This is a genomic window from Sphingopyxis solisilvae (assembly GCF_015475875.1).
Classification (GTDB): Bacteria; Pseudomonadota; Alphaproteobacteria; order Sphingomonadales; family Sphingomonadaceae; genus Sphingopyxis; species Sphingopyxis solisilvae.
In genome coordinates this window covers 26,633-198,816 of record NZ_JADKYM010000003.1, presented here as the reverse complement: position 1 = coordinate 198,816, position 172,184 = coordinate 26,633, and the positions used below count along the sequence as shown (strand labels likewise).

The 172,184-nt window shown below is 64.1% G+C and carries 157 protein-coding genes, 4 tRNA genes, 1 pseudogene and 1 riboswitch; of the genes and pseudogenes, 86 read left to right on the top strand and 76 right to left on the bottom strand.

Annotated features, from left to right (window positions below; genetic code table 11):
• Positions 1-176: 176 nt before the first annotated feature.
• The 8 genes from IR187_RS04025 to IR187_RS03990 form a co-directional block, all read right to left on the bottom strand.
• Positions 177-710 (bottom strand): F0F1 ATP synthase subunit B family protein, encoded by a 534-nt coding sequence (locus IR187_RS04025; protein WP_194953415.1) that lies wholly within the window; start codon positions 708-710, stop codon positions 177-179.
• Positions 703-1,200: a F0F1 ATP synthase subunit B family protein gene (locus IR187_RS04020; protein WP_194953414.1), complete on the bottom strand. Its 498-nt coding sequence runs from the start codon at positions 1,198-1,200 to the stop codon at positions 703-705. Before IR187_RS04020 ends, IR187_RS04025 begins: the two co-directional genes overlap by 8 nt.
• Positions 1,201-1,271: 71 nt before the next feature.
• On the bottom strand, positions 1,272-1,502 hold the full coding sequence (locus IR187_RS04015) for a F0F1 ATP synthase subunit C (protein ID WP_037515205.1): 231 nt from the start codon (positions 1,500-1,502) through the stop codon (positions 1,272-1,274).
• Positions 1,503-1,544: 42 nt separating this feature from the next.
• Positions 1,545-2,297 carry a F0F1 ATP synthase subunit A gene (locus tag IR187_RS04010; protein WP_194953433.1) on the bottom strand — a complete coding sequence of 251 codons (753 nt, stop codon included), beginning with the start codon at positions 2,295-2,297 and terminating at the stop codon, positions 1,545-1,547.
• A 50-nt stretch (positions 2,298-2,347) separates the two neighbouring features.
• Positions 2,348-2,677 (bottom strand): AtpZ/AtpI family protein, encoded by a 330-nt coding sequence (locus tag IR187_RS04005; RefSeq protein WP_194953413.1) that lies wholly within the window; start codon positions 2,675-2,677, stop codon positions 2,348-2,350.
• Positions 2,678-2,887: 210 nt separating this feature from the next.
• Entirely contained in the window at positions 2,888-3,289 is a 402-nt protein-coding gene (locus IR187_RS04000) for a YdbL family protein (RefSeq protein WP_194953412.1), read from the bottom strand.
• A gap of 17 nt (positions 3,290-3,306) precedes the next feature.
• Complete coding sequence (locus IR187_RS03995; protein ID WP_324187637.1) at positions 3,307-3,522, bottom strand: YnbE family lipoprotein; 216 nt, start codon at positions 3,520-3,522, stop codon at positions 3,307-3,309.
• Positions 3,519-6,686, bottom strand: coding sequence for a YdbH domain-containing protein (locus tag IR187_RS03990; protein WP_228765522.1), 3,168 nt, complete (start codon positions 6,684-6,686; stop codon positions 3,519-3,521). Before IR187_RS03990 ends, IR187_RS03995 begins: the two co-directional genes overlap by 4 nt.
• 166 nt (positions 6,687-6,852) lie before the next feature.
• Between IR187_RS03990 and radC the strand changes: the two genes are divergently transcribed.
• Positions 6,853-7,542 (top strand): RadC family protein, encoded by a 690-nt coding sequence (gene radC, locus IR187_RS03985; RefSeq protein ID WP_194953411.1) that lies wholly within the window; start codon positions 6,853-6,855, stop codon positions 7,540-7,542.
• Positions 7,543-7,604: 62 nt separating this feature from the next.
• Here radC and IR187_RS03980 read toward each other — a convergent pair whose 3' ends face one another.
• Together IR187_RS03980 and IR187_RS03975 are read right to left on the bottom strand one after the other, a co-directional pair.
• Positions 7,605-8,066 carry an EF-hand domain-containing protein gene (locus IR187_RS03980; RefSeq protein ID WP_194953410.1) on the bottom strand — a complete coding sequence of 154 codons (462 nt, stop codon included), beginning with the start codon at positions 8,064-8,066 and terminating at the stop codon, positions 7,605-7,607.
• Between the two features lie 28 nt (positions 8,067-8,094).
• Positions 8,095-8,394: a hypothetical protein gene (locus tag IR187_RS03975; RefSeq protein WP_194953409.1), complete on the bottom strand. Its 300-nt coding sequence runs from the start codon at positions 8,392-8,394 to the stop codon at positions 8,095-8,097.
• A 204-nt stretch (positions 8,395-8,598) separates the two neighbouring features.
• On the opposite strand from IR187_RS03975, the gene purB reads away from it, so the two are divergent.
• From purB to IR187_RS03935, 8 genes are all read left to right on the top strand, one after another.
• Complete coding sequence (gene purB, locus IR187_RS03970; protein ID WP_194953408.1) at positions 8,599-9,915, top strand: adenylosuccinate lyase; 1,317 nt, start codon at positions 8,599-8,601, stop codon at positions 9,913-9,915.
• 66 nt (positions 9,916-9,981) lie between these two features.
• Positions 9,982-10,314 carry a LapA family protein gene (locus tag IR187_RS03965; protein WP_324187636.1) on the top strand — a complete coding sequence of 111 codons (333 nt, stop codon included), beginning with the start codon at positions 9,982-9,984 and terminating at the stop codon, positions 10,312-10,314.
• A complete protein-coding gene (gene pyrF, locus IR187_RS03960) occupies positions 10,311-10,985 on the top strand; it encodes an orotidine-5'-phosphate decarboxylase (protein WP_194953407.1) in 675 nt (224 codons plus the stop codon). The genes IR187_RS03965 and pyrF overlap by 4 nt, the downstream gene beginning before the upstream one ends.
• Before the next feature lie 108 nt (positions 10,986-11,093).
• Positions 11,094-11,723 carry a phosphoribosylanthranilate isomerase gene (locus IR187_RS03955; protein WP_194953406.1) on the top strand — a complete coding sequence of 210 codons (630 nt, stop codon included), beginning with the start codon at positions 11,094-11,096 and terminating at the stop codon, positions 11,721-11,723.
• 102 nt (positions 11,724-11,825) lie between these two features.
• Positions 11,826-13,046 (top strand): tryptophan synthase subunit beta, encoded by a 1,221-nt coding sequence (gene trpB, locus IR187_RS03950; protein WP_194953405.1) that lies wholly within the window; start codon positions 11,826-11,828, stop codon positions 13,044-13,046.
• 199 nt (positions 13,047-13,245) lie between these two features.
• Positions 13,246-14,040, top strand: coding sequence for a tryptophan synthase subunit alpha (trpA, locus tag IR187_RS03945; protein WP_194953404.1), 795 nt, complete (start codon positions 13,246-13,248; stop codon positions 14,038-14,040).
• A complete protein-coding gene (gene accD / locus IR187_RS03940) occupies positions 14,037-14,888 on the top strand; it encodes an acetyl-CoA carboxylase, carboxyltransferase subunit beta (protein WP_194953403.1) in 852 nt (283 codons plus the stop codon). The genes trpA and accD overlap by 4 nt, the downstream gene beginning before the upstream one ends.
• Before the next feature lie 109 nt (positions 14,889-14,997).
• Positions 14,998-16,329, top strand: coding sequence for a bifunctional folylpolyglutamate synthase/dihydrofolate synthase (locus IR187_RS03935; RefSeq protein ID WP_194953402.1), 1,332 nt, complete (start codon positions 14,998-15,000; stop codon positions 16,327-16,329).
• Positions 16,330-16,333: 4 nt separating this feature from the next.
• Here the strand turns inward: IR187_RS03935 and IR187_RS03930 are convergent, their stop codons facing one another.
• The gene (locus IR187_RS03930; RefSeq protein ID WP_194953429.1) at positions 16,334-17,737 is read right to left on the bottom strand and encodes an MFS transporter; all 1,404 of its coding nucleotides are present in this window, start codon (positions 17,735-17,737) and stop codon (positions 16,334-16,336) included.
• 113 nt (positions 17,738-17,850) lie between these two features.
• A complete protein-coding gene (locus IR187_RS03925) occupies positions 17,851-18,288 on the bottom strand; it encodes a response regulator (RefSeq protein ID WP_194953401.1) in 438 nt (145 codons plus the stop codon).
• 154 nt (positions 18,289-18,442) lie between these two features.
• Between IR187_RS03925 and IR187_RS03920 the strand changes: the two genes are divergently transcribed.
• The 6 genes from IR187_RS03920 to IR187_RS03895 are packed head-to-tail and all read left to right on the top strand — an operon-like array spanning position 18,443 to position 25,606.
• Positions 18,443-19,306 carry a pseudouridine synthase gene (locus IR187_RS03920; RefSeq protein WP_194953400.1) on the top strand — a complete coding sequence of 288 codons (864 nt, stop codon included), beginning with the start codon at positions 18,443-18,445 and terminating at the stop codon, positions 19,304-19,306.
• Entirely contained in the window at positions 19,303-19,845 is a 543-nt protein-coding gene (gene rsmD, locus IR187_RS03915; RefSeq protein ID WP_194953399.1) for a 16S rRNA (guanine(966)-N(2))-methyltransferase RsmD, read from the top strand. The genes IR187_RS03920 and rsmD overlap by 4 nt, the downstream gene beginning before the upstream one ends.
• A gap of 54 nt (positions 19,846-19,899) precedes the next feature.
• Positions 19,900-22,197, top strand: coding sequence for an ATP-dependent helicase (locus tag IR187_RS03910; protein ID WP_194953398.1), 2,298 nt, complete (start codon positions 19,900-19,902; stop codon positions 22,195-22,197).
• A 53-nt stretch (positions 22,198-22,250) separates the two neighbouring features.
• On the top strand, positions 22,251-23,300 hold the full coding sequence (locus IR187_RS03905) for an aspartyl/asparaginyl beta-hydroxylase domain-containing protein (protein WP_194953397.1): 1,050 nt from the start codon (positions 22,251-22,253) through the stop codon (positions 23,298-23,300).
• Between the two features lie 17 nt (positions 23,301-23,317).
• A complete protein-coding gene (locus IR187_RS03900) occupies positions 23,318-24,481 on the top strand; it encodes an acyl-CoA dehydrogenase family protein (RefSeq protein ID WP_194953396.1) in 1,164 nt (387 codons plus the stop codon).
• A 54-nt stretch (positions 24,482-24,535) separates the two neighbouring features.
• Positions 24,536-25,606 (top strand): GNAT family N-acetyltransferase, encoded by a 1,071-nt coding sequence (locus IR187_RS03895; protein ID WP_194953395.1) that lies wholly within the window; start codon positions 24,536-24,538, stop codon positions 25,604-25,606.
• A 46-nt stretch (positions 25,607-25,652) separates the two neighbouring features.
• On the opposite strand, the gene IR187_RS03890 is transcribed toward IR187_RS03895, so the two are convergent.
• Positions 25,653-25,728: transfer RNA gene (locus IR187_RS03890), tRNA-Ala, on the bottom strand.
• A gap of 95 nt (positions 25,729-25,823) precedes the next feature.
• Between IR187_RS03890 and IR187_RS03885 the strand changes: the two genes are divergently transcribed.
• On the top strand, positions 25,824-26,840 hold the full coding sequence (locus tag IR187_RS03885) for an NADP-dependent oxidoreductase (RefSeq protein WP_194953394.1): 1,017 nt from the start codon (positions 25,824-25,826) through the stop codon (positions 26,838-26,840).
• Between the two features lie 17 nt (positions 26,841-26,857).
• On the opposite strand, the gene IR187_RS03880 is transcribed toward IR187_RS03885, so the two are convergent.
• Both IR187_RS03880 and IR187_RS03875 read right to left on the bottom strand, forming a co-directional pair.
• Positions 26,858-28,219 (bottom strand): DEAD/DEAH box helicase, encoded by a 1,362-nt coding sequence (locus IR187_RS03880; RefSeq protein ID WP_194953428.1) that lies wholly within the window; start codon positions 28,217-28,219, stop codon positions 26,858-26,860.
• A 113-nt stretch (positions 28,220-28,332) separates the two neighbouring features.
• Positions 28,333-28,962 (bottom strand): hypothetical protein, encoded by a 630-nt coding sequence (locus tag IR187_RS03875; RefSeq protein WP_228765521.1) that lies wholly within the window; start codon positions 28,960-28,962, stop codon positions 28,333-28,335.
• Between the two features lie 90 nt (positions 28,963-29,052).
• Between IR187_RS03875 and IR187_RS03870 the strand changes: the two genes are divergently transcribed.
• The 3 genes from IR187_RS03870 to IR187_RS03860 all read left to right on the top strand — a co-directional run bounded on the left by IR187_RS03870 (position 29,053) and on the right by IR187_RS03860 (position 31,945).
• Positions 29,053-30,486 (top strand): FAD-binding oxidoreductase, encoded by a 1,434-nt coding sequence (locus IR187_RS03870; RefSeq protein ID WP_407699068.1) that lies wholly within the window; start codon positions 29,053-29,055, stop codon positions 30,484-30,486.
• A gap of 110 nt (positions 30,487-30,596) precedes the next feature.
• On the top strand, positions 30,597-31,376 hold the full coding sequence (locus tag IR187_RS03865) for a SapC family protein (protein WP_194953426.1): 780 nt from the start codon (positions 30,597-30,599) through the stop codon (positions 31,374-31,376).
• A gap of 14 nt (positions 31,377-31,390) precedes the next feature.
• The gene (locus IR187_RS03860) at positions 31,391-31,945 is read left to right on the top strand and encodes a cytochrome b (RefSeq protein ID WP_194953392.1); all 555 of its coding nucleotides are present in this window, start codon (positions 31,391-31,393) and stop codon (positions 31,943-31,945) included.
• Between the two features lie 20 nt (positions 31,946-31,965).
• Here IR187_RS03860 and IR187_RS03855 read toward each other — a convergent pair whose 3' ends face one another.
• On the bottom strand, positions 31,966-32,175 hold the full coding sequence (locus IR187_RS03855) for a DUF1674 domain-containing protein (protein ID WP_194953391.1): 210 nt from the start codon (positions 32,173-32,175) through the stop codon (positions 31,966-31,968).
• 55 nt (positions 32,176-32,230) lie between these two features.
• Here IR187_RS03855 and IR187_RS03850 point away from each other — a divergent pair, with 55 nt between their 5' ends.
• From IR187_RS03850 to IR187_RS03830, 5 genes are all read left to right on the top strand, one after another.
• Positions 32,231-33,526 carry an RsmB/NOP family class I SAM-dependent RNA methyltransferase gene (locus IR187_RS03850; protein WP_194953390.1) on the top strand — a complete coding sequence of 432 codons (1,296 nt, stop codon included), beginning with the start codon at positions 32,231-32,233 and terminating at the stop codon, positions 33,524-33,526.
• Between the two features lie 56 nt (positions 33,527-33,582).
• Positions 33,583-34,893, top strand: a complete 1,311-nt coding sequence (locus IR187_RS03845; RefSeq protein WP_228765520.1) for an MFS transporter — start codon at positions 33,583-33,585, stop codon at positions 34,891-34,893.
• Between the two features lie 119 nt (positions 34,894-35,012).
• Positions 35,013-35,681 carry an RBBP9/YdeN family alpha/beta hydrolase gene (locus tag IR187_RS03840; protein WP_194953389.1) on the top strand — a complete coding sequence of 223 codons (669 nt, stop codon included), beginning with the start codon at positions 35,013-35,015 and terminating at the stop codon, positions 35,679-35,681.
• Positions 35,678-36,598 (top strand): cysteine synthase A, encoded by a 921-nt coding sequence (cysK, locus tag IR187_RS03835; RefSeq protein ID WP_194953388.1) that lies wholly within the window; start codon positions 35,678-35,680, stop codon positions 36,596-36,598. The genes IR187_RS03840 and cysK overlap by 4 nt, the downstream gene beginning before the upstream one ends.
• Before the next feature lie 9 nt (positions 36,599-36,607).
• Complete coding sequence (locus IR187_RS03830) at positions 36,608-37,762, top strand: cell wall hydrolase (RefSeq protein WP_194953387.1); 1,155 nt, start codon at positions 36,608-36,610, stop codon at positions 37,760-37,762.
• Between the two features lie 255 nt (positions 37,763-38,017).
• Here IR187_RS03830 and IR187_RS03825 read toward each other — a convergent pair whose 3' ends face one another.
• The 6 genes from IR187_RS03825 to IR187_RS03800 form a co-directional block, all read right to left on the bottom strand.
• Positions 38,018-39,148: a zinc-binding dehydrogenase gene (locus IR187_RS03825; RefSeq protein WP_194953386.1), complete on the bottom strand. Its 1,131-nt coding sequence runs from the start codon at positions 39,146-39,148 to the stop codon at positions 38,018-38,020.
• A 117-nt stretch (positions 39,149-39,265) separates the two neighbouring features.
• Positions 39,266-40,024, bottom strand: a complete 759-nt coding sequence (locus IR187_RS03820; protein ID WP_194953385.1) for an SDR family oxidoreductase — start codon at positions 40,022-40,024, stop codon at positions 39,266-39,268.
• Between the two features lie 115 nt (positions 40,025-40,139).
• Positions 40,140-40,883, bottom strand: coding sequence for a 3'(2'),5'-bisphosphate nucleotidase CysQ (locus IR187_RS03815; RefSeq protein WP_194953384.1), 744 nt, complete (start codon positions 40,881-40,883; stop codon positions 40,140-40,142).
• Between the two features lies 1 nt (position 40,884).
• The gene (gene cysN / locus IR187_RS03810) at positions 40,885-42,789 is read right to left on the bottom strand and encodes a sulfate adenylyltransferase subunit CysN (RefSeq protein WP_194953383.1); all 1,905 of its coding nucleotides are present in this window, start codon (positions 42,787-42,789) and stop codon (positions 40,885-40,887) included.
• Positions 42,789-43,694, bottom strand: a complete 906-nt coding sequence (gene cysD / locus IR187_RS03805; protein ID WP_194953382.1) for a sulfate adenylyltransferase subunit CysD — start codon at positions 43,692-43,694, stop codon at positions 42,789-42,791. Before cysD ends, cysN begins: the two co-directional genes overlap by 1 nt.
• Positions 43,695-43,776: 82 nt before the next feature.
• Complete coding sequence (locus IR187_RS03800; RefSeq protein ID WP_194953381.1) at positions 43,777-44,679, bottom strand: LysR family transcriptional regulator; 903 nt, start codon at positions 44,677-44,679, stop codon at positions 43,777-43,779.
• A gap of 101 nt (positions 44,680-44,780) precedes the next feature.
• On the opposite strand from IR187_RS03800, the gene IR187_RS03795 reads away from it, so the two are divergent.
• From IR187_RS03795 to IR187_RS03760, 8 genes are all read left to right on the top strand, one after another.
• Positions 44,781-45,950 (top strand): isovaleryl-CoA dehydrogenase, encoded by a 1,170-nt coding sequence (locus IR187_RS03795; RefSeq protein WP_194953380.1) that lies wholly within the window; start codon positions 44,781-44,783, stop codon positions 45,948-45,950.
• Positions 45,947-46,297 carry a hypothetical protein gene (locus tag IR187_RS03790; protein WP_194953379.1) on the top strand — a complete coding sequence of 117 codons (351 nt, stop codon included), beginning with the start codon at positions 45,947-45,949 and terminating at the stop codon, positions 46,295-46,297. Before IR187_RS03795 ends, IR187_RS03790 begins: the two co-directional genes overlap by 4 nt.
• Complete coding sequence (locus IR187_RS03785; protein ID WP_194953378.1) at positions 46,294-46,587, top strand: hypothetical protein; 294 nt, start codon at positions 46,294-46,296, stop codon at positions 46,585-46,587. Before IR187_RS03790 ends, IR187_RS03785 begins: the two co-directional genes overlap by 4 nt.
• The gene (locus tag IR187_RS03780) at positions 46,584-48,182 is read left to right on the top strand and encodes a carboxyl transferase domain-containing protein (RefSeq protein ID WP_194953377.1); all 1,599 of its coding nucleotides are present in this window, start codon (positions 46,584-46,586) and stop codon (positions 48,180-48,182) included. Before IR187_RS03785 ends, IR187_RS03780 begins: the two co-directional genes overlap by 4 nt.
• Positions 48,183-48,184: 2 nt before the next feature.
• Positions 48,185-48,622 carry a hypothetical protein gene (locus tag IR187_RS03775; RefSeq protein WP_194953376.1) on the top strand — a complete coding sequence of 146 codons (438 nt, stop codon included), beginning with the start codon at positions 48,185-48,187 and terminating at the stop codon, positions 48,620-48,622.
• Positions 48,619-50,553, top strand: a complete 1,935-nt coding sequence (locus tag IR187_RS03770) for an acetyl/propionyl/methylcrotonyl-CoA carboxylase subunit alpha (protein ID WP_194953375.1) — start codon at positions 48,619-48,621, stop codon at positions 50,551-50,553. Before IR187_RS03775 ends, IR187_RS03770 begins: the two co-directional genes overlap by 4 nt.
• A gap of 209 nt (positions 50,554-50,762) precedes the next feature.
• Complete coding sequence (locus IR187_RS03765) at positions 50,763-51,212, top strand: MaoC family dehydratase (protein WP_194953374.1); 450 nt, start codon at positions 50,763-50,765, stop codon at positions 51,210-51,212.
• Positions 51,213-51,298: 86 nt separating this feature from the next.
• Positions 51,299-52,150, top strand: coding sequence for an HpcH/HpaI aldolase/citrate lyase family protein (locus tag IR187_RS03760; protein ID WP_194953373.1), 852 nt, complete (start codon positions 51,299-51,301; stop codon positions 52,148-52,150).
• A gap of 89 nt (positions 52,151-52,239) precedes the next feature.
• On the opposite strand, the gene IR187_RS03755 is transcribed toward IR187_RS03760, so the two are convergent.
• The 5 genes from IR187_RS03755 to hisI all read right to left on the bottom strand — a co-directional run bounded on the left by IR187_RS03755 (position 52,240) and on the right by hisI (position 57,057).
• The gene (locus IR187_RS03755) at positions 52,240-53,751 is read right to left on the bottom strand and encodes a phospholipase D-like domain-containing protein (RefSeq protein ID WP_194953372.1); all 1,512 of its coding nucleotides are present in this window, start codon (positions 53,749-53,751) and stop codon (positions 52,240-52,242) included.
• 45 nt (positions 53,752-53,796) lie between these two features.
• Complete coding sequence (locus tag IR187_RS03750) at positions 53,797-55,599, bottom strand: acyl-CoA dehydrogenase C-terminal domain-containing protein (RefSeq protein ID WP_194953371.1); 1,803 nt, start codon at positions 55,597-55,599, stop codon at positions 53,797-53,799.
• A 53-nt stretch (positions 55,600-55,652) separates the two neighbouring features.
• Positions 55,653-56,084, bottom strand: coding sequence for a MerR family transcriptional regulator (locus tag IR187_RS03745; protein WP_194953370.1), 432 nt, complete (start codon positions 56,082-56,084; stop codon positions 55,653-55,655).
• Between the two features lie 66 nt (positions 56,085-56,150).
• Positions 56,151-56,690, bottom strand: a complete 540-nt coding sequence (locus tag IR187_RS03740) for a hypothetical protein (protein WP_228765519.1) — start codon at positions 56,688-56,690, stop codon at positions 56,151-56,153.
• The gene (gene hisI, locus IR187_RS03735; protein ID WP_194953369.1) at positions 56,677-57,057 is read right to left on the bottom strand and encodes a phosphoribosyl-AMP cyclohydrolase; all 381 of its coding nucleotides are present in this window, start codon (positions 57,055-57,057) and stop codon (positions 56,677-56,679) included. The genes IR187_RS03740 and hisI overlap by 14 nt, the downstream gene beginning before the upstream one ends.
• Positions 57,058-57,197: 140 nt before the next feature.
• Here hisI and purF point away from each other — a divergent pair, with 140 nt between their 5' ends.
• From purF to IR187_RS03720, 3 genes are read left to right on the top strand one after another with little or no spacing between them, the layout of a single operon-like run.
• Positions 57,198-58,655 carry an amidophosphoribosyltransferase gene (gene purF / locus IR187_RS03730; protein WP_194953368.1) on the top strand — a complete coding sequence of 486 codons (1,458 nt, stop codon included), beginning with the start codon at positions 57,198-57,200 and terminating at the stop codon, positions 58,653-58,655.
• A gap of 4 nt (positions 58,656-58,659) precedes the next feature.
• Complete coding sequence (locus tag IR187_RS03725) at positions 58,660-59,394, top strand: SDR family NAD(P)-dependent oxidoreductase (protein WP_194953367.1); 735 nt, start codon at positions 58,660-58,662, stop codon at positions 59,392-59,394.
• Between the two features lie 59 nt (positions 59,395-59,453).
• A complete protein-coding gene (locus tag IR187_RS03720) occupies positions 59,454-59,840 on the top strand; it encodes a hypothetical protein (RefSeq protein ID WP_194953366.1) in 387 nt (128 codons plus the stop codon).
• 31 nt (positions 59,841-59,871) lie between these two features.
• Here the strand turns inward: IR187_RS03720 and IR187_RS03715 are convergent, their stop codons facing one another.
• The 6 genes from IR187_RS03715 to IR187_RS03690 form a co-directional block, all read right to left on the bottom strand.
• Positions 59,872-61,044, bottom strand: a complete 1,173-nt coding sequence (locus IR187_RS03715) for a serine hydrolase domain-containing protein (RefSeq protein WP_194953365.1) — start codon at positions 61,042-61,044, stop codon at positions 59,872-59,874.
• Between the two features lie 20 nt (positions 61,045-61,064).
• Positions 61,065-62,345, bottom strand: coding sequence for an SAM-dependent methyltransferase (locus IR187_RS03710; RefSeq protein WP_194953364.1), 1,281 nt, complete (start codon positions 62,343-62,345; stop codon positions 61,065-61,067).
• 35 nt (positions 62,346-62,380) lie between these two features.
• A complete protein-coding gene (locus IR187_RS03705) occupies positions 62,381-63,769 on the bottom strand; it encodes a cryptochrome/photolyase family protein (protein WP_194953363.1) in 1,389 nt (462 codons plus the stop codon).
• Positions 63,766-64,725 (bottom strand): metal-dependent hydrolase, encoded by a 960-nt coding sequence (locus IR187_RS03700; protein ID WP_194953362.1) that lies wholly within the window; start codon positions 64,723-64,725, stop codon positions 63,766-63,768. The genes IR187_RS03705 and IR187_RS03700 overlap by 4 nt, the downstream gene beginning before the upstream one ends.
• A 78-nt stretch (positions 64,726-64,803) precedes the next feature.
• On the bottom strand, positions 64,804-65,841 hold the full coding sequence (locus IR187_RS03695) for a 2-oxoacid:ferredoxin oxidoreductase subunit beta (RefSeq protein ID WP_194953361.1): 1,038 nt from the start codon (positions 65,839-65,841) through the stop codon (positions 64,804-64,806).
• Positions 65,838-67,700, bottom strand: coding sequence for a 2-oxoacid:acceptor oxidoreductase subunit alpha (locus tag IR187_RS03690; RefSeq protein ID WP_194953360.1), 1,863 nt, complete (start codon positions 67,698-67,700; stop codon positions 65,838-65,840). Before IR187_RS03690 ends, IR187_RS03695 begins: the two co-directional genes overlap by 4 nt.
• Before the next feature lie 196 nt (positions 67,701-67,896).
• Here IR187_RS03690 and IR187_RS03685 point away from each other — a divergent pair, with 196 nt between their 5' ends.
• On the top strand, positions 67,897-68,844 hold the full coding sequence (locus IR187_RS03685; RefSeq protein WP_194953359.1) for an alpha/beta hydrolase: 948 nt from the start codon (positions 67,897-67,899) through the stop codon (positions 68,842-68,844).
• A complete protein-coding gene (locus IR187_RS03680) occupies positions 68,841-69,317 on the top strand; it encodes an RNA pyrophosphohydrolase (protein ID WP_194953358.1) in 477 nt (158 codons plus the stop codon). The genes IR187_RS03685 and IR187_RS03680 overlap by 4 nt, the downstream gene beginning before the upstream one ends.
• On the opposite strand, the gene IR187_RS03675 is transcribed toward IR187_RS03680, so the two are convergent.
• The gene (locus IR187_RS03675) at positions 69,278-69,967 is read right to left on the bottom strand and encodes a uracil-DNA glycosylase (protein ID WP_194953357.1); all 690 of its coding nucleotides are present in this window, start codon (positions 69,965-69,967) and stop codon (positions 69,278-69,280) included. The two genes, IR187_RS03680 and IR187_RS03675, sit on opposite strands and share 40 nt — an antisense overlap.
• A gap of 23 nt (positions 69,968-69,990) precedes the next feature.
• Between IR187_RS03675 and folK the strand changes: the two genes are divergently transcribed.
• The 3 genes from folK to IR187_RS03660 all read left to right on the top strand — a co-directional run bounded on the left by folK (position 69,991) and on the right by IR187_RS03660 (position 71,929).
• Positions 69,991-70,512: a 2-amino-4-hydroxy-6-hydroxymethyldihydropteridine diphosphokinase gene (gene folK / locus IR187_RS03670; protein WP_194953356.1), complete on the top strand. Its 522-nt coding sequence runs from the start codon at positions 69,991-69,993 to the stop codon at positions 70,510-70,512.
• 41 nt (positions 70,513-70,553) lie between these two features.
• A tRNA-Lys gene (locus tag IR187_RS03665) sits at positions 70,554-70,629 on the top strand.
• 193 nt (positions 70,630-70,822) lie between these two features.
• Positions 70,823-71,929: a DmpA family aminopeptidase gene (locus IR187_RS03660; protein WP_194953355.1), complete on the top strand. Its 1,107-nt coding sequence runs from the start codon at positions 70,823-70,825 to the stop codon at positions 71,927-71,929.
• A gap of 47 nt (positions 71,930-71,976) precedes the next feature.
• Here IR187_RS03660 and IR187_RS03655 read toward each other — a convergent pair whose 3' ends face one another.
• On the bottom strand, positions 71,977-73,527 hold the full coding sequence (locus IR187_RS03655) for an N-acyl-D-amino-acid deacylase family protein (RefSeq protein ID WP_194953354.1): 1,551 nt from the start codon (positions 73,525-73,527) through the stop codon (positions 71,977-71,979).
• Between the two features lie 244 nt (positions 73,528-73,771).
• On the opposite strand from IR187_RS03655, the gene IR187_RS03650 reads away from it, so the two are divergent.
• Together IR187_RS03650 and galE are read left to right on the top strand one after the other, a co-directional pair.
• The gene (locus IR187_RS03650; protein ID WP_194953353.1) at positions 73,772-74,785 is read left to right on the top strand and encodes an NAD-dependent epimerase/dehydratase family protein; all 1,014 of its coding nucleotides are present in this window, start codon (positions 73,772-73,774) and stop codon (positions 74,783-74,785) included.
• A gap of 90 nt (positions 74,786-74,875) precedes the next feature.
• On the top strand, positions 74,876-75,883 hold the full coding sequence (galE, locus tag IR187_RS03645) for a UDP-glucose 4-epimerase GalE (protein ID WP_228765531.1): 1,008 nt from the start codon (positions 74,876-74,878) through the stop codon (positions 75,881-75,883).
• Here galE and IR187_RS03640 read toward each other — a convergent pair.
• From IR187_RS03640 to IR187_RS03615, 6 genes are all read right to left on the bottom strand, one after another.
• On the bottom strand, positions 75,880-76,452 hold the full coding sequence (locus tag IR187_RS03640) for a TMEM165/GDT1 family protein (protein ID WP_194953351.1): 573 nt from the start codon (positions 76,450-76,452) through the stop codon (positions 75,880-75,882). The two genes, galE and IR187_RS03640, sit on opposite strands and share 4 nt — an antisense overlap.
• A 12-nt stretch (positions 76,453-76,464) precedes the next feature.
• Positions 76,465-76,655: riboswitch (yybP-ykoY riboswitch) on the bottom strand.
• Positions 76,626-76,847 carry a hypothetical protein gene (locus IR187_RS03635; RefSeq protein WP_194953350.1) on the bottom strand — a complete coding sequence of 74 codons (222 nt, stop codon included), beginning with the start codon at positions 76,845-76,847 and terminating at the stop codon, positions 76,626-76,628. It overlaps the preceding riboswitch by 30 nt.
• Positions 76,847-81,079 (bottom strand): translocation/assembly module TamB domain-containing protein, encoded by a 4,233-nt coding sequence (locus IR187_RS03630; RefSeq protein WP_194953349.1) that lies wholly within the window; start codon positions 81,077-81,079, stop codon positions 76,847-76,849. Before IR187_RS03630 ends, IR187_RS03635 begins: the two co-directional genes overlap by 1 nt.
• On the bottom strand, positions 81,079-83,385 hold the full coding sequence (locus tag IR187_RS03625) for an autotransporter assembly complex protein TamA (RefSeq protein WP_194953348.1): 2,307 nt from the start codon (positions 83,383-83,385) through the stop codon (positions 81,079-81,081). Before IR187_RS03625 ends, IR187_RS03630 begins: the two co-directional genes overlap by 1 nt.
• A 158-nt stretch (positions 83,386-83,543) precedes the next feature.
• The gene (locus IR187_RS03620) at positions 83,544-84,746 is read right to left on the bottom strand and encodes a nucleotide sugar dehydrogenase (RefSeq protein ID WP_194953347.1); all 1,203 of its coding nucleotides are present in this window, start codon (positions 84,744-84,746) and stop codon (positions 83,544-83,546) included.
• Between the two features lie 86 nt (positions 84,747-84,832).
• Positions 84,833-86,296 carry a protein adenylyltransferase SelO gene (locus IR187_RS03615; RefSeq protein ID WP_228765517.1) on the bottom strand — a complete coding sequence of 488 codons (1,464 nt, stop codon included), beginning with the start codon at positions 86,294-86,296 and terminating at the stop codon, positions 84,833-84,835.
• A 136-nt stretch (positions 86,297-86,432) separates the two neighbouring features.
• Between IR187_RS03615 and IR187_RS03610 the strand changes: the two are divergent.
• Positions 86,433-87,180 (top strand): annotated as a pseudogene (locus IR187_RS03610) (IS5 family transposase).
• A 70-nt stretch (positions 87,181-87,250) separates the two neighbouring features.
• Here IR187_RS03610 and IR187_RS03605 read toward each other — a convergent pair.
• The gene (locus IR187_RS03605) at positions 87,251-89,071 is read right to left on the bottom strand and encodes a hypothetical protein (RefSeq protein ID WP_228765516.1); all 1,821 of its coding nucleotides are present in this window, start codon (positions 89,069-89,071) and stop codon (positions 87,251-87,253) included.
• 107 nt (positions 89,072-89,178) lie between these two features.
• On the opposite strand from IR187_RS03605, the gene IR187_RS03600 reads away from it, so the two are divergent.
• The 14 genes from IR187_RS03600 (at position 89,179) to IR187_RS03535 (ending at position 102,793) form a co-directional block, all read left to right on the top strand.
• A complete protein-coding gene (locus IR187_RS03600; protein WP_228765515.1) occupies positions 89,179-89,925 on the top strand; it encodes a sugar transferase in 747 nt (248 codons plus the stop codon).
• A complete protein-coding gene (locus IR187_RS03595; protein ID WP_194953345.1) occupies positions 89,922-90,812 on the top strand; it encodes a sugar nucleotide-binding protein in 891 nt (296 codons plus the stop codon). The genes IR187_RS03600 and IR187_RS03595 overlap by 4 nt, the downstream gene beginning before the upstream one ends.
• Before the next feature lie 48 nt (positions 90,813-90,860).
• The gene (pseB, locus tag IR187_RS03590; protein ID WP_324187634.1) at positions 90,861-91,922 is read left to right on the top strand and encodes a UDP-N-acetylglucosamine 4,6-dehydratase (inverting); all 1,062 of its coding nucleotides are present in this window, start codon (positions 90,861-90,863) and stop codon (positions 91,920-91,922) included.
• A complete protein-coding gene (pseC, locus tag IR187_RS03585; protein ID WP_194953343.1) occupies positions 91,922-93,073 on the top strand; it encodes a UDP-4-amino-4,6-dideoxy-N-acetyl-beta-L-altrosamine transaminase in 1,152 nt (383 codons plus the stop codon). The genes pseB and pseC overlap by 1 nt, the downstream gene beginning before the upstream one ends.
• An 11-nt stretch (positions 93,074-93,084) precedes the next feature.
• Positions 93,085-93,939, top strand: a complete 855-nt coding sequence (locus IR187_RS03580; protein ID WP_194953342.1) for an aldo/keto reductase — start codon at positions 93,085-93,087, stop codon at positions 93,937-93,939.
• Position 93,940: 1 nt separating this feature from the next.
• Positions 93,941-94,666: a cytidylyltransferase domain-containing protein gene (locus IR187_RS03575; RefSeq protein ID WP_194953341.1), complete on the top strand. Its 726-nt coding sequence runs from the start codon at positions 93,941-93,943 to the stop codon at positions 94,664-94,666.
• 64 nt (positions 94,667-94,730) lie between these two features.
• Positions 94,731-95,951: an N-acetyl sugar amidotransferase gene (locus IR187_RS03570; RefSeq protein WP_194953340.1), complete on the top strand. Its 1,221-nt coding sequence runs from the start codon at positions 94,731-94,733 to the stop codon at positions 95,949-95,951.
• 8 nt (positions 95,952-95,959) lie between these two features.
• On the top strand, positions 95,960-96,574 hold the full coding sequence (gene hisH, locus IR187_RS03565; RefSeq protein WP_194953339.1) for an imidazole glycerol phosphate synthase subunit HisH: 615 nt from the start codon (positions 95,960-95,962) through the stop codon (positions 96,572-96,574).
• Between the two features lie 5 nt (positions 96,575-96,579).
• A complete protein-coding gene (hisF, locus tag IR187_RS03560; RefSeq protein ID WP_194953338.1) occupies positions 96,580-97,371 on the top strand; it encodes an imidazole glycerol phosphate synthase subunit HisF in 792 nt (263 codons plus the stop codon).
• Positions 97,371-97,913 carry a GNAT family N-acetyltransferase gene (locus IR187_RS03555; RefSeq protein ID WP_194953337.1) on the top strand — a complete coding sequence of 181 codons (543 nt, stop codon included), beginning with the start codon at positions 97,371-97,373 and terminating at the stop codon, positions 97,911-97,913. The genes hisF and IR187_RS03555 overlap by 1 nt, the downstream gene beginning before the upstream one ends.
• 36 nt (positions 97,914-97,949) lie before the next feature.
• Positions 97,950-99,236 carry an aminotransferase class III-fold pyridoxal phosphate-dependent enzyme gene (locus IR187_RS03550; RefSeq protein WP_194953336.1) on the top strand — a complete coding sequence of 429 codons (1,287 nt, stop codon included), beginning with the start codon at positions 97,950-97,952 and terminating at the stop codon, positions 99,234-99,236.
• Positions 99,237-99,253: 17 nt separating this feature from the next.
• Positions 99,254-100,762, top strand: a complete 1,509-nt coding sequence (gene pseG / locus IR187_RS03545; protein WP_194953335.1) for a UDP-2,4-diacetamido-2,4,6-trideoxy-beta-L-altropyranose hydrolase — start codon at positions 99,254-99,256, stop codon at positions 100,760-100,762.
• A 104-nt stretch (positions 100,763-100,866) separates the two neighbouring features.
• Positions 100,867-101,919: a pseudaminic acid synthase gene (gene pseI / locus IR187_RS03540; RefSeq protein ID WP_194953334.1), complete on the top strand. Its 1,053-nt coding sequence runs from the start codon at positions 100,867-100,869 to the stop codon at positions 101,917-101,919.
• Between the two features lie 28 nt (positions 101,920-101,947).
• Complete coding sequence (locus IR187_RS03535; RefSeq protein WP_194953333.1) at positions 101,948-102,793, top strand: class I SAM-dependent methyltransferase; 846 nt, start codon at positions 101,948-101,950, stop codon at positions 102,791-102,793.
• Between the two features lie 6 nt (positions 102,794-102,799).
• Here the strand turns inward: IR187_RS03535 and IR187_RS03530 are convergent, their stop codons facing one another.
• The 11 genes from IR187_RS03530 to IR187_RS03480 form a co-directional block, all read right to left on the bottom strand.
• Positions 102,800-103,984 (bottom strand): hypothetical protein, encoded by a 1,185-nt coding sequence (locus IR187_RS03530; protein ID WP_194953332.1) that lies wholly within the window; start codon positions 103,982-103,984, stop codon positions 102,800-102,802.
• 11 nt (positions 103,985-103,995) lie between these two features.
• A complete protein-coding gene (locus IR187_RS03525; RefSeq protein ID WP_194953331.1) occupies positions 103,996-105,471 on the bottom strand; it encodes a hypothetical protein in 1,476 nt (491 codons plus the stop codon).
• Entirely contained in the window at positions 105,468-106,751 is a 1,284-nt protein-coding gene (locus tag IR187_RS03520; protein ID WP_194953330.1) for a hypothetical protein, read from the bottom strand. Before IR187_RS03520 ends, IR187_RS03525 begins: the two co-directional genes overlap by 4 nt.
• A 41-nt stretch (positions 106,752-106,792) precedes the next feature.
• A complete protein-coding gene (locus tag IR187_RS03515) occupies positions 106,793-107,761 on the bottom strand; it encodes a UDP-glucuronic acid decarboxylase family protein (protein ID WP_324187633.1) in 969 nt (322 codons plus the stop codon).
• A 32-nt stretch (positions 107,762-107,793) separates the two neighbouring features.
• On the bottom strand, positions 107,794-108,612 hold the full coding sequence (locus IR187_RS03510) for a glycosyltransferase family 2 protein (RefSeq protein WP_194953329.1): 819 nt from the start codon (positions 108,610-108,612) through the stop codon (positions 107,794-107,796).
• Positions 108,613-108,656: 44 nt separating this feature from the next.
• Positions 108,657-109,604 carry a hypothetical protein gene (locus IR187_RS03505; RefSeq protein WP_194953328.1) on the bottom strand — a complete coding sequence of 316 codons (948 nt, stop codon included), beginning with the start codon at positions 109,602-109,604 and terminating at the stop codon, positions 108,657-108,659.
• A gap of 318 nt (positions 109,605-109,922) precedes the next feature.
• Entirely contained in the window at positions 109,923-112,130 is a 2,208-nt protein-coding gene (locus tag IR187_RS03500) for a GumC family protein (protein WP_194953327.1), read from the bottom strand.
• Between the two features lie 45 nt (positions 112,131-112,175).
• Positions 112,176-112,889, bottom strand: a complete 714-nt coding sequence (locus IR187_RS03495; RefSeq protein WP_194953326.1) for a polysaccharide biosynthesis/export family protein — start codon at positions 112,887-112,889, stop codon at positions 112,176-112,178.
• Positions 112,890-112,891: 2 nt separating this feature from the next.
• Entirely contained in the window at positions 112,892-114,349 is a 1,458-nt protein-coding gene (locus tag IR187_RS03490; protein ID WP_194953325.1) for an O-antigen ligase family protein, read from the bottom strand.
• 141 nt (positions 114,350-114,490) lie between these two features.
• Entirely contained in the window at positions 114,491-116,479 is a 1,989-nt protein-coding gene (locus tag IR187_RS03485; protein WP_228765514.1) for a polysaccharide biosynthesis protein, read from the bottom strand.
• Between the two features lie 232 nt (positions 116,480-116,711).
• Complete coding sequence (locus tag IR187_RS03480) at positions 116,712-117,479, bottom strand: metallophosphoesterase family protein (protein ID WP_194953324.1); 768 nt, start codon at positions 117,477-117,479, stop codon at positions 116,712-116,714.
• 252 nt (positions 117,480-117,731) lie between these two features.
• On the opposite strand from IR187_RS03480, the gene wecB reads away from it, so the two are divergent.
• From wecB to IR187_RS03420, 12 genes are all read left to right on the top strand, one after another.
• Positions 117,732-118,850, top strand: coding sequence for a non-hydrolyzing UDP-N-acetylglucosamine 2-epimerase (gene wecB / locus IR187_RS03475; RefSeq protein ID WP_194953323.1), 1,119 nt, complete (start codon positions 117,732-117,734; stop codon positions 118,848-118,850).
• Complete coding sequence (gene wecC, locus IR187_RS03470; protein WP_194953322.1) at positions 118,837-120,132, top strand: UDP-N-acetyl-D-mannosamine dehydrogenase; 1,296 nt, start codon at positions 118,837-118,839, stop codon at positions 120,130-120,132. The genes wecB and wecC overlap by 14 nt, the downstream gene beginning before the upstream one ends.
• Before the next feature lie 45 nt (positions 120,133-120,177).
• The gene (locus IR187_RS03465; RefSeq protein ID WP_194953321.1) at positions 120,178-120,984 is read left to right on the top strand and encodes a class I mannose-6-phosphate isomerase; all 807 of its coding nucleotides are present in this window, start codon (positions 120,178-120,180) and stop codon (positions 120,982-120,984) included.
• Positions 120,985-121,036: 52 nt separating this feature from the next.
• Positions 121,037-121,603 (top strand): ATP-dependent protease subunit HslV, encoded by a 567-nt coding sequence (gene hslV / locus IR187_RS03460; protein WP_194953320.1) that lies wholly within the window; start codon positions 121,037-121,039, stop codon positions 121,601-121,603.
• Positions 121,604-121,608: 5 nt separating this feature from the next.
• A complete protein-coding gene (gene hslU, locus IR187_RS03455; RefSeq protein ID WP_194953319.1) occupies positions 121,609-122,910 on the top strand; it encodes an ATP-dependent protease ATPase subunit HslU in 1,302 nt (433 codons plus the stop codon).
• Between the two features lie 142 nt (positions 122,911-123,052).
• A complete protein-coding gene (locus tag IR187_RS03450; protein ID WP_194953318.1) occupies positions 123,053-123,919 on the top strand; it encodes a helix-turn-helix domain-containing protein in 867 nt (288 codons plus the stop codon).
• Positions 123,920-124,032: 113 nt separating this feature from the next.
• A complete protein-coding gene (locus IR187_RS03445) occupies positions 124,033-124,983 on the top strand; it encodes a tetratricopeptide repeat protein (RefSeq protein ID WP_194953317.1) in 951 nt (316 codons plus the stop codon).
• Entirely contained in the window at positions 124,937-125,941 is a 1,005-nt protein-coding gene (gene tilS / locus IR187_RS03440; RefSeq protein WP_194953316.1) for a tRNA lysidine(34) synthetase TilS, read from the top strand. Before IR187_RS03445 ends, tilS begins: the two co-directional genes overlap by 47 nt.
• 82 nt (positions 125,942-126,023) lie before the next feature.
• Positions 126,024-127,970 carry an ATP-dependent zinc metalloprotease FtsH gene (gene ftsH, locus IR187_RS03435; RefSeq protein ID WP_194953315.1) on the top strand — a complete coding sequence of 649 codons (1,947 nt, stop codon included), beginning with the start codon at positions 126,024-126,026 and terminating at the stop codon, positions 127,968-127,970.
• A 120-nt stretch (positions 127,971-128,090) separates the two neighbouring features.
• On the top strand, positions 128,091-128,417 hold the full coding sequence (locus IR187_RS03430; RefSeq protein ID WP_228765512.1) for a hypothetical protein: 327 nt from the start codon (positions 128,091-128,093) through the stop codon (positions 128,415-128,417).
• A 38-nt stretch (positions 128,418-128,455) separates the two neighbouring features.
• Positions 128,456-128,941 carry a DUF11 domain-containing protein gene (locus IR187_RS03425; protein ID WP_194953313.1) on the top strand — a complete coding sequence of 162 codons (486 nt, stop codon included), beginning with the start codon at positions 128,456-128,458 and terminating at the stop codon, positions 128,939-128,941.
• 19 nt (positions 128,942-128,960) lie between these two features.
• A complete protein-coding gene (locus IR187_RS03420; protein ID WP_194953312.1) occupies positions 128,961-129,566 on the top strand; it encodes a DUF3800 domain-containing protein in 606 nt (201 codons plus the stop codon).
• A 308-nt stretch (positions 129,567-129,874) separates the two neighbouring features.
• Here IR187_RS03420 and rpoZ read toward each other — a convergent pair whose 3' ends face one another.
• Positions 129,875-130,219 carry a DNA-directed RNA polymerase subunit omega gene (gene rpoZ / locus IR187_RS03415; protein WP_194953311.1) on the bottom strand — a complete coding sequence of 115 codons (345 nt, stop codon included), beginning with the start codon at positions 130,217-130,219 and terminating at the stop codon, positions 129,875-129,877.
• Between the two features lie 132 nt (positions 130,220-130,351).
• Here rpoZ and IR187_RS03410 point away from each other — a divergent pair, with 132 nt between their 5' ends.
• Positions 130,352-131,548: a phospholipase D-like domain-containing protein gene (locus IR187_RS03410; protein ID WP_194953310.1), complete on the top strand. Its 1,197-nt coding sequence runs from the start codon at positions 130,352-130,354 to the stop codon at positions 131,546-131,548.
• Between the two features lie 141 nt (positions 131,549-131,689).
• Here the strand turns inward: IR187_RS03410 and IR187_RS03405 are convergent, their stop codons facing one another.
• Complete coding sequence (locus tag IR187_RS03405; RefSeq protein ID WP_194953309.1) at positions 131,690-132,328, bottom strand: class I SAM-dependent methyltransferase; 639 nt, start codon at positions 132,326-132,328, stop codon at positions 131,690-131,692.
• Between the two features lie 188 nt (positions 132,329-132,516).
• Between IR187_RS03405 and IR187_RS03400 the strand changes: the two genes are divergently transcribed.
• Positions 132,517-133,797: an MFS transporter gene (locus IR187_RS03400; RefSeq protein ID WP_228765511.1), complete on the top strand. Its 1,281-nt coding sequence runs from the start codon at positions 132,517-132,519 to the stop codon at positions 133,795-133,797.
• Here the strand turns inward: IR187_RS03400 and IR187_RS03395 are convergent.
• Positions 133,794-136,121: a CDC48 family AAA ATPase gene (locus tag IR187_RS03395; protein WP_194953307.1), complete on the bottom strand. Its 2,328-nt coding sequence runs from the start codon at positions 136,119-136,121 to the stop codon at positions 133,794-133,796. The two genes, IR187_RS03400 and IR187_RS03395, sit on opposite strands and share 4 nt — an antisense overlap.
• A 142-nt stretch (positions 136,122-136,263) precedes the next feature.
• On the opposite strand from IR187_RS03395, the gene IR187_RS03390 reads away from it, so the two are divergent.
• Positions 136,264-137,142: a LysR substrate-binding domain-containing protein gene (locus IR187_RS03390; RefSeq protein WP_194953306.1), complete on the top strand. Its 879-nt coding sequence runs from the start codon at positions 136,264-136,266 to the stop codon at positions 137,140-137,142.
• A 368-nt stretch (positions 137,143-137,510) separates the two neighbouring features.
• On the opposite strand, the gene IR187_RS03385 is transcribed toward IR187_RS03390, so the two are convergent.
• A tRNA-Thr gene (locus IR187_RS03385) sits at positions 137,511-137,585 on the bottom strand.
• A gap of 118 nt (positions 137,586-137,703) precedes the next feature.
• On the opposite strand from IR187_RS03385, the gene IR187_RS16935 reads away from it, so the two are divergent.
• Positions 137,704-137,832 carry a hypothetical protein gene (locus tag IR187_RS16935; protein ID WP_267463750.1) on the top strand — a complete coding sequence of 43 codons (129 nt, stop codon included), beginning with the start codon at positions 137,704-137,706 and terminating at the stop codon, positions 137,830-137,832.
• Here the strand turns inward: IR187_RS16935 and IR187_RS03380 are convergent.
• Positions 137,822-138,136: a DUF1905 domain-containing protein gene (locus IR187_RS03380; protein WP_194953305.1), complete on the bottom strand. Its 315-nt coding sequence runs from the start codon at positions 138,134-138,136 to the stop codon at positions 137,822-137,824. The genes IR187_RS16935 and IR187_RS03380 overlap by 11 nt on opposite strands.
• Positions 138,137-138,186: 50 nt before the next feature.
• A complete protein-coding gene (locus tag IR187_RS03375; protein ID WP_194953304.1) occupies positions 138,187-139,173 on the bottom strand; it encodes a peptidylprolyl isomerase in 987 nt (328 codons plus the stop codon).
• A gap of 73 nt (positions 139,174-139,246) precedes the next feature.
• Here IR187_RS03375 and IR187_RS03370 point away from each other — a divergent pair.
• Positions 139,247-139,337 (top strand) — tRNA-Ser (locus tag IR187_RS03370).
• A 5-nt stretch (positions 139,338-139,342) separates the two neighbouring features.
• On the opposite strand, the gene IR187_RS03365 is transcribed toward IR187_RS03370, so the two are convergent.
• Positions 139,343-140,434 (bottom strand): flavin reductase, encoded by a 1,092-nt coding sequence (locus IR187_RS03365; RefSeq protein WP_194953303.1) that lies wholly within the window; start codon positions 140,432-140,434, stop codon positions 139,343-139,345.
• 109 nt (positions 140,435-140,543) lie between these two features.
• Positions 140,544-141,524 carry an NAD(P)H-dependent flavin oxidoreductase gene (locus tag IR187_RS03360; RefSeq protein WP_194953302.1) on the bottom strand — a complete coding sequence of 327 codons (981 nt, stop codon included), beginning with the start codon at positions 141,522-141,524 and terminating at the stop codon, positions 140,544-140,546.
• 121 nt (positions 141,525-141,645) lie between these two features.
• On the opposite strand from IR187_RS03360, the gene IR187_RS03355 reads away from it, so the two are divergent.
• The 5 genes from IR187_RS03355 to IR187_RS03335 all read left to right on the top strand — a co-directional run bounded on the left by IR187_RS03355 (position 141,646) and on the right by IR187_RS03335 (position 147,441).
• Complete coding sequence (locus IR187_RS03355; protein WP_194953301.1) at positions 141,646-142,827, top strand: acyl-CoA dehydrogenase family protein; 1,182 nt, start codon at positions 141,646-141,648, stop codon at positions 142,825-142,827.
• 109 nt (positions 142,828-142,936) lie between these two features.
• Positions 142,937-144,031 carry an acyl-CoA dehydrogenase family protein gene (locus tag IR187_RS03350; protein ID WP_194953300.1) on the top strand — a complete coding sequence of 365 codons (1,095 nt, stop codon included), beginning with the start codon at positions 142,937-142,939 and terminating at the stop codon, positions 144,029-144,031.
• Positions 144,028-145,233 (top strand): acyl-CoA dehydrogenase family protein, encoded by a 1,206-nt coding sequence (locus tag IR187_RS03345; RefSeq protein ID WP_194953299.1) that lies wholly within the window; start codon positions 144,028-144,030, stop codon positions 145,231-145,233. Before IR187_RS03350 ends, IR187_RS03345 begins: the two co-directional genes overlap by 4 nt.
• Before the next feature lie 10 nt (positions 145,234-145,243).
• A complete protein-coding gene (locus IR187_RS03340; RefSeq protein ID WP_194953298.1) occupies positions 145,244-146,026 on the top strand; it encodes an SDR family NAD(P)-dependent oxidoreductase in 783 nt (260 codons plus the stop codon).
• Positions 146,027-146,190: 164 nt separating this feature from the next.
• Positions 146,191-147,441 (top strand): acetyl-CoA C-acetyltransferase, encoded by a 1,251-nt coding sequence (locus tag IR187_RS03335; RefSeq protein ID WP_194953297.1) that lies wholly within the window; start codon positions 146,191-146,193, stop codon positions 147,439-147,441.
• A gap of 11 nt (positions 147,442-147,452) precedes the next feature.
• On the opposite strand, the gene IR187_RS03330 is transcribed toward IR187_RS03335, so the two are convergent.
• Positions 147,453-148,766, bottom strand: a complete 1,314-nt coding sequence (locus tag IR187_RS03330; RefSeq protein WP_228765510.1) for an alkaline phosphatase PhoX — start codon at positions 148,764-148,766, stop codon at positions 147,453-147,455.
• A 182-nt stretch (positions 148,767-148,948) separates the two neighbouring features.
• On the opposite strand from IR187_RS03330, the gene IR187_RS03325 reads away from it, so the two are divergent.
• The gene (locus IR187_RS03325; RefSeq protein WP_194953295.1) at positions 148,949-150,079 is read left to right on the top strand and encodes a CaiB/BaiF CoA transferase family protein; all 1,131 of its coding nucleotides are present in this window, start codon (positions 148,949-148,951) and stop codon (positions 150,077-150,079) included.
• A 102-nt stretch (positions 150,080-150,181) separates the two neighbouring features.
• On the opposite strand, the gene IR187_RS03320 is transcribed toward IR187_RS03325, so the two are convergent.
• Positions 150,182-150,877, bottom strand: coding sequence for an acyl-CoA dehydrogenase family protein (locus IR187_RS03320; RefSeq protein ID WP_194953294.1), 696 nt, complete (start codon positions 150,875-150,877; stop codon positions 150,182-150,184).
• Positions 150,874-152,013, bottom strand: a complete 1,140-nt coding sequence (locus IR187_RS03315; protein WP_194953293.1) for an acyl-CoA dehydrogenase family protein — start codon at positions 152,011-152,013, stop codon at positions 150,874-150,876. Before IR187_RS03315 ends, IR187_RS03320 begins: the two co-directional genes overlap by 4 nt.
• A gap of 50 nt (positions 152,014-152,063) precedes the next feature.
• On the opposite strand from IR187_RS03315, the gene IR187_RS03310 reads away from it, so the two are divergent.
• Positions 152,064-152,867: a crotonase/enoyl-CoA hydratase family protein gene (locus IR187_RS03310; protein ID WP_194953292.1), complete on the top strand. Its 804-nt coding sequence runs from the start codon at positions 152,064-152,066 to the stop codon at positions 152,865-152,867.
• On the top strand, positions 152,864-153,649 hold the full coding sequence (locus tag IR187_RS03305) for a tyrosine-protein phosphatase (protein WP_228765509.1): 786 nt from the start codon (positions 152,864-152,866) through the stop codon (positions 153,647-153,649). Before IR187_RS03310 ends, IR187_RS03305 begins: the two co-directional genes overlap by 4 nt.
• Before the next feature lie 100 nt (positions 153,650-153,749).
• Here the strand turns inward: IR187_RS03305 and IR187_RS03300 are convergent, their stop codons facing one another.
• The 5 genes from IR187_RS03300 to IR187_RS03280 form a co-directional block, all read right to left on the bottom strand.
• Positions 153,750-155,075, bottom strand: coding sequence for a Xaa-Pro dipeptidase (locus IR187_RS03300; protein ID WP_194953418.1), 1,326 nt, complete (start codon positions 155,073-155,075; stop codon positions 153,750-153,752).
• Between the two features lie 113 nt (positions 155,076-155,188).
• A complete protein-coding gene (locus IR187_RS03295; protein ID WP_228765526.1) occupies positions 155,189-155,815 on the bottom strand; it encodes a phosphatase PAP2 family protein in 627 nt (208 codons plus the stop codon).
• A gap of 22 nt (positions 155,816-155,837) precedes the next feature.
• Positions 155,838-156,419, bottom strand: a complete 582-nt coding sequence (locus tag IR187_RS03290) for a hypothetical protein (protein ID WP_194953290.1) — start codon at positions 156,417-156,419, stop codon at positions 155,838-155,840.
• A 27-nt stretch (positions 156,420-156,446) separates the two neighbouring features.
• Positions 156,447-157,844 carry a dihydrolipoyl dehydrogenase gene (gene lpdA, locus IR187_RS03285; protein ID WP_194953289.1) on the bottom strand — a complete coding sequence of 466 codons (1,398 nt, stop codon included), beginning with the start codon at positions 157,842-157,844 and terminating at the stop codon, positions 156,447-156,449.
• Between the two features lie 218 nt (positions 157,845-158,062).
• Positions 158,063-159,394, bottom strand: coding sequence for a pyruvate dehydrogenase complex dihydrolipoamide acetyltransferase (locus tag IR187_RS03280; protein WP_194953288.1), 1,332 nt, complete (start codon positions 159,392-159,394; stop codon positions 158,063-158,065).
• Between the two features lie 157 nt (positions 159,395-159,551).
• On the opposite strand from IR187_RS03280, the gene IR187_RS03275 reads away from it, so the two are divergent.
• Entirely contained in the window at positions 159,552-160,007 is a 456-nt protein-coding gene (locus IR187_RS03275) for a universal stress protein (protein ID WP_194953287.1), read from the top strand.
• 2 nt (positions 160,008-160,009) lie between these two features.
• Here IR187_RS03275 and IR187_RS03270 read toward each other — a convergent pair whose 3' ends face one another.
• Complete coding sequence (locus IR187_RS03270) at positions 160,010-160,402, bottom strand: hypothetical protein (RefSeq protein WP_194953286.1); 393 nt, start codon at positions 160,400-160,402, stop codon at positions 160,010-160,012.
• Between the two features lie 118 nt (positions 160,403-160,520).
• Between IR187_RS03270 and IR187_RS03265 the strand changes: the two genes are divergently transcribed.
• Positions 160,521-161,306 (top strand): helix-turn-helix domain-containing protein, encoded by a 786-nt coding sequence (locus IR187_RS03265; RefSeq protein ID WP_194953285.1) that lies wholly within the window; start codon positions 160,521-160,523, stop codon positions 161,304-161,306.
• A gap of 92 nt (positions 161,307-161,398) precedes the next feature.
• Here the strand turns inward: IR187_RS03265 and IR187_RS03260 are convergent, their stop codons facing one another.
• The 6 genes from IR187_RS03260 to phaR form a co-directional block, all read right to left on the bottom strand.
• Positions 161,399-163,702 carry a ribonuclease R family protein gene (locus IR187_RS03260; protein WP_194953284.1) on the bottom strand — a complete coding sequence of 768 codons (2,304 nt, stop codon included), beginning with the start codon at positions 163,700-163,702 and terminating at the stop codon, positions 161,399-161,401.
• Positions 163,703-163,764: 62 nt separating this feature from the next.
• Positions 163,765-164,247 carry a hypothetical protein gene (locus IR187_RS03255; RefSeq protein WP_194953283.1) on the bottom strand — a complete coding sequence of 161 codons (483 nt, stop codon included), beginning with the start codon at positions 164,245-164,247 and terminating at the stop codon, positions 163,765-163,767.
• Positions 164,248-164,257: 10 nt separating this feature from the next.
• Positions 164,258-164,608, bottom strand: coding sequence for a DUF6152 family protein (locus IR187_RS03250; RefSeq protein WP_194953282.1), 351 nt, complete (start codon positions 164,606-164,608; stop codon positions 164,258-164,260).
• Positions 164,609-164,697: 89 nt separating this feature from the next.
• Positions 164,698-165,174: a GNAT family N-acetyltransferase gene (locus tag IR187_RS03245; protein WP_194953281.1), complete on the bottom strand. Its 477-nt coding sequence runs from the start codon at positions 165,172-165,174 to the stop codon at positions 164,698-164,700.
• 8 nt (positions 165,175-165,182) lie between these two features.
• A complete protein-coding gene (locus IR187_RS03240; RefSeq protein ID WP_194953280.1) occupies positions 165,183-166,709 on the bottom strand; it encodes an aminoacyl--tRNA ligase-related protein in 1,527 nt (508 codons plus the stop codon).
• A gap of 43 nt (positions 166,710-166,752) precedes the next feature.
• Complete coding sequence (phaR, locus tag IR187_RS03235; protein ID WP_194953279.1) at positions 166,753-167,289, bottom strand: polyhydroxyalkanoate synthesis repressor PhaR; 537 nt, start codon at positions 167,287-167,289, stop codon at positions 166,753-166,755.
• A 305-nt stretch (positions 167,290-167,594) separates the two neighbouring features.
• Here phaR and IR187_RS03230 point away from each other — a divergent pair, with 305 nt between their 5' ends.
• Both IR187_RS03230 and IR187_RS03225 read left to right on the top strand, forming a co-directional pair.
• Positions 167,595-170,897 (top strand): TonB-dependent receptor domain-containing protein, encoded by a 3,303-nt coding sequence (locus tag IR187_RS03230; RefSeq protein WP_194953278.1) that lies wholly within the window; start codon positions 167,595-167,597, stop codon positions 170,895-170,897.
• 670 nt (positions 170,898-171,567) lie between these two features.
• The coding region (locus IR187_RS03225) for a TonB-dependent receptor plug domain-containing protein (protein WP_194953417.1) at positions 171,568-172,184 on the top strand (617 nt) is incomplete at its 3' end.

Below are 172,184 nucleotides of genomic sequence, written 5' to 3'. Positions count from 1 at the left end.
GGCAGCGTTTCAGGCCGATACCCCCCCCCACCCCCGCCTGCGGCGGCGGTCCCCCTCCCCGCAAGCGGGGAGGATTTTGATGTCCGCAATCGGTCGATAACCGCCACGGAAGCGAGGCACAGCAAAACGCCCGCGGAAATCCGCGGGCGCTCTGTTATCCGACGGCAGCGGCAGACTTAGCCTTTGGCAACGCCCGCAATCGCCTGATCGACCAGTGCCTTGTCGGCGGCGGCGTCATGCTTGTCGGCAATCAGCATCGCAGCGGCCTCGGTCGCGGCCTTGGCGGCGGCGGTGCGCACCTCAACAAGCGCGCTGGCCTCGGCAGCCGCAATGCGGTCTTCGGCCATCTGTTTGCGGCGCGCGATCAGCGCGGTCGCGTCGGCCTTGGCCTTGGCAACCAGCGCTTCGGCCTCGGCATCGGCGCGGGCGCGCATGTCGTCGGCCTCTTTCGCCGCCGACGCGAGCTTCGCTTCATACTCCGCCTTCAGCGATTCGGCTTCGAGCCGCAACGCTTCGGCCTCGTTCAGCTGGCGCGAAATCTCGGCAATCTTGTTGTCGAGCATGCCCGCAACGATCGCCGGCACCTTCTTCCACAGAAGAATTGCGATGAAGAGCGCCATCGCGATCGACACCCAGCCGGTTGCCGTGATGAAACCGAAAGACGCCGGTTCGGTCGTCCCTTCGGCGAGGATCAGTGCAAAATCAGCCATGGATCACCGCCTTCACCGCTGCCTTGGCGTCAGCCGCTGCAATCTTCACCCCAGACAACCGTGCAACGAGGTCGCCCGCAGCGTCGGCCGCAACTGACTCGATTTCCGCCATCGCCGATGTGCGCGCTGCGCTGACCTCGGCCTCGGCCGCGGCAAGCTTGTCGGCAAGCTCGGCATCGACCTTCGCAAGGCGCTTTTCGGCGTCCTTAGCGGCCTTGTCCTTCGCGTCGGTCACAGCCTGTTGCGCAGCAGCGCGACTTGCCTCGCTCTGCTGGCGATAACTTTCTTCCAGCGCATCGGCGGCAGCATGCGCCGCCTTGGCCGCCGCCAGATCGTCGGCCACCTTGCGGTCGCGCGCGTCAACCGTCGCCTCGATCTTCGGCAGCATACCGCGGCCGATAACGAAAAAGACGAAGCCGAAGGTCAGCAGCACCCAGAAAATCTGCGATGCGGCGTACCAGCTTTCAGCGAATTGGCTGATTTGAGGCATGGATGTACTCGACCGGCTAAGAAAATTTCAGTCGCGGAGCCGAACCGTCAGGATCGGCTCCGCAAACGGGATCAGGCTGCCTTAAGGTACAGCAAGATCGCGATAAGGAACGACAGCAGGCCGAGAAGTTCGGCAGCCGCGAAGCCGATGAACAGGCGGCCCTGCTGGCCATCGGCAGCAGCAGGGTTACGCAGCGCGCTTTCGAGGAAACTACCGAAGACGTTGCCCACACCGATGGCGGCCATACCGGCACCGATAGCGGCCAGACCGGCGCCGATGAGCGAAGCAGCTTGAACGTCCATTTTATACTCCTTGGGAAAAACGTAGATTATACAGTTGAAAAATCAGTGCAGATTGATCGCGTCGTTCAGGTAGAGCGAGGTAAGCAGCGCGAACACATAGGCTTGGATGCCTGCCACCAGCAGCTCGAGGCCGCTGATTCCGACCATCAGTGCCATGGCGGGGATGCCGACGCCAATTCCGATCGCTGGGCTGGCAGCAAGGCCGTCGATGATAAACGAGGCGAACACCTTCATCAACACGTGCCCCGCCGTCATCGCGACGAAGAGCCGCAGCGCGAGGCTGAACGGGCGGACGAGGAACGACACCAGTTCGATCACCGGGATCAGCCACATTAGCCAGATCGGGGTACCGTGCGGAACAAAGAGCGAGAAGAAATGCAGGCCGTGGCGCCAGAAACCCACAATCAGCACGATCGCAAAGCTCAGGATCGCGAGCACACCGGTGATTGTGAAATGGCTCGTCACGGTAAAGGGATGCGCCCCGAACAGGCCGATCGGCATCAGGCCGAGCACGTTCAGCATCAGGATGAACATGAACAGCGAAAAGACATAAGGCGTGTACTTGCGGCCCTCGGGGCCGATATTCGCATTCATCATCCCCGAAATAAAACCGGTAAAGCCCTCGACGGCGACCTGCCAGCGGCCGGGAACGAGCTGGCGTTTCATTCCCCCGATCATGAAGACCCAGAGCAGTAGGCCCGCAATCACCATCCACATCGCGCTCGTGGTAAAAGCCACCTCGTGATTGCCGACATGAAACATGTCGAACATCTTCTGCACCTCGAACTGGTGCATCGGGTCCACTTTGCCTTGATCCGCCACGCGATACCTCGCCTAAAATCCAGTCATTCCGGCTTCGTGGGCCGGGCGTTCGCAATCCGAAATATGTTCCTGAAGGCGACCACTATTCCAAGGAACAGCACCACCAACAGACCCCAAGGGGCCGTGCCGGCAAACCGGTCGATTACCCAACCGACCAGCGCGCCACCACCGATCCCGCCCAGCAGCTCGGCCAGAACGCGGTTGCCGAGCCGGTAATTGGCATCGGATTCCGGTCCGGCGTTCACCGCGGTCCGCTTCGCTTCTGCGGCTTCGGCCCGGTCCAATCGCTCGGTGAGCGAGACCAGGCGCGAATCCTCTGAAGCTGCTTCCGGATCGCTGCCGTTCTCCGTCATTTTCTGCCATCCTCCTGAAACAGAACCGGAAAGCCCCGATTCCGCCTGCGAAAAAAGGCCCGAAAAATCGGGAGACCCCTAAGGCGCGGTCCGTTTAGGAATGACGTCCGATTAAGTCAATGCTTGTGGTGCTGCGCACAAAAATGCCGCCGCGTTTAGGGAGCGCGGCGGCATGTCGCGCCCGCGGGCGCGCTTGAACTTGGGTGATCGTTACGGACAGCTGGGGTTGCGCACCGGCGGGCTGCTGTCGCGCGTCAGCCAGCGGCCGTCGGGCGCCTGATATTTTTCCCCCGGCTTCGTGTTCGCGATCAGGTTGCAACCGCTGGTGAACGCAAACTGCTGCACCGTGCTGCCGGTCGCCTGCGCGCGCTCGGTATAGGCGGCCTTGCGCTTGATGTTGATATCCTCGACCAGCGCGCGGATTGCCGGGGTCGGCGCCGTCGCAAAGCCGAGATAGCCGTCGGGCTGCTCGCCGACCTGGCCCGCCGCCCGCGCTGCGGCATAGGCGGGGTCGCGCTGCGCCATCGCCGACGGCACGGCCAGCGCAATCGCGGCGGTCGCGGCCACGGCTGCCAGCGCCAGGCCGGTCGGTTTCCACATTTTCACACGCATCTTGTCATTCCCTGTCATCAGAATATCTCGCTATTCTGCTCGATGAGCTTCTTGGCATCGCCATCCAGCCTGTACACCACTTCCTGACGAATGTTGATGTTCAGGTTGATCTCGATCGGCTTGTCGGGGGTGTCGATCTGCACACAGGCCGCGAGGGTCGCCGCGCAGGTCATCACCGCCAGACTGCGAGCGATAATGGCACGCCTCCTTGCTCGGTTCTTGCTCTCGTTCATCGCATAGGCTCGCTTTCTGGAGGCTGAACGGTTGGATTCGGACGGTTGCGCGCCGCCTCCGCTTCTTCCTGGGCGCGGATCAGCGCGGGCAGATTCTGCTCGATCAGCAGAGACGGGTCATAAAATCCCTTCGCAGAGGTGAGCAACTGGCGGAAGGGCGCGGTGATCTTGACGTTGAAGACAAGCGGCAACTTTGCAATCTGGTTGGTCAGGAAATTGCGCGCCGCCCCTTCCCCCTGCCCCACGCCGCCAAAGCGGATATCGGTCACCATTTCGCCGTCAAGATCCCCGTTCAAAATGATCGTCAAATCGTCATATTTCAGGCTGCGCAGCGCGCCAAAAGCAAAATTGGCGATCACGCCGAGATTGCGGTTCGACAATTCGCCGACATAGGCGAGCGTCCCGCCGCCCTCGCGCGAATCGATGCGCCCGCCGACGATGCGGCCGCCAAGGCCGCTGAACTCGACCGGCAACGTCCCGTCGAACTTGCCCGTCGCATTGATATTCTCGAACCCGAAGCTCTGCAGAAACACCGCGGCGTCGACCCCGACAATGTCGAACGACAACCGCCGCGTCTGGTCCGCCCCGAAATCGAGCGTTGTCGGGTGGAGCAGCAATTGCCCCCCGGCAAAGGGCCAGCTGCCACCCTCGACCCGCACGCGATTGTCGCCGAGCAGCTGATATTCGATTTCGCCGTCGAGCACCGGGATGCCGGGATTGATTTCTTTGATCCGCGCGATCTGGCCGGGCGCCGAGCGCAGACCGATCAAATCGTCGAAGGTCAGCGTCGAGGTCAGTCCGCTCACCGGCCCGAACGCGGCGGCCAGGCTTGCGTCGGCGGTCGCAAAGGTGCCGCGGCTGGTTACGCCATTGGCGGTCCACTCGATGCGCCCGTCGCCGACGACCGATCCCTGTACATTGGCGACGACGCCGAGCGCGAGGCTGGTCAGCCGATCGGGCTGAAACCGCTCGTCGAACCGCAGTTCCTTGACCAGCAAGTCCGCTGAACCGCTGCCATCGGCCAACCGGTGCCGAATGACGGTATCGAGGACTTTCGTGCCGGTCGTTCGTTCGTTGAAGCCTGCCTTGGCGTCGATCACCCCATCGGCAAAGCGCAGCGTCGCATCGCTGCTGATCAGCGGGGCAAAGCGCGCCTCGGGCGCAGCGTCCGTCAGGAGAAGCCCGCCATCGAGCGTCAGCGCGCCATCCACCCAGCGCCATGCGCCCCCGATCTCGCTCATATTCAGCGGTACCGCGCCGATCTTGCCGCTGGCGCCAACCAGCTCGCCGGCCATGCCCTGCGCGGTAGCGCGTCCGGCGATGGTCCGGGCGCCGAAGCGAGTGAAGCTCTCGCCCTCCCCCAGCCGGAAATCGGCGAGCGCGAGCGACCAGCGCATCGAAGTCAGGTCGATATTCGCCGGGCCACTCGTCATCGCGAACGGCGAACGGCCACTGGTGCCGCGCAGATTGATGCCGGGGATGCGAATATAGCCGCGCAGCCCGCCCGGCCCCGCGCTGAGCAGCGGCGCTCCGGGACGGCTGCACAGGTCGATCGCGCTGCGGCCAAGCTGGAAACCCGACGCGGTGATGCCGCCCGCGCTCACCCGGCTGCATCCGCCGTCGAGCGCAAGCGCGCCGGTCGGCGTCAGAAAGCCGTTCAGCGGGACGCTCAGCCGTTCGATTCGGCCACCGGCCAACGGCCCCGACAACTCGGCGCGCGTCGCAAAGCGCAGCAGGCCGGTGCGGTCGCCCGAAAAGCGCACCGGCGCTAGTGCGAGCCGTGCGCCGCCCGCCTGATAGGGATCGAGGTTGGCAAATCCCGTGATCGACCCGTCGCCGCGGCGATCGAGGTTGACCGAACCCGTTGGCAAGTCGGCACCGCCAAAACTCCATCGGCCCGCGGCGAGAACGGCGGGCTGCGCGGCTCCGTAAACATAGCTGATGCGGCTGTCCGGGCTGCCGGTAAAGCGCGCCCCGCTCGCGCTCGCCAGTTGCGGCGCGATCAGGTCGATGCGCGCCAAATCGCCTGCGCCAGCCAGCGCGAAACCGGCGCTGCCGCCGACATCGGCCAGCATCCGGCTGAGCGCCGCACTGGCTTTTGTCGCCATCGGCCCGAGCGGCGTTTCCGCAAAGCCGCTCATGCTGTCCACCAGCGCGCGCCGCATCGCCGCGCTGCCGCTGGCGCGCGCGAAGCGGACTTGGCCGTCAAATTTCGGGGCTGATCGACCCACGACCCCCTTGGCATCGATGCTCACCGTCTCGGCAGCGAAGTCGGCGCCGCGTACCCTTGCCATATCGGCGCCTACGTCCAGCTTCGTAGCAGCGGTGGTGCCATCAAGCCGTGCCAGAACGCCCAAACGCTCGGCCTGCACTGGCCCCGCCACCAACTGCGCAATGCTGGCGTCAGCCTCGCCTTTCCAGCTTTGCAGATCTTCGGCCAGCGATACGTCGAGGGCGATTTGCGGCGATGCCGCCGAAAAGCCCGCGTCATGGCAGGCCATGCTCCGACCGCGCAGCGGGCCGACCAACTGCGGGCGCACGTTCCGGACCAGCAGCGTACCATAGAAACTGACCTCTTCGCCGCGACACCCCGCCACATCGAGTTCGGGCGCCACGAGCGCCAGTTTGCCGGTGAAGTCGCGGCGTAAATTGCCGCCCCCGTTCAGGGCCGCGCCGACGTTGCCCCACGGGGTTTCGACGCGCGCGCGCGCGTCGCGCAGCTGGACTGTGACATCGGGCAAGGCAATGGGGTCAGTGCTGGTCGGGTCGCGAAACTTGTCGAGCGCGCCGAGCGACAGGCGCCCATCGACCACGCGCCCGTAGAGCCGCACGCCCTCGGCGCGAATCTCGCTGACATAGGGTCCGGACCAGCCATAACCCAACAGCAGCTCGACCTTTTTAGCCACCAGGTCGGGACGCGCCGGGTCGCCGATGACCAGATTCGACAGGCGTTCCGATCGAAAGCCGATCGCGTCGATCTGATAGCGCGCCGGCACGCCCAGATTGTCGAGTTCACCCTCGATGAACTGGTCGGCGATCGGTTCGCGGGCGATCCACGCCCCGGCAACGACCACGACCACGGCCCCTGCCGTCATCCAGCGCTTCTTGAACAACAGCGTCCGGCGCCGCCATCGCCGTCGCGGTGGATCCTCGCCCTCGTTCATCGCGGGACCGCGTGTGGCGTCATGGCGTTGTTCGATCCCTTGATCTGGCGAAACTCAGGGGAACAACGCTACGCATCCTACTTTGCTGCAAGAAACTGCTCCGGATCGCCATCATTCGGTTCCTATGACCGTTGAGTAGCGCTCACAAGCCGGTTATTTGGCACCCATGGATGCGCCCGCCTCGCCGCCCGATCATGTGGGTCACCGCGCGCGGCTGCGCGGGCGCCTGCTCGGTGGCGACGCCGATGGGATGGCCGATTATGAACTGGTCGAATATCTGCTCGCACTCGCAATTCCACGCCGCGACACCAAGCCGCTGGCCAAGGCGCTGTTGCGCGAGTTCGGGTCGTTGGCACAGCTGGTCAGTGCCGATCCCGAATCGCTGCGCCGGGTCGACGGGCTGGGCGACACGGGCATCGCCGCGCTCAAAATCGTCCAGGCGACCAGCCTGCGTTTGCTGAAGGGTGGATTTCGCGACAAGCCTCTGCTTTCCAGCTGGGACGCGCTGCTCGACTGGCTGCGCGCCGATATGGCGCCGATCGATATAGAACGTGTCCGCGTCCTGTACCTCAATTCGCGCAACATGCTGATCCGCGACGAGCTGGTCAGCGAGGGATCAATCGACCAGTCGGCGATTTATGTGCGCGAGATCGTCAAACGCGCCCTGGAACTCGGCGCATCGGCGATCATTCTCGTCCACAATCATCCCAGTGGCAGCCCCGAACCCAGCCGACAGGATATCGCGATTACACGCGATATCGCCGATGCCGCAGGCCGGCTCGGCATCACTCTCCACGACCATATCATTGTTGGCGGTACCGAAACGCGCAGCTTCCGCGCAATGGGACTTTTGTAGCGCGCAAAAAGATACAGCCGCCGGATCGCTCCGACGGCTGTACCACCCCGCGGGTCACCCGATCAGGCGCCGCGCGAAAGGAACCCGGTCAGTTCGGCCTTGTCGACACCGCCCGACTTGTCGGCATCGGCAGCGGCGAAAGCCTGGCCAATCCACGATTTCACGTCGGCCGACTCGGGATCGACGCTCGGGTCGGTCGCCACGCGCAGCTTTTTCATCCACGCGGCGAATTCGGCTTCGTTGAGATTACCGTCGGCATCGGCATCATAGGCGGGAAATTCCTGATCGACGATTTGCGCGATCTGGGTCGGGCTGGCCGCCGCGCTCGTCGGGGCCGGCTCGCTTGCCGCGGGCGGGGTCGCGGTGTCGGGCATCGGTTCCGACGGCGGCATCGTTGATTCGGGCATCGGCGCGGGCTCGGCGGCCGTCGGTGGCGTCATCGGGTCCGTAGCGGGATCGGCGGTCTGGGCCAGTGCCGGAAAACTCATAGCCGCGGCGCCAATCATAAGCATTTGCTTCAACATCTTTTATCTCCTGATGGGTTTAGGTGGGTTATTCAGGTTCCGAACCGGGGGTGGGCTCCGTTTCCAAAGCAGGTTCGTCAGTCGGTGGGGTGGGTTCGGCTGAAGGCGCCGTGTCGTCCGGCCAGCCGTCCTCCGTCGGCGCCACATCACCCGCGGGCGCATAGTCTTCGGCCGGCTCACCGTCGGGCGCGGGAGGCGGCGCCGTCGCATCGTCCGGACTAGTGGGCGACTGCGTCGTCGGCGCCGGTTCCTGTTCGGTTGGCGGCGTGGTCTGCGCCATCGCGGGCAGGCTCATTGCTGCGGCGCCAACCAGAAGCATATGTTTCAACACTGGAAATCTCCTTTCGGGGCGACCTTTGATCGTTTCATGTTCGGTCGCTGGATGGATGGGGCATCAAAACAACCCGCCGCGTTTCGCCATGGTTGCCGTCAGGCGGCATTTGGCGAAACGCCTTGTCCCTGCTACGGGGCGCCCCGGCCCGGTTGCGCTGCGATTCCGCGGCGGACCGCCCGCAATCGGAAAGGAAATTCGATGGTTCCGCGTTACGCCAGACCGGAAATGACCGCGATCTGGTCGGCCGAAAACCGGTTTCGCATCTGGTTCGAGATTGAAGCCCATGCGACCGATGCGCTTGCCGAACTCGGAACCGTTCCGCAATCAGCCGCCAAGGCCTTGTGGGATTGGTGGGCGACGAATCCCGCGATCGACGTTGCCGCGATCGACGCGATCGAGGCAGTCACGAAACATGACGTCATCGCCTTCCTGACCTGGGTCGCAGAAAATGTCGGCGACGAAGCGCGCTTCATGCACCAAGGCATGACCAGTTCGGACGTGCTCGACACCTGCCTCGCGGTCCAGCTGGCGCAGGCCGCCGACATCCTCCTCACCGACCTCGACTCGCTGCTCGAAGCGATCAAGCGCCGTGCTTTCGAACATAAGCTGACTCCGACGATCGGGCGCAGCCACGGCATTCACGCCGAGCCGGTCACCTTCGGGCTGAAACTGGCCGAAGCCTACGCCGAATTTTCGCGCTGCAAGGCGCGGCTTCAGGGCGCGCGCACCGAGATTGCCACCTGCGCGATCTCCGGCGCGGTCGGCACCTTTGCCAACATCGACCCGCGTGTCGAGGCGCATGTCGCGGCGAAGCTCGGTCTGTCGGTCGAGCCCGTCTCAACCCAGGTCATCCCGCGCGACCGCCATGCGATGTTCTTCGCCGTGCTGGGTGTCATCGCTTCGTCGATCGAACGCCTCGCGGTCGAGGTGCGCCACCTCCAGCGCACCGAAGTGCTGGAAGCCGAAGAATATTTCTCGCCCGGCCAAAAGGGGTCATCGGCGATGCCGCACAAGCGGAACCCCATTCTCACCGAAAATCTCACCGGCCTCGCCCGCATGGTGCGTAGCGCGGTCACGCCAGCGATGGAAAATGTCGCGCTGTGGCACGAACGCGACATCAGCCATTCGTCGGTCGAACGCTTCATCGGCCCCGACGCGACGATCACGCTCGATTTCGCGCTCGCGCGGCTCACCGGCGTCATTGACAAATTGCTCGTCTATCCCGAACGGATGCAGAAGAACCTCGACCGCATGGGCGGCCTGGTCCATTCGCAGCGGGTGTTGCTTGCGCTGACCCAAGCGGGCGCCAGCCGCGAGGACAGCTATCATCTGGTGCAGCGCAACGCGATGAAAGTGTGGGAAAGCGACGGCCAGCTGTCACTGCTCGAACTGTTAAAGGCCGACAAAGACGTCACCGCGCGCCTGTCGACCGAGCAACTCACGGAACTTTTCGACCTCGGTTACCATATGAAGCATGTCGACACGATTTTCGATCGCGTGTTCGGCGCTGGATAGGCCGGACTGGAAAGCCGTGCCGATCTGGCTTAGGGTCGAACCCGACCGACAGAGGAGCATGATATAGTGGGCATCTTGCGGACAATCATCTGGGTCTTGCTGACCGCGGTGCTGGTTATTTTCGCGATGGCGAATTGGCTTGCGGTGACCGTCACCATCTGGCCCGGACAGGTGCTCGACACCAAATTGCCGGTGTTGATCCTCGCATCCTTCCTGATCGGCAGCGTGCCGATGTGGATCGCGCTGCGTACCACGCGCTGGTCGTTGAAACGCCGCCTCGATGCCAGCGAGCGCCAGCTTGCCGACATGCGCGCGCTCGCCAACCGTCCGGCCGATCCGGCACCCGCCGCCACCGCCCCCGTCAACGATATTCCGCCCTCGCCGCTGGAGACCCCATGAGCTCGCCGCTTTATCTCGCCATCGACCACCCGCATCTCGACGCCGCGCAGACGCTGGCGCAAAAGGTGCGGCACCATGTCGGCGGGTTGAAGCTGGGCCTCGAATTTTTCTGCGCCAACGGGCATCATGGCGTCCATGAAATGGCGAAGATCGGTCTGCCCATCTTCCTCGACCTGAAACTGCACGACATTCCGAATACGGTGGCCAAGGCGATCCAGGCGCTGCGTCCGCTCGAACCGGCGATCCTGACCGTCCATGCCGCGGGCGGCCGCGCGATGCTGGAAGAAGCAAAGGCTTCAGCGGGGCTGAATACCAAGGTCGTGGCGGTCACCGTCCTCACCAGCCTCGACGCACCCGATCTGGACGACATCGGAGTCGGCGGCACCCCGCACGACCAGGTTGTCCGGCTGGCGGCGCTGGCGCGCGAATCCGGCCTCGACGGGATCGTCTGTTCCGGACAGGAGGTCAAGGCGGCGCGTAAGGCCTGGCCGGGCGGTTTCTTTGTCGTCCCCGGCGTCCGCCCCGCCAATGGCAAGGCGGGAGACCAGAAACGGGTTGTGACCCCGGCGCAGGCCATGGCCGACGGCGCGTCGATCCTGGTCGTCGGACGCCCGATCAGCCAGTCGCCCGACCCCGATCTGGCAGCCCGCGAGATCGAAGCGACGCTTTAGTCACCCACACATCCGTCATCCCGGCGCAGACCGGGATCTTCGCCGGTGCGCCCTTTCGCACCGCGGAGATCCCGGTCTGCGCAGGAACAGCGACAGGAAAAGATGCCCATGCCCCCATTCGTCAAAATCTGCGGTCTCTCCACGCCTGAAACGGTCGATGCCGCGATCGAATATGGCGCGACGCACATCGGCCTTGTGCATTACGAACCCAGCCCGCGCCACGTCGATCTCAAGACCGCGGCGGAACTGCGCAAGCGCGCCGGGCGGCACGTCCAGGTGGCGCTGCTGCTCGTCAACGCCTCGCAGCAACTGACCGGCGAGGCGCTGGCGACGGTGCGGCCCGACATCGTCCAGTTTCACGGCGGCGAGACCGCCGAATGGCTGGCGGTCGTCAAACGTCTGGTGCCTGCCGAAATCTGGAAGGCGGTCGGGCTGAAGGATGCCGGAACGCTCGAGCGGATCCGCAAATATGAAGGGGCGGCCGACCGCATCCTGTTCGATGCCCCGGCGGCCGCACTCCCGGGCGGCACCGGCACCCGGTTCGACTGGACGCTGCTCCAGAACCATCGTCACACCATCGACTGGGGCATCGCCGGCGGCCTGACCCCCGCCAACGTCGGCGAAGCGCTCGCCGCGACCGGCGCGCCGCTGGTCGATGTGTCGTCGGGCGTCGAAAGCGCCCCGGGCGTCAAGGATGTGGACAAGATCGCCGCTTTCCTTAAAGCGGTCGGTCGATGACCACGGCACACCCCCTCGTCCTGCACACCGGAAAACGATGGCGCTGATCGCTTGAGACCTGATCTTCAAGTGAATGCCCACCCGTAACCGATGGATATGACGATGACCGACGCCCCGACCCTGCCCAACAGCCTTCGCTCCGGCCCCGACGACCGCGGCCATTTCGGCCAGTTCGGTGGCCGCTATGTCGCCGAAACGCTGATGCCGCTGATCCTCGACCTCGAACGCCATTATCGCGCCGCGCAGGCCGACCCCGCGTTCAAGGCCCAGTTCGATTACCTGCTGAAAAACTATGTCGGCCGCCCCAGCCCGCTGTGGCTGGCGCAGCGCCTCACCGACCATCTCGGCGGCGCGAAAATCTATCTGAAGCGCGAGGACCTGAACCACACCGGCGCGCACAAGATCAACAATTGCATCGGCCAGATCCTGCTCGCCAAGCGGATGGGCAAGACCAAGATCATCGCCGAGACCGGCGCGGGCCAGCATGGCGTTGCAACCGCGACCGTCGCGGCGCTGTTCGGCCTGCCCTGCACCATCTTCATGGGCGCGGTCGACGTTGCGCGACAGCAGCCAAACGTGTTCCGCATGAAATTGCTCGGCGCCGAAGTTGTCGCAGTGGAATCGGGCGCAAAGACGCTGAAGGACGCGATGAACGAGGCGCTGCGCCACTGGGTCGCGAACGTCCACGACACTTTCTACATCATCGGCACCGTCGCGGGGCCGCACCCCTATCCGCAGCTCGTGCGCGATTTTCAGTCGGTGATCGGCGACGAGGCGCGCGAACAGATTTTGGAAGCCGAGGGCCGCCTGCCCGACATGCTGATCGCACCGGTCGGCGGCGGGTCGAACGCGATCGGGCTGTTCCACCCGTTCCTCGATGACACGGACGTCGAGATCGTCGGCGTGGAAGCCGCGGGCGAAGGGCTGGACGGCAAGCACGCTGCCAGCCTTGCGGGCGGGAGGCCCGGCATCCTCCACGGCAACAGGACCTACCTGCTTCAGGACGAGGACGGCCAGATCACCGAAGCGCACAGCATCTCGGCAGGCCTCGACTATCCGGGCATCGGCCCCGAACATAGCTGGCTCCACGACATCGGCCGCGTCCGCTACGAACCCGTCACTGACGAGGAGGCGTTGACGAGCTTCCAGAAGCTGACGAAACTCGAAGGCATCATCCCCGCGCTCGAAAGCGCGCACGCGATCGCCGCCGCCGAACGCATCGCGCCAACGCTGGGCAAGGACAAGATCATCATCGTCAATTGCTCGGGGCGCGGGGATAAGGATATCTTCACGGTGGCCGACGCGCTGGGGGTGAAACTATGAGCGCCCGCGTAATCCCTTCTCCCTTGACGGGAGAAGGATACGAAGCCTTGCCGCCGCAGGCGGTTAGGCGCAGTTGGATGAGGGTGAGCGAGCCAAAGGCTCGCGCGATCGTATTGCGATCGCAAACCCCTCACCCAGCCACGACTAGCCAGCAAGCTGGCAAGTCTGCGCAACCCTCTCCCGCAAGGGGAGAGGGGAAATGAGCACCCGCTTCGCCGCCGCCTTCGCCAAACCCCACCCCGCGCTCGTCGCCTTCATCACCGCAGGCGACGGCAACACCGCTGCGAATCTCGACGCGCTCGTTGCGGGTGGCGCCGATGTGATCGAGCTTGGCATGCCGTTTACCGATCCGATGGCCGATGGCCCCGCAATCCAGCAAGCGAACCTGCGCAGTCTCGCCAAGGGCACGACTACCGCCGACATTTTCGCCACTGCCGCCGCCTTCCGCCAGCGTCACCCCGATACCCCGCTTGTCCTGATGGGTTATGCCAATCCGATGACGATCCGCGGCGGCGACTGGTTCGCGGCCGAATGCGCCAAGGCGGGCGTCGATGGCGTCATCTGCGTCGATGTTCCCGCCGAGGAAGACCCCGAACTCGGGCCCGCGCTCCGTGCCGCGGGCATCGACCTGATCCGCCTCGCTACGCCGACCACCGACACCGCGCGCCTGCCCGCCGTGCTGAATGGCGCGGGCGGCTTCCTCTATTATGTCTCGGTCGCCGGCATCACCGGCCAGCAGCAGGCCGCACAGGCGAGCATCGACGAAGCCGTCGCGCGGCTCAAGGCCGCAACCGACCTGCCCGTTGCCGTGGGCTTCGGCGTCCGGACCCCGCAACAGGCTGCCGAAATCGCCAAGGTCGCCGATGGCGTCGTCGTCGGCTCGGCGCTGGTCGAACTCGTCGCGCAGCATGGCGACGCCGCGGCCCCGCATGTCGAGGCTTTCACCCGCACCCTCGCCAATGCTATCCATAGCGCCAAGGAGATCGCCGCATGAGCTGGCTCGACCGCGTTCGCAACGCCCTGCCCTTCACCGCCAAGCGCGATACCGCCGATAATCTGTGGCACAAATGCCGCCAGTGTCAGCAGATGGTGTTCGTCAAGGAATGGGAAGATAATCTGAACGTCTGCCCGCGCTGCGACCATCACGACCGCATCGGCGCCAAGGAACGCTTCGCGCAATTGTTCGACGGCGGGCTGCACGAAATGATCGCCGCCCCCGCCGCGCCGGAAGATCCGCTCAAATTCCGCGACACCAAAAAATATGTCGACCGCATCAAGGCGGCGCGCGCGCAGACCGGCGACCGCGACGCCTATCAGAATGCCTTTGGCCGTATTTCGGGCCAGGGCGTCGTGATCGGCGTGCAGGATTTCGCTTTCATGGGCGGATCGATGGGCGTCGCTGTGGGTGAAGCCTTTGTGGCGGGCGTCGAAAATGCGATCAAACGCGGCGTCCCCTATATCGCGATCACCGCGGCGGGTGGCGCGCGGATGCAGGAAGGCACGCTGTCGCTGATGCAGATGCCGCGCGCGACCGTCGCCTTGGCGCGCCTCCGCCGCGCCGGCCTGCCCTATATCGTCCTCTTGACCGACCCGACCACCGGCGGCGTCACCGCCAGCTATGCGATGCTCGGCGACGTGCAGATCAGCGAACCCAAGGCGCTGATCGGCTTCGCGGGCCAGCGCGTGATCGAAAACACGATCCGCGAAAAACTGCCCGAGGGCTTCCAGCGCGCTGAATATCTGCTCGATCACGGGATGATCGACATGGTGGTGCATCGCAAGGAGCTGCCGGAGACGCTGGGCCGGTTGATCGGCTATCTGGCGCCCGAGAAGGCTGCCTGACTTTCCAACCTCGTCATTGCGAGCGGAGCGAAGCAATCCAGAGCCTGCGTAAACCGCCCTGGATTGCTTCGCTCCGCTCGCAATGACGGACCCAATTAGGCACACGGCCATGCCCGACCACGCCCACAGCACCGACCCCGCCGTCCAGGCCCAGCTCGATCGCCTGACCGCGCTGTCGCCGGGACGCGACATCCTCGGCCTCGAACGCATTGCCGAACTTTGCCGCCGCCTCGGCGATCCGCAGCACCATCTGCCACCCGTGTTCCATGTTGCCGGAACCAACGGCAAGGGTTCGACCTGCGCCTTCCTGCGCGCCGCCATTGAAGCACAAGGCCTGACCGCGCATGTCTATTCCAGCCCGCACCTCGTCCGCTTCAATGAGCGCATTCGCCTCGCCGGAACATTGATCGACGACGCGCTGCTCACGGCGCTGCTCACCGAAGTCCTCGACGCCGCGCACGACCTGCAAGCCAGCTTCTTCGAAGTCACGACCGCCGCCGCCTTCCTCGCCTTCGCGCGCGCACCCGTCGACGCCTGTATCGTCGAAGTCGGGCTTGGCGGGCGGCTCGACGCCACGAACGTCATCGCCGCGCCGACCGTATGCGGCATCGCCTCGCTCGGCATCGACCATGAGGCCTTTCTGCTCGCGCCCGAAGCCGATGTGCCTGCGCCGCCGCACGACCGCATCGCCTTTGAAAAGGCGGGGATCGCCAAGCCGGGCGCGCCGCTGGTAACGCAGGCCTATCCAGCGTCGATGCGCGCGGTGATCGCCGCGCGCGCGGCGGCGGTTGGCGCATCACTCGTCGATCGCGGCACGGCGTGGGACGCCCGCGTCGTCGACGGCCGCCTCGCCTATCGCGATGCCCGCGGCGCGCTCGATCTGCCACTCCCCGCAATGGCGGGCGCGCATCAGGCCGACAATGCTGCGCTCGCGGTCGCGATGCTCCGTCATCAGCACGCCGTCCGCATTGACGAAGCCGCGCTCTCCGCCGCCATGACACGTGCGACTTGGCCCGCTCGAATGCAGCAGCTCGGCGCCGGGCCGCTCACCGCCCTGCTTCCGCCGTCCACGACGGTCTGGCTCGACGGCGGTCACAACCCCGACGCGGGCGTCGCCCTTTCGCGCGCACTGGAAGGCGTGGCGACGCTCCACATCGTCTGCGGCCTGCTCTCAAACAAGAATGCGATGGGCTTCCTGCGCCCCTTCGCCGACCGCATCGCCACGTTCAGCGCGGTGCCGATCCGCGGTCACGAGCATCATGACCCGAAGGATCTGTGCTGGTGGGTGCAGGACGGGCTCGGCATCGTCGATGCCCGCCCGTGCGACAATGTGCCGACCGCGCTGCGCCAGCTTGCGGACGCGCCCGGCGACGTCCTCATCTGCGGCTCGCTCTATCTCGCGGGCGAGGTGCTCGCGGCGAATGACGAGATACCCGCCTGACCCATCAGGCCGCCGGCTCTTTCGCAGCGCTCCCTGCGCGGCCCGCCGTGCCCACTGACAGTTCGACCAGCCCGCTGCGCATCATCAGCCAGAAAAGGATGATACCCGGCAGTGCGGCGACCACGGTGAGCAGATAGAAATTGACGTTGCCGAATGCGTCCATCATCGCGCCCGCGGTCGTGCCGGTCAGGAAGCGCCCGACGATGCTGGCAGCCGAACTGATGAGCGCATAATGAGCAGCGGTGAAACGCAGATCGCATAGCGCCGAGAAATAGGCGACGACGACGACGCCGCCGATCCCGCTGGCGATATTTTCGAACGCGATCGCGCCCGCAAGGCCCCAATTGCTGTGCCCGGCGGCAGCCAGCAGCGCGAAGCTGAAATTGCTGACCGCCATCAGGATCAGGCTGAGCAGCACCGATTTTTTCATGCCAAGCCGCGCGTAGAGCGCGCCGCCGATGAAAATGCCGATCAGATAGGCCCAGAAGCCGATACCGACGTCATAGATGGCGATCTCGTCATTGCTGAAGCCCAGATCGTCGAGCAGCAGGCGCAGCGTCAAATTGGCGAGCGTGTCGCCGATTTTGTGAAGCAGGATGAAGAGCAGCACCAGCCACGCGCCATGGCGGCTGAAAAATTCGGTGAAGGGGCCGACGATGCCCGCGAGGATGCCCGGCCGTCCTTCGCGCTGCACCGCCTCGCGGTGGCGTTCGGGTTCTCCGACCCACAGCGCGGCGATCACCGCCGGAAGCGCGAGCAGCGCGCAGACGAAATAAGCGGCCTCCCAGCCCTGGCGCGCCGCCATGAACAGCGCGATGGCGCCCGCGCCTGCCGATCCGATGCGCCAGCCATATTGCGACATGCCCGACCCGACGCCCAGCTGTTCGGGCTTCAATATCTCGATGCGATAGGCGTCGATCACGATGTCGAACGTCGCACCCATCAGCCCGACGAGCACCGCACCCATCGCCATTTCGAAGAGCGCCGCAAATTCGCCCTCGCGCCCAAGGCCGAACCATATCATCAACTGCCCGACCGGCGACTGGCCGACCCGCGCGGGATCGACCATCGCAAGATTCGCGACCGCCAGCATGACAAGCGCGGCGGCCAGGATCATCCAGCTCACGCGCTGGCCGACGAATCGGGCGCCAGGCAGCCGGACGGCATCGACCACCCACGCCCAAAGCGGCTTTAGATTATAGGCAAGAAAAGCGAGCGAGAAGGCGGTGATCGACGATTTCTGAAACCCGTCCTGCGACAATCGCGTCGTCAGCGTTGCGCCGATCATCGCGTAGGGAAAGCCCGACGAAATGCCGAGCAACAGCGCCGCCAGCGGCGCGCGTTCCAGATAGGGGCGAAAGCTGTGCCACCAGCTATGCGGCGGCGGCGTTGTCACATCCTGCGGCAAGTCGTTCGTCTCCCCGGCGCGGCCGAGGACCGGCGCGGCGCCCAAGTGATGGGCCTAAAGCCTCCCTGCCAAATTGGAAGCGGGTAATTGACCCGCCCGCCGGTCCGCCGTGCTCAGGCCGCGGCGGGGCGCCACCAGGTCGTCAGGCCAGCGACCTTGCGCGGCGCCTGATTCTTGCAGATCATCGTTTCGAGCGCCTTCAGTGCGGCAACCAGCGCCGACGGGCTGTGCGGCTTGTCGAGGCAGGCCATGGCAATGTCGCTTGCGTCTTCGGGGCATTGACCGGTTACCAACAGCACCGCGATGCCGCGGTCGCGCGCCAAGCGGGCAACCTCGCGTCCGGTCATATGTCCGGCAAGCCCCAGGTCGAGCACCAGCGCGTCGATCTGTTCGTCAGCGATAATCGGGACCGCGGCCTCGCCCGAATCGACCGTCGCGACGATATCGTAACCGCTGTGTTTCAGCGTCCGCTCGTTGTCGAACGCCACCAGCGGATCATCCTCGATGATCAGCAGCCGCTTGATGCAGGACGGGCGGGATGCGAAGAGCATAGGGTCTCCCTTTGATCGCGCCATGACGTGCCCGACGCCGTCGTGCAAGATTGCTTCGGCTTCCCATCGACGAAGCGACACGTTTCCGGCTATGAGCGTGGCTACAGAGCAACAGTCGTTGCCACATAACGATACGAAAGCCGCACCCGTTCCCATGACCACCCGCCGACCTCCCCGCACCACCTCGCGGAACGCCGCCAAGCCCGCGGGCGACCGCGATGCGCCAAAGGGGCGCCGCGCCGCGCGCGGTTCTGTATCAGCACTCAAGGCGAAACCCGCCGGTGCCGAACGCGACGAGGACGGACCGCAGCGGATCGCCAAGCTGCTCGCGCGTGCCGGGGTCGGTTCGCGCCGCGACGTCGAACGGATGATCGAGGAAGGCCGCATCGCGCTCAATGGCGAAGTTATCGCGCAGCCCGCGCCGTTGCTCGCCTCGCTCGACGGCCTCACCGTCGACGGCAATCCGGTGGCCAAGCCGGTCTCGACGCGGCTCTATCGTTTTCATAAGCCCGCGGGCTGCATCACCGCGGCGCGCGACCCGAAAGGCCGCAAGACGATCTACGACCTGCTCCCCAAAGATCTGCCGCGGCTGATGCCGGTCGGGCGCCTCGACTATAATACCGAGGGGCTGTTGCTGCTCACCAACGACGGCGCCTTCAAGCGTCAACTCGAACTGCCCGCCAGCGGCGTCGAGCGCACCTACCGCGCGCGGGCGTTTGGCGACATCAGCCAGGAACAGCTCGAAGAACTGGTGATGGGGATCGAGATCGACGGGGTCCGCTATGGCAAGATCGACGCCAACCTCGAACGCCGCACGGGGCGCAACCAGTGGATCGAAATGACGCTGACCGAAGGCAAGAACCGCGAAGTGCGCAAGGTGCTCGAACATTTCGGTTTGCAGGTCAGCCGCCTCATTCGCACCCGCTATGGCGCGTTCGAACTCGGTGATCTGCCGCTCGGCGCGGTCGATGTCGTGCCGCGCGACGAATTGTTCAAATTTCGCCGACACCTGAAATGAGGGTCATTTCGGGGGAATGGCGCGGACGCAAATTGGTCGCGCCCAAGGGCGACGCGACGCGGCCGACGGCGGACCGGACGCGCGAAACCCTCTTCTCGATGCTGACCAGCCGCCTTGGCAGCTTCGAGGGGTTGATGGTCGCCGACCTGTTTGCCGGGTCGGGTGCGCTGGGGATCGAAGCACTGTCGCGCGGTGCCGCTGCCTGCCTGTTCGCCGAGCAGGACCACGCCGCGCTCGACGCGCTGCGAGCCAACCTGTCCAGCCTCGGCGCAACCGCGCGCGCCGACGTGCGCGCCGGGTCGGTGCTCGGCCTCGGTCCGGCGCCGCGCGCCTACGATCTGCTGATGCTCGATCCGCCCTATGGCACCGGCGCCGCCAGCGTTGCGCTCGACAAGCTGCGCCGCCTCGGCTGGATCGGCCCCGACAGCTGGGTTTCGGTCGAAACCGGGCATGGAGAAAACGTCGAGGTCGCAGGCTTCGCCATCGATGTCGACCGCAAGGTCGGCAAGGCGCGGCTGACGTTGCTGCGGCTCGCATAACAACCCACCGCGCCAAGCTGGACAGCGCCGCCACTGTTCCCTAATCGTTCGCGCGTGAACGATGCCCCTGCCTTGCTGCCCGATCCTTCGGACCCGCCCTATCTTCAGGGCTTGAACGGGCCGCAGCGGCAGGCGGTGCTGACGACCGAGGGGCCGGTACTGATGCTCGCGGGGGCGGGCACGGGCAAGACCGCCGCGCTCACCGCGCGGCTCGCGCATATCATCGCGACGCGGCGCGCCTGGCCGTCCGAGATCCTTGCGGTGACCTTCACCAACAAGGCGGCGCGCGAGATGCGCGAGCGGATCGGGCGGATGATCGGCGACGCGGTCGAGGGGATGCCATGGCTGGGTACCTTTCACAGCATCGCGGCCAAGATGCTGCGCCGCCATGCCGAACTGGTGGGGCTCCAGAGCAATTTCACAATCCTCGACACCGACGACCAGCTGCGCGTCCTTAAACAGCTGATCCAGGCCGAGGGACTCGACGAAAAGCGCTGGCCCGCGCGTCAGCTCGCCGGGCTGATCGACAAGTGGAAGAACCGCGGCCTCACCCCCGCCGACCTCGATGCCGCCGACAAGGAAGCCTATGCCGACGGCAAGGGACAGCATTTCTACGCGCTCTATCAGGCGCGGCTGAAGACGCTCAACGCCTGCGACTTCGGCGATCTGCTGCTGCACATGCTGGTAATCCTGAAAACCCACCGCGACGTGCTCGAACAATATCAGGAGCGCTTCAAATATATCCTCGTCGACGAATATCAGGACACCAACGCCAGCCAGTATCTCTGGCTCCGCCTGCTCGCGCAGCAGCGCAAAAATATCTGCTGCGTTGGCGACGATGACCAGTCGATCTATTCATGGCGCGGCGCCGAGGTTGCGAATATCCTGCGCTTCGAAAAGGATTTTCCCGGCGCGACGGTTATCCGGCTTGAACAAAATTACCGCTCCACGCCGCAGATCCTCGCCGCGGCGTCGGCGCTGATCGCGCAGAACAGCGACCGGCTCGGCAAGACACTCTGGACCGAGCTCGATGCGGGCGACAAGGTCCGCGTCGTCGGCGTCTGGGATGGCCCCGAAGAAGCGCGGCGGATCGGTGAGGAGCTCGAAGACCTCCAGCGGCAGCGCATCTCGCTCGACCGCGCCGCGATCCTTGTCCGCGCACAGTTCCAGACGCGCGAGTTCGAGGACCGCTTTATTGCGATCGGCATGCGGTACCGCATCGTCGGTGGTTTCCGTTTTTATGAGCGCGCCGAAATCCGCGACGCGCTTGCCTATCTCCGCCTCGTCCAGTCGCCCGCCGACGACCTCGCGTTTGAACGTATCGTCAACGTCCCCAAACGCGGGCTGGGCGACAAAGCGCTGGCGCGCATCCACCAATTCGCCCGTCACGAACGCGCGCCGCTCTTTCACGCGGCGTCACGGATTACCGAAACCGACGAACTCACCCCGCAGGCGCGCCGCCAGCTGGCCAATTTCGTCGCGCAGATGCGCGGTTGGCAGGCAAAGGCCAACGCGCTGTCGCACCCCGAACTCACTCAGCTGATCCTCGACGAATCAGGCTATACGACGATGCTCCAGGCCGATCGCAGCGTCGAAGCCGCAGGACGGCTGGAAAACCTTTCCGAACTCGTTCGCGCGATGGAGGAATATGAATCGCTCGAGGCGTTCCTTGAGCATGTCAGCCTCGTCATGGATCGCGACCAGAATGACGACAGCGAAACCGTCACCATCATGACGATCCATGCCGCCAAGGGTCTCGAATTCGATCATGTCTTCCTCGCCGGCTGGGAGGACGGCGTTTTCCCCTCGCAGCGTTCGATGGACGAGGGCGGCACCGCCAGCCTCGAGGAAGAACGCCGCCTCGCCTATGTCGCGATCACCCGCGCCCGCCAGCGCGCGAGCATCTATCACGCCGCGAACCGCCGCATCTACGGCCAGTGGATGAGCAGCATCCCCAGCCGCTTCATCGGCGAAATCCCGCCCGAGCATGTCGACAGCGAAAACAGCTTCGGCGGCGGACAGAGCCTGTGGCGCGCCAACTGGTCGGCGCAGGGCGACCCCTTCGCGCATGTCGCGGAGCGCCAGCCGTCACGCATCATGACGCGCGGCCCGGCATGGCAGCGCGCGGTGGCCGCATCGAACACCGTCACCCACGCGCCCGCGCCCTCCGAGCGCGGCCCCGCTGCGTCGGTCGGCGCCAAGCCGCGCGCCGACCTGGCGATCGGGATGCGCGTGTTCCACGAAAAATTCGGCTATGGCGAAATCATCGACATCGACGGCAACAAGCTGGAGGTGGAGTTCGACCAGGCAGGCAGCAAGCGCGTACTCGACAGCTTCGTGCGCGCCGGTTGAAGCGCGAGGGGCGTTCGCTTGCAAAGACCGGATGCCGCGTTATGGCATAAGCGATGACGGCACCGACGACATGGCTCGACCAGGCGCGCGACGCACACCGCCGCGGTGATATCGTGGCGGAGACGACAGCGCTGGATGGTGCGATCCGCGCCGACCGCAGCAATATCGCTGCGCTGCTTGCAATGGCCGAGCTCAAACGGCGAATCATGGACGATCGTGCAGCGGGCAGTTTTTATCGACTTGCTCTCGCCACCGCGGCGCAGGCACGCAGCGTCCATGCAGCACTCCATCCCGGTCTCCAGCGCGCCGAGGCTTTTGTCGCTGCGACCGAGCGCGCCTTCGCCGATCATTTGCTTGCGCAGCTGGGCGCAGCGGGCATCGATCGGGGCACTGCACCGCCACGCGTCGCCCAAGCGCTCCGGATGCTTGCGGGCGAACAGGCACTTTACCTGCAACAGCCGGGCATGTTCTATTTTCCCGGTCTCGCGCAGCGGCCCTTTTTCGATCGTTCCGAGTTCGAATGGGCACCCGTGCTCGAGGCGGCGACCGACACCATCCGGAACGAACTCTTGGCGTTGATCGAGGGGGCAGCCGACCGCTTTGCCCCTTATGTCACCGCCAGCGCCGACCGGCCGCCACCGAACAACCCGCTCCTCGATAAGCCCGACTGGGGTGCCGCCTGGCTATGGAAAGACGGTGCCGTAGCAGACGGTATGGACCGGCTCTGCCCCGCGACCCTCGCCGCGCTCGAATTGACGCCACAGCCCGTCATTCCCAACCGCGCGCCGATTGCCTTCTTTTCGCGGCTCATGCCCGGCACGCATATCCAGCCGCACCACGGGCTGCTGAATACGCGTCTGATTTGTCACCTGCCGCTGATCATCCCCACCGGCTGCGGCCTGCGGGTCGGTGCCGAAATGCGCGAGTGGCGCGAGGGCGAGCTGCTGATTTTCGACGACAGCATTGAGCATGAAGCGTGGAACCGCGGCACCGACGACCGTACCATCCTGCTTTTCGAAATCTGGCGCCCCGACATCGACACCGACGAACGCGAACAATTGACGCGCATTTTCGCGGCGATCGACACTTATGGCGAACAATAGACAGGAACGGGAATAGGATGACCAACGCAGGCATGGACGCCGACATCTACGACGCCTTTATCGAACAGCTGCAACGCTACGTGCGTGAGCGGCTGATCCCTGCCGAGGATCAGCTTGAAGAACTTGGCCGCGTTCCGGACGACATCCTCGCCGAAATGCGCGACATGGGGCTATTCGGGGTGACGATGCCCGAGGAATATGGCGGCGCTGGCATGAACATCAGCCAATATGTTGGCTTCATTCGCGAACTCGCCTATGCTGCGCCCGCCTATCGCTCGATCGTCTCGATCAATATCGGCATGGTGTGCAAATCGATCCTCGGGTTCGGAACGCAGCAGCAAAAGGACCATTGGCTGCCGAAGCTCGCGACCGGCAGCATCGCCGCCTTCGGCCTCACCGAACCCGACAGCGGCTCGGACAGCGCGGCGATGAAGACCCGCGCGGTGCCGAGCGGCAACGGCTATGTGCTGAACGGCACCAAGCGTTACATCACCAACGCGCCCTTCGCTGACGTCATCCTGGTGATGGCGCGCACCAACGCGGAGGCGCTCCCCAAGAATGCGCATGTCAGCGCATTCCTTGTGCCCCGAGACGCGCCGGGTGTCTCGATCGGCAAGCCCGACGGCAAGATGGGCCAAGCGGGATCGCAGATCGCCGACGTGATCTTGGAAGATGTCCATGTCGACGGCGACGCCCTGCTCGGCGGCGAGGAAGGCATCGGTTTCCGCGCCGCGATGCAGAGCCTCGACAACGGCCGCCTTTCGGTCGCCGCGGCGAGCGTCGGCTATGCCAAGCGGATGCTCGACACGGGCCTTCAATATGCGATCGAGCGCAAGGCGTTCGGCGAACCCATCGCCAATTTCCAGCTGATCCAGGCGATGCTCGCCGACAGCAAGGCCGAAATCTATGCGGCTGACTGTATGCTCAACGACGCCTGCGCGCGCGCCGACCGCGGAGAGAAAATCCTCGTCGAGGCCGCGGCGACCAAGATGTTCGCCAGCGAAATGTGCGGCCGCGTCGCCGACCGCGTGGTGCAGATTCACGGCGGCGCGGGCTATCTCAAGGAATATCTGGCCGAACGCTTTTATCGCGATTGCCGCATTTACCGCATTTACGAAGGGACGACGCAGATCCAGCAGCTCGTCATCGCGAAGAATATGATTCGCGACTACGCGGGCTAGATCGGGGGTCGTGATTACCCCATCCTAAGCCTTTTCATCTAGGTCGGGATCATCATGGGGATCAGCCGGGTCGACATCACGCTGGAGAAAGGCTTCGCAACCGCGATCGACGCGGTTGCGGATCGCGGCTACGAGGCGCGGTCCTTTCTGCGTACGGCGTGGTATGCCGGAACCTCGCCCGACACCGACGGCGCCTCGACGCTGCTCCTGCACCGCGCGGACGGCACGCCGCTCGCCGCGCTGCCCACCCTGCCCGTTGGGCCAACGATCCTTGGCGCGCGGCGCATTCCCGGAAGTTACTGGCCGTTCCGCAGCATCCCGTTAGCCGCCGACGTCACGGCGGAGGAAATCGAGGCGCTGGTCGCGCATCCGCCGATGCGGCGGATCGTGTCGCCCTTTCTGCGAATTGGTCCGGTTTACGACGACGATCCCGCGCTCGCGGCGCTGACCGGCGCGGCTCGCAAGATGGGCTGGACGGTGCTGCGCCGGACCCTCGGCACCAGCTACCGGATTGACGTCGCGGGGCAGCTTGCGGCGGGACCATGGCCGCGAAAATCGTCGCAGCGGCGCCTGCGCACCTATGAAAAACAGCTCGCCGCCATCGGCCAACTCACCATCAGGCATATCACCGGATCGGACTGGTCACTCGAGGTGCTGCGCGATCTCGCGACGATCGAGGCCAAAAGCTGGATCGGGCAGGATACCGACGGTAGCGGCGCCAAGTTCCTGACCGAATCGATGCGCGCAGGCTGGCTTCGCGGCGCGGCTGATCGCGCGCTCGCCGACATGCTCACCGCAACGATCCTGTACGTCGGTGACCGCCCGGTCGCCTTCACCTTCGACATGCTGTGCGGCGACATGCAATATGGCATCGCGGGCAGCTACGATAAAGAATTCGCCGCGCACAGCCCGGGCAAGCTCGTCGCCTATCGCCAATATGACGTCGCGCTGGAACGCGGGATCACAACAATCGACTTGGGAGCCGGTGACAGCGGCTACAAGCGCGCCCAAGGCGCGGTGCCGGGACCGGAGATCGTCGATTGCCTGATCGTCCGCCATCGCGCGCTCGCCGCGCTGTTGCGCCGCAAATGGGAAGGCGGCGGGCAAACACCCGCGCAGGAATGAAACCGTTCCGAATGGAAACAGGGCGCGGGGGCCGACGTCAGGTCGCTGGTGGAGCCGAGGGGAATCGAACCCCTGACCTCTGCAGTGCGATTGCAGCGCTCTCCCATCTGAGCTACGGCCCCGCGACGGCGGCGTCTTAAACGCACCGCAGGATGGTGGCAACGGCTTTTCTGACGTCCTCTAAGCACACCGCGCGATTTCAGGGAATGGGGGTTCCATGAACAAAGCCTGGCATTTGATCAGCCGCCCGCAGGGGCTTCCGACGATCGACAATTTCGCGTTGCGCGACCTGCCCGATGTGCCGTTGGAAAATGATCAGCTGCGCGTTCGCAACCTGTGGCTGTCAGTCGATCCCTATATGCGCGGGCGGATGAACGACGCCAAAAGCTACGCCGCGAGTTTCCAGATCGACCAGCCGATGACCGGCGGGGCGATCGGCGAAGTCCTAGAAAGCCGGATGGACGGCTTTGCGGCGGGCGATTTGATCCTGCATATGGGCGGCTGGCGCGAGGGCGGCGTGATCGGGCTGGACATGATGCCGAACAAGCTGCCGGCGCACGCGCTCGACGCGGGCCTCTCCCCGCAGACATTCCTTCACAATATGGGGCTGACCGGCGGCACCGCATGGATCGGTCTGCTCCGCGTTGCTGCGGCCAAGCCGGGGGATACGGTGTTCGTCTCGGCGGCGGCGGGCGCGGTAGGGTCGGCGGTGGTCCAGATCGCCAAGGCGCGTGAAATGACCGTGATCGGTTCCGCAGGCGGGCCGGAAAAAGCGGCATGGGTACGAGAGCTCGGTGCCGATGCGGTTGTCGATTACAAAGCGGGACCGGTCCTACCCCAGCTTGCCGGGGCGCTCGATATGCTCGGCAAGCCCGGCATCGATGTCTATTTCGACAATGTCGGCGGCGAACATCTCGACGCCGCCTTTGCGACCGCGAATGATTTCGCGCGCTTCGCCATCTGCGGCATGATCGACGTCTATAACGACGGCAAGTCGCAGGAGATGAAATTTCTGATCCGCACGATCCCGGCGCGCATCCGCATGGAAGGCTTTATCTACACCGACCAGTTCATCGACTGCATGGAAGAATTTTATGCCGACATGGGCGCACTGATCGCCAGCCGCGCGGTCACGATGCGCGAAACGGTGTATGAAGGGCTCGAGGCGGCACCGGACGCCTTCCTCGGCCTGTTTGCAGGCGCCAATATGGGCAAGATGCTGGTCCGGATCTGACCGGACCGCCGCGCGCCTCAGCTCCCGAAACCGACCATCAGAAAGCCGGGCGTCGGGCCGTTCCAGCCGTCATCGGGGCCGTCATCGTCCCGCGGCTGCGGTTTTGGCTTTGAGGGTTTGCGATCGTCGGGCTTGCGATCCTCCGCCTTGCGCGCGGGCTTCGCGGCGGGCGCGTAGGCCGCGGCGCGTTTCGTCCGCCCGCCGCGTCTCGCCTTTTCGTCCCGCGGCGCGCGCTCGGCTTCCGGTTCGGCTTCGGCGCCGGCCTTGTCGGCGTTGTGAACGGGAATATTATAGCCGGTCAGCTTCTGGATATTGTCGATCGCTTCATCGTCCGCTGACGTTGCGAGCGTGAAGGCGCGGCCCTTGGCGCCCGCACGGCCCGTGCGGCCGATGCGGTGGACATAATCGTCTGGGTGCCAAGGCGCGTCAAAGTTGAACACATGGCTGACGCCCTTGACGTCCAGCCCGCGCGCCGCGACGTCCGACGCCACCAAAATGTTGATGTCGCCGCGCTTGAAACGCTCCAGCTCGGCGGTGCGGCTCGACTGGTCCATGTCGCCCTGGATCTCGCCCGCATTGTAGCCCGATCGTTGCAGCGCTTTGGCAAGTTCGCGCACCGTCGTCTTGCGGTTGCAAAAGATGATCGCGGTGTGGACCTTCTCGGATTCGATCAGGCTACGCAGCGTGTCGCGCTTGCCCCGCTCGGACGTCTTGACCAGAAACTGCTCGATATTTTCGTTCCGGCTCGCCGGGCGCGCGACTTCGACCGTTTTCGGGTTCGACAGGAATTTGTCGGCCAGCTTCTTGATCGGCGGCGGCATCGTTGCCGAAAACAGCAACGTCTGCCGATTCGCGGGCAGTTTCGTACAGATATTCTCGATGTCGGGAATGAAACCCATGTCGAGCATCCGGTCCGCCTCGTCGATGACCAGCAGCGTACAGCCGGTCAGCAGGATCTTGCCGCGCTCGAACAGATCCATCAGCCGCCCCGGCGTCGCGATGAGCACATCGACGCCCTTTTCCAGCGCCTTGACCTGGTCACCCATCTGGACTCCGCCGATCAGCAGCGCCATCGACAGCTTGTGATACTTGCCATATTTCTCGAAATTCTCGGCAACCTGCGCCGCCAGTTCGCGGGTGGGTGCCAGGATCAGCGATCGCGGCATCCGCGCGCGGGCGCGTCCGTGCGCCAGGATGTCGATCATCGGCAGCACAAAGGACGCCGTCTTGCCAGTGCCGGTCTGCGCAATGCCGATAATGTCGCGCATCATCAGCACGGAAGGAATGACGCCCGCCTGGATCGGGGTCGCCTCGGTGTAACCGGACTCGTCGATAGCGCGCAAAAGTTCGTCGGAAAGGCCGATGTCGGCAAATTTCATATGATTGTCATGTCCGGAAATAAAAGCCACGCCCAGCCTCCCACGCAGGCGGCGCTGCGCGGGCCTTGGGCAAAGGACGGCGAAAAGTCAAGAAAAGGCGACGAACTGTGCGATCAGTCGTCGTCACGAACCGGCACCATCAGCCGGAATTTGTCGATCTCGCACTTGGCACCCGTCCGCGCATGGATCTGGTCGCGATCCGCGCATAGTCGGCCGTCCTTGCTGCCCTGCATGTAAAAGCCGGCATAAAAGTCGAGCGCGCGGCACCCGCGGTTGAGTTGTGCCCGCAAACGCTCGTTCTGCCGGGTGATGATGTCGATGCTGTCGCGCTGGACGGCCTGCATTCCCATGATGTTGCGCATCGCGACACATTTCGGCGCCTTTTTTTCCTTCCAGACCAAAGGTATTTCGGTCGCCCTGCGATTCTGCGGCGAGCCCGCGGCAAAATTGTTGAGCTGCGAACGCTGGGCCGGAACACGGATAATCAGCCGTTCTTCTATAACGACCTGCCAAAAGGGTGCGAGTTGCTCGAGTGTGGGCACGGCTACGGACGTCAGCGGTTCGGGCGCGGCCACCGGCGGTGGCGCGGAGCCAGGCACCGCTTGCGCAACCGGCGCAGCCGCCGACAGCCACAGGATCGCTGCGGTCAGCACGGACGAGTGGTCACCTGACCGTCCAAAAAACAAGCTGCTCCGTTCACCCGTCGCTCCAATGTGCCGAATCCCTCGACGAAATGCCGACATTCGTTCATTGTCCGGCTTACCACCACTGATTGAATATCAAATGAACTACATCGACACAGCCCCGCCCCTTTCTCCGAAAACGTGCAATCGATGCCCCGAATGATCTGCCAGCCGTCTCCCGAGCTGCTCTCGCGACTGGCCGAATTGCTCGGACCCAAAGGCTATACTGCCGATACCGACATCATGGCGCCTTGGCTGACCGACTGGCGCGGAAAATATGTGGGGCGCGCCGCAGCCATGTTGTCGCCTGACAACACCCAGGACGTCGCCGCAATTGTTCGCCTGTGCGCAGAGGAACGCGTCGCGCTCGTGCCGCAGGGAGGCAACAGCGGGATGGTCGGGGGCGCAACCCCCAGCGGCGACGGCAGCCAGCTATTGCTCAGCCTGCGCCGGATGAACCGCGTTCGCACCATCGACTCCGCCGCGAAAATTGGCGTGGCGGAAGCGGGCGTCATTCTTGAAAATTTCCACCATGCGGTGCTCGCACAGGGACTGCGATTCCCGCTGACGTTGGGCGGCAAGGGGTCGGCGACGATCGGCGGACTGGTGTCGACCAACGCCGGCGGGACGCAGGTGCTGCGCCACGGCACGATGCGCGCGCTGGTTGCCGGGATCGAAGCGGTGCTTCCTGACGGCAGCATCTTCGACGGCCTGGCGCCGCTCAAAAAGGACAATCGCGGCTATGACCTGCGCCACCTGCTTTGCGGGGCCGAAGGAACCTTGGGGATCGTTACCGCGGCCAGCCTCCATCTTGTGCCCGCCGTCGCGGCGCGGCGCACTGCGTGGATCGCCGTCGATTCGCCCGAAGGCGCGCTGCTCCTTCTCCGCCGGCTCGACGCCAGCATCGGGCGCGAGCTTGAGGGCTTCGAACTCATCCCGCGCGCGTGCCTCGACGCGGTGCTGCGTCATATCCCGCAAACCCGGGCGCCGATCGCTGCGTCGTATCCCTGGTACGTGCTGGCCGAATTGGCGGGCGACGGCGATGAGGCGCTGGGACAAGCGCTGGAAACCCAGCTCGCCGCCGCGCTCGACGCCGGGCTGATCCGCGACGTCGTCATCGCCAAGAACGACAGCGAAAGCGAAGCGTTCTGGCGCCTGCGCGACTCCATTTCAGAGGCCGAACGCGCCGAGGGGCCGGCACTGCAACATGACATCAGCGTCCCCGTCGATCTGATGCCTACCTTTATCGCCGACAATCCTCTGCGGCTGGAACGGGCATTCCCCGGCGCCCGCGCTTTGTCCTTCGGGCATCTCGGCGACGGCAACGTCCACCACCATATCCAGCCCCCGAAGGACAGCGACGGCGCGGCGTGGCTGGCGCGCCACGGCACGGCGGTCAGCCATATGGTCTATGCGCACGTCATCGAACTCGGCGGATCGATTTCGGCGGAACATGGTATCGGCCAGATCAAACGCGACGTGATGGCCGCGCTTGACAGCCCGGCGCGGCTTGCGGCGCTGCGCGCGATCAAGGCCGGGCTGGACCCGGCGGGGATATTCAATCCGGGCAAGCTGATCGACTGACGCTTTCATACCGCAGGGCGATCGCCCCCTTGCGCCACGGTGCTGAGGTCAATAAGGCGCGCTGTTATCATTGCGCTCCGGCTGGTCGGGGCATCTACCGGAGTTTCATTATGGCCACAGCGCCCGCCCCCGCCAACCTGCCCCTGTTCTACAAGGACCTCGTTCCGCTTTCGAGCGTCGATCATGCGGATTTCCATGCCCGTTCGCTGGATCAGGCCGATTTTCTGATCAACCAACACGCTGTGCCGCTGACGTCCGATGAATTTGTGTCGGCCTGCCGCCACTATCCGATCGTGTTTTCGGCGGGCGACAATCCGGTGCCGCTGGCGCTGATGGGCCTTAACGAAGGCGTGAACACCTTCGTCGATGCCGACGGCAAGCTGATCAATCCGGTGTATGTGCCGGCCTATATTCGCCGCTACCCCTTCCTGCTCGCCCGTCTGCAACCCGATTCGGAAGAATTGTCGTTGTGCTTTGACCCGACCTCGGGCGCTGTCGGCAAGTTCGAAGACGGTGAAGCCATGTTCGAGAACGGGCAGCCGACCGCTCCGGTGCAGGCCATTCTGGAATTCTGTAAAATGTTCGAGGAGGCCGGACAGCGCACGGGCCAGTTCATGGACGAGCTGAAAAAGGCCGACCTCTTGATGGAAGGCGAAGTGAGCATCCAGCAGGATGGCAACGACCAGCCCTATATCTACCGCGGTTTCCAGATGGTCGATGAAACAAAGCTGCGCGAACTGCGCGGCGACGTCTTGCGCAAGATGATGCAGAACGGCATCTTGGCGCTGATCTTCGCCCATCTTTTCTCGCTCCAACTCATGCGCGAAGTCTTTGCCGAGCAGGTCAAGGCGGGCAAGGTGCCGGAGATTCAGGCAGTGCCGACCGTCTGAGGGGATTAAACGCCATGGCCATCAGGGAAGCAGACGCCGGCTCCGCCGGATCGCACTATACCCCGGTGGCCATCTGGCTTCACTGGCTGATCGGCCTGGCGGTTATCGCCAATATCGCGCTTGCCATGCTGACCGAAGGCCTGCCCCGCGAAACACGGGGTGCGGCGATGGACATCCACAAGGCGCTGGGGATCGCCGTCCTGGCATTGACGGTCGTCCGTATCGGCTGGCGACTCGGCCATCGTCCCCCGCCCCTGCCCGCCGCGATTCCGGGGTGGCAGCGGCTGCTCGGCCGTATCACCCACGCGCTGTTCTATGTGCTGCTGATCTTGCTGCCGCTGTCCGGATGGGTCTGGATGTCGGCGGCAGGCAGGCCGATCGATTTCTTCGGGCTGTTTGCCGTTCCTGTCATTGTCGCGCCGAACGAGGCGCTCGCCGATGTGATGCACGACCGGCACGAGGTGTTGGGGCTGACGATGCTGGCGCTGGCGGCGATCCACATTCTGGCGGCGCTCAAACATCAGTTTGTCGATCGGGCAGGGTTTATTGGCCGGATGAACCCGTTTTGACGCTGCGTTCTGGCGCTGCGTCAAAAATCGACGGCAATGCCTTTCAGCTCCCAGTCGCCGTAGCGCACCGGGTTTCGTCCGCCCGGCTGTTCGTCGGGCTTGTCCTCGCGGATCGGCGCCGGCGGCGGCACCGGACTGTTGGTCCAGCCGGCGGGCGCGATGACATGCGCGGGGCGCTTGGCAGCACGGGGGGTGCCCCCGATCGTCGAGTTGTCGGTGCGGTCAGTCATCGTGCCGCCTATATAGGATTGTTCATGCCCTACGCCAAGTTCGCCAGGATCCGACATGATTGATCGGCCGCGTCGCGGCAGGCAACGCCCGCACAACGAGCCCGATCCCGCGGGTACGGCGCCGCGCCGCGCCGCGCTGCGGCTGGTCGACGCCATCCTCCGCCGCGGCGACCCCCTCGATGTCGCGATGCACGCCGCGGCACAAGGGTTGACCGGCCCCGATCGCGCCTTCGCGGTCGCGATCGCCTCCGAAACGCTGCGCTGGATGGTCGACATCGACGCGCTGGTCGACGGCGCGACCGCACAGATTCTGCCCGATGACGTCAAATCGCGCGCAGTGCTGCGGATCGCGCTCGCGCAGTTGCTCGTCCTCAAAAGCCCGGCCCACGCTGTCGTATCGACCGCGCTGCCGCTCGTTGCAGGCGGCCCGCGGCGGCTTGTCCACGCCATCCTGTCGCGCGCGCAGCAGGAACAATGGCAACTCCCCGAACGCGCAACCTTGCCCTTGCCGACAGCCGAGCGATGGGCCGAGCAATGGGGACTGCCAATAGTCGAGGCTGCCGAGGCAGCCTGGAGCGCGCCGCCCCCGATCGACCTCAGCTTTGCCGTCGAGCCCGACGCTGATGAGTGGCCCGATGCGATGCCGCTCGCCCCCCGCCACCGCCGCCTGCCGCGCGGCCAGGCGGTCGAGGCGATGCCGGGATTTGCCGCAGGCGGCTGGTGGGTGCAGGATCTCGCCGCCAGCCTGCCCGCGCGGCTGCTCGGTGCCGGCGACGGGCGCACGGTGCTCGACCTTTGCGCGGCGCCCGGCGGCAAGACGATGCAGCTCGCCGCGGCGGGCTGGAACGTCGTGGCCGTCGATGCCAGCGCCAAGCGCCTCGAACGGCTCGGTGCCAACCTCGCGCGCACGGCACTGGACGCCGAGATTATCCACGCCGATATCCGCAGCTGGGCACCCGCGGCGCCCGCCGACGCGGTGCTGCTTGATGCGCCCTGTTCGGCGACCGGCATCTTCCGCCGCCATCCCGACGTGCTGCACCGGATCGAACAGCGCCAGATCGACGAGATGGCGGCGCTCCAGCGCGATCTCCTCCAGCGGGCCGCGACGTGGGTCAAACCGGGCGGAACGCTGGTCTACGCGACCTGCTCGCTCGAGCGTGCCGAGGGTGAAGAACAGGTAGCGGCATTTCTGGACCGGCACCCGGCATGGCGTGTCGTCCCCGTGGACCCGATCGAACTGCCGAACGGCATCGATCCCGACACCAACGGTTGCGTCCGCACCCTGCCCGGCCTGCTTGCCGAAGCGGGTGGCCTCGACGGCTTCTTTGTCGCCCGGCTGCTGGCGCCCTAGCCGCGGCCGCAGTCGAAGCTGGACAGCGCGCAAAAGCCGTTTAGGGGGCAAGGCCGATGGCGACGATACCACCTCCCGAGGGCGAAGAGCCGGTGATGCCCGAAGCGGCGTCCAAAGCCCCCTCGCCGCTCAGCTTTCCCGACTTCCGCTATTTCTGGATCGCGCGCTTCACCGCGGTGATGGCGACCATCGCGATGGTCGTCGTCATCGGTTACCAGCTGTATGACACCGCCCGCACCGATTATGGCATGTCGATCCGCGAGGCGTCGTTCCAACTCGGCCTGCTCGGGCTGTTTCAGTTCGTCCCGCTCGCCATTCTGACCCCGGTCGCCGGTTGGGCCGCCGACCGCTTCGAACGGCGGAGCGTCGCGATATTTTCGAACCTGATCGACCTGCTGATCGCGGCCGCGCTCGGCTGGTTCACCTGGACGGACGCGCTGACCCTGCCGCTGCTGTTCGGCCTCGCCGCGCTCCACGGCGTGGCGCGCGTCTTTTCGGGTCCGGCGATGAGCGCAATCGCGCCCAATATCGTGCCGCCCGCCGTGCTGCCGCGCGCGATCGCGATGAGCAGCATCGCCTGGCAGTCGGCGTCGGTGATCGGCCCCGCCGCCGGCGGCCTGATCTATGCCGCCCACCCCGCCGCGGTCTATGTTTTCGCCGCGGCCCTGCTGGCGCTGTCGGCCTTTACGCTCAGCCGCGTCCGCCGCGTCCAGCCGCCGCCCGCCGAAGTGCGCCGCCATCCGCTGCGCGAAATGGTCGACGGGTTGCAGTTCGTCTGGACCGAGCGCTTCCTGCTCGGCACGATCACGCTCGACCTTTTTGCGGTGTTGCTCGCCGGGGCGACGGCGATGTTCCCGGTGTTCGCGCGCGACATCCTGGATGCCGGTCCCGAGGGCGCGGGGCTGATGCGCGCCGCGGTTGCCTTTGGTTCGGTCGCGGTCGCGGTCGGTCTCGCGATCCGCCCGATCGAGCGCAACGTCGGGGTCAAGATGCTGTGGGCGGTCGCGGTGTTCGGCGCCACGACCGTCGCCTTCGGTTATTCGACCAGCCTCCTCCTGTCGCTCGCCCTGCTCGTCGTGATGGGCGCCGCCGACATGTTCTCGGTCTTCGTGCGCGGTACGCTCATCCAGCTCAACACCCCCGACCATATGCGCGGCCGGGTCAGCGCCGCATCGGGGCTCGCCATCTCGGCATCGAACGAGCTTGGCGAGATGCGCGCCGGCGCCATGGCCGCGGCGCTGGGTCCGGTCGGCGCGGTGGTGATCGGCGGCGCCGGCGCGATCGGCGTGACGGCGCTTTGGGCTTGGCTGTTTCCGGAGCTTCGCCGCGCGCGCACCTTCGAACCGCAGTTCCGGCAGGGCCGCTGAACATTTCGTCGCAACCGGTCCACCATTGATCGCAGGCCTATTGTCAATCAATTAAGTTGATTTATATCGGATGCACCCGTCACCGCGGTTCTCTCTGTCCTCTGAGTGGAGCAACCGTCATGCAACGCAGCATATTCCGTCACAAAATTCTGACCATCCCCGGCCTCAACAACAGCGGCCCGACCCATTGGCAAAGCCTTTGGGAACATAAGTTTCCGCTCAGCGAGCGCGTCGACCTTGGCCTTTGGGACAAACCCGACCGCGACCAATGGGTCGATCGGATCGCGGCCGCCGTTGCCGCCGAACCCGAACCGGTGCTCGTCGCCGCGCACAGCCTGGGCTGCCACGCCTTTGCCCACTGGTTCAGCGGCGCCAGCGCGGTATCGCGCACACAGATCGCGGGCGCCTTGCTGGTCGCTCCCCCGGACCTGTCGCGTTTGCGCCAGAATCACGAGGTCGCCGGTTTCGGCGCGGCACCGTCCTTCTCCAGCCGCGTCCCCATGATCGTCGTCGCCAGCGACAATGATCCTTACGCCAAATCCGCGCATGTCTGGCATCTGTCGCGAAAATGGGATGCGCGCTTCGTCAACGCCGGTCCGTTCGGCCATATCAACGCCGACTCGCGGATCGGGGACTGGCCTTATGGACAGTATCTGCTCGCCTCGTTACAACCCGCGCCGACGCCGGTCCTGGCGGACGAGGCCCGCTGGCTCCGCGCCGGCGACTGGCCAAATCGCGTCCGCCGCGACCCGCGGTTCGAATTCAATGAAAGAGCGCACCGACCATGAAAGCCAATTCGATCCTCGATACCATCGGCAACACCCCGCACATCCGCGTGGCCAGGCTTTTCCCCGATGCCGAAGTCTGGGTTAAGTCGGAACGCAGCAATCCCGGCGGGTCGATCAAGGATCGCATCGGGCTGGCGATGATCGAGGCGGCCGAACGCGATGGCAGCCTGAAGGAAGGCGGCACGATCGTCGAGCCGACGTCGGGCAATACCGGCATCGGCCTCGCGATGGCCGCCGCGGTCAAGGGCTACAAGCTCGTCCTCGTCATGCCCGAATCGATGTCGCTCGAACGCCGCCGGTTGATGCTCGCTTATGGTGCGACCTTTGACCTGACGCCGCGCGAAAAGGGGATGAAGGGCGCGATCGAACGCGCGATCGAGCTCGTCGAAACCACCCCCGGCGCGTGGATGCCGCAGCAGTTTGAAAATGAAGCCAATGTCGACGTCCATGTCCGCACGACCGGACCCGAAATTCTGGCCGACTTCAAGGACACCCCGATCGACATCCTCATCACCGGCGTCGGCACCGGCGGCCACATCACCGGCTGCGCGCAGTTCCTCAAGGCACATTGGCCGAACCTGAAAGTCTTTGCGGTCGAGCCCGAGGCATCGCCGGTTATCTCAGGCGGCCAGCCCGCGCCGCACCCGATCCAGGGCATCGGCGCCGGCTTCATCCCGCGCAACCTCCACACCGACCTGCTCGACGGGGTGATCAAGGTCGATGCCGCCGACGCCAAAAACTTTGCGCGCCGCGCCGCGACCGAAGAAGGCATGCTCGTCGGCATCTCGTCGGGCGCCACCCTCGCCGCGATCGCGCAGAAGCTCGCCGAATTGCCCGCGGGCAGCCGCGTGCTCGGCTTCAACTACGACACCGGCGAGCGTTATCTGTCGGTCCCCGATTTCCTCCCGGAGATCTGAGGCGGGACCATGCGCCCCGACGGCGATCAAACGGCGTTGCCGACAAGGCGCGACTGGACCGGCTGGCTGTTCGTGCTGCTGGCGGCGCTCGCCGTCGGGCTCGTGCTCTACGCCAGCGACCGCAGCGCCGATCGCACGCTTGGCGCGCGCCCGCATCCCGTCGCGCCGCCCCCCGACGTCGTCCCCGACGTGCTGCCGATGGAGTTCGCCCCGGTGCCAGAGGACGACGCCCGCGCCGCCAATGCGCGCATCGCGCTCGTCACCAAGGGTTTCGTCGCCCCGCGCCCCTTCATTTATGCTGGAAACGGCGATGCCAAGGCGCGCGCGCGCGACTGCCTCGCCGCGGCGATGCTGTATGAAGCGGGCGATGACGCGAAGGGGCAGCAGGCGGTGGGCCAGGTCGTCATCAACCGCGCCCGCCATCCGGCCTTCCCCAAATCGATCTGCGGCGTGGTGTTCCAGGGGTCCGAACGCGTCACCGGCTGTCAGTTCACCTTCACCTGCGACGGCGCCCTGAACCGCCGCTATTCGGACGCGGCGTGGCAGCGCGCGCGCAATAATGCCGACCTGATGCTGTCGGGCGGCACCTACCCGCCCGTCGGCCTCGCCACCCATTATCACACCGACTGGGTGCGCCCCTATTGGAGCGACAGCCTGGAAAAGATCGCGATTGTCGACACGCATCTGTTTTTCCGCTGGCCGGGCTATTGGGGCACCCCCGGCGCGTTCCGCGGTGCCGTTTCGGGCAGTGACGGCCCCGTCGCAAAGCTCGCCGCCATTTCGCCGCTGCACGCCATGGCGCTCGGGCTGCCGACCGAGTTCGCAGCCGGGGTCGATGCCAATGCCGCGGTCGGCGAAGCGCGCGTCGTGGCCGGCGCGGGCGAAGCAACAGGCCGCGACACCATCTATACCCAGCTCGACCGCCGCGCCGCCCCCGAAAGCTTCGTCACCACCGCGCTCAGGCTGTGCGGCGACAAGCCCTATTGCAAATTCATGGGCTGGACCAACCCGGTGCTGAAACCCGACAGCGACGCGATGACCGACACCCAGCGCGCCGCGATGACCTTTTCGTACCTGCGCGACGACAAGGCGGGGTTCGAAAAGGCGTTGTGGAATTGCAGCGAATACAAGCGCGACGATGCGCGGCAGTGCATGAAGCGGTAGGTGGCGGTAACCTTGATCGATGGCGTTAAGGTCAGAAGCGCCATGCTTCCTCTCCCCTTGTGGGAGAGGATAGCGCAGCTTGCTCCGTCAGGAGCTAGCGAAGCTTGGTGAGGGGGTTGGACGCCAGCGGGCGCGAGAACCCCTCTCAACTGCGGCTAGGCAGCAAGCTGCCAAGCCTCCGTATCTCTCCCACGAGGGGAGAGAGAAAGATGCGCGACGCCCGCAACCGTGGTTAGCGCCCCTATCGCCTCCCCCCTACGGCCGGATCAGATACTTCTCGCCCGTCCGCTTGGCATTATACGCATGCGCGACATCCAGCGACAGCGCCTCGGTCAGCGAAATCTCGTGGCTGTAATGGCTCTTGAACGTCGTCGTCAGTTCATCGACAACGCGCTTGCGCAACCGCATATTGGTTTCCATCCCCGCCTTTTGCAGGAAGGGCGTCAGCAGGAAGCCCGACAGCGACCAGGTCAGGCCGAACGACCGGTTGAGGATCGTCGGCCCCAGATCGAGCGCGCCGTAAATATAGACCTGCTTGAACGTGTCCGACCCATAACGGCTGTATGTCGTCATCCGCTTCACTGCGGCGACTTCCATCGCGGAAAGAATCTGGCCCGCCAGCTTGCCGCCGCCGATCGCGTCGAAACCGATCGTCGCACCCGTCGCCACGATCGCGGCTACCAACTGATCGACGAAATCATCGGCGCTGCTGTTGACGATATGCGTCGCGCCAATGCCCTTCAAGATGTCGACCTGCGCGTCGCTGCGCACGATATTGACCAGCGGGATGCCGTCCTTCGCGCAAATCTTGACCAGCATCTGGCCCAGGTTCGATGCCGCGGCGGTGTGGACGATCGCGCTATGCCCTTCATTCTTCATCGTTTCGGTGAAGGCCAGGCTGGTCAGCGGATTGACGAAGCATGATGCCCCGTCCTTGGGGTCGGTGCCGTCGGGCAGCACCATGCACATCTGCGCGGGCAGGCAGCGATACTCGGCATAGATTTCGCCGCCGATCAGCGCGACGGTCTTACCCAGCAGCGCCTGTGCCTCGGGCGAATCGCCCGCCGCGACGACGGTGCCGCAGCCTTCGTTCCCGATCGCCAACGCCTCGCCGATGCGGCCCGTCATCGCGCGCATTCCGGCCGGAGGAATATCGGCGGTAATCACTGGCAGCCCGTCGCGGGTCGAGGCGCGCGCGGTCGACATATCGGCGCCGCCGAACAACAGGCCCAGGTCCGACGGGTTGATCGGGGTGGCGAGGATCTTGACCAGCACTTCGTGCGATTGCGGCGTCGGCATCGGCCGCCGTTCGAGCGACACCTCCAGCTCGCCCTCGGGCTTCACCAAGGTCAGCATGGTCAGGTTGGTGTCAGGCAGGTCGGTCATCGTGCGTCTCCCGTGTTCGGTTTCTCGATGAAACGGAAGTAGGGCGCCAGAATGACACTGGCAATCGCCGGTTGCGAAAAATGCGACCGGAATAGCGAAACATGCTGCGCGATCCCATTAAGTCAACCGAACCGAGACCCCTCCATCGGCGATCATCGGGCTTCCCGTCATGAAACTCGACCGGTGCGACAACAGAAACAGCGCCGCTTGGGCGATCTCGATGGCAACCGCCATCCGCTTCATTGGATGCAATCCGGCGATAAATTCCTGCGCGACAGGATCGTTTTCGCCTCCCATTGGCGTGATCGTGCCGCCGGGCAACAGCGCATTGACCCTAATACCCTCGGCGGCATGGTCCGATGCCAGCGACCGGGTAAAGCCGATCAGCCCCGCCTTGGACGCCGCGTAGGCCCCCATGCCGGGCAGGCCGCCGTTGCTGAAGCCCACGAACGACGAGGTGAAAACGATCGAGCCGCGGCCACGCGCCCTCATCGCCGGTATCTGGGCCTTGGCGGCCAGAAAGGCTGCCGTCAGATTGACCGAAATCACGTTGGTCCAGTTGCCGATGGTCATATCGGGGACAGGCTGCATTTCGCCGACGATGCCAGCATTGTTGAACGCGCCGTCCAGTCCGCCGAACGCCTCTTCGGCCAGATCGACAAGCGCCCCGGCGTATCCCTCATCCCTCACGTCGCCGGCGAGGAACACCGCCCGCCCATCGGTTTGGCGGATCGAATGTGCAAGGGCCTCGAGTTCGGTGTCTCGGCGCGCACCCAGCACCACATTCGCTCCTTCCGATGCAAACAGCTTCGCCGCCGCCGCGCCGATCCCGCTGCTCGCGCCGGTGATGATGATGGTCTTGCCTTCCAGCTCCATGACTTGCCTTTCCTGACATTGGTCATGGCCGTTTATCGACGCGGCGCGGGGCGTAGCGACCCGATTCTTGCGCTCAAATCACCTATTTACATAAACAGGGCCGCGACGCCCGGCGTCATGACGCGGGCGAATATTCTGCGGCGAGATCCAGCACCTCTTTGGCGAGCTCCTTGCGGCAGATCAGCAAATCGGGCAAATAGGTATCCGCGCAATTATAGCGGATCGCCGATCCATCGACGCGGCTGACGTGCAGCCCCGCCGCCTGTGCAACGGCAACCGGCGCGCAATTGTCCCATTCATACTGCCCGCCGGTATGCAGATAAATGTCGGCCTCGCCGCGCACCACCGCCATCGCCTTCGCGCCCGCCGACCCCATCGCTAGCAATTCGGCGCCGATCCGTTCGGCCACGAAAACCGCCTCCGCCGCAGGGCGTGTCCGACTGACCAGCATTCTCAGGGGCTGGTTCGCGGGCTGCAGCGGCATCGGCGCGCCCGACGTCAGCGTCACCCCCAACCCTGGCAGCGCGACCGCGCCAACACTCGCAACGCCATCGACCGCCAGCGCGACATGCACCGCCCAATCGTCGCGCCCCTCGCCATACTCTCGAGTCCCGTCGAGCGGATCGATGATCCACACCCGGCGGTACGCCAGCCGCGCCGCGCTATCCTTTTCTTCTTCGGACAGGATAGCATCATCGGGGCGCGCCGCGCGCAATTCGCGGCACAGCATCGCGTTGGCGGCTTCGTCGCCTGCCTGCCCCAGTGCCTTGCCTTCCAGTCCTTCGGCCCGCAGCGCCAGCAGGATCGCGCCTGCCGCCGTCGCGAGCCGCTCGGCGAGCCGGTCGTCGCTTTCGGTCATGTCAGCCAAGCAGCCGGTCGATGATCAGGTCAGCCGCTTCCTCGGGCGACATCACCGTCGTGTCGATCCGGATCTCGGGAGTCTCGGGCGCCTCATACGGGCTGTCGATGCCGGTGAAATTCTTGAGCTGCCCGGCGCGCGCCTTTTTATACAGGCCTTTGACGTCGCGGCGCTCGGCTTCCTCCAGCGGCGTGTCGATAAATATCTCGATGAACTCGCCCTCAGGCAGCATCGCACGCACCATCTCGCGCTCGGCCCGGAACGGCGAGATGAAGGCGGTGATGACGATCAACCCGGCGTCCGTCATCAGTTTGGCGACCTCGCCGACTCGGCGGATATTCTCGATCCGGTCGGCCTCGGTAAAGCCCAGGTCTCGGTTCAACCCGTGCCGCACATTATCGCCATCGAGCAGGAAGCTGTGCCGGTTCATCCGGTGCAGCTTCTTTTCGACCAGATTGGCGATCGTCGATTTGCCCGATCCCGACAGCCCGGTGAACCACAGCAGTGCAGGACGCTGGTTCTTCAGGTTCGCGCGCATGTCGCGGTCGACGTCGCTCGCCTGCCAATGGACATTCTGCGCACGGCGCAGGCTGAAATGCAGCATCCCCGCGGCGACCGTCGCGTTGGTCAGCTTGTCGATCAGGATGAAGCCGCCCAGCGTGCGATTGTCGGCATAGGCCTCGAACACGATTGGCTTGTCAGTCGATAGCTCGACGACCCCGATGCCGTTCAGTTCGAGCGTCTTGGCCGCGAGATGGTCGAGCGTGTTGACGTTGATCTCATATTTCGGTTGCTGGATCGTCGCTGAAACGCTCTGCGTCGCAAGCTTGAGCCAATAAGCGCGGCCAGCGATCATCGCCTCGTCGGCCATCCACACCAAAGTCGCCTCGAACTGGTCGGCGGCCTCGGGCGGCGCATCGGCCGCGGCGACGACATCACCGCGCGAGCAGTCAACCTCGTCGGAAAGTGTCAGCGTCACCGACTGCCCCGCGACGGCTTCCTCAAGGTCACCATCGAGCGTCACAATTCGGTCAATCGTCGTCGTTTTACCGCTCGGCAGGATACGCACAGCATCCCCCGGCTTAACCGCGCCGCTCGCGATCTGGCCCGAGAAGCCGCGGAAATCGAGATTGGGGCGATTGACCCACTGTACCGGCAGGCGGAACGGTTTCGCCTCATCGGCGGCGGCGGCGATCTCGACATTTTCCAGATGCTCGATCAGCGCCGGCCCCTTGAACCACGGCATATTGTCCGACAGTGCGGTAATATTGTCGCCCTTGAACCCCGAAATCGGAATCGCGGTGAAGTTGGTGATGCCGATCTCACTCGCGAAAGAGCGATAGCTGAGCAAAATGCGCTCAAAGACAGTCTTGTCATAACCGACAAGGTCCATCTTGTTCACCGCCAGCACGATATGCTTGATGCCAATGAGGTGCGCTAGGAAACTGTGCCGCCGCGTCTGCGTCAGCACGCCCTTTCGCGCGTCGATCAGGATGACGGCAAGGTCGGCGGTCGACGCACCGGTGACCATGTTGCGCGTATATTGCTCGTGCCCCGGGGTGTCAGCGACAATGAACTTGCGCTTCTCGGTGGTGAAAAAGCGGTAGGCGACATCGATCGTGATCCCTTGCTCACGCTCGGCGGCCAGGCCGTCCACCAGCAGCGCGAAATCGATCTCCTGCCCCTGCGAACCGACGCGTTTGCTGTCGGCTTCCAGCGCCGCAAGCTGATCCTCGAAGATCATCTTGCTGTCATAGAGCAGACGGCCGATCAGCGTCGACTTGCCGTCGTCGACCGACCCGCAGGTGATGAAACGCAGCAACGATTTCTGCTGATGCTGCGCCAGATAGGCGTCGATGTCCTCGGCGATGAGCGCGTCGGTGACGTAAACAGGATCGGTGGTCATCAGAAATACCCCTCCTGCTTCTTCTTCTCCATCGATGCATCGCCGCCATCCTTGTCGATGATCCGGCCCTGCCTTTCGCTGGTCGTCGTCAGCAGCATTTCCTGAATGACCTCGGACAATGTCTTGGCCTCGCTCTCGACCGCGCCGGTCAACGGATAGCAACCGAGGGTGCGGAAACGCACCGAACGCTCGACCGGCGTCTCGCCGGGCAGCAGCGGAAAGCGATCGTCATCGACCATCAACAGCAACCCATCGCGCTCCACCGTCGGGCGCGGCGCGGCGAAATAGAGCGGGACGATCGGAATATTTTCGCGCGCGATATATTGCCAGATGTCGAGCTCGGTCCAGTTCGAGATCGGGAACACCCGGATGCTTTCACCCTTGGCCTTCTTGGCATTGTAGAGATTCCACAGCTCAGGTCGCTGCTTCTTCGGATCCCAACCATGGGTGCCGGTGCGGAACGAAAAGATGCGCTCCTTCGCCCGACTCTTTTCCTCGTCGCGCCGCGCGCCGCCAAAGGCGACATCGAACCCATGAAGGTCAAGCGCCTGCTTCAGTCCTTCAGTCTTCCACATATCTGTGTGCAGCGGGCCGTGGTCGAACGGGTTGATCCCGCGTTCCTTCGCCTCGGGATTCTGATAGACGATCAGCTCCATGCCGCTTTCCGCGGCCATCCGGTCGCGCAGTTCGTACATCGCTTGGAATTTCCACGTGGTGTCGACGTGGAGCAGCGGGAACGGCGGCGGCGAGGGATAGAAGGCCTTGCGCGCCAGATGCAGCATCACGGCGCTGTCCTTGCCGACGCTATAGAGCATCACCGGCTTGACCGCGTCGGCCATCACTTCGCGCATGATATGGATGCTCTCGGCCTCGAGCCGGTCGAGATGGGTCAGCGTATCGGTCATGCCCCGCCCTTGCCGCCGCGGCGTGTCGCGATCAAGCTGTATGGCCTTTTGCCCATGCAAGCCAGACTTGCAAGGCGCGGGGTCATGCGGCGACGTCGACCCGGGTCCGGCGCCATTCGGCGGCGATGGCGGTCACCGTGTCGCGGGCATAGGCTAGCCGCGGATCGACGTCGGGCAATGCCGCCCACGCCGGATCGACGATCAAGCCCAGTTCGCGTCGGAAATCATAACCCGCGACCTTGAGCGGAACGATCCCCTCGATCGCCAGCGACACCGGCGCGGTCGTAATTCCGATCCCGGCAGCAACCATGCGCAGGCACCGCTCATCGCTCTCGCTGCGCAGGGCAAAGCGCGGGCGCACGCCGTGCCGCGTGAAGAAGCGGCTGGTGGCATCCAGAAATTCGCACGAGCGGCGCGCGATCATCGTCTCGGCGGCGAGCTCCTCGGGGCCAACCTCGATCCGCCCCGCGAGCGGATGATCGGCGGCGATGAACATCGCCAACGGCTCTTCGTACAATGGCATCACCTGATCGCCGCGCTCGCCCGAGCGCAGCGGGACCAGCGCGAGGTTGATGCGCCCACTGCCCAGCGCTGCGCGGAGTTCGGATTCGCTGTTTTCGATCAGTTCGATGGCGAAGCTTGGTCGCAGCGCCGTGACGATCGCCTGCAAAAACTCCCCCGAAACCGAACGGATCACGCCCAGCTTGAGTTCGGTCGCCTGCCGGTCGTCTTCGCGACCGAAATCGTCGGCGGCGCGAAACCCGCGTTCCAGATCGCGCGCGATCGGCAGGAACCGCCCGCCCGCTTCGGTCAGCCGAACCTGGCGGCGGTTGCGGATGAACAGCGGTGTGCCGACCAGCTTTTCCAGTTCGGCGACCCCGCTCGACAACGCCGGCTGCGTCACCCGGATCCGCGCTGCCGCTTGGGTGAAACTGCCCGCATCGACGACGGCGAGAAACTGGCGAACATGGGCGCGCTTAATCATAGATTTTGCTTATGCTATAACCCCTATCGTTTCAATTTCCATATGCCCGATTTTTGGCGCAGTATCGCGGCCAGTCCCGCCCTCGATCGATAGGCCCATCCATGCGCGCAACCCCCGACTTCGATTTCGCGCTCGGCGAAACCGCCGACATGATCCGCGACACCACCGCCCGCTTCGCCGACGAACAGGTCGCGCCGCTGGCCGCCAAGGCTGACGCCGACGACTGGTTCCCGCGCGACGAATTGTGGACGCAGATGGGCGAACTCGGCCTGCACGGCATCACCGTCGAGGAAGAGTTCGGCGGGCTTGGCCTCGGTTATCTCGAGCATGTCATTGCTGTCGAAGAAGTCAGCCGCGCCAGCGCTGCGATCGGCCTCAGCTACGGCGCGCATTCGAACCTTTGCGTCAATCAAATCCGCCGCTGGGGCAATGCCGAGCAAAAGGCGAAGTATCTCCCCAAGCTGATCAGCGGCCAGCATGTCGGCAGCCTTGCGATGTCCGAAGCCGGTGCGGGCAGCGATGTGGTGTCGATGAAGCTGAAGGCCGACCGCGTGCAGGGCGGCTATGTCCTCAACGGCACGAAGTTCTGGATCACCAACGCGAGCCACGCCGACACGCTCGTCGTCTATGCCAAGACCAGCCCCGAGGCGGCTTCGCGCGGCATCACCGCCTTTTTAATCGAAAAGGACATGCCGGGGTTCAGCATCGGGCAAAAGATCGACAAGCTCGGGATGCGCGGCAGCCCGACCGCCGAGCTGGTGTTCACCGATTGCGAAGTGTCCGAAGAACAGGTGATGGGCCCCGAAAATGGCGGCGTCGGCGTGCTGATGTCGGGACTCGATTATGAGCGCGTCGTGCTCGCGGGGCTTCAGCTCGGCATCATGCAGGCGTGCCTCGACACCGTCATTCCCTATGTTCGCGAGCGCAAACAGTTCGGCAAACCGATCGGGTCGTTCCAGCTGATGCAGGCGAAGGTCGCCGACATGTATGTGATGCTCCAGTCGGCGCGATCCTATGTCTATAACGTCGCCAAGGCGTGCGACGCCGGACAGACGACGCGTTTCGACGCCGCGGGCGCGATCCTGCTCGCGAGCGAAAGCGCGGTGAAGGTCGCGGGCGAAGCGATCCAGGCGCTCGGCGGCGCGGGTTACACAAAAGACTGGCCGGTCGAGCGTTACTGGCGCGATGCCAAGCTGCTCGACATCGGCGCAGGGACGAACGAGATCCGCCGCATGCTGATCGGCCGCGAACTGATCGGCGCCGGGGCATGATCTGGCTCTGGCTGTCGGCTGCCTTTATGGCGACGACGGCCTTGGTGCATGGCGCGCTGGGCGAGAAAAGATTGATCCAGCCGCTGCTCGCGCTCGATCAGGGGATTATGGCGGTCGATCTGGCGCGCAAGGTGTTTCGCTTTGCCTGGCATGCAATGTCGCTGCTGATGCTGGTGTCGGCGGCGACCGTTATCTGGCCCGGTACGCCGCGCGCGTTGATCCTGCTGGTCGGTGGGGTATGGACCGCAGTGGGATTGTTCGACGCCGTCTATACGCGCGGACGTCACATCGGCTGGCCGATCCTGACCGCATCAGGCGTGTTCGCGATCTTGGGCGCGGCGGCGTGAACGACACGCTGCTCACCGCCCTTCAGTACTACGGCGCGGGCGCCTCGACGCTCGCGGCGCTGATCGTGTCGCTGAACCTCGGTCGCCGCCGCACAGGCTGGGCCTTTGTCATCTTTGTCACCAGCAGCATCGCACTGATCGCATGGGGCTTTTTGCAGCCCAACAGCGAGGGTATCGGCTGGCAGAATATCGCGCTGCTGATCATCAACGCGATCGGCGTCTATCGTTACCTGATCCTGAAAGATAAACCGTGCAATCCGGACGACAAACGGGGAGAGACTTTACAGTGAGCGCACCGGTTCTTGGTACCAATGTCGATCCCGACAGCGACGAGTTTCGTACCCGCGCCGCGCACAATCGCGCGCTGAAGGACGAACTGTACGCGCGCGTCGCCGAGGCGGCGCTTGGCGGCAACGAAAAGTCGCGCGAGCGGCACACCAGCCGCGGCAAGCTGCTGCCGCGCGAACGCGTCGAGCGGTTGCTCGATCCGGGCTCGCCATTCCTCGAAATCGGCCAGCTGGCAGCGAACGACCTTTACGACGGCGAGGTCCCGGGCGCGGGGCTGATCTGCGGCATCGGGCGAGTATCGGGGCGCCAGTGCATGATCGTGTGCAATGATGCGACGGTGAAGGGCGGCACCTACTATCCACTGACCGTGAAAAAGCATCTGCGGGCGCAGGAGATCGCGCTCGAAAACCGCCTGCCGTGCATCTACCTCGTCGACAGCGGCGGCGCGAACCTGCCGCATCAAGATCAGGTGTTTCCCGACCGCGACCATTTCGGCCGCATCTTTTTCAACCAGGCGAATATGTCGGCGCGGCGCATTCCGCAGATTGCGTGCGTGATGGGCAGCTGCACCGCGGGCGGCGCCTATGTCCCCGCGATGAGCGATGAAACCGTCATCGTTCGCAATCAGGGCACGATCTTCCTCGCCGGCCCGCCGCTGGTCAAAGCTGCAACGGGCGAAGAAATCAGCGCCGAGGATCTGGGCGGTGGCGACCTACATGCGCGCAAGTCCGGCGTCGTCGATCATCTGGCCGAGAATGACGAACATGCGCTGACCATCGTGCGTGATATCGTCAGCCATCTGGGCGCCGACACCGGGTTCGACGTCGCGCTGAAAGGCCCGCGCCCGCCCAAATATGACCCCGAGCAGCTCTACGGCGTCGTCCCCGACGACGTCCGCGCGCCCTATGACGTGCACGAGGTGATTGCGCGCATCGTCGACGGCAGCGAATTTCATGAATTCAAGGCCAATTATGGCAGCACATTGGTGTGCGGCTTTGCGCATATCTGGGGCATCCCAGTCGCGATCCTCGCCAACAATGGCGTGCTGTTCAGCGAGTCTGCGGTCAAGGGCGCGCATTTCATCGAACTGGCGCAGCAACGCCGCATCCCCCTGCTCTTCTTGCAGAATATCAGCGGCTTCATGGTCGGCGGCAAATATGAGGCCGAGGGGATCGCCAAACATGGCGCCAAGCTGGTCACCGCGGTTGCGACTGCGACGGTGCCCAAGGTCACGGTGCTGATCGGTGGCAGCTTCGGCGCGGGCAATTACGGCATGTGCGGCCGCGCCTACTCGCCGCGTTTTCTGTTCACTTGGCCCAACGCGCGGATCAGCGTGATGGGCGGCGAGCAAGCGGCGAGCGTGCTGGCCACGGTCCACCGCGACGCCGACAAATGGACGCCCGAGGAAGCCGAAGCCTTCAAGGCGCCGATCCGCCAGAAATATGAGGATGAGGGCAATCCATACCACGCGACCGCGCGCCTATGGGACGACGGCATCATCGACCCCGCCCAGACGCGCGACGTGCTAGGGCTGGCCTTCACCGCAACACTGAACGCCGCGGTCGAACACCGCGGGTTCGGCGTGTTCAGGATGTGATGATGAAGCAAAAAATCATGTTGGCGCTCGGTCATTTCGCAACGGTGAGTGACATGGACACCTTGGGCTATCTCGGAAGCGAGGAACTGGCAGCTGCGCAGCGCGCACGACTTGATTCGGCCGGGCAGCAGCAAAGATTGGCCGCGGAATATCTGCACAAATGCCGTGACAGCCAGTTGGCTAAGCAAAAACTTCGGCGGGATATCGCCGAAATAGAGGCGGATACTGTCGACGGAAAATTCTCGGATGAAGAGGCTAATTTATTCGAAAGATTCGCGACGGAGCTTGATCTTGAAATCGATCGATTAAGCCAGAAGTCCGAATCGTATCGTGCCGCCCTGAGACTGTTCCACAAAGTGCCCACCCAGATTTGGGTTCTGAGTTTCATTGCAACCGTCGTGGTTGTTGCCGCCTTGATAGCGAAGATGTTCAAAGCATGATCCAATCTCTCCTCATCGCCAATCGCGGCGAGATCGCCTGCCGTATCATCCGCACCGCGCGCGAGATGGGCATTCGGACCGTTGCGGTCTATTCGGACGCCGATGCCAAGGCACTGCATGTGCGCGAGGCCGACGAGGCGGTGCATATCGGGCCGTCGCCGGCGCGCGAATCCTATCTCGTCGGCGAAAAGGTCATTGCCGCGGCCAAAGCCACAGGTGCCGAGGCGATCCATCCGGGTTATGGTTTCTTGTCCGAAAATGCCGAGTTCGCGCAAGCCGTCATCGACGCCGGGCTGATTTGGGTCGGCCCCAATCCCGCGTCGATCACTGCGATGGGGCTGAAGGATGCCGCCAAGAAGTTGATGGCCGAGGCCGGCGTGCCGGTGACCCCCGGCTATATGGGCGAGAACCAAGACCCCGCCTTCCTCGCCGAACGCGCCGCCGAAATCGGCTATCCGGTTCTGATCAAGGCTGTCGCGGGAGGCGGCGGCAAGGGGATGCGCAAGGTCGATGCCGCCCCCGACTTCATCGACGCGCTCGCCTCGTGCCAACGCGAGGCGGCGGCGTCGTTCGGCAACGACCATGTGCTGATCGAGAAATATATCCTGACCCCGCGCCATATCGAAGTGCAGGTGTTCGGCGACACCCACGGCAATGTCGTCCACCTGTTCGAACGCGACTGCTCGCTGCAACGCCGCCACCAGAAGGTGATCGAGGAAGCCCCCGCCCCCGGCATGGACGAGATCACCCGCGAGGCGCTGTGCGCCGCCGCAGTGCGCGCCGCAAAGGCGGTCGACTATGTCGGCGCGGGTACGATCGAGTTCATCGCCGACGCATCGGAAGGCCTGCGCGCCGATCGCATCTGGTTCATGGAAATGAACACGCGGCTGCAGGTCGAGCATCCGGTGACCGAAGAAATCACCGGGGTCGACCTGGTCGAATGGCAGTTGCGGGTGGCGAGCGGCGAGCCACTGCCGCTGCGGCAGGAGGAACTGTCGATCAACGGCTGGGCGATGGAAGCGCGGCTTTATGCCGAGGATCCGGCCAGTGGTTTTCTGCCAAGCGTAGGAAAACTTTCGACGCTAAATATAGCCAAGCATGACCTGAGGACGGAAAGTGGCGTTAAAGAAGGTGATACGATCAGCCCCTTTTACGACCCAATGATCGCCAAAAGCATCGCGCATGCTGACGATCGCGAAACGGCCATCGCCAAATTGGTCGACGGCATATCGGGATTTGAGACTTGGCCGGTGAAGACCAACGCCGGCTTCTTGGCAAGATGCCTCAACAATGAAAGCTTCAAAGCGGGGAACGTCTCGACGGGTTTGATCTCCGAGCACTTGGAAAGCCTATCGAAACCAAGCGCCGCTCTCGCGGAATCCCTTCTCGACGACGCGGCCACTGGTTTGATCGCTTCCGAGCTGAGCCAGATTGTTTCGGTATACGGAACGCTTCGCGACGAACTAGATACCCGCTTTGGCGGAAACCCCTTTAAATATGCCCTTAACTTCCGCCTGAACGCTCCACGTCGGGGCGAGGTGTCGATGATTGTAGATGGTCAGTCGATCCGGCGTTCCTTGCCATCCGATTATCTCGATCGATACATATCAGTTGAACCAGCAGACGGCGGGTTGGTGGTCTTCGATGAAGGTGAGGCTTTGTTTGTTGCAACGCGGGTGAACGCTGGTGCAGGCGGCGCAGCATCGTCTGGATCAATCTTCTCGCCGATGCCCGGCAAGGTCATTGCGGTCGAAGTCGCCGCGGGCGACGCGGTGACCAAAGGTCAGAAACTACTAACCCTTGAAGCGATGAAGATGGAGCACAGCCTGACCGCGCCGTTCGATGGCGTGGTGGCCGAGCTTAATGCGGCTGCGGGCGCGCAGGTGCAGGTCGAGGCGCTGCTGGTGCGGATTGAAGCGGCGGCGGAATAATATCCCTTCTCCCTTGAGGGGAGAAGGATATGGAGCCTTGCTGCTTTAGCAGCTAGGCGGAGTTGGATGAGGGTGAGCGAGCCATCGGCTCGCGCGGCTGCGGAGCAGCCGATTTACCCCTCACCCAGCTGCGACTAGCGAACAAGTTCGCAAGTCTGTGCATCCCTCTCCCGCAAGGGGAGAGGGATAAGCAAGTTGAAGGATCATTGATGGCCGGCAAATATTTCGACGAATGGACCATCGGCGACACGCTGACCCACGACATCCGCCGCACGGTGACCGAGACCGACAATCTGCTGTTCACGGTGATGACGCACAATCCGCAGCCGCTGCACCTCGATATCGAGGCGGCGAAGGCGTCCGAATTCGGCCAAATCCTCGTCAACGGCACCTTCACCTTCAGCCTGATGGTCGGGCTGTCGGTCGGCGACACCACGCTCGGGACGCTCGTCGCCAACCTCGGCTATGACAAGCTGGTGATGCCCAAGCCGGTGTTCATCGGCGACACGCTTCGCGCGGAGAGCGAAGTCATCGGGCTGAAGGAATCGAAATCGCGGCCGAACGCCGGGATCGTCACCTTCCTCCACCGCTGCCTCAACCAGCGCGATGAACTTGTCTGCCAGTGCGAGCGTTCTGCGCTGGTCCAGCGGAAACCGTAGATACCCGTTCGGTTCGAGCGAAGTCGAGAACCGTTGGCCCCTTGCGTGTCTCGACTTCGCTCGACACGAACGGCATAGGTAATGACATGCGATTACGCTCGCTCCTCTTCGTCCCCGGCGACCGGCCCGAACGCTTTGCCAAGGCGGCGTCGTCGGGTGCCGATGCGATCATCCTCGACCTGGAGGATTCCGTGTCGCCCGCGAACAAGGACGCGGCGCGCCACGCCATCGCCGACTATCTGTTGGGGGAGCGCGAAGTCGTGACGCTGGTGCGCGTCAACCCGCTCGACGGGCATATGACCGCCGCCGACGTGGCGGCGATCGCCGCGGCGCGGCCCGACGCGATCATGCTGCCCAAGGCCGAAGGCGCGCCGAGCATTCAGCAACTCGACACGATCATGCGCAGCGAGGCGGCGGATGACGCGTCGCTGCCCGCCATCCTGCCCATTGCCACCGAAACGCCCGCGGCGATCTTCACGCTCGGCAGTTACCGCGAAGTGAAAGACCGCCTGCTCGGCCTGACGTGGGGTGCCGAAGACCTGCCCGCCGCGATCGGTGCCGCGACCAGCCGCGAAACCGACGGCAGCTACACCGCGCCCTATGACGTCGCCCGCGCGCTGACGCTGTTCGCCGCGCACGCCGCGGGCGTTGCCGCGATCGACACGGTGTTCCCGGCGATCAAGGACGAGGCAGGCCTCGCCGCTTACGCCGCGCGCGCGCGCCGCGACGGTTTTACCGGAATGATGGCGATCCATCCGTCACAGGTCGCCGCGATCAACGCCGCCTTTACCCCCAGCGCCGACGAGGTCGCCCGCGCGCAGGCAATCGTCGATGCCTTTGCCGCCAATCCGGGCGTCGGAGTGCTGCAAGTCGACGGCAAGATGGTCGATGCCCCGCATCTGAAACAGGCCAGGCATATTCTGTCCTTGGCGGACTGAACCCCCTCATCATTGCGAGCGCAGCGAAGCAATCCAGAGCGGTTTCGCCACTCTGGATTGCTTCGCTGCGCTCGCAATGACGGCCTACGTCAGCGAACCTTACGCCGGAAAGGCCGATGGCGCTTCATCCAGTCGCGCCCGCGGTGCCAGCTCTTTTTCAGCCCGCGTTCGGCGATGTTCTCGAACATCGCATCGGGGCTTGTCGGGTCGAGCACTTCATTGTCGGCGATAAATTCGTCCAGCGGGCCGGGTGCGACCAGGTCGAGCAGTTCGAGCGACCGCCCCTCCCCGCGCAGCGCCTCGATCGTCTCGATCAGCGATCCGCTGCGCTTGAACGTCGCCGCGACATCCTCGTCCGCCACCCCCAGATGCTCGGCCATCAACGACTCGCGCAGCCGTGCAATCACCGGCTCGACGCCCCTGTTCGCCGCCAACGCTGCATCGATCGTAACGTCGCATTCGCTGTCGAGCCCCATCGACCGGTTGTTGAGGTTCGACGATCCGATCCGGATCAGCCGGTCGTCGACGATCGCGGTCTTGGCGTGGACATAAATCGGCTCGCCGCCTTTGGTGTGCGGAACATAGATCTTCAGCCGGTCGCCATGCCGCGACTTGGCAATCGAACGGACCAGTTGCACCCGCGCCGCGTCCATCGCCATCTGTTCCAGCCAGCCGTCGGCGGTCTTGGGCATCACCATCACAAATTCGGGCGGATCGTCCTCGTCCAGCCGCGCCGCAATCGCCGCGGCTATCGCGCCGCTGGTGAAATACTGATTCTCGAAATAGATGAAGCGCTGCGCCCCGGCGATCATATCCAGATAAAGCTGTTCATTCTCGCGCACTTCTGCACGACCATCATATTCGGCGCTGGTGCGCGAAATCGCGATATCGACGTCCGTGAAATCGGGTTCAAGATCGTCGGGCCAATTCTCGCCCGTACCACTCAGGTCGCGCAACGGTTTCTTCGTCGCGCGCTGCCAACGCTCGTTGCCGAGATCGGCGAGCGCCGCGCCGATCGGCCCCGACAGGATCATCGTCGAATCGTGCCAGGGCATATAAGCTTTGCCGTCGGGGCCGGTGCGCCGCGGGTCGCCGTCGACATGGTCGCGCGTATCCCAGCGCGCCGAACTGACGTCAATGCCGCCGCACACCGCCAGATGATCGTCGAACACCGCCACTTTCTGGTGGTGGCTGCACCCGACCGGATGCGCGCTGTCGAGTCGGAAACTGATCGACCGCGTCATTTTCCAGCGCAGCACCATCGCGACGATCGAAGGCACGAACCAGTGTTTCAGCCCACCGAAATTCCAGCGCAATATGTCGATGTCCCGCCGCGGCTTGGCCTTCGCCAAGCGCAGCAGGTAGTGGCCCAGCGACGTGCCGCGGCCCTTGGCGTCGGGGATCAACGGGATGCGCGGATCGAAGTCCCACCCGATCAGCAGGATGCGTTCCTTCGCGTCCGCCATCAACCGTTCGAGCAGCGCGTAATAATCGGCGGCATCGACGATCATGCGGGCGTTGTTCGCGCGTTCGATGCGCCAGCAGTTGCGCCCGGTGGCGACGATCGGGACCATATCCCCCTGGCTTACCCGCGCGGTCATCGCCCACGCCACGCACGGCGCGGGCGATGGTTCCCCGCGATGTCGTCAGGCAGCGTGGAACTGCTCCGGCGTCAGCGCCATCATCGCCTCGCTGCCCGCCTCGATCTTGCGGCGCAGGGCACCGGCATCGGGCAGAAAACGCTCGGCAAAGTGCCGCGCGGTGACCAGCTTGGCTTCCATAAACGCCTTGTCGCCGCGGCCTTCGGCCAGCGCCTTCTGGGCCGCTTCGGCCATCATCAGCCACATCGATCCGAGAGCGACGATGCCCATGATGTGCATATAATGATGCGCACCGGCGCCGATATTATTGGGATTCGCCATGCCGTTCTGCATGAACCACATCGTCGCGGCCTTCAGTTCGCCGTTCGCCTTTTCCAGCCGGCCCGCGAAATCGGCGAGGTCCGCGTTGTCCTTGGCGCGCGCGCATTCGCCGTCGATGACCGCAAAGAACGCCTGGATGGCACGCCCGCCATTCTGCGCCAGCTTGCGCCCGACCAGGTCCATCGCCTGGACGCCGTTGGCGCCTTCGTAAATCATCGTGATGCGAGCATCGCGGACATATTGGCTCATGCCCCATTCCTCGATGTAGCCATGGCCACCGAACACCTGCTGCGCATTGGTCGCGACGTCATAGCCCTTGTCGGTGCCATAGCCCTTGATCACCGGGGTCAGCAGGCTGACGAGGTCGTCGGCGCGCTGGCGCTCCTCCTCGGTCTCGGCCACATGCGCCAGATCGACCTGCAACGCACCCCACAGGCACAGCGCGCGCAGTCCCTCGACGGTTGCCTTGGCATCCATCAGCATCCGGCGCACGTCGGGGTGAACGAACAGCGGGTCGGCCTTTTCCTGCGGGTCTTGCGGCCCGGTCAGCGCCCGCCCCTGACGGCGGTCCTGCGCATAGGCGACCGCATTCTGGAACGCGATGTCGGCTTGCCCCAGCCCCTGGATACCGACGCCAAGGCGCGCCGCATTCATCATCACGAACATCGCGGCGAGGCCCTTGTTCTCCTCGCCGACCATCCAGCCTTTGGCGCCGTCATAGTTCATGACGCAGGTCGAATTGGCGTGGATGCCCATCTTGTGCTCGATCGACCCGCATTGCAGCGTGTTGCGGTCGCCCAGCGATCCGTCCTCGTTCACAAGATACTTGGGCACGATGAACAGCGAAATGCCCTTGACGCTGTCGGGCGCGTCGGGGGTTTTGGCGAGGACAAGATGGACGATGTTGTCGGTCAGGTCATGCTCGCCCGACGAAATGAAGATCTTGGTCCCGGTGATCGCATAGCTGCCGTCGCCATTGGGCACGGCGCGGGTGCGGATCAGCCCCAGGTCGGTGCCGCAATGCGGTTCGGTCAGGTTCATCGTCCCGCCCCACTCGCCCGAAATCATCTTGGGGCAATAGGTCGCCTTTTGCTTGTCCGATCCCTTGACCAGGATCGCCGCGACCGCGGCCTGCGTCAGCCCCGGATACATGGCAAAGGCCTGGTTCGCCGCCATGCGATATTCCTCGACTGGAAAACCGACGACGTGCGGCAGCGCCTGTCCGCCAAATTCCTCGGGCTGGGTCAGTAGCGTCCAGCCCGCCTCGCAATAGGCCTTGTACGCCTCCTTGAAGCCCTTGGGCGTTGTCACCGATCCGTCGTCGTGGCGTTTGCAGCCCTCCAGATCGCCCGACTGGTTGATCGGGAACAGCACCTCTTCACAGAATTTGCCGGCTTCGGTAAGAACCGCCTCGATCATGTCGGGAGTGGCGTTGGCGAAACCCGGCAGGTTCGCATAACGCTCGACCCCCAGTACATCGTTGAGAAGAAACAGGCTGTCCTGCACAGGTGCGCGATAGACGGGCATGGGAAATCCTTCTGAAAATCGGGTTGGCAATGGTAACTTGCCCGGGGCGAGGCTCAACCGGCCTTTTGGCTGGCGTCGACTTTCTTCACCATAGCGATGAATCGCGACAATTCTTCGACAGCGCTGTCGATATCCTCGCGCTGGCGTTGCAGCAAGGCGATGCGCTGCTCGCATTTCTCGATCGTGACCTGGCGTTGCAGCTTGCGGCCGTCGCCGACGTCGTACAGGTCGATCATCTCGCGGATGTCGGCCAGACTGAATCCCGTCCGTTTTGCGCGTAATATCCACGCCAGCCGGGCGCGGTCACGCTTTGAATAGATCCGCGATAACCCCTTGCGCGACGGACTGATCAGCCCTTCGTCCTCGTAAAAACGCAACGCGCGGGCGGTGACGCCGAACTCGGTCGACAGGTCGGTAATGCTGAACTGTTCGCGCCCGAGATGATCGGGGGTGTCGATATGCGAGTGGCCGTAAGGTTCGGTCATGCCGCCGAAACTAGTTTCCGTTGACGTGAACGTCAATAGCGCCAAATCGCACTGCTGTGCTGCGGCTCAACCTGCACAGGGCCGATTCATAATGCCGCGTTCGTCGCCAATCTGCAAGCCTCTTGCATCCGCCGCCGACCAGCTGGCCCGCGGCAAGCGCAGGCCCGAAAGCGAAGCGCGCGAGGGACACAGGCTGGCGCATTCCGGCGGCAGTTGCCCCGGCAGGCGCAATTCTTCCTCCTCCTCTCGCACGGATGCTTCACAGCCTTCGTGACCGGCAAAGCGCATGCGCCAGCCGTCGCGGTCCCGAACGATCGTTCCCTTTGCCGCGCAGGACAGGCTTGTTCCAAAGGATGCCGTCATCGCAAACCGCCACTGCCCGGCACCGTCAGGAACAACGCACATCGCGTCGCGGCCCAGATCGTGCGCACGCTCGAACACGCCCACCGGCGATGTCGCGTCGCCGCGGACGACCCCGCGTTCGCGCGCGGCCATCTCCAGCGGATTGTCGGCGTCGATCTGCGCATCGGCTGTGCCGGTCCCGTGTCGGTCACAACCCGACACGAGCAACAGTGCCGCCGCAATCAATCGCTTAGCTATGGGCATCATCATCCAGGAAAACCAGCGAGCCGTCGGCTTCGACGCGCCGGTAAAAGCAGCTGCGCCGCCCCGTGTGGCACGCCGGCCCCGCTGGCCGGACCCGCAGCAACAGGGCGTCCTGATCGCAATCGACCCGCATTTCGACCAGCGTCAGTTCGTTCCCCGACGTTTCGCCCTTGCGCCACAGCGCCGATCGCGACCGCGACCAGAAATGCGCCTTGCCGGTCGCCTGCGTCCGCTCGATCGCGTCGGCATTCATATGTGCGACCATCAACAGCACGCCTGTACTGGCGTCGGTGACAATTGCCGTCACCAGACCCGCCCCGTCGAAACGGGGCAAAAAACGGTCGGCAGTGTCGCGTTGGTCGGCCATGGCCAGTGTCTTAGAGCAGGTAATGAGCCGCTGTCACCCCATCGCCAAGGTCCGCGATGACATTATCGTGAATAGGGGGCGACAACTGCGATTGCCCTCCCTATATGCGCGCCAGTCACTGCCCTCGCTGCTGGACCGTCATGCTCACGACACATCCTTTCGACGACGACAAACTCCGCGAGGAGTGCGGCGTCTTTGGCATTCACGGCGCCGACAGCGCCGCTGCGGTCGTGGCGCTGGGCCTTCACGCCCTCCAGCATCGTGGACAGGAAGCCGCCGGCATCACCGCTTTTGACGGCAAGGAATTTCACACCCACCGCGCGATGGGCCATGTCGCCGGCAATTTCGATCGCGACGAGATCATGCGCCAATTGCAGGGCGGTTCGTCGGTCGGCCATGTTCGCTATTCGACGACCGGCGAAACCGCGCTGCGCAACGTCCAGCCGTTGTTCGCCGATCTATCCACCGGCGGCTTCGCCGTGGCGCATAATGGCAATATTTCCAATGCAGCGGCGCTCAAAAAAGTGCTCGTTCGCCGCGGTTCGATCTTCCAATCGACCAGCGACACCGAAGTCATCATCCATCTGGTCGCGACGTCGAGCTATCGGTCGCTGCTCGACCGGTTCATCGACGCGCTGAAACAGGTCGAAGGCGCCTATTCGCTGATCTGCCTGACTGCGGAGGGCATGATCGGCTGCCGCGACCCGCTCGGTATCCGTCCGCTGGTGATCGGCAAACTCGGCGACGCACATATCCTGGCATCGGAAACCGTCGCGCTCGACGTCGTCGGCGCGGAATTTGTCCGCTCGGTCGATCCGGGCGAACTTGTCATTGTCCGCGACGGCAAGCTGACGTCACACCGTCCCTTTGCTGACCATAGTCCCCGGCCCTGCATCTTCGAATATGTCTATTTCTCGCGCCCCGATTCGATCGTCGACGGCACCAGCGTCTATTCGGTGCGCAAGGCGATCGGCGCCGAACTGGCGCGCGAAAACCCGGTCGACGCCGATCTGGTCATTCCAGTGCCCGACTCGGGAACCCCTGCGGCGATCGGCTATGCGCAGGAATCGGGTATTCCGTTCGAGCTGGGCATCATCCGCTCGCACTATGTCGGACGCACCTTCATCCAGCCGGGTGACAAGGTCCGTCATCTGGGCGTCAAGCTGAAGCACAACGCCAACCGCGCGCTGATCGCGGGCCAACGGATCGTGCTCATTGACGATTCGATCGTCCGCGGTACGACCAGCCTGAAGATCGTCCAGATGATGCGCGACGCAGGTGCGGCCGAGGTTCACATGCGCATCGCCAGCCCGCCGACCTCGCACAGCTGCTTTTACGGCGTCGATACGCCCGAGCGCGCCAAGCTGCTCGCGGCACAGATGACGGTCGGCCAGATGGCGAATTTCATCAATGCCGACAGCCTCGCCTTCCTGACAATCGACGGATTGTACCGCGCGCTGGGTGAAAGCGACCGCAATCACAACGCGCCACAATATTGCGATGCCTGCTTCACCGGCGACTATCCGACCGCGCTCACCGATTTCGACGAGCATGGGCTGGATGACCAATTTTCACTGCTTGCCGAACGGGTTGTCTGACTCAATGATTACAAGGTCTGAAGAACTGGCGGGACAGGTCGCGCTCGTCACCGGCGCTAGCCGTGGCATCGGCGAGGCCATCGCCGAATCGCTCGCAGCACGCGGCGCGCATGTTGTGATCACCGCGCGCACCGCGGGCGGGCTTGAGGCGCTCGAGGACCGCATCCACGCGGCAGGCGGCAGTGCGACGATCGCCCCGCTCGACCTGACCGACGGCGACAGCATCGCGCGGCTGGCGAGCGCGATGGCCGAGCGCTGGCAGCAACTCGACATGCTGGTGCTCAACGCCGCCATGCTCGGCACCTTGACCCCCGTCGCGGCGATCGACGGCAAGGAATTCAACAAGCTGCTGACGCTCAACCTCATCGCGCAGCAGGCACTCATCGCCAATTTCGACCCGCTGCTGCGCCGCGCCGCGAACGGCCGCTTGCTGGCGCTGTCGAGCAGCGTGGCGCGCGAACCGCGCGCCTATTGGGGCGCCTATGCGGCGTCGAAGGCGGCGCTGGAGGTGCTGGTAACCAGCTATGGCGCCGAAATGCGCAACATTTCGACCGTGCGGACCGCGATCCTCGATCCCGGCGGAACGCGCACCCAGATGCGCGCGCGCGCTTATCCCGGCGAAGATGCGGGCAGCATCAAGGAACCCGCCGCGGTAGGCGAATTCGTCGCGAAGCTGATGGTCGACGGTTTCGACAGCACCGCGATCCACGCGCTGCCCAAGGTCATGGAAAAGGCTTAACGCCATCTTTGTTTTCCGGCACTAGAGCAACCCGACCACGGATTTGCAAGGGTTCAGCTATGACCGGAAACATTGTGCGGACAGTAATTGCAGCGGCGATCGGCATCGCGGTGGCGTTCGGGCTGGTCTGGCTGGCACAATATGTCGGCAGCGAAATTTCCCCCGCCGAATATGATACGGCGACCGGCGAGATATTGATCCCGATCGGATCCACCGTCGCGCTGATCATCGGCTGGTTCCTTGCCACCTTCGCCGGCAGCTGGCTTGCCATGCGCGTCTCCGGCGGAACGGGCGCGGGATGGGTCGTCGCAGGCGCCGTGATCGGCGCTGCGCTCTATACCGCCGTCGACTTTGCCGACACATGGTGGATCATGGCGCTGGGCGTCGCCGTTCCGCTTGCAGCCGCGTGGCTCGCGCAGCGGGCCGCAGCGACCGTTACCGCATAATCCGTCGCCACCGCCGGGGCGACACTTTTCCCTATTTCGCTTCGCGATCCACTGCCGCCTGTACGCTCTTGTAGAACGCCTCGCGCGCCGCGCCGACGCCTTCGGGATCGGTTGCGGTGGGCCAGTTGCCGTTCGACGCGATCACCAGCTTGCGCTTCGGGTCGATGAAGATGCCTTGGCCGAAGATGCCTTGCGCGGCAAAGCTGCCATCGTCATTGGTCCACCATTGATAGCCGTATCCACGGCCTGGCAGGCCGATATCGGCCTGCTTTGTCGTCGCGGCGCCGAACCAGCCATCCGGGACGATCCTGACCCCGTCCACAACGCCGTCGTTAAGCACAAACTGGCCGAGGCGCGCGTAATCCTTAAGGCTTGCAGAGATGCAGCATCCGCTGATTTCGTGCCCGGTCGCCCCCAGCATCCAGACCGCATCCTGCTCCATCCCGAACGGTTTCCAGATTTTTTCCGACAGATACGCCGACAAGCTTTTACCCGTCGCGCTCGACACCAGCACGCCGATCAAATTTGTTTCGCCGGTGCTGTACAGCCATTTCGACCCTGCCGGAACATCGCGCGGCAAGGTCTTCATATAGCTGACGGTTACATCCTCGCCCGCCACGGGTTTTTGCAGGTTGAACAGTGCGACGTCGGATTTCGGATCGGTATAATCCTCGTTCCATTTGACGCCGGATGTCATGGTCAGCAACTGGCGCACCGACACGTCGTCATAGGCCGAGCCCCTCAGCCCCGGAATATAGACGGTCACCTTGTCGTCCAGGCTCTTGATATAGCCGTCCTTCACCGCCGCCCCGACCAGCGTCGAGGTGAAACTCTTGGCGACCGAAAAGCTGGTCCAGCGGCCAGCGGCACCATAGCCCAACGCATATTTCTCGAGCCGGATCTTGCCGTCCTGGACAATGATCAGCCCGGCGTGGCGCTGTCTGGCCATATAGGCATCGACGTCGGCACCCAGTTCGATCGGTTGCCCCTGTGGCAACGGATAGACGGCATCGCTTGCTTCGATGGTGTTGACGACCACTTTCGGGACCGTCTCCATCGTCCGGAAAGCAAGGTCGCGTTGATCTTGGGTCCAGAACAGCACATTCATGTCCTTTGGCAGCGTGTCGGTGGTTTGGGTGGGCGCCGGTGCCGTGCAGGCGGTCGCCGCCGCGCACAAAAGCACCGCTGCCAGATATCGTCGCATAGCTTTCCTCTCCCCTGTTTTCAGGCTGATTTTTCCAGCGTCACTTGCGCGACGTCGATGCCGCCGCCGCGAAACCCACCCTCGCAATATTGCAGGTAATAACGCCACAAGCGCACAAACCGATCGTCGAAGCCTGCCGGCAACTGGCCATTGACGACGGCCACGTCGAAGCGCTCGCGCCATTGGCGCAAGGTTTCGGCATAATCGCCGCCAAAGTGCCGGACATCGCGCCAGACAAGCCCGCGTTCCTCCGCCAGCGCGCGGAGCCGGCTTTCCGAAATCAGGCAGCCACCCGGAAAGATATAGGCCTGGATAAAATCGCTGCTCGCCGCATAGCGCTCGAACAGCGCATCATCGATCAGGATATACTGAATCGCCGCCTTGCCGCCGGGCCGCAGAAGCCGCGCGATCGCGTCGAGATAGGCGGGCCAATAGGCCTGGCCCACGGCTTCGACCATCTCGACGCTGGCAATGGCGTCATACGGACCCCGCGCATCGCGATAATCGCAAAGCTCGATGCGTGAGCGACCCGACAGATCGACCGCGGCAAGCCGCGCGTCGGCGATCTCGGCTTGTGACGGCGACAGCGTGATGCCGGTGTAGATGACATCGTGACGCTCGACTGCGCGCTCCGCCAGCGCGCCCCAGCCGCAACCGATTTCGAGCAACCGGCTACCCGATCGCAGATCGAGCCGGTCGAGGATCGCATCGATCTTGACCGTCTGTGCTTCCTCGAGCGATTGCGCCGGGTCGGCGAACAGAGCGCTTGAATAATTCATCGCCTGATCGAGCCACAAGCGATAGAAATCATTGCCCAAATCATAATGGGCATGGATGTTCCGCTTCGCGCCGCGGCGATCGTTGCGACGGAGCATATGGACCAGCTTGTTCACCCAGCGCAGCGGCCCGCGCGCGCGCGCGACGTCGCCCAGCGCCCGCGCGTTGCGCATGAACAGGTCGAACAGCGGCACCGGGTCGGGCGAACTCCATTCGCCCGCCGCCCACGCGCGGTACCAACCGACGGAGCCCGACATTGCCAGTCGCGCCAGTGCTGCCCAGCTGTGCAGATGCACGACGGCTGTCGGCCCGCTGCCGCGCCCGCCGATCAGGCGGACGCTGCCGTCGGGCGTGTGCGCTTCGATCGTGCCGGACATCAGCCCCGTGTCGATGCGATCGAGCAACCGGTGATAAAGGCCCGCCGGCGCCAGCGCCATCAGCCGTGCCAGCGTAGCGCCGCTGCGATAGGCACGGTCGGCGCTGAGCAGTTGCTGGCCGCGGCGCGGGCTGACATGCGTGTTCATCATCACGTCCTGCCCCAAAGTCGGGCGGCTGACAATCAGTTGCCTCGCGCCTTCATGACGTCATACGCCGCCAAAGCGCGTTCCCGCCCCTCGCGATGCCCGATGATCTTTTCCGGATAGGTCCGGGGACGGCATCCGAAGCTGTCGGGATCGTGGATAGCCGGTTCGGTCAAAGTCGCCAGTTCGGGCACCCATTGCCGGATATAGTCCGCCGCATCGAATTTTTCCGACTGCGTCAGCGGCGCCATGATGCGCGGGAACATATTGCTATCGACCCCGCTGCCCGCCACCCATTGCCAGTTGACCGCATTCGACGCGTAGTCGGCGTCGACGAGCGTGTCCCAGAACCATTGCTCGCCGCGGCGCCAGTCGATCAGCAGATGCTTGATCAGGAAACTGGCGGCGATCATCCGCACCCGGTTGTGCATCCACCCCGTCGCCCATAACTGGCGCATCCCGGCATCGACGATCGGATAGCCGGTGCGGCCCTGTTGCCAGGCGCGCACATCCGCGTCCGCAGCGGCGCCGCTGCGCCACGGCAAGTCGGTGTCGAAGGCGTCCCGCGCGCTGCGGGCGCCATAATCCGGGAATTGCAGAATGATATTCTGCGCATAATCCCGCCAGCCGAGCTCGCCGAGGAATATGTCCACCGAACCGCCGGCGTCGGCGGTCCGGTGCCAGACGGTTGCCGGCGACACCTCGCCGAAATGCAGATGCGGCGACAGCCGCGAACTGCCCTCGCGTGACGGCAGGTTGCGTTGGCGGTCGTAATCGGCCGCCTCGTCGACAAAGGCTGCAATCCGCTTGCGCGCGCCCGCCTCCCCCGGTTCCCATTCGGCCCCAAAACCGGTGGCCCAGTCCGGCTTGGTCGGCATCAGGTTCCAGTCGGCCAGCGCGTCCGATGCGGGCCACCGCGTCAGCGCCCCAATATCGCGCGGACGGTTGCGCGGTGCGGCGGGCGGCATCTGCTCTTTCAACGCGCGCCAGAAAGGGGTGTAGATCTTGTACGGCGTCCCGCCGCCGGTCGTTAGCGACCCCGGTGGCAGCAGGAAATTGCCGTCATGGCAGACCAGATCGAGCCGCTTTGCGACCGCCCTTTCGGCATTGCGCCACCACGGCTCGTAATGCCGCAGGCAATGGACCCGCGTGGCGCCCGTTTCTTGCGCGATTTGGGTGAGTTGGTCGTCGCACTTGCCGCGCCGCAGGATCAGCCGCGACCCTTTTTCGCGCAGGCTGGCATCCAGGCTGGTCAGGCTATGGTGCAGCCACCACCGCGATGCGCCGCCCATGCGGCGATGTTTGGGCGTCTCGTCGTCCAGAATGAAAACCGGGATCACCGGCCCTTCGGCTGCCGCCGCGACGACGGCCGCCTGATCCGACAGACGTAAGTCGCGCCGGAACCACAGGATGACGGGCGCGGTCATTCGTAGTGCGTCGCAGTGTCAGGCGCGGTGAGACGAACCTGAAAGCGGTCCTGCGCCAGCGGGTGCATGAACCGCTGGTCGCGGAGCAGGATGGCATCGCCGTCGCGCTGCGCCACCGGCATCCGCGCCCAGAACAGAAAGGCGCGCGCATTGGGATCACCCATCAGCCAGAGCGGCAGCCGCGCGTCGTCCATGCCGGTCGGCCGTCCGCTGAGGTCGATGGTGCCGCCAACGCCGGGCGTGAAGCTGCCCGCGCCATATCGATCGGCGGTGCGCCAGAAAATGTCGCGCCGCCAGAAAGTCAGTGGCGGCGGACTGGCAACCACCAGCGGTTCGCGATGCCCGCCGGCCACGAGCGCGTCCTTGCCCATGCGCTCGGCCGCTCCCGTGATCAGACCGTTGGCGAAAATATAACCGCAAACAGCGAAAAATCCGACCCAGGCAGGGCGTGTCCAATGCGCAGCACCGGCCCGCTCGCGGCGCAGCGACAGCCACAGGGACAAGCCCAGCGCGACCCATACCCACAGGTCAATGATGAAGATGCTGTCGCCATAGAACCAGCGCGACGAAAAAGGTTCGCGCAGCCGGATCCCGTAATTGTTCAGCCAGTCGAGCGCCGGATGGCTGAGGCAGCCGATATAGGCGAGCGACAGCAGCCAAGCCTTGTCAATCGGCAACCGCGCGGCGGGCCGCGTGCCGCGCCGCGTCTGCCAGCCGTCGAACGCCAGCATCGCCCCCCACAGCAGGACGGGCAGCACCAGCATCGCAATCGGGCCATGGGTGATACCGCGCCGAAAGCCCAGATGCTGGTCGCCGTCGAGCCAGAACAGACACGCGGCGTCGATGTCGGGCAGGTTTGCCGCCAGGATCAGGGTGGGGATCGCCAGCCCGGTCTTTTTCTTCAATCCCAACTGGCCGACCAGCGCGCCGACCATGCTATGCGTCAGATTATCCATCGCCGCTTGGTGGCGCGGATCGCGCGGCATTGCAATCGGCGATGCGGACCGGTGCATGGTCCGCCGGAAATTGCGCCGCTAAAGGTCCGGACCGCCCTCGGCTACCGTCCAGGTTTGTCCCTTTTTCAGCAGGCTCTGCAGATCGGCGGTCTTGCCCTCGGCGGCTGCGGCATTTTGACGCCAGACATCGGCTTCGAAGGTCGGACGGGGGTCGTCATAAAGGACGCCGAGCGCCATCGGGAACTCCCCGAAACGCATTTCGACCAGCATATGCGCGACGCCGCGGTTGGTGACGTCATGGACGATCACCCCCGCGGCCTGCCAGTCGCCATCGACGACATCGACGGTCTTGAGGTGCAGCGCCTCGGCGTCGAGCGCGATGCCCTTGGTGCCTTTGGCATAGAGCATCGGTTCGCCATTCTCGAGCCAGAGCTGGCGATCCTCGGCGCCCTTGGGGGCCGCAAAATCCACGAACACGTCTTTGTTATAGACGATACAGTTCTGGAAAATCTCGATAAAGGCGGCGCCCTTGTGCGAATGGGCGGCTTTCAGCACCTCGGGCAGCTTCTTCGACACGTCGAAGCCGCGCGCCACGAAGCGCGATCCGGCGCCCAGCGCAAACGCCGCGGGCTGCGCCGGGCGATCAACCGAGCCATAAGGGGTCGACGGGCTGGTCGTGCCGACCCGGCTCGTCGGCGAATATTGCCCCTTGGTCAGCCCGTAAATCTCGTTGTTGAACAGCATGATCTGGCAATCGAGGTTGCGGCGGATCAGGTGCATCGTGTGGTTCCCGCCGATCGACAGTCCGTCGCCGTCGCCGGTAACAATCCACACATCAAGGTTCGGATTGGCCAGTTTCAACCCCGTCGCGAACGCCGGCGCACGGCCGTGGATCGTATGGAAGCCATAGGTCTCCATATAATAGGGGAAACGCGACGAGCAGCCGATGCCGCTGATGAACACGGTGTTTTCGGGCGCGGTGCCGATCTCGGGCATCGTGCGCTGCACCGCCTTCAGGATCGCATAGTCCCCGCACCCGGGGCACCAGCGCACTTCCTGATCGGTTTCCCAGTCTTTGAGCGTCGTGGCGCGGGTGATCGGAGTAACCTGGTTCACTTCAATGCCTCCTCGATGGCGGCTTCGATTTCGGCGATGGTGAAGGGCTGGCCCGACACCTTGTTCACCGGCCGCGCATCGACCAGATACTGGTCGCGCAGCACGGTCTTGAGCTGCCCCGTATTCATTTCGGGCACGATCACCTTGTCATAGCTCTTCAAAAGCTCACCCAGATTTGCAGGCATTGGCCAGATGTGACGGATATGGACATGGCTGACGTCCGCGCCTTCGGCGCGCTTGCGGCGTACCGCCTGATGGATCGGGCCGAAAGTCGAGCCCCAGCCGACGACCGCCAGCTTGCCGCCCTCGGCGCCCAGCTCTACGACCTGATCGGGGACCTTGATGCCGTCAATCTTGTCCTTGCGGATATCGGTCATCGCCTGATGGTTGGCGGGCGCATAGTTGATGTGGCCGGTGTCGACTTCCTTCTCGATCCCGCCGATGCGGTGGAGCAGCCCCGGCGTGCCGGGTTTGACCCACGGACGCGCGAGCTTTTCGTCGCGGCCATAGGGCTTGAAGCCGCCCTCCGGCACCTCGGTCAGGAACTCGACCGGAAAAGCTTCATAGGCGGTGAGGTCGGGCACTTTCCACGGTTCGGCGGCGTTGGCGATATAACCGTCGGTCAGCAGCATCACCGGCGTCATATATTGCACCGCGATCCGCACTGCCTCGATCGCGCATTCGAACGCGTCCCCGGGCGAGCGCGCGGCGATCACCGGCATTGGCGCGTCGCCGTTGCGGCCATAGACCGCCTGATACAGATCCGACTGTTCGGTCTTGGTCGGAAGGCCCGTCGAGGGACCGCCGCGCTGCGAATTGACAATGACCAGCGGCAGCTCGGTCATGATCGCAAGGCCCATCGCCTCGCCCTTCAAGGCGATACCCGGCCCGGACGAGCTGGTCACGCCGAGCGAGCCGCCATAGCTGGCGCCGATCGCCGAACAGATCGCCGCGATTTCATCCTCGGCCTGGAAGGTCGTGACGTCATATTCCTTGAGCCGCGACAGGTGATGCAGGATCGCCGATGCCGGGGTGATCGGATAGCCGCCGAAAAACATCGGCAGCTTGGCCAGTTGCGCCCCGGCGACAAGACCGAGCGCGACGCCCTCGGCGCCCGTCAGCGTGCGATAAAGGCCCGGTGCCGCGGGCGCGGGATCGACATGATGCTGTTTCAACGGCCCCGCCAGCTCGGCGGTCTCGCCATAGGCGTGCCCCGCGTTGAGCGCCGCCACGTTCGCCGCCGCCAAGTCGGGAGCCTTCGCGAATTTCGCGTTGAGCCAGTCGATCAGCGGCGCACGGTCGCGGTCAAACATCCAGAGCGCCAGCCCCAGCGTCCACATATTCTTGCAGCGTAGCGCCTCCTTATTGCCAAGGCCAAAGGGCTTCACCGCATCCATCGTCAGCTGGCTGATATTCAGCTTCAGCAGCTGCCATTTCGCGAGGCTGCCATCCTCAAGCGGGTTCGCGTCATACTTCGCTTTGGCGAGGTTGCGGTCGTTGAACTCGCCCTCGTCGGCGATGATCAACCCGCCCTGCTTCAGCGACGGGACATTGGTCTTGAGCGCCGCCGGGTTCATCGCGACCAGCACATCGGGTGCGTCGCCCGCGGTATCGATCGCCGACGATCCAAAATTGATCTGGAAAGCCGACACGCCGAACAGCGTCCCTTGCGGGGCGCGGATCTCTGCCGGAAAATCGGGGAAGGTCGCAAAATCATTGCCCGCAAGCGCCGAGGACAGGGTAAACTGACCACCGGTCAATTGCATTCCGTCGCCGCTATCGCCTGCAAATCTGACTACTACCGCATCCGAGAGGGGGGACTGCCGCTTGTCGGCTTCGTCCACTACCGCTGTCGCCATCTTATCTTCTGCCTTGAATCTTGCGAACCTGTGACGCTGGCCTAGGCCTGTGGGCGCCACGCCGCAATTGAGAAAAAATTGTGCGCCGCAAACTTCAACCGTCGAATGGGTTGCGAATTGCGATTGAATTATCCGCGACGATGCCGAATAGCTGCGCGAACAACAGGCCGCAGAAGCGGAAAAAGGGGATCACAGGATGACCGACGGCACCACCCATTTCACCCGCCCTGACGTGGCAATGTTCCTCGCGTTCCTGAACGCGCAGGAAGGCCCCAAGATGGAAGAACTGCCGCCCGAGGGCGCGCGCGAGATGTTCCGCGTCATGGCCCAGATGGCCGATGCTCCGCGCGGCGAGATTGCGCATGTCGAGGACCGGAGCATTCCCGGCCCTGCCGGCGAGATTCCCGTCCGTATCTATGACAATCGACCCGATCGCGACCCCGGCCCGGTCATGGTCTTCTACCACGGCGGCGGCTGGGTCATCGGCGACCTCGATACCCACGACGGCTATTGTGCCGAAGCCGCGCGCTTGCTCGACATACCGGTGATTGCGGTCGATTATCGCCTCGCGCCCGAGCACCCCTTCCCCGCCGCACCCGACGATTGCGAAGCGGCAACACGCTGGGTCGCGGACCATGTCCCCTGCACCGGGCTGGTTCTGTCGGGTGAAAGCGCCGGCGGCAACCTGACCATTGCGACGGCGCTTACGCTTCGCGACAAGCCCGCATCAAAGCCGGTGATTGCAATCCACCCCATCTATCCCGCCGTGACCACGCACGACGACTGGCAAAGCTACCGCGATTTCGGCGAAGGCCATTTGCTTACCAAAGGCAGCATGACCTGGTTCGGCAACCATTATGCCGCGGATCCCGCCGACTATCGCGCCTCGCCGCTCGATTTTCCTGCCGAGGGGCTGCCGCCAACGCTGCTGGTGACGGCGGGGCTGGACCCGTTGCGCGACCAGGGCCGTGCCTATGCCGCCAAGCTGATCGAGGCGGGTGTCCCCACAACTTACCGCGAGGCGGCGGGCAGCATCCACGGCTATATCAACCTGGCGCAAGGCATCCCGAGCGCCAAAGACGATATCCGAGGTGCGCTGACCGTCTTGAAAGCGATCGTGAGCGAAGCTACCGGCGCGGCATGATCGATCATGACAAACTGCCCTATCGCCCCTGCGCCGGGGTGATGCTTGCGAACCGCGACGGCCGCGTCTTTGTCGGCCAGCGGCTCGATACGTCGGCCGAGGCGTGGCAGATGCCGCAGGGCGGTATCGACGACGGCGAAGATGCCGAGGAAGCCGCGATCCGCGAACTGGGCGAAGAAACCGGCGTCCACGGCGGGCTGGTCGAAATCATCGCGCGCAGCCGCGAGGAATATTTCTATGACCTGCCCGACCATCTGATCGGCAAGATGTGGGGCGGCAAATATCGCGGTCAGCGCCAGCACTGGTTCCTGATGCGTTTCATGGGCACCGACAGCGACATCAACATTCATACCAAGCATCAGGAATTTCGTGCGTGGCGCTGGGCCGAGCTGAACGAGATCGAGAAACTGATCGTGCCGTTCAAGCGTGTGCTTTATCGCGGGCTGGTCGAGGAATTCGGGCCGCTCGTCTGATCGCGGAGCACAAACGCGGTCCGGAATACGTCGGCGAACATGGACGGGGTCAATCGGCCGGTGTTCGTGTTGTATCGCGAGCAATGATAGCTATCGACCAGAAAGTGGCCGGCGGGAAGCCGATGGACCGCGCCATGAGCGAACGGATACGCGGCAAGGCGCAGGCCGACCGCTCGCAGAACCGCATCATGGGCAATGCGGCCCAACGCGATGATGACGCGCATATTCGTGAGCGCGGCAAGTTGGGATTCGAAATAGGGACGACAGTTGGCGATTTCGGCTGGCAGCGGCTTGTTCTGCGGCGGCAGGCATTTGACGCTGTTGACGATGACGGTGCCCTTCAGCATCAGCCCGTCGTCGATCCGCCCATCATATCTGCCCTTGCTCAGCCCGAACTTGGCCAGCGTCGCGAACAGCAGGTCGCCCGCATAGTCACCGGTGAACGGGCGTCCAGTCCGGTTGGCGCCATGTTTGCCGGGGGCTAGTCCCGCCAACACCAGCCAGGCATCAGGGTCGCCAAACGCATGGACCGGCGCGTTCCACCAATCGGGATGCTCGGCCTGACATTCGCGCCGCAGGGCGACCAATCGCGGGCAGCGCGGGCAATCGCGCGGCGGCTCGGTACCGGGCAACGGGCTGGGAATCTCCACATATCTGCGATAGGCGCGAGAGCATGCGCAACGCAACGCCGCTTCCTTTATACGCTATCGGTCTCGGGTCGAATCGCCGCCATGCGCGCTTCGGCGATCCGCGCGCGGTGCTGATGGCGGCGCTCGCCGCGCTCGAAAGCGACGATATCGAACCGGTCGATGCCAGCCCTATCATCGCAAGCAACCCGCTCGGCCCCTCGCGGCGACGTTATGCCAATGCGGTGGCGCTGGTCGCCTCCCCGCTTGATCCGCCGGAGATGCTCGAGCGGTTACAACAGATCGAAAACAGCTTCGGCCGCCGCACCGGCCAGCGCTGGAGCGCGCGAACGCTCGATCTCGATATATTGCTCTGGTCGGGCGGCGTCTGGTCGGGTGCCATGGTAACTATTCCGCATCCGGCACTGGCCGACCGGGATTTCGTGCTCGGGCCGCTGCGCGCCATCGCTCCCGACTGGCGCCACCCGCTCCGCCTACGCAGCATCCGGCAACTCGCAGCTCGTCTGGTGCGGCCAAAGCCGGTTGACCGCGGCGCCGCGCGGCACTAGGGCGGCGGCTCATTTTGACGCTGCACCGGCAGCGCCGGGATGGGCCCTTAGCTCAGTCGGTAGAGCAACTGACTTTTAATCAGTAGGTCGCTGGTTCGAACCCAGCAGGGCTCACCACTTTTCTCCAATAACTTCCATTAACCTGTGCCGAGCGATCACTATCGCGTGCAACTCTTTGGTCGGTGAGTCGCAACGCCGCAAGCCGCAGTGCAGGACGAATGGGCGGTGGAAAGTCAGGGTCCACCTCATTAGAAGTGCAGCAAGCCGCATCATCGGGAGGTTTGAAATGTTGGGCAAGGCAGTATTGGCCATGGCATTGTTGACCGCCGCGTCCCCTGCCCCCGTTGCTCCCCCCGAACAGCGGGCGCGCGAGGCCGGGGTGGTGATCGGCGTCCTGCCGCCCGGGCCGCGAAACGCGATCACCGATGTTGACGGCGTGCGCGTGGGCCATGTCACGATCGAGGAAGGCAAGGATATCCACACCGGCGTCACGGCGATCCTGCCGCATGGCGGGAATGTCTTTCGCTCGCGCGTCCCCGCCGGCTTCGTCGCCTTCAATGCCTATGGCAAATTTGCCGGCTCGACGCAGGTTACGGAGCTGGGCGAGATCGAGACCCCGGTGCTTCTGACCAACACGCTGAATGTCCCGGAAGCCGCGGCCGCCGCCGTCGAATGGACATTGGCGCAGCCGGGCAACGAGGCGGTTCGCTCGGTCAACGCCGTGGTTGGCGAGACCAATGACGGTGTCCTCAACGACATTCGCCGGCGGCGCGTCACAATCGCCGACGCCAGGCGCGCGATCGAAAGTGCCGCAGGCGGAGCGGTGCCGGAAGGATCGGTGGGTGCGGGGACCGGCACGGTCGCGTTCGGCTTCAAGGGCGGCATCGGCACCTCATCACGCAAATTGCCTGCCGCGCAGGGCGGGTGGACGCTCGGCGTGCTGGTCCAGAGCAACTACGGCGGTGTGCTGACGATCGCCGGAGTACCCGTCGGCGTCCGGCTGGGCCGCCACGCGTTCAGCCGCGAAGGCACTCGCGATACCGCCGACGGCTCGGTCATCATCGTCATCGCGACCGACGCGCCGCTGTCCGACCGCAATCTGCGCCGAATCGCCGAGCGGGCGTTTGTCGGCATCGGCCGCACCGGCTCGTCCTTTTCCAACGGATCGGGCGATTATGCGATCGCCTTTTCCACCCATCCCGGTGTCCGGCGCGAAGAGGGGATCTCGCCGGTCGCGGCGATTGACGATCTGCGCAACGAAGCCCTCTCGCCGCTGTTTCAGGCGGTGGCAGAAGCGACCGAGGAGGCCGTCATCAACTCGCTGTTCGCCGGCAAAACCGTCGAGGGGCATCGCGACACGGTGAAGCGCTTGCCGACCGAGAAGATATTGCCGTGGCTGACCGCGACGGACAAATGACGTCCTGACGTTTCGGCGGCCCGCGGGAAAGACGCGTTCGCCGTCGTTCAGGATGGCGCCGCCGCGCGCAACAAGCGCCCCGGCGCGCCGACCCTTTCGCCATTTTCCCAAGCGGGCCGTCCGTTCACGATAACCATGTCGAACCCGTCGGCTTTCGCCAGCGGATCGACGAAGGTCGAACGGGCGCGCACCCGTTCGGGGGCGAACAGGACCATGTCCGCCTTCGCGCCCGGTCGAATCACCCCGCGGTCGGGAAGCCGCAGGAGCCGGGCAGGCAGGCCGCTCGCCTTGCGGACGGCCTGCTCGATCGGCAGGCGGCCGCCACCCACGACATAATGTTCGATCAGCTTGGCGTAGGTGCCGGTCGCGCGCGGGTGACGCATGCCGGGTCCGCCATCGGTCGCGATCGCGACGTCGGGATCGATGATCAGGACATCCTGCAACGCCTCGTCCATGGTGAAATGCGCACCCGAAGCGCCGCCAGGCCCGATCTTGATCAGGAAATCGGCAAAGTGAAGACCGGCTTCGCGGGCGGCTTGCCCGAGCGTTTTTCCCGCATAGGGCGCGGTACCGATCAAGAGCGCCTCCGGCCCGCCGCGCCGCGTCATCCGCGCGACCAGATGATCGTACAGTTCCTGCCGCCGCGACGTCACCACCGCGGCATAGTCGCTGGGGGGCAGCGCCCATTCGGGAAACAGGAGGGCGATGCCGGTAAAGCTCGCGTTGTAGGGATAGGCATCGGCGGACAGGTCGATACCCGCGCGGCGTTTGGCGGCGATCAGCGCCAGCAGTTCGCGCGCGCGGTCTTCGCCTTTGCCGAACACCACTTTGAGATGCGAGATATGCGGCCGCGCCGGCAGCGCCGACGCGATCAGCTCTTCGATCGACGCTTCGATATCCTCGTCATTTTCGGAACGCATATGGCTCATCACGACGCCGTTGCGGTCGGCAACCGCGCGGCCCAGGCGCGCCAGTTCGGCGGGCTCGGCGTAGATGCCCGGAACATATTCGAGGCCATAGGACAGCCCGAACGCGCCCGCGGCCAGTTCGGCGTCGAGCCGCGCCGCCATGCGCTCGAGTGCCGCATCGTCGGGGCGCCGCACCGAGTCGGCGATGCCCGAAGCGCGGCGCAAGGTGCCGTGGCTTGCCAGTGCCGCGACGTTCAGCGGTAGCGCCGCGCGGTCGATGGCCGCAAGCCACGGCCGCAGGTCGAGATCGTCCCCGATGCGCGGCCCGCTGCCGTCCATTCCGAGCAGGATAGTGGTGACACCCATCGCGAGGAAGGCGTCATAGGATTGCGTCAGCGGGTCGCCATGCGTGTGCGTATCGACAAAACCCGGAGCAAGGACGCGCCCCTCGCCTTCCACCACCCGCGTCGCGGCCGGCGCAGGCGCGCCGGGCGGAAGGATCGCGGCGATACGGTCGCCCGCAACCGCGACATCGGCCCGCCGCGGCGCGGCGCCAGTGCCGTCGACGAGCAGCACGTCGCGGACATGGATCGACGCTCGCTCCGATCCGCTCGCGATCATCGGCATCGCGGCCAACGCGCCCCCGGCAAGGCTTCCGCCGACAAGCTGGCGACGCGTAAGTCTGTGCAAGCCGTATCTCCCGTTCTCATCGAAAGTGCCAGACTGCGCAAACGCCGTGTTGAAAGCAAATGCCAAGCGGCGCGGCGGCGATAAACACAGGATATGGCCGAACGCAGGCGGAATATGCGCGTATGGCGATCGTGGCCGCCCGAGCCCTCTGGCTGTTACCGCTGAATTTACCCTTCGGGTTTAAAGCGCTAAGCCATTCGCCGGGCAACGCCCGGGAGACCAACGGCAGCGACAAGGACGAGCATTGACCATCATCGTAACAGGTGCTGCGGGTTTTATCGGAATGCACGTCGCCGCCGCCTTGCTCGCGCGCGGCGAGCGCGTGGTCGGGATCGATAATTTCACGCCCTATTATTCGGTGGCCCTCAAACAGGCCCGCGTCGCGCATCTGGCGGCAACCGGCGGTGACGCTTTCACCTTTGCCGACGTCGATTTTGGCGATGCCGACGCGCTGGCCGCGGCGCTGGCCGATGTGGCGGTCGACCGCATCGTGCATCTTGGTGCGCAGCCCGGCGTGCGCTATTCGCTCGAAAATCCTGCCGCCTATGTCCACTCCAACATTGCAGGGCACGTCAACATATTGGAGCTGGCACGCCACCGCGGCGTTCGCCATCTTGTCTATGCGTCCTCGTCGTCGGTTTACGGAATGCGAAGCGACACGCCGTTCCGCGTCGCTGACCGCGCCGACACGCCGATTTCGCTCTATGCGGCGACCAAGCGCGCCGACGAATTGATGAGCGAAACCTATGCCCATCTGTTCCGCCTGCCGCAAACGGGGCTCCGTTTCTTCACCGTCTATGGCCCGTGGGGACGCCCCGATATGGCGGTGTGGAAATTCACCGAAGCGGTGCTGCAGGGACGGCCGATCGACGTGTATAACCACGGCGACATGCTGCGCGACTTTACCTTCATCGACGATATCGTGAACGGGGTCGTGCTGGCACTCGATCAGCCACCGGTCGACGACGGTCGCGAAAAGCCCGGCGGTTTTTCGACCCCGCACCGGCTTTACAACATCGGCAACAACCGTCCCGAGCAACTGACCGCCCTGATTCGCGAAATCGAGGCCGCGTGCGGCCGCCAGGCTGGAATCAACCTGCTGCCGATGCAGGACGGCGACGTCTATCAGACCTTTGCCGACATCGACGACATCGCCCGCGACCTGGGTTTCGCGCCGACGACGCCGCTGTCGGTCGGCATTCCGGCCTTCGTTGACTGGTATCGCAACGATTGGCTTGCAACCCCGACACACCAATAGCCGCTGAAGACAGGATTGATTGGCCGCGTCGCACCTCTATAGCCATGACGCAGCCCACATCGCCATCAAGGAGAATACCCCGTGACAATCATGCTCACCGGTGGCACCGGCTATATCGGCAGCCATGTCGCCGCCACGCTGTTGTCCACAGGGCAACCGATTGTCTGTTTCGACAATCTGGCCAACAGCGATGCCAGCGTGATAGATCGGCTCGAGGCAATCACCGGCGCGTCGGTTCCGCTCGTCGTCGGCGATATTCGTGACGGTCAAGCGCTGCGGCAGGCGATGACGGACCATGCGGTCACGGCGGTGATCCATTTCGCCGGTTTGAAGGCGGTTGGCGAATCGGTCGCCGAACCGATGAAATATTATAACAACAACGTCGGTGGCACGCTGTCGCTGGTCGAGGCAATGGCGGATTGCGGCGCCAAGACGCTCGTTTTTTCGTCAAGCGCTACGGTCTATGGGCAGCCCCAATATCTCCCGCTCGACGAAGATCATCCGACATCGGCAACCAATCCCTATGGCCGCACAAAACTGATGATCGAGGAAATGCTGGCCGACATCGCCGCCGCCGATCCCGCGTGGCGTATCGCGATACTGCGCTATTTCAACCCGGTCGGTGCGCATGACAGCGGGCTGATCGGCGAGAATCCGAACGGCATTCCGAACAATCTCATGCCCTTCATCACGCGCGTCGCCGCCGGACGCCTTGCCGAACTGTCCGTTTTCGGTGCCGACTACGACACCCCCGACGGTACCGGGGTGCGCGACTATATCCATGTGCTCGATCTGGCTGATGGCCATGTTGTCGCACTCGACGCAATCGGCCAAGCCGAACCGGCGCTTTCGACATGGAACCTTGGCACCGGCCAGGGCTATTCGGTGCTCGACATGGTCAAGGCGTTCGAGCGCGTGAACGGCGTCAGCATCCCCTATCGCATCGCGCCGCGCCGCGACGGCGATGTCGCGAGTTGCTACGCCAGCCCCGAGCGCGCCGCACGCGAGCTGGGCTGGACCGCCAGCCGTGATCTGGATGCCATGTGCGCATCGAGCTGGCGCTTCGAACAAACGCTGGCGATGCGCAATTCGGCTTAGCCGAACCAGCCCGCCGTCTGGGCCAGCACCCACAGGCCGATCAACAGAAATAGTCCCGCCGCGATCAGTCGCACTTTCGCGAGATCGACCCGCTTGAGCAATTCATGCCCCAGGAAAATCGCCGGCACGTTGGCGATCATCATGCCGAGCGTCGTGCCGGCGGTGACCGCCACGACGTCATGATATTGCGCTCCCAGCGCAATCGTCGCGATTTGCGTCTTGTCGCCCATTTCGACGAGGAAGAAGGCGACCAGTGTTGTCAAGAACGCGCCAAAACGCGGCTTCGGCGCATCCCCGTCTTCGAACTTGTCGGGGATGAGTGTCCACGCTGCCATCGCGATAAACGACAGGCCGACCGCATAGCGGAAGATCGCGCTATCGAGAAAACTGGCCGCCGACGCCCCCAGCAGCGCCGCGAGCGCATGATTGGCCAGCGTTGCGACCAGGATGCCCAGGATGATCGGCAGCGGCCGGTTGAACCGGGTTGCGAGCAGGATCGCGAGCAGCTGCGTCTTGTCACCGATTTCGGCGAGCGCAACGACCGCGGTCGAGGTGAGCATGGCTTCCATGAAAAAACTCCGGGGCCGGGCGGCGTTGCGATTCCAATAGACATCAAACCCGCCGCCCGGCCCGGACGAAGGTCGATGCCATTGGTCTCGCCCAAGCGGTGTCCCGCTTCCACCGTACCATGACCTCTCGGCCAAGTATGTTGATACGGCGGCCCGTCGCGCGCGACGGCTGGCTACTCCCCAGATGACGCGGCTGCGTTAGGGGGCACTTCGGCGTCTGGCAAGTCCGAAGCGGCGGCAGCGGCCTTTTCCGCCGCAGCGATATCAGCGTCCATTGCCTTCGCCCGCGCCTCAATTTCGTTCGACGCCTTTTCGTACCGCGTCTCGAAATCGGGTTCGTCCTTGCACGCGGCGACAAGCAACAAGGGCAAGGCAAGGGCGACCCGGCAACGCATCAATAATCCTTGCGATACCGGATGCTGAGGTTCGACTGCCCCGAACCCCCGGCCTGGCTGAGCAACGACAACGCCGGCGTCAGGCTGATTTCCAGCTGCGTCGCGGTGTAGCCGCGGGCGTCGGTGATCACCTCGAGATAAATGTCCTTGGTGATATATTGCCCGGCGGCGAGCGCGGCGCCGCGACCCACGGTGTCGTCGGGTCCGAGCACGCGCAACCGGTCGATGCCCGTTGCCGACTGAAGCGCCCCGAGCGGGCTCAGGCCACCGCCGCCGCTGCTCAGCGTATTCAACGACGAGGCGAGCTGCACCGCCTGCAACGGCGACAGCGACGTAATCGAATCGCCGAACAATATCCGCGAGACAATCTCGTCCTGCGGAAGTCCCGGGACGCTGGAAAAGGCAATTTGCGGATTGCTCGCGCGTCCCGACACGCTGATGTTCACCGTCACCGCTTCGATCGTGTCGCTCGCGAGAAGGCGGATTGCCGGGTCGAACGCGTCACCGGTCGGAAAGTTTACCCGCCCTTCCTGCAGGTCAAAGGAACGGCCCGCAAAACCGAGCGTCCCGCGGATCAACTCGATTTCCCCCGTCACCCGGGGCGCTTCGGTCGTACCGCGCAGCACGACGTCGGCTTTCCACTCCGATTCGAGTCCCATGCCGGTGACGTAAATTTCGTCGGGCGCCTTCAGCGCAATGTCGAGACGAACGAGATCGAACAGGCTGCCGCCGACGGCGGCCAGTCCGTCACCGCTGACGCGCTGGCGCCCCGTCGGCGGTTTGCGGCGAACCCCGGTCAGCACCGGCACCTGGGCGGCGCCCTCGCGCACGATGCGATAACGGGTTTCGGGCAATCTCAGGCTTCCCGACAAAAGTGCGGTCTGTCCCGCCGTCTTTTCGAGCGTCAGGTTCCCCGTCGCGCGCGCCGCGATATTCTCGCTGCGTGCCAGCCGTGCGTTGTCGAGAACCATGGCGATATTCATCGGATAGCCATCGGCTTGCGCCAGACTGATAAAGCCTTTTGCCTGGACGGTGCCGTCGCCTGCGGTTGCGGCGAGCTGGTCGATCTCCAGCCGGTTGCCGCTGAAGCGTCCGTTGACGGTCATATTGCTCAACCGCGTCCCATAAGTCTGGTTTTCATAGACCAGTTCTTTGCCCCGCACGACGCCGGTCAGGCATGGGTCGGCAACACTGCAACTGAAATCGGCCGCTACCGCGATCGGCCCGGCAAGCCGCTGATTGGCCGGGCCGGCAAAGGAATAGAGCGTGTCGGCAGGCCCGTTGTAACGGATGCCGCCGCCAAGCGGCGCGGCCCGCAGCCGCGCCATCCAGTCGCCCGCTCCCGGTCCCAGCGGGCGCAGCGATGCCTGCAAGCGGCCGATGACGCTGCCGCGTTTGCGCATCACGACCCGGGCCTCTCCCCCGTCCGCCAACAATTTTCCAGCAAAATTGACATCGACCGGCTGACTGACCGACGCGGCGGTAGTCCGGGTAAAGCCGGTGATGGACAGCCGCGCGTCGGCCCGTGGAAAGCTGTCGGGGCTGGCTTGTTCGAAATCCACGCTTCCTGTCGCGCGGCCGCCGAGGCCCATATCAGGATAAACGGCGTTCAGGATCGCCATATTGACCCGGTCCAGTCGGCTCTGGATCATGATTCCTTCACCGAAGCGCCCTGCTAACCGCGCACTGCTGCCGCGGCCAAGGTCGATCGTCGTGGGAAGCAGTTCATAATCGTCGCGGCCCGGGATGATCCTGGCCGGGGAAGCGGTACGGAAATTGATGCCGGTCGCCCTGCCCTGCACCGTCGCGCGCCACAATTCAGGGGTCAGATCGGCATTGGCCGCGATCCGGAACGGCACGCCGCTGTTCCCTTCGACCAGCGCCTGCGCCTTGCCGCGACCGTCGCGATAGTCGATCTTCACGCGGCCAACGGCAATGTCATAATCGCGTATCCGCGTCGACGCGATCTGGACGTCGGCAACGACATGTGGCGAATCGTAAAGGGTGACATCGGCATCGACAATCGCCGAACCAACCGCCAGTCGGGCAGGTCCGGGCAGGACAAGATCATTGGCACGCGCGTTGATCGCCGCAGCCTGATACGCCCCGTTCGCGCTCAGACGCACAAGGCCGCCCAGCCCCTGGCCTGCCGCTGCAAGTTGTCCGACAAAGGGGCCGGCGTCGCTGCGAACCAGGCGGCCGCTAAAACCGATCCCCGACAAATCCCCGCGTTCCACGTCGATCGTCAGCGGACCGGTCGCGGTAAGCAGGACAACGTCAGCTGCCAGCGGGCCATAGTCCGTGTCGCCGGTTGCGGCGAGGCGATAGCCGTTCGGCGCACCGGTGATGCGCGCGACCAGATTGGCAAGCCCGATCCCCAATCCCGGGCGCTCGGCGGTGACTTCCGCGCGCGGGTCGCTGATTGTTCCTGCAAGCTGAACCCCGACCGGTCCGTAATCGGTCGAGTTTGCCCGCGCGGTCAGACGGATCTGCCCGTTCGGCGCATAACTCCCCTGCCCGCCCGTAACCTGCAACCGTGGCGCGGTCAGCCGAAGAGCGGAAAACCGCACGATACCGTCGGTGCCATATCGCACGTCGCTCGACACCGTGGCGTTGCCGCCCAGAAAATCGCGAACACCCGAATTGAACAAGCGGGTCGATCGCCCGCGAAGGCGTCCACCGATCTCGAAACCGCCGCGCGGTGCGGTCTTCAGATCGACGTCGGTCGTCACATCGAAAATGCCGACACTCTCGACCCGGTAATCGTTGATCCGCCCGTCAATGGCACCGGTGTAAAATCCGCGATTGAGGTCGGCGATGACGATGGCCTTGGCGTCGATGCGCGGCGATCGCAGCCGCAAATTGTCGCTCAGGATCCGGCCCTGGCTATAGGCCAGATCGCCATCGAGCCGCACCGACACCAAAGTGCCCCCGGCGACCGTGTCCAGGCCGCGAATGCGCGATGCTTGCCCTGCCACAGGAACAAGAATCTGGTCGGCGTCGACGCGCGCCCGGCCCGAAAGCGTCAGCCCTTCGACCAGAATGTCGTTGACCGCCAGGCTGGCGGCATCGGCCCGGTATGCGACCGTCGGCAAGGCAAAAGCTCCGTCCAGGGTGGCGGTCGCCCGCAGACCATTGGCGCGCAGCGCGGGTGCAATCGCACCCGGCCGCAGAATGTTCACCGCCAGGCGCAGTTCCTCGTAGCGGTTCGTCCCCAGATCGACCCCGCCGCTGATCCCCAGCCGCGCCGCGTCCGATGCCAACCGCCCGTCGATCGCGGCCTTGCGCTGGTCGAGCGCTGCGGTCAGGTCGACCGCCGTCTCGGCACCGAGCAGTTCCGCGGCAGGACCGGTCAATAGGCGCGATGCCTGCGTCGTCCCCTTGATCGCGAATACGCCGTCGCGGGCCGTCAACGCCATTCGTGCGAGCGGCGCGTTGCCCAGCGCGGCATCAAGCCTGCCGTTCCAGACCTTCCAATCGCCGCGTCCTTCGAGCTTTGCCGTCATCGTGTCGTCGAAACCGCCCATCGCCGCCAGCACGCCACCTCGTGGCGCGACGAGGTTGACGTTCACGGCCAGCCGGTTTTGCTCGGGCACCGCATCGAGCAACAACTTCACCGAGTCGCCCTGCCCCGCCCCGCCCGCGATGGTCGCGGCATCCACAGTAATCTGCGCGCGACGGTCGGCGATGGCGACTTTGCCCGTCAACGTGGCGACCTGCCGCTCGCCGGCCACCGCCGGCTCAAAGACAAAACGGTCGACGCGCAAAAGGCCGATATCGATGTCGAGATCGGGTAGCAGTGGCTCGCCGGTATCCGGCACCGGTGTGAACGCCGGCACCTTCTCCATCACCAACGTCCTGGCCGTCGCCGACCGGATATCGACATGATTTGCAAGATAGCGCACCGGGCGCCAGTCGATCCGAAGTTCGGGCGAGCGCAGGAACACCCCTTCTGTATCGGATAATGTCAAATCGCGCACGATCATCTGGCCATAAAGCGATCCGTCGAGACGACCGATCCCGATCTTCATGCCGTTTTCGAACTGGTATTTCTCGATCTGGGTCACGACAAAACGCCGCCCGGCATCGCTGTTCAGGCCCACCAGAAACAGCGCAAATATCAGGACAATACCAAGCAGGCCGTACCCAACGCCGCGCAGCAGTGTCTGCGGCCAGCGACGCGCCTGGGGAGGCAAAGGACCATTTTCCCGGGCGGGTGACTTTTCCGTCATCAGAAAGCCTGACCGATCGAGACATAGACGCTCACCCAAGGCTCGCCCGGCTTGCGCCCGATCGGCGTCGCCAGATCCAGGCGCATCGGGCCGAAGTTGGTGTAATAGCGCGCGCCAATCCCGGCACCGAAGCGCAGGTCGGAAAATGTCGGTGCCGAACCACGATAGACTTGTCCGGCGTCGACGAAGCCAACAACGCCGAAATTGCCGAAACGGTAGCGCGCCTCGACTGCCGCTTCGTTGACGGAACGCCCCCCGATCGGGTCGTTGTTCGGGTCGCGCGGCCCCAGCCCCTGATAACCGAAGCCGCGAACCGATCCGCCACCGCCGGCATAGAAACGCCGCGAAGGCGCCAGTCGTTCACGCGCTGCGCCCAGGATCGATCCGACCCGGACGCGCCCCGCGACGACGATGTCGTCGGTCACCGGGTAATAGCCGCTGATGTCGAAACGTGTCCGCGCATAGGGCGAGAACTGACCGGACACCGAGCCTTCGGGCTGGATCAGGGTCGTGATGCGATAGCCCTTGGTCGGATCGAGCAGACTGTCGGTGCGGTCCATTCCGACCTGTCCGGTCAGACCGAAAATCGTGTAAAAGTCGCGCTGCCGGACGCCGCGGGTGAAATTATAGTCATCCTCGCTGGTTGCGATCAGCTCCGCGCCATAGGCATAGGTGAATTTCTTTTGCCATATCGGCGTCGAATCAAAGCTGACGCGCGCCGCGACGCGTCCGGTAATTGCCTCGAAAGCATTGTAGTCGCTGCGTTTTGCTTCGGCGATCAACTCGAAAGTCCGGTCGCGCCGTCCGGCGTTCGACCGACGCAACGTCGCACCAACCCCCTGCTCCTGCGTTCCCAGGACGCCGCGAAAGATCAGCGCGCCTTCGGGTGGCAGCAGGTTGCGGTGGGTCCAGCTTCCTTCCAGGCGGATCCCCTCGCCCGTACCATAACCCGCGCTGGCGGCCAGCGTACGGGGCGGGCCGGCCTGCTGCGTTACTAGCATCGTCACATATTCGGTATCGTCGCCGGCGCTTTCCCCGGTGGGTTGCGGCTCGGCGGCGACAGTCGCGAACAGCCCGGTTGCGACGAGCGCCTGGCGCAGATCGTCGACCTTGCGGCTGTCATAAAGTTCGCCGCGTTTGAAACGGGCGAGCCTCGCGACATGCTCGGCGTCGAAAGCCAGGTCGCCCGTCGTTTCGATCCCGCCGAACCGCGCACGGCGGCCGATATCGACCGGCAGCGTATAGACACCATCGCCGGTTGCCCCGTCGAGCAGGATGTCGCGCTGCCCGACCTTGGCAAAAGCATAGCCTTCTTCGGGCAGTTTCAGCGCAATCGCCGCCTCGGCGCCCTGAACGCGCTGTGCCACAATCGGCTCGCCGACCGTCAGTGGAAAATTGTCGGCAATCAGCGTGGGCGGCACCGTCGGGTCCGCCTGGACGTTGATTTCGGCAAGCCGGTATCGGATTCCCGGCGTCACATCGATGATCGCGATAACCGGCTGGCCGCGACGCTGCGTCTCGCCCCCCCGATCGATGCGGGTATCGATGACCGAATCGTAATAACCCTCGGATGCCAAAATGCGCTGCATCAGCTCGCCATCGGCGGCCAACCGGGCGCGCACCATCGCGATATTGTCAGCCTTGCCGTCACCATCGTACAACGCCGACAAATCCCCGAACAGGTCAGAGAGATCGACGTCGGTGCTGTCATCGGCAGGAGCCAGCCCGTTGACCTGGACCGAATAGGCGACGCTGACATTGTCGCGCTCGGTTTCGGCTTCGGCGAACTCGACCGGGTTGACGTCGAAATTCTCGAGCGGCGGCAGCGGCGCCGCCAGCTCGACATCGCTGATCGGCGCATCGCCGATGGCTTCGACTGCGTCCCCGTCGGCCAATGCCGGCAGCGCCACGCCGGACGCCGTCGCGAGAGCGGATGTGTCGGCATCGGGATCGGAAGCTTCGCCTGCGGCCTGCCGCCGCTCGAACTCGGCAATTGATTCCAACGGGCGGTTCAGTTCCGGGTCGTCCTCGGCGCTGATCGGCGGGATGGCGGCGTCGAACTCGTCATCGCCGATGATCGGCGCGACTTCAGGAAAGACAGCATCAGCCGGTGGCGGCGACGGCGCGGCGATCTTGCCATCCTCGCCTGCGGCAACGGTGGGCACGACTGCGGGCGGCTCAACCTGCTGAGCCCGCGCGGCAACGCTCCATCCCAATCCGCAAAGCGATGCCGACAGCGCCAACACGCCACGCAGGGATCGCGAGCGATTGCGGGGCGAATGGCAGGAAGTTTCAGATATTTGCATCGATAAGCCGCCGAAAGCGCATCTCTGGGCGGCAAGGACCGTGCGTGCAACCGGATTTTGCCGGATATCCCGGCCAATCCCCTTCAGTTCGTCGCATATTCGCTGCCCCACGTATCCCGTCGTCGATCAACGAACAGGCGGCAGTCCGGTTCCGCGGCTCAGCTATCGACGCCGAAAAGATCGCGGCTGTACACTTTGTCGGCCACGTCGGCGAGTTCGTCGGCGACGCGATTGGCGATGATCACGTCGGCCTCGGCCTTGAACGTGTCGAGGTCGCGGACAACGCGCGAATTGAACAGCCGCTCGTCGGCGATCAGCGGCTCATAGACGATGACCTCGATACCCTTGGCCTTGATGCGCTTCATCACACCCAGGATGCTGCTCGCGCGAAAATTGTCCGAACCGGCCTTCATTGCCAGGCGGTGAATGCCCACAACGCGCGGGTTCTTCCTCAGGATCTCTGCCGCGATGAAATCCTTTCGCGTCGTGTTCGACGACACGATCGCCTGGATCAGGTTTTGCGGCACCTCGCGATAATTGGCGAGCATCTGCTTGGTGTCCTTGGGCAGGCAATAGCCGCCATAGCCGAACGACGGGTTGTTATAGAAACTGCCGATCCGCGGATCGAGACACACGCCCTCGATGATCTGCCGCGAATCGGCACCGTGCATCGCGGCATAAGTGTCGAGTTCGTTGAAGAAGGCGACGCGCATCGCGAGGTAGGTGTTCGCGAACAGCTTGATCGCCTCGGCCTCTGTATTGCCCGTCTGCAGAACGGGCGTATCCGCGTTGAGCGACGCGGCGAGCAGGAGCTGCGCAAAATCGGCGGCACGCGGATGCGTATTACCCACGACGATCCGCGAAGGATGCAGATTGTCGTAAAGCGCCCGTCCTTCGCGCAGGAACTCGGGCGAAAAGACGATCGCGTCGCTGCCATGTTTGGCGCGCATCCGGTCGGTGAACCCGACCGGCACGGTCGATTTCACGACGATCACCGCATCGGGCGCCATCGCCAACGCGTCGGCAATCACCGATTCGACGCTGTTGGTGTTGAAATAATTGGTGTCGGGATCGTAATCGGTCGGGGTCGCAACGACGACGAAATCGGCGTCCTGATACGCGACAAGCTTGTCGGTCGTTGCGACCAGATCGAGCGGCCGGGTGGCCAGATAATCCTCGATTTCGGGATCGACGATGGGCGAGCGCTTCGCATTGATCTGCTCGACCTTACGCGCGTCGATGTCGAGCGCGACGACATGGTTGCGCTGCGCGAGCAGCACCGCGTTCGAAATCCCGACATAGCCGGTGCCGACCACGGCGATCTTGGTTGCCGCACTCGGCGACGCATGTTCTGACGGCAATGAATTGTCCCTCGCTGGATGATCCGCCGTCCCTAGCAACTGGCGCGCAACCACTCAACCGGCGTCCGGCCAACCTGGGCGGCAACTCAAGTGCCGCAGAAGGTCCGGTAGGGTGCAGCATCGATCGGCCCCGGCTCGGCAAAGCGTTCGAGGCCGGGCCGCTCGACAAAGGGCTGCTGCACCACCGCCAGAAACTCCCGCCACGGGCCAATATCGCCGGCCTCGGCTGCTTCCAGCGCCGGTTCGATGATGTGATTGCGCGGGATATACAGCGGATTGACCGCGTCCATCGCATCCGCGCGGGCAAGCGGGCTTACCCCGTCGCTTTCGATATGCTCCCACCACCGCGCAACCCAGGGCGCCATTGCATCGGGCGTCGGAAGCAACTGCTCGAGCCGAGCGCCGTCACCGCGCAGCAACATGGCGAGCGCGCAAAAAAAGGATGTGAAATCCACGCTGTGCATTTCAAGTTCGGCGAACAGATCATCGACCAGCGCACGATCATCGGCGCCGCCTTCGGCAAGCCCCAGCTTGGCGCGCATCCGCGAGGCCCAATGCGCGCGAAAGCGTCCGGGTATCGCATCGACCAATGCCTTTGCGGCTTCGACATCGTCCGGCGACACGCTGTGAATGGCCGGCAACAGCGCTTCGGCAAAGCGCGCCATGTTCCAGTGCATGATCTGCGGCTGGCGACCATAGGCATAGCGCCCGTGCGTATCGATCGAACTGAACACCGTGTTCGCGGCAAAGCGGTCCATAAAGGCGCAGGGTCCGTAATCGAGCGTCTCGCCGCTGACCGCGACATTGTCGGTGTTCATCACCCCGTGGATGAAACCCACTCCCATCCAGTGCGCAATCAGCTCACATTGCAGGCCGATGACGCGATCGAGCATCGCAAGGTGCGGATTCGGCGCCTCCGCCAGTTTGGGCCAGTGCCGCCAGATGGTGTAATTCGACAATTTGACCACATGATCGACACCGAAATGCGCCGCAAAAAATTGAAATGTGCCAACCCGAATATGGCTGCTCGCCACCCGCGTCAGCACCGCACCGGGATGCGCGCGTTCGCGTTGCACCACATCCCCCGTCGCCACCGCCGCAAGGGAACGCGTCGTCGGCACACCCATGGCAGCCATCGCCTCGGAGACGAGATACTCACGCAGCACCGGCCCCATCGCGGCCTTGCCGTCGCCGCCGCGGGAAAAGGGCGTGGGGCCGGATCCCTTCAGCTGAATATCGAAACGGGCGCCATCGGGCGCGATGATTTCACCCAGCAACAGCGCGCGCCCGTCGCCGAGTTGGGGGGAGAAGTGGCCGAACTGGTGGCCGGCGTAAGGGAGCGCGATGGGGCCAGAGCCCTCGGGCATTTCCTGGCCGGAGAAGATGCGCGCGAACTCGTCGTCGCCGGCGTGAGTCACGTCGATCCCAAGACGATGGGCCAGCCGCCGATTGAAGACCAGCAGCCGCGGCGCCGACGGTTTCATGGCTTCAGCGGGCGCGAAAAGCCCTTCCATCCTGTCGTAAAAGCTGTTGTCCAATGTAGAAACCAAGACACGACCCCCATCTCAAAAATTTTAGCATTGTTGGCGCGATTACAAGCTATCTAGCCTGACCCTAGGCTCAGGACCTAATTAATAGCTTGCGGAGAGTTTGAAGAGTTGATTCAAGGTAGCCGGAGGTGCTGCCATGAGTGATTTGTTGCTGCTGAGCGAAGCGCAGATGCGCCGTATCGAGCCCCATTTTCCCTTGTCGCATGGCGTTCCGCGGGTCGATGACCGGCGCATATTGAGCGGGATCCTGTTCATGATCCGGAACGGACTGCGCTGGCGCAATGCGCCTCCTGCCTATGGTCTGCACAAGACGATCTTCAACCGCTTCATCCGCTGGAGCCGACTGGGGGTATTCGACCGCATCTTCGCCGAGCTGGCGCAGAACGGCGACGGCACGCTGATGATCGACGCGACCCACCTCAAGGCGCACCGAACGGCAGCAAGCCTCCTCAAAATGAGGCTCTACCCCGCGCTATCGGCCGAAGCCGAGGCGGGCTGACGACCAAGCGGCATGTGCTGTGCGACGGGCAGGGACGCCCCTTGCGGCTTCACCTGACCGAGGGACAGCGCAGCGACCACAAAGGCGCGAAGCATTGGTCAAAACCATGCCCGAAGCCCATTTCCTCATCGGCGATCGCGCCTATGCCTCACGCTGGTTCCGCAAAACCCTGGCCGATCGGGGCATCGCCGCCTGCATCCCGCCACATCCCAGTCACAAAATCCAGGACTGTTACGACAAGACCCTGTATCGGCAGCGGCACAAGCTCGAAAATCTCTTCGCCCGCCTCAAGGACTGGCGACGCATCCACACAAGATACGACCGATGCGCCGACATCTTCCTCGCCACAATCACTCTCGCCGCCATCTTCCTCTTTTGGGCTTAATGAGTCCTGACCCTAGTCGCAGCGGGGTTCAGGTCAGGCAGGATCGCGTCACCTCAATGAAGGGTGTGGTTTAGGTCACGACGTCCAATCGAATCGAGTCGATCAGAAGTTTACCCTTCGCCCGAATCATCGGTTGCGCCCGCGGATTGATCTGTTGCGGAAATAGGACGACCAAGATCATCGAAAGGAATGTCCCGTCCATCGCTCGCCGGATCGGAGCGGTTGAATAGGTGTCCGTCCCGCCCGGGCCATTACCGCGCAGAACGCTGGTCGAAAGCGGTTGCCAGAAGGCATCGTCGGGAATGAAGCGCACCGAAAAATCGAACCAGCCGCTATCCGCGACGGACGGCTTCAGGTGCGGCCAGCTGATGCCGCTGTCGGGACCAATGCCAAAGCCGGCCGCGTCGCTAACCAGCCTGTCAACGTTGATGTAATTCACCGGCTTGCCCGACCCGCCCGGCGCGTCGTCGATGGTCTGGAAATGCCAAGCCAGCACAGCACCCGGCGGCAACTCGAAATCGACTAGCCGCAGCCGTGCCGTCAGGATCGCGTTTTTGAGGGGCGTCGTATCGCCTAGCGCAGAGTGCCATCCAGGATGCAGGACGAGCGGCAACTGCAGGAAACCAGGGCCAGGCCAGATATGATTCGCGTCCCACCAAAGCCCGTCGTTACTGGACATATCCTTCTCGATATAGCCTCCGGAATTCCAGTCATAGGGATCGTACTGCTCGGTCACACCGTCCCCGCCAAGCCGAGCACGATATTTGCCGGTATCGGCCTCGGTCGCGAAATCATGGTCAAAGAGCGTCGTGCGCGGAATGGCATCGAACGCCGCGAGATTGTCGTCGCGCCAGCGTTCGCGAAGAGAGAGCATGGCCTGCTCCGCAATCTGGACCGCGGCGAGCGCCTGTCGCTGGCCCAGATCTTCCGGCGGATCGAGGATGATCCAGTACGGCGCACCGCCGACATCGTCAGGATCGCCAGCCTCGACATATTGAAGCGAGTAAAGTGTACCTGCCTGAATACGCCCGACCGCTGGCACCCCTCCGTTCAGTTCGTAAACCGACCGCGCCGGTGAACTGTTCACCTGCAGCGAAAGGTGCGGAGCATTCTGGGTGCTGTTGAAGCGGGCCAGGTATATCTGCTTGTTGTCGGGCAGGTGATCGAGGTTACGGGTCCGCGTCACATAGGCGTTGTTGCTACTCGACAAGGTGTCGACCAGCCTGATCGGGGGCGACGCGTGGGACTTGGCCGGCGACACGATGCTGAAGATCCCGCCGAACGCTGTGCGATATTGCAACGTGACATATTGCAACGCCTTGAGCTGTTCGTGATCGATGAACTGGCCGACGTGGTCATAAACGGGTATCGGCGTCCCGCCGTTGAGCGAGACCGTGGGCACATTCACTGACGGCCCCGGATAGGTGGAATTCAATTGGAAGCGATACAGGCGATAGATATCGGGCGTAGTCTCCATACCGTATGCGGTTTGCAGCGAAATTTGCGAGCCAGTGGATGCGACAACCCCGGAATAGACGACCTCTTGGCTCTTCATACTGTCAAGCGTCGTCTCGATTTCGGCGAACTGGCCGTCGACTGCATGGACAAGGTCGCTGACCGCCGTCGATAGGGCGTTCGCGATCCACGGCGCCTCGATCCAGTCGATCGCCGAGCTATCCCAGACATAGAAACCGTTGGCGTCGTCGTCGGGATCGTCGTTGTTGTTCCAGACATAGCCGAGCGTACCATTCGGCTGACCCGTGTCGGCATCGCGCGCGGCAGCCGTCTCGTAGCGCTGGAATCCGAAAGCGGCCGACGAAATGAGCGCCAGCACATCGTTCATGTCGACGCGCGCGAAGCTGTCGGGCGACCCAGTCTTGACGGCCAGCAATTTTGCAAGCGCCAGATCGGCCGGGGAAAGAAGAGGGGCGGTTGCAGTTTGACATGACATTCGATTCTCCTTGCGAAAGGACGAGGAATCATCGTCCGGAAACCCCCATGGAACAGTCACTGAAAGTAGGAAATAGCCCGGCAATCCTATTTTATCCGCCATTTTTGCCGTTGCCGGAACGCCCGATCACTTGGTTTCGAGATCAAATGGTTGCGCGCTGTCGAGGGAGCTCTTATGAGCGCCGTCACTGCGTCCGCCCTCTCTCGATCGCTGCCCGACGGATCTCCATGAAACGCCTTTTCGATGTTGTGCTCGGTCTGGCCCTCGCCCCCGTCGCCGTCATCGCCTGCCTCGCCGCCGCAATTCCTATCGCGATTGAGGCGAAGGCCTCGCCACTGTTCTTCCAGACACGGCTTGGCCTTCGCGAACGGCCCTTCCGACTGTTGAAGCTGCGCACCATGCATGTCGCCACGCCCAGCGTCGCGTCGCACGAGGTCAGCGCGAACAGCATCCTCGCGACCGGCCGCCTCCTGCGCCGCCTGAAGATAGACGAATTGCCGCAAATCTGGAACGTACTCAACGGAAGCATGTCTTTCGTCGGCCCCCGACCGGGACTCCCGAGCCAGGCCGAATTGATCGAAGCGCGGAGAAAACAGGGCGTGTTCGATCTCGTCCCCGGCATCACGGGCGTGGCACAGATCCGGGGAATCGATATGTCGACACCGGAAAAACTGGCGCTGGTCGATAAAAGCTATGACCGGCCCTGGTCGCTGGCACAGGATCTCCGCATCCTCTGGGCCACCGCCACTGGCGCCGGATCGGGAGACGCCGCGTCGGCGCCGGACGGACGATGACGCGCGATAAGACTCTCGTGATCGGCGCCAACGGCGAACTCGGGCAAGCCCTGCTTCGCGAACTGGGGCCCGACAAGGCTATCGCGGTCACCCGGACCCCGCGCGCGCCACTGCCGGGCTTCGACCATGTGCGAATCGGGCCGGATACCGCCCTGCCTGCCGCGGTACTCGGACGCTGCGCCGCCATCGTCAACGCCGCCGGAAGGGTGACCGGTGAGGGTCCGGCACTGCGATCGGCAAACATCGACCTGCCGCGGGCGGTCGCACGCGCCGCCAAAGACGCCGGCGTCCCCCGCCTCGTTCAGGTCAGCAGTTTTTCCATCCTAGGAACCGCCGAATATATCGACCACACGACCGAAGAGCGGCCGATCAACGCCTATGGCCGCTCGAAGGCCGAGGCCGAACAAATGTTGCTCAGATTGTCCGGCCACGGCTTCACGGTCGAATGCGTGCGGTTTCCCTTCCTCTTCTCCGCATCGAAGCCCGGCCTCTTGTCGCCGCTGCTATCGCTGGCGAAGCGATTCAGGAACCTGCCGACATCGGCCGGAAAGCCGCTGCGCCGGTCGATGATCACCTATGCCGATGCGGCGCAGCAATTGGCGTTGGCGGCGAAGCCCGGATCGAGCGGCATCTCCTTCGCCGCGGACCCACGACTTTTCGACTATGCGCTGCTCGCCGCGGTCCTCACCGAGGAGGCCGACCTCAGAATCCGGATTCTTCCGGTCCCGAGAATCATTGCAGCGGGAATCGACCGCCTACTTCCCGCGATCGGGCGGCGGCTGTTCCGGTCGAGCGTCCTCGATCCGCGAGCCAATCGCGCCGGCGACCAGCCACTCGGCCTCGAAGCGGAATTGCGCAAGCTGGTAAGATCGGCTCCCGGCTCTTAGGCGCTACGGCTTGGCGACACCGCCTCGACAAGCCAAATCCTCTCGGATATGGGCGGCCCCCTGCAAACCTTAAGGACGTTTATGACCCCGTTCCAGCTTGACGACGCTTCGATATTTCTCACGGGCGGCACCGGCTCGTTCGGCAAGGCTTTTGTTCGGCACGTTGTCCAGACTGCGAAGCCCCGGCGAATGGTCATATTTTCGCGCGATGAACTGAAACAGTTTGAAATGGCTCAGGAGTTTCCCGAATCGAAATATCCTTTCCTCCGCTATTTCATCGGCGACGTCCGCGATGTCGACCGCGTCCGCCGGGCAATGGAGGGCACCGATACGGTCATTCATGCCGCCGCGCTGAAACAGGTTCCGGCAGCCGAGTATAATCCGTTCGAATGTATCAAGACCAATATCATCGGCGCCCAGAACATCATTGAAGCCTGCCTCGACGCAGGCGTGAAGCGCGTCGTTGCGCTTTCGACCGACAAGGCGGCAGCACCCGTCAATCTCTATGGTGCGACGAAGCTCTGCTCGGACAAGCTATTCATCGCCGCCAACAATATCCGCGGTAGCCGCGATATCCGCTTCAGCGTGGTCCGCTATGGCAATGTCATGGGCAGCCGCGGTTCGGTCATTCCTTTCTTCCTTGGCCGCCGAGACCACGACAGCCTGCCAATCACCGACGCGTCGATGACGCGTTTCAACATCTCGCTCGACGGCGGTGTTTCGCTGGTGATGTGGGCTCTGAATCATGCCGAGGGTGGGGAAATTTTCGTACCCAAGATTCCGTCCTATCGAGTCACGGATGTCGCGACGGCGGTCGCCCCGGACGCGAAGCAGGAAATCATCGGCATTCGCCCGGGAGAAAAGATTCACGAGGAAATGATCACCGCGAGCGACAGCCCCAATACGGTCGATCTCGGCAGCTATTTCGCCATCCTGCCGCCCGGTGACCCGGGCGCCATCGACCGCTATTGCGACCGAGCGGGCGCGAAGCTGGTTCCGGCCGGCTTTTCGTACGACAGCGGTACGAACGAGGACTTCCTGTCGGTCGACGACATCCGCAACCTCATCCGGCAGCATGTCGATCCCGACTTTGCCGTTGACCGGCAATAATGAACCCCATCCCTTACAGCCGGCAGGAAATCAGCGACGCCGACATCGCTGCCGTCGTTGACATCCTCCGGTCGCCTTTCCTGACGCAGGGTCCAGCGGTCGAGGGTTTCGAGGCAGAGTTTGCAGCGCTGCACAAGGGCAAGCATGCTGTTGCGGTGTGCAACGCAACTGCCGCACTTCATCTCGCCTGCCTCGCGCTCGACGTCGGTCCCGGCGACATGGTGTGGACGTCTCCTATCAGCTTCGTCGCGTCAGCCAACTGCGCGCTCTATTGTGGCGCGGACGTCGGCTTCGTCGACATCGACCCCGTGACCCGTAACATGTCGGTCGAGGCACTCGCCGAGCGGCTTGCCGCGGCCGAACGCGACGGAGGGCTGCCAAAAGTCGTGATACCCGTCGATTTTTCCGGTCTGCCCTGCGATCTCGAAGCAATTCGTTCGCTCGCCGACCGCTACGGTTTCAAGATCGTTTCGGACAGCTCGCACGCCGTCGGCGCGACCTATCGCGGCTATCCGATCGGTCGTCACGCCGATATCAGTGTTTTCTCCTTCCATCCGGTGAAGATCGTGACGACGGGCGAAGGCGGTCTGTGCCTGACCGACGATGCGACGCTCGCGGACCGTATTCGGCTGCTGCGCAGCCACGGGGTCACCCGAGACGCGGCACAGATGCAAGGCAGCAGCGAAGGCGGCTGGTACTACGAGCAGGTCGATCTCGGTTTCAACTATCGCATGACTGACATCCAGGCGGCACTCGGCAGTTCGCAACTGACCGGTCTCGAAGAAAAGTTCCGCCGCCGCGACTGTGCTGCGCGCCGCTACGACGACAAACTCGCCGGACTGCCGCTGAAACTTCCTGTTCGCCTCAACGACCGACAATCGGCACACCATCTTTACATCGTGGAAGTCGTCGAAGGAACTTCGCGTAGCGACGTATTCGCCGCGCTGCGCATCGACGGGATATTGGTGAACGTTCACTATATCCCGATCCATCTCCAGCCTTACTATCGCATGCTCGGCTTCGCGGCGGGCGATTTCCCGGCCAGCGAGGCCTATTATGCCGGCGCGATCACGCTTCCGCTGTTCCCGTCGCTCAACCCGTCCGAACAAGATTATGTCGTCGAACGACTCAGCCGCGCGATCGGCGCCTGAAAGCGAAATCCATGGAACTCGCGCTCGGTACGGTGCAGTTCGGCCTCGGCTATGGCGTTGCGGGTAGCGACCAGCCAATTTCGGAATCCGAAGCGCGGACAATATTGGCGGCGGCTTATGAAGGCGGCATCCGTCGCCTAGACACTGCGCCGGTCTATGGCGACATCGAAGAACGGCTCGGCGCGCTCTGCGGCCGGCTGGATTTCAGCATCGTCTCGAAGATTCCAGCAATGCCCGATGGACTCGATAGCACCGAGGCGGTGTCGTGGCTGCGCGCATCGGTCGACCTCAGTCGCCGACGGCTAGGCGACCGGCTGTGCGGGATCATCTTCCACGACGCGTCGCTGCCGATCGGGCCCCATGGCGCCGCGCTCCGCGAGGCCTTGGCCGACACGTTGGTAGGAAGCAGAATCCGCGTCGGGGCATCGCATTATTCAGCGGAAACGCTGCCCGGCGCGGCACTATGGCCGGACCATCTTATGGCTCAATTGCCCGGCAACGCCTACGATCAGCGGATCGATGGCCTCGCCGAAGCACTCGCGGACACCGAGGTATCGATGCGCTCGGCGTTCCTGCAAGGCCTGCTCCTCGTTGACCGCGACCGGGCCGTCGCGCGCGTGCCCGAGGCGGCAGGCTGGCTCGCCCGCTGGGATCGATGGTGTACGGAAGCCGGCCTGTCGTCCCTCGCAGCTGCCTTGGCCATTGCGAAAAGCTTCGACACGGTCGATTATTGTCTCGTCGGCGTCGACAGCACGGCGCAGTTGCGCGATATTATCTCGGCGTGGAATGCGACATCGGCTGTCAAGGCCCCCGAACTGGCGGGCGCCGACCCGCACGTTTTTGATCCTAGGCAGTGGCGGAGCTGAAATGTCCGATACCGTAGCGCTCATTCAGGCCCGCATGTCGAGCAGCCGCTTGCCTGGAAAGGTGCTCGCTGATCTCGGCGGCCTGCCGATGATCTGCTTTATGGCCGAACGCGTCCGCCGGGCTCCGGGAATCGACCTCGTCGCGGTGCTAACCAGCGACGACCCATCCGACGATCCGCTCGCGGCCGCAGCGGAGGCCCATGGCGTACCCGTAGTGCGCGGGCCACTGAACGACGTTCTCGCACGCTATGTCGTCGGCGCCGACGCCTTCGACGCCAGAACCATTCTCCGGCTGACCGGCGATTGCCCGTTGATCGATCCGGCCCTGATTGCACAAGTGGTCGCGCTGCATCGCTCGGCCGGAGTCGACTATGCCAGCAATATCGACCCGCCCGGCTTTGCCGACGGGATGGACACCGAATGCTTCACACGCAACCTGCTCGACCGCGCAGACCGGCTCGCCGTTTCCGGGCCCGAACGCGAACATGTGACGCTCTGGATGCGGGCTCCGGAAAGCGGTGCCTCGCGCGCAAACCTGACGGCCGCCGTCCCCGCTTCGCATCTCCGGCTGACCGTCGACTATCCCGACGATCTGGCGCTCGTTCGCCGGATCGCCGGGGCACTTGGCGACGAATGCGATTATTTCGACATTTTGCGGCTACTGCAACAGGATGCCAGCTTGTTGGAAGCCAACCGGCACGACCGAAACGAAGCCTTGAAAAGCTGATATCGGCTGTTTAGAGAACCGCCGACTGCCCTCCCCCCGCACCCCATATTCCGGAGACTTTCCGATGCAACGCTGCAGCAAATGTGGCCTCCCCGAAACCCACGAAACCATTGCCTTCGACGATGAGGGCGTGTGCAACGTGTGCCGCCAGATCGAATTCAAGGAAAACCGGATCGATTGGGGACAGAAGAAGGCCGAACTCGACGCGCTGATCGCCGAGCATCGCGGCAAATACGACTATGACTGCATCGTGCCCTTTAGCGGTGGCAAGGACAGCACCTGGACGCTCTACTATCTGGTGAAGGAATATGGGATCAAGCCGCTGGTCGTCCGCTTCGACCATGGCTTCTTCCGTCCCGGCCTTGAGGAAAACACCAAGAAGGTCTGTCGTGAGCTCGGCGTCGACATCATGACCTTCACCCCGAACTGGAAGGTCGTGCAGCGGCTGATGCTCCAGTCCTTCCTCGAAAAAGGCGACTTTTGCTGGCATTGTCACACCGGCATCTTTTCTTACCCTATGTGGGTTGCGCTGGAGAAGAAGGTTCCGCTGATCTTCTGGGGTGAGCCCTCCTCCGAATATACCGCCTATTTCAGCTACGAACAGGAAGAGGAAGTCGACGAGAAGCGGTTCAACCGCTACGTTAATCTCGGTATCAGCGCGGACGACATGTTCGTACGCCTCGGTGGCAAGGTCGATCCGCGCGACCTCAAATGCTTCTCCTATCCGCCGCTCAAGGACCTGCGCGCACTCAGTTATCGGTCCGTCTGCCTCGGCTCGTACATTCCGTGGGATGTACCGAAGCAGTCGAAGATCATCATGGAAGAACTGGATTGGCAGGGCGACGAGGTCGAGAACGTCCCTCCGCAATACCAGTATGAGAAGATCGAATGCCAGATGCAGGGCGTTCGCGATTACATCAAATATATCAAGCGCGGCTACACTCGCCCGTCGCATCTGGTGGCGATCGACGTCCGGCAGGGCAATATCACCCTGAACGAGGGCCAGCACCTGATCGACGAGTTCGAAAACCGCCGTCCGCCCAGCCTCGACAATTTCCTCAATTTCGTCGGCCTCAGCGAGGCGGAATTCAACCGCATCGCGATGGAGCACATGGTCTCGCCCTATCAGCACGATCCCGACGCGGTCCGCCCGGGCAAGAAGACCCACGACTTTGAACGCTGGTCGCGCGTCGGCGCGATGCCCAAGGAGGTGCGGGACGAAATGCTGGCGCGCTACGAAATGCGTATCGGCAAATCGTTCACCTTCGCCGACGACGAGGCCTGAGCACCCTGATGACGGTTGTCGGCATCATCGATTATCGCGCAGGCAACATCCGGTCGATCCGAAACGCTTTCGAGCATATCGGTTGCGAGACGAGTCTCGTCACAGACGCGGCCCAGCTGGATGGCGTCAGCCATGTCGTCCTGCCCGGCGTGGGCGCTTTCGCCTTCTGCATGCAACGGCTTTCCGAAAGCGGGATGCTGCCAGCGCTGGAACAATGGGCGCTTGTCAAACATCGCCCTCTGCTCGGCATTTGCGTCGGAATGCAATTGATGGCTCGCTGCGGGCTTGAGCTTGGCGGTCATGAAGGACTGAACTGGATGGGCGGCAAAGTGCTGCCGCTGATCGCCAATGGCGCGCGGGTCCGCGTCCCGCACGTCGGCTGGAACGACGTGATGTTCGACGAGCCGTTTGGGACTTTCGCCGCGGGCGACAAGGCGGATTTCTATTTCGACCACAGTTTCGCGTTCTTCGATCCCGAGTTCGGTGAGACGATCGGCCGTTGCACCCATGGCCAGGATTTCGCCGCGGTCGTTCGCCGCGGCAACGTCGTCGCGGCGCAGTTCCATCCAGAGAAGAGCCAGGATGCCGGGATTCGGTTCCTCCAAGGCTTCCTTGCGTTGTAATTGCAATGTTGAAGAAACGCCTCATCCCCAAGCTGCTGATCCAGCACCGCCAGATCGGATCAATGATTCGGCCGGTCCTCGTTACGACGCGCAAGTTCGATCAGTCGTTCGACGTAGGTGACCCAGTCTCGCAAGCGAAGATCTATCAGGCCCAGATGGCCGATGAACTGATCGTTCTCAACATCGATCGGACCCCGATCGGCTCCGACGTACTTCTGCTCGGTCTCATCGAACGGCTCGCTAGCGAAACTTTCATGCCCCTCGCAGTCGGCGGGGGCGTGCGCAGCGTCGAGGATTTCGGGCGGCTGCTCGATCATGGCGCCGACAAGGTGGTGATCAACTCCATCGCAGCGGACAATCCGGATATCATCGACACCGCCGCGAGCCAGTTCGGCGCGCAATGCGTCGTCGTCTCGATCGACTACCGCCGCCACGTCGATGGCACGCCGCGAGTCTATACCGACCGGGCCTCGCATCGCACCCAGCGCAGTGTCGTCGAATGGGCGCACGAAGCGGCGCAGCGCGGCGCGGGCGAGATCGTGCTGGTCGATGCCGACCGCGACGGCACGGGGCGCGGTCTCGACTGCACGCTGTGCGCCGAAGTAGCCCACAGCCTGCCCATCCCCGTCATCCTGTCCGGCGGCTGCGGCATCGCCAGCCATTTTTCGGACGGCATCTTGGACGGCGGCGCCGAAGCAATAGCGGCGGGCACCTTTTTCGCGTTTCGCGACCAGAACCCGATCCAGACCCGCTCGCATGTCCGCAACAGCGGCATCGACATCCGCGTGGAAACCTGATGCGGATCGACCCGGACACCCACTGGGAAAACGACATCGTCCGGCTCGCGGTACTGACGCCCGACGATGTCGGCGACGCCTATGTCGGATGGCTCAACGATCCCGAAGTCAACCGCTATCTTGAAAGCCGTTTCGCGGTTCATGACCGGGCCGCCGTCGCGGCCTATGTCAAATCGATGTTCGCTAGCCCCGTGTCGCTGTTCCTTGCGATCCATTCGAAGGCGCTCGGCCGGCATGTCGGCAATATCAAGATCGGGCCGATCGACCGCCATCACGGACTTGGCGAGATCGGCCTGATGATCGGCGCGCGCGACGCTTGGGGCCGCGGTATAGCGACCCACGCCATCGCGGCGGTCGCCCAAATCGGGTTCCGCGACCTTGGCCTGCGCAAGCTCACCGCGGGCTGCTATGCGGACAACAGGGGCAGCCGGATCGCATTCGAGCGCGCCGGCTTCACGGTCGAGGGCATTCGCCGCGCGCATTTCGTTTCGGACGGTCGCTTCGAAGATCTCGTGCTGCTCGCCCGCTTCGCCGACAATTGACGGGCATCGGGCCCGGCTACCACAGGAGTATCGACAATGCGCCGTTTCGACCGTTCGGAAGCCATGCTTGCCCGGGCGGAGGATGTCATCCCGCTGGGAAGCCAGACGTTCAGCAAGAGCCGGACGCAATTCCCGGTAGGCGTGTCGCCGCTCTACCTCGAACGGGGCAAGGGCAGTCACGTCTGGGACGTCGACGGAAATGAATATGTCGATTTCATCAGCAGCCTCTGCTCGGTGACGCTCGGCTATGGCGATCCCGACGTCGACGACGCGGTCCGCGACCAGCTCGACCGCGGCGTCATCCTGTCGCTCCCGGCTCTGCTGGAGGCCGAGGTCGCCGAGCTGATCTGCGATATGGTGCCCAGCGCCGAAAAGGTGCGCTTCGGCAAGAATGGCTCAGACGCAACCTCGGGCGCTATCCGCATCGCGCGCGCCTTCACCGGCCGCGACCATGTCGCCGTGTGCGGCTATCACGGCTGGCAGGACTGGTACATCGGCACCACGGCGCGCAACCGCGGCGTGCCGCAGGCGACGCGCGATCTCTCGCACCCGTTCCTGTACAATGACCTCGCGTCACTCGAACGCATCTTCGTCGATTGGCCGGGCCAGATCGCCGCCGTTATCCTCGAACCGATGAACGTCGAATATCCCGCGCCCGGCTTCCTCGAAGGGGTGCGCGAGCTTGCGACGCGGCACGGCGCGATCCTCGTTTTCGACGAAACGATCACCGGCTTCCGCTATGCCAACGGCGGCGCGCAGGAACTATTTGGTGTCATCCCCGATCTCGCGACCTTCGGCAAGGGGCTGGCGAATGGCTATCCGGTGTCGGCCATCGCCGGGCGCTCAGATGTGATGCAGATGATGGAAGAAGTCTTCTTCTCCTTCACCTTCGGCGGCGAACTCCTCTCGCTCGCGGCGGCGAAGGCGACGCTCGAAAAGCTGAAGCGCGAACCCGTCATCGCGCAGATCTGCGCACGCGGCGAAGCGCTGAAATCGGCAGTACGCTCGATCATCGACGAAACGCAAACGGCGCACGTCTTCGATATAAAAGGGCATCCGAGCTGGTCGTTCCTGACAATCGCCGACCAGCCCGGCGCCTCCAGTTTCACGATCAAGACCTGGCTGATGCAGGAATGGCACCAGCGCGGCATGCTGAGCTACGGTACCCACAACCTCAATTTCGCGCATGACGATGCGGATGTGGCGGCGCTGCTCGACACCTATCGCACGCTTTTCCCGCAGCTCTGCGACCTAAATGCCGCCGGCACGCTCCTCGAAGCGCTGCGCTGCCCGCCGCTCGAACCCCTCTTCAAGGTTCGCTGAACGGATCGGAGCACGCCGTGCAGATCACCATCCGCGCCGACGCGTCTCCCCGCATCGGGATCGGTCATGTTCGCAGGTGCCGGACGCTCGCGCGCGCGCTTCGAAAATTCGGCGCGGATGTCCGGTTCGCCGTCCACGAATGGGGCGCCGACCTCTCACCGCTTCTTGCCGAATTCGCCGACGGCGCGCTGCGCCTACCATCGCCCCGCCCCGAACAAGATGCCGATCCGGCAAGCTGGCTACCGCACGGACAGGCCCATGATTACCGGGAACTTCTGGCCGCACTCGCCGGCGAGCGGCCGGACTGGATTATCGTCGATCATTATGCGCTGGATGCCGAATGGCACGATCTGGCCCGCCGCGAACTCGGCTGCCGGATACTCGCGATCGACGATCTTGCCGATCGTCCGCTCCGTGCCGACCTCGTCGTCGACCCCAACTGGAATCGCGATCACCAGATCAAATATCGCGATGTGATCGGTGAGGCCGAATTGCTCGGCGGCCCGGGCTATGCGCTGATCGATCCGCGCTACGCGACCGGCGAGCCGCGCGAACAATCGAACGGCGTGGCATCGATCGGCCTGTTCATGGGCGGGACCGACCCGGCCCGCGCGACGATCCCCGTCCTCGAAACGGTGCGCGCTGCCGGATTCAGCGGCAACGTCGGTATCATCACGTCGGGGATGAATCCCGACATCGCCTCGATTCACGCTGCCGCCAGCACCGATGGCCATGTCGCCGTCCACGTCGACCTTCCCGATCTAACCCTCTTTTTCCGGCATCACGACCTCTTCATTCTCGCGGCGGGCGGCACGACGTGGGAACGCATGGCCAGCGCTGCCCCCGCTATCGCGGTCATCACAGCGGACAACCAGCGCGAAATCGCCACCCAGCTTGCGGACGAGGGTCTGCAATGGCTGGTCGAAGCCGGCGACTGGGCGTCGCTGCGCGAAATGCTGCCTGCGATCCTTGCCGATGGGGCCGGCCGACTGACGCAGGCCCGGCGCGGTCAGGAACTCGTCGATGCCAGAGGCGCGGAGCGTGTGGCGGCGGTGTTGTTGACCCTCGGCGACGCCCCCGTGACGACGCGGCGCGCGACACGCGACGATGCGGCGGCGATCCTCGCGTGGCGGAACGATCCCTATGTCCGGTCGGTATCGCGCGATGATCGCATGATCGAATGGGAGGCGCATAGCGCATGGTTCGAACGCATCGCGGCATCGCCCGACCATCTCCTGCTGATCGCAGAGAAGAACGGCGTTTCGGTCGGCGTCGTCCGATTCGATCGCCTTGCCGATCGGCGCCATGAAATTTCGCTCTATCTCAACCCGTTCGTCGCTGGCCGACGGCTCGGCCTTCCGATGATAGAGGCGGCACAGCAGGCGCTCAGCCGCGAGGTGAGGCGCGATCTCGTCATTCTGGCCGAAACGTTGCCCGGAAACGCCGTTTCGCAGCGCCTGTTCCACAATGCCGGCTATGTGCAGTCAGGCGATCACTTCGAACTGCAGCTTCCCTTTCGGCCCTGAGCGATGCTTGTCCCGCCGGGCGGAGCGGGATAGGGAGCGGTCAGCCCTGCGGCTACCGCGAGCAGCGCCTCCGCTTTTGATATCTGGATAACAGGAACAGCGAGATGAAAATTGGCAACCGGGAGATTGGTGCGGACCACCGCCCCTATCTGATCGCCGAAATGTCGGGCAATCATAATAACTCGCTCGATCGCGCCTTGGAAATCGTCGACGCCGCGGCGTCGTCGGGTGCCGACGCGATCAAGCTGCAAACCTATACCGCCGACACGATGACCCTGGACCTGCACACGCCGGATTTCGTCATCGACGACCCCAAGAGCCTGTGGAACGGGCGCAATCTCTACGACCTTTATGACGAAGCGCATACGCCGTGGGACTGGCATGCGCCGATCATGGAGCGGGCAAAGTCGCTCGGGATCGCGTGCTTCTCTTCGCCCTTCGACCATAGCGCCGTCGACTTCCTCGAAACGCTTGACGTGCCGGCCTACAAGATCGCCTCGTTCGAACTCGTCGACATTCCGCTGATCGAGCGCGTCGCAGCGACGGGAAAACCGCTGATCATGTCGACCGGGATGGCAACCGTGGCCGAGATCGGCGAAGCCGTGCTTGTCGCGCGGCGGGCGGGCGCCGAGGATATCATCCTACTCAAATGCACCAGCACCTATCCTGCCGAACCGGTGAACACGAACCTCGCCACCATTCCGACGATGCGGCAGACTTTCCAATGCGAGGTCGGCCTGTCGGATCACACCATGGGCACTGGCGTTTCGGTCGCGTCGGTCGCGCTCGGCGCGCCGCTGATCGAAAAGCATTTCACGCTGGCGCGCGCCGATGGCGGCGTCGACAGCGCCTTCTCGATGGAGCCGGCGGAATTTCACGCCCTGCGCGTCGAATGCGACCGCGCTTGGCAGGCGATCGGCGGCATCGCCTTTGGCGGGACACCCGCCGAAGAGGGCTCGCGCACCTTCCGCCGCTCGCTCTACATCGCCAGAGACATGCGCGCCGGCGACGTTCTGACGCCCGAGAACCTGCGGGCGGTACGGCCCGGATACGGCCTGCCTCCCAAATATCTCACCCAGTTACTTGGACAGCGCGTGGCGCGCGATGTCGCTCGCGGAACGGCGGCAAGCTGGGCCCTGTTCACCGGTGCGGATTAACACGAATACGCTCGGCGAAGGATAGATTATGCACTGGAAAACCAAGAGCGCGGCGTTCCGCATCTTGTCGGCGATTCCGTTTGGCGACACGATCCATCACCTATTGCAGCGCCATGTGACCCGCGAGTGGCCGCGGTCGGAACCCGTTCTCGACCAGTTGATCGTCGCCGCGCGCGACATATTGGCAGCCGCCGCGATCGATGGCGACCTCGGTGAGACGCGCTTCCTTGAAATCGGCGCCGGCCGGGACCTCGCAACGGCGCTGGCGCTGCGCCTGCTGGGCGTCGGCTCGGTCACCACGCTCGACATCGACCGGCTGGCGCGCATCGACCTCGTCAACCATGCTGCGCAATATATCGCCCGGCGGGTAGGCGTGTCCGTTCCTTCTATCGCCGGTTTCGACGATCTGGCCGCTTTCGGGATCGATTATCGCGCACCGATGAGGATCACCGACATCGGCGAGGAACGCTTCGATTGCTTCTACTCGGTCGATACGCTGGAACATATTCCGCCGGCTCCGCTGGCCCAAGTGCTGGGCACCTCACGAGAGCGGCTGAAACCCGACGGCGTCGCCGTCCACATCATCGACTATAGCGACCATTATGCGCGCGAGGACGGTGCTTCGAGGATCAATTTCCTGCGGTACAGCGATCGCGACTGGGAACCGCACAACAGCCGGTTCCTCTATATGAACCGGCTGCGCCACAGCCAGTTTCTGGAGATGTTCGAGAAAGCCGGATTCCGGTCGATCGACGCGGATCCGTTCCGCCTCGATGCGGCGGAGATTCCGCTGGACGAGCTCGATCCAAAGTTTCGGGGCATGCCGATCGACGACATCGCGACGTTGCGGGCGCGGGTCGCGGCCCGCCCCTGACCCGGATCAGAGCAGGCGATAGGCGGCCCGGCGGACCAGCACATACCACAGGGCGGAGGTCGCCGCCGATGCGATAACGAGATAGGAACTGTCGAAGCTGAACAACGCGAGCGCAAAGAACAACGCCACGACCAGGGCATTGTAGCGCGCGATCGTCCCGAACCGCCCCGAAGCCTGCAACAGGATAGCGAACGGATTGAAGAAGAAGACGATAGCGAGGACCATCGCGGCGATCGCGACGGCGTAGCTCAGCTCTATCCCGTAAAAGGCGCGATAGGCCATCTGGACCGGGATCGTCATCAGAAGGCAGAGCGCCGCGAGCGCCGGATAGGCATAACGCTCGTAACGGCGAATGACGGCAAAGGTGTCCACCCGCCCCGCATGGTCCGACCCGACGACGTGGCGGTGGAAATAGGTTCCGAAGATGAACGCCGACTGCCCCCCGATGATCTTGATCAGGATGATCTTCGTGATGACGCCCATCTGCGCGAGCGTCAGGAAGAAGGCGCCTGCCATTCGCTCCTGATTGAGGAAAAGGAGCGCCGACATAGAGGACATGACAGCCCAGAAGGCGACGCGCCAGTGAATCGTGACGATGCCGCGAACCTTGCGGAGGAACGACCACCGCGGCCGCAGGATCCCTTGCCGCCAAGCATAGAGGAACAGCACCGGCGTCGCGAGTATCTCGCCCCACAACATGATCGATCCGATCTCGAAATGACCCGATCCCAGCACCGCGATATCGACAAGTACGATCAGCGATTTCAAGAAATAGCCGGTGGGATGCGTGAACTTGTTGTTCGAGGCGCGGCACGCGGCCAGAATCATCACATTCGCCGCGGCACAGATCAGCGTGACGAACAGCGTCCAGAAACCAAAGGGGCCGACCACCGAAATCGCTAGCGCTGTCACCACTCCCATGGCGCTGATGATCGACAATCCGGTGAGAAGGAAGCAGCTCACATTCACCGATGCACGGCTGACGGCTCGAGGCGCGAAGAGGCGCTGATTATAGATGAGCTGCGAAAAGCCAAGCGTCCCGAATTCGGCGAACAGGGTCGAAATTAACAGGATCGTCGAGACCGCGCCGAAATCGTGGTTTCCCAGCAGGAACGACAGGATGATGACGCGCAGCGCATGGATGAACGATCCGACACCGAGCAGCAGGATGGAACCAAAAAGCGCCCGCATCGGCATCGACCCTAGCGGTCGCCATATTTCACGAGCTTGCGCGCGCGCTCGACCATCGACGGACGCCGTTCGATTGGCGCGCCGACAGGCGCCGTGTTCTTGCCCGGCGCCGTCAGCGTATCATGATGGAGTTGGCGCACGACATCATCGAAGTCGGCTCCCTCGAAAGCCTGCTGCTCTCCCGAGGACAAAGCCTTGAGATGGTTTACAAAGGTCGGCGCGATCCGATCCATCGCATGAACAAACTTCACAATCTGGCGGCGGCGCGTCGCGTCGTCGGGCAGATCGAAAGTTTGCCCTGGGCCGAGCAGGGTTGGGCAGACCCCCACCGTCTGATAAGTGCTCGCCGCAAGCGAGATCACCGGCTTGCCTCGCCACACCGCCTCCATGACCGAGCTGCCGGCGTTCAGGACGACAAGGTCCGACGCCTCGATCAGCGCCGAAGTATGGATCGCGGACGTGGGTTCGACGTAGCGGATGCCGCGGCGCGCGCAATAGGTTCGATAATGCTCGTCGGCCCGGCTCCCGAAACTGACGCCGACCCGCTGCGCCCATATCGGATGGCCGCGGATCAGGAAATGCTCGAAAGGGATGGCGAGCGCCGACTGCAGATAGTCGATCGCCTCGAAATTGTCGGCCCATTCGACCCGCCAGTCGCTATGCCCCCATATTTCATAGTTGCTCGATGGAAGCACCAGCACCTTCGGCGCTTTCCCGATCTGACCGAACAGATCCGAATAAGTCCCCTCGCCCCGTTTCTGGAAGTCGCGCCATTCGTTGCTGCCGGTCCGGTCGACACGGCTGGCGATGATCCGCTCGGCGCGCATCCGGTCCTCGTCGGCAAGCTCGCTTCCCCCGATTGTCCTGCACATGTCGTGGATATGGCGAAGGCCGAGGCAGTTTTCGCGCGGCAGCAGCATCAGTCCGTCCCCGAACCACGACCGTTCATAGGACATGAAATCGACGCCGCAGGCGACCGCCGCATCGACTACGCCCTTCAATATGTCGATACGCCCGTTGAAGAGAAGGACGAGGTCGACACCGCAGCTCTCGATCCAGCGCACGGTCGAATGATAGCCCGCGCGATAGGCATGCAGCAGGCCGCGCCCCCCGATCCGGGGGCCGACGTCGCTCGCAACCTCGGCGCGGACCAGCGCCGCGCGGTTCGAGATGATTGCCTGTTCCTCACCTTCGACCGGAATGTCCCTCGTCGACCAGTCGATCGCGAACTGCCGGTGCGAACGCGCCGTCGCGCTGCGCCCCAGGCGGCATTTGACGCAATGGTCGACTGAACCGAAGCCGACCGTCTGATATTGCTTGTCATAGCATTTTTCGAGCGAGCCTTTGCACATGAGTTCGCTGGTTTCGAGCCCGCTTTGCCGCGCCAGCGTCAAGAGATAGTCGCGCTGAAACGCATGCGGCCGCCAAGGATAGATTTGGGCAACCCCCACATGTCGGTATTGGGGATAGCCCCTGAGGTTAGTCATCGCTTCGTCTCGCGTGCTAAGACCTTATTCAGAAATACGAGCTCAATGCCCGCCGACCTCGCGAAGGTGGTGGTGCCGGCGATGGCCGTGATCGCCATGATCGAAAGCAACAGCACCGGCAGGTTGGCTGGGCTGATCAGCACGCAGATCAGCAACGCCGCGGCGACGTAGCAAAAGGCCACACGCCCAAGGTACAGATTGCCGGCAAGCATCGACCGCCGAAACAGGCCCAGCATGAATCCGAGCAGCGCGAATCCAATGATCATCGCAAGATAGCCGAAGTCATAGACCACGCTTGCCGCAGCTGGGATAAAATATCCGTCGTAGTCAGTGGCAGTAAGCTGATAGCCGAAGCGGCCCAGAAACATTTCCTGGAAGCCCGAGAACGCAGTCGAAACGCCGGGATTGGCGTCGACGATGATTACATTGCCAACCCACGCCACGTGGAAGGCGTACAGGAGAACGGCGGTTCCGAAATTCGCAAGCTCATCGACTCCTTCTACGCCACTTGAATAAGGTATCGAATAGCATTGCGCCATGATCTCGATCGCCGGCTGTGCAAGGTGGATGCAGAGCTGGCTGAGATAATCGCCAGCGCTTGCCGCGCCGAACGCAGTCGCCCGCAGCGCGAAGATGCCGCCGAAAACGACTGCAACTACTATACCGCCGATGATCAGTCGAAGCCGACTCAAGAAGCTCGGCAGCCGCGGAAGCCCAATCGCGCCCCGCCCCAATATGGCCGCAGCAACCAGCGAGACCCCGATCAGCAGCGCAGTCCGTCCGCCGGTGATATAGGTCAGTCCCAGCATCCCGACGACCACGAGCGCGGCGACGAGATAACGCTCCCGTCCCCATTTTTCCCAGTCGAAGATCATATTTATCATTGGCAAGTACACCGCCGCCGAAAAGATGTTTCCGGCGATGCTTAGCAGTCCTCCGCGCTCGCCGACGCGGGTAAATTCGGCGCGGGCGGCCGCGATCCCGAGGTTCACATAATCAATGCCGCGATTTGTAGTGCGGTCGTAGAACATGGCCCAAAGGCCAAGCAACGCGATCACCGCTACGATGATATTGAACAACGCCGAGGTCGGCCGCTCATTGACGTTATCAGTCGACCGCAGTGATCCGATGGCATAGCCGCCGAGCGCCGCATAGCTCGCCCCGGTTAGGAGCAGGACGAAACCGATCGCCCAGAACTGGAACATCAGCCCAGTGTAAAGGGCCGCAAGCAGGGCGAAACCGATCGTGAACCACACGATCGACAGCATCGGCGAGCGCATCGCCGCCCCCCTCTGAACCGGATTGACGGTGCGCCCCCAATTCACTTGCTTTGACGTTCGTTTATCAACGACCGGAAATAATCGATCGTTTTACCAAGGCCGTCCTCCAGCACGATCGTCGGCTGCCAGTTGAGCAACGACATCGCCTTGCCGATGTCCGGTTTGCGCTGCATCGGATCGTTGACGGGCAGGTCTTTGAATACCAATTCGGCATCGGCACCGACCATCTCGACGATCTTTTCGGCCAACTGGCGGATCGTGAACTCCCCCGGATTGCCGATATTGATCGGCCCCGTCACCTCGTCGGGCGAATTCATCAGCCGGATCATGCCTTCGATCAGGTCATCGACATAACAGAAAGAGCGCGTCTGCGAGCCGTCGCCATAGATCGTAATCGGCTGGCCGGTCAGGGCCTGCATGATGAAATTCGACACGACCCGGCCATCCTCGGGATGCATCCGCGGGCCATAGGTGTTGAAAATGCGCATAACCTTGATGCGGACGTTGTTCTGGCGATAATAGTCGAAGAACAGCGTCTCGGCGCAGCGCTTCCCCTCGTCATAGCAGGATCGCGGGCCGATCGGGTTCACATTGCCCCAATATTCCTCGGTCTGGGGGTGTTGCTCGGGGTCGCCATAAACCTCCGATGTCGATGCTTGCAGGATCTTCGCACCCGTCCGCTTGGCCAGGCCCAGCATATTGATGGCGCCATGGACGCTGGTCTTCGTCGTTTGCACCGGATCATATTGATAATGTACGGGTGACGCCGGGCAGGCGAGGTTATAGATTTCGTCGACCTCGACGAAGAGGGGAAAGGTCACGTCGTGACGCATCATTTCGAAGTTCGGCTTGCCGAGAAGATGAGCGACGTTCGCCCGGCGGCCCGTAAAATAATTGTCGATGCCCAGCACCTCATGCCCCTGATCGACCAGCCGCTCGCACAGGTGGCTGCCCAGAAAACCCGCGGCCCCGGTCACCAGTATCCTTTTGGAGTCATAGGGGGACATCATTTCACATTCTCCTTAGCGCCGGCGTTCAGCCGTCAAAGCTCGCGCCGAACGGCGCGCATCCAGGCCGAGGTGCCGACATACAAGACCCAGTGGACCGGACGCAGCATCTTGAACAGTGCACCTTTCCCGCGTCGCGCATAATCGTCCCCAATTATGTTCAGCGCCTTGCGTATCATCATCGTCTTACTTGCCGAAATCGACGTCGGAAGTTTCCGGTAGTGGACCAGAGGGACGCCCACTCTCACGACGAGCCCGCCGTTATGGGTGATGCGGAGCCACATGTCGAAATCCTCAACTGCGACATGCGTTCGCGCCGCGTTAAACGGCCCGGCAGCGGAGAGCGCGGAGCGGCGCGCGACGACGCTGGAAAGCGCAATCCAGTTCTTCAGCAACAAACGCGCGTGCGAGATTTCGGAACGCGGCACTGCGCCCGAAGGCGCCGCGACGGGTTCGCGTTCCTCGCCGTCGTGAAAATCTCTGACGATAGCCGACACGACATCGGCTCCCGTTTCGTCGGCGACGGCCAGTTGTGTCTCCAGCTTGTGGGCCACCCACACATCGTCAGCATCGCAGAAGGCGACATATTCGCCGGACGACTTCTCGATCCCCAGGTTTCGCGGCCCCGCGGGGCCGCCGAAGTTGCTTGGCGAACGATGGTAAGAAAACCGACCGTCCGCGGCGCAAAAAGCCTGGACGATCTCGGCGGAGCCGTCCGTCGAACAATCGTCGACGACGTGGACATCGAAATCGGCAAAGGTTTGGCTGCTGATCGAGCGCAACGTCTCGCCGATATACTTCTCGGCATTATACACTGGGACAACAACCGAAACGCGAGGCATCTGCCATTCCATTAAGCTACGGCCAACGGCCGGGAAAAACTGGGAATCCCGAATTATTAGCGCGACAACCCGATATCCGACAGGACGACGCGTGTCGGATCGCGGCGCATCGCGCCATCGACGACCACCTCTATCTGCGCTGCACGGCAGCCCACAGGAAACGGGAGGCTCAGGACGGTGCCGTCCGGCACTTCGAGCAGATTGCGGCTCTGAACCGACGATTTAGCCACGCGGCCGAGGACACAGGTGACGCGCCAGAACGCCGCCGCGCCATCGCCGACAGTCCCTTCCTTCTTCCGGAAGCGCAGTGCCTGCCCGTCGGATTTCAGAAAAACCGCCTTGCTCGCGGCAACCCCGCGAACGTCGGTCATCGCAAAAAACTCCGCCTCGTCCGGCCCAAGCATTGCCGCGCCGCGGTCCGATCGCGAACCAAAATCCCATATCACGGGGCGATAACCCTTGGGATCGACGGCCGATCGCAAGCTGACATCATATAGGTCGCGGGCGCGCGCGGCGGGCAACTTCGTATAGACCTTGCGCATCAGGTCATATTGCTGCTCCCCCGCCAGACGATAGACGAGCGAGGCATAGCTGCCCTCCAGCCGATCGACGCGGGGACCTTCGCGCAGCGACGCCACCAGTTCGGCCAGCGGCACCATGGTCGGCGACCGGTCGACCGCGATCGCGAAGAAGGATTCAATCCACGGCGTGTCAGCGACTATCATCGGCTTGATCGCCGCCCTCGCCTCGGGAAGCGCCAGCGCGCCAGCCAGGCGTTCGAGCAACGGCGCCTGCGCCTCGGGGCTGGTTCGCAGCAGCACGTCGATATGACGCAAGGCGTCGCCGATCCGGCCCTGACGTCCGCGCCGGTCGGCGAGCCACAACTGGGTCGCACCGTCACGACGCGACAGGCGGTCCGCCATCACCATCTTGCCTTCCGCAAGATCGGCCCTCCCGCCCTGGACGTCGGCAATGGCAAGAATCCGCAGCGCGCGGGGATTCATCGGCGATTGACGCAAAGCAGCCCTCGCCAGCGCGATCGCTGCAGCTTGGTCCTTGAAGCCAGGCTCCGCCTGCCGCTTCTCAAGCGCAGAGAGCCGCGATCGCATCGGGTCGAAGCCAGCGCCCATAGCTGTGTCCGGCATCAGCTGAAGCCTGACACCAACGCGGGCATTCATGAAAGCAAGCCAAGCGAGGGCGATAGCAACGGTCAGCACCACGACGGTCGCGGGTGTCAGACCCTGTCGAATCGCAAGAAGGAGCGGAACGACGCTCGCTCGCTTGCCCACCCGGCTCCGGAACGAATATCCCTTTCGCACCGATCAATTTTCCTCAGCGTCGGCTTTGTCCCGAGCGTCGGAACCGTAGCCATAGCCATAGCCATAGCCATAGGCATAGCCTGCCTGATTGACACGATATTTCGTAAGCACGACACCAAATACACGGGCGTGAGCTTCCGCGAGCCGACGCAGCGCCAGCGTCGCGCCGCGCACGGGCGTCCGCTGCGATTCGACGACATAGACCACGCCCTCGACGGCGTTCGCGACCAGCGGTGCGTCGGCGAAGCCCAGCATGGGCGGGCTATCGACGATAACATGATCGAAACGCTTGCGGAGTTCCGCTATCAACTGCTGCAGGCGACGCCCACCAAGCAGTTCCGCTGGGTTCGGCGGCTGCGGCCCCGATGCCATGAAGCTCAGGTTCGCATGCGTGGTCGGCTGGATCAGAACGTCTAGATTGTCGTCGCCTGCTAGATAGTTACTAGTACCGAACTCGTTTTCCGCATCAAAATATTTGTTAATCGTAGGCTTGCGTAAGTCGGCGTCGATCAGGATTACCTTGCGTCCGGTGCGCCCCAGAATCGTCGCCAGCGCAAAACTGGTCGTCGACTTGCCTTCCGACGGCGACGTACTCGTTGTCATCAGAGACTGCGGCACGCCATGATCGGTCGAGAAACCAAGGTTCGTCCGAACCGTAAAATAGGCGTCCGATTGCGAAGATTTCGGATTGGCAAGCAGGTCGCGGACATTGCCGTCCTCGATTATCGGCACTGCACCGAGCAGCGGCAGGCCGAGGCGCTGGCGAACCTGGTCGGGTTCGCGCAGGCCTTCGTCGAGGTTTTCAAGGACGAACACGGCGGCGGCGGCAAGCGCTAAACCGGCGGCCAGCGCCATCAGCAGGTTGATAGCCAGCCGCGGTGACGACGGGCGCTCGGGCACCGTCGCGGCATCGACGACCGAGATATTGTTTGCGCCGACGCCCGCGACGCCGATTTCCTTGTAGCGCTGCAGCAAGCCGTCATACAGCTGGCGATTGGTATCCGCCTCGCGCTGGTAGATATTATATTGGATGCTGTCGCGCTGTTCCCGGTTGAGCTGGTCGAGCAGCTTGTCGAGACGCGCCTTCAGCGCGTCTTCACGCTTCGCAGCTGCTTCGTAATTGCTCACATAGCTTTCGACCGCGCGGCCTTCCTGGGCCGCTATGCTGCGCTTCAGCGAGTCCGCCTTTTCGCGCAGCGCCTTCGCCGCCGGATATTCAGGCTCGAATTGGACCAGCGCCCGCGAATATTCGCTTTCGACTTCGGCCAGCTGCTTCCGCAATTCGTTGAGCGCCGGGTTCTGCAGCGCCGCTTCGTTGGCGCGCCGCACGCGCGCCGCATCGAGCTTTCCTTCGGCATCGACGCGCGCAACTGTGGCCTGCGCCAGCGCATTGCTGATCTGGCGCACGTTGCTGCCCGCCAGCGTATCCATGTTCCGGCTAGGTCCATCGGACTCCTGCGGCAGGCGGACGATGCCGCGCCGCGACGCATAGTTTACCAGATCGCGCTCGGACTGTTCGACCCGCTGCCGCAGGCCGTCCAGCCGCGTCTCAAGGAAGCGACGCGCATCGGCCGTCGATTCGAACCGCCGGTCCATGCTTTGCGCGATGAACTGCTGAACCCACGCATTGGCAATCTGGGCCGAAAGCGACGGCGACGCACTCGAATAGCTGACGTCGACGAGCGCCGAACTGCGGATCGGATTGACCCCGACGTGGTTGAGCAGCGTCTCGACCACCAGATTCTGCCGCTCGGCGAGTGCCGCACTGTCAAGCGGGCGGTCGCCGCCAATATTCAGCAGCGCCCCGCCTTCAGGCTCGACGCCATGCGCCGCGAAAAAGGCTTCGTTGCGCGGCAGGTTGAGCTGGCGCGACACGCGTTCGGCGAGCGAGCGCGCTTCGAGGAGCGAATATTGAGTGAAATAGAATTCGAGGTCGCGGCCGGTCTCTTCGGATTCCACGCCCTGCACGTTGGTGATGCGTTGCTGCTGGCGCGAAATCTCGATGCGCGACGTCGCCGAATATTGCGGCGTCGCAAGCAGGGTCGCGAGAATTCCGACGACGATCGAACCGATGATGATGCCGAGCACGACCCAGCGATGGCGCAGCGCCATGCTCCAATATTGGAGCACCAGCGGCGGCTCGACCGATTCCGCGCCGGATTTCGTAACCGCGGCCTCCTGACCCGGCAATTCGAAGGGGATTCGGTTCATTGTATTGCTCATTCCGACAAGGCCATGGTGCAGGATGGTGCGGGACTAAAGGGCATTGCTGCTAACCAGCGCGATGATCGGCGCGGTGATCAGCGAAGAGGCCTGTACGATTCGCGTGAAAAGCCTGCGGCCCGGCGAGTCTCCCACCACGACGACATCCTTCGCATAGAGCTGCGGATCGCCATAGTGACCGCGACGGATAGCCGCCAAGTTATAAAGCGCAACCATCCGCTTGTCGTCAACCGTGCGGAAAACGACGACGTCGTCAAGCTTGGCGAATTCCGAGGGGCCTTTCGCCGCGGCGACCGCGCGCATCAGCGTCATGTCATCGACCAGCGGATAATTACCGGGCTCCGCCACCTGCCCCTCAACGGTGACATATTGGCTCGTCGACTGGAACAGGTTCACCGAAACTTGCGGATTGCGGATATAGCCCACGCGCATCTTCGTCACGATATCCTGCGCGACCTCATCCGGCGTACGGCCGGCGGCGCGTACCGCTCCGGCGATCGGAAGCGAGATATTGCCCGCGGCATCGACCTGAAACTCGCGCTTGCTCAATTCCTCGAAACCCAGCACGTCGACCAGCAGGCGATCATATAAGCCGATCCGGTACCCGCTTTCCATATGGGCTGCGACCGGCGGTGGAAGCTCCGCGGCGTCCACAACCTGGATAAATTCGTTCGACTGAAGCCGCGGGATTGACGCGCAGCCGCCCGCCGCAGCGAGAAGAACAGCCGCGAAAATGGCACGCATCATGGTCAAATTTCTCCGGTATCACGATTCCGGTTCGACGCGGTCCGACGATCGCGAGAGGAACCGTCCGTGTCGATTTTGCGGACACCGCTCAGGGCGGCCGCACACAATGCCCCAAGCACGGCCAGCGAGGGTGTCCGTGCCGGGTACTCGGCAATGCTGCCAATGGCAAGCAACAGTAAAATCGCGATCGCACAACGGGCCGAGATCAGCATCCGGCGGCGCGAAAGCCCCCTCTCCTTCTGCCTCAGCACGGCGATTGCGGCGACGGCGAACAGGATGATCGCGATCCCCGAAAGCAGCACCGCCGGCAAACCGCCGGTCATCAAAATCTCCAGCCAGTCGTTGTGGGCGTGATTAAAGTAATTAGGCGACAATAATCGCGAGGGCTCATATTGCCGATACACCTCGTCGAAGCTCCCGAGGCCGCTTCCCCAAGGGAAGGTGTCGCGCGCGATCTGGACGACTGTCGGCAGTGCCTTCAGGCGCAGATCCTGCGACGCGTCAAGGCTGACGAGCCGTTGGAACGCGACGCCGCGCGCTGCGACCACCGTCAGCAGCGACAGTCCGACCAACATAGCGACAACGCCATAGGGCGCCCATCGGCGCCAGCGCGCCGTCGCGGGCTTGCCGGAAAGCTTTTCCGCCCCTCTGCCATACACCCAGATTGCGAGAACCAAGCCGATGACGCCGAGCATGAGGCCGTTTCGTGACCCGGTCACGAGGATCATCGGCGTAATAAACATGGCGGCCGCAATAGCGATGCCACGGTGGAACTGCAGCCGCCCGCGCGAATTGTCCGCGAGCGTCGCATACATGGCCAAAAGCGGAAACAGGCTCGCCATAAGGATAGCCTGATGATTGCGGTTGGCGAAAAAACCGACCGCGGCGCCCGTGTTGGTCACCTTGTAGAAATAGAGCGGCCCGCGCGGCGGCCCCAAAATCTGAAGCAAGCCGATAAAGCCGCTAACGAGGCCGATCACCATCACCCATTTGAGGGCGCGAAGCCGGTCGTCGGGATTAGCCGCAAGCGCGAGGATCAACGCGGCGAGCGGCAACATCAGGCTGAACAGGGCATTCCATGCGGCCGCAGGTGACATCGACAGCGGCAGCCAAGGCAGTGGCATGCCCGCCACCTCAAAAGCTTGGACGACGATCTGTCGCCCCGGTAGCGCCGACCACAGCGTGGGGGGAAGCGGCACGACATGCGCGATGGCCAGCAGCAGGATGCCGCCCGCCAAGGTCATCAGCCCCGGCGACCGCCGCCAGGCCGCACCGCAGTGACGATAGACGGCGTAAACAAATAGCAGAGCCGACAGCGGTCGCAGGATCAGAAGCGACAGGATGTCGGCCCGCGACGAACCACCCAAGAGCATCGCAAGCAGCACCGTCGCCGGCAAAAGCCAGCGTAGCGCGTCGCGTTCCCCTTGGCCCGTGGCCGAAATCGTCTTCGCAATCAGCATGGAAATCCGTGAAACGCCTTCTCTATTTTGTTGTTTGGATGACCCGCCGAGGGATGCGGGGAGGGCAGCCCATAGGATATAGTTTCAGGAGGCGCCAGCATGTTTTTGGATCGTTGTGACGGGTCGCAAAGCCTGTCAATCCTACCCCGCCATCGCCTGGATCGCCGGATGGCCGGATGGCGGCGCATACTCCGGCACCAGTTCGCGAAGGATATCGAGTGCCTCAGCCGCATCGCCGCGCTCCAGATGGCCGGACAAGGCCAACAGCGCGCGATCGAGATCGTCCCAATCTAACATCGTTTCGCTCGCACGGATGATGCGCTCGTGCATCGTCGGCTGCGGACTTTCGCCGATCAGCAATTCTTCGTAGAGCTTTTCGCCCGGCCGCATCCCGATTTCGCAAATTTCGATGTCGCCGTCGGGATGGGTGTCGTCACGTACCGAAAGGCCCGACAGGCGAACCATCGACACGGCAAGGTCGCGGATGCGCACCGGCTGACCCATGTCGAGCACAAACACTTCCCCGCCCTTCGCCATCGCGCCCGCCTGGATCACGAGTTGTGCCGCCTCCGGAATGGTCATGAAATATCGAGTAATGTCCCGGTGCGTGAGCGTAACCGGCCCCCCGGCGCGAATTTGCGCCATGAAACGAGGCACGACCGACCCACTCGACCCCAGGACGTTGCCGAACCGGACCATCGTGAAAACCGTCGAGCTCGGCCTGGCGGACCGTGCCTGCAGGATAAGTTCGCAGACGCGCTTGGATGCCCCCATGATGTTTGTCGGCCGCACGGCCTTATCGGTGCTGATCAGGATGAAGGTGGCGACGCCCACCTCCTCCGCAGTGAGGCAACTGTAGAGCGTGCCGAAGATATTATTGCGCAAGCCGGCGATAGGATTGGCCTCGACCAACGGGACATGTTTGTACGCCGCTGCATGAAAGACCGTATCCGGCTTCCAGCGCAAATAGATGCGCGAAATGGAATGCCGATCGGTGACATTCCCCAGTTCGGGGATGATCTCGATGGCCGGACCGTCAACCTGCGCCGCAGCGGCCGTGAGTTCGTCGTTGATGGCATAGAGCGCGAATTCGGACTGATCGACAAGGATCAGGCGATGCGGCAGAAAGCTCAGTATCTGCCGGCACAGTTCGCTGCCGATCGACCCGCCCGCCCCCGAAACGAGCACGGTCTTGCCCGCAATGTTGCGCCCCATCAGCAGCGTATTCGGCGCCACCGGATCGCGCCCGAGCAAGTCCTCGATCTGGACGGCCCGCAAGTCGTTGACCGAAACCTCGCCGTCGATGATCCTGCTGAGGCTCGGCAGCACGCGCACTTGCACCTGGAAATTCTGGAGCGCATCGATGATTTCCCTGCGGCGCGCCCTCGAAATGCGCGGGAGGCCGATCAGCACTTCGTCGATCATCAGCGTCCGGATCGCCCAGGCAAGGCGGTCGGATGAATAGATCGGAATGCCGTCGAGCCGCTGCCCGTTCAAGCGGGCATCGTCGTCGATATAGCCCAGCACCTGGACATGCGGTTCGTGGCGCAGCGAAAGCGAGAGTTGCTGCCCGGCCCTTCCCGCCCCATAGATCAGTACGCGGCGCAGGTCGCGGCCGCCGTTGGCCCGATGCAATATGTCGACCAGCGCGAACCGGATCGCCATCCGGCTGACGGCAAGGAGCGCGAGAAAGATGATAGGATGCAGCAAACCCATCGTGCGAGGAATCCCGGAGATACCGACTACCATGAATATCAGCACCATCGGAATCGCGAATATTCCGGACGCGATCGCCAGCCCCATCATAGTCCGGCCGCCCGAAAAACGGATGAGCGAGAGATAGACCCCCCATCGCCATGCGACGGGAAACCATAAGCTCAGGCCGACAGCAGACAGAATGAACACAGGTCTGGTAAACAACTCCCATTCGCCGACCCGCAGCGAAAGAGCGATCCAAACCGCGACGACACACAGAACGGCATCCACCAGTATCGCCACTTGCTGGCGGCGACGGCGCGGCAGGTCCGCGAGCCAGGCAAGCCACTGTGTCACCTGGACCATGGCGCGTTCGCGCAGCACAAGGGGCTGACCCTCCCAAATATCCATTCTCAACCCTTTCGAACCCTGCATCAGGCGGGGCGAATGTTCAGTTTGTGCAAAGGGTTAATAGTGGCAACCTGCATCATTCCCAAGGACAAACATGATACCGGGGACAGTCCGGGTAATCCGTGAACCTTTTGCGGCGAGCGGGACGTCCCCGGTTTGGCCGGCCGCCTAGTGACGAAAAAGCCACGATTCAAGCGGCCTGCCGCCCTAACAAGCCGGATCGACAAATTGTCGCGATGGAAAGACCAGCGCTCCGTCATTCGCTCGTCGTTTTCAAATAGCGACGCTCCCTTCCTTCCAGAGCGATCGCGGTAAGGACGCCTGATTTATAGGCGCCGGTATCAATCCCGATGCGATTGGGCCACTCGTCGACGTCATCGTAGATCGTGTGACCGTGGATGATCATCGCCCCATGGTCGCGCTCGTCATCGAGGAATTCGTGCCGGATCCAGCGCAAGTCGCCGAGCGCCTGTTTCTCGATCGGCACGCCGGGGCGGATACCCGCGTGAACGAAGATGTAGTCGCCGATCTCGATAACATCCTCGCCGCTCCCCAGAAATTGCACATGCTCCGGCGGCACCATGTCAGGCAGCCGCTCCGCAACCTGCTCGAAACTGGCTTCGAAAAAGCTGACGTCGTCTTTCCAATAGCTTCGCACGGTCGCTTCGCCCCCGATGCGCATGAAATAGCGTAAACGGCGAACATCGCCCGTCAAGGCCGCCAGGAAACATTCCTCATGATTGCCGATAAGCAACCGCAACTCGTCGAATTCGCCACGCAGGCCGAGCGCGCGTTCGACCACTTCGGCCGACTGGGGGCCACGGTCGACCAGATCGCCGAGCAGAATGAGGCTGACGTGCGCCGACCCGAGGGCGGCATTGTCGGCGCGGATCAGCGCAATCAATTCGCCGAACAGGTCGTCGCGCCCGTGGATATCGCCGATCGCATAGACGCGCTGCCCTGCCGGGATGGAGAAACTGGCCGGGGGCGGCGGGACCGGCTTACTCTTACGCTTCCAGAACATGAAAATCAACAACTTCCAAATATTTATCGAGCGCAGGATCAGCGGCCACCGCGTCGCGGACCACCTAGCCTCCGCCGTTCCGCGAGGCAATATACAGCTTTATTGCGCAATTGTTGCATTGATGTCGTCAATTCGGAAAATCGGCCGCGATGATCGTAGGTTAAGGGTGTTACAAGCTTTGCCGACTACGGCGCGATCGCGTATCGATAACCGTCGCCGGTCGCGGCCGCGCTTTCAGTCAGGAGATTTGGTATGAAGGTGATGACCGTTTTCGGTACGCGTCCGGAAGCGATAAAGATGTTCCCGGTTGTCCACGCACTCCGTGCGCAGAGCGGACTCGACGCGCGCGTCTGCGTCACTGCGCAGCACCGCGAGATGCTCGATCAGGTGCTCGAAATCACACAGATACGGCCCGATGTCGACCTTGACGTCATGCAGGCCAAACAATCGCTAGACGGGCTGCTAGCAAGGCTCGTCGTCGGGCTTGGCGAAACATTTGACGCCGAAAAGCCCCACCGCATTCTCGTGCATGGCGATACGCTGACGACGATGGCCGCGACGCTCGCAGCCTATTTCCGCAAGATTCCTGTTGGCCATGTCGAAGCGGGACTGCGGAGCGGCAATATCTACCACCCTTGGCCCGAAGAGGTGAACCGCAAGGTTACTGGTGCTGTCGCGGACCTACATTTTGCGCCGACTGAGACCGCCGCCGCCGCGCTGCGTGCTGAAAATGTGTCGGCGGATCATATCCATGTCACCGGGAACACCGTCATCGACGCCTTGCTCGCGACCAAAGCGCGGATCGACGAGGAGCCGTCGCTCGCCGCGGGCCTCGACCCACTCGCCCGCCGCTTCGCCGGCAAGCGTATCATCGCCGTCACGTCGCACCGCCGCGAGAATTTCGGCGACGGCATGAAAGCCATCGCCGAAGCCATCGCCGGAATCGCCGCCCGGCCCGACGTCGCGGTGATTTTCCCGGTCCATCCCAACCCCCAAGTGCGCAGCGCGATGGAGCCGATTCTCGGCGGTCTCGACAATGTCGCGCTGATCGATCCGCTCGATTATCCGCACTTTGTCCGGCTGCTGAGCGAATCGACGCTGGTGCTGACCGACAGCGGCGGGGTGCAGGAAGAAGCGCCTTCGCTCGGCAAGCCAGTGCTTGTGATGCGCGAGACGACCGAGCGGCCCGAGGGGATTGCGGCCGGTACGGCGCGGCTCGTCGGCACCGACAAAAATCGGATAGTTTCCGAAATTTTCAGCCTTTTGGACGATGAAGCGGCCTATAACGCCATGGCGCGCGCCCATAATCCCTTTGGCGACGGCCGCGCGGCGGAGCGAATTGCGGAGATTGTAGCGCGTGCCCATCGATAGCGAGCAGAATGTCACCGTCCTCGGCCTGGGCTATATCGGTCTGCCGACCGCGGCGCTGATTGCACGATCGGGGAGCCGCGTCACCGGCGTCGACGTCAGCGAGCATGTCGTCGGCACCGTCAACAGCGGCAAGGTACATATCGAGGAGGTCGATCTCGACGGGCTCGTCCAGGGTGTCGTTGCGCGCGGCACGCTTGTGGCCTCGACCGAAGTTGCGCCCGCCGACGTGTTCGTGATCGCGGTGCCGACCCCGCACGACGACGAGCATCGCCCCGACATCAGCCATGTCCTGTCGGCGGCGCGTGCGATCGCGCCGAAGCTCAAGACGGGCAATCTCGTCATCCTCGAATCGACTTCCCCCGTCGGCACCACCGAAAAAGTCGCCGCGCTGATCGCCGAGTTGCGTCCCGACCTCAAAGTCCCCGGCGCTTGCGCCGGCGCCGCCGACATCTTTGTCGCCTATTGCCCCGAGCGCGTGCTGCCCGGGCGCATCCTCGTCGAGCTGGTCGACAACGACCGTTGCATCGGCGGCATCACCCCCCGTTGCGCGCGCCGCGCGATGACCTTTTACCGCCAGTTCGTGCGCGGTGCCTGCGTCACCACCTCGGCGCGCGCCGCCGAAATGGTGAAGCTGGTCGAGAACAGCTACCGCGACGTCAACATCGCCTTTGCCAACGAGCTGTCGATGATGGCCGAGCATATGGGTGTCGACGTGTGGGAGGTTATCCGTCTCGCCAACCGTCACCCGCGCGTCAACATCCTGCAGCCCGGTCCCGGCGTCGGCGGCCACTGTATCGCGGTCGATCCCTGGTTCCTCGTCCACGGCGCGCCCAACCACAGCCGGCTGATCCGCACCGCGCGCGAGGTCAATCTCGCCAAGACCGCGCATGTCATCGGCGCCGCCGAAATGCTGGTGTCGCAGCATCCGCAGGCGCGGGTCGCCTGCCTGGGCCTCGCCTTCAAGCCCAATATCGACGATTTCCGCGAAAGCCCGGCGGTCGAGGTTGCCGCCGCGCTCGCGCGCCGATTCGGCCCGCAGATCCGCATCGTCGAGCCTTACGCCCGCGGCCTGCCGATGGAATTTGCGGGCACCGGCGCCGAACTGATCGATCTCGACAGCGCGCTCGCGAGCTGCGACCTGCTCATCGTGCTCGTCGATCACGACCTGTTCAAATCGATCCCGCTCGAGGAACGCGGCGACAAGATCGTCTACGACACGCGCGGGCTGTGGCTCGACCAGCCGAACGGCAATGGCAGCAACCGCTTGCATCGCGCGGCTTGATGATCTTCGCTTGACCCTCGCGCGGCCCGGCCGCATCGGGAACGCATGCTGACCCGCCTCGAAACCATCATCATCGAAAAGCCGTGGGGCCGCACCGATATCCCGCGCGCTTTTGGCGATTTCGGCGGTCGCCGGATCGGCGAAATCTGGTTTGCGAATCCCGCCGGCGACGACGCGCCGATCATGGTCAAATTTCTTTTCACGTCGGAGCGGCTTTCGATTCAGGTCCATCCCGACGATGAAGCGGCGCAAGCGGCGGGTTTTCCGCGCGGCAAGGAGGAATGCTGGCTCATCCTCGACGCGCAGCCCGGCGCCGAACTCGGCGTCGGCCTTAATCGCGCGAGCAGCCTCGCCGAACTTCACGCCGCCGCGCTTGACGGCAGCATCGTCGATCTGATCGACTGGCGCCCGTCGCAGGCCGATGATTTCGTCTACAACCGGGCGGGCACGATCCACGCGATCGGCCCCGGGCTCAGGGTGGTCGAGGTGCAGCAGAATGTCGACTGCACCTATCGCCTCTATGATTATGGTCGCCCGCGCGAACTGCATCTGGACGAGGGGCTGAAGGTCGCGAACCCGGCTCCGGTCCATGATTCGCGCGATGCCACGATCGACCCGCGGGCCAATCGGATGCTGGTCAGCGGCCCGCATTTCCACCTTGCGCATCTCGCGGCGCCCGTCGATCCCGCCATTCGTGCGCAGGCGCAGGGCGAGCTGACCTTCGTTCCGTTATCCGCCGGTTGCCGCGTTGCGGGTGAAGCCGTCGCGCTGGGCGAAGCGGTGCTGCTCGATGATCCGTCGACCATCGAAATCGACGCAGGCGGCCGCGCGCTGCTGACCTGGCCCGCCTGATCGGCACCCCCTCCCCTTGCGGCTCCGCCGCCCATCGCCCATATCGCGGGCCATGACCCAACCCCATGCGCACAGTGCCGCACCCTGGCACGGAACCACCATCCTTTCCGCCCGCACCCCTGACAAGGTCGTCATCATCGGCGATGGCCAGGTGTCGATGGGCCAGACGGTGATGAAGCCCAATGCGCGCAAGGTCCGCCGCCTCCACGACGGCAGCGTCATCGGCGGCTTCGCAGGCGCCACGGCGGATGCCTTCACCTTGTTCGAGCGGCTCGAAGCCAAGCTCGAACGCCACAACGGCCAGTTGCTGCGCGCCGCGGTCGAACTCGCCAAGGATTGGCGCACCGACAAATATCTCCGCAATCTGGAAGCGATGATGATCGTCGCCGACAAGGAGGTGACGCTCGTCATCACCGGTAATGGCGACGTGCTCGAGCCCAAGGGCGGCATTGCGGCGATCGGATCGGGCGGCAATTACGCCCTCGCCGCCGCCACCGCGCTCGCCGAATATGAACAGGATGCCGAGGTGCTGGTGCGCAAGGCGATGCAGGTCGCCGCCGACATCTGCGTCTATACCAACGACCAGTTCACCCAAGAAACCATCGAAATTCAGGCGTAAAACAGATGAACAAGGACCTGACGCCCAAGGCGATCGTCGCCGCGCTCGACACGCATATCATCGGCCAGGACGCCGCCAAGCGTGCGGTCGCGGTGGCGCTGCGTAATCGCTGGCGCCGCCAGCAACTGTCAGCCGAATTGCGCGACGAGGTGACACCGAAGAATATCCTGATGATCGGCCCCACCGGCTGCGGCAAGACCGAGATTTCACGCCGGCTGGCGAAGCTCGCCGACGCCCCCTTCATTAAGGTCGAAGCGACCAAGTTCACCGAGGTCGGCTACGTCGGCCGCGACGTCGAACAGATCGCGCGCGACCTCGTCGAGGAAGCGGTGCGGTTGGAGAAGGACCGCCGCCGCGAGGCGGTGCGCGCCGCCGCAGAGGAAGCCGCGATGGAACGGCTGCTCGATGCACTGACCGGCAAGGGCGCGAGCGAGGCGACGCGCCAAAGCTTTCGCCAGCGTATTCGCGAAGGCCATCTCGACGACACCGAGATCGAAATCGAAATCGCCGACGCGCCGTCGATGCCATTCGACCTCCCCGGCCAGCCCGGCCAGATGAGCATGATCAACCTGTCCGAAATGCTCGGCAAGGCGATGGGCGGCCCGCCCAAGAAGCGCCGCAAGCTGAAGGTGATCGAGGCGGCGACGCGGCTGATCGAGGAGGAGCAGGACAAGCGCCTCGATCAGGATGACGTCGCGCGCGTCGCGCTCGCCGACGCCGAAGCCAATGGCATCGTTTTCCTCGACGAGATCGACAAGATCGCGGTCAGCGACGTGCGCGGCGGATCGGTCAGCCGCGAAGGCGTACAGCGCGACCTGCTGCCGCTGATCGAGGGAACGACGGTGGCGACCAAATATGGCCCGATGAAGACCGACCATATCCTGTTCATCGCATCGGGCGCCTTTCACGTTGCCAAACCCAGCGACCTGCTGCCCGAGCTGCAAGGCCGCCTGCCGATCCGGGTCGAGCTGAGCGCGCTGACCGAGGGCGATTTCGTTCGGATCCTGCGCGAAACGCGCGCCGGGCTCCCCGAACAATATGTCGCGCTGCTCGAGACCGAAAATGTCGCGCTGTCGTTCACCGACGATGCCATCGCGCGGGTCGCAAGGCTGGCGGCCGAGGTCAACGAGCGGGTCGAGAATATCGGCGCGCGGCGGCTTCAGACGATCATGGAGCGGCTGGTCGAAGAGGTCAGCTTCGGCGCCGAAGATATGACGGGTACGACGCTCGCGATCGACGCCGCCTATGTGGACAAGCAGCTCGCCGATGTCGTCGGCGACACCGACCTCAGCAAATATGTCCTCTGACCCACGGTTGTTCAAACGGGCGTATTAGCGCTTCTTTTCAGCCGTCCGTCCGCCGAACTTCATTTGACTTTCGCCCGTGCCCAATGCGATGAACGGCTGACACGGTCGAACCGGGTTGCAAACGACCGGCACGGAGACAGCAATGACGGACGAGGATGTCGCCCCGGAGCAGGGCGAGCTGGCGATCACGCGTACCGGCGACCGGCTGCGGCTGGCGCGCGAGGCCGCGGGGCTGTCGCTCGCCGATGTGGCGACGCGGACGCGGATTACCCAGCGCCACCTTGCCGCGATCGAAAAGTCGGATTTCTCCGAACTTCCGGGGCGCACCTATGTCACCGGCTTTGCGCGCGCCTACGCCCGCGCCGTCGATCTGCCCGAAGCAGAGATCGGCGCCGCGGTGCGCCGCGAGATCGAGGAGGACGCTTACGGCGCCCGCCCGCTCTACGAAGCCTATGAACCGACCGATCCGGCACGACTGCCGACGGCGCGGCTGACCTGGACGCTGGTCATCATCGCCCTCCTCCTCGCGTCGGCTTATGGCGTCTGGCGTTTCCTGTCGGTCGAACCCGGCGAGGCGTTGATCGCGGCGCAGAACCGCGCCGCCGATGCGTCGGAAGCGCCCGAAGGCGCGGCGCCCGAGCCGTCCGCCCGAGGGGCAGCAAGCGGCGCCGGCGCGATTGCGAGCGATGCCCCCGTCGTGCTGACGGCGCAGTCGGAGGTATGGATCGGATTCGACGATGCGGCCGGCAAGACCGAAAACTGGCGAACGCTCGACGCCGGCGAAACCTATCAGGTGCCGGCTGCCTACGCCGAACAATTCACCCTGCGTACCAGCATCCCGCAGGCGCTTAAGGTGACGGTCGGCGGCCGCGATGTCGGGGCGATCGGTCCGGCCGATACGCTGGTCAAGGGCGTGTCGCTGAAACCCGCCGACCTGCTCGCCCGGGCCGAGGGCAATGTTGCACAAAATCCCGCAGCGGCTGCGAGCAAGGCATCCCCGAAAGGCTGAAACGTCAGGATTTCAGGGTGGCGGGAGCTGTGCGGGCCGAAATGGGTTTGCGCTGCGCCGCGTTGGCGCGTTATGAACGGCAAAATGGTTAATTGGTGGGGGCCGAACGGCAGATGAAGATGCGGCAGATTATTTTCCTTGGCGCAGCAACGGGAGCGCTGGTGACAGCGATGCCGACGGCAGCGCAAAGCGGCGCGATCGACAAGCGGGTCGAGCGGCTGGAAAAGGAAATGCGGGCGGTGCAGCGGTCGGTTTTTCCCGGCGGCAGCCCGACCTTTTTCGAAGGCGAGATCACCCCAGACAACACCCCCGGCGAACGCGCCCGCACCAACGCGCCGGTGATCGACCTGACGGCCCGCGTCGATGCATTGGAAAGCCAGCTCCAGACGCTGACCGCTCAAACCGAACAGAACAGCTTTCAATTGCGCGAGCTTGAAAAGCAGTTCGCCGCGTACAAGGCCGAGGTAAACCGGCGGCTCGCCGACCCGGCCGCCACCGCGACACCTGCGAGCAGCATCGCGGCATCCCCGGTTCGGCCACCTGCCACCACACCGACCGCCTCGGCGACCCCGGCCGCCAAGCCGCCGGCAATTGCCGAGACCAAGCCCGCCGCCGCGGCAACGACCAGCGCCGCGCGGCTGGCACAGGTCAAGAAGGTCGAAATTCCGTCAACCGGCAACGAGACCAAGGACGCCTATGACTATGGCTTTCGCCTGTGGGAAGCCAAGCTGTACCCCGAAGCGCAGGCGCAGCTGAAACAGGTCGTCACCAAATGGCCGAACAGCAGCCACGCCAGTTTCGCGCAGAATCTGCTGGGCCGCGCCTATCTTGACGAAGGCAAGCCCAGCCTGGCGGCGGTCGCTTTCTACAACAATTACAAGGACCGCCCCAGCGGGCCACGCGCACCGCACAGCCTGATGTACATGGGCGTCGCGCTCGACAAGCTTGGCCGCAAGGCCGACGCCTGCAAGGCGTTCCGCGAGATCGAAGAAGTCTATGGCGACAAGGCGCCGCAGGATGTCCGCACCGATGCTGCCGCCGCAAAAGCAAAAGCAGGCTGCTGACCGCGACAGCGCGGACCGGCTTGCCGGGGATCTTCGCGCGCTTGCCGGCGCCGACTGGCACCGCCTCCATTATGGCGTCGCCGTCTCGGGCGGGCCCGACAGCATGGCGCTGCTCTGGCTGATGGCGACGGTGCTGCCCGGCCAGGTGTGGGCCGCGACGATCGATCACGGGTTGCGCCAGGGTTCGGACGAGGAAGCGCGCATGGTCGCGAGCTTTTGTCGCCGCGAGCATATTCCCCATTCGACGCTGCGACCGGCTGCGCCGATCAGCGGTTCGTTGCAAGCCGCCGCCCGCGCCGAGCGATACCGCCTGCTCGACCAGTGGCGCCGCGCCAACGCGCTCGACCATATTGTCACGGCGCACCACGCCGACGACCAGCTCGAAACGATCGTCATGCGGCTCAACCGCGGCAGCGGGGTCGGCGGCCTCGCGGCGGTCCGCGCGCGCAACGGCGTCGTCCTGCGCCCGATGTTGCACTGGCGTCGGCGCGATCTGGTCAATGTCGCGCTCGAACATGACCTGCCTTTTGTCGACGACCCGTCGAACAGCGACGATCGTTTCGACCGGGCGCGGTTGCGGCGGGCGCTGAAGTCGCAGACTTTCATCGATCCCGCCGCAGCAGCGCGCTCGGCCGCCTGGCTCGCCGAGGCCGACGAGGCGCTCGACTGGGCGGTAGACCGGGCGATTGCCGGCTGGCCCGATAACGCCGACATCGCGGTCATCCGCGATGAAGCCTATCCGGCCGAAATGTTCCGCCGCATCGTCGCCCGGCGTCTGCGGGCAAATGCGCCGCAACTCTCCGTGCGCGGCGCCGCGCTCGACGGCGTCATCGCCGCGATGCGGGATGGCAAGCGCGCGATGGTCGGCGCGCTGCTGATTGACCCGGCGGACGGGCCGGCAAGGTCGATCTGGCGGATTTCCGCTGCGCCGCGCCGGAATCGAGCCAAAAAGACCTGATTGGCTCATTGTCATTTAACGCGATCGCCCTATCTTGTAACGGACAGAGGCGCGGCACAGCGCCGTTGAAGAAAGATTCCGTATGCAGGACGACAAGGAACCGCAGGGCAACCCCTGGATGAAGAGCGTGATGATCTGGAGCGGCATCCTGCTGGCCATGCTCCTCGTCGCCTCGATGTTCGGCGGTGCCGCGCAGCCTGCGGGTGGCGCCATGGCCTATTCGGAGTTCCGCCAGAAAGTCGAGGAAGGCGCCGTCAAGGATGTCGTGCTGTCCGACGACAAGGTCACGGGCACATTGTCGAACGGCGACCGGTTCACCGCCAATGTCGTGCGCGATCCCGAACTGCTGAAGATGCTCAACGACAACAATGTCAAATATGACGGCAAGGCGACCGAAGCCCCGAACTTCTGGATGTACATGCTCATCCAGTCCCTGCCCTTCATTCTCATTCTTGGCATTGCTTTTTTCGTGTTCCGGCAGGTTCAGAAAAATAATGGCTCGGGCGCGATGGGTTTCGGCAAATCGCGCGCCAAAATGCTGACCGAAAAACAGGGCAAAGTGACGTTTGACGACGTTGCCGGGATCGACGAAGCGCGCGAAGAACTGGAGGAAATCGTCGAGTTTCTGAAAGACCCCACGAAATTCTCCAAGCTCGGCGGCCAGATTCCGAAGGGCGCGCTGCTCGTCGGCTCGCCCGGCACCGGCAAGACCTTGCTTGCCCGCGCGATCGCAGGTGAAGCGGGCGTCCCCTTCTTCACCATTTCGGGTTCGGACTTCGTCGAAATGTTCGTCGGTGTCGGCGCCAGCCGTGTCCGCGACATGTTCGAACAGGCCAAACGCAACGCGCCGTGCATCGTCTTCATCGACGAAATCGACGCGGTCGGCCGCCATCGCGGCGCCGGGCTCGGCAATGGCAATGACGAGCGCGAGCAGACGCTCAATCAGCTGCTCGTCGAAATGGACGGGTTCGAGGCGAACGAAGGCATCATCATCGTCGCGGCGACGAATCGCCCCGACGTGCTTGACCCCGCGCTGCTGCGTCCGGGCCGCTTCGACCGCCAGGTCGTCGTGCCGCGCCCCGACATCGAGGGGCGCCAGAAAATTCTGGAAGTCCACACCCGCAAGAAACCGCTCGCCCCCGACGTCGACCTGCGTCGCGTCGCGCGCGGTACGCCGGGCTTCTCGGGCGCCGATCTGGCCAATCTTTGCAACGAGGCGGCGCTGCTCGCCGCACGCAGAGGCAAGCGCCTGATCGCCTCCAACGAGTTTGAGGAAGCCAAGGACAAGGTCATGATGGGCGCCGAACGCCGCTCGATGGTCATGACCGAAGACGAGAAGAAATCGACCGCCTATCACGAGGCAGGTCATGCGCTCGTCTCGCTGCATGTCGATGGTTGCGATCCGCTCCACAAGGTGACGATTATCCCGCGCGGCCGCGCGCTGGGCGTGACGTGGAACCTGCCCGAACGCGACCGCTATTCGATGAGCATGAAGCAGATGAAAGCGCGGCTTGCGCTCTGCTTCGGCGGTCGCATCGCGGAACAGCTGATCTACGGCAAGGACGAGCTCAACACCGGTGCGTCGAACGACATCCAGCAGGCCACCGACATGGCGCGGTCGATGGTCATGGAATATGGCATGTCGGAAAAGCTCGGCTGGCTGCGCTATCGCGACAATCAGGACGAGGTGTTTCTGGGCCACAGCGTCTCGCGCGCGCAGAACATGTCCGAAGAGACCGCCAAGCTGATCGACGCCGAAGTGCGCCGCCTGGTCGAGGAAGGCGAAAAGACCGCCCGCAAGGTGCTGACCGATCACCTCGACGAACTGCACCTTCTCGCCGGGGCGCTGCTCGAGTATGAAACGCTGTCGGGCGAAGAAGCCAAGCGCGCGATCAAGGGCGAGGACATCGGCCGCCAAGACGACGCCGACAAGGGCAACAAACCGCTGGTCGGCCATGCCGGTTCGCTGCCGCAGATCAAGCGCAAGCCGCGCGGTCCGTTCGGCGACGCAAGGCCGCAGGGCGCCTAGGGTTTCGGCCGCGATGGTGGATTCAGCCACCATTCATTACCGGCGGGCATGGATCGCGGGATGCTTGCAATGAACCGCCGCGTCCTGCCCGCACTCTGCGCCGCGCCCTTGTTATGCGCGATGGCGCCCGGCGACATGAGCGTTGCGGCTTTTCTGGCGCAGGCCGATACGCTGAGCCGCCTCGGCCCCCTCGCAATGGCCACGCCGCAGGCTGGCGTTCTGCGCAGCGAGGTGATTGCAGCCGGAAAGCGTTATAAGGCGCGCATTGACGCCGATCGTCGCGCGGGCCGCAAAACAAGCAGTTGCCCGCCCGAAACCGGAACGCTGACCCCGGATCAATGGCTGACCCATCTGCGTTCCTATCCGCCGCCGGCGCGCAAAACAGTCAATATCCATATGGCATTCGACGCACTGATGAAGAAGCGCTATCCCTGCCCGGCGGCCTGACCAGCCAGATGGGGCAGCGGATGCAAAGGGAGGCGCAAATGAATCAAAAGCATTGGATGTCGCTGGCACTGATGGTCGCCGCCACGATCGCCGCGCCGCCCGTCGGCGCGCAGGGCGGCGGCGTACTGACCAACAAAATCGAGCTTGAAAAGCGGGTTGCGGGAGCCGACGGCGCCCCCGATTCGATCAGCTACACGGCGCCGGAAACGGTGGTGCCCGGCGATCGCGTCCGCGTTACGCTGACTTTCACCAACAACGGGGCCGCCCCCGCCACCGGGATCAACTTGGTCAACCCGGTTCCGGACGCCCTGGTTTTCGACGGAGCCGACGAGTCGGCGGGCTTTGGTGTATCGGTCGATGGCGCCAAGACATTCGGCGCGCTCGGCGACCTTCGGGTGCCAGATCCGAACGCCGAACCGCGCCCGGCGACCAACGCCGACGTGACCCATGTCCGCTGGCTGTGGCCGGACGCCGTACCGGTCGGCGGCAGCCGGACGGTCGCTTTTTTCGGTCGCGTCCGCTGACCGCGCGGCGCCTGCGCCCATGACCATCTATTGCGACGAATCGGGCGGCCTCAACGCCGGGGCGATGACCTTCGCTGCCGCAATGCTGACCCCCGACGCGGCCGCCGATATCCATCGCCGCTTCAGGGCGGTCACCGGGCTCCGCGGCGAGCTCAAGGGCAGCCGCATCAGCCTCGTCGAGCGCGCCTACCTGCTCGAACTGTTCGATCGCGCCGGTGGCCGCGCCTGGGTAGCGGTCGCGACGCGTGATTCATGGGATGGGACACCCGGCGACGCCCTTCCCAGCGACCTCGCGCTCTATGCGGCGCTGCTCAATCTGGCGGTCGGGCGCTGGCTGCCCGAGACCGGGGGCGTGTGCACCGATGTTGTCATCGACGACGGGCGTTACGATGCCGGGATATTGAGCAGGGTGCGGACCGAAATCCAGGCCGGGCTTGGCCATTGGGGGACCGCGTCGCTGGCCGACAGCCAGCGGAGCGAGGGTGTCCAGATCGCCGACGTTATCGCCAACAGCCTGTTCAACATCGCGGTAAAATCGCCGCGCGCCCATCGTATCGAGCAGATTATCGAGCCGATGCTGGCATCGAAAGCGATACGGGTAGCCGAGCTGACACAGGTTTCGTAGTTGGGGAGGTCGGTTTTGGGGTCGAAAGCTGTCGTTCAAACAGGAGAACGCCCTCCCCTGAAGGGGAGGGGCTTTAAAGCCACAATCGGTCGAAACGCGGCATTCTATAAAATTCGCGCAGAGGCGCAGAGGTCGCAGAGCTGAAGCGCACGCCCCTTTGCGATCTCTGCGCCTCTGCGCGAATCCTGTTCAAACTCGGCCCTTCGGTCAAAAGCCCGCAACCGATCACAAGTAGACATCCCGCCAACCTCGCCGCACAAAAAAGGGCCGCAGTTTCCTGCGGCCCCTTATCGCTTCAAGCGCTTCGCTTATTCGAAGTCGCCGCCGCCACCGGCGGGGCTGCGCGGCGGGGCTGCGGCGGTCAGGCGCAGCGCTTCGGCGGAGCGGCTGATCGAGCTGATTTCGTCGGGCGTGTCGTCGTCGTCGATCACCACCTTTTGCAGCGTCGAAACGAGCGTTTCGGTCAGATCTTTCGGCCGCACTGTCTGTTCGGCGATTTCGCGGAGCGCGACGACCGGGTTCTTGTCGCGGTCGCGGTCGACGGTCAGTTCCGATCCGCCCGAGATTTCGCGCGCGCGATGCGCCGACAGCAGCACGAGGTCAAAACGGTTGGGAATCTTGTCGACGCAATCTTCGACGGTAACGCGGGCCATGTGTTTTCCTTGATCGAGGAGAGGCCAGCCAGAGGCATGGCAGCAAGCGCTGCGCGCTAGCAGCACCGCGGCTTGCTGTCAATCAAAGCGCCGCGCTTGCCCCCGCCGCCGCGACCCGCCTATGAGCGGGCGATGAGCGAAGCGACCTGTCTTGCCGGCCACCCCGATGCGCTGACAGCCGAGGTTGCCGGCCACCGGCTTGAGGTCATTACCGACGGCAACCTTCGTATCGACCGCATCCTGGCGCTCGTCAACGGCGCCGCGCGCAGCATCGACCTGGTCATGTACATATTCGATCACGACGAGGCCGGAACGCGCGTGCTCGATGCGATGACGGCGGCGGCGCAGCGCGGCGTACGCGTGCGCGCGGTCATCGACAGCTTCGGTTCGTCGGATTTGACCGACGACATCTTCGCCGCGCTGCGCGCCGCGGGCGGCAGCGTCACCTTTTTCTCGCGGCGCTGGCGATCGAGCTATCTGATCCGCAACCATCAAAAGCTGTTGGTCGTCGACGACGAAGTCGCGGTGACCGGCGGCTTCAATATCGCGTCGGCCTATCTGTCGGGCGATCGCAGCCTTTGTTGGTTCGACCTTGGCATCGTCGTGCGCGGGCCGTCGGTGGCGCGGATGGTCGCCTGGTTTGCTGAAATCCACGATTATACGGCGCATCACGACGGCAAGCTGTTCCTGCTGCGCCGTTTGATCCGCGAATGGCCGGTCGACAAGGGACCGGTCACCTGGCTGGTCGGCGGCCCGACACAGCGTCTGTCCCCATGGGCGCAGGCGGTGCGGAGCGACCTTACCGGCGCGTGCCAGCTCGACATGGCGATGGCCTATTTCTCGCCGGGGCAAGGCATGCTGCGGCGTCTCGGCCGCGTCGCGCGGCTTGGCCGCGCGCGCTTCATCATGGCCGCCAAGTCGGACAATGCCGCAACGATCGGCGCATCGCGCCTGCTGTACGGTTATCTGCTGCGCAAGGGCGCGACGATCTGGGAATATCGCCCGTGTAAGCTGCACATGAAGCTGATCGTGATCGACGATGTCGTTTACATCGGCACCGCCAATTTCGACATGCGCAGCCTGTTCGTCAACGTCGAGCTGATGCTGCGCGTCGCCGATGCGGGTTTCGCCGAGCAGATGCGCGGATTTATCGCGGCGCAGCGTGAGGATTGCGACAATATCACCGCCGCGGCGCACAAGGCGCGCGCCGGATGGCTGACGCGCCTGCGCTGGACGCTCGCCTGGTTCGTGGTCGGCGTGGCGGACTATACGGTGTCGCGGCGGCTCAACTTCGGGCTCGGCGAAACCGACCCTGATCTGGAAGTTTAGGTTGTATCGCCATTCAGCTCAGGGCGAGCCGAAAATGGTGATTTTTCGTGACCCGGAGCGCAGCGTACTTAACGTACGTGAGCACCGGAAGCGCGGGAAATCGCCATTTGCAGGCCGCCATGGGGTGAATGGTGGTACAACCTAGTCTTTCCAGCCCCAGAACAGGAAGCATGGCGGCACGTTCACCCATTCGAACGCGTGGTCGATGCGCGCAAAATGCGGGGCGAGGAAATCGCGCGCGCGGGCGCGAAACTGATAGACCAGAAAGGCGCCGCCGGGCCGCAGCACCTTATGTGTCGCCGCGGCAATCGCCGGCCCGACACCCGCTGGCAGGGTCGAAAAAGGCAAGCCCGACAGAACATAATCGGCCTGGTCGAAGCCGTGCGCGGCGATGATGTCCTCGACGTCGGCGGCCGACCCATGCACCGCAATGAAGCGGCTGTCGCGGATGTCTTTCCGCAGATAGTCGATAAAATCCTCGTTGGTGTCGATCGCGATCAACGTCGCATCGCCCGCCATTTTTTCGAGCACCGGGCGGCAGAATGTCCCGACGCCGGGGCCATATTCGACGAACAGCTTGGTGTTCTTCCAGTCGACGGGTTTCAGCATGTGGCGGATCAGCGTCGGCGACGACGGAACGATCGATCCCACCATGACCGGATGCTTGATGAAGCCGCGGACGAACATGCCCCACGGCCCGAAAAAGCGTTTGAGCCTCATCCGAACCCTGCGGGCGAGCGGCGCTTTGGTTTCTTGGGCGTGCGCCCGCGGATTGGTCATGGTCGCTTTCGCATTGTTGCCGTTGGCAAGGGCGTGGCAAAATCGGCGCGGGCGCGCAAGGAAAGAGTGTGTCTTGACTCTGGACAGCCTTGCGACCGCGTGTAGGGAAAGGCGCGGGTTGCGGACCTCTGGACGAAAAGGGCACAGGCGGCATGGCGACGATATCGCGCTCGATTCCGGCGGATCGCATGGCCGTGCTCTTTTCGGTGATGCTTGTCGCCGCGGCGGGCAACACCGCGATGCAATCGATCCTGCCCGCGATCGGCGCCAAGCTGCACATCCCCGACGTCTGGGTCAGCCTGGCGTTCAGCTGGTCCGCGCTGCTGTGGGTGCTGACCGCGCCGCACTGGGCGCGCCAGTCCGACAAGCGCGGGCGCAAGGCGCTGATGGCGCTGGGCGTCGTCGGGTTCATGGCGTCAATGGCGCTGTGCGGGCTGACCTTGTGGGCGGGGTTGCAGGGTTATGTCGCGGCGGGCGTGACTTTCATCATTTTCGCCGTGTTTCGTAGCCTCTACGGCGGCTTCGGATCGGCCGCGCCGCCCGCGGTCCAGGCCTATGTCGCATCGCGGACCGACCCCGAGGAACGCACCCAGGCGCTGTCGCTCGTTTCGTCGTCGTTCGGGCTCGGCACGGTGATCGGCCCGGCGATCGCGCCCTTTTTCATCCTGCCCTTCGTCGGGCTGTCGGGTCCGCTGCTGGTATTCGCACTGATCGGCCTGCTGGTGCTGATCATGTTGCGCTGGCGGCTGCCCGACGATATGCCGCGCTTTGCCGCGCGCGGCGCGATCGTCGCCTATCCGACCGCCGCCGGCTCGCCCGCGAGTGCTACCGAGGAAGGCGAGAATGACGGCGTTCCCGCCGAGGACGCCCCCGGCCCGGCGCGGCTGCGCTGGACCGACAAAAGGGTGCGGCCGTGGCTGCTCGCGGGCTTTTACGGCGGTCAGGCGCAGGCGATGATGCTCGGCGTCATCGGCTTCCTCATCCTCGACCGGCTCGACATGCGGCTCCGCCCCGACGAGGGCGCGGCGATGACGGGCATCGTCCTGATGGCGGGCGCGTTCGCGACCTTGCTAGCGCAATGGGGACTGATCCCGCTGCTCAAGCTTTCGGCGCGGACCGCAGTACTGGTCGGGTCGGCGCTCGGGGCAGGCGGATTGCTGATGACCGGGCTGTCGTTCGACCTCCACGGGATCATCATCGGCTTTGCCCTCGCCTCGCTCGGCTTTGGCCTGTTCCGACCCGGCTTCACCGCCGGAGCATCGCTGTCGGTGCCGCGCCGCGATCAGGGCAGCGTCGCCGGGATGACCGCGTCGATCAACGGGTCGGCCTATATCGTCTCGCCCGCGGTCGGCGTCCTGCTCTACAATTGGCACCCGATGGTCGCCTATGGCCTGATGGCGGGCTTTTGCGGCTGGCTGGTGCTGTGGGGCTGGTCGGCGCTGCGGTTGGACCAGCCCGTAGCGCGTTAGTCCTTCACCGAATCCCCGGCATGTTTCTGGTCGCGCACCGGCTTCAACATGCCGGGCGCGAAGAAGCCGATCGGGTTGACGCTCATCGCCTGTTGCTTGATCTCGCCCTGGATTTTTTCATAATCCTTTTCCATCGCTTCGGTGACCGACGCCCGCGTGTCTTTCAGCGCCGCGTCGAAATCGGCCATCGTCACCGTATCGCTGTTGATCGACCGCTTGAGCGCCGCCAGACCGGCGCGGCGCGTCAGATCTTCGAGGTCGGCGCCGGTGAAGCGATCCGACTTTTCTGCCAGCACCGCCAGATCGACATCGTCGGCGAGCGGCATCTTGCCGGTCTGGATCTCCAATATCCGGCGGCGACCTTCCTTGTCCGGCACCGAGACATAGATCAGCTCGTCGAGCCGTCCGGGCCGCAGGAGCGCCGGATCGATCAGGTTCGGGCGGTTCGTCGCCCCGATCACCACGACCGACTGCATTTCCTCGATCCCGTCCATTTCCGCGAGGATCGTGTTGACCACGCGTTCGGTCACCTGCGGCTCGCCCGACGCCCCGCCGCCGCGGGCGGGCACAAGGCTGTCGAGCTCGTCGATAAAGATGATCGTCGGCGCCACGGCGCGGGCGCGGGCAAACAGGCGGGCGATCTGCTGCTCGCTCTCGCCATACCATTTCGACAGCAGGTCTGACGATTTGATCGCGATGAAATTGGCGTCCGACTCGCGTGCCGCCGCCTTGGCGAGCAGCGTTTTGCCGGTCCCCGGCGGGCCATAGAGTAGAAAGCCCTTCGCCGGACGGATGCCGAGCCGCCGGAACGCTTCGGGATGCTTGAGCGGCAGTTCGATACCCTCGATCAGCTTGTCGCGCGCCGCGTCGAGTCCGCCGATGTCGCTCCACCGCGTTTTCGGTGCCTGCACCATCACCTCGCGCATCGCCGACGGCTGGATGCGTTTCAGGGCATTGTTGAAATCGTCGCGCGTGACGCGCAGTTCGTCGAGCACTTCGGGCGGGATCGTCCCGTCCTCCAGATTGAGTTTCGGCATGATCCGGCGCACCGCTTCGATCGCCGCCTCGCGCGTCAGCGCCGCCATATCGGCGCCGACAAAGCCAAAGGTGGTGCGCGCCAGTTCGGCAAGGTCGACATCGTCCGCCAGCGGCATACCGCGCGTGTGGATGCCCAGTATCTCTCGCCGCCCGCTTTCATCGGGCACCCCGATGACGATTTCGCGGTCGAACCGGCCCGGGCGGCGCAACGCCTCGTCGATCGCATCGGGGCGGTTGGTCGCGGCGATCACCACCAGATTGGTGCGCGGTTCCAGCCCGTCCATCAGCGTCAGCAGCTGTGCGACCAACCGCTTCTCGGCCTCGCCCGTCACCTGCCCCCGCTTCGGCGCGATCGAATCGATTTCGTCGATGAACAGGATCGACGGCGCCGCCTTGGCCGCCTGCTCGAAAATATCGCGCAGCCGCTTTTCGGATTCGCCATAGGCCGACCCCATGATTTCGGGGCCGTTGATCAGGAAAAATTGCGCTTCGCTTTCGTTGGCGACCGCGCGCGCCAGCCGCGTCTTGCCGGTGCCCGGCGGCCCGTGCAGCAGCACCCCGCGCGGCGGATCGACGCCCAGGCGGCGGAACAGTTCGGGGTAACGCAACGGCAGCTCGACCATCTCGCGCAATTGGTCGATCGTCTCGCCCAGCCCGCCCAGATCGTCATAGGTGACGTCGGTGCGCCGCGCGTCCTGCGGCTCCTGAAATTCGGGCAGCAGCTCGACTTCGGTATTTTCGTCGATGAATACTATGCCTTTGGGGCTCGCCGACACGACCAGCAGGCGCACTTCGGCGAGCGCGTAGGCAGGCGCGTTCAGCATCTGGCGCAGCTGCGGCGGCATATTGCCCGATTCGAGCCGCTGTTGTCCGGCGGTCGCCACCGTGTCGCCCGCGACGAGCGGCCGCCCGAAAAAACTGCGCTTCAACGCATTCGCCGAGCCCTGCAACCGGAGGTTTTCCTGCGCCGGAGCAAACACCACGCGCGTGGCAGGGCGCGGATCGGCGCGGCTCAGCACGACCATATCCCCCGCCCCGGCGCCCGCATTCGCGCGCTGCAAGCCGTCGAGGCGGATCACGTCCAGCCCTTCGTCCTCGGGATAAGGCGCCACGACCCGCGACGCCGTCTGGCGCTTGCCGCTGATCTGGACGATGTCGCCCTCGGTCAGACCCAGTTCTGCCATGGCGGCGCGCGGTATCCGCGCAATCCCGCCGCCGCTTTCCTCGGCGCGCGCGTTTGCGACCTGCAATTTCACCTGTTTTTCTTTTACCGCCGCATCGGCCAAGGCGCATCTCCCTCAAAAAGGTCAGAATGCGAAAGATAGGGCGGTCGTTCCCGATTTGCGACCCCTCTGCCGCTTCGGCGCTTTGACGCACTGCACAAATTTGTGGCAAGTCGCGCCGCGGCATGTATCATCGGCGCCCGATATGCCCCGCCTTCCTCCCCTCAGCAGCATGGAGGCCTTTCTCGAGGTCGCGCGCCACGGCACGGTGAAGGCGGCTGCGATCGAGCTGGGGCTGTCGATGCCGGCGCTGTCGCGGCGCATCCAGACCCTCGAACATGCGGTCGGGCGCCCGCTGTTCAACCGCCATCATCACGGGCTCAGCCTGACCGAGGCGGGACGCGCGCTACAGGAACAGCTCGCGCCGATCCTCGACGAACTGCGCGGCGTGATCGGACGCGTCGGCAGCCCCGACGCCGCTCTGCGTCTCCACCTCAACGTGCTGCCGCTGTTCGCGCAGCAGCGCCTGTTTCCGCGCCTGCCCGAACTCCGCCGCGAACATCCCGAACTGCACATCGACATCGACACCATGTCGCACGCCGAAGCGCGGCTGGGCGACGGGATCGACGCCGCGATCGCGCTCGCCCGAACGATCGACCCGGCACTGTACGCCGCGCGGCTCGATCAGGACAAGGTCTTCCCGATCGCCGCGCGGACACTCACCGACGGCGATCGCGCGATTACCGTGCCCGAACAATTGCAGCGCATGACCGTGCTGCTCCACCGCGAAATGCCCGAAACCTTTACCGAATGGCGCAAGGCGATCGGTATGCCCTATCTGGAGCCCGCTGGGATCGATTATTTCGATTCGGGACCGCTGATGCTGGAAGCGGCGGCGCAGGGCATCGGCATCGCCTTCATGCACGGCCATCATTTCGACGACGCCCACGATCCGCGCCTGATCCGCCTGTTCGATTTCGACGTCGACAGCCCGTACAGCTATTGGTTCGTGTGCCGCCCGCGCGCACTACGCCAGCCCGCCGTGAAGCTCTTCCACGACTGGCTGCTGGGGGCGAAAATCTAAAGCCTGCCGCAAAGGCGCATTTAAACAATCACTTCGGCGCGTCCTCGGCATCCGCCCTATCGCGATGAAGTTGATCCTCACGCGCGCGCCTTCGTGCGATTTTTTGGTCGTGTCGATTATACCTCGCGTAGAAAACGACGCAGACTGCCGCAACGAGCATAAGGGTGATGAGGCCGTAGGCGATCCACAATCTCGTTTCGATGTCATGAACTCCCTCGAGGCGCCAGAGCCTGCCTCGACTCCCTATACCGTCGACAGGCACAAAGGTTCCGTGCCGGAGAGCTAATCATCGATATACCCGCCGTCGACGCCAGCTATCGATCCGCCACAATGGCGACACGTCCAAAGATAGCGAGCAATGGAGGAAATGGTGCTGCTGGACAGGATTGAACTGTCGACCTCGTCATTACCAATGACGCGCTCTACCACTGAGCTACAGCAGCAACCGGGCGCCCGGCGAACCTCTGTTCGGTGGGCAGGCGCGGCCTATGGCGGGGCGCCCCGCGCCTGTCAAGGTGCGAGGGTTGACGCTGGGGCGATTTCGCGGGCATGGCCGCATCCGTGACCAAGCCACCCTCCCCCGCCGACATCGAACGCGAACGCCGTCTGGCCGAGGCGCTGCGCGAAAATCTGCGTAAACGCAAGGCGCAGGCGCGCGATGCCAAGGCCGCGACACCGCCTAGAGACTGATCGTCACCGTCACATCGTCGCCCTCGGCCAGTCCCTCCGCCTTGCGCACCGCGGCCTTCACCGGCAGCAGCCAGCCGCCGCTTTCCTTGTGCGGGAACACCGATGTCTGCCAGCTTGTCTCGCCGATCGTCACATCGACCCGCGCCGAGCCGAATCCCTTGCGGACGCCCAGCCACTGGCCGCTGATCGCCGCGATCCGGATGCCGTCGGCGGCGTCGCCGGTAATGGTGACGAAGAACCACGCCGCGGGCGCCGTCGCGGACTGCCAGCGCCAGAGCGGGGCCGTGACGGTAAAACTTTCCATCACCGTAGCGCTGAGCCTGTCGAAGGGCGCCTATAGATCATTCACCGACATCATTTCCCATCACCGGCAACGCGAACCGGGACCGGGATGTTACAGATGTCCGCCCCGCCCGCCGGCCTGATGAAAAACGGATCGCGGCGATTGGCGCGGGCATCGGCGTAGCGCGCGAAGCTGTCGCTTTCGGTCGACAGATATTCGAACCGCGGGTGGCCGGCGGCGGGCAGTTCGGTAGCGATACGGACCGATGCGATCGGAACCCGCTCGGCCTCGGTCTCGTAGAAGCCCAGCGCACCGGTGCCGCGCGGCAAACTCGACAAATGTTCGATCCCGCTGATCACGCGGCCGACGAGCGCTATATTTTGGTCAAGGTGGCGCGGAGCATGGCCGATGACGGTGTAAAGCTCGGCGCCCGTTCCGGTATCGGGCGACAGATTGCGGCCGACGCCGACCATGCCGTAGCAATGGACGGGCCAAAATTCAAACTGCGGCCCGGCGGCCATAGGAAAGCCTGCCGCGAAACCAACGACACCAGTATACACATCTTCCGGTTTGTCCAAAGGCGGAGCTGGGGGCGGGCCCTTGAGTCCCTTTGTCACCATAAAAGCACGCGCGTTCACCGACGAGACGTTCTCAAAATTGGGGATCGATTTGGAAACATATTCGTCCTCCGCCACCGTCACCAACCCCTCCGGCAGCGCCTTCTTCTCCGTCGCATCGCCCCATTGCACGACATAATTGTCCTGCACCCGGTTGACGCTCGTCCCGTCCCACCAATGCGCGGCGGCGAGCTTGCGGATATTACCGATCCACCCCTGGCTGAACGGCGCGGGCATCAGCTGGATCACGACGCGGCGCGGCTTGCCTTTGGCATCTGGCGCCAGGTCCATCACCAGCAGGTCGGAGGGCGCGATCGCGATCCAGTCGCTCGCGGGCGCCGCCGCCGCAATCTCGCCCGGTGACGGAATCGGCGCAGGCTCCTGCGCGGTAACCGGAAGGGCGAGCGAAGCGGCCGCTGCGGCCAGAAGCAGATGTTTCATTGCGCGTGTGTGCCACGCTCAACCGACTTGCGAAAGCCCTGCCCAGCGATTAGGGCGCGCGTTCCAAGCATGCGGAGCGGTGGCCGAGTGGTCGAAGGCGCTCGCCTGGAAAGTGAGTATGGGTCAAAAGCCCATCGAGGGTTCGAATCCCTCCCGCTCCGCCACTATTTCAAGCAAAATGCAGGCGCCGGTATTTGCCGCGGAAGTAGAGCAGCGGATCGCGATGCGGTTCGAACTGCGCACGCACGACCCGGCCAACCAGGATGAAGTGATCGCCCGCTTCGTGCAGCGATTCGCGCTGGCATTCGAATGACACCAGCGAACTGCCGAGCAGCGGGACGCCGGTCTGCCCCGGCGCCCACGGCAGGTTCGCGAAGCGATCCTCGCCGCGGGTGGCAAAGCGGTTCGATGCAGGCTGCTGCCCGATCTGGAGCACATTGACCCCGAAATGCTCCGCGCCGCGCAGCGCGGGCGCCGTCCCCGCCGAGTTGGCGATACACACGAGGAGTAATGGCGGGTCGAGCGAGACCGAGGTGAAGCTGTTCGCGGTCAACCCGACCGGCGTTCCCGCAGGGTCCAGCGCGGTCACGATGGTGACGCCCGTCGCGAAACAACCCATCGCATCGCGCAGCGTCCGCGGGTCCGATCCCGCTTGAAACTCGGTCGCCTCGCGCGGCTGGCGGCGTTCGAGAAAATCGAGCAACTGCCCCAGCAACGCTTCGGTCCGGTCGGTGTCGAGCGCCAGGTCGCCATCGTCGATATCGACGCGTTCGCCGATCGGCAGCGCGGAGGTGAAAGCATCGGCTGCGCTCCCGGTCGGCGCGGCAGCAAAGCCGCCGCGCACAACGAGCGTCGGCAGCGCCTGCCGGGCTGCGATGCCGTCCGCGATCGCATCGGCATCGTCGGGCATATCGACCAGCACCAGCCCGCCCGCGAGCAAAATGCCGTCGGTCGCCAGCGCGCGCGTCGCGATCCAGCCGCCGTGCCGCGCGGCAACCACCACCGGGCGCGACCCCATTTGCGCAAGCACCAGCCGCAAATCTTCGACATGGGCGGCGAGCTGGTCAACGCCGCCGGGCGCGCGCAGGTCGAGATTGACCACCCGGCGCCCCGACAGCACCAAACCGTCCGCCACGGCCCGCCACGCCGCGCGCGACTCCCCGAAGTCTGGAATCAACAGCACCGCCGGGTCATTGTCGTCGCCCAGCACATCGGCGGTCAGCGGGACGCCGCCAAAACCCTTATATTCGATGAGGCTCAAACATCCCCCCTGGCGCACCGGCGGGCGATAACGCCGTGGGCAACGAGCTGATCAGATTGCGAAGAATCGGATCATATCGAAAGCCCGCGCGGCGCGCCAGCATATCGGCCTAGCGCCGCATCGCAGCTAGCCGCTGGTCGACGATCGCGTCGGCGTCGGCGATGATCCGGTCGATCAGCTGCTGGCAGGTCGGGATATCGTGGATCAGCCCCTGCACCATCCCGGCCCAGAATACGCCCTTGGACAAGTCGCCGGTTTCGAGCAGTTCGCGCCCCGCCTTGCCGTTCACCAGTTCGGCGACATCGGCAAAGGTCGCATCGGGCTGGGCCAGGCGGCGCACCACCTCTTCGCTCACCGCGCTCTTGCCGACGCGCGCCGTGTTCTTGAGGCTGCGGAAGATCAGGAAGCTGCCGCGCTCGTCATTGTCGATATAGGCCTGTTTCACATTGTCGTGGATCGGCGCCTCGACCGTCGCGCAAAAACGCGTACCCATGTTGATCCCCTCGGCGCCGAGCGCGAGCGCCGCGACGAGCCCACGCCCGTCGCCGAAGCCGCCCGAGGCCAGCATCGGGATCTTCACCTTGTCGGCCGCGGCGGGGATCAGGATCAGGCCCGGAATATCGTCCTCGCCGGGATGCCCCGCGCACTCGAAGCCATCGATCGAGATGATGTCGCATCCCGCGCGCTGGGCCGACAGCGCATGGCGCACCGCCGTGCATTTGTGGAGGATGGTGACGCCGTGCGGCTTCAGCATCTCCCAGATTTCGCGCACCGCCTGCGTCCCTGCGGTCTCGACGATCTTGACGCCGCCATCGATGATCGCCTGCGCATAGGCTTTGTAATCGGGGGCATTGATCGTTGGAAAAACGGTCATGTTCACCCCGAACGGCTTGCCGGTCATCGCGCGGCAGCGCTCGATCTCGGCGCTGAGCGCCGCAGGGGTCGGTTGGGTCAGCGCGGTCAATATGCCAAGCCCGCCGGCATTCGACACCGCGCTGGCCAGTTCGGCATAGCCGACGCTCTGCATGCCGCCCTGAACGATCGGATGCTCGATCCCCAGCATGTCGGTGATACGTGTCTTGAAAGCCATCTCGATCTCTCCTGTCCGGTGCTGCCCTTACGGCATCGTTGTTCCAATCCATGAAATAACTTGACGCTTACGTCAACGTCGGGTTGAGAAACGGGAAAGTTAGATAGCAAAGGGAATCGCGATGACGGCACAGCAGGGAATTTCGGCCCGCGCGCTGGCTATCGCCGCAAAGGTCGAGGCCTTTGTCCGCGAAACGATCATTCCCTATGAACGCGATCAGCGCCGCGACCATCATGGCGCCCCGACCGACGAACTGGTCATGGAGATGCGCGAGCATGCCCGCGCCGCGGGGGTGCTCACCCCGCACATCCTGAACGACGGCATCCACCTCAACCAGCGCGAGACCGCGGTAGTGCTCATCAAAAGCGGGCTGTCGCCGCTCGGTCCGCTCGCGTGCAACACGATGGCTCCCGACGAGGGCAATATGTATCTACTCGGCAAAGAAGGCAGCCCCGAACTCAAGGCACGCTTCCTGAAGCCGATGGTCGAAGGGCGCGTCCGTTCGGCCTTTTTCATGACCGAGCCGGCCGAAGAGGGCGGCGCGGGATCCGACCCGTCGATGATGAAGACGACGTGCCACCTTGACGGCAACCACTGGGTCATCAACGGCCGCAAGAGCTTCATAACCGGCGCCCAGGGCGCCCGCGTCGGCATCGTGATGGCGAAGGCGGCCGAAGGCGCGTGCATGTTCCTCGTCGACCTGCCCGATCCGGCGATCCGCATCGACGACGTCCCGAACACGATCGACAGCTCGATGCCCGGCGGCCATGCGACGATCACCATCGACAATCTGCGCATTCCCGCCGACCAGATGCTGGGCACGGCAGGCGAAGGTTTTCGCTATGCGCAGGTGCGCCTGTCGCCTGCCCGCCTGTCGCACTGCATGCGCTGGCTGGGTGCGTGCATCCGCGCGCACGAAATCGCAACCGACTATGCAAACCGCCGCGAAGCCTTTGGCAAGGCGCTGATCGATCATGAAGGCGTCGGCTTCATGCTGGCCGAGAATATGATCGATCTGAAGCAGGCCGAGCTGATGATCGACTGGTGCGCGGGCGTGCTCGACACCGGCTCGCTCGGCACCGTCGAAAGCTCGATGGCGAAGGTCGCGGTGTCGGAGGCGCTGATGCGGATCGCCGACCGCTGCGTCCAGGTGATGGGCGGCACCGGCGTCACCGACAAGACGATCGTCGAACAGATATTCCGCGAGGTTCGCGCTTTCCGCATCTACGACGGCCCGACCGAGGTCCATAAATGGAGCCTCGCGAAGAAGATCAAACGCGACTGGAAGGCGGCGTGCAGCTGACACGCCTGCCAGTTGCCGGGCAGGATTCGTAGCGTCAAAACGCTTGACGTTTACGTCAACGTCCGGTTCACTGGCCAGAACGAAATATGGGAGAAGGACGGGTACGCGAATGACCATCCTCTATGACGAAGGCCAACAGGCGATCGCCACCGAATCGCGCCGGGTGCTCGAGGCGCGGGTGAGCAAGGACGCATTGCTGCCGCTGCTGGAAACCGTCGGCGAATATCATCGACCTTTCTGGGACACGGCAAAGGAACAAGGGTGGACCGCGCTCGCCTTGCCCGAGGCGCATGGCGGACTCGGCCTCGGACTCGTCGAACTCGGGCTGATCGCGCATCAGGCCGGGCGCAGCGTCAGCGGCGCGCCATTTCTGACTTCGAACTTTGGCGCCGCCAAGGCGATCGAACTTTATGGAACCGACGCACAAAAAGCGCGGTGGTTGCCTGGGCTGGCTTCGGGTGAGACGATCGGCGCCATCGCCTTCGCAGGTGGCCCCGACGCATTGCCCCGCCAGCCCGAGGTGACGTTGACCGGCGATCTCCTCGACGGTTTCGCGCGCGGCGTTTCGGGCGGGCTGGCCGCCGATGTGGCGATCGTCCTTGCCAACGGTCCCGGCATGGCCGCGCTTGTGCTTGTCGATCTGGCGGGAGTCGAACGCTCGGCGATCGCAAGCTTCGACAACAGTCGCTGCCTGGCCGATCTTCACTTTGCCGCAACGCCCGCCGAATCCCTCGCAGTCGGCAGCGTGGCGCGTGACGCCGCGCTCCACATCCTGGCGCTGCAAGCGGTCGTCACCGCGCACGAACAGACCGGCGGCGCCGAGGTCCTGATGGAAATCGCCCGTGACTATGCCCTGACCCGCCGCGCCTTTGGCCAGCCGATCGGCGCCTTCCAGTCGGTGAAGCACCGCATTGCCGAGCTTTACGGGCTCGTCGAACTCGCCCGCGCCAATTGCATCCACGCCGCCGCCCGCGAAGGCCAGGCCGATTTCATCACCGCCGCGGCCGCCGCACGGCTGTCGGCGACCGAAGCCTATGACACCGCGGCGCGCGACTGCATCCAGATCCACGGCGGTATCGGCGTGACGTGGGAGCTCGGCCTGCACCTCCATATGCGCCGCGCGCGCAGCCTGGCGATCGAACAGGGCAGCAGCCTGTTCTGGGAGGATGTGCTGGTCGACCGTCTGGCAGGAGAAGCCGCATGAGCGATCTCGAAATTTACCGCGCCAAGGCGGCCGCGTGGCTCGAATCGATGGCGCCGACCTATGGCCGCGCGGCGCGCAAGGGATTGTCGGAAGCCGACGACCTCGCGCTCGGACGCCGCTATCAGAAGGCGAAGTTCGAAGCGGGCTATGCCGGGATCAACTGGCCGACCGAATATGGCGGCCAGGGGCTGACCCATCTCGAAAAGGTCACCTTCGACGCCGAGGAGATGAAACACGGCTTCCCGAACTTCTATTTCGGCATCTCGCTCGGCATGCCCGTCCCGGTGCTGATGCAGTTCGGCAGCGACAAGGAGTTCGTCAAGGAACGCGTGCTGAAAGCGCTGCAGGGCGAGGAAATCTGGTGCCAGCTGTTCTCCGAACCCTCGGGCGGTTCCGACCTTGCGGGGCTGCGCACCCGCGCCGAACCCGACGGCAACGGGTGGAAGATCAACGGCCAGAAAGTGTGGACCAGCTGGGCGCATTATAGCGATTATGGCGTCATCGTCGTGCGCACCGACCCCACCGTCCCCAAGCATAAAGGCCTGACCTATTTCTGGGTGGACATGAAAGCGCCGGGGGTCACCGTGCGCCCGATCAAGCTGGCGGGCGGCGACAGCCACGTCAACGAGGTGTTTTTCGACGATGTGAAGATCAGCGATGATCATCGCATGTCGCCGGTCGGCGGCGGCTTTGCGGTCGCGATCACCACGCTGATGATTGAACGCTATGTCGCAACCGACAGCGCGGGTTTCGGCCCGCACCTCGACCTGTTTGTCGATCTGGCCAAAGAAACGCTGCTCAATGGCAAGCCCGCGATCGAGGACGGCCGCATCCGGCAGCAGATTGCGCGCAACCATGCGATGCGGTCGGGGCTCGATTCGATCAACGTCCGCGCGCGCCTGATGATGCAGGCGGGGATGATCCCGGGCGCGGAAGGATCGCTCAACAAGCTGGTGGCGGTGCGATCGCGTCAGAAGCTCTCCGAGCTCGCGATCGACCTGCAGGGCACCGACGGTTTTACCTTCGACGAACATGCCTCGCAAAAGGAGGATTGGGCGTCGAGCTGGATCAACGCCCCGACGGGCCGCATCGCGGGCGGATCGGACGAGACATTGCTCAACACGATCGCCGAAAAAGTGCTCGGCCTGCCGCAGGATCATCGCCCCGACAAGGGCATCCCGTTCAACCAGATTCCGGCCTGAGGAGCCCCCGATGAAGATTGATTCCACCGTTTCGGCCGTTGTCACCGGCGGCGCCTCGGGTCTCGGCCGCGCCACCGCGGAGGCGCTCGCCGCCGCAGGGGTCAAGGTCGCGATTTTCGACATCAACGACGCGCTCGGGGAAGAGGTCGCTTCCTCGATCGGCGGCCTGTTCGTTCATGTGGATATTACCGACGAACAATCGGTGCTCGACGGCTATGCTAAAGCGCGCGCAGCGCATGGCCAGGAACGCGTCTGCGTCCATTGCGCGATGACGTCGCGGCGCGGCAAGACGCTCGCCTATGACAAAGCAACCGGCGGATATCGTCGCACCCCGACCGCGGATTACGCGTTCGGCGTCGAAGGCATCCTCACCGCCAGCTACCGTGTCGCCTCGATCGCTGCCGAGGGCATGGCAACCCTCCCCGAACTGGAGGACGGCGAACGCGGCGCAATCATCCTCACCGCGTCGGTCGCCGCGCAGGACGGCCAGATCGGCCAGGTCATCTATGGCTCGGCGAAAGCGGGGGTGAATGGCCTCGTCCTGCCGATGGCGCGCGACCTGATGGACCTTGGCATTCGCGTCAACGCGATCATGCCCGGCGTGTTCGGTACGCCGCTGCTCAACAATATGAACCCCAAGGTCAAGGAAAGCCTCGAAGCGTCGGTCCCCTTCCCCAAACGGCTCGGCAAGGCCGAGGAATATGCGAGCCTCGCGATGGAGATGGTCCGCAACACCTATTTCAACGGCCAGGCCGTCCGCCTCGACGGCGCGATCCGCATGGCCCCCCGGTGAGATATGGCACCGTCCCCTTTCCGTTCGTGTCGAGCGAAGTCGAGACACGTGAAGGCACGCACGAACTCGGCGTGTCTCGACTTCGCTCGACACGAACGGGGTAAGAGGCACGTTAAGCCATCAAATCATTCCGTTTCCGAAATTTCGCTCTGAAAGGACATCCCATGCCCGAAGCCTATATCATCGACGCCGTCCGCACCCCTCGCGGGATCGGCAAGCCCGGCAAGGGCGCGCTGTCGCACCTCCACCCGCAGCATCTGGCCGCAACGGTGCTGAAGGCGATCAAGGACCGCAATAATCTCGACACCGCGACGGTCGACGACATCATCTGGTCGACGTCGAGCCAGAATGGCAAGCAAGGTGGCGACCTTGGCCGCATGGCCGCGCTGTCGGCGGGGTACGACACCAAGGCATCGGGGACGACGCTCGACCGGTTCTGCGGCGGCGGCATCACCTCGGTCAACCTCGCCGCCGCGAGCGTGATGAGCGGCATGGAAGATTGCGTCATCGCGGGCGGCACCGAAATGATGAGCTACACCAGCGCCTTCGCCGCCGAACAGGCGAATGCCGGCCTGCCCCCGCGCCTGATGGGATCGGGGCACGACGCGCTCGACGAACTCCACCCGCAATCGCATCAGGGCGTGTGCGGCGACGCGATCGCGACGATTGAGGGGATCAGCCGCGAGGCGCTCGACGCGCTCGCGCTCGTCAGCCAGCAGCGCGCCGACCGCGCGATCAAGGAAGGCCGCTTCGCCAAATCGGTCGTCCCCGTGCACAACCCCGATGGCAGCTTGGCGCTCGACCGCGAGGAATTCCCACGTCCCGAAACGACCGCCGAAGGCCTTGCAGCGCTCAAGCCCAGCTTTGCCGGCCTCGCTGACTTCGACATGGGCGGCGGCTTCACCTTCCGCAAGCAGATCAACCGGCGTTACCCGGACCTCGAAATCCAGCATTTCCATCATGCCGGAAACTCGTCGGGCGTGGTTGACGGCGCCGCCGCGCTGCTCATCACGTCAAAGGAATATGCCGACAAGCACGGCCTGAAGCCGCGTGCGCGCGTCGTCGCCTATGCCAATATCGGCGACGACCCGACCTTGATGCTCAACGCCCCCGTCCCCGCCGCAAGGAAGGTGCTGGAAAAGGCGGGGCTGACCAAGGACGACATCGACGTCTGGGAAATCAACGAAGCCTTTGCCGTCGTCGCCGAAAAATTCATCCGCGACCTCGACCTCGACCGCGAGAAGGTCAACATCAACGGCGGCGCAATGGCGCTCGGTCATCCGATCGGCGCCACCGGGTCGATCCTGATCGGCACCGCGCTCGACGAGCTGGAATGCTCGGGCGGTCGCTACGGCCTCGTCACCATGTGCGCTGCGGGCGGCATGGCGCCTGCGATCATCATCGAACGGCTCTGACCCGCGTCGGATCAGAACGGGCCGCGGATCGCCAGCGTCTTGGTCGGGCTGTACAGGTTGACGAACATCGTCTTGCCGTCGGGGGCGAAACACACCCCCGCCGGCTCGGCCTGCGTCCGGATCCGGGCAAAGGCATAAACCTCGCCATAGGGAGTGACCCCGCGCAGATGATTGTCGACGGTATCGCCATATTGATCCTCGCAGACGATCAGATGGCCGTTCGGCGCGACGGTCAGATTGTCGCCAAAGCTGTATTGCCGCGGATCGGTCGATTCCAGGAACAGCTGGATGCGGCCGGGCGCCCCCTTTTCGCGCGACCTGCCTTCGTGGCGCGACGGGCGATAGCGCATGATCTGCCCCTGTTTTGCGCGGCCGCCCGACGTGCAGGTGAAATACAGCTCGTTGTCGCCCCAATGCACCCCCTCGCCGCGCGCAAAGACCGCCGCACCCTTCTTGGCGCCGCGGGTCCGCAGGTCGTCGAGCGGGCTTTCGGGGTCGTCGAGGTCGATCCAGCGCACGAACTGCCAGCTTCCCGGCGCCCATTTTGCGCCGTTCCAGTTGCGGCTGTCGCGCAGCCATTTGTCGTCGAACGCCAGCGCCTGCAAGCGCCCGCCCTTGTGCAGCGAACCCGCATCGTCGGGCAGAAAGCGATAGAACAGGCTGTCGTCGCGGTCCTCGGTCATATAGACGATGCCGGTGCGCGGATCGACCGCCGCCGCCTCGCGCATGAAGCGCCCCATTGCCTTCAGCGGTTCGGCCTTGACCAGCTTGCCGGCGTCCGCAGGCACGTCGAACATCCAGCCGTGCGGCTTGCCGACGCCCTGCGCCGGCCCGTCGACGCTTTCCTCGCAGCTCAGCCAACTGCCCCACGGTGTCACCCCGCCCGCGCAATTGCGGATCGTGCCGAGCAGGCTCAGATATTGCTGCTCGACCGCCAGCGTGTCGGGGTCGAGCACCAGCGTCGTCGTCCCGCCCGGAATCGCAGCCCCGCCGATCGTGTCGAACGTGCCCTCGGGCACCGCCGCCCCCGCGGCGAGCGGACCGTCGGCCAGATGCCGCGGCTGCAATTCATGATTGCGGACCAGCGCGATGCGACCGCCGTCGAGCTTGATGCAGCCCATGCCGTCGGCGCGGTCGGGAACGCGCAGCCCGTCGCTCATCGTGTCGCCCAGTTGCGAGACGACGCGGTAGGAAAAACCGGGCGGCAGGTCGATCAACCCGGCCGGGTCGCTCTCCAACGGACCATAGCCGGGATCGATCGCCATCATCCCGCCCGCGACCGCGCGGCTTTGCACCGCAAGGCCGGTGAAAGCGAGGGCGGTCATGGCAAATCGGCGACGGTCAAGCATGGTTATGACTCCGCGAATCCAGCGTTACGGCGTCCGATACGGGGCGTTTGTGACAGGCGTACTGCACCGCTGTGGCATGCTTTGCCACGATCCGCATCGAGCTTGCCGGGCCTTCGCGGCCGCGGCAACAGCATCTGACAATCAGGGAGAACACAGACATGGCCGGACCGCTCAAGGGTATCCGCATCATCGAATTCGCCGGGATCGGGCCTGGCCCCTTTTGCGGCATGATGCTCGCCGACCATGGCGCCGAGGTGATCCGCATCGACCGCCCCGGCGGCTTCATGGACCCGCGCGACCCGCTCAGCCGCAACCGCACCTCGATCGCGCTCGACATGAAAAACCCCGACGCGGTGCGGATCGCGCGCGACCTGTGCAAAAACGCCGACGGCATCATCGAGGGCTATCGCCCCGGCGTGATGGAACGTCTTGGGCTCGGTCCCGACGTGCTGCTCGCCGACAATCCGCGGCTGATCTACGGCCGGATGACCGGTTGGGGGCAGTATGGGCCTTACGCGCAGTCGGCGGGCCACGACATCAACTATATCGCGCTCTCGGGCGTCCTCCACGGCATCGGGCGCGCGGGCGAGAAACCGGTGCCGCCGGTCAATTATGTCGGCGATTTCGGCGGCGGCGGGATGATGCTGGCGTTCGGCATGGCGAGCGCGCTGGTCCACGCCGCGCGCACGGGTGAAGGTCAGGTGATCGACTGCGCAATGACCGATGGCTCGGCGCTGCTCGCGGGGATGACGTGGGGGTTCAAGGCGCTGGGACGGCTGAAGGACGAAGCGGGCGTCAACATGCTCGACGGCGCGGCGCATTTCTATGACAGCTATGCCTGCGCCGACGGCAAGTTCATCTCGATCGGGTCGATCGAGCCGCAATTTTATGCGCTGCTGCGCGAAAAGACCGGCCTCGCCGACGATCCCGATTTCGACGCGCAGCTCGATCCGTCGCAATGGCCACTGCTGAAGGCCAAGCTGACGGCGTTGTTCAAGACCAAGACGCGCGACGAATGGTGCGCAATCATGGAGATGACCGACGTCTGCTTCGCGCCGATCCTGTCGCTGGCCGAAGCGCCGATGCATCCGCACAATGTAGCGCGCGAGACGTTTCTGGAGGTCGGCGGCGCGATCCAGCCCGCTCCCGCGCCGCGCTATTCGGCGACGGTCACTGACACCCCGCGTCCGGCTCCCGTGGTCGGCGGTGACGGGGATTCTGTGTTGGCGGGGCTTGGCTATGACGCCGGCAAGATTGCGGCGCTGCGCGAAGGCGGCGCGGTGCGCTAGAAAATCGTCATTGCGAGCGAAGCGAAGCAATCCAGAGCCGCGTAAGACCGCCCTGGATTGCTTCGCTTCGCTCGCAATGACGACGGTTTTCGAGCAGGTCGATCACCGCGCGGTCATCGCTCCCCACAGCCCCTGCCCGCCAAGCCCGGCCACCTGCCGCCCCAGCCGCGCCGCCCAATAAGCATCATTTCCATGCTCGCCGCGCCAGCGCATCAGCGGGATCGTCACGCGGTTGAGGTCATATTCGCGGGTAAAGCCGATCGCGCCATGCACCTGATGCGCGATTGCGGTGACGACCCCGACCGCCCGATTGGCGCGCAGCTTCGCCGCAGCCATCTCAAAATCCGCCGCAGCGGGATCAAGACCCACCGCATCGAGTCGCGCCGCCAATGCCGCCGCCGCCGCCTCGACCGCGCGCACTTCGCACGCCATCACCGCCAGCGATTGCTGCACCGCCTGAAACTTGCCCAGCGGCCGCCCGAATTGCTGGCGGGTGCTCACATGCTCGATCGACAGCGCCAGCGCCTGCCCCATCGCGCCCGCCATCAGGCTGACAGTGGCGGCAGGCAGCAGAGCGTCGCTCACCATCGACTCGGCTACCGGCAGGCCCGGAACCGTGACACCCGCGATCTGCAGCACGGCATTCACGTCTTCCCAGTCGCCGCCAAAACCGCCCTCGGCCTCCGGCACCAGCAACAGCGCGAAGCCGGCTTCCTCGACGGGCGCCATCCCCGCGGTGGCCGCCTCGGCGAACACCGCGCGCGCGGTGTCGCACAGCATTGCGCGCGCCGCGCTCATCGCAGGCCCAATCCGCGCGCGATGATCCCGCGGATCACCTCGCGCGTCCCGCCGCGTAGCGAAAAGCTGGGCGATGCGATCAGCAGCGCGCGCAGCAAGCGGCCGAGATCACTTGGATCGTCCCATGGACCATCGACGATCGCCTGCACCCGGCGCGGCATATCCTGTTCGAACGCATTGCCGAGTTCCTTGACCACCGACGCCTCGACCATCGGATCCTCGCCCGCCGCCAATTTCGCCGCCGTCGACATCGACAATTGCCGCAGCGTCCACATCTCGGCGGTCAGCTCGCCGACCAGCACCGCCACCGCCGGGCCAGGATCGGCGCCCGCTGCATCGATCAGCGCCGCAAGCAACGCGTGGCTCGACAGATAGCGTTCCGGCCCCGACCGTTCGAGGCCGAGTTCGGCGGTGACCTGTTGCCACCCCTGCCCGCGCGTCCCGACCAGCGCACCATGCGGCACCAGCACATCGTCGAAAAACACCTCGTTGAAGTCATGGTGCCCCGCCATGTCGATGATCGGGCGGATCGTGATGCCAGGCGTATCGAGGTCGATGAGCAACTGGCTCAATCCCGCGTTGCGCTCGCTGCCCTCCTCGGTGCGGACGAGCGCGAGCATGATGTGCGAGAAATGGGCGCCGGTGGTCCAGATCTTCTGGCCATTGATCCGCCAGCCTTCGGCGGTTTCGCGCGCGCTCGTTCGCACCGCGGCCAGGTCGGACCCCGCTCCCGGCTCGGACAGGCCGATGCAGGCATAAAGCTCGCCGCGCGCAATCCCCGGCAGATAGCGTTCACGCTGCTCCTCGCTACCGTAGCGCACGATCAACGGTCCCGTCTGCCGGTCGGCGATCCAGTGCGCGCCGACCGGGGCTCCCGCCGCGAGCAGTTCCTCGATCACCACATAGCGTTCCAGCGGATGCCGATCACCGCCGCCATAGCGGATCGGTAAGGTCATCCCGACATAGCCCGCAGCACCAAGCGCGCGACTGAAATCTGCATCGAAGCTTGCCCAGCAATTGGCGCGCGCGACGATGTCGCGCTGCGGTTGATTCACCGCAAGCCATGCCCGCAATTCGGCGCGCAGTGCGCCGATGTCGCCGGGTGGATCGAAGGGATAGAGCGCAAAGCCTTGCATGTCGGCCCAGCCATGCAATAGCTTTTCCCGAGCAGCAAAAGGATTTTCACATGGGCGAGTTTTTGAGTGTCGAGCGGCGGGGCAAGATCGCGATCCTGACCATGATCAAGCCCGAGAGCATGAACGCGATCGGCACCCACGAAGACTGCCAGGACATCATCGACACGCTCCGCACCCTTGGCGACGACCGCGGCGTCAGCGCGATCATTCTGACGGGCAGCGGCAAGGCGTTCAGCGCCGGCGGCAACCTCAAAGGCATGCAGGACCGCACCGGCATCGGCGTGCTCGACCAGCCCGACTCCACGCGCGCCAATTATCGCAAAGGCGTGCAGGCGGTGATCCGCGCGCTCATGGACTGCGAAGTGCCGATGATCGCCGCAGTCAATGGCCACGCCATCGGTCTTGGCGCCGACCTTGCCTGCACCTGCGACATCCGCATCGCCGCCGAAAGCGCCAAATTCGCGTGCAGTTTCATCAAGGTCGGCATCGTCCCCGGCGACGGCGGCGCCTGGCTGCTGCAAAAGATTCTCGGCTATCCGCGCGCCGCCGAACTGTTCCTGACCGGCGACCGCTTTGACGCGCGCCAGGCAAAGGAATATGGTCTGGTGACGGAGGTCGTCCCCGACGCGGAACTGCTCGATCGCGCCGTCGCGATTGCCGAACGGATCGTGTGCAATCCGCCGCGCGCGCTGCGCCTGACCAAAAGGTTGCTGCGCGAGGCGCAGCATAGCCGGATGAGCGACATTTTGGAGCTCAGCGCCGCCTATCAGGCGATCGTGCACGAAACGGCCGACAATCGCGAGGCGATCAACGCCTTTGTCGAAAAGCGCCCGCCGGTGTTTACAGGAGAATGACCATGATTGCCGAGCGCGTCCTGCCCCTGTCCGGCATCCACAATTTCCGCGATTACGGCGGCTATGCGGTCGAGGGCGGCGGGCGGCTCCGCGACGGGATGCTGTGGCGCTCGGCGCACCATGAAGCGGCTACCGACGAGGATCTGGCGGCGCTCGACGCGCTCGGCCTCGAAACCATCGTCGACCTGCGCGGCGACGACGAGCGGGAGATGCACCCGTGCCGCCGCAGCGAGAATTTCTCGGCGCGCGTGCTGTTCGCGGGCGGGGTGACGGCAGGGCTTGCGCCGCATCTTCAGGCGGCGGGCGGGACGATCGACGTCGAGACGGCGCGGGCGCGGATGATCGATACCTATGCCGGCATGCCGTACCGCCCCGCGCTGGTCGCGACGCTGCGCCTCTATCTCGCCGCGCTCGCCGAATATGACGCGCCCAGCCTTGTCCACTGCGTCGCGGGCAAGGACCGCACCGGCTTTGCCGTCGCGATCGTCCACCGGCTGCTTGGCGTCCATGAGGACGATCTGATGCACGATTATCTCCTCACCAACACCGCGGGCAAGATCGAGGAACGGATCGCGCAGGGCGCGGCGCATATCCGCGCGCGCTATGGCGCCGAGATTCATGACGACGCGATCCGCGCGCTGATGTCGGTCAACCCCGCCTATCTCGACGCCGCCCTCGCCACCGTGCGCCGCGATCATGGCGATGTGCCAAGCTATGCCGAAGCGGTGCTGAACTTCACGCCCGACATGCGTGAGGCGTTGGTCGATCGGTTGGTCGTCTGACTTATTTTGTCATTGCGAGGAGCCGAAGGCGACGCAGCAATCCAGAGTAGCGCAAGGCCGCTTCTGGATTGTTTCGCTTCGCTCGCAATGACGAGGGGGGTTACTCCCCCTTCACCAGCACCCCGCCCTTGACCACCGCATCGACGCTTTCCAGCTCGCGCACATTGGCCAGCGGATCGCCATCGACTGCCACGATGTCGGCATAACGCCCCACCGCAATCGCGCCGACGTCCTTTTCGCGTCCCAGCGCTTCGGCGGCGTTCTTCGTCGCCGCCTGGATCGCCTGCATTGGCGTCATTCCATATTCGACCATGACACGGAACTGGCCGCCGACCTGACCGTGCGGCATCACCCCGGCGTCGGACGCGAACACCATCCGCACCCCGGCGCGGTGCGCCTTGCGGAAATTGTCGCGCTGGATCTGCGCGATCTCGCGGTCCTTGCGCAGATTATCCTCGAGCACGCCGTTCTTCGCGCCCTCGGCCTGCGTATATTCGGTGTTGAAGATGTCCATCGCGAACCACACCGGCTGCTTGCGCGCCACCGCCATGCGGATGCCCTCGTCATCGACCAGGCTCGCATGCTCGATCGTGTCGACGCCCGCCGCAATCGCGGCGCGGATGCCCGCCCCGCCGTGCGCGTGCGCCGCGACGCGCAGCCCCCATTGATGCGCTTCGTCGGCGATCGCGCGCAGTTCGTTCTCGGGTACTTGCAATTGGCCCGGCTCGGTGTTGCGCGAGAACACGCCGCCGGTGGCGCAGACCTTGATCACCTCGGCGCCATATTTGCGCTGGCGGCGCACCTGATAACGCAGCTCGTCGGGCGTATCGCCGATCCCTTCCTCCTTGCCGTCCTTCTTCTCGAGGCTCGGTGGCAAGAAGGTGCTGTCGCAATGCCCGCCGGTTGCGCCAAGCGCATAGCCCGCCGGCACGATCCGCGGCCCGACGGCATAACCCGCGTCGATCGCCTGCTTCAGCCCGATGTCGTTGCGGTCGCCCGATCCGACGTTGCGCACGGTGGTGAACCCGGCGTCGAGCATGTCGCGCGCGTTCTTGACCGCGGTCATGCCCCAGAAGCTGTCGGTGAACTCCAGCCCGCGATAGCCCCCGATGTCGGCGGGTCCGTCGAGGTGGACGTGCATGTCGATCAGCCCGGGCAGCAGCGTCTTTTGCCCCAGGTCGATATGCTGGACGTCGCTGCCCCAGCGCACCGTCCGCGCGTCGGCGATATTGGTGATGCGGCCATCGGGACCGACGAAGATCGCCGGAAACTCGACCGTCCTGCCGCTCAGCACGTCGATGTAGCGCGCGGCGGTGATGACCGTCTGGCCGGCACCGTCCTGCGCCTGCGCCGGAACCGCCAGAGCCGCCGTCGCCGCCAACGCGATTCCCCGCGGAAATGCGCCGAACTTCACTCGTGATTGCATCATCGTCCCGCCCGTTGTTGCTGCCCGAGTCGGGTGATGCCAAAACAAAAAAAGGTAGGACAGCGAAAAATGGCGCGTGGCGGAAAACTGCGCCTTTCGCGGCTAATTCGCTGTCACCGGATCGCGCCCCGCTCGCGGTGAAGCGCCACCCACCACGCGCCGAGCAAGGCAAAGGCCGTGCCCAGCAACGTCCCGCCGACAATGTCGCTCGCCCAATGCACCCCCAGCATCATCCGCGACAGCGCGTTGAGCAGGATCATCGTCCCGGCCAATGCCCACGCCCACGGCCGCCAGCGCGGCGGCGCCAGCCAGGCGAGCAGCAGGTACACGACCGCCGCGCTCGTCGCATGGCCACTCGGATAGGCAAAGCTCGATTGCTGGTCCAGATGCTCGATCAGGTCGGGGCGCGGATGGCTGAACCCGCGCTTGAGCAGGCTCGACACCAGATTGGCGACCAGCGACGCCCCGCCCAGCGCCACCGCGCAGCGCGGCCCGCACCAGTGCCACACCAGCCCGCTCAGCAGGATGACGATGACCCAGCGCGGAATGCCGCCGCCGATCCAGCTTACCGCCTGCATGAACCTCACCAGCGCCGGATCGACCGCCTCGACGCGCAGCGCGAGCGCGGCGGAAACCGCCCGGTCGATGCCTTCGGTCCATCCCGCGCCGACCGCAAAGCCCAGCAGGATCATCGCCACCAGCATCAGCGCCGCCATCGTCGGCGCCTGCCGTCCCGTCATACTCACCGGCCCGTCTCCCTTGTCATACCGCCGCCGACCGGCGCCATGCGTCCAGCTGTCCGGCAAAGCGCCGCAATTGATCGACCCCGCCCTCGACGTCATTGTCAAGCAATCGCACCTCGCCGTCGCCGTCCGCGCTGCGGTAGCGAAGGTACAGCCCGTGCCGCAAACGCGCGCCGATCCGCGCCGCTCCGCCGCCACCCTCGCCGGGCAGGCGATCGGCGCGATCGACGATCATCTCCGCAATATCGCTGACGAGCACCGGGCTCGCCGCGCCATAGCTACCATGAAGGTGCAGCGCATGGCCCTCGATCCGCGCCGCAACGCCGCCGCGCACGACACGCAAGCCGAACCGCCCGACATAGAACAGGCTGGCGCTGCCCAGCAGCAAGAGGAACGGGATTTGCAGCGGCCCGAGCACGCCGTTGTCGCGCGGGGCTGGCGCAGGAAACTCCATGCCCGGCAGTCCGATGGTCGGCGGCGGCGCAACGCGCTCGGCATGTTCGAACCACGCCAGGGCGAGCGCCGCAGCGGCGAATAGCGCGAACAGCAGCGCCTTGCGCAGGTTACCCGCGCGCGAGAAATACAGGGTCGACGGGTTCACGCCGCGGTGCCGGATCGCGGAGCGCGATCAGATATGCAGCGGCCGCCCGAACGCCGCCAGCACCCCCTCGTGCATCGTCTCGCTCAATGTCGGATGCGGGAAGACGGTGCCGATGAAATCATCCTCGACCAGCTCGGCGGTCTTGCCGATCGTGTAGCCCTGGATCAGTTCGGTGACCTCGGCGCCGATCATGTGCGCGCCGAGCAGCTCTCCGGTCTTGGCGTCGAACACCGTCTTGGTGAAGCCCTCGGCCTCGCCCAGCGCAATCGCCTTGCCGTTGCCGATGAAAGGGAAGGTTCCGGCCTTGACCTCGTAACCCAGTTCCTTGGCCTTTGCTTCGGTCAGGCCGACACTGGCGATCTGCGGGCGGCAATAGGTGCAGCCGGGGATGTTACGCGGGTCCATCGCGTGCGGATGATTGCCCGCGATCGCCTCGACCGAAATCACCGATTCGTGCATCGCCTTGTGCGCAAGCCACGGCGGCGCGGTGACGTCGCCGATCGCCCATATGCCGGGGACATTGGTGCGGCACATCGCGTCGGTGTCGATATGGCCCTTGGTCGTCTTTACGCCGAGCGCTTCGAGGCCAATATTCTCCGTGTTCGGAACGATACCGATCGCGACGATCGCGTGGCTGAATTCGGCAGATTCGGTCTTGCCGTCCTTGGTCTTGATCTTCGCGGTGACGCCGCTCGCGGTTGCCTTAAGTTCTTCGACCCCGGCGCCGGTGAAGATCGTCATGCCCTGCTTCTTGAGCTGCTTTTCGAGGAAGGCCGAGACATCGGCATCCTCGACGGGAACCAGACGGTCGAGCATCTCGACCACCGTCACTTCGGCACCCATGTCGCTGTAGAAGCTCGCGAATTCGATCCCGATAGCGCCCGACCCGATGACGAGCAATTTCTTCGGCATTTCGGGCGGGACGAGCGCGTGGCGATAGGTCCAGATGCGCTTGCCGTCGGCGGGCGCGAACGGCAGGTCGCGCGCGCGGGCGCCGGTCGCGACGATGATATTCTTGGCAGTCAGGGTTTCAGTTTTACCGTCGTTCGTGACCGTCAGCTTCCCCGGACTCGCGAGCTTGCCCTCGCCCATATGGACGCTGATCTTGTGCTTCTTCATCAGGAAGGCGACGCCCTGGCTCAGCTGTTTCGCGACGCCGCGGCTGCGCTTTACCACCGCGTCGATGTCGGCGCTGATCTGCTGCGCGATCAGGCCGTAGTCGCCCGCGTGCTGCATATAATGATAGATTTCGGCCGAGCGCAGCAGCGCCTTGGTCGGGATGCACCCCCAGTTGAGGCAGATGCCGCCGAGATTCTCGCGCTCGACAATCGCGGTTTTCAGGCCAAGCTGCGCCGCGCGGATGGCGGCGACATAGCCGCCGGGGCCCGAGCCGAGCACGATGAGGTCGTAGTTTGTGTCAGCCATCTACTTCTTATCCTTTAGGGATTCTTTGTACGCCCTCACTTCGTCGTTCGTCCGAAACCAATTGGAAGAGCGTTGATTTAACAGCTTTCGAGTCTGCTTTAGGTTTTCGTCAAGCACATCTCGATCTTGACGAGCGGCATCGGCCGCGATTTCACTGCTTACGTCTGGCAATCCCTTAGGGAGTTTCGTCTTCGACCAATCAATCTTAGCCATCGAAACTACGCCACCAACCCCAACGGGCTTTCCACCAGTTCTTTGAACGTCTTCATCAGCAGCGCGCCGTCGGCGCCATCAATCGCGCGGTGGTCGAAGCTGCCGGTCGCCGACATGACCGTGGCGATCGCCAGCGCGTCGTCGACGACATAGGGGCGCTTCTCGCCCGCGCCGATCGCCATGATCATCGCCTGCGGGGGGTTGATCACCGCGGTGAATTGCTTGATCCCCATCATTCCCATGTTCGAGATGCTGGCGGTGCCGCCCTGATATTCCTCGGGCTTCAGCTTGCCTTCCTTGGCGCGGCCCGCAAGTTCGGCCATTTCGGTCGAGATTTTCGACAGCGACTTGGCCCCCGCATCGGTGATGATCGGAGTGATCAGCCCGCCCGGAATGCTGACCGCGACCGAGATGTCGGCGCGGCTGTATTTGCGCATCACATCGCCGCCGAAGCTGACGTTGCACGACGGCACACGTTCGAGCGCGACCGCGAGCGCCTTGATCAGCATGTCGTTGACGCTGAGCTTGACCCCGCGGCTTTCGAGGCTGGCATTGAACTCGCCGCGCAGCTTCAGCAGCGCGTCGAGGCGGATGTCGACGGTCAGGTAGATGTGCGGAGCTTCCTGCATCGACTGGCTCAGACGGCGCGCGATCGTCTTGCGCATCCCCGACAGTTTCTCGTCCTCGTGCGGGATGCCGAAATCGGGGATCGGGTCGGCGGCTGCGGGCGCGGCAGCCGAAGCAGGTGCAGGCGCGGCCGGCGCCGACGCGGCCGCGGGTGCAGCAGCACCCTTCGGAGCGCTTTCGAGGTCGGCCTTGACGATGCGGCCGCCCGGGCCGGTGCCGGTCAGGGCTTTAAGGTCGATGCCTTGTTCGGCGGCGAGGCGTTTTGCGAGCGGGCTGGCTTTGATCCTGTCTCCCTTCTCCGTTTGTCCTGAGCTTGTCGAAGGACCGTCCTTCTTCGCTTCTGCTGCAGAAGCGGAGGACGGCGCTTCGACAGGCTCAGCGCGAACGGGTTGAGAGGTAGGCGCCTCTTCCTTCGCAGCCGTAGCCGGTGCGGCGGCGACCGGCGCCGCCTTCGCGCCAGCATTCTCACCCTCGCCCGTAATCACCGCAATCACGGTGCCGACCTTCACCCCGTCGGTGCCCTCGGCGACCAGGATCTGGCTGACCACACCCTCGTCGATCGCTTCGAACTCCATCGTCGCCTTGTCGGTCTCGATCTCGGCGAGCAGGTCGCCCGACTTGACCTCGTCGCCCTCCTTCACCAGCCATTTGGCGAGCGTGCCCTCCTCCATCGTCGGCGAGAGCGCGGGCATCTTGAGTTCGATTGGCATGTCTGGACGTGTCCCTGTCAGTCTTGCAGGCCGCGCCTGCCGCTACGGATTCTTCCTCGCCATAAGCCGCGCGCCGGTCAAGGTCCAGCGGGGCAAACTTGCCTTTCATACGAATGTGACGCAGTCTCCACCGACAAAAGCACAGGGGGTCGGGGCGATGCGGACATATCTGGTGGTGATTGACGACAGCCCGGAATCGTCGCTGGCGCTGCGCTTTGCCGCGCGCCGCGCCGGACGCACGGGCGGCGGACTGATCGTGCTGGCGATCATCGCCCCGCAGGATTTTGTTGCGTTCGGCGGCGTTCAGGCGACAATCGAGGCCGAAGCGCGCGAACATGCCGAGGAACTGGTGGCGGCGGCGGCCGAGGCGGTGGTGCAGGAAAGCGGCATCACGCCGCAAACGCTGATCCGCTCGGGCAAGCCCGCCGAAGTGGTGCGCGAGGTGATCGGCACCAACGATGAAATCGCGGCGCTGGTGCTGGCAACGGCGGCCTCGGGCGCGCCCGGGCCGCTCGTCGCGCATTTCACCGGGCATGATGCGGGCACACTGCCCTGTCCGGTGATGATCGTGCCGGGCGCGATCGATCTCGCCCGGCTCGATGCCCTGAGCTGAGCTCAGGCGGCCGCAGCGGCCACCGGCGCGCCCGCGGCCTTCCATTCGAGGATGGCAAAGGCCAGCACGCCGAGCGCCTGCGCGGTGACGATGGCGATGCCGAGCCCGGTCATCTGCCCGGCAAAGGCGGCGATGACGCCAAAGCTCGCCGCGACCCAGCCCAGATTGCCGATCGCGATCAGCTTGACGAGGGCGGCGCCCGGTACTGCCTGCCGTGCGGCGACGATCATCAGCAGCGCCGCGGCGAGGCAGATCCAGCCCCCGATCGCGACGACCCCGGCGGGCAGGCCCAGCAGCGCCCCGACGGGCTCGGCGGCCAGCAGCCCGATGGCGAAAACACCGCCACAGGTGACGGCATCGGCGACGAGAATGGCCTTCAGATTGCGGATCGACATAGTGATTCTCCTTTCGACCCGCCCCGATTGAACCCGAAAGCGAATGGCGTCGATTACGCCGCAGGTAATGGAAAAGCCGAAGGCCGGGGTATAGCTCTCCGGACAAAGGAGACAGGCCATGACCCCCGCACCCGTTGGCGAACAGCTGCGCGAATGGCGCGTCCGGCGCCGGATGAGCCAGATGGACCTGGCGCTCGATACCGCGATTTCGACCCGGCATTTAAGCTTTATCGAAACGGGACGCTCGCGGCCGAGCGCACTGATGCTCCAGCGCATCGCCGATTGCCTGGAGGTGCCGAATCGCGCGCGCAACGCGATGCTGCTCGCCGCCGGCTATGCCCCCGATTACCGCGAACGCGACCTCGATAGCCCCGAAATGGCGGGCATGAAGGCGATCGTCGAGCATGTGCTGAAGGGCCACGAGCCCTATCCGGCGCTCGCTGTCGACCGCCACTGGAACATGGTCGTCGCCAACGGCGCGGTCGCGCTGCTGACACAACTCGCGGCGCCCGAACTGCTTGTACCGCCCGTCAATGTGCTCCGCGTCGCGCTGCATCCCGACGGGCTGGCCACCCACATCGCCAATCTGGGCGAATGGCGCGCGCACCTGCTCGAACGGCTCGATCACCAGATCGACGCGAGCGCCGATGCGGGGCTGATCCAGCTACGGGCGGAACTCGCCGGATATGGCGACGGTGCGACCCGGCACGAGGGCAGCGCCGCAAACGGGATCGCTGTGCCGCTGGTCCTCGACACGCCGCTGGGCCAGATCCGGTTCGTGTCGACCATGACGATCTTTGGTACCCCCGTCGATATCACCCTGTCCGAACTCGCGATCGAGGCGTTTTTTCCGGCGGATGCGGAAAGCGCGGGGCTGTTGCGGGAAATGGCTGGGCAACAATAAGGTCGTCATTGCGAGTGTAGCGAAGCAATCCAGTGCGGTTTACGCAGGCTCTGGATTGCCGCGTCCCTTCGCTCCTCGCAATGACGGGATGATCAGCGCTTCCGCCCCTTATGCTTGATATTCGCCGGCCGCCCGCGTTTGCCGGCCATATGCTTGCCCGCCTTCTTGACCCCGTCGCGGCGCGGCGGACGATTGCCAAAACCGCCTTCGGGCGCGTCGGGCAGTTCAAAGCGCAGCGCGCCGCTCACCGGATTGGCTTCCATCAGCCGCAGGTCGATCCGCTGGCCCACCCCATAGCTGACGCGGCCATGCTCGCTGTCGAGCGTCCGCGCCGCCTCGTCGCAAAAGAACCGCTCGCTGCCCAGCGTCGACACCGGCACCAGCCCGTCGCCGCCCAAGCCATCGACCGTCGCGAAAAAACCGAACGGCTGCACCCCCGTAATCCGCGCCGCCACGATCTCGCCGGTCTTGGTTGCCAGATAGGCGGCGACATAGCGATCGACCGTCTCGCGCTCGGCCTCCATCGCGCGGCGTTCCAATGCGCTGATCGCCTCGCCGATGCGCGACAGCCCCTTGGCGTCGGCTTCGCCGAGCCCGGTACGTGCCGGCAGGTTCTTCGGCTTGCCCGGTACTTCGAGCTTGTAACTGTCGACCAGCGCGCGGTGGACGATCAGGTCGGCGTAGCGGCGGATCGGCGAAGTGAAATGTGCATAGCTGCCGAGCGCGAGGCCGAAATGGCCCGCGTTGGCGGGGCCATAATAGGCCTGCGTCTGGCTGCGCAGAATCGCCTGCATGATCTCGGGCAGCCGGTCGTCTTCGGAAAAGCCGTCGATCAGCCGGTTGAACACCGCGGGCGTGATGACCTGCCCCAGCGCGAAACTCTGTTCGAAGGTTTCGAGATAGTCCTTCAGGCTGACCAGCTTCTCGCGACTCGGCGGCTCGTGGATGCGGTACATCACCGGCGATTTCTTTGCCTCGAGCGCTTTTGCCGCCGCGACATTCGCCGCGATCATATAATCCTCGATCAGCCGCATCGAATCGAGCCGCTCGCGGACGCGAATCTCGGCAATGCCGCCCTGTTCGTCGAGGATCACCTGCCGCTCGGGCAGATCGAGGTCGAGCGGCGCGCGCGCCGCCCGGGCCTTGGCGAGCAGCGCCCAGCACGCCCACAGGTTGCGGAGCGTCGCGAGAACATCGGCATCCCAGTCATCGCGCGCTTCTTCGGCGTCATAGGCCGCCTGCGCATGTTCATAGGCGATATTCGCGCGCAGCCGAACCAGCGCCCTTGCGAAGCGCCATGACGTCACTTTACCATGTCTGTCGATCACCAGATGGCACGCCATCGCGGCACGGTCCTGCCCGGCTTTCAGCGAGCAGACCCCCGCGGACAGGGTTTCGGGCAGCATCGGCACGACCCGGTCGGGGAAGTAGACGCTGTTGCCGCGCCGCCGCGCTTCCCGATCGAGCGCGCCGTCGGGGCGGACATAATAGCTGACATCGGCGATCGCGACGATCGCGCGGAATCCCCCCTTGTTCGCCGGATCGTCATCGCGCGCCGCCCACACCGCGTCGTCATGGTCGCGCGCGTCGATCGGATCGATCGCGACGATCGGGACGTCGCGCAAATCCTCGCGCCCGTCGGGGGTCAGCGGCAGTTTCGCGGCGCGTTCGGCCTCTTCGATCACCTCGTCGCCGAAGACATGCGGAATATCATGGCGGGCGATCGCGATCATGCTCAGCGACTTCGGCGCGAAGGGGTCGCCGATGCGGTCGATCACCTTGGCCCTGGTCGCGGGGCCGCGGCCGGTCAGTTCAGCGCGCACCAGATCGTCGATACCGGCGTCGCCCTTGTCGGCCACCGCAAAATCGAACCGCGCGCGCTTGTCCGCCGAACGCAGCCAAACCATCGGCTTGCCGCCCGGTCCCATTTCCTCGACCAGCACCCCGATCACCGTTTCGGCGCTCGCCGCCAGCCGCTTCATCGGGTGCGCGACATGGCCGCTACCGCGCTCTTCGGTGCGCGCCAAGATGCGGTCGCCGACGCCCAGCGCGCCCCTTCGCCCCTGCTCCATCACCCGCAGCCGCGGCGGCGGCGCGGTTCCTTCCCACCGGTCGGGGACCGCCCAGACGCTGCTGCCCTCGATCGCCGCGACGCGCAGCACCGTCACCCGCGGCAGCCCGCCATGCTTGTGAAACGCGCGCCCCGGCGCCAGATCGACCAGCCCCTCGTCGGTCATGTCCTTGAGCAGCGCCTTGAGCGCGATCTTGTCGTTGCCGTGCAACGCAAAATGCTTGGCAATCTCGCGCTTGCCGACGGGCTGATCGGACGCGGTAATGAAATCGATGATTTGCTGACTGCTGGGCAGGCCGGGCGAGCTGGACGGACGGTTTTTCATGTCCCGGCGGCTATAGGCGCACCCGCCCATATTGCCAAACGACCCCCGGGGCGGGCGGAAGGTCAGGCATAGGCGATCCAGCGCCCCAGCGCGCCGGCGCTCAGCCACAGCAGCAACGACAGTGCCGCCATGGCGCGCGCGGCCACAGGTACGCTACCCGTCCACCCCGCCTGCCGGTCGCGCCAAAGGACGCGAAACGCCACCGCATTCGCCAGCGCCGCGCCGATCAGCACGAGCTTGCGCAAAAAAATGTCCGACCTCGCCAACGCTGTACCGTCGGCCGCGAATAAAATCGCGCCGCTGCCCACCATCAGGATCAGGCCGCCGACCGCGACCGGGGTCAAGGCGCGCGACAGCGCGTCAATCGGCAGGCTCGGCCACGCCCCGACGATCCGCAGGTCAACAATGCCGATCCCGCCAACCAGCATCACCAGCCCCAACAGGTGCAAGGTGTTCACGACAGGATAGACCAGCGACGATCCGCGCGCCCATGGCCCTATCCCGACGGCATCGAGCCAGGCGGCGGCAGTCAACAGCGGTTCCACGCCGCCTTTCTCAGCGCAGCTCGACCGTCTTTTTGCCGATCATGATCCGTTCGATCCGCATTTCGGGGGTGCCGTCGCGCCGGACATAGCCGGTCAGGCGGATGCGCTTGCCCGGCTCGACCTCGGCGCGCGTCAATCCGCGCGCTTCCATGCGGCCGGTCGGCGCCAGGATTACGTCCCACGTCTTGCCCTTCCAGCGCATCTTGGCGGCGCCGTGGGGGTTGCCCCACGACAGTTCGGCAAAGGTGCCGTTCAACGTCACGGGCTTGCTTTCGTCATACGACGACCAGCCATGGTGTGCGGCAACGGGAACCGCGGTGGCGGCGAACGCGGCCGCCGCAACCAGCATGGGAAAACGCATCGCGAGCCTCCTTCTGCCCCTCTGCGTTCAGGCTAGGAGGAGGACGACGTCGATGCAAGGCGCACGCGCCGGAGCTGCGCAAATCCCGATCAGCCGAGCGACCGGCGCAGGAAAACCGTGCCAGCCACCGGCGTATCGTAATAGGGCGCCGTGGGCTCGAACCCTTCGGCGCGGTACAGCTTCTGCGCCGCCGTCATCGAGGCGAGCGTATCGAGCCGCATTTCGCGATAGCCCAGCGCCTGCGCATCGGCGAGCAAGCGCCGGACCATCAAGCGCCCGAGCCCCTGCCCCCGTCCCGCCGGTGCAACGAAAAGGCGCTTCATCTCGCAGACATCCTCGTCCAGCGGCCGGCACGCGACGCACCCCAGCGGCACTCCGTCGATATCGCTGGCAAGCAGCAGTAGTCCGCGCGGCGCGGCATAATGACCAGGCAACCCGGCCAGCTCCGCCTCGAAATCCTGATACGCCAGATCGACGTCGAGCGACGCCGCATAGGCGCGAAACAGCGATGCGACGACCGCGAGATCGACATCGCTTTCGGCGCGGGAAATCGTTATCTCCGCCACCGCAGACCTCAATAGGTCCGCCCGATCAGCACGCGCTCGACCGCAGGTTCGCCGGTAAATATGCAGCTGCCGTTGGCGGGCGCGGCGTCCATCGGCGTGTTGCGCATCGTCAGCTTCAGCGCCTTCAACTGCTCGACGATCTTGTCGAGCGCGGCGCCGGTCGGGCGCGACCATTGCACTTCGGCCCAGCCGACGAATTTGTCCTCCCCCTTGAAATGCGCGGCCAGGTCGGTGACGTCGCGGCGGATGTTGGCATCAAGCCGCTGTTTCGCTTCGGCATGAAGACTCGCCTGAATGCCCTCGAGCGTCGCCACCGCGTCGGCGACAAAATCGCCCTTCGCGATGAACGCCGAATTGAGCTTGCCGTCGTCCTTGTACAGCCGGTCGCGGCGGATCACCGCGACATTGCCGCCCGCGACGTCGCGCGGGCCGACCTCGACGATGATCGGCGCGCCCTTCTTGACCCAGCCCCAGCGTTTCGTCTGCGCCTTCGCGCCGCCGGTATCGAGCAGTACGCGCACCGGTTCGCGAAACGCATCGAGCGCCTTCAGCTGGGCCTCAAGGTCGCGGCAATAGTCGAGGATCGCGCAATCCTCCTCATTGTCGCGCAGCATCGGAACGATGACGATCTGGTGCGGCGCTATGCGCGGCGGGCAGCGCAGCCCGTCGTCGTCGCCGTGCGTCATGATGACGCCGCCGATCATCCGCGTCGACACGCCCCAACTGGTCGTGTGACAGAGCGTGTGACCGCCGTCCTTGTCCTGATAGCGAATCCCCGCGGCTTCGGCGAACCCGGTGCCGAGATAATGCGACGTGCCGGCTTGCAGCGCCTTGCCGTCCTGCATCATCGCCTCGATCGAATAGGTGGCGACCGCGCCGGGAAACCGCTCGTTCTCGGGCTTTTCTCCGGCGACGACGGGCATCGCCAGCACGTCCTCGGCAAAGGCGCGGTACATTTCGAGCGCGCGCAAGGTTTCGGCCATCGCGTCGTCCTTGTCGGCGTGCGCGGTATGCCCTTCCTGCCACAGAAATTCGCTGGTGCGCAGGAACATACGGGTGCGCATTTCCCAACGCACGACATTCGCCCACTGGTTGACTTTCAGCGGCAGGTCGCGCCAGCTTTGCACCCAGCGGCTCATCGCGGCGCCGATCACCGTTTCCGACGTCGGGCGGACGATCAGCGGTTCCTCCAGCTTCGCCTCGGGATCGGGAACCAGCTTGCCCTTGCCGTCGCCGATCAACCGGTGATGGGTGACGACCGCCATTTCCTTCGCGAAACCATCGACATGGTCGGCTTCCTTTTCAAAGAAGCTCAAGGGTATGAACAGCGGGAAGTAGCAATTCTGGACCCCGGCGTCCTTGATCGCCGCGTCCATCACCGCCTGGATGCGTTCCCAGATGCCGTAGCCCCACGGCTTGATCACCATGCAGCCGCGCACGCCCGACTCCTCGGCCAGGTCGGCCTCGGCAATCACATCCTGATACCAGGCCGCGAAGTCGGCCTGCCGGGTTACGCTCAGCGCATGTTTGACCATGTGTCTCGATTTTCCGTGTTTACGGGCGCGGTCGCGCCGGTCGTCATTTCTTCGCCAACTCGGCCTTGAGGTCGGCGATCTCGGCTTTCAGCGCCGCAATCTCGGCATCCTTGGCTTTGGTCGTACCCGCGCCGGGGATGAAGGCGCCCGCGGCCTGCTGGAATATCTCCATATTGCGGCGCGCCATTTCCGCCAGCGGGTTGGTGCCCAGCGCCCCTTCGAACGCCGCGCGGACGTCCTGCTGGTTCTTGCGGAACGCCGCCATCGACGCTTCCAGATATTGCGGGACCATCGATTGCATCTTATCGCCGTACATGCCGATCAGGTGGCGCAGGAAATTGACCGGCAACAGCGTCTCGCCGCGCGTTTCAGTGTCCATGATGATCTGCGTCAGCACATTGTGCGTGATATCGTCGCCGCTCTTGGCGTCGACAACGCGAAACTCGCGCCCGTCGCGCACCATCGCCCCCAGATCCTCCAGCGTGATGTAACAGCTGCGTTCAGTGTCGTAGAGCCGCCGGTTGGCGTATTTCTTGATCGTGACGACGCCATCGTCCGCCGCCGCTTTGGACTTCGCCATCGTAACGCTTGCTCCTGGTGGGCGTCCGGCGAGCGGACATCGCCGCCCTGCGCCAAAAATAACCGCGCCGGTCCTAGCATCAATTCATGACGCACCGCAACATGGCGCAGTCGACGGCAGCAAAACGAAGCGCGATAGCCAAAAAATCGCTAGTGATCCCGTTCGCCGCGCGACCGCCACGCGGCGGCGCCAATGTGTACTAGTACCGAATACACGCCCTCCCGGGCTTGTGCCATTTGGGCATTTTGTCAATTTAGTGACGAACCTGATCCGGCGTTCGCTGGACAGCAAACCGGGGAAATTAGATGAAAAAAACACGCCTGCTGGTCCGGGGCTCTGCCCTGACCGTCGCTCTGTTCAGCGCCATGCCTGCGGTCGCGCAGACCGAGACGGTTGCGGCGGACGAAGAATCGGCCACCGAAGCTGCGGCATCGGGCACGATCGTGGTCACCGGATCGCGCATCCGCCGTCCGAATCTCGTTTCGACCGTGCCGATTACCTCGATCACGGGCGACAGCGTGTTTCAGGGCGGTGAAGTCAATATCGCCGAAACGCTGAACGATCTGCCGCAGCTGCGCAGCACCTTTGCACAGCAGAACCCCGGCCTCGGCATCGGCATCGCCGGCCTCAACCTCCTCGATCTGCGCGGCCTCGGCACGCAGCGGACGCTGGTTCTCGTCAACGGTCGCCGTCACGTCCCCGCCGACATCCTCAACAATGCGGTGTCGCCCGACGTCAACACCATCCCGAACGACCTGATCGAACGCGTCGATATCGTCACCGGCGGCAACTCCGCCATCTACGGCTCCGACGCCATCGCCGGCGTCGTCAACTTCGTCCTGCGCCGTGACTATCAGGGCGTCCAGCTCCGCGCCCAGGCCGGCATCACCGAAGAAGGCTTTGGTGGCAACCAATATGTCTCGGGCATGGTCGGCAAAAACTTCGCAGACGGCCGCGGCAACATCACCCTCCACGGCGAATATTCGCGCTCCGACCGTATCTTTGGTTCCGACGTACCCTGGTTCCGCAGCAATGACGGACTTCTCGTCGTCGATGTCGATCCGGCAGGGCTGCCGAACAACAGCGACGGCTTCCCGGATCGCAGCTTCTTCCGTGATATTCGTTCGGCGAGTATTCACGTGCATGGATTGGTGCCAATTACGCAGCGCGTCGGTGCCGGACAATGCGGCACCGGTATCGGGTCGACCAACGGCGCGCCAACCCCGACGGGCAATCCCTACAATTGCACCTATATATTCACGCCCGAAGGCCGCCTGGTTCCGCAGACCGGCACCCGCGTCGGCCAGGGCATCATCGGCGGCATTGTCGGCGGCAACGGCCAGACCGGCCGCGAAGGCAAGCTGCTCTCGGTCCAGCCGTTCCTGGAACGCTACAACTTCAACCTGCTGTCGCGCTATGAATTCAGCGCGGCCGCAGAGGTATTTGTCGAAGCCAAGTGGAACCGGGTCAACGCGCTTGGCAACAATGCCGGTCCGTCGTTCAACCAAGGGACGCGCGGCACAGGTGACTTTCGTGAACGGGTTCGCCTCGACAACCCCTTCTTGAACCCGGCCGATCGCGCCACGCTGACCAATCTGATCCTGGCATCCAACTGCAACACCGACTTGCAGGTATCCTGCCCCGCCCAAACCAACATCGGCACGGCCGATGCGCCGGTGTTCATTGTGGGCAATCTGACGGACGCCCAGCGTGCGCAGGTGATCGCCGGCACCTACCGCTTCGTCAACGCACGTTCGCTGTCGGATGTGGGCCTTCGCGACGAGCGATTCCAGCGCGACACCTACCGGATCGTTGCCGGTTTGCGCGGCAGCTTCTGGGACGACTGGAACTACGAGATTTCCGTCAACTACGGCAAGTTCCGCGAAAATATCACCACCAACGGCTTCATCGACCGCCAACGCTTCTCGCTTGCGATGGATGCTGGCCGCAACCCGGTAACCGGTCAGATCCAGTGCCGTTCGCAGTTTGATCCGGCAGCCGCTCTGCCCAGCCAACGTGGCGAAACCGGATCGCTCGCCGCCCGCAACCTGGCACGGCTTGCTGCCGACATCGCAGCCTGCGTTCCCTACAATCCGTTTGGTGCGCCGGATAACAGCGCGTCGGTCAACTATTTCGCACGGACATTCACAGCCAGCTCGGGTCTTGAACAGCTGATCTTCTCGGGCTTTGTCGGTGGTGACACCAGCGGATTTCTGACGCTGCCGGGCGGTCCGGTCAGCTTTGCACTCGGTGCGGAATATCGCCGCGAAAAAGCTTTTTACGAACAAGATCCTTTCGTAACCGACGGTTTCACTAACGGCGTGTCAATCCCCAGCTTCCGTCCGGATCCGTTCGAGGTAAAGGAGCTATTCGGCGAAGCCCGCATCCCGTTGCTCCGCGACGCCCCATTTGCGGAAGAACTCACGGTGAGCGGTGCAGCGCGCGTTGCCGACTACGGCTCGGGCGCCGGGACGGTCTGGTCTTACAACGCGGGTCTCGATTGGGCGCCACTCCGCGATATTCGTTTCCGCGGCAACTATGGTCGCGCCGTCCGTGCGCCCAACGTCTCGGAAACCGCATTCCCGTTGGTTCCCAACTTTGCACCGGGCTTTATCGATCCGTGCAGCCCTGGCGGCCTTGCCCAGGGATCGGCGACGCGGGCCGCCAACTGCCTGGCAGATCTTGGACCGGCGTTGTTGGCCGGCCTGCCGTCGCGCGCCTACTCGCTCCCTGTGATCAGCGGCAGCAATACCGCGCTGCAGGCGGAAAAGTCGGATTCATGGACGGTCGGGGCCGTTATCCAGCCACGCTTCCTTCCGGGCTTTTCGCTGTCAATCGACTGGTATGATATCACGGTGAAAAATGTCATCGTCCAGCCGACCGCACAGGTGATCGCCAACAGCTGCTATGACTCGGCGACGCTCGACAACCAGTTTTGCCGCCAGTTTACGCGTTGGCGCGGTCCGGGCCTCGGCCCTGGCGCTGGGGCTTCCCCGGAAAATCCGGGCGAAATCCTGAACAACTCGCTTGTTCAACAGCCTCTCAACTTCGCGAGCCGCAAGCGCGAGGGCATTGATGCGAACATGAACTACCGCATCACTCTGGATGACAAGACCACGCTGAACACCAACCTGATTTACACTCACAATCTGAAAATCAGCAACTTCCAGGATCCGGCCGATCCGCGGTTTGAAAACCGGCTTCTGGGCGAAGTCGGGGATCCCAAGGACGAGTTTCGTCTGGACGTCGATCTGTCGCATGGCCCGTTCACGCTGGGCTATCGCATGCGCTACATCGGCGGTGCCTACATCAGCACCTATGAGGATCAGAACAGCCTCAACGGTTTGCCGCCGGCAAATGCCGACTTCGCCGACATCCTGCGCGTTCCCGCGGTATCCTATCATGATCTGCGGTTTGAATGGAACCTGAGCACCGGCCGCGGACCGTCGGATGACCTGAAATTCTACTTCGGCGTCGACAATCTGTTCGACAAACTGCCGCCGCTTGGCTCGACGGCTACCGGCCTCGGTCCGGGAGGGGTCGGCACCGCGGCAATCTACGATTTCCGTGGTCGAAGCTATTATGCCGGGGTGCGCGCCCGTTTTTGAAGATGATCGAGGGCGCAGGCTTCGCCGTCGCCCTCGTTCGCCGACGTTAGTGCGTCCGACTGCTGTCGTCAGATTCTGCCAAGGAAGGAAGCCCGGGTGATCGCCTGGGCTTCTTTCTTGGGTGCGCAACCGAACAATGACGATTGCGACGGCACGGCGACGGGAAAGCGCGCCTGAACCTCGGTTGCCGATTGATAAGTCAGGCTGAATTGCTGATTTCGGCTTTACGGCGCGATCGCGCTCACGGGTGCTGGTGCGGGTGGCGCCGATGATATGATGTTGATTCGGCGTCGGCCTGCATCATCCGCAGATACCGCTTGTCGAACTGCCCTGTCGCAGGTCAGGCTGACGAATGGCGCCCAACGGCGTGATTTCCTCACGCCCTTTTGGCCAAGGGCAATTTGCGGTCGCGGTTTTTCGGTTTGACGAACATTTCTTACATGACAGGGGCCCCCTGCATCGCATGACGCAGCGCTCTGATAATTTTCTTACTTTTGCGCCGTTCAGCACCGGCCCCGATGACTGTTGCCGAAATGGCACAGCTTCGCCGCTTTGCGGTCAATTATGAAAAAAACTGTCACACGGGGGTTGTACTAGTACACTTTTCTGGTCTTTCTTACCGGCAATCCGTTCACTTCACCCTTTTGAACGGCAACCGGGGAAACATATTATGAAGAAGACTAGCCTGCTGGTCCGGGGCTCTGCCCTGACCGTCGCTCTGTTCGGCGCCATGCCTGCGGTCGCGCAGACCGAGACGGTTGCGGCGGACGAAGAATCGGCCACCGAAGCTGCGGCATCGGGCACGATCGTGGTCACCGGATCGCGCATCCGCCGTCCGAATCTCGAATCGACGGTGCCGATCACCTCGATCGCGGGCGAGAGCTTCCTGAAACAGGGCCAGACCAATATCGGCGACACGCTGAACGATCTGCCGCAGCTGCGCAGCACCTTTGCACAGCAGAACCCCGGCCTCGGCATCGGTATCGCCGGCCTCAACCTCCTCGATCTGCGCGGCCTCGGCACGCAGCGGACGCTGGTTCTCGTCAACGGTCGCCGTCACGTCCCCGCCGACATCCTCAACAATGCGGTGTCACCCGACGTCAACACCATCCCGAACGACCTGATCGAACGCGTCGACATCGTCACCGGCGGCAACTCTGCCATCTACGGCTCCGACGCCATCGCCGGCGTCGTCAACTTCGTCCTGCGCCGTGACTATCAGGGCGTCCAGCTCCGCGCCCAGGCCGGCATCACCGAAGAAGGCTTTGGTGGCAACCAATATGTCTC

Bases quoted from the DNA above. Each gene is read 5' to 3' on its own strand.
- IR187_RS03800 (WP_194953381.1), bottom strand. From the start codon at position 44,679: ATGATTAAGCGCGCCCATGTTCGCCAGTTTCTCGCCGTCGTCGATGCG.
- trpB (WP_194953405.1), top strand. From the start codon at position 11,826: ATGACCGACGCCCCGACCCTGCCCAACAGCCTTCGCTCCGGCCCCGAC.
- cysK (WP_194953388.1), top strand. From the start codon at position 35,678: ATGAAAGCCAATTCGATCCTCGATACCATCGGCAACACCCCGCACATC.
- IR187_RS03515 (WP_324187633.1), bottom strand. From the start codon at position 107,761: ATGATGTCCCCCTATGACTCCAAAAGGATACTGGTGACCGGGGCCGCG.
- IR187_RS03300 (WP_194953418.1), bottom strand. From the start codon at position 155,075: ATGCAATCACGAGTGAAGTTCGGCGCATTTCCGCGGGGAATCGCGTTG.
- IR187_RS03325 (WP_194953295.1), top strand. From the start codon at position 148,949: ATGGCCGGACCGCTCAAGGGTATCCGCATCATCGAATTCGCCGGGATC.
- IR187_RS03685 (WP_194953359.1), top strand. From the start codon at position 67,897: ATGACCGACGGCACCACCCATTTCACCCGCCCTGACGTGGCAATGTTC.
- rsmD (WP_194953399.1), top strand. From the start codon at position 19,303: ATGAGGGTCATTTCGGGGGAATGGCGCGGACGCAAATTGGTCGCGCCC.
- folK (WP_194953356.1), top strand. From the start codon at position 69,991: ATGCGCAACGCAACGCCGCTTCCTTTATACGCTATCGGTCTCGGGTCG.
- IR187_RS03600 (WP_228765515.1), top strand. From the start codon at position 89,179: ATGGAACAGTCACTGAAAGTAGGAAATAGCCCGGCAATCCTATTTTAT.
- IR187_RS03820 (WP_194953385.1), bottom strand. From the start codon at position 40,024: ATGGAGCTGGAAGGCAAGACCATCATCATCACCGGCGCGAGCAGCGGG.
- IR187_RS03570 (WP_194953340.1), top strand. From the start codon at position 94,731: ATGCAACGCTGCAGCAAATGTGGCCTCCCCGAAACCCACGAAACCATT.
- IR187_RS03765 (WP_194953374.1), top strand. From the start codon at position 50,763: ATGGCCGGCAAATATTTCGACGAATGGACCATCGGCGACACGCTGACC.
- IR187_RS03330 (WP_228765510.1), bottom strand. From the start codon at position 148,766: ATGACCGCCCTCGCTTTCACCGGCCTTGCGGTGCAAAGCCGCGCGGTC.
- IR187_RS03715 (WP_194953365.1), bottom strand. From the start codon at position 61,044: ATGCGACGATATCTGGCAGCGGTGCTTTTGTGCGCGGCGGCGACCGCC.
- cysD (WP_194953382.1), bottom strand. From the start codon at position 43,694: ATGACCGATACGCTGACCCATCTCGACCGGCTCGAGGCCGAGAGCATC.
- IR187_RS03405 (WP_194953309.1), bottom strand. From the start codon at position 132,328: ATGACCAATCCGCGGGCGCACGCCCAAGAAACCAAAGCGCCGCTCGCC.
- IR187_RS03625 (WP_194953348.1), bottom strand. From the start codon at position 83,385: ATGCAAATATCTGAAACTTCCTGCCATTCGCCCCGCAATCGCTCGCGA.
- IR187_RS03345 (WP_194953299.1), top strand. From the start codon at position 144,028: ATGAGCGATCTCGAAATTTACCGCGCCAAGGCGGCCGCGTGGCTCGAA.
- IR187_RS03900 (WP_194953396.1), top strand. From the start codon at position 23,318: ATGACCAACGCAGGCATGGACGCCGACATCTACGACGCCTTTATCGAA.
- IR187_RS03340 (WP_194953298.1), top strand. From the start codon at position 145,244: ATGAAGATTGATTCCACCGTTTCGGCCGTTGTCACCGGCGGCGCCTCG.
- hisI (WP_194953369.1), bottom strand. From the start codon at position 57,057: ATGGCCGACCAACGCGACACTGCCGACCGTTTTTTGCCCCGTTTCGAC.
- IR187_RS04015 (WP_037515205.1), bottom strand. From the start codon at position 1,502: ATGGACGTTCAAGCTGCTTCGCTCATCGGCGCCGGTCTGGCCGCTATC.
- IR187_RS03760 (WP_194953373.1), top strand. From the start codon at position 51,299: ATGCGATTACGCTCGCTCCTCTTCGTCCCCGGCGACCGGCCCGAACGC.
- IR187_RS03710 (WP_194953364.1), bottom strand. From the start codon at position 62,345: ATGAACACGCATGTCAGCCCGCGCCGCGGCCAGCAACTGCTCAGCGCC.
- IR187_RS03250 (WP_194953282.1), bottom strand. From the start codon at position 164,608: ATGCGTTTTCCCATGCTGGTTGCGGCGGCCGCGTTCGCCGCCACCGCG.
- trpA (WP_194953404.1), top strand. From the start codon at position 13,246: ATGAGCACCCGCTTCGCCGCCGCCTTCGCCAAACCCCACCCCGCGCTC.
- IR187_RS03410 (WP_194953310.1), top strand. From the start codon at position 130,352: ATGAGCGAAGCGACCTGTCTTGCCGGCCACCCCGATGCGCTGACAGCC.
- IR187_RS03280 (WP_194953288.1), bottom strand. From the start codon at position 159,394: ATGCCAATCGAACTCAAGATGCCCGCGCTCTCGCCGACGATGGAGGAG.
- IR187_RS03795 (WP_194953380.1), top strand. From the start codon at position 44,781: ATGCGCGCAACCCCCGACTTCGATTTCGCGCTCGGCGAAACCGCCGAC.
- IR187_RS03740 (WP_228765519.1), bottom strand. From the start codon at position 56,690: ATGCCCATAGCTAAGCGATTGATTGCGGCGGCACTGTTGCTCGTGTCG.
- IR187_RS03485 (WP_228765514.1), bottom strand. From the start codon at position 116,479: ATGCAGGGTTCGAAAGGGTTGAGAATGGATATTTGGGAGGGTCAGCCC.
- pseC (WP_194953343.1), top strand. From the start codon at position 91,922: ATGAACCCCATCCCTTACAGCCGGCAGGAAATCAGCGACGCCGACATC.
- IR187_RS04005 (WP_194953413.1), bottom strand. From the start codon at position 2,677: ATGACGGAGAACGGCAGCGATCCGGAAGCAGCTTCAGAGGATTCGCGC.
- hslV (WP_194953320.1), top strand. From the start codon at position 121,037: ATGACCCAACCCCATGCGCACAGTGCCGCACCCTGGCACGGAACCACC.
- hisF (WP_194953338.1), top strand. From the start codon at position 96,580: ATGTTGAAGAAACGCCTCATCCCCAAGCTGCTGATCCAGCACCGCCAG.
- IR187_RS03815 (WP_194953384.1), bottom strand. From the start codon at position 40,883: ATGACCGAAAGCGACGACCGGCTCGCCGAGCGGCTCGCGACGGCGGCA.
- IR187_RS03535 (WP_194953333.1), top strand. From the start codon at position 101,948: ATGCACTGGAAAACCAAGAGCGCGGCGTTCCGCATCTTGTCGGCGATT.
- IR187_RS03355 (WP_194953301.1), top strand. From the start codon at position 141,646: ATGACGGCACAGCAGGGAATTTCGGCCCGCGCGCTGGCTATCGCCGCA.
- IR187_RS03770 (WP_194953375.1), top strand. From the start codon at position 48,619: ATGATCCAATCTCTCCTCATCGCCAATCGCGGCGAGATCGCCTGCCGT.
- IR187_RS03490 (WP_194953325.1), bottom strand. From the start codon at position 114,349: ATGCTGATTGCGAAGACGATTTCGGCCACGGGCCAAGGGGAACGCGAC.
- IR187_RS03840 (WP_194953389.1), top strand. From the start codon at position 35,013: ATGCAACGCAGCATATTCCGTCACAAAATTCTGACCATCCCCGGCCTC.
- IR187_RS03445 (WP_194953317.1), top strand. From the start codon at position 124,033: ATGAAGATGCGGCAGATTATTTTCCTTGGCGCAGCAACGGGAGCGCTG.
- IR187_RS03990 (WP_228765522.1), bottom strand. From the start codon at position 6,686: ATGAACGAGGGCGAGGATCCACCGCGACGGCGATGGCGGCGCCGGACG.
- IR187_RS03500 (WP_194953327.1), bottom strand. From the start codon at position 112,130: ATGAACCGAATCCCCTTCGAATTGCCGGGTCAGGAGGCCGCGGTTACG.
- IR187_RS03640 (WP_194953351.1), bottom strand. From the start codon at position 76,452: ATGGAAGCCATGCTCACCTCGACCGCGGTCGTTGCGCTCGCCGAAATC.
- IR187_RS03400 (WP_228765511.1), top strand. From the start codon at position 132,517: ATGGCCGTGCTCTTTTCGGTGATGCTTGTCGCCGCGGCGGGCAACACC.
- IR187_RS03980 (WP_194953410.1), bottom strand. From the start codon at position 8,066: ATGTTGAAGCAAATGCTTATGATTGGCGCCGCGGCTATGAGTTTTCCG.
- IR187_RS03630 (WP_194953349.1), bottom strand. From the start codon at position 81,079: ATGACGGAAAAGTCACCCGCCCGGGAAAATGGTCCTTTGCCTCCCCAG.
- IR187_RS03465 (WP_194953321.1), top strand. From the start codon at position 120,178: ATGCTGACCCGCCTCGAAACCATCATCATCGAAAAGCCGTGGGGCCGC.
- lpdA (WP_194953289.1), bottom strand. From the start codon at position 157,844: ATGGCTGACACAAACTACGACCTCATCGTGCTCGGCTCGGGCCCCGGC.
- galE (WP_228765531.1), top strand. From the start codon at position 74,876: ATGCTCACCGGTGGCACCGGCTATATCGGCAGCCATGTCGCCGCCACG.
- IR187_RS03755 (WP_194953372.1), bottom strand. From the start codon at position 53,751: ATGACCGCGCGGGTAAGCCAGGGGGATATGGTCCCGATCGTCGCCACC.
- ftsH (WP_194953315.1), top strand. From the start codon at position 126,024: ATGCAGGACGACAAGGAACCGCAGGGCAACCCCTGGATGAAGAGCGTG.
- IR187_RS04010 (WP_194953433.1), bottom strand. From the start codon at position 2,297: ATGCACCAGTTCGAGGTGCAGAAGATGTTCGACATGTTTCATGTCGGC.
- IR187_RS03660 (WP_194953355.1), top strand. From the start codon at position 70,823: ATGGCATTGTTGACCGCCGCGTCCCCTGCCCCCGTTGCTCCCCCCGAA.
- IR187_RS03260 (WP_194953284.1), bottom strand. From the start codon at position 163,702: ATGAAAAACCGTCCGTCCAGCTCGCCCGGCCTGCCCAGCAGTCAGCAA.
- IR187_RS03705 (WP_194953363.1), bottom strand. From the start codon at position 63,769: ATGACCGCGCCCGTCATCCTGTGGTTCCGGCGCGACTTACGTCTGTCG.
- cysN (WP_194953383.1), bottom strand. From the start codon at position 42,789: ATGACCACCGATCCTGTTTACGTCACCGACGCGCTCATCGCCGAGGAC.
- IR187_RS03275 (WP_194953287.1), top strand. From the start codon at position 159,552: ATGCGGACATATCTGGTGGTGATTGACGACAGCCCGGAATCGTCGCTG.
- IR187_RS03335 (WP_194953297.1), top strand. From the start codon at position 146,191: ATGCCCGAAGCCTATATCATCGACGCCGTCCGCACCCCTCGCGGGATC.
- accD (WP_194953403.1), top strand. From the start codon at position 14,037: ATGAGCTGGCTCGACCGCGTTCGCAACGCCCTGCCCTTCACCGCCAAG.
- IR187_RS03495 (WP_194953326.1), bottom strand. From the start codon at position 112,889: ATGATGCGTGCCATTTTCGCGGCTGTTCTTCTCGCTGCGGCGGGCGGC.
- IR187_RS03575 (WP_194953341.1), top strand. From the start codon at position 93,941: ATGTCCGATACCGTAGCGCTCATTCAGGCCCGCATGTCGAGCAGCCGC.
- IR187_RS03315 (WP_194953293.1), bottom strand. From the start codon at position 152,013: ATGCAAGGCTTTGCGCTCTATCCCTTCGATCCACCCGGCGACATCGGC.
- IR187_RS03390 (WP_194953306.1), top strand. From the start codon at position 136,264: ATGCCCCGCCTTCCTCCCCTCAGCAGCATGGAGGCCTTTCTCGAGGTC.
- IR187_RS03320 (WP_194953294.1), bottom strand. From the start codon at position 150,877: ATGAGCGCGGCGCGCGCAATGCTGTGCGACACCGCGCGCGCGGTGTTC.
- IR187_RS03480 (WP_194953324.1), bottom strand. From the start codon at position 117,479: ATGTTCTGGAAGCGTAAGAGTAAGCCGGTCCCGCCGCCCCCGGCCAGT.
- IR187_RS03425 (WP_194953313.1), top strand. From the start codon at position 128,456: ATGAATCAAAAGCATTGGATGTCGCTGGCACTGATGGTCGCCGCCACG.
- pyrF (WP_194953407.1), top strand. From the start codon at position 10,311: ATGAGCTCGCCGCTTTATCTCGCCATCGACCACCCGCATCTCGACGCC.
- IR187_RS03450 (WP_194953318.1), top strand. From the start codon at position 123,053: ATGACGGACGAGGATGTCGCCCCGGAGCAGGGCGAGCTGGCGATCACG.
- IR187_RS04020 (WP_194953414.1), bottom strand. From the start codon at position 1,200: ATGCCTCAAATCAGCCAATTCGCTGAAAGCTGGTACGCCGCATCGCAG.
- IR187_RS03510 (WP_194953329.1), bottom strand. From the start codon at position 108,612: ATGGAATGGCAGATGCCTCGCGTTTCGGTTGTTGTCCCAGTGTATAAT.
- IR187_RS03745 (WP_194953370.1), bottom strand. From the start codon at position 56,084: ATGACCGAACCTTACGGCCACTCGCATATCGACACCCCCGATCATCTC.
- IR187_RS03350 (WP_194953300.1), top strand. From the start codon at position 142,937: ATGACCATCCTCTATGACGAAGGCCAACAGGCGATCGCCACCGAATCG.
- IR187_RS03870 (WP_407699068.1), top strand. From the start codon at position 29,053: ATGCCCCGAATGATCTGCCAGCCGTCTCCCGAGCTGCTCTCGCGACTG.
- IR187_RS04000 (WP_194953412.1), bottom strand. From the start codon at position 3,289: ATGCGTGTGAAAATGTGGAAACCGACCGGCCTGGCGCTGGCAGCCGTG.
- pseI (WP_194953334.1), top strand. From the start codon at position 100,867: ATGAAAATTGGCAACCGGGAGATTGGTGCGGACCACCGCCCCTATCTG.
- rpoZ (WP_194953311.1), bottom strand. From the start codon at position 130,219: ATGGCCCGCGTTACCGTCGAAGATTGCGTCGACAAGATTCCCAACCGT.
- IR187_RS03790 (WP_194953379.1), top strand. From the start codon at position 45,947: ATGATCTGGCTCTGGCTGTCGGCTGCCTTTATGGCGACGACGGCCTTG.
- IR187_RS03845 (WP_228765520.1), top strand. From the start codon at position 33,583: ATGGCGACGATACCACCTCCCGAGGGCGAAGAGCCGGTGATGCCCGAA.
- IR187_RS03920 (WP_194953400.1), top strand. From the start codon at position 18,443: ATGACCACCCGCCGACCTCCCCGCACCACCTCGCGGAACGCCGCCAAG.
- IR187_RS03905 (WP_194953397.1), top strand. From the start codon at position 22,251: ATGACGGCACCGACGACATGGCTCGACCAGGCGCGCGACGCACACCGC.
- IR187_RS03775 (WP_194953376.1), top strand. From the start codon at position 48,185: ATGAAGCAAAAAATCATGTTGGCGCTCGGTCATTTCGCAACGGTGAGT.
- IR187_RS03750 (WP_194953371.1), bottom strand. From the start codon at position 55,599: ATGCCCGTCTATCGCGCACCTGTGCAGGACAGCCTGTTTCTTCTCAAC.
- IR187_RS03310 (WP_194953292.1), top strand. From the start codon at position 152,064: ATGGGCGAGTTTTTGAGTGTCGAGCGGCGGGGCAAGATCGCGATCCTG.
- IR187_RS03875 (WP_228765521.1), bottom strand. From the start codon at position 28,962: ATGTCGGCATTTCGTCGAGGGATTCGGCACATTGGAGCGACGGGTGAA.
- IR187_RS03720 (WP_194953366.1), top strand. From the start codon at position 59,454: ATGACCGGAAACATTGTGCGGACAGTAATTGCAGCGGCGATCGGCATC.
- IR187_RS03595 (WP_194953345.1), top strand. From the start codon at position 89,922: ATGACGCGCGATAAGACTCTCGTGATCGGCGCCAACGGCGAACTCGGG.
- wecB (WP_194953323.1), top strand. From the start codon at position 117,732: ATGAAGGTGATGACCGTTTTCGGTACGCGTCCGGAAGCGATAAAGATG.
- IR187_RS03520 (WP_194953330.1), bottom strand. From the start codon at position 106,751: ATGCGCTCGCCGATGCTGTCGATCGTGTGGTTCACGATCGGTTTCGCC.
- IR187_RS03375 (WP_194953304.1), bottom strand. From the start codon at position 139,173: ATGAAACATCTGCTTCTGGCCGCAGCGGCCGCTTCGCTCGCCCTTCCG.
- IR187_RS03360 (WP_194953302.1), bottom strand. From the start codon at position 141,524: ATGGCTTTCAAGACACGTATCACCGACATGCTGGGGATCGAGCATCCG.
- IR187_RS03380 (WP_194953305.1), bottom strand. From the start codon at position 138,136: ATGGAAAGTTTTACCGTCACGGCCCCGCTCTGGCGCTGGCAGTCCGCG.
- hslU (WP_194953319.1), top strand. From the start codon at position 121,609: ATGAACAAGGACCTGACGCCCAAGGCGATCGTCGCCGCGCTCGACACG.
- IR187_RS03525 (WP_194953331.1), bottom strand. From the start codon at position 105,471: ATGACTAACCTCAGGGGCTATCCCCAATACCGACATGTGGGGGTTGCC.
- IR187_RS03935 (WP_194953402.1), top strand. From the start codon at position 14,998: ATGCCCGACCACGCCCACAGCACCGACCCCGCCGTCCAGGCCCAGCTC.
- hisH (WP_194953339.1), top strand. From the start codon at position 95,960: ATGACGGTTGTCGGCATCATCGATTATCGCGCAGGCAACATCCGGTCG.
- IR187_RS03995 (WP_324187637.1), bottom strand. From the start codon at position 3,522: ATGAACGAGAGCAAGAACCGAGCAAGGAGGCGTGCCATTATCGCTCGC.
- radC (WP_194953411.1), top strand. From the start codon at position 6,853: ATGGATGCGCCCGCCTCGCCGCCCGATCATGTGGGTCACCGCGCGCGG.
- IR187_RS03230 (WP_194953278.1), top strand. From the start codon at position 167,595: ATGAAAAAAACACGCCTGCTGGTCCGGGGCTCTGCCCTGACCGTCGCT.
- IR187_RS03850 (WP_194953390.1), top strand. From the start codon at position 32,231: ATGATTGATCGGCCGCGTCGCGGCAGGCAACGCCCGCACAACGAGCCC.
- IR187_RS03895 (WP_194953395.1), top strand. From the start codon at position 24,536: ATGGGGATCAGCCGGGTCGACATCACGCTGGAGAAAGGCTTCGCAACC.
- IR187_RS03880 (WP_194953428.1), bottom strand. From the start codon at position 28,219: ATGAAATTTGCCGACATCGGCCTTTCCGACGAACTTTTGCGCGCTATC.
- IR187_RS03305 (WP_228765509.1), top strand. From the start codon at position 152,864: ATGACCATGATTGCCGAGCGCGTCCTGCCCCTGTCCGGCATCCACAAT.
- IR187_RS03830 (WP_194953387.1), top strand. From the start codon at position 36,608: ATGCGCCCCGACGGCGATCAAACGGCGTTGCCGACAAGGCGCGACTGG.
- IR187_RS03580 (WP_194953342.1), top strand. From the start codon at position 93,085: ATGGAACTCGCGCTCGGTACGGTGCAGTTCGGCCTCGGCTATGGCGTT.
- IR187_RS03505 (WP_194953328.1), bottom strand. From the start codon at position 109,604: ATGAATCCCCGCGCGCTGCGGATTCTTGCCATTGCCGACGTCCAGGGC.
- IR187_RS03270 (WP_194953286.1), bottom strand. From the start codon at position 160,402: ATGTCGATCCGCAATCTGAAGGCCATTCTCGTCGCCGATGCCGTCACC.
- tilS (WP_194953316.1), top strand. From the start codon at position 124,937: ATGTCCGCACCGATGCTGCCGCCGCAAAAGCAAAAGCAGGCTGCTGAC.
- purF (WP_194953368.1), top strand. From the start codon at position 57,198: ATGCTCACGACACATCCTTTCGACGACGACAAACTCCGCGAGGAGTGC.
- purB (WP_194953408.1), top strand. From the start codon at position 8,599: ATGGTTCCGCGTTACGCCAGACCGGAAATGACCGCGATCTGGTCGGCC.
- IR187_RS03265 (WP_194953285.1), top strand. From the start codon at position 160,521: ATGACCCCCGCACCCGTTGGCGAACAGCTGCGCGAATGGCGCGTCCGG.
- IR187_RS03690 (WP_194953360.1), bottom strand. From the start codon at position 67,700: ATGGCGACAGCGGTAGTGGACGAAGCCGACAAGCGGCAGTCCCCCCTC.
- IR187_RS03825 (WP_194953386.1), bottom strand. From the start codon at position 39,148: ATGACCGACCTGCCTGACACCAACCTGACCATGCTGACCTTGGTGAAG.
- IR187_RS03555 (WP_194953337.1), top strand. From the start codon at position 97,371: ATGCGGATCGACCCGGACACCCACTGGGAAAACGACATCGTCCGGCTC.
- IR187_RS03420 (WP_194953312.1), top strand. From the start codon at position 128,961: ATGACCATCTATTGCGACGAATCGGGCGGCCTCAACGCCGGGGCGATG.
- IR187_RS03550 (WP_194953336.1), top strand. From the start codon at position 97,950: ATGCGCCGTTTCGACCGTTCGGAAGCCATGCTTGCCCGGGCGGAGGAT.
- IR187_RS03860 (WP_194953392.1), top strand. From the start codon at position 31,391: ATGGCCATCAGGGAAGCAGACGCCGGCTCCGCCGGATCGCACTATACC.
- IR187_RS03635 (WP_194953350.1), bottom strand. From the start codon at position 76,847: ATGCGTTGCCGGGTCGCCCTTGCCTTGCCCTTGTTGCTTGTCGCCGCG.
- IR187_RS04025 (WP_194953415.1), bottom strand. From the start codon at position 710: ATGGCTGATTTTGCACTGATCCTCGCCGAAGGGACGACCGAACCGGCG.
- IR187_RS03885 (WP_194953394.1), top strand. From the start codon at position 25,824: ATGAACAAAGCCTGGCATTTGATCAGCCGCCCGCAGGGGCTTCCGACG.
- IR187_RS03955 (WP_194953406.1), top strand. From the start codon at position 11,094: ATGCCCCCATTCGTCAAAATCTGCGGTCTCTCCACGCCTGAAACGGTC.
- IR187_RS03925 (WP_194953401.1), bottom strand. From the start codon at position 18,288: ATGCTCTTCGCATCCCGCCCGTCCTGCATCAAGCGGCTGCTGATCATC.
- IR187_RS03725 (WP_194953367.1), top strand. From the start codon at position 58,660: ATGATTACAAGGTCTGAAGAACTGGCGGGACAGGTCGCGCTCGTCACC.
- IR187_RS03855 (WP_194953391.1), bottom strand. From the start codon at position 32,175: ATGACTGACCGCACCGACAACTCGACGATCGGGGGCACCCCCCGTGCT.
- IR187_RS03530 (WP_194953332.1), bottom strand. From the start codon at position 103,984: ATGCGGGCGCTTTTTGGTTCCATCCTGCTGCTCGGTGTCGGATCGTTC.
- IR187_RS03700 (WP_194953362.1), bottom strand. From the start codon at position 64,725: ATGGATAATCTGACGCATAGCATGGTCGGCGCGCTGGTCGGCCAGTTG.
- IR187_RS03865 (WP_194953426.1), top strand. From the start codon at position 30,597: ATGGCCACAGCGCCCGCCCCCGCCAACCTGCCCCTGTTCTACAAGGAC.
- IR187_RS03295 (WP_228765526.1), bottom strand. From the start codon at position 155,815: ATGACGGGACGGCAGGCGCCGACGATGGCGGCGCTGATGCTGGTGGCG.
- IR187_RS03680 (WP_194953358.1), top strand. From the start codon at position 68,841: ATGATCGATCATGACAAACTGCCCTATCGCCCCTGCGCCGGGGTGATG.
- pseB (WP_324187634.1), top strand. From the start codon at position 90,861: ATGGGCGGCCCCCTGCAAACCTTAAGGACGTTTATGACCCCGTTCCAG.
- IR187_RS03240 (WP_194953280.1), bottom strand. From the start codon at position 166,709: ATGGTCAAACATGCGCTGAGCGTAACCCGGCAGGCCGACTTCGCGGCC.
- IR187_RS03430 (WP_228765512.1), top strand. From the start codon at position 128,091: ATGGCGCCCGGCGACATGAGCGTTGCGGCTTTTCTGGCGCAGGCCGAT.
- phaR (WP_194953279.1), bottom strand. From the start codon at position 167,289: ATGGCGAAGTCCAAAGCGGCGGCGGACGATGGCGTCGTCACGATCAAG.